174 protein-coding genes, 5 pseudogenes and 1 riboswitch (1 of these 180 cut by a window edge) are annotated in these 230,686 nt (G+C 43.6%); of the genes and pseudogenes, 78 read left to right on the forward strand and 101 right to left on the reverse strand.

Annotated features, from left to right (window positions below):
- Positions 1–476, reverse strand: partial view of an IS5 family transposase gene (locus tag OCU36_RS17985; RefSeq protein ID WP_261839023.1) — the 5' portion only. The gene continues 445 nt to the left of window position 1, outside the view; only the first 476 of its 921 coding nucleotides appear in the window; it begins with the start codon at positions 474–476; the stop codon falls past the left edge of the window.
- A gap of 468 nt (positions 477–944) precedes the next feature.
- Positions 945–1,826, reverse strand: coding sequence for a LysR family transcriptional regulator (locus tag OCU36_RS17990; protein ID WP_261839873.1), 882 nt, complete (start codon positions 1,824–1,826; stop codon positions 945–947).
- A 157-nt stretch (positions 1,827–1,983) separates the two neighbouring features.
- Between OCU36_RS17990 and OCU36_RS17995 the strand changes: the two genes are divergently transcribed.
- The 8 genes and pseudogenes from OCU36_RS17995 to OCU36_RS18030 all read left to right on the forward strand — a co-directional run bounded on the left by OCU36_RS17995 (position 1,984) and on the right by OCU36_RS18030 (position 12,485).
- Positions 1,984–2,385: a RidA family protein gene (locus OCU36_RS17995; RefSeq protein ID WP_261839874.1), complete on the forward strand. Its 402-nt coding sequence runs from the start codon at positions 1,984–1,986 to the stop codon at positions 2,383–2,385.
- A gap of 110 nt (positions 2,386–2,495) precedes the next feature.
- Positions 2,496–3,956: an aldehyde dehydrogenase family protein gene (locus OCU36_RS18000; protein ID WP_261839875.1), complete on the forward strand. Its 1,461-nt coding sequence runs from the start codon at positions 2,496–2,498 to the stop codon at positions 3,954–3,956.
- A gap of 167 nt (positions 3,957–4,123) precedes the next feature.
- Positions 4,124–5,119, forward strand: a complete 996-nt coding sequence (locus OCU36_RS18005; RefSeq protein WP_261839876.1) for a dipeptidase — start codon at positions 4,124–4,126, stop codon at positions 5,117–5,119.
- Between the two features lie 228 nt (positions 5,120–5,347).
- Positions 5,348–6,940, forward strand: a complete 1,593-nt coding sequence (locus OCU36_RS18010) for a BCCT family transporter (protein WP_261839877.1) — start codon at positions 5,348–5,350, stop codon at positions 6,938–6,940.
- Between the two features lie 194 nt (positions 6,941–7,134).
- A pseudogene (locus OCU36_RS18015) lies at positions 7,135–8,942 on the forward strand (hypothetical protein).
- The gene (locus OCU36_RS18020; RefSeq protein WP_261839878.1) at positions 8,939–9,676 is read left to right on the forward strand and encodes a DUF3726 domain-containing protein; all 738 of its coding nucleotides are present in this window, start codon (positions 8,939–8,941) and stop codon (positions 9,674–9,676) included. Before OCU36_RS18015 ends, OCU36_RS18020 begins: the two are co-directional and overlap by 4 nt.
- A 307-nt stretch (positions 9,677–9,983) precedes the next feature.
- Positions 9,984–11,276 carry an alpha/beta hydrolase gene (locus OCU36_RS18025; protein ID WP_261839879.1) on the forward strand — a complete coding sequence of 431 codons (1,293 nt, stop codon included), beginning with the start codon at positions 9,984–9,986 and terminating at the stop codon, positions 11,274–11,276.
- A 288-nt stretch (positions 11,277–11,564) separates the two neighbouring features.
- Positions 11,565–12,485 (forward strand): IS5 family transposase, encoded by a 921-nt coding sequence (locus OCU36_RS18030; RefSeq protein ID WP_261837391.1) that lies wholly within the window; start codon positions 11,565–11,567, stop codon positions 12,483–12,485.
- Positions 12,486–13,036: 551 nt separating this feature from the next.
- On the opposite strand, the gene OCU36_RS18035 is transcribed toward OCU36_RS18030, so the two are convergent.
- The 8 genes from OCU36_RS18035 to OCU36_RS18070 are packed head-to-tail and all read right to left on the reverse strand — an operon-like array spanning position 13,037 to position 20,530.
- Positions 13,037–14,917 carry an RICIN domain-containing protein gene (locus OCU36_RS18035; protein WP_261839880.1) on the reverse strand — a complete coding sequence of 627 codons (1,881 nt, stop codon included), beginning with the start codon at positions 14,915–14,917 and terminating at the stop codon, positions 13,037–13,039.
- Positions 14,918–14,973: 56 nt separating this feature from the next.
- Positions 14,974–15,705, reverse strand: coding sequence for an SIS domain-containing protein (locus tag OCU36_RS18040; RefSeq protein ID WP_261839881.1), 732 nt, complete (start codon positions 15,703–15,705; stop codon positions 14,974–14,976).
- A 9-nt stretch (positions 15,706–15,714) separates the two neighbouring features.
- Positions 15,715–16,443, reverse strand: coding sequence for a sugar isomerase domain-containing protein (locus OCU36_RS18045; RefSeq protein ID WP_261839882.1), 729 nt, complete (start codon positions 16,441–16,443; stop codon positions 15,715–15,717).
- 11 nt (positions 16,444–16,454) lie between these two features.
- Positions 16,455–17,285 (reverse strand): PTS system mannose/fructose/sorbose family transporter subunit IID, encoded by an 831-nt coding sequence (locus tag OCU36_RS18050; RefSeq protein WP_261839883.1) that lies wholly within the window; start codon positions 17,283–17,285, stop codon positions 16,455–16,457.
- Position 17,286: 1 nt separating this feature from the next.
- On the reverse strand, positions 17,287–18,066 hold the full coding sequence (gene agaW, locus OCU36_RS18055) for a PTS N-acetylgalactosamine transporter subunit IIC (protein ID WP_261839884.1): 780 nt from the start codon (positions 18,064–18,066) through the stop codon (positions 17,287–17,289).
- Between the two features lie 8 nt (positions 18,067–18,074).
- Complete coding sequence (locus OCU36_RS18060) at positions 18,075–18,545, reverse strand: PTS system mannose/fructose/N-acetylgalactosamine-transporter subunit IIB (RefSeq protein WP_261839885.1); 471 nt, start codon at positions 18,543–18,545, stop codon at positions 18,075–18,077.
- A gap of 12 nt (positions 18,546–18,557) precedes the next feature.
- Positions 18,558–19,421 (reverse strand): tagatose bisphosphate family class II aldolase, encoded by an 864-nt coding sequence (locus tag OCU36_RS18065; protein WP_261839886.1) that lies wholly within the window; start codon positions 19,419–19,421, stop codon positions 18,558–18,560.
- Positions 19,422–19,432: 11 nt separating this feature from the next.
- Entirely contained in the window at positions 19,433–20,530 is a 1,098-nt protein-coding gene (locus tag OCU36_RS18070) for an SIS domain-containing protein (RefSeq protein WP_261839887.1), read from the reverse strand.
- A 200-nt stretch (positions 20,531–20,730) separates the two neighbouring features.
- Between OCU36_RS18070 and agaR the strand changes: the two genes are divergently transcribed.
- From agaR to nagA, 3 genes are read left to right on the forward strand one after another with little or no spacing between them, the layout of a single operon-like run.
- A complete protein-coding gene (agaR, locus tag OCU36_RS18075; RefSeq protein WP_261839888.1) occupies positions 20,731–21,540 on the forward strand; it encodes a transcriptional repressor AgaR in 810 nt (269 codons plus the stop codon).
- Positions 21,537–21,968 (forward strand): PTS sugar transporter subunit IIA, encoded by a 432-nt coding sequence (locus tag OCU36_RS18080; RefSeq protein WP_261839889.1) that lies wholly within the window; start codon positions 21,537–21,539, stop codon positions 21,966–21,968. The genes agaR and OCU36_RS18080 overlap by 4 nt, the downstream gene beginning before the upstream one ends.
- Entirely contained in the window at positions 21,965–23,113 is a 1,149-nt protein-coding gene (gene nagA, locus OCU36_RS18085; protein ID WP_261839890.1) for an N-acetylglucosamine-6-phosphate deacetylase, read from the forward strand. Before OCU36_RS18080 ends, nagA begins: the two co-directional genes overlap by 4 nt.
- 104 nt (positions 23,114–23,217) lie before the next feature.
- Here nagA and OCU36_RS18090 read toward each other — a convergent pair whose 3' ends face one another.
- The 5 genes from OCU36_RS18090 to OCU36_RS18110 all read right to left on the reverse strand — a co-directional run bounded on the left by OCU36_RS18090 (position 23,218) and on the right by OCU36_RS18110 (position 28,266).
- Positions 23,218–23,445: a PAS factor family protein gene (locus OCU36_RS18090; RefSeq protein ID WP_261839891.1), complete on the reverse strand. Its 228-nt coding sequence runs from the start codon at positions 23,443–23,445 to the stop codon at positions 23,218–23,220.
- A gap of 235 nt (positions 23,446–23,680) precedes the next feature.
- Entirely contained in the window at positions 23,681–25,837 is a 2,157-nt protein-coding gene (locus tag OCU36_RS18095) for a cytochrome c (protein ID WP_261839892.1), read from the reverse strand.
- Entirely contained in the window at positions 25,834–26,448 is a 615-nt protein-coding gene (locus OCU36_RS18100; RefSeq protein ID WP_261839893.1) for a cbb3-type cytochrome c oxidase subunit II, read from the reverse strand. The genes OCU36_RS18095 and OCU36_RS18100 overlap by 4 nt, the downstream gene beginning before the upstream one ends.
- Entirely contained in the window at positions 26,449–27,873 is a 1,425-nt protein-coding gene (gene ccoN, locus OCU36_RS18105; protein ID WP_261839894.1) for a cytochrome-c oxidase, cbb3-type subunit I, read from the reverse strand.
- Between the two features lie 15 nt (positions 27,874–27,888).
- Complete coding sequence (locus OCU36_RS18110; protein ID WP_261839895.1) at positions 27,889–28,266, reverse strand: c-type cytochrome; 378 nt, start codon at positions 28,264–28,266, stop codon at positions 27,889–27,891.
- 385 nt (positions 28,267–28,651) lie between these two features.
- Between OCU36_RS18110 and OCU36_RS18115 the strand changes: the two genes are divergently transcribed.
- Both OCU36_RS18115 and OCU36_RS18120 read left to right on the forward strand, forming a co-directional pair.
- Positions 28,652–29,107 carry a hypothetical protein gene (locus OCU36_RS18115; protein ID WP_261839896.1) on the forward strand — a complete coding sequence of 152 codons (456 nt, stop codon included), beginning with the start codon at positions 28,652–28,654 and terminating at the stop codon, positions 29,105–29,107.
- An 11-nt stretch (positions 29,108–29,118) separates the two neighbouring features.
- Positions 29,119–30,144 (forward strand): GGDEF domain-containing protein, encoded by a 1,026-nt coding sequence (locus OCU36_RS18120; RefSeq protein ID WP_261839897.1) that lies wholly within the window; start codon positions 29,119–29,121, stop codon positions 30,142–30,144.
- 174 nt (positions 30,145–30,318) lie between these two features.
- Here OCU36_RS18120 and OCU36_RS18125 read toward each other — a convergent pair whose 3' ends face one another.
- Entirely contained in the window at positions 30,319–32,751 is a 2,433-nt protein-coding gene (locus OCU36_RS18125; protein WP_261839898.1) for a putative bifunctional diguanylate cyclase/phosphodiesterase, read from the reverse strand.
- A 299-nt stretch (positions 32,752–33,050) separates the two neighbouring features.
- A complete protein-coding gene (locus tag OCU36_RS18130; RefSeq protein ID WP_261839899.1) occupies positions 33,051–33,548 on the reverse strand; it encodes a fasciclin domain-containing protein in 498 nt (165 codons plus the stop codon).
- 227 nt (positions 33,549–33,775) lie between these two features.
- Positions 33,776–33,875, forward strand: a riboswitch (purine riboswitch).
- Between the two features lie 88 nt (positions 33,876–33,963).
- Between OCU36_RS18130 and OCU36_RS18135 the strand changes: the two genes are divergently transcribed.
- Positions 33,964–34,962, forward strand: coding sequence for an adenosine deaminase (locus OCU36_RS18135; protein WP_261839900.1), 999 nt, complete (start codon positions 33,964–33,966; stop codon positions 34,960–34,962).
- Between the two features lie 264 nt (positions 34,963–35,226).
- Here OCU36_RS18135 and OCU36_RS18140 read toward each other — a convergent pair whose 3' ends face one another.
- A complete protein-coding gene (locus OCU36_RS18140) occupies positions 35,227–36,789 on the reverse strand; it encodes an arylsulfatase (protein ID WP_261839901.1) in 1,563 nt (520 codons plus the stop codon).
- Positions 36,790–37,132: 343 nt separating this feature from the next.
- Between OCU36_RS18140 and OCU36_RS18145 the strand changes: the two genes are divergently transcribed.
- From OCU36_RS18145 to OCU36_RS18185, 9 genes are all read left to right on the forward strand, one after another.
- On the forward strand, positions 37,133–38,680 hold the full coding sequence (locus tag OCU36_RS18145; RefSeq protein ID WP_261839902.1) for an arylsulfatase: 1,548 nt from the start codon (positions 37,133–37,135) through the stop codon (positions 38,678–38,680).
- Positions 38,681–38,872: 192 nt separating this feature from the next.
- Positions 38,873–41,254 carry a tetratricopeptide repeat protein gene (locus OCU36_RS18150; RefSeq protein ID WP_261839903.1) on the forward strand — a complete coding sequence of 794 codons (2,382 nt, stop codon included), beginning with the start codon at positions 38,873–38,875 and terminating at the stop codon, positions 41,252–41,254.
- Between the two features lie 95 nt (positions 41,255–41,349).
- Positions 41,350–42,333, forward strand: coding sequence for an AAA family ATPase (locus tag OCU36_RS18155; protein ID WP_261839904.1), 984 nt, complete (start codon positions 41,350–41,352; stop codon positions 42,331–42,333).
- Positions 42,334–42,345: 12 nt separating this feature from the next.
- Positions 42,346–43,308, forward strand: a complete 963-nt coding sequence (locus tag OCU36_RS18160; RefSeq protein ID WP_261839905.1) for a DUF58 domain-containing protein — start codon at positions 42,346–42,348, stop codon at positions 43,306–43,308.
- Positions 43,309–43,869, forward strand: coding sequence for a DUF4381 domain-containing protein (locus tag OCU36_RS18165; protein ID WP_261839906.1), 561 nt, complete (start codon positions 43,309–43,311; stop codon positions 43,867–43,869).
- Positions 43,862–44,941 (forward strand): vWA domain-containing protein, encoded by a 1,080-nt coding sequence (locus OCU36_RS18170; RefSeq protein WP_261839907.1) that lies wholly within the window; start codon positions 43,862–43,864, stop codon positions 44,939–44,941. Before OCU36_RS18165 ends, OCU36_RS18170 begins: the two co-directional genes overlap by 8 nt.
- Entirely contained in the window at positions 44,934–46,652 is a 1,719-nt protein-coding gene (locus OCU36_RS18175; protein ID WP_261839908.1) for a vWA domain-containing protein, read from the forward strand. Before OCU36_RS18170 ends, OCU36_RS18175 begins: the two co-directional genes overlap by 8 nt.
- Positions 46,649–48,031, forward strand: coding sequence for a BatD family protein (locus OCU36_RS18180; RefSeq protein ID WP_261839909.1), 1,383 nt, complete (start codon positions 46,649–46,651; stop codon positions 48,029–48,031). Before OCU36_RS18175 ends, OCU36_RS18180 begins: the two co-directional genes overlap by 4 nt.
- A 78-nt stretch (positions 48,032–48,109) precedes the next feature.
- Entirely contained in the window at positions 48,110–49,021 is a 912-nt protein-coding gene (locus OCU36_RS18185) for a LysR family transcriptional regulator (RefSeq protein WP_261839910.1), read from the forward strand.
- A 233-nt stretch (positions 49,022–49,254) separates the two neighbouring features.
- Here the strand turns inward: OCU36_RS18185 and OCU36_RS18190 are convergent, their stop codons facing one another.
- Positions 49,255–50,937 carry an alkaline phosphatase family protein gene (locus OCU36_RS18190; RefSeq protein ID WP_261839911.1) on the reverse strand — a complete coding sequence of 561 codons (1,683 nt, stop codon included), beginning with the start codon at positions 50,935–50,937 and terminating at the stop codon, positions 49,255–49,257.
- Positions 50,938–51,083: 146 nt separating this feature from the next.
- On the reverse strand, positions 51,084–51,872 hold the full coding sequence (locus tag OCU36_RS18195; protein WP_261840744.1) for a formylglycine-generating enzyme family protein: 789 nt from the start codon (positions 51,870–51,872) through the stop codon (positions 51,084–51,086).
- Positions 51,873–52,009: 137 nt separating this feature from the next.
- Between OCU36_RS18195 and OCU36_RS18200 the strand changes: the two genes are divergently transcribed.
- Both OCU36_RS18200 and OCU36_RS18205 read left to right on the forward strand, forming a co-directional pair.
- On the forward strand, positions 52,010–53,317 hold the full coding sequence (locus tag OCU36_RS18200) for an anaerobic sulfatase maturase (RefSeq protein WP_261839912.1): 1,308 nt from the start codon (positions 52,010–52,012) through the stop codon (positions 53,315–53,317).
- Between the two features lie 117 nt (positions 53,318–53,434).
- A complete protein-coding gene (locus tag OCU36_RS18205) occupies positions 53,435–54,493 on the forward strand; it encodes a tetratricopeptide repeat protein (protein WP_261839913.1) in 1,059 nt (352 codons plus the stop codon).
- A 253-nt stretch (positions 54,494–54,746) separates the two neighbouring features.
- On the opposite strand, the gene OCU36_RS18210 is transcribed toward OCU36_RS18205, so the two are convergent.
- From OCU36_RS18210 to OCU36_RS18245, 8 genes are all read right to left on the reverse strand, one after another.
- Entirely contained in the window at positions 54,747–57,950 is a 3,204-nt protein-coding gene (locus OCU36_RS18210; RefSeq protein WP_261839914.1) for a response regulator, read from the reverse strand.
- A gap of 201 nt (positions 57,951–58,151) precedes the next feature.
- Positions 58,152–58,538 carry a hypothetical protein gene (locus OCU36_RS18215; RefSeq protein WP_261839915.1) on the reverse strand — a complete coding sequence of 129 codons (387 nt, stop codon included), beginning with the start codon at positions 58,536–58,538 and terminating at the stop codon, positions 58,152–58,154.
- A gap of 107 nt (positions 58,539–58,645) precedes the next feature.
- Positions 58,646–60,784 carry an ATP-binding cassette domain-containing protein gene (locus tag OCU36_RS18220; RefSeq protein ID WP_261839916.1) on the reverse strand — a complete coding sequence of 713 codons (2,139 nt, stop codon included), beginning with the start codon at positions 60,782–60,784 and terminating at the stop codon, positions 58,646–58,648.
- Positions 60,781–62,367 carry an ABC transporter transmembrane domain-containing protein gene (locus OCU36_RS18225; protein ID WP_261839917.1) on the reverse strand — a complete coding sequence of 529 codons (1,587 nt, stop codon included), beginning with the start codon at positions 62,365–62,367 and terminating at the stop codon, positions 60,781–60,783. Before OCU36_RS18225 ends, OCU36_RS18220 begins: the two co-directional genes overlap by 4 nt.
- Complete coding sequence (locus OCU36_RS18230) at positions 62,357–63,781, reverse strand: TolC family protein (RefSeq protein ID WP_261839918.1); 1,425 nt, start codon at positions 63,779–63,781, stop codon at positions 62,357–62,359. The genes OCU36_RS18225 and OCU36_RS18230 overlap by 11 nt, the downstream gene beginning before the upstream one ends.
- Positions 63,756–65,987: an ATP-binding response regulator gene (locus tag OCU36_RS18235; protein WP_261839919.1), complete on the reverse strand. Its 2,232-nt coding sequence runs from the start codon at positions 65,985–65,987 to the stop codon at positions 63,756–63,758. The genes OCU36_RS18230 and OCU36_RS18235 overlap by 26 nt, the downstream gene beginning before the upstream one ends.
- A gap of 3 nt (positions 65,988–65,990) precedes the next feature.
- Positions 65,991–67,340, reverse strand: a complete 1,350-nt coding sequence (locus tag OCU36_RS18240; RefSeq protein WP_261839920.1) for an HlyD family type I secretion periplasmic adaptor subunit — start codon at positions 67,338–67,340, stop codon at positions 65,991–65,993.
- Between the two features lie 15 nt (positions 67,341–67,355).
- Positions 67,356–67,706 carry a hypothetical protein gene (locus OCU36_RS18245; RefSeq protein WP_261839921.1) on the reverse strand — a complete coding sequence of 117 codons (351 nt, stop codon included), beginning with the start codon at positions 67,704–67,706 and terminating at the stop codon, positions 67,356–67,358.
- Positions 67,707–67,891: 185 nt separating this feature from the next.
- Between OCU36_RS18245 and OCU36_RS20180 the strand changes: the two are divergent.
- From OCU36_RS20180 to OCU36_RS18255, 3 genes and pseudogenes are all read left to right on the forward strand, one after another.
- Positions 67,892–69,376, forward strand: a pseudogene (locus OCU36_RS20180) (cadherin-like domain-containing protein); the annotation flags it as partial.
- Positions 69,377–69,412: 36 nt separating this feature from the next.
- Complete coding sequence (locus OCU36_RS18250; RefSeq protein ID WP_449361579.1) at positions 69,413–87,121, forward strand: tandem-95 repeat protein; 17,709 nt, start codon at positions 69,413–69,415, stop codon at positions 87,119–87,121.
- A gap of 213 nt (positions 87,122–87,334) precedes the next feature.
- A complete protein-coding gene (locus OCU36_RS18255; protein WP_261839923.1) occupies positions 87,335–87,688 on the forward strand; it encodes a hypothetical protein in 354 nt (117 codons plus the stop codon).
- Positions 87,689–87,897: 209 nt separating this feature from the next.
- Here OCU36_RS18255 and OCU36_RS18260 read toward each other — a convergent pair whose 3' ends face one another.
- The 5 genes from OCU36_RS18260 to OCU36_RS18280 form a co-directional block, all read right to left on the reverse strand.
- Complete coding sequence (locus tag OCU36_RS18260) at positions 87,898–88,794, reverse strand: sigma-70 family RNA polymerase sigma factor (protein WP_261839924.1); 897 nt, start codon at positions 88,792–88,794, stop codon at positions 87,898–87,900.
- 433 nt (positions 88,795–89,227) lie between these two features.
- A complete protein-coding gene (locus OCU36_RS18265; RefSeq protein ID WP_261839925.1) occupies positions 89,228–89,560 on the reverse strand; it encodes an Hpt domain-containing protein in 333 nt (110 codons plus the stop codon).
- A complete protein-coding gene (locus tag OCU36_RS18270; protein WP_261839926.1) occupies positions 89,554–91,143 on the reverse strand; it encodes a response regulator in 1,590 nt (529 codons plus the stop codon). Before OCU36_RS18270 ends, OCU36_RS18265 begins: the two co-directional genes overlap by 7 nt.
- A 286-nt stretch (positions 91,144–91,429) precedes the next feature.
- The gene (locus OCU36_RS18275; RefSeq protein WP_261839927.1) at positions 91,430–92,980 is read right to left on the reverse strand and encodes a DHA2 family efflux MFS transporter permease subunit; all 1,551 of its coding nucleotides are present in this window, start codon (positions 92,978–92,980) and stop codon (positions 91,430–91,432) included.
- A gap of 4 nt (positions 92,981–92,984) precedes the next feature.
- Positions 92,985–94,049: an HlyD family secretion protein gene (locus OCU36_RS18280; protein ID WP_261839928.1), complete on the reverse strand. Its 1,065-nt coding sequence runs from the start codon at positions 94,047–94,049 to the stop codon at positions 92,985–92,987.
- Between the two features lie 125 nt (positions 94,050–94,174).
- Between OCU36_RS18280 and OCU36_RS18285 the strand changes: the two genes are divergently transcribed.
- Complete coding sequence (locus OCU36_RS18285) at positions 94,175–95,077, forward strand: LysR family transcriptional regulator (RefSeq protein ID WP_261839929.1); 903 nt, start codon at positions 94,175–94,177, stop codon at positions 95,075–95,077.
- 68 nt (positions 95,078–95,145) lie between these two features.
- Here OCU36_RS18285 and OCU36_RS18290 read toward each other — a convergent pair whose 3' ends face one another.
- The 4 genes from OCU36_RS18290 to OCU36_RS18305 form a co-directional block, all read right to left on the reverse strand.
- Positions 95,146–97,548 (reverse strand): glycoside hydrolase, encoded by a 2,403-nt coding sequence (locus OCU36_RS18290; protein WP_261839930.1) that lies wholly within the window; start codon positions 97,546–97,548, stop codon positions 95,146–95,148.
- Between the two features lie 103 nt (positions 97,549–97,651).
- Positions 97,652–98,464, reverse strand: coding sequence for a DUF2861 family protein (locus OCU36_RS18295; RefSeq protein ID WP_261839931.1), 813 nt, complete (start codon positions 98,462–98,464; stop codon positions 97,652–97,654).
- Positions 98,464–99,111, reverse strand: a complete 648-nt coding sequence (locus OCU36_RS18300; RefSeq protein ID WP_261839932.1) for a response regulator transcription factor — start codon at positions 99,109–99,111, stop codon at positions 98,464–98,466. The genes OCU36_RS18295 and OCU36_RS18300 overlap by 1 nt, the downstream gene beginning before the upstream one ends.
- The gene (locus tag OCU36_RS18305; protein ID WP_261839933.1) at positions 99,089–100,498 is read right to left on the reverse strand and encodes an ATP-binding protein; all 1,410 of its coding nucleotides are present in this window, start codon (positions 100,496–100,498) and stop codon (positions 99,089–99,091) included. The genes OCU36_RS18300 and OCU36_RS18305 overlap by 23 nt, the downstream gene beginning before the upstream one ends.
- Positions 100,499–100,741: 243 nt before the next feature.
- On the opposite strand from OCU36_RS18305, the gene OCU36_RS18310 reads away from it, so the two are divergent.
- On the forward strand, positions 100,742–101,275 hold the full coding sequence (locus OCU36_RS18310) for a YbhB/YbcL family Raf kinase inhibitor-like protein (protein WP_261839934.1): 534 nt from the start codon (positions 100,742–100,744) through the stop codon (positions 101,273–101,275).
- A gap of 57 nt (positions 101,276–101,332) precedes the next feature.
- Positions 101,333–102,130 (forward strand): helix-turn-helix transcriptional regulator, encoded by a 798-nt coding sequence (locus OCU36_RS18315; protein ID WP_261839935.1) that lies wholly within the window; start codon positions 101,333–101,335, stop codon positions 102,128–102,130.
- Between the two features lie 371 nt (positions 102,131–102,501).
- Here the strand turns inward: OCU36_RS18315 and OCU36_RS18320 are convergent, their stop codons facing one another.
- Positions 102,502–103,581 carry a carbohydrate porin gene (locus OCU36_RS18320; RefSeq protein ID WP_261839936.1) on the reverse strand — a complete coding sequence of 360 codons (1,080 nt, stop codon included), beginning with the start codon at positions 103,579–103,581 and terminating at the stop codon, positions 102,502–102,504.
- A 199-nt stretch (positions 103,582–103,780) separates the two neighbouring features.
- Positions 103,781–104,482 carry a GntR family transcriptional regulator gene (locus tag OCU36_RS18325; RefSeq protein ID WP_261839937.1) on the reverse strand — a complete coding sequence of 234 codons (702 nt, stop codon included), beginning with the start codon at positions 104,480–104,482 and terminating at the stop codon, positions 103,781–103,783.
- Positions 104,483–104,656: 174 nt separating this feature from the next.
- Here OCU36_RS18325 and OCU36_RS18330 point away from each other — a divergent pair, with 174 nt between their 5' ends.
- The 4 genes from OCU36_RS18330 to OCU36_RS18345 all read left to right on the forward strand — a co-directional run bounded on the left by OCU36_RS18330 (position 104,657) and on the right by OCU36_RS18345 (position 109,170).
- On the forward strand, positions 104,657–105,496 hold the full coding sequence (locus tag OCU36_RS18330) for a carbohydrate deacetylase (protein ID WP_261839938.1): 840 nt from the start codon (positions 104,657–104,659) through the stop codon (positions 105,494–105,496).
- Between the two features lie 9 nt (positions 105,497–105,505).
- A complete protein-coding gene (locus OCU36_RS18335) occupies positions 105,506–106,933 on the forward strand; it encodes a PTS transporter subunit EIIC (RefSeq protein WP_261839939.1) in 1,428 nt (475 codons plus the stop codon).
- 43 nt (positions 106,934–106,976) lie between these two features.
- Positions 106,977–108,314 (forward strand): family 4 glycosyl hydrolase, encoded by a 1,338-nt coding sequence (locus OCU36_RS18340; protein ID WP_261839940.1) that lies wholly within the window; start codon positions 106,977–106,979, stop codon positions 108,312–108,314.
- A 478-nt stretch (positions 108,315–108,792) separates the two neighbouring features.
- A complete protein-coding gene (locus OCU36_RS18345; RefSeq protein ID WP_261840745.1) occupies positions 108,793–109,170 on the forward strand; it encodes a VOC family protein in 378 nt (125 codons plus the stop codon).
- Between the two features lie 211 nt (positions 109,171–109,381).
- Here the strand turns inward: OCU36_RS18345 and OCU36_RS18350 are convergent, their stop codons facing one another.
- Together OCU36_RS18350 and OCU36_RS18355 are read right to left on the reverse strand one after the other, a co-directional pair.
- Positions 109,382–110,764, reverse strand: a complete 1,383-nt coding sequence (locus OCU36_RS18350; protein ID WP_261839941.1) for an MATE family efflux transporter — start codon at positions 110,762–110,764, stop codon at positions 109,382–109,384.
- 598 nt (positions 110,765–111,362) lie between these two features.
- Positions 111,363–111,488, reverse strand: a complete 126-nt coding sequence (locus OCU36_RS18355) for a hypothetical protein (protein WP_261840768.1) — start codon at positions 111,486–111,488, stop codon at positions 111,363–111,365.
- A 227-nt stretch (positions 111,489–111,715) separates the two neighbouring features.
- Between OCU36_RS18355 and OCU36_RS18360 the strand changes: the two are divergent.
- A pseudogene (locus OCU36_RS18360) lies at positions 111,716–111,973 on the forward strand (type I-F CRISPR-associated endonuclease Cas1f); the annotation flags it as partial.
- On the opposite strand, the pseudogene OCU36_RS18365 reads toward OCU36_RS18360, so the two are convergent.
- The 6 genes and pseudogenes from OCU36_RS18365 to OCU36_RS18390 all read right to left on the reverse strand — a co-directional run.
- Positions 111,962–112,303: pseudogene (locus tag OCU36_RS18365) on the reverse strand (IS110 family transposase); the annotation flags it as partial. The pseudogenes OCU36_RS18360 and OCU36_RS18365 overlap by 12 nt on opposite strands.
- 71 nt (positions 112,304–112,374) lie before the next feature.
- The gene (locus OCU36_RS18370) at positions 112,375–112,692 is read right to left on the reverse strand and encodes a CcdB family protein (RefSeq protein WP_261839942.1); all 318 of its coding nucleotides are present in this window, start codon (positions 112,690–112,692) and stop codon (positions 112,375–112,377) included.
- On the reverse strand, positions 112,692–112,937 hold the full coding sequence (locus tag OCU36_RS18375; protein WP_261839943.1) for a type II toxin-antitoxin system CcdA family antitoxin: 246 nt from the start codon (positions 112,935–112,937) through the stop codon (positions 112,692–112,694). Before OCU36_RS18375 ends, OCU36_RS18370 begins: the two co-directional genes overlap by 1 nt.
- A gap of 407 nt (positions 112,938–113,344) precedes the next feature.
- Complete coding sequence (gcvP, locus tag OCU36_RS18380) at positions 113,345–116,224, reverse strand: aminomethyl-transferring glycine dehydrogenase (protein ID WP_261839944.1); 2,880 nt, start codon at positions 116,222–116,224, stop codon at positions 113,345–113,347.
- Positions 116,225–116,316: 92 nt separating this feature from the next.
- Complete coding sequence (gene gcvH / locus OCU36_RS18385; protein WP_261839945.1) at positions 116,317–116,697, reverse strand: glycine cleavage system protein GcvH; 381 nt, start codon at positions 116,695–116,697, stop codon at positions 116,317–116,319.
- A 51-nt stretch (positions 116,698–116,748) separates the two neighbouring features.
- Entirely contained in the window at positions 116,749–118,041 is a 1,293-nt protein-coding gene (locus OCU36_RS18390; protein WP_261839946.1) for a serine hydroxymethyltransferase, read from the reverse strand.
- 417 nt (positions 118,042–118,458) lie between these two features.
- Between OCU36_RS18390 and OCU36_RS18395 the strand changes: the two genes are divergently transcribed.
- The 3 genes from OCU36_RS18395 to OCU36_RS18405 all read left to right on the forward strand — a co-directional run bounded on the left by OCU36_RS18395 (position 118,459) and on the right by OCU36_RS18405 (position 121,971).
- The gene (locus tag OCU36_RS18395) at positions 118,459–119,082 is read left to right on the forward strand and encodes a helix-turn-helix domain-containing protein (protein WP_261839947.1); all 624 of its coding nucleotides are present in this window, start codon (positions 118,459–118,461) and stop codon (positions 119,080–119,082) included.
- Between the two features lie 442 nt (positions 119,083–119,524).
- On the forward strand, positions 119,525–120,658 hold the full coding sequence (gcvT, locus tag OCU36_RS18400; protein WP_261839948.1) for a glycine cleavage system aminomethyltransferase GcvT: 1,134 nt from the start codon (positions 119,525–119,527) through the stop codon (positions 120,656–120,658).
- Positions 120,659–120,918: 260 nt separating this feature from the next.
- On the forward strand, positions 120,919–121,971 hold the full coding sequence (locus OCU36_RS18405) for a S1 family peptidase (RefSeq protein ID WP_261839949.1): 1,053 nt from the start codon (positions 120,919–120,921) through the stop codon (positions 121,969–121,971).
- A 102-nt stretch (positions 121,972–122,073) separates the two neighbouring features.
- On the opposite strand, the gene OCU36_RS18410 is transcribed toward OCU36_RS18405, so the two are convergent.
- Positions 122,074–122,397: a hypothetical protein gene (locus OCU36_RS18410; protein ID WP_261839950.1), complete on the reverse strand. Its 324-nt coding sequence runs from the start codon at positions 122,395–122,397 to the stop codon at positions 122,074–122,076.
- Positions 122,398–122,586: 189 nt separating this feature from the next.
- Between OCU36_RS18410 and OCU36_RS18415 the strand changes: the two genes are divergently transcribed.
- Positions 122,587–122,916, forward strand: a complete 330-nt coding sequence (locus tag OCU36_RS18415) for a helix-turn-helix transcriptional regulator (protein ID WP_261839951.1) — start codon at positions 122,587–122,589, stop codon at positions 122,914–122,916.
- 30 nt (positions 122,917–122,946) lie between these two features.
- On the opposite strand, the gene arfB is transcribed toward OCU36_RS18415, so the two are convergent.
- The 5 genes from arfB to OCU36_RS18440 all read right to left on the reverse strand — a co-directional run bounded on the left by arfB (position 122,947) and on the right by OCU36_RS18440 (position 129,600).
- Positions 122,947–123,357 carry an alternative ribosome rescue aminoacyl-tRNA hydrolase ArfB gene (gene arfB, locus OCU36_RS18420; RefSeq protein ID WP_261839952.1) on the reverse strand — a complete coding sequence of 137 codons (411 nt, stop codon included), beginning with the start codon at positions 123,355–123,357 and terminating at the stop codon, positions 122,947–122,949.
- Positions 123,358–123,504: 147 nt separating this feature from the next.
- Positions 123,505–125,409, reverse strand: coding sequence for a sensor domain-containing diguanylate cyclase (locus tag OCU36_RS18425; RefSeq protein ID WP_261839953.1), 1,905 nt, complete (start codon positions 125,407–125,409; stop codon positions 123,505–123,507).
- 252 nt (positions 125,410–125,661) lie between these two features.
- Positions 125,662–127,410 carry a formate--tetrahydrofolate ligase gene (locus tag OCU36_RS18430; RefSeq protein ID WP_261839954.1) on the reverse strand — a complete coding sequence of 583 codons (1,749 nt, stop codon included), beginning with the start codon at positions 127,408–127,410 and terminating at the stop codon, positions 125,662–125,664.
- A 292-nt stretch (positions 127,411–127,702) separates the two neighbouring features.
- Complete coding sequence (locus OCU36_RS18435) at positions 127,703–129,007, reverse strand: inosine/guanosine kinase (RefSeq protein WP_261839955.1); 1,305 nt, start codon at positions 129,005–129,007, stop codon at positions 127,703–127,705.
- A gap of 116 nt (positions 129,008–129,123) precedes the next feature.
- Entirely contained in the window at positions 129,124–129,600 is a 477-nt protein-coding gene (locus OCU36_RS18440) for a CreA family protein (protein WP_261839956.1), read from the reverse strand.
- Positions 129,601–129,848: 248 nt separating this feature from the next.
- Between OCU36_RS18440 and OCU36_RS18445 the strand changes: the two genes are divergently transcribed.
- From OCU36_RS18445 to OCU36_RS18455, 3 genes are all read left to right on the forward strand, one after another.
- Entirely contained in the window at positions 129,849–130,343 is a 495-nt protein-coding gene (locus OCU36_RS18445; RefSeq protein WP_261839957.1) for a hypothetical protein, read from the forward strand.
- A gap of 66 nt (positions 130,344–130,409) precedes the next feature.
- Positions 130,410–132,218: an HD domain-containing phosphohydrolase gene (locus OCU36_RS18450; protein WP_261839958.1), complete on the forward strand. Its 1,809-nt coding sequence runs from the start codon at positions 130,410–130,412 to the stop codon at positions 132,216–132,218.
- A 353-nt stretch (positions 132,219–132,571) separates the two neighbouring features.
- Positions 132,572–133,297 (forward strand): HAD-IA family hydrolase, encoded by a 726-nt coding sequence (locus tag OCU36_RS18455; RefSeq protein WP_261840746.1) that lies wholly within the window; start codon positions 132,572–132,574, stop codon positions 133,295–133,297.
- Here the strand turns inward: OCU36_RS18455 and OCU36_RS20125 are convergent.
- On the reverse strand, positions 133,239–133,454 hold the full coding sequence (locus OCU36_RS20125; RefSeq protein ID WP_261839959.1) for a hypothetical protein: 216 nt from the start codon (positions 133,452–133,454) through the stop codon (positions 133,239–133,241). The two genes, OCU36_RS18455 and OCU36_RS20125, sit on opposite strands and share 59 nt — an antisense overlap.
- Before the next feature lie 364 nt (positions 133,455–133,818).
- On the reverse strand, positions 133,819–135,042 hold the full coding sequence (locus tag OCU36_RS18465) for an aromatic amino acid transport family protein (protein WP_261839960.1): 1,224 nt from the start codon (positions 135,040–135,042) through the stop codon (positions 133,819–133,821).
- 446 nt (positions 135,043–135,488) lie between these two features.
- Between OCU36_RS18465 and OCU36_RS18470 the strand changes: the two genes are divergently transcribed.
- The 3 genes from OCU36_RS18470 (at position 135,489) to OCU36_RS18480 (ending at position 137,766) form a co-directional block, all read left to right on the forward strand.
- Positions 135,489–135,617, forward strand: a complete 129-nt coding sequence (locus OCU36_RS18470) for a hypothetical protein (protein ID WP_261839961.1) — start codon at positions 135,489–135,491, stop codon at positions 135,615–135,617.
- A gap of 205 nt (positions 135,618–135,822) precedes the next feature.
- Positions 135,823–136,434 carry an acyl carrier protein phosphodiesterase gene (locus OCU36_RS18475; RefSeq protein ID WP_261839962.1) on the forward strand — a complete coding sequence of 204 codons (612 nt, stop codon included), beginning with the start codon at positions 135,823–135,825 and terminating at the stop codon, positions 136,432–136,434.
- A 57-nt stretch (positions 136,435–136,491) separates the two neighbouring features.
- Positions 136,492–137,766 (forward strand): DEAD/DEAH box helicase, encoded by a 1,275-nt coding sequence (locus OCU36_RS18480; RefSeq protein WP_261839963.1) that lies wholly within the window; start codon positions 136,492–136,494, stop codon positions 137,764–137,766.
- Positions 137,767–137,883: 117 nt separating this feature from the next.
- Here OCU36_RS18480 and OCU36_RS18485 read toward each other — a convergent pair whose 3' ends face one another.
- The 3 genes from OCU36_RS18485 to OCU36_RS18495 form a co-directional block, all read right to left on the reverse strand.
- Positions 137,884–138,636 carry a TetR/AcrR family transcriptional regulator gene (locus tag OCU36_RS18485; RefSeq protein WP_261839964.1) on the reverse strand — a complete coding sequence of 251 codons (753 nt, stop codon included), beginning with the start codon at positions 138,634–138,636 and terminating at the stop codon, positions 137,884–137,886.
- 348 nt (positions 138,637–138,984) lie between these two features.
- The gene (locus tag OCU36_RS18490) at positions 138,985–139,776 is read right to left on the reverse strand and encodes an EAL domain-containing protein (protein WP_261840747.1); all 792 of its coding nucleotides are present in this window, start codon (positions 139,774–139,776) and stop codon (positions 138,985–138,987) included.
- 473 nt (positions 139,777–140,249) lie between these two features.
- Positions 140,250–140,882, reverse strand: coding sequence for a hypothetical protein (locus OCU36_RS18495; protein ID WP_261839965.1), 633 nt, complete (start codon positions 140,880–140,882; stop codon positions 140,250–140,252).
- Between the two features lie 237 nt (positions 140,883–141,119).
- Here OCU36_RS18495 and OCU36_RS18500 point away from each other — a divergent pair, with 237 nt between their 5' ends.
- The 3 genes from OCU36_RS18500 (at position 141,120) to OCU36_RS18510 (ending at position 142,639) form a co-directional block, all read left to right on the forward strand.
- Positions 141,120–141,365 carry a DUF2164 domain-containing protein gene (locus OCU36_RS18500; RefSeq protein ID WP_261839966.1) on the forward strand — a complete coding sequence of 82 codons (246 nt, stop codon included), beginning with the start codon at positions 141,120–141,122 and terminating at the stop codon, positions 141,363–141,365.
- A 168-nt stretch (positions 141,366–141,533) separates the two neighbouring features.
- Complete coding sequence (locus tag OCU36_RS18505; protein ID WP_261839967.1) at positions 141,534–142,073, forward strand: cytochrome b; 540 nt, start codon at positions 141,534–141,536, stop codon at positions 142,071–142,073.
- Positions 142,070–142,639, forward strand: coding sequence for a YceI family protein (locus tag OCU36_RS18510; protein WP_261839968.1), 570 nt, complete (start codon positions 142,070–142,072; stop codon positions 142,637–142,639). Before OCU36_RS18505 ends, OCU36_RS18510 begins: the two co-directional genes overlap by 4 nt.
- A gap of 364 nt (positions 142,640–143,003) precedes the next feature.
- On the opposite strand, the gene focA is transcribed toward OCU36_RS18510, so the two are convergent.
- On the reverse strand, positions 143,004–144,455 hold the full coding sequence (focA, locus tag OCU36_RS18515; RefSeq protein WP_261839969.1) for a formate transporter FocA: 1,452 nt from the start codon (positions 144,453–144,455) through the stop codon (positions 143,004–143,006).
- Positions 144,456–144,713: 258 nt separating this feature from the next.
- Here focA and OCU36_RS18520 point away from each other — a divergent pair, with 258 nt between their 5' ends.
- Together OCU36_RS18520 and OCU36_RS18525 are read left to right on the forward strand one after the other, a co-directional pair.
- A complete protein-coding gene (locus OCU36_RS18520; protein ID WP_261839970.1) occupies positions 144,714–145,619 on the forward strand; it encodes a LysR substrate-binding domain-containing protein in 906 nt (301 codons plus the stop codon).
- A 204-nt stretch (positions 145,620–145,823) separates the two neighbouring features.
- Positions 145,824–146,324, forward strand: coding sequence for a DUF1097 domain-containing protein (locus tag OCU36_RS18525; RefSeq protein WP_261839971.1), 501 nt, complete (start codon positions 145,824–145,826; stop codon positions 146,322–146,324).
- Positions 146,325–146,546: 222 nt separating this feature from the next.
- On the opposite strand, the gene OCU36_RS18530 is transcribed toward OCU36_RS18525, so the two are convergent.
- On the reverse strand, positions 146,547–148,232 hold the full coding sequence (locus OCU36_RS18530) for an ATP-dependent endonuclease (RefSeq protein WP_261839972.1): 1,686 nt from the start codon (positions 148,230–148,232) through the stop codon (positions 146,547–146,549).
- Between the two features lie 238 nt (positions 148,233–148,470).
- Here OCU36_RS18530 and OCU36_RS18535 point away from each other — a divergent pair, with 238 nt between their 5' ends.
- From OCU36_RS18535 to OCU36_RS18550, 4 genes are all read left to right on the forward strand, one after another.
- Positions 148,471–150,210 carry a bifunctional metallophosphatase/5'-nucleotidase gene (locus tag OCU36_RS18535; RefSeq protein WP_261839973.1) on the forward strand — a complete coding sequence of 580 codons (1,740 nt, stop codon included), beginning with the start codon at positions 148,471–148,473 and terminating at the stop codon, positions 150,208–150,210.
- A 521-nt stretch (positions 150,211–150,731) separates the two neighbouring features.
- Positions 150,732–151,745 (forward strand): TerC/Alx family metal homeostasis membrane protein, encoded by a 1,014-nt coding sequence (locus OCU36_RS18540; protein WP_261839974.1) that lies wholly within the window; start codon positions 150,732–150,734, stop codon positions 151,743–151,745.
- 301 nt (positions 151,746–152,046) lie between these two features.
- A complete protein-coding gene (locus OCU36_RS18545) occupies positions 152,047–152,235 on the forward strand; it encodes a hypothetical protein (RefSeq protein WP_261839975.1) in 189 nt (62 codons plus the stop codon).
- 318 nt (positions 152,236–152,553) lie between these two features.
- Positions 152,554–153,843 carry a DEAD/DEAH box helicase gene (locus OCU36_RS18550; protein WP_261839976.1) on the forward strand — a complete coding sequence of 430 codons (1,290 nt, stop codon included), beginning with the start codon at positions 152,554–152,556 and terminating at the stop codon, positions 153,841–153,843.
- Positions 153,844–153,935: 92 nt separating this feature from the next.
- Here OCU36_RS18550 and OCU36_RS18555 read toward each other — a convergent pair whose 3' ends face one another.
- Genes OCU36_RS18555 through OCU36_RS18565 form a run of 3 tightly spaced genes read right to left on the reverse strand, consistent with a single transcriptional unit; the run spans position 153,936 to position 156,388 of the window.
- On the reverse strand, positions 153,936–155,291 hold the full coding sequence (locus OCU36_RS18555; RefSeq protein WP_261839977.1) for an FUSC family protein: 1,356 nt from the start codon (positions 155,289–155,291) through the stop codon (positions 153,936–153,938).
- A gap of 13 nt (positions 155,292–155,304) precedes the next feature.
- Positions 155,305–156,165: an HlyD family secretion protein gene (locus OCU36_RS18560; protein WP_261839978.1), complete on the reverse strand. Its 861-nt coding sequence runs from the start codon at positions 156,163–156,165 to the stop codon at positions 155,305–155,307.
- A gap of 10 nt (positions 156,166–156,175) precedes the next feature.
- The gene (locus OCU36_RS18565; protein ID WP_261839979.1) at positions 156,176–156,388 is read right to left on the reverse strand and encodes a DUF1656 domain-containing protein; all 213 of its coding nucleotides are present in this window, start codon (positions 156,386–156,388) and stop codon (positions 156,176–156,178) included.
- A 176-nt stretch (positions 156,389–156,564) separates the two neighbouring features.
- Between OCU36_RS18565 and OCU36_RS18570 the strand changes: the two genes are divergently transcribed.
- On the forward strand, positions 156,565–157,479 hold the full coding sequence (locus tag OCU36_RS18570) for a LysR family transcriptional regulator (RefSeq protein WP_261839980.1): 915 nt from the start codon (positions 156,565–156,567) through the stop codon (positions 157,477–157,479).
- Between the two features lie 72 nt (positions 157,480–157,551).
- Here the strand turns inward: OCU36_RS18570 and OCU36_RS18575 are convergent, their stop codons facing one another.
- Complete coding sequence (locus OCU36_RS18575) at positions 157,552–158,109, reverse strand: PhnA domain-containing protein (RefSeq protein WP_261839981.1); 558 nt, start codon at positions 158,107–158,109, stop codon at positions 157,552–157,554.
- 325 nt (positions 158,110–158,434) lie between these two features.
- Here OCU36_RS18575 and OCU36_RS18580 point away from each other — a divergent pair, with 325 nt between their 5' ends.
- The 7 genes from OCU36_RS18580 to OCU36_RS18610 all read left to right on the forward strand — a co-directional run bounded on the left by OCU36_RS18580 (position 158,435) and on the right by OCU36_RS18610 (position 164,340).
- On the forward strand, positions 158,435–159,517 hold the full coding sequence (locus tag OCU36_RS18580; protein WP_261839982.1) for a site-2 protease family protein: 1,083 nt from the start codon (positions 158,435–158,437) through the stop codon (positions 159,515–159,517).
- Between the two features lie 268 nt (positions 159,518–159,785).
- Positions 159,786–160,211 (forward strand): hotdog fold thioesterase, encoded by a 426-nt coding sequence (locus OCU36_RS18585; RefSeq protein WP_261839983.1) that lies wholly within the window; start codon positions 159,786–159,788, stop codon positions 160,209–160,211.
- Between the two features lie 89 nt (positions 160,212–160,300).
- Positions 160,301–160,534 carry a DUF3389 domain-containing protein gene (locus tag OCU36_RS18590; protein WP_261839984.1) on the forward strand — a complete coding sequence of 78 codons (234 nt, stop codon included), beginning with the start codon at positions 160,301–160,303 and terminating at the stop codon, positions 160,532–160,534.
- A 91-nt stretch (positions 160,535–160,625) separates the two neighbouring features.
- Positions 160,626–162,323, forward strand: coding sequence for an SgrR family transcriptional regulator (locus tag OCU36_RS18595; protein ID WP_261839985.1), 1,698 nt, complete (start codon positions 160,626–160,628; stop codon positions 162,321–162,323).
- A gap of 30 nt (positions 162,324–162,353) precedes the next feature.
- Positions 162,354–163,262: a DMT family transporter gene (locus OCU36_RS18600; RefSeq protein WP_261839986.1), complete on the forward strand. Its 909-nt coding sequence runs from the start codon at positions 162,354–162,356 to the stop codon at positions 163,260–163,262.
- A gap of 21 nt (positions 163,263–163,283) precedes the next feature.
- Positions 163,284–163,535: a hypothetical protein gene (locus tag OCU36_RS18605; protein ID WP_261839987.1), complete on the forward strand. Its 252-nt coding sequence runs from the start codon at positions 163,284–163,286 to the stop codon at positions 163,533–163,535.
- Positions 163,536–163,704: 169 nt separating this feature from the next.
- Positions 163,705–164,340: a DNA-J related domain-containing protein gene (locus OCU36_RS18610; protein WP_261839988.1), complete on the forward strand. Its 636-nt coding sequence runs from the start codon at positions 163,705–163,707 to the stop codon at positions 164,338–164,340.
- A gap of 115 nt (positions 164,341–164,455) precedes the next feature.
- Here the strand turns inward: OCU36_RS18610 and mrdA are convergent, their stop codons facing one another.
- The 5 genes from mrdA to OCU36_RS18635 all read right to left on the reverse strand — a co-directional run bounded on the left by mrdA (position 164,456) and on the right by OCU36_RS18635 (position 172,424).
- Positions 164,456–166,351, reverse strand: coding sequence for a penicillin-binding protein 2 (gene mrdA / locus OCU36_RS18615; RefSeq protein ID WP_261839989.1), 1,896 nt, complete (start codon positions 166,349–166,351; stop codon positions 164,456–164,458).
- Between the two features lie 312 nt (positions 166,352–166,663).
- Positions 166,664–168,319 carry an ABC-ATPase domain-containing protein gene (locus tag OCU36_RS18620; RefSeq protein WP_261839990.1) on the reverse strand — a complete coding sequence of 552 codons (1,656 nt, stop codon included), beginning with the start codon at positions 168,317–168,319 and terminating at the stop codon, positions 166,664–166,666.
- Between the two features lie 119 nt (positions 168,320–168,438).
- Entirely contained in the window at positions 168,439–170,346 is a 1,908-nt protein-coding gene (locus OCU36_RS18625) for a sensor domain-containing phosphodiesterase (RefSeq protein WP_261839991.1), read from the reverse strand.
- Positions 170,347–170,519: 173 nt separating this feature from the next.
- On the reverse strand, positions 170,520–171,719 hold the full coding sequence (gene fabV, locus OCU36_RS18630) for an enoyl-ACP reductase FabV (protein WP_261839992.1): 1,200 nt from the start codon (positions 171,717–171,719) through the stop codon (positions 170,520–170,522).
- 81 nt (positions 171,720–171,800) lie between these two features.
- Complete coding sequence (locus OCU36_RS18635) at positions 171,801–172,424, reverse strand: arylesterase (RefSeq protein WP_261839993.1); 624 nt, start codon at positions 172,422–172,424, stop codon at positions 171,801–171,803.
- On the opposite strand from OCU36_RS18635, the gene OCU36_RS18640 reads away from it, so the two are divergent.
- The 3 genes from OCU36_RS18640 to OCU36_RS18650 all read left to right on the forward strand — a co-directional run bounded on the left by OCU36_RS18640 (position 172,423) and on the right by OCU36_RS18650 (position 177,511).
- Positions 172,423–173,097 carry an ABC transporter ATP-binding protein gene (locus OCU36_RS18640; protein WP_261839994.1) on the forward strand — a complete coding sequence of 225 codons (675 nt, stop codon included), beginning with the start codon at positions 172,423–172,425 and terminating at the stop codon, positions 173,095–173,097. The two genes, OCU36_RS18635 and OCU36_RS18640, sit on opposite strands and share 2 nt — an antisense overlap.
- Before the next feature lies 1 nt (position 173,098).
- Positions 173,099–175,537 carry an ABC transporter permease gene (locus OCU36_RS18645; RefSeq protein ID WP_261839995.1) on the forward strand — a complete coding sequence of 813 codons (2,439 nt, stop codon included), beginning with the start codon at positions 173,099–173,101 and terminating at the stop codon, positions 175,535–175,537.
- 519 nt (positions 175,538–176,056) lie between these two features.
- Positions 176,057–177,511 carry an FAD-dependent oxidoreductase gene (locus tag OCU36_RS18650; protein WP_261839996.1) on the forward strand — a complete coding sequence of 485 codons (1,455 nt, stop codon included), beginning with the start codon at positions 176,057–176,059 and terminating at the stop codon, positions 177,509–177,511.
- A gap of 132 nt (positions 177,512–177,643) precedes the next feature.
- Here OCU36_RS18650 and OCU36_RS18655 read toward each other — a convergent pair whose 3' ends face one another.
- The 3 genes from OCU36_RS18655 to OCU36_RS18665 form a co-directional block, all read right to left on the reverse strand.
- The gene (locus OCU36_RS18655; protein ID WP_261839997.1) at positions 177,644–178,594 is read right to left on the reverse strand and encodes a 5-oxoprolinase subunit C family protein; all 951 of its coding nucleotides are present in this window, start codon (positions 178,592–178,594) and stop codon (positions 177,644–177,646) included.
- A complete protein-coding gene (locus tag OCU36_RS18660) occupies positions 178,587–179,339 on the reverse strand; it encodes a 5-oxoprolinase subunit B family protein (protein WP_261839998.1) in 753 nt (250 codons plus the stop codon). The genes OCU36_RS18655 and OCU36_RS18660 overlap by 8 nt, the downstream gene beginning before the upstream one ends.
- A gap of 90 nt (positions 179,340–179,429) precedes the next feature.
- Positions 179,430–180,173 carry a 5-oxoprolinase subunit PxpA gene (locus OCU36_RS18665; protein ID WP_261839999.1) on the reverse strand — a complete coding sequence of 248 codons (744 nt, stop codon included), beginning with the start codon at positions 180,171–180,173 and terminating at the stop codon, positions 179,430–179,432.
- A 285-nt stretch (positions 180,174–180,458) separates the two neighbouring features.
- On the opposite strand from OCU36_RS18665, the gene galE reads away from it, so the two are divergent.
- Positions 180,459–181,472 carry a UDP-glucose 4-epimerase GalE gene (gene galE, locus OCU36_RS18670; RefSeq protein WP_261840000.1) on the forward strand — a complete coding sequence of 338 codons (1,014 nt, stop codon included), beginning with the start codon at positions 180,459–180,461 and terminating at the stop codon, positions 181,470–181,472.
- A 321-nt stretch (positions 181,473–181,793) separates the two neighbouring features.
- Here galE and OCU36_RS18675 read toward each other — a convergent pair whose 3' ends face one another.
- A complete protein-coding gene (locus OCU36_RS18675; RefSeq protein WP_261840001.1) occupies positions 181,794–183,941 on the reverse strand; it encodes a TonB-dependent hemoglobin/transferrin/lactoferrin family receptor in 2,148 nt (715 codons plus the stop codon).
- Positions 183,942–184,167: 226 nt separating this feature from the next.
- On the opposite strand from OCU36_RS18675, the gene OCU36_RS18680 reads away from it, so the two are divergent.
- Positions 184,168–185,055: a LysR family transcriptional regulator gene (locus OCU36_RS18680; RefSeq protein ID WP_261840002.1), complete on the forward strand. Its 888-nt coding sequence runs from the start codon at positions 184,168–184,170 to the stop codon at positions 185,053–185,055.
- Here OCU36_RS18680 and OCU36_RS18685 read toward each other — a convergent pair.
- On the reverse strand, positions 185,044–187,728 hold the full coding sequence (locus OCU36_RS18685) for a bifunctional acetate--CoA ligase family protein/GNAT family N-acetyltransferase (RefSeq protein ID WP_261840003.1): 2,685 nt from the start codon (positions 187,726–187,728) through the stop codon (positions 185,044–185,046). The genes OCU36_RS18680 and OCU36_RS18685 overlap by 12 nt on opposite strands.
- Before the next feature lie 216 nt (positions 187,729–187,944).
- Between OCU36_RS18685 and OCU36_RS18690 the strand changes: the two genes are divergently transcribed.
- Complete coding sequence (locus tag OCU36_RS18690) at positions 187,945–188,511, forward strand: SPOR domain-containing protein (RefSeq protein WP_261840004.1); 567 nt, start codon at positions 187,945–187,947, stop codon at positions 188,509–188,511.
- Between the two features lie 180 nt (positions 188,512–188,691).
- Positions 188,692–189,687, forward strand: coding sequence for a D-alanine--D-alanine ligase (locus tag OCU36_RS18695; RefSeq protein ID WP_261840005.1), 996 nt, complete (start codon positions 188,692–188,694; stop codon positions 189,685–189,687).
- A 47-nt stretch (positions 189,688–189,734) separates the two neighbouring features.
- On the opposite strand, the gene OCU36_RS18700 is transcribed toward OCU36_RS18695, so the two are convergent.
- Positions 189,735–190,703, reverse strand: a complete 969-nt coding sequence (locus OCU36_RS18700; protein ID WP_261840006.1) for a tyrosine-type recombinase/integrase — start codon at positions 190,701–190,703, stop codon at positions 189,735–189,737.
- Between the two features lie 100 nt (positions 190,704–190,803).
- On the opposite strand from OCU36_RS18700, the gene OCU36_RS18705 reads away from it, so the two are divergent.
- Positions 190,804–191,169, forward strand: coding sequence for a DUF3319 domain-containing protein (locus OCU36_RS18705; protein WP_261840007.1), 366 nt, complete (start codon positions 190,804–190,806; stop codon positions 191,167–191,169).
- 4 nt (positions 191,170–191,173) lie between these two features.
- The gene (gene yciH / locus OCU36_RS18710; RefSeq protein ID WP_261840008.1) at positions 191,174–191,485 is read left to right on the forward strand and encodes a stress response translation initiation inhibitor YciH; all 312 of its coding nucleotides are present in this window, start codon (positions 191,174–191,176) and stop codon (positions 191,483–191,485) included.
- A 1,220-nt stretch (positions 191,486–192,705) separates the two neighbouring features.
- On the opposite strand, the gene OCU36_RS18715 is transcribed toward yciH, so the two are convergent.
- From OCU36_RS18715 to OCU36_RS18755, 9 genes are all read right to left on the reverse strand, one after another.
- On the reverse strand, positions 192,706–192,858 hold the full coding sequence (locus OCU36_RS18715) for a YoaH family protein (protein ID WP_004731009.1): 153 nt from the start codon (positions 192,856–192,858) through the stop codon (positions 192,706–192,708).
- Positions 192,859–192,899: 41 nt separating this feature from the next.
- Entirely contained in the window at positions 192,900–194,048 is a 1,149-nt protein-coding gene (locus OCU36_RS18720) for a conjugal transfer protein TraF (protein WP_261840009.1), read from the reverse strand.
- A gap of 50 nt (positions 194,049–194,098) precedes the next feature.
- Positions 194,099–194,986 (reverse strand): DUF2861 family protein, encoded by an 888-nt coding sequence (locus OCU36_RS18725; protein WP_261840010.1) that lies wholly within the window; start codon positions 194,984–194,986, stop codon positions 194,099–194,101.
- Positions 194,986–195,645 carry a response regulator transcription factor VxrB gene (vxrB, locus tag OCU36_RS18730; protein ID WP_261840011.1) on the reverse strand — a complete coding sequence of 220 codons (660 nt, stop codon included), beginning with the start codon at positions 195,643–195,645 and terminating at the stop codon, positions 194,986–194,988. The genes OCU36_RS18725 and vxrB overlap by 1 nt, the downstream gene beginning before the upstream one ends.
- Positions 195,620–197,074: a sensor histidine kinase VxrA gene (gene vxrA / locus OCU36_RS18735; RefSeq protein ID WP_372040376.1), complete on the reverse strand. Its 1,455-nt coding sequence runs from the start codon at positions 197,072–197,074 to the stop codon at positions 195,620–195,622. The genes vxrB and vxrA overlap by 26 nt, the downstream gene beginning before the upstream one ends.
- A gap of 179 nt (positions 197,075–197,253) precedes the next feature.
- Positions 197,254–198,651: a Re/Si-specific NAD(P)(+) transhydrogenase subunit beta gene (pntB, locus tag OCU36_RS18740; protein WP_261840012.1), complete on the reverse strand. Its 1,398-nt coding sequence runs from the start codon at positions 198,649–198,651 to the stop codon at positions 197,254–197,256.
- 10 nt (positions 198,652–198,661) lie between these two features.
- Positions 198,662–200,209 carry a Re/Si-specific NAD(P)(+) transhydrogenase subunit alpha gene (gene pntA / locus OCU36_RS18745; protein ID WP_261840013.1) on the reverse strand — a complete coding sequence of 516 codons (1,548 nt, stop codon included), beginning with the start codon at positions 200,207–200,209 and terminating at the stop codon, positions 198,662–198,664.
- 298 nt (positions 200,210–200,507) lie between these two features.
- Positions 200,508–200,789 (reverse strand): HlyU family transcriptional regulator, encoded by a 282-nt coding sequence (locus OCU36_RS18750; protein WP_261840014.1) that lies wholly within the window; start codon positions 200,787–200,789, stop codon positions 200,508–200,510.
- Positions 200,790–200,835: 46 nt separating this feature from the next.
- Positions 200,836–201,198, reverse strand: a complete 363-nt coding sequence (locus tag OCU36_RS18755) for a late competence development ComFB family protein (protein ID WP_261840015.1) — start codon at positions 201,196–201,198, stop codon at positions 200,836–200,838.
- A 294-nt stretch (positions 201,199–201,492) separates the two neighbouring features.
- Here OCU36_RS18755 and OCU36_RS18760 point away from each other — a divergent pair, with 294 nt between their 5' ends.
- A complete protein-coding gene (locus OCU36_RS18760; protein ID WP_261840016.1) occupies positions 201,493–202,743 on the forward strand; it encodes a GGDEF domain-containing protein in 1,251 nt (416 codons plus the stop codon).
- Between the two features lie 47 nt (positions 202,744–202,790).
- Here the strand turns inward: OCU36_RS18760 and OCU36_RS18765 are convergent, their stop codons facing one another.
- Together OCU36_RS18765 and OCU36_RS18770 are read right to left on the reverse strand one after the other, a co-directional pair.
- Positions 202,791–203,801: a Solitary outer membrane autotransporter beta-barrel domain gene (locus OCU36_RS18765; protein WP_261840017.1), complete on the reverse strand. Its 1,011-nt coding sequence runs from the start codon at positions 203,799–203,801 to the stop codon at positions 202,791–202,793.
- A 71-nt stretch (positions 203,802–203,872) separates the two neighbouring features.
- Positions 203,873–204,847: a diguanylate cyclase gene (locus OCU36_RS18770; RefSeq protein WP_261840018.1), complete on the reverse strand. Its 975-nt coding sequence runs from the start codon at positions 204,845–204,847 to the stop codon at positions 203,873–203,875.
- A 131-nt stretch (positions 204,848–204,978) separates the two neighbouring features.
- Here OCU36_RS18770 and OCU36_RS18775 point away from each other — a divergent pair, with 131 nt between their 5' ends.
- Positions 204,979–205,416 (forward strand): DUF3069 domain-containing protein, encoded by a 438-nt coding sequence (locus tag OCU36_RS18775; RefSeq protein WP_261840019.1) that lies wholly within the window; start codon positions 204,979–204,981, stop codon positions 205,414–205,416.
- Positions 205,417–205,659: 243 nt separating this feature from the next.
- Here the strand turns inward: OCU36_RS18775 and modC are convergent, their stop codons facing one another.
- From modC to OCU36_RS18795, 4 genes are read right to left on the reverse strand one after another with little or no spacing between them, the layout of a single operon-like run.
- A complete protein-coding gene (gene modC / locus OCU36_RS18780; RefSeq protein ID WP_261840020.1) occupies positions 205,660–206,766 on the reverse strand; it encodes a molybdenum ABC transporter ATP-binding protein ModC in 1,107 nt (368 codons plus the stop codon).
- Positions 206,763–207,461, reverse strand: a complete 699-nt coding sequence (modB, locus tag OCU36_RS18785; RefSeq protein WP_261840021.1) for a molybdate ABC transporter permease subunit — start codon at positions 207,459–207,461, stop codon at positions 206,763–206,765. Before modB ends, modC begins: the two co-directional genes overlap by 4 nt.
- Positions 207,458–208,219, reverse strand: coding sequence for a molybdate ABC transporter substrate-binding protein (modA, locus tag OCU36_RS18790; RefSeq protein WP_261840022.1), 762 nt, complete (start codon positions 208,217–208,219; stop codon positions 207,458–207,460). Before modA ends, modB begins: the two co-directional genes overlap by 4 nt.
- Positions 208,220–208,232: 13 nt before the next feature.
- Entirely contained in the window at positions 208,233–209,723 is a 1,491-nt protein-coding gene (locus tag OCU36_RS18795; protein WP_261840023.1) for a cobyric acid synthase, read from the reverse strand.
- A gap of 278 nt (positions 209,724–210,001) precedes the next feature.
- Between OCU36_RS18795 and OCU36_RS18800 the strand changes: the two genes are divergently transcribed.
- Both OCU36_RS18800 and OCU36_RS18805 read left to right on the forward strand, forming a co-directional pair.
- A complete protein-coding gene (locus OCU36_RS18800) occupies positions 210,002–210,379 on the forward strand; it encodes a YgiW/YdeI family stress tolerance OB fold protein (protein WP_261840024.1) in 378 nt (125 codons plus the stop codon).
- 108 nt (positions 210,380–210,487) lie between these two features.
- Positions 210,488–211,012: a hypothetical protein gene (locus tag OCU36_RS18805; RefSeq protein WP_261840025.1), complete on the forward strand. Its 525-nt coding sequence runs from the start codon at positions 210,488–210,490 to the stop codon at positions 211,010–211,012.
- A gap of 121 nt (positions 211,013–211,133) precedes the next feature.
- Here OCU36_RS18805 and OCU36_RS18810 read toward each other — a convergent pair whose 3' ends face one another.
- From OCU36_RS18810 to nrdD, 5 genes are all read right to left on the reverse strand, one after another.
- Entirely contained in the window at positions 211,134–212,741 is a 1,608-nt protein-coding gene (locus OCU36_RS18810; RefSeq protein WP_261840026.1) for an ABC-F family ATPase, read from the reverse strand.
- Between the two features lie 291 nt (positions 212,742–213,032).
- The gene (locus OCU36_RS18815) at positions 213,033–213,719 is read right to left on the reverse strand and encodes an ATP-dependent zinc protease family protein (RefSeq protein WP_261840027.1); all 687 of its coding nucleotides are present in this window, start codon (positions 213,717–213,719) and stop codon (positions 213,033–213,035) included.
- Between the two features lie 11 nt (positions 213,720–213,730).
- Positions 213,731–214,915 carry an amino acid aminotransferase gene (locus OCU36_RS18820; protein WP_261840028.1) on the reverse strand — a complete coding sequence of 395 codons (1,185 nt, stop codon included), beginning with the start codon at positions 214,913–214,915 and terminating at the stop codon, positions 213,731–213,733.
- 263 nt (positions 214,916–215,178) lie between these two features.
- Positions 215,179–215,646: an anaerobic ribonucleoside-triphosphate reductase-activating protein gene (nrdG, locus tag OCU36_RS18825; protein WP_261840029.1), complete on the reverse strand. Its 468-nt coding sequence runs from the start codon at positions 215,644–215,646 to the stop codon at positions 215,179–215,181.
- Positions 215,647–215,789: 143 nt separating this feature from the next.
- Positions 215,790–217,910: an anaerobic ribonucleoside-triphosphate reductase gene (gene nrdD, locus OCU36_RS18830; protein ID WP_261840030.1), complete on the reverse strand. Its 2,121-nt coding sequence runs from the start codon at positions 217,908–217,910 to the stop codon at positions 215,790–215,792.
- A 303-nt stretch (positions 217,911–218,213) separates the two neighbouring features.
- Here nrdD and OCU36_RS18835 point away from each other — a divergent pair, with 303 nt between their 5' ends.
- Positions 218,214–219,092, forward strand: a complete 879-nt coding sequence (locus tag OCU36_RS18835) for an endonuclease/exonuclease/phosphatase family protein (RefSeq protein ID WP_261840031.1) — start codon at positions 218,214–218,216, stop codon at positions 219,090–219,092.
- A gap of 117 nt (positions 219,093–219,209) precedes the next feature.
- Here OCU36_RS18835 and OCU36_RS18840 read toward each other — a convergent pair whose 3' ends face one another.
- The 4 genes from OCU36_RS18840 to OCU36_RS18855 form a co-directional block, all read right to left on the reverse strand.
- Positions 219,210–219,641 carry a YeeE/YedE family protein gene (locus OCU36_RS18840; protein WP_261840032.1) on the reverse strand — a complete coding sequence of 144 codons (432 nt, stop codon included), beginning with the start codon at positions 219,639–219,641 and terminating at the stop codon, positions 219,210–219,212.
- Positions 219,641–220,108, reverse strand: a complete 468-nt coding sequence (locus tag OCU36_RS18845; protein ID WP_261840033.1) for a YeeE/YedE family protein — start codon at positions 220,106–220,108, stop codon at positions 219,641–219,643. The genes OCU36_RS18840 and OCU36_RS18845 overlap by 1 nt, the downstream gene beginning before the upstream one ends.
- A 251-nt stretch (positions 220,109–220,359) precedes the next feature.
- Positions 220,360–221,592: a glycosyltransferase gene (locus OCU36_RS18850; protein WP_261840034.1), complete on the reverse strand. Its 1,233-nt coding sequence runs from the start codon at positions 221,590–221,592 to the stop codon at positions 220,360–220,362.
- A gap of 210 nt (positions 221,593–221,802) precedes the next feature.
- Positions 221,803–222,900 (reverse strand): ketoacyl-ACP synthase III, encoded by a 1,098-nt coding sequence (locus OCU36_RS18855; RefSeq protein WP_261840749.1) that lies wholly within the window; start codon positions 222,898–222,900, stop codon positions 221,803–221,805.
- A 122-nt stretch (positions 222,901–223,022) separates the two neighbouring features.
- Between OCU36_RS18855 and OCU36_RS18860 the strand changes: the two are divergent.
- Positions 223,023–223,232 (forward strand): annotated as a pseudogene (locus OCU36_RS18860) (thioredoxin domain-containing protein); the annotation flags it as partial.
- Between the two features lie 498 nt (positions 223,233–223,730).
- Here OCU36_RS18860 and OCU36_RS18865 read toward each other — a convergent pair.
- Together OCU36_RS18865 and OCU36_RS18870 are read right to left on the reverse strand one after the other, a co-directional pair.
- Positions 223,731–225,152: a hypothetical protein gene (locus OCU36_RS18865; protein WP_261840035.1), complete on the reverse strand. Its 1,422-nt coding sequence runs from the start codon at positions 225,150–225,152 to the stop codon at positions 223,731–223,733.
- Positions 225,152–230,110: an AAA domain-containing protein gene (locus OCU36_RS18870; protein WP_261840036.1), complete on the reverse strand. Its 4,959-nt coding sequence runs from the start codon at positions 230,108–230,110 to the stop codon at positions 225,152–225,154. The genes OCU36_RS18865 and OCU36_RS18870 overlap by 1 nt, the downstream gene beginning before the upstream one ends.
- Positions 230,111–230,686 lie beyond the last annotated feature (576 nt).

The raw sequence follows: 230,686 nt of genomic DNA on the forward strand, positions 1-230,686 counted from the left end.
TCATGAGTGTTGGTATCGACGGCAATATGAAGCTTTCTCCAGACTCTACGCTTGCCATCCGTCCCGTGTTTTTTGACTTTCCATTCACCTTCGCCATAAACCTTAAGGCCAGTTGAATCAATGGCTAGGTGTTGTATCGCTCCTCTCGTTTTAGTCTTAAATGAAACCTCAACTTGCTTGGCTCTACGACTGATGCAGGTGTAATGCGGACAACTTAACGGTACATGGGCTAACCTAAATATCGAGTCGATAAATCCTTGAAGCGCTCTCAATGGCATAGAAAAAACTCGTTTCACCATGAGTGCTGTCGTGATAGCTAAATCACTGAACCGACGCGGCCTCCCGCGCTTATTCTGTTTACTTTGCGCCCACCCGCTTATTGCTTCTTCATCAATCCAAAAGGTCAGAGAGCCACGGTTAATGAGTGATTGGTTGTATTGCTTCCAGTTGGTTGTTTTGTAACGAGGCTTAGGCATAGGGCTACGAGAGAGGGGGGAGGTAGCTGATCAGATCGTAGGTTCTTGATTTAGTTCCATTGAATTACGCAACAAAGCCTTGCTATACTTTCATTATTGATGTATCGCAACCCTTATGACGTGGTTCTATCGTATTCAAACGGGTAATTTGAAGAACAATCTCGATTAAATCCAAGCCCCTACCGAACTCACGGTGAATAATATAGGTAATTAAAAGCAAATAATAAGGTATAGATGAGAAGTATTGAGTAGGGTTAAAGGTGGATTTGAGTGAGATAAAACCGCCTATAAAGTCATCGTATAGTGCTGAGTTTATTGAGTGCGACTGACGGTTAAGCTCAGCCCAATATTTTGACTAGAAGACGAGATATTTGAGATCGATAGACTTTCCGGCCGTGAATATCAAACTTGCTATGTTCGTTGGTCAATCGACACGATGTAGACGTCGATTGATGCTTCTTTTTCCTGTCATTCTTCGTAGTTGAGGTACTGAATACATAAGTCATGAAACGCTTGAGCTTGGGGAGAAATGGTACGGTCAGACAGCCTGAAGATACCAATTTGACGTTGTAAGGGCGGGTCAATTAATGGAATCCACACCAAGCGGGTTTCATTGGTTGGGAATGCCAATTTAGGTAGTGTGGTCACTCCGATACCGAGCTCCAACACTGAAAATAGCGAAGTAATGTTCTCCACAGAGTACAGAGCTTGTTCGCTGAGCATTCTTGCAGGTGTCGAATCAAGTAGCGTACACGTCCCGTTGCGAATGAAGGGTTGTTTTAACAAAGTTTGCCACTCTATTCCTTGTTGTTGAGAGGCGATAGGGTTGTCTTTGAGACACACCACTCCGATAGGATCGGACAGCAAAGGTGTGAAGTTGATGCTCTCTTTTTCTAAGTTTGAGCTATTACCCAGAGCGAGATCGACCTCTCCTGAGAGCAATTTAGCTTCGACACTTGCGGCGTTATCATCAATTAAGCTGACCTCAACATGGGGGTATTGCTCACAAAATGCGCCTAGAACACTCGGAATCAGCTTCGCCGCTACCGACGGCACGCTTGCGATTCGAACCCGTCCTTGTTGACCAGCTGCTGCTGCGCGCAGATCATTATCTAATGCTTTGTAAACATTCAAGAATTGAGTGATTTTTGGAAGGCATATTTCTCCAAACGGCGTCAATGTCGATTTGTTACCTGTTTCAAATAGCCGCTGTCCGAGTATTTTTTCCAGCTCTTTTATTGAGGTTGAAAGCGCCGCCTGCGATCGATTTGCTCGGTGAGATGCCGATCTAAATCCACCTTCTTCGACCACCCAAACAAAATGCTTCAACTGTTGTAGCTTAATTGTCATAGCACTGATCCTTCTGTAGCCCTTGATCTACCTTACTTTTTGCAAGGTGATAGGTTTTTCTTATCAAATGCACAAAATTTACCGTTAGATTTATCATGCGTCAAGGTTCAGTATTTAACCACATCGAAACATAGTTGTTACAAAGTTGGGCAGAATCGTGAACGCACAAATTAAAAAACACCCAGTTAAAACCGAGCTTTTTGCTTCTAAAGCACCTTTAGAGTGGGCCATCGTTAACAACGGCACGTTATATACCGCGCAGATTCCAATTGATGAGATGGGTGCAGTGGTCGAGGGTGGTATCGAAGCGCAAACGCGTCAGATTTTTAACAATCTGGCTCATACGTTGGAGTGTGCAGGCGAATCTATGGATTCAGTGCTGCAAGTGCTGATTTACGTGACAGACCGTGAATACCTAAAAACGGTAAACCGCGTATACGGAGAGTACTTCAATGCACCCTATCCAAACCGTGCGGCAGTGGTCGTTGCAGGGTTAGCAAGAGAAGAAATGTTGGTCGAATTCGTGGTTTATGCATCGGTCGCTTACCCTGAATTGTGATCCTTTGAATACAAGATTTACTCGTTACGTTCGTTAAGAATTAATACCTTATTAATGCATGAGATGGTTGCCAGACTCAACCTCAGCCAAACCTTTACAAGGACACAATAATGACTCAATTACAGAATGTTCAACCAGAGAGTGCACTTTACATAGGCGGTGAATGGCAATCAGGTCTCAGCATCGTTGCGAACATTAACCCATCCGATATCTCTGAAAACATTGGTGACTTTGCTCAAGCCAGTACAGAGCAAGTTAAGCAAGCGATTTCAGCGGCCAAGCACGCTCAGCCTGAGTGGGAAAAAACGCCGATTGAACGCAAACAAGCGGTACTTCAAGCAATTGGTGATGAGCTGATTGCACGTTGCGATGAGCTAGGAAGGTTGCTTTCTCGTGAAGAAGGTAAGCCTTTTGCTGAAGGTCGTGGCGAAATTTACCGTGCAGGTCAGTTCTTCCAATACTTTGCAGCGGAAGTACTTCGTCAAATAGGCGATAACGCGGAATCGGTACGCCCCGGCGTTTCGGTTGAGGTGACTCGTGAGGCGGTCGGTGTTATCGGCATTATCTCTCCTTGGAATTTCCCAACGGCAACCGCGGCTTGGAAAATCGCTCCAGCACTGGCTTTCGGTAACAGCGTTATCTGGAAACCGGCAAACCTTACTCCCGCTAGTGCGGTGGCACTTACAGAGATCATCCACCGTCAAGGTATCCCAGCCGGCACGTTTAACCTTGTGCTTGGCAGCGGATCCACTGTCGGTGATGCGTTGATCAACGCTAAAGATGTGAACGGGGTGAGCTTTACAGGCTCTGTTGATACCGGCCGTAAGGTAGCCGCTGCTACAGCGCCAAACTTCGTTCGCTGCCAATTAGAAATGGGCAGTAAGAATGCACTGGTGATTGCAGATGATGCAGATATCCAAACCGCCGTTGATGCCACGATCGCCGGTTCGTTTTCAGGTGCGGGTCAAAAATGTACTGCATCTTCTCGTCTTGTGGTTATGGATGGCATTCATGACCAATACGTTGACGCACTGATCAAACGTATGAGCGAGCTTAAAGTAGGGCACGCATTGGAAGACGGTGTGTTCATGGGCCCAGTCGTTGATGGCAATCAACTTGAAGCAAACCTAAGTTGGGTTGAGAAAGCGCGTCAAAGCGGTGGTGAGCTGGCATTCGGTGGCGAACGCTTGAGCATGCAACACGAAGGTTTCTACATGTCTCCAACGCTATTCTTGAACACGAAGAACGATTGGGAAGTGAACCAAGAAGAGGTGTTTGCACCCATGGCCAGTGTGATTCGTGTGGCTGATTTAGAGGAAGCTATCGCGACGACCAACGATACTCGCTTTGGTCTAACGGGGGGCATCATCACTCAAAGCTTACGCGCGAGCGCGATGTTCAAGCAACAAGCGCAGACAGGTTGTGTGATGGTGAACCTACCGACAGCGGGCACGGATTACCATGTACCGTTTGGTGGTCGTAAAGAGTCGAGCTTCGGCCCTCGTGAGCAAGGTCAGTACGCGAAAGAGTTCTACACGGTAGTCAAGACGGCTTACCAACGTCCTTATTAATTAGCTTTTTGCGAATAAGAATTGGTCTGAATCTCAGAGTCAGGCCAACATTCAAACCTAACGCAGTAAATGACATTTAACCTGTGATTTCACCCATTGTTGAAAGCATGTTACTGAGCGTGTTTTCAACAATGAGCCAGAACATTGAGCTTTCGATAGGAGTGGTTATGTACCAGCAACGGATTGTTATAGATGGATTGCAGTATTGCAATTGGAACCGAGAGTATTTCCAAACATTAAAGGCAAGCGGCATTACCGCCGTTCATGCGACAGCCGTTTACCACGAGACCGCTCGTGAAACGTTATCTCGCTTTGCTGAGTGGAATGTAAGATTTGAGCAAAATGCAGACATTATCATGCCGATTCATTCGATGGCTGATGTTGAGATTGCAAAAACGACAGGCAAAGTCGGCATTTTCCTTGGCGCTCAAAACTGTTCACCAATCGATGATGAGATTGGTCTTATCGAAGTGATGCGTCAACAAGGTCTTTTGATCATGCAACTGACGTACAACAACCAAAGCTTACTTGCCACGGGCTGTTATGAGGAGCACGACGCCGGCATTACGCGTTTTGGTAAGCAAGCCATCGAAGAGATGAACCGAGTCGGCATGATCATTGATATGTCTCACAGCGCTGAGCGTTCTACGCTAGAGGCGATTGATCTCTCTTCTCGCCCGATTTGTATTAGTCACGCAAATCCAACGTTTGCTCATGATGCACGACGAAACAAATCCAACGATGTGATTAAAGCTCTAACTGCACGCGGTGGATTAATCGGCTTCAGCTTATATCCCTTTCATCTACCCAACGGCAGCCAATGTACGTTGGAAGACTTCTGCCAAATGGTTGCGACGACCGCTGACATGGTCGGCATTGAACACTTGGGGGTGGGGAGTGATCTGTGTTTGAACCAACCTCAAACCGTTCTTGAGTGGATGCGAAATGGTCGTTGGTCCAAAGCCATGGACTACGGTGAAGGTTCTGCGAACAACTCTGGTTGGCCAGATGCCTTGCCCTGGTTCAGTGGTAGTTCTGGCATGGAAAATATTTATAACGGATTGATGTGTCAGGGCTTCAGCGAGTCTGAAGCTGGGCAAGTATTAGGAGAAAACTGGTTTAACTTCTTGAAAGATGGCTTAGCGCCTCAAAGGAAGAGTTAAGCGCTTTTAGCAAGTAATCCTCAAATTGGCAGCCTGTTAACCGACGTTCATTTAGCCAGTACTGCTAACCCATTTAATTATTCAAAAGGAATAACCGTCTATTTTGTAATGCAACAACCCAAACATGGATGAGCCTGCCCAATACAAAAATAACAGGGCAGGTGTTAAATACACCGCTTGTGGTCATCATTTTAATGGCGACTGCAATGAAACCTCTGGAGTCAGAGTATGTCTGATTTAGCCACTAACGTGAAATCTTCAAAAGTAAACACAACAAGCGATACAAAAAATAACGCAACACTGCCTGAGTCAACCTCAGATAAATTAGGGCTGAGAAACCCAGCATTATGGTACAGCGGTGGCTTTATTGCTCTGTTCGTCATACTGGCTCTGTTTGATGGTGAGCTGTTATCAAGTCTTGTCAATACGGGGTTTGCCTGGTCTGTAAAAGTGTTTGGACCTTACTGGCAAGTGCTTCTTCTTTTGACTTTTTTTATTGGCCTTGGCCTGGCGGCAGGACGAACTGGAAAGGTTATTCTTGGTGGTCTCGCGAAACCAGAAATGGATGGGTTTCGCTGGATGGCGATCATCTTTTGCACATTGCTTGCAGGCGGTGGTGTTTTTTGGGCCGCGGCAGAACCCATCGCGCATTATGTTAGCCCTCCACCTTTGTATGGCGTGCAAGAAAATGCACAGCAAGGGGCGGTGAATGCGTTATCACAATCATTCATGCACTGGGGGTTCTTAGCATGGGCGATTGTCGGCAGTTTAACGTCTATCGTCGTGATGCACCTGCACTACGATAAAGGCTTACCGCTTAAACCTCGCATCTTACTGTACCCCGTGCTGGGTGAGAGAGCACTGAAAGGCCATACCGGTGCGCTGATTGATGCATGTTGTATTGTCGCGGTAGCAGCGGGCACCATTGGTCCGATTGGGTTCTTGGGCTTGCAGGTGAGCTACGCACTGAATGCATTGTTTGATATTCCAGATGGTTTTACAACGCAACTGATCATCATCTTGTTCGCTATCGTTCTTTACACGCTTTCCGCTCTGAGTGGATTAAACCGTGGAATGCAAATGCTAAGTCGTTACAACGTTATTTTGGCAATGGCATTGATGATTTACATACTGATCTTTGGCCCAACCAACTTTATCTTCAATGGCTACATCCAAGGTGTTGGTAGCATGATTGATAACTTCATTCCCATGGCGACTTATCGTGGTGACGAAGGTTGGTTGAGCTGGTGGACCGTGTTCTTCTGGGGGTGGTTCCTGGGTTATGGCCCAATGATGGCAATCTTTATTGCACGAATTTCACGTGGTCGCAGCATTCGTCAATTGGTATCCACCATCAGTATTGTTGCTCCGTTTGTGACGTGTTTCTGGTTCACGGTTGTTGGTGGTTCAGGGCTAGCATTTGAAATTGCAGACCCCGGTAGTGTCAGTAAAGCATTTGAAGGTTTTAATTTACCGGGCGCGCTACTCGCAGTGACTCAGCAGCTACCAATGCCAATGGTAACGTCGATTTTGTTCTTGGTTCTGACGACAATTTTTATCGTAACAACCGGGGATTCCATGACGTACACGATCAGTGTTGTGGTGAGTGGTGAGACAGAGCCTAATGCCATTATTCGTACTTTTTGGGGAGTAATGATGGGAGTCACAGCTTTGATACTGATTTCACTCGGCTCTGGCGGTATTTCTGCACTGCAATCTTTCATTGTTATCACTGCGGTACCCGTTTCCTTAATTTTACTGCCGTCGCTTTGGAATGCGCCGCAAATCGCTATCAAAATGGCAAAGGAACAGGGGCTTTAACTCATTCCGACGAAGAAGAATAAATCAACCTTTGACAGAGGGCTGATGGGACATTCCGAAAGGGAAACGAAATCGTACTGGTGAAAATACATCGGACGATAAGTATTTAGTCAAAGAGTAAGGCATGTGTTCGATTGCCTTTATCAATATCCAAAACGTGAAAGCTAACCAGCATTAATCATTGAATGCCTCAAATGACAGCACCGAACGGTTCTGAATGGCTAGCTAAACCCTAACAAAGGTGGTCAGCAAAATGGATGCACATCGTTCTACCTACACTGAATCAGCACTGCGTGACGCGGCCGTTGTCATGGCTCCAGAAAGGCTAGGTGCGATGCACCAGACGCGCATCAGTTTCGTAAGAACCTTGATTCGTAAAATGGCGCAACAGCAATGGAGAGTAACCAAGTCTGAGTGGCAATTAAACCCTCAAGGTTTTGGTCACGTTATCTATAAGCTAGAGACACCAAATCATGTTTACCATTTAGTGGTTTTCTGCGATGAGATCGCGGATGACGAGCGAAACGACCGCGTTATTGCCGAAAAGTGGGACGTAACATTTGCACTTGTTCTGGGCGAGGTTGATGTTGCTTTGCTTGAGCGGCTTCGTGCGAACGTCCCGCTTCAAGAAGCTGGCCGTAATCCCAACAATGTGTTGGTTCTTGCTCGGGCAAACAAAAGTGTTCGTGTGTTTGAGCATATCGTTCATTATTTGGCGAAAGGTGTTCAACCAACGACGGAGGAACTCGCTGAAGTCGGGTATATCCTTCGAACAACAGCGGTCTACGGTAACGGCAAGTTTGGGATTGCTGACTTTAAAATCTTAGAGAACAATCCAGACTTTAATCAGTCATTTGGTGCTCAAATGTGTGCGGTGTATATGCTGCGTGAGTTCAGCCTAGACTGGGTCCATTACCTCGCACAGCAACAAGGAGGTGAACAAGCCATTACCTTACACAGAGGGTTGCAGCGCTACTTAGGGGTCGGCAACGCGACAGGTTTAGGTATGGCGCCATACTTGATCAATCACCCAAGTATTGTTGATCAATGGATGACGACTCGGGAACTCGCATTGGCTGAAGTACTTGCGAGTCCAACGGATAGCGCTTTAATCGAACCACTACGCGTCTTGATAAATAGAGCCATTTCCCATCTAGAACAAGTGGTTACCATCAATGAAAACCAGCAAGCATTGAATAGAGCTGCGGTTACTGAACTGCAACACGTAGAACAATCTTTAGACGCTTCGGTGAGCCTATATGACACATGGACGCAGGTGGTTGAACAATCTAAACACATGAGTATGGAGACCCAAGAAGTCCTTCTTTCATGCCTGATGGAACTCTACCCAGAATTGGTGGATGCCCATCAAGACCAAATGAATTGTAGCGAAACGCTGTCGCTTCCTAGTGGTAAGAAAATTCAGGACCTCTTGATTATATTAGAAGAAAAGTACCGTTGGGCGATCGCTACCGATTTTACGAAAGCAGAGAACAACTACTGGTTCTGGTATCGCTCTCAAGACAAAGAGGAGCCGAGGCTCGGAATACGAGGTGAAGAGCTGGGTGAAGAGCGTGAACTGCCGTTAGATATTGGACGTCAAGCATACCGTTTATACCACAGCTTATTGCAATTCGCGCCGCAGCTTTCATTGGCAGAGTTTCTTGTTAAGCAGCCACAACACCGTGCGATAGCACGACGAGTCTGGACCCTTGGTAATAAAGCGATGGGTGATATTCAAATGAATGTGCTGCACAAAGAAGCGCTACCGATGCATTTACTGCGTTGTAAGTTAGCGATGTTTGGTGCGACTAAGTTTGATCCCCGATCAGACCGCTGGGTGCGAGTGACGTTTTTCCAAGGGGCGCCATTGCTTGATGAAATTCATCAGGATGAATGGGTCTTCCCATTACTGCCGAGTGAATCGGAACTGTCTGATTCGCAAAATGTGCCTACTCGCAGTACATCAATAGAAAGCCAACATGGAGGTAAGTCGTTATGATCGTTTCTCACAATGAGCTGGTAGCGGCCGTCAATAAAGCTTTTTTGGGTATGCGTCGAACATGTGGTGAAGCCGATGTAATAGCAAATATGGTCGCAGATTTACAAATGGTTGGATTGGATGGTGTTCGTCATTTTAACAATGCGAGTCACTTTATCGGATTAGAGTGCGATTGCCCAGTGGACATTCATATGACCAGTAACAATACCGTGGAAGTTGACCTCAACATGGCGAGTTTGGCATGCCACCTTCCTGTAGTGATGGATTATGCGATTGAAAAAATGGTGGGTGAAAAAGCACTAAAGATAGAGTTATATAACTGCCACAACCGTTGGCTAGCGTACAGCGAGCTAGTGAAATTAGCCGCGAAAGGTATCGCATGTACCGCTCGTTGGAATAATGGGTCTAACCCGAAAAGCACGTTATATATTCTTAACCGTGGTTGTGTCGCGCCAGAACTATTTTTATCTGATTTACCACCAGCATCAGACGAACATATTCACGATATGACCATTGAATTTTCTGTGCAAAATTTCGATGTTGAACGTTTATCAGATGGGTACCCAATACATATTACTTCTGAGTCTTTGTTTAAGACTCAAGAGAATGCATGGTGTGACGGTATTGTCGTTGATGATGCCGAATGGGCGACACTAAAAGAAGCCGCCAGCGTAATTCTGGTTGAAAATAGCCAACGTTCGATTCAGGGGGCGGGTGAACTGACAACTTCATAGCTTGTGTATCAATAGCACTATCGCTAACAGAATAAACCAAAGAGCTTAACGTATCCTCACCTCGTTAAGTTCTTTTTTTCGTTATCCTTTTGCGCTAATAATAGACCACGTTGTAAACCTTCTGTTTTGGAATCGGTTGTTGTCCATATAGAGCGAAGTGGGCGGTTTAACGCAGTACTGTCACATTCAGGTTCAACAAACGGTTTCATTTATATCCGACTATGCGTATCTTGCTCATGATAGGTGCCAAAGGGCGCCATTTTTATTCATACCAATGACTTTAGAATCAGATAAAAAGGAATGAAGCGTGCAAGCTAACTTTATTGATGGAACTACCCTGTATCGTCAGCACTCTTTTGAGTTGCCACTCGACTATCAAGCAAAAGATGGACAACAGATCCAAGTTTTCGCTCGTGAACTGGTTGATCTCGCTAAAGATGCGCAAGAATTGCCGTGGCTGATCTATTTTCAGGGCGGCCCTGGCTTTCCATCTCCACGAGTGAGCGGTCAATCGGGTTGGTTAAAGCGTGCATTACAAAACTACCGTGTTCTGCTTCTCGATCAGCGTGGAACAGGCAATAGCACGGTGATCAGTCATGAAACGTTGGCGCCTCTCTCTCCAGAGCAACAAGTCGAGTACTTGACGCATTTCAGAGCCGATAATATCGTTCGAGACGCTGAAGCTATTCGTGAAAAATTTGGTATTAAACAATGGTCGACGATTGGCCAAAGCTTTGGTGGTTTCTGCACTTTGAGCTATTTATCCCTGTTCCCACAGAGCTTACAACGTTGTTATGTCACAGGGGGGATTCCCTCAATTGAGCGTGGTGCGGACGATGTTTATCGTGCCACGTATAAGCGTGTCGAAGAGAAGAATAGAGCGTTTTTTGCTCAGTTTCCACAAGCGCAAGCGATGTGTCGCGAGATCGCTGATTACCTGCTTAATAATGATGTAAGACTGCCAAATGGCCAGGTGTTCACGGTTGAACAGTTCCAGCTTATTGGTATTAACCTGGGGGGCGGTGAAGCAAATCTACCGATGTATTTCACACTGGAAAGTGCCTTTGTTGACGTGAACGGTCACAGACAGTTGAGCTACAGTTTCTTAAATCAAATGCAGCAAGAGCAGGGGTACTTAACTAACCCAATTTACGCGATCTTGCATGAATCGATTTACTGCCAAGGCACAGCCTCTAACTGGTCTGCACATCGAGTTCGTCAGCAGTTTCCACACTTCAACTACCAATCGGGTAGTGAGTTTTGGTTTACTGGGGAAATGGTGTACCCATGGATGTTCGAGCAACTAGAAACCTTGAAGCCATTACGCGAAGCGGCCAATCGATTAGCTGAGAAATCGGATTGGGGCACTTTGTACAAGGCAGAACAGCTGAGTAAGAATACCGTTCCGATGGCGTGTGCGGTTTACGCAGACGATATGTACGTTGAGCTGGATTACAGTCGCGAAACGCTTGCTAATATTCCAAACTCTAAAGCATGGATTACCAACGAGTATGAACATAATGGTTTGAGAGTCGATGGTGAAAGAATTGTCGATAAGTTAATGACTATGGTGAAAGCGCTCGAGAATATTCCTAAATAGACTTGCCTGAGTATCGATGCCTTGGCTTCATGATGGGATTGTTGCTCAATGATAAAAGCTTTGTCCTACGACTCAATAACAAAACGCTGCATCCATGCAGCGTTTTTATTAGGTCATCAAACCGTTCGATTGAAGGAGCTAGGAGGGGTAGCCCTTAAATTATTAAGGTTGGATGACGATATCTTGATCTTCTGTTGTCGCTAAACTGGGGCGTTGTTGCGTAATTCAATGGAACTAAATCAAGAACCTACGATCTGAGCAGCTACGTCCACTCTATCTCGTAGCCCTATGCCTAAACCACGTTACAAAACAACTAACTGGAAGCAATACAACCAATCACTCATTAACCGTGGTTCTCTGACCTTTTGGATTGATGAAGAAGCAATAAGCGGATGGGCGCAAAGCAAACAGAATAAGCGCGGGAGGCCGCGTCGGTTCAGTGATTTAGCTATCACGACAGCACTCATGGTCAAACGAGTTTTTTCTATGCCATTGAGAGCGCTGCAAGGATTTATCGACTCGATATTTAGGTTAGCCCATGTACCGTTAAGTTGTCCGCATTACACCTGCATCAGTCGTAGAGCCAAGCAAGTTGAGGTTTCATTTAAGACTAAAACGAGAGGAGCGATACAGCACCTAGCTATTGATGCTACTGGCCTTAAGGTTTATGGCGAAGGTGAATGGAAAGTCAAAAAACATGGGACGGATGGCAAGCGTAGAGTCTGGCGAAAGCTGCATATTGCAGTCGATACCAACACTCATGAGATCATTGCCGCCGAGCTAAGTTTATCGACGGTTACAGATGGAGAAGTACTCCCGAACTTACTGAAACAAACACGCCGAAGTATCCTTAAGGTGTCTGGTGATGGCGCTTACGACACGAGAGCGTGTCACGCTGCTATTAAGATTAAGGGAGCTATTGCGCTTATTCCCCCAAGAGAAGGGGCTGCCTTTTGGGAGCGTGGTCACCCTCGAAATCTCGCCGTGGGTTGCCAGAAATTATACGGCTCAAATAAGTATTGGAAAGAGCGGTATGGATACCACAAACGTTCACTCTCAGAAACAGCGATGTATCGAGTTAAACAGTTGCTAGGAGGGAAACTGAGCTTAAGAAATTACAATGCCCAGGTGGGTGAAACTTACGCGATGATAAAAGCGTTGAACAAGCTTACTGGGTTAGGTATGCCTGAAACTTGTCGCATTGACTAAGAAACAAGCGAAACGGGTTGGCTCTATCTCTAAATTTAATTACGCAACAAAGCCCTAAACTGGCGCGTTTTTGTTTGATAAGTTGTGCCGCATAAGAGGGTGTCACAGCTTGAATCTCGCCTTTTGAACGAACAGTTAACGCTTCCCACGCATGGTCACGGTATTTGCCCGTTTGGGTATATTGAATAAGTACTCTCATGATTCTTCCATCTAACGGTGGTAAACGTATTATTAACACTAGCGGCTTTGCTTTCGTTGTACACCTGTTAAATACGAAAGATAAGATTAACCAAATGAGAAAACGCGTCATTGGAAAGGAATAGATGCTACACAATTAACTCCTCTTCAATTCCAAGGTGGCTGGTTTTGAAAATAATACAGTAACAAACAGACTGAAATATGCATTCAGAAGGGAAATGACGACATGTAAATTTAAGTTAAAGATGAGGAATGTTGAGGGGACACATAATTGGCCCCCCTTATTTGCGACAAAACCTTATAATTTCCTACCTATCATTATTTAATAGATAGGAAATTATTAACGTAATTAATTATTTAAAATCAATTTGTTGAGATAAGGTCGTTCTAGAATCCAAGCAAGTGTTTTCTACACAATTCCAATTTCTTGGGGGAGAGATGGCAATTTTTTCAGATAGTGAACGGTCATCATTAAAACTTAAGGCCAAGCCACTAAGCCGATTAATGAATCTTACATGACCCGTTTCGGTTTCCGAATTATCCTGTTGGACAGATTTGTCTTTCAATATAATCCACTGACTTGCTACGCAGTCTTTTGAATCTTTATCCTGAGAACACACATCAGTGGTTAGATCTACTTTAGTCCCCCATTTACGATAGGCATCAATATTAGCTTTAGAGGTCGGAGCCACAGACAGATACCTTGGTGTACTAGGGTCAAATAGAAAGCCTTCCTCAATATTGATTAATCGAACATATCCATCGCCAGAGTCGTGGATCACCCAACGATTGCTATTAGCCGTTTGTTCAGAGTTTGTTATTTCTAACGCCTTATGAACATTATTCCAATATAAATATTCGTTGTTTCCATTTCTCAAGTATGGGAGGTTATAACCATGAACACTGTTTGTTGGGTCGTTCAGAGTGATTGGTAAAGATTCCGATGAAGTCTTGGAGCAATGGTGATAACAATTTGAAGTGAAGTTTTTCCCGGTAATAAAATCATTGAGTGCTGGAAACTTAGAATCCATCATAAAGCGATACCAAGATGAGGTGCTATAACCTTGTAACGTCGCCAATAGTGTCCATTTTTGAGACGATAAGTTATCCGTAGCATAAATCGGGAGTGGTGAAGGTTGTTTATCCAATGGACCGCTTCGATGCTCAGGGGTGGCTATGTATTTGTTTAAGTATGCATTCCATGAAACGTTCATAACACGCAGCGGAGAGTTCACTAGTTGTCCGTTAGCACGCATACTACGAACAACCCCGGCGTTTTTAGGGGTGTACTCTGTTGAATAATAACCTGTCGTTGATAATTCCGTTGGCACGATGTTACTGTCTGGCTTGATGTTACCGAGTGAAAGGTCAGCACCATTATCCATTTTTAACCATTGACCTTGATAATATTTGGCCCAACTATTGGGTGCCATTTTCTCAGAAATCGGGGCGCGCATGACGTGTTCTTGCATGAACGAATCAAAACCATTGTCTTTTTCGATACTAGGAACTAAATTTAGAACTCGGCTGGTATAGAAGACATAGAAATAACCAGTTGAATAGTCGACAAACAAGCGAGGATCTCCACCCCCATAATCGTACGTATGAGCGTAGGGGTCATAATCACGAGGTTGTTCGGCGGGCAATTGTCGAGAATCACGCATACCAAACTGCGAAGTTGCTAACGTCTTCGTGATATGCCAATTTTTTCCTTTGTCGGTTGATTTAGCCAGTTCGATGGCATCTTGGCGTGGTATCAATCCAAAGATTTCATCGTGAACAAGACCATACCAATCTCCAGTGTCGGGATCGACCCACACACTCATCAAACCACAGAAATTATTATAAGGGTAACTTGCATTTCCTCTGGGCTGAATGGTTTGCATTAATGGAGAGTTTTCACAAAGTGGTACGGTGTTTTGTACAGTCGCTCTGTCTGATATAGCTTGTTTTTGAGTTGCGTATTTTCGATTGACATCATAAAAATCGTCGCCCGTAAAAAACCGCCACGCATGCTCCTCATTATTGGGGTTATAGGTTGAATATTGTGACAGAGTATCGTGATAATAATATTTCCCGTTTTCATCAACAAATGAGAATCCAGGAGAGTCGTTGACTATGTTTAGAGGGGTAGGCGTATCGATCGATACCGTGGGTTTGGCTTGGAGTTGCAAAGAGACAAGCCCTAAAAGTAATGATAGCGTACTGCTAAATATTTTATGCTTTTGTTTCATTTTTCTAGCTCCATATCAAAGACTCCACTTTTAAAGTGGAGTCAACGAATGTTTGGTTATAGACATGTAATTCTGTCTTTATAATTCCACAAATTATCTCGGTTAATCTGCTCAGCGTTTTCAGAATTCACAGAACGCCAAATATTGGGAGAAACTCCTCTTGTAACGAGCTCTTTGATGCACTCGCCCGTCATTGTATTCAATAAAGTAAAACCGATGACAGAAGAGATGGAGCCCGTTGAAAAGTCATGATTAGGGACTTCGATAGTGGCATCCCCAGCCACGCCTCCCATATCAAGAACGACGTCGCAAACATCGCACAGTTTGTTGCCCGAATCATGACGAGAAGATACCGCCTCCGTGAATGCCATTGATGTCAATCCAATCACTTTTAGGCCTCGTTTTTTGGCTTCAATCGCAAACTCAATCGGAACAGCGTTGCGTCCAGAGGTTGAAACAACAATTAACACATCACCACTACGAATGTCTTTCTCCGCATTTAATGCGATGCTTGCTAAGCCATGTTGCCGCTCTGAGAATGTACTCATAGGAGCATACGGATACAGAGCAAGGGTAGGTGGAAGAATGGCATTAATTTGTACCAAACCTCCGGCTCTGAACCACATCTCATGGGCAAACATTTGTGAATGTCCGCAACCAGTCACATGAATGAGACCGTCGTTTTCGATAGTGTCAGCCATTAATTGAGCACCTTTGGAAATCGCATCTTGCTGATTGGATGCAATGTCCAAATGGTGAAGCAGGCCGTTTAGATATTCTTTATACATGTTCCCTCCTTATAGGCAGCTGACGCGACCTTTCATTGATTTAATATGTTCTTTGTTAATCGCGTCACCTTTATCGAGGTTTGAACTGACCCACACTTTGGGAGTGATCCCCTCTTTACCTAATGAACAAATCGCTTGTGTTACGAGAGACTGAAGTACTGAAAAACCGACCACGGATGATGCGGGACAACATTTCTCGTCAACGCCCTCAATATCGAGTACCGCGTCTCCGTAAGGAATATGGAGATCGACAACGACATCGGCAATATCATTTAAAAATTGACCGCTGGAATGCTTTGGAGTCGTACGCTTACTAAACTCGAGAGATTGTAAGGCAATAACTTTAAGTCCTTTCTTTTTAGCAGCAATAGCAATATCAATCGTAGGGATTGTTCGACCAGCAATAGAAGCTAAAACGATACAGTCATGTTGATTGACATGTTGGTCATCAAAGATTTTGGTCCCGACACCTTCTATCTCATAGATATGGTCCGACGCGAATTGCGTTCTAGGCCCAGTGGCAAATAGGTGGGGAAGCAGTGGATTGATTGGAACCAGGCCTCCTGCACGATAAAATGCCTCCATCGCGTAGAACTGACAGTGTCCACCAGAGACATGAATCAACCCGTCTCGTTTTAACGTCTCTGCCATAATGCCCGCTGCTTTTTCTATGTTTTGACTCTCCTCATTAATTATTGTCTTGAGGATTGCTTTGCAATTATTGATATATTCAAACATTTTTTTTCCTTTTAGAGCACGCCTAAGTAGTGAAGTACAATGGATCCGATAATCATAATGAGCATGACTTTAACTGGTGAAATGCCGCGCATAATGAGCTTATAACAACCAATCACCACAATGAGCGGTAAGATATTGGGCATAATTTTGTCGAGCACATCTTGTTGAATATTGAGTACCGATCCAGTTAATGGAATTTCCAGCCCAAGTTTGACGCGTACGAATGATGCGGTTAATGCGCCAACTACGGTTAATCCGACGATAGTGGCCCCACGACTGAATGCCTTGCTCTGTTGTTGAAGCATCCCTAAGGCATTGAGTCCCAGCTTGTAACCATAATTAAAAATAGGCACATAGATAGCAAAACGAACGAGATTGAACATCAGTAGAAATATAAGGGGACCGATGCCAACACCATCAAGTGCGAGGGAGGCGGCAATAGAGGCCGTGATTGGAAGAATCGTTAATTGCGCCATAGCATCACCAATTCCACCAATAGGGCCCATCGCAGCAACTTTAAATGAACGGATGGTTTCCAGTGGTTGTTTACCTTTCTCCATGGCAAGAATCACGCCCATCATAAAGGTGACGAGCCACGGTGAAGTATTAAAAAACTCGTTGTGCAGTTTTAATGACGCAGAAAGGTCGGTTTTGTTTTTGTGGATTCGTTTTAGTGCGGGAATCATGGCATATAGAAAACCACTGGATTGCATGCGTTGATAATTAAACGATGCTTGCACCCATAACATTCTCAACCAGGACTGACGCATCAATTTGGCGTCCAGGTTCGCATTGGTATCTTGATCGACGTATTCTTCGATGTTTGCGTTATTCTTAGCCATATTAAATTCCATCTTCTAAGTTATCATCAGAGTTGCGAGGAACGGCGTTGTCGCTATCTTTCGAGTTGAAATAGTCGACAATTGCCACAGAAAGAGCGAGTAGGGCGACGGCAATGATTGGAAGTTTTAAGAAGGTTGCTAAAACAAAACCAATGATATAGAAAGGAGTAAAACGTTTTTCCTTTAACATCATTTTCAATAACATAGAGAAGCCGAGCGCTGGCATCATTGCGCCGGCAATACTCAGCCCACCAATGATGTCTTTAGGGACACTTTCGACGATGGACTTCGCTACCACATCCCCATAATAGGTAGGAATGAAGGCACAGATGAAAAATGTAAAAAAGTACGCGGCCATGCCAAGGTAATTGACTCTCTCTATTCCTTTTACGTCACACTCTTCGGCCATCTTATCGACCTTAGGCATAAAGGTGGCAAAAGCGGTAAATTGCATAACAGTTAACTGTTGCATAAGAATAGCGAATGGGATCGCGACTCCAACAACGGCCGTTGGAGCGAGACCTGACTGGATCCCAAACACCACGCCTACCGCGGAGCCAATGGTAACATTTGGTGGTTGAGCGCCAGCAAGTGGCATCAAACCGAGCCAAGCCAGTTCTAATGTCGCCCCTATTTCTAGGCCCATTTGCATGTTGCCCATCAATAGCCCAACGATGGGACCAGTAACAATGGGACGGCCAATCATTAGACCTGAACCATAAAAATCGAGGCCTGCAATACCGACCCACGCTGAAATGGCTAAAACAGTAAGTAAATCCATAGTTCCTCCTAAATATAATCGACCATGTTAATAGGTGTGTCGGATGGGTTACGCTGGATGGTGCATTCGATGCCCATTGAGATGAGTTCACGGAATGCAGCTAAGTCGTTTTCATCGACTGATACCGTGTCGTGAATTTGTTTTTTCCCCTCTTTGTAGTGCATATTCCCAACATTAATCTTGGGTAGAAGTACATTACCTTTAACCAATGCTAGTGCGTCTTGTGGGGAGCGAATAAGAATGAAGATCTTTTGTTTGTCATTCGCCCGGTGGATGACGTTAATGGTTTTTTCTATAGTGAAGAATCGAGTATCAAATTCACCAGCTGACATTTTGGCAAGCGCTTGTTGTGCGGGGTCATTTGCTACGTCATCATTGGCAAACAGAATGAGGTTGCAACCAGAGTGCGGCCCATGGCCTACCGCAACTTGTCCATGTAACCCACGTTCATCTATTCTTGTGTATACGATATTGGGCATAATTTGTCCTTGTTATTTAATGATTAGTTTGTTCTCAGATCCGCAAACATGGATTTTGTGTTTCACTACTTCTTTCATGGCTTTCATTCCTGCAACCATATAATGGCGAGGATCGGTAGCGTCTGGGTGTTCAACAAAATATTCTTTGATTGCGTGAGAGAACGGATATTTGAGATCAGTGGCTATGTTTACTTTAGCGACCCCCATTTTTATGGCTTCCTTGACCAATTCATCGGGTACATCAGAGGCACCATGAAGCACGAGTGGAATGTCAACGGAGGCTCGAATTTTTTGTAATCGTTCAAAGTCCAATTTTGGCGTCGCTTTGTAGGTGCCATGTGCTGTACCGATAGCAACGGCGAGAGAGTCAATACCGGTTTTTTCGACAAATTCGGCAGCTTGAGCTGGGTCCGTTAACATTGCATCAAGGTCGCTGACCGATTTTTCGTCTTCGATACCCGCTAAAGCTCCGAGTTCAGCCTCCACTGATACATCGTGAGCATGGGCAAACTGGACAACCTTTGACACCATATGAATGTTTTGCTCGAAATCTAAGTGCGACGCATCAATCATGACACTTCGGACGCCGACCCCAATTTTGGAAAAGATATCGTGTGGATCTTCGTGATGATCGAGGTGTAATGCGATAGGCATGTTGTGTAGGGCACTGTACTCTTCTACCATCGCAGCAAAAACACTGATCGGTGCGTGCTTAAACGTACCCGGTGTCCCTGCAATAATTACCGGAGAACACAACTCCCTCGCAGCGTCTAAGATGGTTTGTAAGGTTTCAAGATTGTGAATATTGAATGCAGGGACGGCATAGCCATGTCGTTGTGCATGTGCTAATAGATATTTTGTAGAAACTAATTTCATGGTCTTAGTACCTATTTAGTAAATGGGAAAATTGTCACACCTTGAACCACGCGATTTACTTCGCCTGTAAGGCATGGGGTGTCTGGAAGAATGTGCTCATGGATGGATTTTTCGAGTGCCACAAGTTGAGCGAATACTAGATAGGGAAAAGCAAGGAGGTCGCTTGAAATAGCCCCAACGTCAATTTTCGCTGTGTAGCCGATACCGTCGTTGATGATTTCTTTATACACATCCTTGTCGTATTGAACGGTATAGGATTCTTTTGAAAACAGACTGATGATGTACGTGTTTGGTGTAATAAAAGACTTTGGTCCATGACGATAAGCCAGTGGAGAATCAAATTGGCAAGCAACTTTACCTGCGGTTAGCTCAAGCATTTTTAAAGACGCTTCCTGAGCAATAGATTTTAGTGCTCCCGAACCCAAATACACAATTCGGTCAAAGTGTTGACGAGCAATATCTTGTGCTGAATTTGAATATTGTTCGAGTAGCGAATCGACGGCATCAGCCACCTCAAATATGGCGGTTTCGAAACCCTTGGGCATGAATGTACACAAGGCAGCGATCATCATGGACGAAATGCTGGATGTCATCGCGAATCCGACATCGTTCGTTCCTTCGGGCATTAACATAACTCTGTATTTATTGTGCGTCAGAGCTAATCTATATAGTGCCCCCTCCTCATTACATGTAATAATTAAGTGCTGAATATTACTGCAAATGTGATTGGATATTTCAACACAAGCAATGCTTTCAGGACTATTACCTGATCTTGCAAAACTGACCATTAATATTTTTTCATTTCCATCTAAATGTAATGTCGGGTTTTCAACAATGTCAGCGGTGGATAAACTGAGCACATTAGTTTTAATATGTGGTTTTAGGTAGTTAGCAACAAAACCTCCAGCAAATTCGGATGTTCCTGCTCCTACAAATATTATTTTATCATATTCACTACCGACGGATGAATATAGTTCTTTGAATTCCCAACTTTGATGTATATCAACAACTTCACGCCACTTTTGAGGTTGGCTATATATTTCACTTGCCGTATGGAATGCTCCTAATTCTTTTAGTTTTGCTTTCGTTCTACCAGTTAAAAGCTTCATTTTTAGTTCCTAATTTTAAGTTGACTTTTCATTTGTTGTTCAAAATAATAACGTCAAATGTTATCAATCAAACAAGATCAAAATCACATTAGGAAATGTGAAAGTAAGCATAAGAAAAATTGTAGATCTATATCACTTTTTAATGTTTTATATCTTTCGTTATCTTTTGTGTTTGAGTTATTAAAAAGGAGTTTTATATTATGAATGATTCAGAAAGACCGGATAATGAAAACTTCACCACCATTGAACGTCGTGATGAAATAATTAAAATCCTTCATGACAAAAGCAGAGTAAGAGTATCCTATTTATCTAATATATTACGGGTTTCTGAAGTGACAATACGAAATGACTTAAAGAAACTGGAGGATGTTGGTGAGCTTATTCGTGCTCATGGATACGCATTAATACCAAACAAAGAGACGAGTAGAGAATCGCCAGTTGAAGAAAAGATTGTTATAAACAAAGATTTAAAGTGCGGGGTGGCCGGGTTGGCGGCTTCGACAATAGAAAGTGGGGAAGCCATTATCCTCGACTCAGGCTCAACAACTGAGCGACTTGCTGAAGAGCTTGAAGATGTACCGTTAACAGTCTTAACTAATGGCTTAAATATTGCTATGTGTTTATCAAAAAGTAAAAACATCAACATAATAATGAATGGAGGCCGGCTTAGAAAAAAAGCGCTTTCGTTTAGTGATGGTTTTCAGGAGAGTCAAATAATGACATATAGATTTGATAAATACTTTCTTGGCGTCGATGGCTTAGATATCTCTGCCGGGGTTACTACTTTTGATGAGTCAGAAGCAAAAATAAACCGCTTATTTTGTTCAATATCAGATAAAGTCATCATCGTTTGTGATTCCTCTAAATTTGGAGTTCGCAAGCATAATGTAATTTGTCCCATTAAGAATATTGACACCATAATTACTGATTCTGGTGTTCCCAATGAGTATATAAACATGTGCAATAAGTTTGGTATTAATTTGTTAATTTCTAAAGAGGATAGGTCATGATAGGTATTATAATTAGCGGTCATTTGAATTTCGCATCTGGGATAAAAAGTGCGGTAGAAGCTGTCTTGGGAGAGCCTGAATGCGTTACGTTTATTGATTACAACACTTCGATGTCATCAAGCGAACTTGCGAGTACATACCAGAGTGAAATTGATAAGTATGACTTTACTTTATTTCTGGTTGATTTACTTGGCGGTACTCCTTGTAATGTGGCTTCTAGTTTTCTTTCATGTAATAAGAATATTGAGGTTGTTTCCGGAGCTAATCTTCCCATGGTTCTTAATGCAGTCAATGAAAAAGATGACATGACTTTAAATGAACTAACGGAGTTTGTTATTCAATTATCGTCTGAGTCAGTAAAAAGTATTAGACCATTAATTGAAGGGCCTGCACTGAGTAACCTTTCGAGTGATGAGGCGTTTTTATGAGGACTGCATTTACCGCTAATCAAATTGTCGTAGAAGATGGCATGATTTATGGTGGTTATGTCATTGTTGAAGATGGCATCATTATCGATATTGTCACAGATAAGCCCGGCGATTGTGATGCCATTCATCGATATGATGGCACACTTGCGCCAGGGTTGATCGATATTCATATTCATGGGCGTGTTGGGTTCGATGTTATGGATGCGACACACAAAGCTTTATCTGAAATATCTCGCGATTTATGTAAAATTGGCGTCACAAGCTGGGTAGCAACGACAGTAACTGATGAGATTCCCAATGTCAGAGCTGCACTGGCGAATGTCGATGCTTACATAAAAGTACAACCCGATAAAGAGGCCACCATTCTCGGTTCGTTTCTTGAGGGACCTTTTCTAAATCGGATATATCGAGGAGCACACCCAGAGCATTTATTGATTGAGCCGCAAGAGTGCTTTGTAGACGAATTTTTGGCCGCATCTGGTTCTTCGTTAAAGCGTGTTGCAATCGCCCCTGAACTCCCTTACGCCAATGAAGCTATTTGTCGTTTTCGTGAGTTAGGGATAAAAGTTGCAGCAGCTCATACAAACGCAAATTTCTCTGAGATGACCACTGCACATAACCTAGGGGTGGACTGTGGGGTCCATTTGTTCAACGGTATGTCGCCGTTGCACCATCGTGAGCCAGGCTGCACTGGCGCTGTACTCTACTTGGATATGTTAGCTGAAATTATCGCTGACGGGATCCACGTTAATGAAGCTATTTTAAATCTCGCGTATCGGATGAAAGGATACAAGAAGCTAGTCCTTATATCAGATTGCATGCGTGCTGGAGGATTAAGTGACGGAAAGTACAAGCTTGGTTCTTTAGACGTTATTGTAAAAGAGGGCATAACCAGAACTCAGTCAGGTTCTCTTGCGGGAAGTACTTGTGAACTTGCTGGTTCTATAAAAATGATGGTGAACCAAGCTAATGTTCCATTATGGGAAGCGATTCAAATGGCAACATCTGTTCCTGCTAAATATATGGATGTTTTTGAAGATATGGGCTCAGTCAGTGTAGGGAAGAGAGCTAACTTAGTCATATTTGATGAAAATCTGGATATTGTCGAGACAGTGATGAATGGTGAAATCATCGGCTACGATTAAGGCCATGACGGGGGTGTTGCCGTATGATTAAAAGCGACGCCCCATGCCTCAAATAAAAAACGCTGCACGAATGCAGCGTTAAGTAGAGATAGGTTGCAGATTCACTAATTGTTTTCTAAACCAACAATCTTGCATGCGGACATAACAGCGCTGTCTAAGTTGGTTAATCTACCAGCACTCGCTGGACCTAGAACGGATGAATACAACGCTAACTGCTTCTCAAATGATAAATCTAGTTGTTTGTATAGATTTTGGCGGATTTGAGCGTGTTGCTGTGGTTCCGCGCTCGACAGGCCTTCCAACGTATCGTAGATGAGTGTAGTGGTATCCATAACTGTCCTTAGTACATCTTTAGAAAATTTTGCATATTATGCACTTGGCGCCATCCTTGTTCTGTGAAATTGATCGCATTATGTGCCGCTTTGTTTAACTTTGTAATCAGTTGGTTATGGTTAGGTTGTGTTGTGTAGCAAAGCATCGGAAGATCGGGCTTGGGCAAACCCAAAGGAGACTCGTGGGCCTCCTTTGGGTTGCTGTTGCTTGCTGATCTTATCGGTTCTACAGCGCTTATCGAATGTTGATCGTATTGTCTCTGCGATCATACATATCTGGCGTGGTATGTAAGCCGCCTGCATAACCCGCAGCTTCTAATGTTTCTCTAACTTCACGAACATCTTCGGGAGTGACGGGTTTCTTTCTATCCCCAAGATATAATCGCACGAAGGTGATCAACTCAGCCAGTTTTTGATCTGAAAGCACATCTTCAAAGCTTGCCATTGGCATGAAGTTTCGGTCTTTGTCGAGATAGGTGGGTTGCAAGCCGCGCACGGTTACCGCAATGGTGTTGAATGGGTCGCTGTGCATGATGATTCCGTTATTCAACAGAGTAGGGGCGATAGGGGCACGACCTTTACCATCGTCACCATGACACGCTCCACAAGTTTGACGATAGGTGGTGTAGATTTCACTGCTATATGCGGTTTCATCAAACCCTTTAGGCTGTAACTGAACTGCATCATTGGCAATAGTGTTGTTGATGTCCCCACGGAGCAGGTAATAGGACATCGACTCAATATCTTCACGCGTCATTAAACTCAGGCTGTTTTTCACTACATCAGCCATACCGGCAAAAGCGGTGCCTTTGTCTGAATGTCCTGTGTGTAAAAAGTCGGTGAGAGTTGCTTCATCCCAACCATCGATATAGAGTTCATTGGCTGTGATATCAGGCGCGTTCCAACCGTCGATCAAATTACCTTGGAAAATACGTTCTGGTATCAGTGCTTGAGCAATGTTTCGTGGCGTGTGGCACTCTGAACAGTGACCAAGTCCTGCGACCCAATATTTGCCTTGTTGCCACTTATCGACATCCTCAATTTTCCCTTTAAGTTCCTCTGGTACTTCGTAATTAATAGGGTCGGTATCCATGAATACGATGTTCCAGCCAAGCAAACCTAAGCGAATATTGGATGGAAACATCATGCTGTTGTCATCATTGCGTCGTGGCACGGCAGTGATTGACTGCATGTATTCCCACAAATCGATCATGTCTTGGTCGGTGAGATATTGATAAGAGGTGTAAGGCATTGCAGGGTAGAGATAACCATTCTTGCCTTTACCTGCAACTAATGCGGCTCGGAAATCATCGAAGTCATAAGTCCCAATCCCTTCGGTGGTGTGTGGGGTTATGTTGGTTGAATACACGGTGCCGAAAGGGGTCACAAACGGTAGGCCGCCAGCAAAAGGTTCGCCACCTTCTGCACTATGACAAGCGACACAGTCACCGGCGTAAGCGAGATATTCTCCGCGCTCAACCGATGATGCTTTCAAACTCGCGAGCCTTTGTTGCTCTACTTCACCAGCGTGTCGGATGTAAGCCCCAAGTGCGAGTATTTCATTGGCGGTGAGTTGCTCATCAAACGCTGGCATTAGGTTGTTCAAGCCATAGTTGATCGTATGTTGAATCTCTTCAATACTGCCGCCATGCAGCCAAATATCGTCAGAAAGATCAGGAACACCGATGTGTGGGTTGGCGCCAGAACCGTCAGCGTGACAAGACGAGCAATACTTCGCGAACAAGGTTTTACCAAGCTCAACCTTCACCTCAGGTACATCGGTATGTCGCTGATTAAGCGACGCGAGATAATATGAAAGTTTCGCGACTTCGTCTGGGCGAAGCACTTCGCTCCATCCCGGCATTGCACCATTGCGCCCTTTGGCGATTGAATGAATAATGGCCTCATCACTCCCCCCGTAAAGCCACTCTTGGTCGATCAGGTTAGGGAAGTGTTTCTGGCCCTGAGCGTTATCACGGTGACATGCGGCGCAGTGGGTTTGGAATAAGATCTTACCGCTATTCACGATCTCTGGGACTGCAGCCAATCCTTCTAACGTGGTTTCACTGGTTTGTGAAAATTGTTCATTGAGAGTGGTGGTCGGTGAGCTGAGCTTGTCGTCACTTTGCTTCCAATCGACTACCCCTTCCCATTCGCCGAGCCCGGGGTAGAGCACCAAATAACCAGCGGACAACAGAAATGCTATGGCGTAACCAACGAATAGTAACTTAGGTGGAGGCGCATCTTTCTCTTCAATACCATCAAAGGTGCCAATGGTGTGGTCGTGATCGGCCTTGTGATTGCTACGCCAGTATTTAACGACAACAGACACCATCAGAACAAAGAATATTAAGGTTAAGAGTACCGCCCATAGATTCCAGAATGTGCTCATTGTGATACCTCCTGTGACGTATCTTTACCCAAGCTTTGTAAATAGCGAATCAGAGCTTCACCTTTGGTTTTACCTCTTACTTGCAATCGGGCGTCGCCAATGTCTTGATCGGTATAAGGCACGCCTAAGGTACGTAACACTTCCATTTTGGCGCTGATATCATCGCCAGTCAGAGTCTGCTCAAACAGCCACGGGTAAGAGGGCATGATCGAGGTCGGTACAACTTTTCGAGGATCAATTAAGTGAATAACATGCCATTGGTCAGAATACTTTCTACCTAAGTTAGTGAGGTCAGGGCCAGTACGTTTAGATCCCCACAAGTTAGGAAACTCATAGATATCGTCTGCTTCTTGGTTCGGGCGACCATTACGTTTCACTTCTGGCTCAAGAGGGCGAACCATTTGTGTGTGGCACACATGGCAGCCTTCACTGATATAGATGTCTCGGCCTGCTAACTCAATCGGTGTGAGTGGCATCGCTAAGCTGCCTTTGGCAATATCTTCGCCACGGACAATGCTTGGTACGACCCAGACCAACAAAGAGAAGGAGGCCACGACAACAGTGGTCAAAATTAAAATGACGATTGAATGTGTAAAGTCTTTACTCATCATTTAAGCCCCCTCATTAACGGTGTGTTTAGCATCATGTACTACGGGCATACGAACCGTTTTGTACAAGTTGAAAGCCATTAAGAACAATCCAAGTACAAACAGCGCACCACCAAAGAAACGTAGGAATAGCCAAGGTGCTTTAAAGTTCATAGCTTCAACAAAACTAAACATAAGCTCGCCATTTTCCTTCTGAGTCAACCACATGTAGCCTTCACCAATACCAGCAACCCAAAGCGCGATGGCATAAATAGCGATGCCCGCATGCGCTAACCAAAAATGCCATTTAAGCAGTCTTGGAGACCAAAGGTCTGTTTTTCCCCATAAACGTGGAATGAAGTAATAGAAAACGGCAATTCCAGACATCGCTACCCAACCAAGAGCGCCTGAGTGCACGTGTCCGATGATCCATTCGGTGTTGTGTGCCACCATGTTGAACCAACGAATAGCAAGCAGGGGCCCTTCAAATGTTGCCAAGCAGTAATAGAGAATCGCCGAAAAGAAAAAGAGCAGAATGTAGTCGGACTTAAGTTTCTCTTTGTTTTGCAGAAGGGTCATCGCGCTGTTAAAAGCACCGGCCCAAGAAGGGAGCCACAGGATCAATGACATCACGATACCAATATTTTGAACCCACACAGGAACGGAAGAGTAGATCAGGTGGTGAGTTCCTGCCCAAGTATAAAAACCAACTAAGCCCCAAAAATGAATGATAGATAATCGATAAGAGTAGATAGGGCGCTCAGCGGCTTTGGGAATAAAGTAGTAATTCATGCCAATGACACCTGCGGTCAATAAAAAGCCCACCGCGTTATGTCCCCACCACCATTGAACGATGGCGTCTTGTGCTCCAGCAAACACTGAGTAAGATTTCATGGCGGAAACGGGCATAGCAAGGTTATTAACAATGAAGATCATCGCAATTACGATAATGAAGGCCGCGAAGAACCAGTTGGCGACGAAGATATGTTCGACTTTACGCTTGGCGATGGTGCCAAAGAACAGCACGGCGTAGAGCACCCAAACGAGCACGATAAGCAGATCAATCGGCCATTCTAATTCGGCATACTCTTTTGATGTAGTGTATCCCGCAGGAAGAGAGATGAGCGCGAGCAACAAAACCAGTTGCCAACCCCAGAAGACCATCCATGAGAGGCTTTTATTGAATATCTCGCAGTGGCCCGTTCTTTGGGCAATGTACAAAGAGGTCCCCATTAAAATGTTGACCACGAAGCCATAGATCACTCCAGAGGTATGGAGAGGGCGAAGACGACCAAATTGGAAATATTCTGAATCGAAATTTAGCACTGGCCAATACAACTGCGCGGCTAAGATGACACCAATGATCATCCCTAAAATGGCCCAGATTAAGGAAGCGATAATAAAGTACTTCACAACTTTGATGCTGTACTGGGTTGTCACTTGTTCCATAACAAGGCTCCTTGCCTAAAGTTTAGAGTCGCTATCCAATGTTGAGTTGTTACCAAGTTGAGAGTAATAGTATGAGATATCTTGAATGTCCTGATCGGTTAGCATGTCGGCTTGTTGTTGCATCAGTACAGCGAGACCACTTGTGCGTTCTCGGGTCTGATAATCTTTCAATGAGGAGATCAGGTAGCCGATTTTTTGGCCGCGAAGGTTGGGGTAAGGCTCTTGTGTTGATATGCCATCAACGCCGTGGCACGTCATACACACCTTGGCTTTTTGTTTACCCAATTCAAACTGTTCTTGGTTAGTTTCTGCGAAAATAGGCAGCGTGACTAGTGTCATGATGAGGCCACCTACTATCTGCAAAGGTTTAAATATTTGCTTGTCTAAACTCATTATCGATTCCTTGATTATGAAGAGGTAAGCCTTCCTCGCGTGATACTTATGGCAACAGATGGATTTGAAACGTCTTGTTACCCACTAAAAGACTCGTAAAGCGGCTTAATGTTTGGTTAAAGGTTATGCAAAGACAGCCATTCTTGCCAGTTGTAGAATCATTTGTATTGCTAATAACACAGGTCAATACGGGTTCATGTCGTGAATTGGATTGCTTGTGGTGATCAAAATACGATGTTTTTATGATCAAGGGACGATGTAAAACCGGTTGGAGGTGCACATTGCGGGAGATCCACACCATTGAAAATTAGCGAATCACTAGGTGCGTTAAGTGAATAATATCGACTAAACTCAATTTAATAACCTTACTGAGATGGTGTTATAAATGAGAGTTGTGCTTCTGTTTCTGCTTGTATTCTGTTCATCCTCCATTTTTGCTGCATCAGCATTAACCGTTTTTGATCATTTAGGACAAAAGCATGAATTCAGTCGAGAACAGCTACTATCGCTTCCTCAGAAGGAGATCACTACCTCCTTGCCATGGGTAGAGGGAGAACGAGTTTATAGTGGGGTGACGTTACTTGCAGTACTTGAAACAATCAATGTGCCTATATCACCAAAAGTCATTTTTGTGGCATTAAATGATTATAAAGTTGCTGTGCCTCAAGATGATTTTTTTGACTATCAGCCAATTATTGCTATCAAACAAAACGGTAAGTTCATGTCGGTGAGAGAAAAAGGACCGTATTGGTTGATCTATCCAATATCGTCAAACCCAGATATCAACAATGCGGATTTTTACGCCAAAATGATTTGGCAGATAAGAGATATTCACCTGTAGAGGCTTCGACCATGAAAAAGCTGTTGTCCTTAGATATAGTCAAAGTTTTCATTGTATTCTTGTCAGTTATCATTATTACAATCAATATTTATAGTTTTAACCGGGTAAACGATATCAATAAGAGCTTCTCTAATAGCCAAAACGAAGCTACATGGTTTGTATTTCAATTAATGAAAGAATACGCCAATTTTTTGATGGTTAGCCAAAATGACAAGATAAATTATGATGAGTTATGGTTGGCTTACGATCTAACTTGGAGCCGATTTGATATTTTGACTAACAGAAATAAGTCCTCTTTTTTTATTAATTCGACAAGCTTTGATGTTAACTTTATTAAAGAGTTTGATAAGTTTAAAGCGTTAGAATCATCAATTAAGTTAGTCAGTCTCGGACGTTTGCCACAAGAGTCTCTACAGAAAAAAATCGACATTTGTTATCATGCACTGTTAGCAGTGATAAATGAAAAGTTCGCTCTGCAAAGCCCTTTAGTCATCAATAATACGTCTGTTGTCGATAAGTTTGTTAGCGTGAACAAAATCAGTAGTGTATTGATTATATTGATGTTGTTGATCACTGGTGTGGTCTTTTTTATTGATTTTTTCGTTAAACAAAAACTTCTCTCAATTGATTCTCTGACTGGATTTCGTAACCGAATTTCATTAATTGATTTTGCGAAAAACAATTACTCGAAAGAGCAATCTCTTGCTTTGTATTTTGTGCGAATCCGTAATCTCAGTGAAATCAACCAAAAATACGGCATTGAATACGGAGATCTTGTGGTGAGTTCTGCGGCTCAGTCTCTGTCTAATCATGTTCCTAAGGGGACGGTTTCGTTTCGTTTCAGTGGAGGACATTTTGTATTCTTTATTCCAGAAAATGTATATCCACGTAATGAGATAAAGGAGACATTCAATGATGTGTTCAGTGACTATATCTCAACGGGTAACTTGGATCTTATGATTGACGTGGTAATAAGAGAAAAGAGGAATATAAGTTCTAGAGATATAATGGAGTTATTAACTACGATGCAAGCATGACGTATTCCATGCGGCATTTTTGTTGTTTTTCGCGCACTCTATGTTGCTATGTATGGGGTGTTCAACGCAGACTTCCTTTATTTTTTAGTGATACTGATAAGGGTATGTCATTACATTAATGATGTGGGTTTTATAAACCGCTGAAAATTATGGGAAATGTAATTTTAAGCGAAGTTACCCTTTATTAGTAAGGGCAATAATTATTTCATCAGGATCAGTGTCTGAGATAGTATGAGTTTTTAAAACTGCTTGAGCATCATGGTTTCGTATAAAATCAATAAATTGAAGGTAAGTGAGTGGTTTACAGAATAAGTAACCCTGTATTAAGTCACAGTTTGCTTCTTTGAGGTATTGATATTGCCCAATGGATTCGACACCCTCACCAACAACTAAAGTGCCACTGGAATGGCCCAAGTTAATCATTAAATCAACCATTTTTCGGTCGGCTTTATGCTCGACAATGTTGTTGATGAAACTTTTATCTATTTTTAGTTCATCGATAGGGTAATGAAGCAGTTGATTGAAGGCCGTATACCCCGTACCGAAGTCATCTAGCGAAACTTTCAAGCCTAATTCTCTCAAGCTCTCGATAGTTTGCACTGTAAGCTTATTGCTTTTTACATAACTGGTTTCGGTAATCTCAATGGTGATGTTGTCCGATGGAACTTGGTATCGTTCTAGAACTTTCGCTATGTTATCTGAAAAATTGCGATTATAGAGTTCCATTGCTGAAATGTTGATCGACAAGGAACCTTTATAATTGTGTATTTCTGAAAGTTCTTTATAGCTTTTGATTGCTGTAGTAATCACCCACATGTCGATCCTAGATATGAGATTACTTTTTTCTGCAACTGGAATGAACTCATCGGGCCCGGCTTCAATATCAGAGAGACTTGGGCAACGAATAAGACATTCTGCTCCATCAATGTTCAGTGTTTGGGCATTAAAAATAGGCATAAAGCGAAGTTCAAAGTGATCGTTTTCGCAGCACTCCAACAGTTTTTTCTCGATCACATCATGTCGCTCTAATGTATGCAGCAGTTCTTCGCCGTAAACAATACGACTGTTATCATCACTGTGTGATTTGGCTTTAGTCAGCATTTCATCGATACATCGGTACCAAACCTCTTTAAATTTGGGAGTATTGACAGGTAAAACACCGGTCGCGAGTGAGAGCCTGAATCCATAATAATCAAGAAATGTGGTTCCGGTTATTGCGTTGTTGATGTTCTCGATTTCCTCATTTATCCGTTGATGCTCATCAATTTCCAAGATAGCGATAAACTGATTACCTCCAAATCTCGCTAGGGAATAGTCATTGTAACTAAATCCTAATGAGGACTGTTGGTCCTGTAGCGTTTTTCTTATTGCTGTCGCGAGGCTTATCAGCACACTATCTCCGACTTTTGCGCCGTATAAATCATTGATTTTTCGAAAGTCAATGATATCCCAACAAACCAAAAAACAACGTGGACTCATTGAGCTTTTCAAGCGAATAGTGAGGTGGCGTATGAATGAACGTCGGTTCGCTAGCTTGGTTAGTTGGTCGAATTCTGCTTCAAATTTTAACTCGGTCAATGAATCGATGTAAGCGTTCTTGATACTGTCAATTTCACTCTGTCCGGATGAGCGTTTGAAATATCTGAGTTTGTGCCCACCAATGGAGATTTCATGTAATAGATCTTTAAGTGGACGCACGAGTTGGTAGCGAACAATTAGATCGAGGATTAGCATGATGATAGAGAGAGTAGTAAGACTGCCGAATAGTGTATATCTGGCGATGACGGCTTTGTCGCGATTGAACTTTTGCTCTTGAATATTAATTTGCGCGTGCAGGTGCCGACTCCTCATCTGTACATTGATGTTGCCTTTAGTTTGGTTGATGGACTTAATAACGAATTGTGTGTTTTTGATATTAGAAACGTCGTATGAAGGCTCAATAGAGAGTTGTACATGGCGTTGATCATTGTATTTTATCAGCAGGTTTGAGAGTTGTTTTAAAGGACCGTCAGCAATCAAGATGTATTTGTTTGACCGGTGAGTTTCTGATTTGTCTGTTGAGTGTTTATAGGAATCTATGACCTGTACATAAGCATAGCGGAGTTCGCCACCTACCGAGAGATAAGAAAAACCTTGATAAGAAAGTGTGTTGTTATTCGTTAATGATGTGTAGATATCGAAGATCTTTTCATAAATACTATCGGGAATTTTTAATCCCTCAATAGGATCGGGTTTCAATGTAGATAGCGTCAACTTGAACTTAGGATCTACAACATAGATGTGATGTTGCCCGAATTGACTGATGTGGGGTTGGTTTAGGATGTGAAATACGCGCTTTTCCAACCGAGGTAAGGAGGTCGAGTCTCTGGGGCTTTGAATGTAACGGAGGAACGGCAACGAACTCCCTATATCTTTAATTAGCAAGGACAGACCAAGTTGTTCATATTCTGCTGCAACTAAAGCGGTATTAACGTCAGACTGCACTTTGTCAAAGTACATCTGCTTAGTGTGGTTTGATGCGAAATGATAGAATACAGTTCCTGCTAACGTAAAGATAAACAGTAGTATTGGTAAAAGCACTAAATATAGTTTTTTTAATATTGGCATTAACTATCTCAAACTGTCGACAATCCGTGTCACTAATTCAATCGTAGCCCAAAAATTAAATATAGGAGTCTAATTTCAGAACAATGCAGTGCATTGAGTGCGAAAACCTAATTTTTGCAAATGAGAGGTGACCGATATTCCATTGTTGGAGTGTTGGAGTGTTGGAGTGTTGGAGTGTTGGAGTGTTGGAGTGTTGTCTGGGGAACGGTGCGACAGGCAAGTTTCTGACTAAAAAGAGGGAGAACTTGTCCCCCCCTTTCGAGTGTCATTGGAAGTGATAGAGTGAAGGGTTTTCTGACTTATTTTGGTAGCAACACTGTGTCGATTACGTGGATTACGCCGTTGCTCGCTTTAACATCAGCAGCAATTACTTTTGCGTTGTTAATCATGACGGTGCCGTCGTTCGTGCTAACCATTACCGCTTGTCCTTGCAACGTGTCAGCACGATCTATTTTCATCACATCTGCGGCCATTACTTTGCCTGAAACAACATGGTAGGTCAGTACAGCGATCAGTTTATCTTTGTTTTCTGGCTTCAAAAGCATGTCAATGGTGCCATCAGGTAACTTGGCAAATGCTTCGTCTGTTGGAGCGAATACCGTAAATGGGCCTTCCCCTTTTAATGTTTCAACAAGCCCGGCGGCTTTTACCGCAGTCACCAGCGTGTTGAATGAGCCATTTTCTACTGCAACGTCTACAATATCTTTCTTCATACCATGGTGGTTAGCGTGAGCAAAAGCAGTAAAGAATAGGGTGGTAACCATTAGAGTAATGATCTTGCTAATGTGATTAATCATGTTGTCGTCCTTTGAGTTTGTCTGTTTGATTGCGTCTGTTTTTACGAAGGGGTTTGGAGAAGAGATCAATGGATGACAACATTTTCCTACTCATTTATTGTGCAAACGACCGGATTTACTTAAAAAACTTTGTATATTCAAAATGGTAGGGGACATTGGTGCGTTGTTGATCGCCGAAAATTAGAGTCGATGATCAATTGTGAGTTGTTGATCTTTATTCAAATCGGTATAATAGCAATCGTTTGCTTCGTATAACCCCAATGATATGGTTTGGGGGTCTCTACCAGCTCCCGCAAAGTGCTGATTACGAAGGGTTTAGATCACAATAGTGTTCTTACTCTTTGTAATGGCGTTCAAAAATATCCTGTCTATTATTCAGAGTAAGTGCACATTTTAAATTCATAGTAGGTGGAATATGAACGCATTTATTCAAGGGCTTCCCAAAGTAGAGTTGCATTTACATATTGAAGGTTCACTCGAACCTGAATTGCTCTTTCAACTCGCACAACGTAATGGTATCAACCTACCTTATTCGTCACCAGAACAACTAAGACGCGCGTATGAATTTGATGATTTGCAGTCTTTTCTGGATATTTACTATCAAGGTGCTGACGCATTGCGCACCGAACAAGATTTCTATGATTTAACATGGGCTTATTTAGAGAGATGCAAGGCCGATAATGTCATTCACACTGAAATTTTCTTTGATCCTCAAACGCATACTGAGCGTGGCATTGCATTTGATACTGTGATTAACGGTATCCATCGTGCGCTTGAGTGTGCGCAAAGAGAGCTAGGGATCTCCTCTCAAATTATTGCTTGTTTCTTGCGTCATTTGCCTGAAGAGAGCGCCATTCAAACATTCTCCGATGTTCTAAGGCATCAAGATAAGATCATTGGTGTTGGATTAGACTCCTCTGAATTAGGGCATCCACCAGAGAAATTTAAACGTGTCTTTCAGCAAGCGAAACAAGCCGGCTTTCTAACCGTTGCTCATGCAGGAGAAGAAGGGCCAGCTCAAAATATCGTGGATGCGATTGAAATGCTCAGCGTGAGTCGAGTGGATCATGGTGTGCAGTGCATGACAGATGAAGCTTTAATCGAACAACTGATTAAAACTCAAATGCCACTGACGGTGTGTCCATTGTCTAATATTAAATTGCGCGTATTCGATGTGATGGAAGACCATAACATTGTCGAACTGTTGAGAAAGGGTGTGGCCGTAACAATCAACTCGGATGACCCCGCTTATTTTGGCGGTTACATGTCGGATAACTTTAATGCGGTGAGTCAAGCTCATGAGATGACGCACCAAGAGTTAGCGCAATTCAGTTTGAATGCGATTGAAGCGAGTTTTATCGAGGAGTCATTAAAGCGGCGATATCGTGATGCGGTGTTGACCTATATCGCGTAGCTGGGTGCGGTACAGTATCGGGAGTCTGTTGTTTTACTTCACAAATGGCCAGTGATTGCTGGTCGTTTGGATATTTTCAGGTGCGACGGGAAGGGTTATTTTTACATAGTGATTGAATGTCTGTTGGGTTTCAGCATCAGACATGCCGACCCAAAATAGAGCCTTTCTGCTACGGTATCTCTCTGTGATTTGAGATCAAAAAATCCGTGACAACATTGGTGTTATCACGGTTTTATCATGCGATTTCACAGCGTTAGCGAGTGATTATTTAGCTTGTGCTGCTGCCGCTTCTAGTTGCTTAAGTTTGCCTTGAAGCATGTAGGAATTCTGGTTGAAGTTACCAGGGTTCAACACTTGGCTTTGTTGCATTGGGTAGTCAGGTAGTGTGTCCATGAACTCTTGTACTTTGCTGCCTACTGGTACAAATAGCCACATGTTGTCTGCCATCCAGCGTAGGTACATGCCCGATTCGTGCGGTGCTTTTTCGAATGGGTCAGCACGTAGGTGAACAACTTGAGGCCAGTTTGGTTGGAAACGTACAGCATCTGTGATGTTACCGTCCATTACAGCGAATGAGATCTTGAAGTCATTCCAACGAACTGCGTTTAGCTCAGCGTTTGCAGAGAAGTAAAGCATGCTATCACGAGGGCCTTTTTCTTCTTTACCTTGGAAGTAAGGCAGGAAGTTGTAACCATCTAGGTGTACACGCCAGTTTTTACCGTTGTAAGTTGCCCCTTTGTCAGACGCTAACTTCTCAACCACTTTATCATCACCAGCGGCTGCTAGTAGAGTCGGGATCCAGTCTTGGTGACCCATGATGTCGTTGATCTTCGTTCCCGGTTTGATAGTCCCCGGCCAGCGAACGAGCTGAGGAACACGCATACCACCTTCGTAAGTTGTCCCTTTCTCACCGTGGAAGTAAGTAGCACCACCATCAGGCCAAGATACGGTTTCTGCACCGTTATCGGTCGAGTAGATCACGATAGTGTTATCTGCGATCTTAAGCTCGTCAAGCTTGTCTAGAAGGATACCCACTTGGTCATCGTGCTCTAGCATGCCATCGGCGTAGATGCTGATACCAGATTTACCTTGGTATTTTTCCTGTAGACGAGTCCACACGTGCATGCGAGTGGTGTTGTGCCAGATAAAGAAGGGTTTGTCCGCTTTCACGGCTTTTTCCATGAATGCTAGAGACTCTTCTAGGAACTCTTCATCTGCGTGCTCCATACGCTTACGCGTCATAGGACCTGTATCTTCAATTTTACCGTCAGAAGTCGACTTGATTACACCACGAGGGCCGAAGTTCTTACGGAACTCAGGATCTTTAGGGTAGTAGTATGTCTCTGGCTCTTCTTCCGCGTTCAGGTGGTAAAGGTTACCGAAGAACTGGTCAAAACCGTGGTTTGTTGGAAGGTGTTTGTCTTGATCACCCATGTGGTTCTTACCGAACTGAGCCGTCATGTAGCCTTGTTCTTTAAGAAGATCCGCGATTGTTGGAGCCCAATCTGGGATACCGTGGTCAGAGCCCGGCATACCGATAGTCAGTAGACCTGTACGGAAAGGTTCTTGACCGGTTAGGAATGCAGCACGACCCGCTGTACACGATTGTTGACCATAGTGGTCAGTAAACAGTGCGCCTTCGTTAGCTATACGGTCGATGTTTGGTGTTTCGTAACCCATCATGCCGTTGTTGTATGCACTGATGTTGAATACACCAATGTCATCACCCCAGATAGCAAGAATGTTCGGTTTTTCTGCTGCTGTTACCGCTGAAGAAGCGGCCAATAAGCCAGCACTCAATGCCAGTTTATTCATTGTAGTACCCATAAGGACTCCGATTCACTTTAAAGATTAATGCGTTAGAGCAACACATCGTTGGGCAAACATTAATCTTTATAATCAGTTATGTCTTTTTATAGTGGTTATAACTAATTGTTATATTTGCTATCTAAGGGTTTGATTTGAATGGGTTTATGTTGAGTTGTGATTTACTGTTTAGCGTTGTGTTTATGCTGGCGATGTTTGCATACAATGACTTCAGCGTGTCGTTGGGTATTTAGTTGCCAATAAAAATGACCAAAAAGTTAATAGCTTAGCGAATCTCGCGATAGTTTAAAAAGTGAACTATACGTTGTAAGGCAGGATGCAAATAACTTACAAAGAGGTTTTTATGACAGCGAAATATGGCGTTAAACGTCGATTAGCGATTTTGGGTACTGCGATGATGGCGGCTTCGACCACCACATTTGCAGCTGAAAAACCGAACATTCTCGTCATTTGGGGGGATGATATTGGTCAATCTAATGTCAGCGCATACACCTTTGGCTTAATGGGGTATAAAACCCCGAACATTGATAGCATTGCCAAAGAAGGCATGATGTTTACCGATTACTACGCTGAGCAATCTTGTACCGCGGGGCGATCTACCTTCATTACGGGACAAAGTGTGTTACGAACGGGTTTGAGTAAAGTAGGTTTGCCGGGTGCAGACATTGGCTTACAAGCAGAAGACGCGACAATCGCAGAAATGCTGAAACCTATGGGTTACATGACCGGTCAATTTGGTAAAAACCACCTTGGCGATAAAGATGAATTTCTTCCTACAGCACACGGGTTTGACGAATTTTTTGGCAACCTTTACCACCTGAATGCTGAAGAAGAACCAGAAAATGAAGATTACCCAACTGACCCAGAGTTTCGTAAGAAATTTGGCCCTCGTGGCGTTATCAAGTCATTTGCTGATGGCAAGATTGAAGATACCGGCCCACTAACGCGTAAGCGTATGGAAACCGTCGATGAAGAAACACTAGATGCGGCACTTGATTTCATGGATCGCGCAGTAAAAGCGGACAAACCATTCTTCGTTTGGTGGAACGCGACACGTATGCACTTTAGAACGCATGTTCAGCCAGACAGTAAAGGCGTAACGGGAATCAGTAATTATGCCGATGGCATGGTTGAGCACGATCGACACGTAGGCCAACTATTGAAGCAAGTGGATGAGTTGGGAATCAAAGACAACACCATCGTTTTCTACTCAACGGATAACGGCCCTCACATGAACTCTTGGCCTGATGCGGGTACAACCCCGTTCCGTGGTGAGAAAAACACCAACTGGGAAGGCGCATACCGTGTACCAGCCATGGTTCGTTGGCCTGGTAAGATTGAACCTGGAAGCGTATCTAACGAGATCATGCACCATATGGACTGGATGCCAACCTTCGTTGCCGCTGCTGGTGATGACCAAATCAAAGAGAAACTACTCAAAGGTTATACTGCGGGTGATAAAACGTTTAAGGTTCACTTAGATGGTTATAACTTCCTTCCTTACTTAACGGGTGAAGAAGAAAAAGGTCGTCGTTCTGAGATCTTCTACTTTACCGATGATGGTGACTTAGCGGCGCTGCGTTACAACCAATGGAAAGCGGTGTTTATGGAGCAACGTGCAACGGGTACCATGCAAATCTGGGCTGAACCGTTCGTGACGTTACGTCTTCCTAAGCTGTTTAACCTACGTATGGACCCATACGAAAACGCAGACATTACATCGAACACATACTACGACTGGTTGTTAGACCATGCTTATATGTTCGTTCCAGCACAAGCGTATGTTGGCAAGTTCTTAGAAACCTTTGCTGAATATCCGCCGCGCCAAAAAGCCGCGAGCTTTAGCTTGGATCAGGTAATGGAGAAACTTCAGGAATCTCATAACAAGTAAATGATTGTTTGAGTAAAGCTGAATAGATAAAAAGAGCTCTTCGGAGCTCTTTTTATACTCATACCGATGAGAACATTCCCGGTCGTGAATATGAGTCACAACTATCGGGCTCACTGCCACTAAATAATTGTAAATTCGTTGTTTTTACGTCTACCTTTTTATACATAAGGATGTATAAAAACAAGGAATGTTATGTCTGCATGGTTGGGCTCGCTAGTGAACGGATTGAAACACCAGCGAGTTGCAGTATTATCCGCAATCTTGTCTCCACTGATGTTGTTGATACTCTGTGTCAATGCGTATGCCAATGAACAAGTGTCGTCAGTTGGCCGATACGCGCCGCATGCAATATCTCAAGCAAAATATGTCGGTTCCGAAGCTTGTGTTGATTGCCACAGTGAACAAGTCGAAGCGTGGCAGGGCTCTCATCATGATATGGCGATGAAGCACGCTACAGATGAATCGGTATTAGGCGATTTTAACGATCAAACAGTCACACATGACGGTAAACCCAACCGATTTTTTCGCAAGGGCGAAGAGTTCTGGGTCAATATCGAAGGGCCAGACGGCCAATTCAAAGATTACAAAATCAGCTATACCTTTGCCTTTGAACCGCTTCAACAGTACATGGTTGAGTTTGAAGACGGCCGTGTGCAGTTAATTCCCTTCGCTTGGGATTCTCGGACTGAGGGCGAAGGCGGACAACGCTGGTATCACCTCTATCCTGATACCACCAACACTGATGAATTTTACTGGACCAACAGCGGTCAAAACTGGAACTTCATGTGTGCCGATTGTCATTCAACGAATCTAGAGAAAAACTACGACAGCGCGAGCAACACTTATAATACTACTTGGTCGGAGATTAACGTCGGTTGTGAAGCCTGTCATGGCCCTGCGAGTGAGCATGTTGAACAGGCCCAGCAAACAAATAACCAGCTAGCCAAAGCCAACGGTGGAAAGGATGTTCAAGTCTCGGCGCATTATGGCTTTGATCGTGACTTGTCGAAGTCGGTCAAAGAGTGGATCTATCAAGAGGGTAATTCAACCCTGCAACCAAAAGACATCGTCCATACCAATCAAGTTCAAACCTGTGCTCAATGCCACAGCCGACGCACTCAGTTGAATGAAACGGGTGACCACGTGAACGAGTCATTCTTTGATAAGTATCGCCTGAGCTTAATTACTCCTGAGCTTTACCATAACGATGGTCAAATCTACGATGAAGATTATGTCTACGGATCTTTCCTTCAATCAGTGATGGCTGAAAAAGGCGTCACTTGTACTAACTGCCACGATCCCCATACCGCAGAACTAAAAATTGCGGAAGAAGCCGTGTGTAGCCAATGTCACATTGCATCAGAATATACGCCTGAGAAGCACACATTCCACGAAGCGAATACAGAGGCTTCACAATGTACGACTTGTCACATGCCAGAGACGACTTACATGGAGGTCGACCCAAGACGTGACCACAGTTGGCATATCCCACGTCCTGATATTAGCCAACACATCAAAACGCCGAACGTGTGTACTAGCTGTCATGAAGATCAAACTGACCAGTGGGCCGATAAGCAAATCGGTGAGTGGTTCCCTGATTCTAAGTATCGTAACCAGCAGCATTTTGCCGTGGCCTTTTATGCTGACTCAATAGGGCACCGAGGGGCAGAGGATGCGTTGGCGTATTCGGCTCAGGATTCCAGCTTAAGCAATATCATTCGAGCATCGAGCTTAGAACGTTTGGGCGGTAATACGGGCAAGAATACGCTGATCTCGCTGGCAAGAGCGGTGAAACACGATAATGAAATGATCCGTTTGGGTGTGGTGCAAGGCTCGTCTGGTTTCCCATTTACTGACCGTTGGCAGATTCTAGAACCGCTATTGAAAGACCCTGTATTGTCGATTCGTTCAGAAACCGCAGGCGCATTAGTGCGTTATTGGGGAGAAATGAACCCTCTGCAGAAAGACCAAATCAAGCCTGCATTGGAAGAGTACATTGAAATACAGCAATTTAATGCCGACAGAGGATTTGGACGTACTAACCTAGGCAACGTTTACCGGGATTTAGGTCAGCACGACAAAGCGATTGAGTTTTATCTAGGCGCTATCGAGATTGAGCCTTATTTCGAAAACAGCTACGCCAATTTAGCGGATTTGTATCGAGCGCAAGGTAACGAGGCAAAAGCGTTGTCGACCTTGAAGCAAGGTATTGAAGCTCAGCCTAAATCGAGTGTTTTGCCATACAGCACAGGATTGTCTCTGCTTCGTGTGAAAGATTACGAACAAGCAACGGACTACCTTAAACAAGCCGCTGAAACTGCGCAAACCAACCCTCAATATTGGTATGTGTACGGATTGGCTTTGGAAAAATCGGATGTGCTTGCGGCAAGTCAATCACTGCACAAGGCTTACCAATTTAGCCGCAATCCACAGCACCTGTATGCCCAGTGTGAAGTGTTGGCGCGAAACAGCCATATACCGGGCGTACCAAAGGCGTTTGAGCAATGTATTTCATCATTGAGCAAAGTGGCACCGCCGGAGGCCATTAACCAGTTGAAAGCTAGGTTTAAATAAAGCGATGAGGTGAGCTTGGCTATCGAGCTTATAACTAATAGTTATGGGGCTTGTGAGTAGGATGTACGCAGCCAGATTGAATTAAGGGAAGACCTATGAACCATGCGCAACAAGCAATAAACCAACTGATTGAACAAACAGAGAAAAGTGTTATCGGTCAGAGCCACGTCGTTCGGGCTCTGGTGATAGGGTTATTGACTAATGGGCACGTGCTTTTAGAGGGACTTCCCGGTACAGCGAAAACTCGCTCAGTAAAATCGCTGGCGAATCTATTGAACACCAGTTTTGGTCGAATTCAGTTTACGCCAGACCTGCTGCCATCTGATGTGACGGGCACGGAGGTGTATCAGGAGCTTGATGGCAAGCCTCAACTGCATTTCCAACCGGGTCCTATTTTTAACAGCATTGTATTAGCCGATGAAGTGAACCGTGCGCCTGCTAAAGTACAGGCTGCTCTGCTTGAAGCGATGGCGGAAGGGACGATTACGGTAGGTGGTCAAACTCACATCTTGCCAGATCTGTTTATGGTGTTGGCCACTCAAAACCCAGTTGAACAAGAAGGTACGTATCCACTGCCTGAAGCACAAATGGACCGTTTCATTATGAAAGTGACGGTTGACTATCCAGAAGATCAAGCTGAACGCGACATCATTCGATTGGTCCGCAGTGAAGAGTTGGGTAGCGAAACCAGTTCGGAATTAGTCACACCACAACATATTCAACCTGAGTTGGTGCTTGAGGCTCGCCGCCAACTTCCAGATATTGCGGTTTCCGATTTAGTTGAGAACTACATTGTGGCCTTGGTCATGGCGACACGAAAACCTGAACGTTATCCAGAATCCAATCTATCAAAATGGATTGAGATTGGCTCAAGCCCGCGTGCTTCCATCGCATTGGATAAATGTGCTCGCGCTTATGCATGGCTGCAAGGGCGTGACCACGTCACGTTGGACGATGTGCGTGCCATGTTGCCAACCGTATTGGGCCACCGATTCTCGTTGTCTTACGACGCATTGGCCGATGGCATTGACCATCAAAGAGTGGTTGAAGAACTGCTCGATAATGTTGAGATCGGATAACTAGGGGGCGTCATGGCGAAGCCAACACAAGCTCCCAAATCGCAAGGCCTTGATCCTCGACTGTATTGTGATTACTCAAGGTTAGTGCGAATTCACGCTCAAGCTGAGTCGTTTTCTCTACTGCCTCACCTAAAGGCGGGCAGCGTTCTGTCGGGGAGACACAATTCATTGTTCCGTGGTCGAGGCTTGAATTTCGAGGAGTTACGTCACTACCAATTGGGTGATGACATTCGCAACCTCGATTGGAAAGTCACGATGCGAACAGGTAAACCTCATGTTCGCAGCTATACCGAAGAGAAAGACCGTAATGTGATTATCTGTGTCGATCAGCGCAGTTCGATGTTCTTTGCTTCTCAAAACACCATGAAATCTGTTGTGGCGGCGGAAGTCGCTGCATTATGTGGATGGCGAGTGCTGAAAGACGGTGACCGTGTTGGCTTTGTTTTAGCTTCACATCAAAAGCTCTTTCATACTAAAGCGCAGCGTTCTCAATCTGACTTATTGGCTCAGTTAAAGCATCTTACCAAGGCTAATCAAAGCTTAGACGTGAGTGTGAGTGACAGCGAGGGAGTTGGGTTTAGCCAGTGGATTGAACTGATAAAGCGAATGAGACTCAAGCAGTCGACCTTAATTTTTATTAGTGACTGGCGAGATTGCCAAGAGCAACACCTTGACCGACTAAAACAACTGCAACAACACAACGACATCTTAGCCATTATGGTCACCGATCCATTAGAACAATCATTGCCTCAAGATCTGGCAAGCGCAAACTGGGTGGTGGGTGATGGTCGCTTTCAACTTAATCTGGATAGCCAATCTAAGGTTAACCTCGCAAGTGAAAGCCTTGCTCAAAAAGCGGCACTCCAGAAGCAGTCGCTTGCTCAATTGATGGCGATGAAAAACCTTCCTTATATCGAATTAGACACGTCAGGCAATCACATATCGCAGCTTCAAAAGCTGGTGGGAGGGCGCTAGATGGCCGTTGAACATACGCCTCCAAGTACTTATATTCTTCGCGATCTGCACGATGTCGCCATTCCCGAGAGCGTGAGCTGGATGCCGCAAACTATGGGTTGGAAGATCCTCGGCGTTATTCTGTTATTGGTCGCTATCTATCTGGCTTATCGTTTTGCGCAGAGATGGTGGAATAACCGTTATCGTAAAGAAGCGCTTCAAGAGCTCATGGTATTGGATGCAAGAGACAAAAACTCAACCGAACGAACCTTTAAAGTCCTCAAAGTGGTGCTTCGCTACCTAGACAGCAGCAATGCCAAGTTGTTTGGTCAGGCTTATGTGAACCGTTTGAACGCTTACCTGCCTGTTAGCGCTAACACCAGTGAAAACAGCAATGCGTTCTTTGCCGATGAAGTTTCGGAATTATGGATGCAGAGCCTAATTGACCCTAATGTGCGTTTGAGCTTTGAACAGCGTTTAGAAGTGATTCAAACCGCGATGATGTGGTTAAAGCTGCATAAACCCGATGTACAAACAAAACCGAATGTACAGGTAATGGCTGAGGGGCAAGACAATGTTTGATGTTTTATCTGCCAGCTTTGAATTTGCGCACCCGCTATGGTTTATCGCGCTGCCTCTGCCGTTGTTGGTCTACTTTGCCGTGCCAGCTTATCGAACTAAGCAAATGGCGATTAAGGTGCCATTTTTTCGAGAATTGGTTGAAGCGATTGGCGAAGCGCCGTCTGAAGGGGCAAGCCAGTTAACACCAAGCTGGTGGCAACGAACTACGCTCATTATTACCTGGGTATTGGTCGTGTGCGCGTTAGCGAAACCAACCATTCTTGGTGAGCCACAGGTTCGCGAACAATTGGGTCGTGATGTGATGGTAGTGGTCGATTTGTCTGGCTCAATGGCGGAGCAAGATTTCACCTCTAAGCAAGGCGATAAAACCTCTCGCTTAGAGGCGACCAAAGAGGTGTTAGCCGATTTTGTGAAAACCAGAAAAGGAGACCGACTCGGTTTGATCTTGTTTGGTGATGCCGCGTTTGTGCAAACGCCTTTTACCGCGGACCAAAATGTATGGCTTGAACTGCTTAATCAAACCGATGTGGCGATGGCAGGGCAAAGTACCCACTTGGGCGATGCAATCGGCTTGGCGATCAAGGTGTTTGCACAGAGTGAAAAGCAAAGTGCTGCCGTTCAAGATTCAAACGTCGATACCAATGAAAAAGAGAAAGTCGTGATCGTATTAACCGACGGTAATGATACAGGAAGTTTTGTTGAGCCTATCGATGCCGCAAAAGTCGCCAAGGCGAAAGGCGTTCGAATTCACGTGATTGCGATGGGCGACCCGCAAACCGTTGGAGAGGTTGCTCTGGATATGGAAACCATCAAGCGTGTGGCTCAAGAGTCTGGTGGCGAAGCCTTTGAAGCACTTAACCGCGATGAATTGACTAAAGCCTACGCTCAGATCGGTGAACTAGAACCACAGTTATATGAAAGTACCACTTATCGTCCTAAACAGGGACTGCACCATTACTTAATGGCGATTGTTGTTGTGATGTATTTGACCGCGTTCAGCTTAGCAACGATACGTCGAAGATCGCTGCTCGCTTCTTCGGCTAAGAATTTGAAAGGAGAGAGTGATGCCTGACTCTCTCACGATACAACAGTTTTTTACCCAGTTTCATTTTATCCGACCATTGTGGTTGTTGGCCTTTATCCCAATGTTTTTCCTGTTATGGGTTCGTTGGAGAGCAGAGACAAAACCAACGTGGAAAGACATTCTACCGGCACATTTACGTGATGCATTGACGATTGGCGAAACAGGCTGGCGCAAGCAACTGCCGTTGAAGCTATTGGTGGTGATTGTGACTATCGCCATCATTATCTGTTCTGGCCCAACATGGCAACGTGAAGCATCGCCATTTGGTGAAGATAAAGCGTCGATGTTGGTTGTGCTCGATAATAGTGAATCTATGCTCGCTAAGGATTTGCCTCCAAGTCGCTTGGAACGATCTAAGCAGAAAATTAGAGACTTATTGGCAGCTCGAAAAGGCGGTAATACTGGCTTGGTGGTTTATGCCGGTAGTGCACACGTCGCGATGCCCGTCACTCAAGACAGCAAGGTGTTTGAACCGTTTCTTGCGGCTATCACACCCGACATCATGCCGGTTTCAGGTAAATCAGCAGAAGAAGCGCTGCCACTCATAAATCAGCAACTGTCTGGTGAGTTAGGTTCGTCAGTGTTGTTGGTATCAGATGGTGTGAATCCAAGTACGACGCGAGCTTTTGAAACCTTTTTCAACGAAAACCCATATCAGTTGCTTATTTTGGCTGCCGGAAATCGCGATGTGGTGAGCGATAACCCAGTCGACCTCGATTCATTGCGCAATTTAGCAAACAAGACCGGTGGTCGAGTGATTGAGGTGACCGTTGACGATTCGGATATTCAACAACTGAATCAAGCGGTCGAAAGAAACATGCAACTTAACGGTGAATCTTCTATGCCATGGAAAGATATGGGCTATGGCCTGCTTATTCCAATGGCGATCATCATGTTGTTGTGGTTCAGAAAAGGGTGGCTGGTGCAGTGGTGTGTCGTTGGTTTAGTGATTTCGGGCAGCATTTATTCACCAAGCACTTTGGCGAAAACAGTCAACTTAACTGCTGAGAAACCCGTTGTGGTGGAGTCGCTTACCGCTTGGGATAAGACCGCTCAATGGTGGTGGGATTTATGGTTAACGCCAGACCAACAAGGTCAACGTTTGTTGAACCAGAAGGAATACCTTCAAGCGGCCAAACATTTTACTGACCCAATGCGAAAGGGCGCGGCTTATTACTATGCTCGTGATTTTAAGCTCGCTCACAGTGCATTCCTGCAAACCAAAACTGACCTTGGTTTGTACAACGCGGCGAGCGCGTTAGCCAGGCAGCGTGAATACCTTGCCGCGCGAGACCTTTTGAAATCATTAAGCGAGAAAGAGGATCTGTCACCAGAACTAAGAACGGATGTGGAGAACAATCTTGCTGTGCTTAGTGGGATTGTCGAAGAGGTTAACCGAACCAGCGAAAGCCAATCTGGGACCACAGATGGCCCTGAAGAGTCTTTAGAACTCGAAGACGATCAGCCGCGAACGGGTGATGGCGCTGAAGAAGAAACGGTAGCGGAATTGATGCTCAAGGAAACGCTGAACGCCAATGAAATCTTGGGCAGCCAAGAGCTTGCCGACAAGTGGTTAAAACGCGTCGAAGCTGACCCTAAGTTCTTCTTGAAGTCGAAATTTCAAATTCAATTAAGAGACCCTGCACCTTCGATAGAACAGACACCGAAACAGGCATCAAAACAGGAGCAAGCACAATGAGTCGATACGATTTAGCTCTTGAAGCGATTCAATCAAAGGGAGTGCGATTCACAGCTCGTACATGGTTGCTGTCGATGACTCTGATGTTGAGTTGGTTTTTTCCTGCTGTTGCTTCTGCTGCCGATATCTTCGATCTGCAAAAAAGTGGTGATGTGGAGCTTATCGCTTGGATTGGTGAGAAACCCGAGTCAGGCGACAAGATAACGCCGACCAAAGTCAGCGTAAATGAGCAGGTGATTCTGAACATTGAGGTGGCGACGCCGCGCTGGTTAACAGGAGGGACTCGAATCGGCAGTATCGAAATCCCTAACGTGATTGCTAAGCAGCGCAACCAACTCGCGACAAACTACACGGAACGAGTCAATGGCACGACATGGTCACGTCAGCGTTGGGAAGTGACACTCTATCCGATGATTTCTGGTGAGTTTGTTATTCCAACCATACCCGTTCGTATCCAAGTTTCTGCTCCTGGTGGTTCAAACGTGGGTGGTACGCTTTACACGCAACCCATTAAGTTTGAAGCTTCATTACCTTCAGGTTTGTTAAGTGATGAATCGCCTTGGTTTTCTGCAACCGATGTGGATGTTGAACAGGAATGGCAACGTTCGAATGAAAGCTTGAAAGTTGGCGATGCGGTTACTCGTACCGTGACGATCAAAGCCAAAGACAGCTTGTCTGTGTTGTTGCCAGATGTGCTAACCAACGAGTCCACTCAACAGTTCCAAGCTTACCCACAGCCCAACCGTTTGGATGATACACAAGAACGTGGTGATTACCGTTCTAGTCGAGTTGAAGAAACGGTTTATGTAATTCAACAAGGTGGCGAGTTTACGCTCCCAGAGTTTTCATTTCAGTGGTGGGACAGCAAAAATCAACGCCTTGAAAGTGTTGTCATAAAGGGTGAGGTGTTTGAAGCAAAACACACGCTCCAATCTTTCATCAAGGCCTACATGTCGGTGTTTATTATGGTTGGTTTTACGTTGTTAGCCTGCATTGCGTTGATTGTCGCTGTTAAACGCTATTATACAAATCGTCCAACACCAAGTTGGTTGGTACTGCGTCGTTTACTCAAGCAAGGAAATTGGCCTGCATTAAGAACCTTTATCTACCGTCAATTGCGAAGCGAAACCACTCAGTTGGAACTGAATAAAGCGCAGCTAAGTAAAGAGCAACTGGGTAAAGCGAACGAACAAAAGCGTTGGCTAGAAGATAGCGAAGCCCTTCAACAAGGACGTGAAGATAACAACGTATTCACTCGTTTATGGAAAGGTTTAGGTAAGGTATCCAACGACAAATCAAGCCAGAGCAAATCACACTCAATTTTTGCCCGTTTGAAAATTCCTAAAGCCTTGCCAGACTTAAAAGATAGAACTAAGTAGCAAACTTTAGTCATCCGTATCGAACATAATCGGCAGGTTCTTTACTATAGGAAACCTGCGTCTTTAATATGGAACTGTATGAAAAGTACTGAGCTAAATTTAATTCCGATATTTGTCGCTATCTATGAAGAGCAGAACTTATCTAGGGCTGCTAATCGCATGGATATAAGCCAACCGGCTGTGAGTAAGGCGCTTGCACGCTTGCGAGATATCTATGATGAGCCACTGTTTCACCGAACCACGTCAGGCGTAGCGCCAACCACTTTTGCTATTGATATTTATCCAGCTATGTCTGCGGCTTTGAAAAACTTTACATCAACACTGTCTGCATCACGCGATTTTGATCCTAAAACATCAAATCGTATTTTTTCTGTTGCTTGTGTTTCCGCAGCAAGCTATGAAATTATGCCAAGAGCGATGCAGTTGATCAGCCAAGTTGCACCTAACATCGCGTTAGAAGTTCACCCTCTGTTTACAGAAGATTTTGAGTCAGACTTAAGGCTGCAAAGGCACGATGTGATCATTGACATGACGCCAAGAGGACGAACCACACTCAAGCATGAAGTGCTATCTGCCGAAGAGCTTGTGGTTGTTTGTCGGCATGATCATCCGACAATTGGTGACACTATTGATATGGCACAATTCTTAGCGCATGAACATGTAGTGGTTGCGCGTTGGCATGCACGTAAAAGCTTATTAAGTTCTGACCATTTTAGTGAGTTGGAGAAACGCAGAATCGTGTATCGCGCTGCGGGCGTTGTTGAGATGCTTCCAGTTATTGAGGGTTCGGATGCGATTGGTGTTATGCCTATTTCATCGGTGCGTTGTTTTGCTGAAAAGTACGCGGTAAAAACATTGCCATTACCATTCGAACTGGAAGAACTCGATATGTGTATGATCTGGCACCCAAGCCGCACTAACGAGACAAGTCATCAATGGCTGCGCGCTAAAATCAAAGCAGCAGCAAAAGCTATCTCAAAGGTAAGTTAAGTGTTCTTTTGGGGACGGGAGACCGATTTATTAACGAATATCTATCGGGGAGTACCTGACGATAGTTGGTATCTTGAACTAAAATTACAGATGAAAGCGATACGCTTTGATAGCTGAAAAGCTAATGGCAACAAGAGCCGTTTATCGCTCTAGAATCAATCTGTTTTGATAAAACGGCTCTTGTGTGTCGAACAGGGTTTAAAACGTTGAATGGCAAACGTCAGTCGTTTCGATTACTCGACGATTTCTTGCAGCACTTCTCCAATTGACCCGCTTGGTTGGGTGATACCCAGTTTGTTCGACAGTGTTGGCGCAATGTCATATGGCGTAATTGGACGAGAAACCTTCTTAGCGTCCACATCATAGCCAGCGAAAATAACCGGTACATGTGTGTCATATTTCCAAGGTGAGCCATGAGTTGAAGCAATTTGTAGGCCTTCCATGTCGTTAATGTAGCTGCGCGGTGCAAAGACTACATACACGTCGCCAGAACGAGCAGGGTGATAGTTGTTTTTGATGAGCTGCATCACATGCGTATCCGGTACTCGGTTGGCTGCGATATCACTGCTTGATACAGCAAATGCAACGCCTTTCACTTTTGCAATTTCATCAGCAATGGCTTCTTGTACCTTAGCCAGATCTAGCTTCTTCTCAGCAATGAGATCATGATTCAGATAGATATAAGGTTGCGCATACAAACGAATTGCGTCTTTGCTTAGACCAAATTCATCCTTCAATCGTTTCTCAACACCACTCGAGAGTAGTGTGTCTTTATTGAAGTATTGGGCTTGATTGAAACCAAGCGCATTTGCCGCAGGTGAAGATTCAGGCACACCATGATCGGCAGACAGCACAATTAATGTGTTTTTTAGCCCAACTTGGTTATCCACGGTTTTGAAAAGCTTAGCGAGAGTCTTATCAAGTCGGATAAGGTTGTCTTCTGTTTCTAGGCTTTCTGGGCCGTAAAGGTGCACCACGTAGTCGTTTGATGAGAAACTCACAGACAGATAGTCGGTCACGTCGCCTTGGCCAAGCTTCTCTTGCATCAACAAGGTGCTAGCGAAGTTTTCCGTGATCTCGTCACCAGCAGGGCTGACGGTTAGGGTGGTGCTGTAGTACTTGTAACTTGCCGGGCCGTATGGATGAGGGAAGGTGCGTTGGAAATCACCGAGTTTCACTTTGTGTTCGGTATCGTGTTCTTGCAATGTGTATTTCTCACGCGGTAATGAGAGCGCCCACTTCTGTTTGGAATACTGAGCAGCAATCGCTTTCTCGTTCCAGCGTGATACCCAATCTGGGTACTGGTCGTAATAATAGTTACTGGTGACAAATTCAGATTGTGCTTTGGAGAACCAGAAGGCTTTACCACTGTGTCCCGCCAATGAGATTGCACCGCGGTCTTTCACAGATACGCCGAACACTTTTGATTTGCCACTATTGGAAATCGTCAGCTCATCACCAAACGTGGTGGAGAGTATTGGCTCCGGAGAGCGGCCATCGCCTTGTGCTGTCTTCTGCGTTGGGTCGATCTCTGTTGCTTTGTCGACACCCGCACCAGAGGTCAGCATTTGGTAATTAGCGTCTTCTACGTTATACACCAAACGTTCTTCGCTACGGTCATACCAAACATTGCCTACCATGCCGTGTACGCTGGGTGGAGCGCCTGTTGCAAGCGATACATGGCCCACAATCGTTTCTGTGTTGCCATGTTGGTAGTTCGCGTTGGTGTAGTAAGTACCGTCTTCCATTAAGTACCGGAAACCACCTTCACCGAAGTTGTGCTTATACCGTTCGATTAGGTCTGCGCGCAGGCCATCTACCGTGATTTGAAGGATGAGATTTGGCTTTTCTGTAGCCGAAGCTGGGAGAGCACAGAGTAACGCGAGGGTTAGTCCTGAAAGCTTGGTGTATTGCATAGAGTTTCCTTATTCACTGTTGCCGCTGAGTTCTAATGTTTGGCCAGATTTCTAACGTGTGTACAGTGCGAATCGTATTTTTAGTCTTGTGGTGAGGCTTTAGTGAGCCGTAACTTTTGGCACCTTTAACTCGTGCACATCTTTCGCTAGTTCGTATCCTTCACTAAACGTAAGCCCATGTCCGACATGGTGATCGATTGGCTTGCAAAATCACGACGGTAACTTTCAGATTCATTTTCGTCATAAGCAAAGCTGCCACCGCGAACCGATTTGTGTGATAAACCGACGTCGCTGTGTTTTGCGTTGTTAGGGTTGTCTGTTGGACCGAATCGGTAGAAAGTGTCATCGAAGGCATCAATCACAAACTCACCCACGTTTCCGGTCATATCATATAAGCCTAGTTCATTTGGTTTCTTTAGCCCGACGGGATGGGCGCGATTTTTAGAATTTGCTGAGTACCACGCAACATCATCTAAGTTATTGGAACCACTGTAAGTATAGCCCTTGCTCTTGTTGCCACCTTTCGCTGCAAATTCCCACTCAGCTTCAGTTGGTAAACGGTATTCTTCACCCGTAAGTTCGTTCAATTGTTCAACGAAGTAGTTTGCCTGTTGCCAACTTAAGTTATTGACCGGAATTTGTGGGTTTTGGAAATAACTGAGAGATGAACCCATTACCGACTCGAACAATTCTTGAGTCACTTCAAACTTCGCCATGTAGAAACTATCTACAGTTATATCTCGCGCTGGTCGTTCTGCTTTGCTTGCTTCAGGATCGTTCGAACCCATGGTGAATGTACCACCTTCAACTAGCACCATTTGTTGGTCAATTTGTTGGGCGATAGGGTGGGTAGGCACGCTCGTACAGCCGCTTAGGAAAAGAGTCATGGTGACGCTGCTGATCGTCGCTAATTGTTTGTAATTGAAAAAGTTCATCATGTGCCTCAGACGTTCGAAATAGGCTCTAATACTAACGTTTAAGGTCATTCCTGTTGGTTATAAAGGGTATAACATGCCACCGACGTAATTGGGAATTATGATGAGAACAAGACATTAAGATAGGTAGATAAATCATGCACATTACTCAAGGTCCACAATATAACGGTAAAGCATCTAAGCGCTTACATGTCATGGCTAAGCCGATTGGCGCAGCGTGCAACATTGACTGTAAATATTGTTACTACCTAAGTAAGCAAGATTTGTTGGAGTACCAGAAAGGCCGCTCTCCTCGAATGGATGATGAGACGTTAGAAAGCTACATCCGACAATACATTGAAGGTCAAAATACCCCTGAAATCATCTTCTCATGGCAGGGTGGTGAGCCGACTATGCTCGGTTTAGCGTATTTTGAACGCGTGGTTGAGCTCCAGAAAAAGTACCAACCTGAAGGTGTATTGATTTCAAATGACTTACAAACTAACGGCACATTGTTAAATGACGATTGGGCGGAGTTTCTTGCGAAGAATAACTTCCTGATCGGCTTGAGTATTGATGGCCCTGAAATGCTGCACAACGCTTACCGTACTAACCGCGCGGGTCGTGGCACATTCAAACAAGTGATGGCTGCTGTCGAGCTGTTGCACAAACACCAAGTTAAATTCGCAACGCTAACCTGTGTGAATAACCTGACCAGTCAAAACGCCTTAGAAGTGTATCGCTTCTTACGTGACGTGGTGAAGTCTCCACAAATGCAGTTTATTCCTATCGTAGAACAGAAAACGTTCCGAACGGTTGCACCACAAACATCCCAAGTGAGCGAGCAGCTCAAACAAGGCGACAAACGTCTGATCCCCGGGCATAAAGATTCGATCATGGAATCGTGGTGTGTGTCGGATTTGGCTTGGGGTAATTTCCTTATTTCTGTATTTGATGAGTGGGCGAAGAACGACATCGGTAAGGTGTTTGTTCAGTATTTTGAAGCGAGCGTAGAAACATGGATTGGTCGCCCGAACCCACTGTGTACCTTAAATGAGATATGCGGAAAGGGCTTGGCAATGGAGCCAAATGGCGACGTATTCTCATGCGATCACTATGTTTACCCTGAGTACAAAATTGGCAATATTCATCACGAGAAACTTGATGATTTGGCGTACAGCGCACCACAGCAAAAGTTTGGCTTTGCTAAATCACGCACACTGACCAGTCAGTGTCAGCAATGTGACTACAAGTTTGCTTGTCATGGTGAATGCCCTAAAAACCGCTTTATCAAAACTCGTGCAGGTGAGCCGGGATTGAACTATTTATGCGCGGGCTGGCACAAGTTCTTTTCTCATGTTGATAAATCGATGGCGTATATCGCGCGTGCGATGAGACACCCCGTTGCTCATGGTAAGTACAGTGATTCTGTGATGATGGCGCGTCGAGCAGAACTGGCAAAATAAACGACGTTTGAGACAAAGTTTTAAGTCAAGTTCTAGGTTTAGAGTTATCGATCCTAACGAAATTTAATCAGATATGAGTCTAGGGACGGGCTAAGTTCTCCAACTTAAGGTAATACTATGATGAAGAAGAGTTTAGCGACAGCGGTTGCTTTATTGGTTTCAACGTCCGCATTGATTTCAACGTCTGCGCTGGCAGCGAATAGCGTTCAAAAAATGGTTGACGCGCCAGCACAAAATATCAATCAAGTGCTTGAAGTGACGGACACTCAAACCCGCATTCAACAGTTGTCTTACATGGCACAAGATCAGAATCAATCCGTTGAAAATCGTACTAGTGCACTGCAAGCGCTTGCTTCATACCCAAGCCAAAATGCGCTGGTGGCGGTGGCAAGAGGCTTAAAAGATCAAAACCCTGAAGTTCGTGAGGCGGCGATTATCGGTTCTGAACCTTACCAACTTGAGCACCGTTGGGCGTTAGTTTCGCCTTTGCTGAGCGATACAGATTCTATGGTTCGCCACACGGCGACATCCAATTTAATTCGTGATTTCAATGCATTAGATAACGACCAGAAAGCACAAATTGAACCACCAGTTACAGAGTTGATTCACTTCTTGGAAACGCAAAAGTCCGAAAAGTATCAATTACTGTTTGCTGATGTGCTCCGTTGGCACAATGACTGGGATAAGGCGGAGACGGTTTATCTAGAGTTGATCAAGACTTACCCAAAAGAAGCACAGGTTTGGTTGAGCTACGCAGATAATTTTCGTGCACAGAACAAAGATCAACAAGCAGTCGAAGTATTAGATCGTGGTTTGGAGAATGTACCAAACAATGCTGCTCTGCACTATTCGAAATCGCTGACTCTGGTTCGTCTTGAAGACAAGACCGCAGCAGCTAAAGAGATTGAAGTGGCTGCGAAGCTAGCGAAAGATAACAGCTATTATTGGTACCTAAATGGGGTATTACAAGAAGCGTTGGATATCGACAAGTCGACGAAATCGTTCGAGACCGCGTATTTGATCTCGGGTTCTCCAGAGCAGTTATACGCGGTGTGCGATATCTATGTGCGTTATGGTAATGACAAGACCGATGATTGTTTAAGCGAACTGGGCAAAGTGGCTCCAGATTATGTTATCGAGCAGTTGAAAGAGAAACGAGTCAGCTCAAACTCGTGAGTTTAAGTTGATCCAGTGTAAATCAAGCCAGTCGATATACTCGAGTGGCTTTGACTTTTTCAATGACAACGAAGTTGACGTACGGTTGTCACTTTGAGTTCACTAAGTGATTAGCACGCTTGACCTACGTAATAATATTGAGAAGCGTTGAAGATGAAACCTTATTCAATCCATTCTTGTGTCAATGTTTTTACATTCGTCTCCAATGTCGGTGTATTCCAATTGAGGTTCGCTCCAATCTGTAGGTTCTTTGTTAACAAGCGACGCTTTCTATTTGGTTTAGTAGTTTCTCTTTACTTACAGGCTTCGCGACATACCCATCCATACCTGAATCAAAGCACTTTTGAATATCATCATCGATAACACTGGCCGTTAACGCGATAATAGGCGTTTTACTTAAGCCTTGGTTTTTCTCGTGTTTTCTGATCTCTCTTGTTGCTGTGAAACCGTCCATAACGGGCATCATACAATCCATCAGAATGATATCGAAGCTACTGTCGTTCAGGTACATGTCTACAGCAATCTGCCCATTGTCTGCAATTTCAAAGGCATAACCGGCCTTTTTTAGCATTATAGAAGCAACTTTCTGGTTCACTCTATTATCTTCAACTAGCAGTATTTTCTCAGGTTTGAGTGGCGTTGGTTTTTGTTCCGTTTCCTCTAGCAAAATAGGTTTTTCTGCTACCACGTTGAGAATTGGAGTGACGGTTGCGGGTTGTTTCTTAGGTTGGGCACTATGGAACGCGGGGAGGGGCATTGCTTCGACCGAGGTGATAATTTTCTCTTTAAGCGTCTCGAATTTGAATGGCTTTGGTACGTAGTCATCCATACCCACGTCGAAACACTTCTGGATATCGTCATCGATGACACTGGCGGTCAATGCAATGATCGGGACGCGACGGGTTGCCCCTGTTTCTTTTTCAATTCGTCGGATATTGCTTGTTGCATCAAAGCCATCCATAACGGGCATCATGCAATCCATAAGTATCGCCGCGTAATCCGGGTTAGCGGTGAACATGTCAATGGCTTCTTGTCCATTATTCGCAAACTCGAATTCAAAGCCACTCTTACCGACATGGAGCCCAGCAATCTTCTGGTTGATCTTGTTGTCTTCGACGATGAGGATTTTATCTTGGATTTCTCTCGTTTGCAGGCCTATCTTTGATAGTTCTGTTAACCCTCGTATATCACAAAGCTCAATCGCTTTAATTAAACGCAAGCCGAGCAAGGGGTGCGCGACTTGCGCTGTAACATAGTCGCCAAGATCCGCTGGCTCACTTAAGAATGATCGTATCAAACAGATAGTGATGCCGTTTAAATGCAGCTTAGCTAAGTGATCTACGTAGTCGCTCGCCAGGAATGCGTCATCTTCCACGAAAACGACGGTGATTGGCTTTGAGTATTTTTGAGTGGCGAGTTGTTGTGTCATTGCCGTAGTATCATTGGTGGTGTGAGTCACCTCTAACCCATAAAGGTTAAGTTCACTTTCTATTCGTTGTGAAAGCATCTTATCGTTGCTCAGAATATAGATATTACCGGTCGCTACACTTGGTTTAGGAAAGACGAGATCAATGGGTAAATCTAGGTCGAAGTAGAAACAGCTCCCTTTACCTTTAACAGAGTCGAGTTGAATTTGTCCCCCCATCAGTTCAACCAATTGTGTACTGATAGCTAGGCCGAGCCCCGTCCCACCAAATTGGCGTGTCGTTGAATTATCTTCTTGAGCAAAGGGTTCAAATATCTGTTTTTGTTGCTGTGAATCGATCCCAATACCTGTGTCTCGTACAGCAAACCGAATGGTGACACTGTTTTCTGCTTTTTTGAGCGTTTGGAGCGATAATGTCACGCCACCTTCTGTAGTAAACTTGACCGCGTTCGACATAAAATTCATTATGATTTGTCTTAAACGGTGATCGTCTATCATCACTCGTGCCGGTGTGTCTGGACTGATGTCGACGTTAAGTGAGATGTTTTGTTCTTTTGCTTTTGGCGCAACAATGGATGCGATGTCATATATTGACTCTCTAATGGACGCCGAGTGTGGGCTAATTAATAGCATGCCAGATTCAATTTTAGAGAAGTCTAAGATATCGTTGATTAAACTCAGTAGCAGTTGAGACGAGGTTTCAATTGTATCAACGTAATCGCGTTGTGTGGGGGTTAGAGGAGTATCGGACAAAATCTCCGAGATACCGATGACTCCATTCAAGGGAGTACGAATTTCATGTGACATGTTGGCTAAGAAGCTGCTTTTGGCTTTGCTTGCTTGGATTGCATTATCTTTCGCTTGCTCAGCGTCATCTTTGGCTTTCTCTGCATCTTCTTTTGCTTGGGTTAGTTTTTCTTGAGCATTGTCTTTTTCTATGGTCAATCGTTCAACCTGTTGGGCAAACAGGCTGAGTTCATCTTTACCTTGAACCAATTGCTTTAAAGAGGGGCGTGGTTCACCTTTCTCATGTTTTAAAAAATTAAGCACTAATTCAAGGTTATTGGTCACTTGTCTTGCAAGGCTCAACGCCAACCCCATGACGATTGCAGCTAGCAACGTAACGATCGTAATAAACAGGGTTCTTTGCATCTGAGCATTTGAGATGGCTTGAGCAACCTCAACTTTAAACTCGTGTTTGATGACATCTTCTAGATTTTGTAACAAGCTAAAGCGAGTGTTCATGGCCTTTAACTCACTGGATATTTCTTCACGCGTCAGCTGTTGTGTGCCCGAAATATCATGAAGTTCATGACGAATTTCTTGGCTTTGAATAAAAACATCGTTTTTAAATACTTCCACCATTAACGAGACTTGGCGTTCATTCGTATTCAAAGCCACGAAACGTTCTAAAAATAGGAGTTGGCGTGCACTTAGGCCTTCGATGGTCTCCGCCAGTTCAAAATCGTATTCATTCTTTTGTTGGTAGATATCAACTAAAGATGAACTTAACTTAAACTCTTCGTTTGACCAAAACATCAGCCACTCTATCTGCAGTAAAGCAGCAAGGTGTTGTTGAATCTCTCGTTTGGTGACGTCGAAAGGCACTTTTTCGATTGTGAGTAACAGTTGCTGGTATAAATGACTTTGCCATTCAATGGCGTTAAGTTGGTCATAACTGTCAGTGCTTTTTATCATTAACAATGTGGCTTGACTGAAGTCTGCGATTAATTGATTAACTTCTTGATCACCCTCTTTAAAAAGATTAGGGGCGAGGGCTTTTAAATTCACATTGAGCTGTTCACTTCGCTCAACAAATTCTTCGGCGTTAGGTGTTAAAGTGCTTTTGTATAACAGCGAAACATCTTCTAAGTATTCAGCCAATTGACTTGTTCGTTCAAAGTCAGCTAACTGAGTCGTTAAAACATGAGCCTGCCTACCCGCTAAAAAAAGGAGTAGTGAAATAGGGAGTAAAACTAAGCCAAAGAGCTTGTGTTTGACTGAAAGGTTATTCCAGACTGTGAATGCCATATAAGATTCCGTTCAACGGTTTTATATAAAAACAGTAGAATAAAAATGGCAATATAGAAACTTTGAGACGGTAAATTTAATGGAAGTGTGGTGTAGGTGTAATTTCTTTTGATTCCTAAACTTACCTTAAAAGATAGTGGCTTTGACACCACCGATAGTTATCTTCGGTCAGTTTGTCTTTTATCCGTGTTGAAATGTGGCCTATTGGATAGGCTGTTTTGAACCAATTTTGTCTTGGTTTACTCCAAATAGGAGTTGTTCTAACACTGTTTTTGCAGAAGATTCCAATGTCCAAACGCCCAACATTCGGTTAAGAGCCGCTCGATACGCTTTGTTTGTAAGCAGGAATGCGAGCGTGATCGTGTCAGTATCCAAAACATGTCTCTGGATAACGGTGAGCTCAGCTTTGTTTGCGATGTCTATTTTCTTGAGGTTGAATGCGGGTAGAAATGCACACTCGTACCATACCTCAACGATCTCTCGGAGTTCGATTTCTTCTTCAGGCACGTCACCGCCCTGAAATATATGTTTTTCAGGGATTGCGGATGAGTAAGCGACATCCAGCTTGTCGACAACGAATGTGTACATTTTCTTCCTTGTTACCTGAGTATCGGGATGAATAATCTCTCTCGCTTATGAATTTGTCAATTACATCTCTCTCGTTAAAGAGTGAATTGCGATTAAGCGTTATGGTTTTAGCTTAAACTATTTAAGTATTTGTCTGTTAAGCCAAAGTATTTCAAATTGCCATCTGGCTCCAGCACTAAACTCATGTTTGATGTTGCGATCAAACCAGCATCACTCGTCGAAAAAATCACGGTTTTATTCAACAATTTATCGGAGAACAGACGGTTAAAGTATTGAGCGTTTTCTTGCTCTACACCATTGAACGGCTCATCAATGATAATCAGAGATTGCTCGCAGTCACCTAAGCCAAGCGCGAGACGCAGTTTTTGCTGAATTCCATTTGGAAGGTTTTTGCATTTATCCACGCTTAACTGAGTCGCTAAGCCATCCGGAAGCCACTCATCTAACTCGAAGAAGCTGATCATTTCTTGCATCTTGTCTGTTGGAATAAGCCCGTTATGTAGAATGAAGTTGGTCTTAAGTGAGCCTTCGAAAATGTGCAAATTAAAAGGGATGTAGTTAATTGACGTTCGATAACGGTAGCTATTGAACTGTTTAATGTTGTATCCATCGACAGACACCGCACCTTGATAGCGCTCTTCTAAACCAGCAATGATTGAAATTAAGGTGGTTTTACCACATCCCGTAGGGCCACCAATGACGACTTTGGCACAGGGAGGAATTTTGAAACCAAGGTTGGTTAAACCGGTCGCGGCTCCTGCGTATCGATGACTGACACCACTACCTACAATGCTGCCTTGGAATAGGCGAATCGGTGGGCTTTTCTCTAAGGTCAATTTGTCATCATTCATCAACATCAAATTGTTGATTTGGGCTGCTGAAGCCTTAATCGACTGGTACTTAGAAATGGAGTTATAGATCCCCATGATAGGACCTAGTGCCTTCCAAACCAGAATGACAGTCGCGAGCATGGCACCCGCATCAGAAGTACCATCCATTACGCCAATAACCGCGGCGACGATACTGGCTGTGCCAATCACTTGAATTAGACTGCCACCAGCAGCTTGAATCTTACTGTTTGTCACAGCCACATTCTCGGCATCGCTGGTGCTTTGCATATGTGATGCACTGAATCGAGATTGAACGACACGAAGTAAAGGTAGGCCTTGGATAGTTTTGATGCCACGAAGGATTTCGTTCCATTGATACGAGACCATCGCATTGGCGCGCGAGCTTTTGGATGTGGCTTGTGAATAGCTATAGCGTGAGTAAATACAGAACACTAACATCAGTATTAAGCCACCCATTACCACCAACGCCGCTGTACCAGACATCAGAGCAATGGCGATGATAAATACGATCACAAACGGCATATCAAAATAGCTGAGGGTGGATTCTGCGGTGACTAAGCGCCGGAAGGTGTCGATATCGTTCAAACGGGCCAACTGGGAAGAGACCCCGGCAGTGGATGTCATCGCATAGGGTAGCCACAGTAGCTTAGATATCACGGCTTGCGAGATGTGAACGGCGAGATCTTTACCGGAGGTCGCAATAATGTTGACGCGCATTTTCTTAAAGAAGTATTCAGAGAAGCCGACAATGATGGCAAACAGAGTTAACCAATACAGTGTCGCCTCAGAACTCGAAGTGAGTGCGAAGTTGTAAACACTCATAATAAAGAAGGGTTGCAACGCACCTAGAATACTGATGACGAAACTCAGAATGATTAAGCTCTTTAGCTCATTGTTATAGCGATAGAAAGCGTATTTAATCCAATTGCTTCTGTCTTGCGATTCCGGCGGTGGTTCGCGGAATAGACGAGAGTACTCGCTAATAGAAATCAGCAAGCAGGGTTTTTGACACATTGGATATTCAATGGTGTTGTTGTTCGTGTAATCAAACAGCAGCAACTTTCCATCGTTAGTACCTAAGAAGATTGCACTTAGATTCTCTATTTCAATAAAGCATGGGTGAGGGTACTTATCGATATTCTCGAGTGTCTTTAGTTTGGTCACATCACAGCGATATCCAAGACGCTCGATGGTCGCAGTAAAACTGTCGCCGTCTTTAGGTTTTGGAATAAAAGCATCGCTGAGTATCGCGGGTGTGCCTTCCCATTCGAGTGCTATCAGGGTGTAGGCCAAGCCACGAATAAGTGGCGATTGACTATAACGTTCGTCGTATCCGCTAGATTCAAAATCCAAGACACGTTGTGGCACATTATTGAAGTCTACTAGGATACTCATTGGTCACCTCCGGTAAGTTTTACGCGTTTGAGGCGGTGGTTAAGTTTGTCCATCTTATTACTGGCGATGATTAGGATTTTGTCATTGGCACGATAAGCGGTACTGGTAAGAACAACGCGCGCAAACTCCTCATCAAAGACACAATCGATGTCATCAAATATCAATACACGTTTACTGGCGAGCAGGGCGCGAACCAATAATAAGGCATAGCCAACTTGGCGTGAGAATGGGTTACGCATATGGCCTTTGAGTTCTGTATAAAAACCGGCAGGAAGCCCATCAATTTGCGCTTTGATGTTCATGGTTTCACACAGTGCAAACGCCGTGTTATTCAAGCTTGGTCGGAAGCAAGTGAGGTTATCGATAATGGTGCCTTCGACGAACGAACTGGTTTTATCGACCATCAAGACACTGTTACGCCAAACGTTGTAGTTAATGTCATCGAGAGCGGTATCGTTAATCATGATATCCAGTTTGCTGTCTTTGCTCTGCCTAGTAATACAGTTCGCGAGGTGGGTTTTACCTGAGCCACTTTTTCCCGTGAGTAAATAAGTTTGCCCAAGTTCGAATTCGATACGCTGCTTGCCAGAATACTTAACCGAAATGCGTTTAACTTCGGTTGTCTCATCTTGCTGTTCTACAGAAGCAACGAGTTCCAATAATTCTGCTATGCGTTGGATGTGGAGTTTATTTAATTCCCAACGACTCGCGGTTCGCATCACTTGCTGATACGGCGCAAAGTAACGGTTGGTCAACATGATAATTGCAGCCATGATGCCTTGGCTTGATTCCATGTTAATCACCGCGATTGCTAGAACCACAACAACGCAAGCAATGGAGAGTTGTTGGATGAGTGATAATATTAAGCCGAAGTTCGATTCGATTTGCTCATATTTGATGTTTTCAACTTCACGCTCTTCGACCATCTGTGTCATTAAACTTTCGACGCGATATTCCATATTCCTGGATTTGATATCCAGTGGGCTAGAGATGATCTCAATGATTTTTGATGTTGTTAAACCTTCGATATCGGATTTGCTTTTAAGGCTACCAATTTTCTGTTTAGAAATGTGCCAAGCAAAAATAGCGAGGATGATGGAGGCGAGTAAAATAGTAATGCCAGCCCATAAGTTGATTAATCCAATAATAAGTATGGTGATGACGCTAACAGCAAAGTTGATGAGTGCTCGAACGGATTCCCCGCCAAAGAAGGTCTTGAGTTCAGGAATGGTTGAGATTCGTTCTAGGTATTCGCCCGGTTCTAAACGGCGGAATTTAGAGATCTCAGCCAAACAGATGGATTGAAATACTTTATTGGTTAAGTTGGTCTCAAACTGCCTCATGATGACTGAGGAGATCTTCTCTTCCTGATTTTTTAAGTGGTAGTCGAGGAAGATAGAAATCAAGATAATTGCGAACAATAAGTACAGAGTATCTTGTGCTTGGTTAGGTAACACTCGGTCAAAAATGATCAGAATAGAGAAGGGCAGTACCAAGCCAAACAGGGTCGAAATTATCGTTGAGAAAGTCAGATAACACTTATCGGCTATATTGATCTTTTGCGAAAACTGTTCAGTTTGCATTACGATCTCCTTTCTTCAATGACTCCGTTGAGAGAAGGTGTTTAGGCACCAAATCTTGACTGTCTCGCCCCTCAATATCACTCATCAATTGCATGATACTCTCTATAGATTGTACCGAGAGGGCCCCCTTTATTTGCTCAAGTTTGATGGTTTCGATGATGTAGTCGTAACGTGCGCTTTCGTAGTCTCTCAAAGCGCTGAACAGTTTACTTTCCGCTGCTAGCAAGTCGGTGATGGTACGCGTGCCTAATTGGTAGGCTCTTTGGATCCCTTTATAAGAGGCGTAGTTGGCGCGAATGATGTTTTCGTAACTGCTGATAGACTGAGAAAAGTCGTTAATGTTGAGGATTGCAGTGTTCACATTGTTACGTGTGGTGTACAGCGAGTCTTGATAAAGCAGCTCAGTTCGCTCAATTGCTGTCGACGATTTTTGATATTTATAATAATCAGAACCACCAGATAAAATAGGCACAGCGAGGTTTAAGCCCACGCTGGTTGAGTTACTTTCACCTGTCGCTGTAATGTCGGTTTTATCGTAGTTATTGGCGTCATCATGTCGATAGCTGGCTGAAAGCGATACAGTTGGTAAGAAGTTTGAACCGCTCTCTTTTAAGCCTCTACGGCTTCTTTCTACGTTTTTCTTTGCTACTAATAAGTCGTTATTGAGCTTTAATGCTTGATCCATAATTGAGCGCTGCTCTGTCTCATTTATCTCTTTTAAAGGCACGCTTTCGTATATGTCTTGCGACGGAGTTATAGGGTATTGAATTTGGATCGACAGCCCGTTGAGAATGACACGTCGATCTTTCTGCAAGGTTCTTAATCGGTTCGACACGCCTTCTTTCTGAGCAATGACTTCGTACAATTCACTGGCGGCGGTGTTACCTAGCTCTACATTGCGTCGCATTTGATGTTCACGCGTTTCAGACGATTTGAGTTCAACCCTGGTCGCTTTAATTTGGGCGTTGTTCTTCAAATACTCAAAGTATTGAGACCCGATTTCCGAAATGGTGCTTTGGATTTTGTTCTCGTGTTTAATTTCTTCGATATTGAAGTCGAGCTTTGCTGTCCCATATTTGAAAATGTCACCCAGATTGAATATGGATTGGGATAACGAAAGACTGTAGCTGTTTGAGTTATAGCTAGAGGTTTCATCGGGCACGCTAGATAGCAAGGTTTCATTCTCATTCCATGTGGTATCGGCTGCACCATTGAGTGACGGCAGAAATTTAGAGCGACTGATACCAATGTTGTACTCGTTTTCTTCCACGCCTTTATCACTGGCACGAAGAGACAGGCTGTTTTGCAGGCCGAGCTCTACCGCCTCTAGCAGGGTCGTCGCCGATGCTGAAGGTGTTGTGCTGAATGCGAGTGCAGCTAGTATGCTGCTAGTTAAGTTTCTGTACCGCCACATACTTGTTGATCACCTTGATGATTTGGTCGCTTTTATAAGGTTTGCTGATCACGTAATCCATTCCGGCTTCAATACAAGCCTGGTGTTCGTTACTGCTGGTCAATGCGGTTGCACCTATGATGGTGCAAGGGTTCTTCTCGTTTTCTTGTTCGAATTGGCGAATGCGTTTTGTGGCTTCGATGCCGCCCATACCCGGCATGATGCAATCCATGAAGATGATGTCAGAACGTTTATTCATGAAGTGCTTCACGGCATCGGCACCATCGCCAACGGTGTCTGGTTCATACTCTTGCTTGGTCAGAATTCGTTTCAGTAAGATCTGCTGAACTCGGTCATCCTCTACGATAAGGAATGAGCTGTTCTCCATCTGCTCTTCTGATGCTTCCGCTTCCATAATGGTGAGCAAATTAGGAATAAACTCGTAAGGGATAGCAGGGGCGTTGATGATCTTGTCGACGAAGCTATGACACTCTTGTGCTTGCTGAGTGCTGGTCACTGACAGTAGCAATTTGGTGTTGGGATGATTTTTTAGTTGGGATTTCACTGTTTTACTCAACGAAGGCAGCTTGTTGGGTTCAAAGGTATCGGTCAGCATAATCGCGTCGTAATCACCGAATGTTTTCGCCGCTGAGAAAAGCTCATTTGCAGTGCGAATCTCGGTGATGTCCAGCCCCAAATTGCTGAGCATCTTCTTCATCACGTCGATACGGATTTGAGTATTGGCGCACAGCAGTAAACGCTTGCCATCGAAGCGAGTCTTCTCTGTGTGGAAGTTCTTAGCTTTAAGATCAAGCTCAATCTGAAAACGTTCCTGAGCCCCTGACTGGAACCAGTGACTCTCGTAATATCCGTAATCTTTCAGAACGCTTTTTGCTAAGTCATCGGTGCTGGTCGTATGGTCTTTGTGTGCGCTCCAATGGAGTTTATTGAGCTTGGCAACAGAGACATCCAGCGTTGATAAGAAGTTGAGGTTGATGGTGACACGGGTATTTTCCATGTCTGACGCCGCACCCGATTCAATCGTCACAAACAGTTTCTTATTTGATTTGAGTTGAATAGCATTGGAAAGCTGCAGGAACAATATCCAGAATAAGCTGGTGGATTGGCCTTCTACGCGATTGGGTAAGTTGTCAGAGATAAAGCAGTCCAGTTCGCCTTCATTTCGCTGAATTTTAGCGCTGATATGAACCATTAATTCCGACAGTACGTTGAGTAGTGAAAATTCGCTTGATTTACTTTCTGTGCCCTGTGAAATCAGACGATTATAGTTTTCTGCTAACTCAGATAAAGTACTACATGCCGAGGTAATATCCTTCGCCATCAATACGCCGTTTTCATCGGTTTCTTGAATCAGATATTGGACACCACCGTTGATGGTATTGGTGATTCCGCGAATCTCATAACCGATTAATGCATACAGTTGTTTGTAGAGATCGTTATTGCGTTTTTGGTCTTCCAATTTACCGAAGATTAACTTCAAGTGAGAGTAGATCTGGCGTTGCTTTGGATTGATGCTCACTTCGTTAAGAAGCTCTTCAAGCCGTTGTAAATCGAGTTGCTTCAGCTCTTGATACAGAGCATCGAATTCATCGTCGATTTCGCGTTCGTTAGAGCTGGATTTCTTCAGTTTCAACATAGCGACTGAGTTGGATAAAATCGTAATCACAGCCAATATTACGACCACCATAAACAACCAGATAAAGAACTCGTTTTTCTCTGACATTAAGTCATTCGCATGGTTGCTAAACATGGTGCGATAGTTGTCGTCCATCTGCAGATAGTTATTGGTCAATGAAAGGTACAAGCCTAATACGTCGTTACGTGTTTTTGGGCTATCGGAGAAACGATTTATCGCTAATTCCAGTTGTGTGTATTCAGTTGCCCCAACTAAGCTGAACTCGGTTTTGTTCAAAGAGGCTAAAGAGCGAAATTCATCAATTTCACGTTTCAAGTTAACCAGGTTGAATTCGTTAGTACCGCAAGTGTTGGTACTTAAGCACTGTTGTAGAGTTTGAATATCTTGTTCGATGGTCTGATTAAGCTTTTGGGCTTGTATGAGCAGTGGGGCGCTTTGCACTTGTGCAACGGAGTCTACTTTTGACCAAGAAAAGTATAAATAGAAAGCGAGCGCTGCCAATACCACGCTAAATAGTATGCTTAAGCGTAGAGCGGGTACGGAAATATGGTACGAAGGTTTTCCGCTCATTGATTACCTCTCATCGAAAGCATCTTCGATGGCTGACATCACGGGTTTCGCCGCGTATTCGATCACGCGACGTGAGCCTGTTTTTACATCGGCGGTAAATTCCATGTAAGGTGATAATTTGTATTGAGTGCCTCCTCGCTCAAGAAAATTACGGTCAATTTTAATCTCAGCTAAATAGAATTCTGCATCTTCTTCTTCGTATGATGAACGGCTGATTGAGGCGATGGTTCCCTCAACAAATCCGTATTTTGCAAAGTTATAGGTATCCATTTTTACTTTTACTGCCTGACCAATTTCGACAAATCCCATGTCTTTACGTGGGATCTTCGCTTCACCGTGAAGAGAGTTATTGATCGGTGCGATATCGGCGATACTTTCACCTGGCGGAATCACAGCAGAACGGAAATTGAAATGCAGTTTGTCGACTACACCATCCACCGGAGAGTAGACGACCAGGCGATCAACTTTGTCGGAATGCTGTGGTTGTATGATTTGCTTTAGCTTGAGGTCTTTATTCGCTTGAATGATTTGTGCTTGGTACTCAGAGTTTCGATTCTCAACCAAGTCACGGTGTTGCTTTTCCAGTTTGTCGAGTTGAAAACGTTCATTCATCACAGACTCGTCAAGGTTCTCAATCTCACGAACCATATTCGACTCTTGTACTTTCATGTTAAGAACGTCGACATAAGACGCCATCTCTTCTTTATAGAGGGTGTTTTTGATGTTGAGCTGCTTACGTATCAGAGATAGCTGATTCTCTGAACTTTTGCGGCGCTTTAACATTGAACTGATTAACGAGTTTTTGTGTTTAATATCGTGAGTGATGAGCTCTTCATTTGAACGGTTTTTAGAGAACTCTTGCCTCCACGTGTTCATGTTAACTTGGACTTGCTCAGGGTATTTTTCAATGAAAGCGTCGAAGTTCGGTTCTACCATATCGCGTAAGCTTTCATAACGAATCTTGTCTAGCTCTATTTGAACGATTTCTGTATTGACTGTATCGAGCTGGGTATTGCGGTCGAGTGATCGTATACGAGCAATAGGTTGGCCTTCATAGACAACGTCTCCTTTTCTGACCAATAGCTCTTCTAATATCCCGCCCTCTAGATGTTGAACCTTCTCAACATCCGATTCCAATAGCAGTTCGCCACGTACAGAAACAACAATGTCAATACGAGCTTGTGATGCCACAGCGATAGCAATCAAAGCGAGAAGAAAGATGATGAGTAATGTCTTTTGAACGCTGGTCATAGCACTCGCCAATACGATATTGTCATCCGCAGTGACTTTAGAAGCCTCATGATTGGAAACCAGTGCTTTTCTGAGGTGATGTTCTATTTGGTTATTGCTCATGACGGACCTCGGTTACTAGTCATCTCTTGCGTCCTGAATATTCAACAAGTGGTTGATTTGTTGATTAACGTTGTGCAATTCAGCTTTTATATCCGCTATAAGCTCTTCCGGCGCAGGGAACTCGTGTCTACTCAAGTGTTCCAATTTGGCCATTTGGGGCGGAAGGTCTTGGTCGCAAAGCAACGTTAAGATGGTTTTCAACTTTTTTGAGTAACTGTTGAGTTCATCAAAACGATTACCTTTATGAAGCTCTTCTATATTTAGGGCTGCGTCAGAAAAGTCATTGTAAAAGTCGCCTAATAGCAATTGCAGCCCTTTGTGGTTGTTATCGAGTGAGCGCAACAAACTTGTCATGTCTATCATCATTCCACTGCCTTAATTGCTTTAATCACAATAACTAAGGATCTTTAAAGGCCGTTTTCAAATTTTTTTTGTTTATTTCTCTTTTAAAAGAAATTATGAAAAATGTTGTATAAAAATTTGGTTTTTCAAAATGGTGTCCTTTAATGCTTCTAAATACGATCAGTTAGCTAGTAGCAACGGAGGCTGTAATGGCAGGCGAAAATAACCAAAACAACCAAAATGAAGATCTAAATGACGCGGTAGAACAAACGGACACGAACGACGCGGGTACGCTCTCCCAGCAGCAGAATCAACAAAATCAACAAAATACAATTTCCACAACAATAGCGACAGGTGCTGAAAACACGGATGCAGCAGACGAAGTTAACCAAGCCTTAGACGACAATCCGAGTGGTGCAGGTAGTGCCGAGGATGAGTCGGCGTCTGGTGGTGCTGTGCAGGAGGAAACTCCGGAAAGTGGTAGCGATTCGGATGTTGCCCAATCAAACGTTGTTGATAGTACTGTTTCGGATGCGGGTGATGAGGGGACAGGTGGTAGTGATGGTGGCTCTGGTGCGGGAGCTCAAGCTGTTGGGGGTGATAACACAGAGGCTGCGACAGGTGGCGCAGACGCAGAAGGTAATGAAGAGCAAGGTCAAGCTGTGAGTACATCTGCAGCGCCGAGTGCGACTTCTTCTGAGTTGGGTGACCAACAAGTTGGTGATGAGCTCGATTCACAAACAGTAGAAGAGACATTTGCAGTTGATGTTCAAGCTTCTGACGAAGAGATCATCAGTGAAGTAGAAGATGACTTTGATTCTGAAACGGTAAGTGAAACGTTCAAAATCCAAGTCGAAAGTGAAAACGATGCACCAGAAGCTGAACAAGATCTGGCTTACATCATGGATGAAGATGGTTCCATAACATTCACTCAAGAACAATTACTCGAATACGCAAGTGATGTAGATGGGGATGAACTTGTTGCTTCTAATGTTCAAGTCGGTGCTGATGCAACCGTTCAAGACAATGGTGATGGTACTTTCACCGTTGTTCCTTCAGCTGACTTTAATGGTGAACTTGACCTTACTTTCGACATCAGTGACGGCCAAGAAACGATTAGTAGCGCAATTGATTTAACGGTACGTCCGATTAATGACGCGCCTGTTCCTGAAGATAAAACGTTTGAAATTGAAGAAGATGGCACGCTTATCTTCACCGATGCAGATCTGTTAACCGGTGCTACAGACATTGAAGGCGATAACCTGACGGTTGAAGGTGTGACCTACGATGGTGGCGACGGTATTCTTACTGATAATGGTAATGGTACCTACACCTTCGCTCCGAATGAGAACTTCAATGGCGACGTAAACTTCAGTTTCGATGTATCAGATGGTACCGATACGGTATCAGCGAACATTGATGTGAGCGTTACGGCGGTTGATGATGCGCCAGTGTCAGGTGACCTAGCGTACTCAATCGATGAAGACGGTTCTATCCGTTTAAGCCAAGAGCAATTGCTATCACAAGCATCTGACGTAGAGGGCGATGACCTTACTGCCAGCGGCCTCATGGTTGGTGGTGATGCAACCGTTACTCAAAACGATGACGGCAGCTTCACGATTACGCCAGATGAGAACTTCAATGGCGACATCGATATCAGCTTCGATATCTCTGATGGTACCAATACGGTTCAAGCTTCAGCTGACCTAACCGTTAACCCAGTTAATGACCTGCCAGTACCTCAAGATCAACAGTTCAGCGTTGAAGAAGACGGCACGCTCATATTCACCGATGCAGACCTGTTAACAGGTGCTACGGACATTGAAGGCGACAACCTAACGGTTGAAGGTGTGACCTACGATGGCGGCGACGGTATCCTTACTGACAACGGTAACGGTACGTACACCTTCGCACCAAACGAGAACTTCAATGGCGATGTAAACTTCGGTTTTGATGTATCAGATGGCACCGATACGGTCTCTGCGAACATCGATATGAATGTTACAGCGGTTGATGATGCGCCAGTGTCTGGCGACCTAGCGTACTCAATCGATGAAGACGGTTCGATTCGTCTAAGTCAAGAGCAGTTGCTTTCTCAAGCCTCTGATGTGGAGGGCGATGACCTTACGGCTAGCGGCCTCACGGTTGGTGGTGATGCAACGGTTGTAGCTAACGATGACGGCAGCTTCACCATCACGCCAGATGAGAACTTCAACGGTGACATCGATATCAGCTTTGATATCTCAGATGGCACCAACACCGTTCAAGCATCAGCTGACCTAACCGTTAATCCAGTTAATGACCTGCCAGTCCCTCAAGATCAACAGTTCAGCGTTGAAGAAGACGGCACGCTCATCTTCAACGATGCAGACCTGTTAACAGGTGCTACGGACATTGAAGGCGACAACCTAACGGTTGAAGGTGTGACCTACGATGGCGGCGACGGTATCCTTACTGACAACGGTAACGGTACGTACACCTTCGCACCAAACGAGAACTTCAATGGCGATGTAAACTTCGGTTTTGATGTATCAGATGGCACCGATACGGTCTCTGCGAACATTGATGTGAGCGTTACGGCGGTTGATGATGCGCCAGTGTCAGGTGACCTAGCGTACTCAATCGATGAAGACGGTTCGATTCGTCTAAGTCAAGAGCAGTTGCTTTCTCAAGCCTCTGATGTGGAGGGCGATGACCTTACGGCTAGCGGCCTCACGGTTGGTGGTGATGCAACGGTTGTAGCTAACGATGACGGCAGCTTCACCATCACGCCAGATGAGAACTTCAACGGTGACATCGATATCAGCTTTGATATCTCTGATGGCACCAACACCGTTCAAGCTTCAGCTGACCTAACCGTTAACCCAGTTAATGACCTGCCAGTACCTCAAGATCAACAGTTCAGTATTGCAGAAGACGGTACTTTACTGTTCACAGACGCCGATCTGCTTACAGGCGCGACAGACGTTGAAGGTGATAACCTGACGGTTGAAGGCATTACTTATGAAGGCACTGATGGCGTACTGACTGACTTGGGTGAGGGCTCATACAGCTTTGCTCCAAACGAAAATTTTAATGGTGATGTGAGCTTTAGCTTCGATGTGTCAGACGGTACCGATACCGTGTCTGCAAACATTGATGTGAGCGTGACGCCTGAGAACGATCCGCCAATTGCGGGATCAACGTCCTACACGGTGAATGAAGATAATTCGATTACCATTTCTGATGCACAACTATTGGCAACATCTTCAGATATTGAAGGTGATGTATCGATAGACAGCGTGACTTACTCTGGTAGCGACGGTGTCCTCGAAATCAATGGTAACGGCACTTACACCTTCTCGCCAAACGAGAACTTCAGTGGTGAAATTGCACTGGATGTGGTTGTTGCTGATGAAGATGGTGCGACTGACGCGACGACCGCGGGTATCAATGTTCTTGAAGTGAACGATCCGCCGGTTGCAGGCCCAACGTCTTACACTATTGATGAAGACTCAGTACTGACCTTCAGTGAGTCTCAAGTATTGCTTAATGCCTCAGATGTAGAAGGGGATGTTGAGCTTGTTGGTATTAGCTACGATGGCCCTGATGGTATCTTCTCAGTAAATGGTGATGGCACTTGTAGCTTCGCTCCGAATGAGAACTTTAATGGCCAAGTTCAGCTTGATGTCACCATTCGTGATGAAGACGGTGCAGAGGTTGAAACCGTCATCAATGTTGACGTATTGCCAATCAACGATCCGCCAGTTGCGGGTTCAACCTCGTACATGGTCAACGAAGACAACGCCATCACAATATCTGATGAGCAACTGCTAGCAAACTCTTCTGACGTTGAAGGTGCCGTGTCGGTTGATACTGTGACTTACAGTGGCACTGATGGTGTGTTCCAAGATAACGGCGATGGCAGCTATACCTTCCTTCCTAACGAAAACTTCAGCGGTGATATTAGCCTTGATGTGATTGTTGCCGATGAAGAGGGTTCGATTGATGAAACTACTGCAGGCATCACTGTACTAGAAGTGAATGATCCACCGGTTGCGGGTCCAACGTCATACACCATTGACGAAGATTCGGTTCTGACGTTCAGTGAATCTCAGATTCTTGTGAATGCTTCGGATGTCGAAGGCGATGTAGAGCTCGTTGGCATTAACTACGATGGCTCAGACGGTATCTTCGCTGTAAATGGTGATGGGACATATAGCTTTGCACCCAACGAAAACTTCAATGGTCAGGTGCAATTGGGTGTGACCATTCAAGATGAAGATGGCGCAACAGTTGAAACCGTCATTAACGTTGATGTATTGCCAATCAATGATGCGCCAGTATCGGGCGATTTGGCTTACACCATCAATGAAGATAGCTCCATCACGCTAAGCCAAGAGCAATTGCTAGCACGAGCCGGTGATATCGATAGCGACAACTTAGAAGCCATCAATCTATCTACTGATGAAAATGCGACCATCCAACACAATGATGATGGCAGCTACACCATCACGCCTAACGCAGACTACAACGGTGACCTAGATCTGAACTTCGATATCATCGATAACGATGGTGGTTCAGTTCAAGTTGGCCTAGATATTACCGTGAATCCGGTTAATGACTTGCCGCAAGCGCAAGATCAACAGTTCACGATTGAAGAAGACGGTACGTTACTCTTCACCGATGCTGACCTGCTTGCAGGAGCGTCGGATATTGATGGTGACGAGCTGTCGATTGAAAACGTGCTCTACACAGGTGCAGATGGTGTTCTTAGCGATAATGGCGATGGCACATACAGCTTCGCGCCAAACGAGAACTTCAATGGTGATGTTCAATTCTCGTTCGATGTCTCTGATGGTACTGATTCAACATCCGCTGTTATTGATGTCAGCGTGACGCCAGAGAATGATCCACCGGTTGCAGGTTCAACGGCTTACACGGTTCAAGAAGATGGTCAAATAACCATTAGTGCAGAACAGCTACTGGCGAATTCGTCAGATGTTGAAGGCGATGTTGCACTATCAAGTGTGAGTTATGGCGGTGATGATGGCTCATTCGTTGATAATGGTAATGGCACATTTACCTTTACGCCAAATGAAAACTTCGACGGTGATATCTCACTCGACGTTGTTGTCGTTGACGAAGACGGTGCAACCGCAACCACAACCGCTGGCATTGATGTTATCGCTGTGAATGATCGACCTGAAACGTCTGGCATTCAGGCAGAGGTAGACGAAGATAACGCCATCACGATTACTCAAGAGCAGTTGCTTGCAAACGCAACCGATATTGAAGGTGATGAGTTAACGGCATCTAACCTACAAACCAACGATCCAGATGCGACCATTGTTGCTAATGACGATGGTTCATTCACCATTACGCACACAGAAAACTTCAATGGCGAGTTGGACTTCACATACAACATCAGTGATGGTGAGAATGAAGTTCTGACGACACTCGACTTGACGGTTAACCCTGTCAACGATGCGCCGGAAGCGGGCGATGAAATCTTCATCCAAGCGCAAGAAGACCAAACCGTTGGTGTGACACTTCGTGAAGAGCCAGCACTACGTTTAGATCAAGCGCCAGAAAACGGCATCATTGAAGCGAATGTCAATGACGAATGGGTGGTACTGGAAGTAGGACAAGAAGTTCCTGCCGACACAGAAGTACGTTTTATTCCAAATGATGACGCATTGGCTAACGGAACACACACTACGCAAATCGGTACGTTTGACGACAACGCGAGTGTGGATGATTGGGGTACAGAAGTCGACCCTTATACGCGTGAGTTCTCGGATGGTGACTTAACGGTCACCGTTCAAAGTAACGATGATCCTCTTGGTGCCTGGAATGGTAACACCCATATTGGTCATGGTATTGGTGATACAGACCGCCAAGGTCTAAGTGGTGATGAGAAACTGACCGTTTCCGTTGAAGGTCAAGACATCAATGAAATCAGCTTCCACCTTGATGGTTTGGGTGGCTGGTTCATGGAAGAGTCTCGTCACTTTACTGAAGTGGAAATTCGCGCCTTCAACGATGATGGTGAGTTAATCGATTCGATGACTTACCACAAAGAAGACCGTAACAATTACGAGACGGACTATACGCTTACAGTAAATGAGCCGGTGTCTTATTTTGAACTTGGTACCGTGCAAGGTAATGGTACTTACGTCGTTCAAAACATGACAGTGTCACAAACTTGTCCTGATGAAGCGGTGTTTACATCGATTGGTGTGGATGGTTCCGAGATCACCGAAACGGTTGAGTTGAACATCCATGCGGGTGACAACGAAATCGAGCTAACGGCTGAACTTCCGAATATTACTGTTGATACCGAAGGTTCTGCCCAGTTTGCTTCGGTTGTGATTACTGAAGAGCAATTATTGGCGCAAGCATCGGATATTGATGGTGATGACCTCGATATTCAAAATCTCGAGCTAGTGGGTGAAAACTCAGAGCATGCAACACTCACCGATAATGGTGATGGTACTTGGACGGTAACACCGAATGAAAACTTCCATGGTGAAATCGAACTCGGTTACCAAGTTACCGATGGTGAGCTGACAGACAGCAACATCATCAACATCAACTTCGAATCGGTGAACGATGCGCCAATCGTTTCTGGGCCGATTGTTCTATCGACAGACGAAGATGAAGGCATCACGTTCAGTGCGGATGACTTGTTAGCGAACACCACAGATGTGGAAGGCGATACGCTGTCTATTTCTGACATCACTTACGGTGGTGACAACGGTGAGCTGGTTGATAACGGTGACGGTACATTTACCTTCATGCCGAATGAAAACTTCAATGGTGAAATCGACATCGACTACAAGGTGTTTGATGGTACTGATGAAGTTGCAACGCATCTAGACCTAACGGTTGTCCCGGTCAATGATGTGCCGGTTCCGGGTGAACCACTACACACCCAAATGCTTGAAAACGGCTCGATGATCATCGAAGCGAAAGACTTATTGTCTGGTGCGACCGATGTTGATGGTGACATTCTTCATGTCGAAAACCTATTACTTGCAGACCAAACGCAAGGTACCTTAACGGATAACGGTGATAATACCTTTACCTTCGAACCTGCAGAAGACTTCTATGGCGAAGTGAATCTGACTTTCGATATCAGTGACGGGCAAGCAAGCGCGCCAAGTACTGCAAGAGTCGACGTTGAAATTGTCAATGAAGGCCCAGAGGTGAGTGGTCCAATTGAAGCCGCTGTTGATGAAGATGGTTCAATCACTATCACTCAAGAGGATCTATTAGCGAATGCAACTGATGTTGATGGCGATAACCTTGAAGCGGTTAACTTTGCGACCAACGATCCAAATGCGGTTGTTGTAGAAAACCCAGACGGTAGCTTCACGATTACACCAAGTGCAGATTTCTTTGGTGAAATTGAATTTACTTACGATGTCACTGACGCAATCGAAACTGTTGCCGCTGACCTCAACCTAACCGTAAATCCAATCAATGATGCGCCAGACGTGCCTGACATGTCTTTCACTACGGAAGATGGTCAAGCGATTACGATTACCGAAGCTGAGTTACTGGCACACGCGACAGACGTTGAAGGTGATGAACTGTCAGTTGTCAATGTGACGAGCGCAAGCGACACGGTAGAAGTCACAGACAATGGCGACGGAACATACACATTAACACCAGAGCAAGGCTTCTTTGGTAATGTTGACTTAGCGTTTGATGTGAGCGATGGCACGGATGTGGTTGCCGCAAACATCGACTTAAACGTTGAGTTCGTCAACGATGCACCAGAAGCGACGCCAATGGTGGCAGATGTCGACGAAGATGGTTCAATCCTCGTTACCCAAGAAATGCTGCTGGAGAACGCGAGCGACCAAGATGGTGATGAGCTGTTTGCTACATCGCTTGAAACCAATGATCCGAACGCCAGCATTGTCGACAACGGTGATGGCACGTATACAGTGACTCCTTCTGAAAACTTCAACGGTGATATTGCATTCACTTATGAGGTGAGTGACGGTGAGCTGAGCACGTATAATGACATGACGTTGACCGTTAATCCGGTGAATGACATACCAATTGTTGCTCCAAGCCTGTACCACATTGAAGAGGATGGCAGCATCCTGTTCACTCAAGAAGATCTGTTGAGTGGTGCGATTGATATTGATGGCGACGACCTAAGCGTTACTAGCATCAATTATTCTGGCGATGAAGGCACAGTCACCGACAATGGTGACGGCACGTTCAGCTTCGTTCCGGAAGAGCATTTCAGTGGTGACCTACAGTTCAGCTTTACCGTGACAGACGGTACAGATGAAGTTGAGCAAGACCTCAATGTTCACATTGAAGCGGTCGCAGATGCTCCGGATCTTGTGATTACCGATGGTGATGGTGTTAACGTCGACGACCAGGCGATTTTGGTTGAGCCAGGCGGTATTGTTGAACTGAACATTGCGGCGGCACTTGTCGACCAAGACTTGTCTGAAACACTCACTGTAACGGTAGATGGTGTGCCAGAAGGCTCGGTTATTCAATACGATAACGAAGGCGTTCTGAATGACCAAGAAAACGGTATCACCAGTTACAACGATACTGAAATCACAGTAACGTTTGAAGGCGAAACCGCAGGCTACCAAAACGCAGCCGGTTACTACAAAGTTGATGAAGATGGAAACATCACAGGTGTTGAAGTTGTTTACGAAAACGCATCACAAGTTGGGGGTGGCGGTGACCTTGTCCCTGGGCAAGATCAGTTCAGCTTCCAAGTTGAAGAAGGTGAAAGTTTCAATCTGTTCTTGATTCCAAACGGACATCAGCACAACGACTTTGATGCGATGCAAGACGGTCAGTACGAGTTCCGTGCTGAGGATGGTTCGCCTGCGAACATGGATACGGTTGATCCTCAACTTGTCTTTGTGGCTGCTGATGGGACCGAGACCGTAATTCAAGGCCAGAATGGTGACGCGATCTTCCATGGTGGTTCAAGCTCTCAGCTAAACCAAGATGGTATCGAACATACTCGTACTACGGTGAATGAAGACGGCGATCTGGTTTACGGATTTGAAGATTTGTATGGCGGCGGTGATGCTGACTATTCTGACTTCAACTTCACAATCGATGTCGGTGAAGTAAACAGCCAAATCTACAGCGGTGAAGTGACGGTTGGCCCTGATGGTACGGTGAACTTACCAACAACGGCAATCGAAAATGCGCTGCAAATCCAGCTGCCAGAAGACTTCAATGAGCAGCTTGAAGTTCATGTAACCGCAACTGCGACAGAGTTATCGAATGATGATTCTGAAACGGTCTCTCAAACCATCTACATTAACGCGACAGGCGCGCACATTGAGCACGCACCTGAAGCACTTCCGGTTTCTGCAACGGTTGAAGAAGATGGTTCGATCATCATTACGCAAGAAGATCTATTGGCTAATGCGCGTGATTTAGATGGCGATCAGCTAACGGCTCTGAATTTAGCAACCGATGATGAGAGCGTTACGATTACCGATAACGGTGATGGTACGTACACATTAACGCCAGATGCTGACTTCAATGGCGATGTTAGCTTTACGTTTGATGTGTCAGATGGTGATGATGTTGTCTCTACCAACCTTGAGTTAACGGTTTCACCAGTGAACGATGGTCCAGAAGCACAAGACCAGATATTCACAGTCGGCGAAGATGGCGTGTTAACTTTCAATGACCAAGACCTATTAACAGGTGCGACGGACATTGAGGGAGACGACCTAAGTGTTGAAGGTGTAACGTACACTGGCACTGACGGTGTCCTAACTGATAATGGCGATGGCACATACAGCTTCGCACCAAACGAGAACTTCAATGGCGATGTGAACTTCTCGTTCAATGTATCAGATGGTACCGATACAGTAACCGCTAACATTGATGTGAGCGTGACGCCAGAGAATGATCCACCGGTTGCGGGTAGCACGTCTTACACGGTTAATGAAGACAACTCTATTACGATCAGTAACGAACAATTGCTAGCGAACGCTTCGGATATCGAAGGTGAAGTGGCGATTGATAGCGTGACTTACAGTGGTAGTGATGGTGTTCTAGAAATCAACGGTGACGGCACATATACCTTCTCTCCAAACGAGAACTTCAATGGCGAAGTTAGCCTTGATGTGGTTGTTGTGGATGAAGACGATGCCGCCGTATCGACGACTGCGGGCATTACGGTTCTAGAAGTGAACGATCCACCGGTTGCAGGTGGCACGTCTTACACAGTGCATGAAGACAACTCAATCACCATCAGTAACGAACAGCTATTAGCCAACTCTTCGGATATTGAAGGTGAGGTTGCGATTGATAGCGTGACTTACAGTGGTAGTGATGGTGTTCTAGAAATCAACGGTGACGGCACATATACTTTCTCTCCAAACGAGAACTTCAATGGCGAAGTTAGCCTTGATGTTGTCGTTACTGATGAAGAGGGCGCAACTGAAGCGACCACCGCGGGTATTACTGTACTTGAGGTGAACGATCCACCAATCGCAGGCTCAACCAGCTACTCAGTCAACGAAGACGAAGTTATCACCATCAGTTCAGAGCAACTGTTGGCGAACGCTTCTGATATCGAAGGTGAAGTGGCGATTGATAGCGTTAACTACACCGGTTCAGACGGTATCTTTACCGACAATGGTGACGGCACATTCAGCTTCGCACCAAACGCGAACTTCGATGGCGATGTCAGCCTTGATGTTGTCGTTACTGATGAAGATGGCGCAACCGTAGCGACCAACGCAAGCATCGATGTTCTGCCTGTTAACGACGCTCCGGTATCGGGCGACTTGGCGTACAGCGTGGACGAAGATGGTTTAATTACCTTGAGCCAAGAGCAATTACTTGCTCAAGCGAGTGATGTTGACGGCGATGACTTAACAGCGGCTAACCTAACCGCTAGTGGTGATGCGACAGTTACAGCAAACGATGATGGTAGTTTCACTATCACGCCAGATGCTAACTTCAATGGCGACATTGATTTGAACTTCGACATTACCGATGGCGATGCGACGCTTCAAGCAACGGCTGATCTAACGGTTAACCCAGTTAATGACTTGCCAACAGTCGGTGAGCCACAATTTGTGACTCAAGAAGATACCAGCTTTACCTTCACACAAGAGCAACTTCTGCAAAATGCAGGCGACATTGATGGCGATAACCTATCGGTTGAAAATGTCGCTTCAGATAGCGGGACTTTGGTTGATAACGGCGACGGCACTTACACATTCGCACCGAATGAAAACTTCGACGGCAATGTGAATGTGACGTTCGACGTGAATGACGGTACCGCGACAGTACCAGCAGAAGCGACCATTGATGTTCAATCTGTGGTTGATATGCCAGAGCTGTCGATTGCTTCTGACCTAGTGATTGCTTCAGACAACTTCGAGTCTGGCTCAAACGGTTGGAATACTGGTACTGAAAGCTCACAAGGCTTCGAATCTGGTGACATGCTAGGTCGTATTGGTGGCACTGGTGGCGAGGAGGCCGTTAGCAAAACTTACGATATCCCAAGTGATGTGAGCGAAGTTAATATCTCGTTCAACTTCTACGAAATTGACTCTTGGGATGGTGAGTCGTTGCAAATCTTTGTCGGCGGCGAACAGCTTACCTCGTTAGATAACTCGGCGTTCCAAACTCAAGACGGCACGACAACGTTGTACGATTCAGCGGGCAATGAAGTCGGTGAAGTCGTTCACGGCGTATCGCAAGGTGAAGGTTTCAGTGGTTGGAATGACCAAGCACACCAAATCAACCTAACGGTACCCGTTGAAGACGGCCAACTTGAATTAGGCTTTGGTTCAACATTGAATCAAGAGGTTAGTGACGAGTCGTTTGGTATCGACAACATAGAAATTACCGTATCTGACGCGGACTACCAAATCATTGGTACTGAAGATACACCTGTACCACTTGATATTGATGCCGCTCTAACCGATACCGATGGCTCAGAAAACCTCGCTATCTTGATTGAAGATGTGCCAGAAGGCAGCTCACTTTCTGCAGGTACTGATAACGGTGATGGCACTTGGTCATTGCAACCTGACGAGCTAGAAGGGCTAGAGTTTATCCCTTCAGGTGACTTCAATGGTGATGTGGTTCTAACCGTGAATGCGACATCGACTGATGTTGATACGGGCACCACCGCAACGGCAACCCAAGATGTGACGATTCATATCTCGCCAGCGAACGATGCTCCAGAAGTTGATGGTGACATCAGTGCTGTGACAGCCGAAGATAACAGCATCACGCTAACGCAAGAACAACTGCTAGAGCACGCTGTCGACATTGATGGTGATGACCTATCAGCAATCAACCTAACCACCAATGATGAAAATGCGACCGTTCAAATGAACGACGATGGCAGTTTCACCATTACACCGAGTGAAAACTTCAACGGTAATATCGAATTTAGTTACGATGTAACCGATGGAGAAGATAGGGTTGCTGCTGGCCTAGACTTGACGGTAAAACCTGTCAATGATGCGCCAGAGCCACAAGACCAAGCATTCACTATTGGTGAAGATGGGGTTCTTAACTTCACTGACGCTGACCTGTTAACGGGAGCAACGGATGTAGAAGGTGATGACCTAACAGTCGAAGGTGTGACATACACGGGTGCTGATGGTGTGCTTACCGACAATGGTGACGGAAGCTACAGCTTTGCGCCAAACGAGAACTTCAATGGTGATGTGAACTTCAGCTTTGATGTGTCAGATGGCACGGATACCGTTCAAGCCAACATTGATGTGAGCGTGACGCCTGAGAACGACCCACCAGTGGCGGGTAGCACGTCTTACACTGTGCATGAAGACAACTCAATCACGATCAGTAACGAACAGCTATTAGCCAACTCTTCAGATATTGAAGGTGAGGTTGCGATTGATAGCGTGACTTACACTGGCAGTGACGGTGTGTTCGAAGACAACGGTGACGGCACTTACACCTTCTCGCCAAACGAGAACTTCAATGGTGATGTGAGCTTAGCGGTTGTTGTTACCGATGAAGAAGGGGCAACAGAAGCGACTACAGCGGGAATCACTGTACTTGAGGTGAACGATCCGCCAATCGCAGGCTCAACCAGCTACTCAGTCAACGAAGATGAAGTTATCACCATCAGTGCAGAGCAACTGTTGGCGAACTCTTCGGATATTGAAGGCGAAGTGGCGATTGATAGCGTTACTTACACAGGCGCTGACGGTATCTTTACTGACAACGGTAACGGCACATTCAGCTTTGCACCGAACGCAAACTTCGATGGCGATGTTAGCCTAGATGTCGTGGTGACAGATGAAGAAGGTGCGACAGTAGCCACCAGTGCAAGTATTGATGTTCTTCCAATCAATGATCCACCGGTATCGGGCGACTTGGCTTACAGCATTGATGAAGATGGTTCGATTACTCTGACTCAAGAGCAATTGCTATCTCAAGCATCGGATGTGGATGGTGATGATCTGACCGCAAGCAACTTAAGCGCAGGCGATAATGCGACCGTTGTTGATAATGGCGATGGCACCTTTACGGTAACGCCAGATGCGAACTTCAACGGCGACATCGACCTAAGCTTCGATATTTCCGACGGCACTGCGTCGATTGTGGCGAACGCCGATCTGACGGTAAACCCAGTCAATGACTTACCAACGACATCTGATGTTTACGCGAACGTTGATGAAGACAACGTCATCACTATCACGCAGGAACAGCTACTTGCGAATGCCGCTGATATTGAGGGCGATGACCTTGTCGCATCCGACTTAACCTTAGTGGGTGACGATGCAACGATTGTCGATAATGGGGATGGCACGTTCTCAATCACTCCAAGCGAAAACTTTAATGGCTACATTGATGTTGCCTACAGCATCAGCGATGGCGACACTCCAATTGCCGCTAACTTAGGCTTAACCGTTGACCCAGTTAACGACGCACCAATTGTTTCTGCTGATGTGGCGATAACCATTGAAGAAGATGGTTCATACACCATTACTCAAGAAGAGCTCCTACAATTCGCGACTGACATCGAAGACGATGACATGACCGCAATTATTGGAGAGCAGGGCGATGAAACAACCGTAACCGGTACAGTGTTGGATGCTGAAACCAGTAATCCAGTGTCTGGTGCGGAAGTCACCTTGACCGACAGTGCTGGCAATAGCTACACCACAGTAACGGATGATTCAGGAAACTACTCTGTTGCAGGTTCAGTCGTTGACCAAGGTACGGTAACCATTGAGCAAGATGGTTCAATTACCAGTAGCTTCCTTGTCCCTGCGGGCGAAGATGTGAATGGTGGCGTAACCGCTATATCGGAAGTACTTGAGGAAACCGATATGCGTATCGTGGTGACTTGGGGTGAAAACCCTCGAGATATGGATAACCACTTATGGCTATACGATACAGAGAATGGCAATGAGCTAGACCATATTAACTACCGCGACATGAGCCACGATTTGGGCGAAGGTAATGTCGTTCAGCAAGATGTTGATGACACCAATGGTGGCGGTCCTGAAACCATCACCATTCCAAACTACCAAGACGCTGACATGCACTATTCAGTACACAACTACACCGACAGAAGTTGGGATGTAGAGGGTGTTGAAGATGTACGAGTTCAAGTGTTTGTAGGCGATACATTGGTTGAAACCTTCAGCCCAGATTTATCTGATAACCCATCAGGTGACCACTGGCATGTATTCGATCTCGTGAATGGCATCATTGTCCCGAGCCAAGATGTCGGCACTCAAAACGCGTTTGATTTGCCAACGGCAGAAGAAGCGTTAGCGAATGAAAATGGCATTGATATCTCTGAATTGCTAACCGGCGATGAAGGTGATGACTCTGGTGATACGGGGGGTAACGAACCAAGTGTTGGAGACATCTCAATTGAGAACGCGCTTATCATTGACAATGGTGATGGTACTTACACCATTACACCGGAAGAGAACTTCAATGGTGAATTCTCGATTAGTTACAACGTGGACGATGGTAACGGTGGGGTTACTCCAGCGGAACTGGATGTGACCGTAACAGCAGTTAACGACCTTTCTGTTATTTACGACCACAACTACACCATTAATGAAGATGGTTCGTTGACCTTTACTGATGAACAGCTATTGGCTGGTGCAACGGATATTGACGGCGATGACCTTTCTGTCGAGTCGGTTAACTACGAAGGCACAGACGGTGTGTTCACGGATAATGGCGATGGTACATACACCTTTGCGCCAAACGAGAACTTCAATGGCAATGTCGACCTAACTTACAATGTGAGTGATGGTACTGATGTTGTATCGGCGAATATTGATGTTCAAGTTGTTCCAATCAATGACGTACCGGTAGCGGGTGCTACAACTTACAGCGTTGAAGAAGATGGCAGTATCACCCTAAGCGATGCACAACTTCTGGCGAATAGCTCGGATGTTGAAGGGGAAGTGTTTGTCAGCAATGTAAGCTACAGCGGCACTGATGGTGTATTCACTGATAATGGTGATGGTACTTACACCTTTGCGCCAAACGAAAACTTTAACGGTGACATCAGTCTTGATGTTTCTGTTATGGATGAAGATGGCGCAACCGCTGAAACAACCGCAGGTATCGACGTCATTGCTGTTAATGACTTGCCAGTTGCAGGTTCAACGACCTACAGCGTTGACGAAGATAACGTGATTACCATCAATGAAGCGCAGCTTCTTGCGAACAGCTCAGATATTGAAGGTGATGTATCCGTTAGCGACGTTTCCTACTCAGGCGCAGACGGTATCTTCACTGACAATGGTGATGGTACTTACAGCTTCGCACCAAATGAAAACTTCAACGGTAATGTCAGCTTAGATGTAACCGTTGCTGATGAAGACGGTGCAACCGCTCAAACGACTGCGGGAATAGATGTTATCGCAGTCAACGATGCACCAGTATCGGGTGACTTGGCTTACTCAGTGGATGAAGATGGTTCAATCACGCTAAGCCAAGAGCAACTGCTGGCTCAAGCATCGGATGTGGACGGCGATGATCTTATCGCTGCCAACCTGACCGCGGGTGATAACGCGACCGTTACGGCAAACGATGATGGTTCATTCACCATTACCCCAGATGCTGACTTCAACGGCGACATAGACCTAAGCTTCGATGTTTCAGACGGTATCGAGACAGTTCAAGCCGGCGTAGACCTAACCGTTAATCCAGTGAATGACATCGCGGTGGTAGAAGATGTCGCTTACACCATTGAAGAAGACGGTTCATTGACCTTTACAGACGAGCAACTGCTAGCGGGTGCTTCTGATATTGATGGTGATGAGCTTTCAGTTACCGATGTGTCTTACACGGGTGCAGAGGGTGTGTTCACCGACAATGGCGATGGCACTTACATCTTTGCACCGAACGAGAACTTCAATGGTGACGTAAGTCTGGACTTCTCAGTATCTGACGGCACTGAGACAGTCGATGCCAATATTGGTGTGACGGTAACGGATGTTAACGACGCACCAGTGGCAGGCGCAACGTCTTACCAAATGAACGAAGATGGCACCATCACAATCAGCCCTGAGCAGTTAATTGCTAATAGTTCTGACGTTGATGGTGAAGTGTCGCTTGAAAGCGTGACTTACTCAGGCTCTGACGGCACCTTGGTTCAAAACGATAATGGATCTGTGACCTTCACGCCAAACGAGAACTTTAATGGTGATATCAGCCTAGATGTGGTTGTGACCGATGATGACGGTTCGACTGCAACAACAACGGCAGGTATCCAAGTTCTGGCTGTCAACGATGGACCTGAATCTGAGGATGTGAAACTAACCACAGCCGAAGACAGCACCATCCTTATCACACAAGACATGTTGTTAGCTCAAGCGACCGACATCGATAACACCGCCGACGAGCTGTCAGCTTCGGGTCTACAAATCGACCCTAGCTTGGGTGAGTTGCTAGATAACGAAGACGGTACTTGGTCATTTACGCCTAACGAAAACTTTAATGGCGATGTGCCAATGACGTTTAACGTTAGCGATGGCCAAGAGACTATTGTAGTCGACGGCAACATCGATGTTACGCCAGTGAATGATGCACCTGAAGCGCCAACCATTGAAATGCAAGGCGAAGAAGATGTGGTCATGGTGATTGACCCAGCTTACATCGCGGGTCAAGTCACAGACCTTGATGGCGACGAGATCAGCATCGAGAGCATCACAGTACGAGCACCAGCGAACGCGACCTTAACTCAGCAACCAGACGGCATGTATCACTTAGTGACGACGCAAGACTTCAATGGCTTGGTAGAACTGGGTTATCAAGCGACTGACGGTGAAGAAGTGGTTGATGGCTCGCTGAATGTGGATGTCATTCCTGTTAACGACGCACCGTTTAACGTCGGCAACGCAATGATGACCACAAACGAAGATGGCGCGTTCACCTTTGATGCTGGCGACTTGATGAACTTGTTTGGTGACATTGATACCGCTGACCTTGTGGTTTCTCGCATTATCACCGCAGACGGTGAAGATGGTGGCGAAGTAACGGACAACGGTGATGGAACTTGGACATTCACGCCAACAGGCGACTTCTCAGGTGTTTCTGACCTACAAGTTGTCGTGAGTGACGGTGAGTTTGAAACGGTTCTTGATGTTCCTGTGTTCGTACGTCCTGTCGCAGATGGTGCGGTTATTTCAACTGACCATGACGGTCCATTAGTGTTCGGTGAAGATGAAACCGGTCATTTAGGACTGAACGTTGGCTTAGTCGATGATTCAGAAACACTGAGTAACTTGGTGATGACAGGTTTCCCTGTTGGATTCGAGGTAACCGATGGTGTGAATACTGTGATGATCACCGAACCGGGTCAATACATCGACCTGTTCGATTGGGATATCTCAAACATTCAAATGACGCCGCCTGAGAACTTCCATGGTGAGTTCTTCGTAACTGTAAGCGCAACAACGATTGATTACGGAGATGAGCCGGAAGCGTTTGAAGATGGCATCGATACGGGTGATTTCGAAACTGTCGCGGGTGATGCCATCATCCTAACAGCAGACGACCTAATCGGATTGGCTGAGAATGTGGATGCAGGCAGCGATGATGAAGTGAAACTGGTTCATCTTGCTGACCGCAGCCAAGGTGAGATTGTCGATAATGGCGATGGCACTTGGACCTTCACACCCGCTCCTGGCTTTACGGGTGAAGCAGACATCGCTTACGTGGTGGATAAAGATGGCGTACTTCATGATGAGCAAACAGGCGTCGTCGTCAAAGAAGGCGACTCACAAGAGAATGCAGCACCAGAAGTTAACAGCATTACGACGACGGAAATCGCAGCGGATGCCACCTTGTCGTTCTCCGATGAAGACATGTTAGCGAACCTGAGCGATGCAGAAGGCGATAGCATGAGCATTGAGTCAGTAAGCTTGATGGAAGGTCAGGGCGTCATTGAAAGCGATAACCAAGGTCACTATCAATTCACACCTGCTGAAGACTACACCGGCGATGTTCAAATTGGGTTTATCGCGACCGATGGCGAAAATCGCATCGAAAGCTTCTTCAATGTGGATATCCAAAGTGGCGATGAAGCAGCGGCGAGCGAAGGTTATACCTTAGCTGATGATGGTTCACTAACTATAACGGATGCACAGCTAGTGGATGAGTTAGGTGTGAGTGATTCTGCACAAGTTGTTGATGTTGCAGACGCGAACGATGCTGGCTTCTTTGCCGAATCAGGTGAAGGTGAGTGGACTTACTGGCCGAACGAAGACTTCGATGGCAATTTAGCGATGAATGTTGAAGTCAACAACGGCGGTGAAGTATCAAGTCACAGCGTAAGCATCCAAGTAGCCGATGTTTCAGTACAAGGTGATGAACCACAAGTCCAAGCTGTTCAAGCAACAGAAGAGCAACAAGTGCAAGTGGCTCAACAAGCTGATGACCACGCTCAAGAGACAGAAACGGTTATGGAAGACAGCCCAGCAGATATCACAGCAGCACCGGGTGATACCATCTCTATCTCGATTCCAGATGAGGTGAGTGGTAACGAATCGGTTGATTACGTTGATATGTCTGGCTTACCTGAGGGTGCGACGGTGAGCAACGCGCTGGATAACGGTGATGGTAGCTTCACAATCAGTGGCAACCTAGAGCAGCCAGTATCCGTTGAACTTCCAGAAGGGTACCAAGGTACGAGCGAGATCCAATTCCAAGGTTACGACGAACTGGGTAGCTCAATAGACGGTGCTAGCGGTTCTGTTGATGTTGAGGTCGATGATCAATACACCATGCAAGGTTCTACGCAAGAGCAGCAACCAGACATGGCGGGTATGGAATCTGGTGGCAGCGACTGGACAAGTTCAGGTGGTCAAGATCAAGGTGTTGACTTCACGGACGACTCTGGAAGCTTCGATTCAGATTCTCAAACTGGAACCGATCAAGGCAACGACTTCGACCAAAGCTCGATTTAATCGAGATGGCTTGGTTTTAGTCTGAACCGACATTTAGTTTAAACCAACAAGTAGATAGGGCAGCGTAACGTTGCCCTGAGCAAAGCCATGTAGAGTGACCTTTGCATGGCTTTGTTATTTGTCGCTGAGATTCATTCTTTGGCTTCAAAAAACTTGAGAATCCACAAGAATGTTCTTAGTTACTATAAGAGAGAGTTAAAAGGGAGTGAGGGCATGTATCGTTATGTCAGTTCACCGCTAGCGTCAAAGTACATCGTGCCACCGCCTCAACATCGAGCGTTGTCGAGTGTGGATGTGCCTGAGTCTGAATTGGAGATGCGAGAAATATTGAATAATTGGTTTGTCGATGGTTTAGCGCCCATTATTGAAAATGAAGATGACGACATCTCTGCGAGCGATTACGTTCGATTTGAAAAGCTTAGCCGCACGGTTGGGATGCTGTTGAGAAACAAAGATTATTATTTTGCGGCGAAACGTATTTTATCGGTGTGGGAACAAGATTGCCTTGAAACCACTTATATTCATTACCTCATTTTACGCAGTGAGCGAATCACTTCTCTAAGGTAAGTTAATGATTTGGCACTTGCCATTAGCTATTAGCGACTTAGGGTTCGTGTGCTTAAGATCTTTTTGTTTTTCTAGCGAATGAGGCAAACAAAAAGGGCAAGCTTTGAGGCTCACCCTAAGGTTCTTTCTTTTACTTAACGTTGTTTTTTTACTTACGTTGCTGTTTTGGCTTAACGTTATTTTCACCTAATTTTCAACAGGGTTGTGATTTACACCCAGCCATCAAATTTGAGTCGTTTTTGAATTCTCTCGACCGCCTCTCTTTGCATCTGTCTAACCCGCTCGTTAGAAACATTCACATCCAACATTTGTCCGACCTCAGACAGTGTTTTCACGTTGTTATCAAAGAAACCAAAACGGTGGATTAACACCTTTTGCAATTTTGGTGGAAGCGTATTGATGATTTCTTCTAAAGCTAGAGTAAAAGATTTATCCTCACAATCTTGTTGAGGAGTTGGGATGTATTCACTTTCGCATTGATCAAGCACCATGGGGGCTTGGCTAGTTCCAACCGTTGTCGTTACGTCAATAAATCCGCTTAACGCCACCAGTTGATCGATGCGTTCGGCCTTAACACCAGAACGCTCTGAGAGTTCTGAAATAGAAATCTCTTTGCTCATTTTCTTATTTGCATCAAGTTTCTTTGAGGCGAGGCTGTTTATTTCTTTACACACGTGAGCTGGTAATCGAACGGTACGTCCTGTGTTCATCAGTGCCGCTTCAATGTTTTCGCGGATCCACCATACGGCATAGGTTGAAAAACGATAACCGGGTTCAGGGTCGTATTTGTCGATGGCCTTGATCAAGCCGATATTACCCTCCTCGATCAGATCGAGCAGAGTGAAATTATGGCCTTTACGTTTTAGGTAACTCTTTGCGATTTTCACAACAAGGCGCAGGTTTGATTCGATCATGACATCACGCGCTTTTTTATCACCTGCGCGATTCAATTTTGCGTAATATACTTCATCTTCACGCGATAGTAGATCGATGCCTACGATATCCTTCAGATAGTGAGCATAAGGCTCTGCAGTAGTCGAAAATGAGTTGTTAATAGGGTTGTCATCCGTGAGCTCCTGAAACGCAGTAAAGCTATCGTTGTTCATTTCCTTGTCCTTATCTAGCCGACTGAACATTTCGCTATAGCGCTATGCTATTAAGTGATTAACACTTGGTTTCATTATAGTGTAGATAACAGTTTCTTCTTTACCAATAAATAAATTGCAATCTTGTATCTTTACTCCGACAAACTTGTTACAAAAGTTTAACCTTTATTGTGATTCATCAAATGGGCGCTGTAGTTATTCAAAACATCAATATAAGGGGGGGACAGTTATGTCTGATGTATCGGTTTATCTGGATGAATGGTAGGAACATTATAGATGTGACTGGTGAAATATAGATGTGAATGGCGAAAAATGGGTAGGGAAATTGATAAAGACAATAGCAAGGGTTGAGGTTCAATGTTATCAAAGTGCCTCAACTCTTTTAGCTGTGTCGGCTGTTAAGTCTCACCACGAACGTTTTAATTTTATCGGACTAATAAGTGCTAAGAACCTCATTGATTTGCTGGTTGATGATCTTGACTTCATTATAGATAACGGAAAGATCGTTCTCTTGAGGAGCCAGTTTATTGAGTGTGTTTTGCTCAACTCTTTCTAATGCGAGAGTGGCGGTGTCTTCACCGAAACTGGCTAATATGCCTTTTAAAGTATGCACAGTGAAATGAAGCTTGTCCCAATCCTGTTGTTGAACCAACTCTTCGATCTCTTCTAGCGAATTACCATGATCTTCTTGATAGGTAGACAAAACGGCGTAAATAACGTCTCTGTCGTTATCTAAATAGGCGTTTAAAGCATCAAAGTCTAGCATGTGGACTCCTGTCGGCTGCATGTTGAAAATGGGTTAGGTGGCTTAGTGGAAAAACCATACTGTGATGAATCACTAATCCATTGATTCCATTTTGGCGGAAGTTCTAACTGTAAAAGCTCTTCCAAATAGTCGTCGCTAAGTTTCTCATCTATATGAGCTTTATGGACGGCATATATATAGTCAAGTTTGGCGGCAACGGAATATGGATAACTGTGAATGTAGTCCTTTATTTCTTGGATTGATCCAACGTTTTCAATATTAATACAAGTCGAAGGGGCAATATTTTTAGGCTTCAGTTGGTGGCTTACGGCTTCTCCACGAGATTTGAGACATCCCATTGCTAAATGATAAAGAGAGTACTCACCAAAGTGGGCGAGCATGGGTAATAACTGAGTGAGCAAATAAGTTGGTTGGCTGTGGAAATTGTTCGCTAGCAGTGTCGAAGCTCTAATCACTTTTTTGTGGGAAACCTGAGGGCTATTTTCGATGAGCAATATGCTGCTCTGAAATAGGGCAAGGCTGGCCAAAACCTGCTGCTGTTGTTTTACCGGAAGTTTCAGGTTTACCAACTCGGTGAATTGGTTGGCGTGCTCAAGCAAAATACGTTTGTACTTTAGTTGCGTCTCGCGTTGATACGTTGCTTTTAAGGAATTAAAGTGCGCACCAATGGAATGAATGACATCAATGTCAGCAGCTGAAATGTGGGTAGCATACATATCGCCTAACTTTATGATCATATGTGTGTTATCTGCGTTCTCAGCTAAGTCGATGGCCCTGATTGCACGATGGCTGATACTCGGTGTCATCTCAAATGCACGAATCGCCAATTTAAGAGCAGGCAGCAGCATTTTGTGTTTTTCATAGATACAGCTTAAGCAATCAATAACGCTTAATGAGAGTGGCTGCGCTATCAGAAAATTGTGGAGCTTATCTATGGCTAAATTTGGCTTGCCTAAGCTGTCGAGAATCAGCGCCTCAGCCACCAATTTGGTTGGGTGCATGTTGGTTTTCGAGTTGTTAATAACGCTAGAGAGTAACTGCCATTTCTTACCTGCAATTAAATGTTCAATCAATGTCGCTTCGAACTGAACGCTAGTACCATTAGGGGAGATCGCCAAAGCTTGAGCTAATCTCTCTTGACTGGCAATGGGATACAAATCATTCAGTTGGGTGAGTTTCTTTGAAACGGACACGGCACTTTGGATCTTTTTACCCAACGTTTGAGTATTAATCGGTTTAGAAACGAAGTGGTGTGCTTCACCTGAAAGGGCGGTTAATACTGTCTCCTGACGCATATCCCCAGAGAGCAAGATTGTCGCCACCGTATGATCGATGAGGCGGTTTCGATACAGAATACCCAACAGCTCAAAGCCAGTAAAAGACTGTTCTAAGTGGTAGTCAATGAGGAGTACATGAAAAGAGTGTGTCTCGACCGCTTTAATGGCTTTTCGATAATCGGTCGCAATAAAAATACAGTCGCGCGAAACTCCCAAACTAGCCAGTTGCTGCTTAATAAGTATTGTTGCACTTTTAGAGTCGTCGACAATTAAAACCCGTAGGTTCGCTGGTAAGGTCAAATCCATTTTCCTCAATACCAAATGCTATTTTTAATCTAGGCGTCAAGTTGTACACTGTCAAGGTGCCTATATCATAAACAAACACTTGATAAACTATTGGTAATTAACGAGTATTCGATAACGTTTATGGAAGTGTTTAAACGAAGATTGTGTTGGCCTTATTTTTCGCATTATACGAGTTTAACCAATAAAAAAGAGGCAAGCCGATAAGCTTACCTCTCTGTTTTGTTAAGCGAGATTTTATTCGAAATATTACCCGTTACTTGCGCTTTATTTACTCAAAACTCTAGTGTTAATCACGCATGTTAAGAATTAATACTGCTGCTAGAGCCAAGAATGCCGTCATGATTAAGAACACATCGTTGTAAGCCATGATTGAAGCGTCACGCTGCATTGTACCAAGTAAGCTTGCTTGTGCTTGTTGCATCGCCGTTGCGGCATCGCTCCCTGATTGAATAAAAAAAGCTTGTTTTTGCTGAAGTGTTTGCCACCCAAGCTGACTCACCGAAGGTAATGACTCCTTGATGTGAGCCAAATGTTCACGCGTTTTATTATCAAGTAGCGTAGCGATAATCGCGATACTGAAAGCACCACCTAAGTTTCGCATTACGTTGGATAAGGTGGATGCATCTGGCGTATCCATTTTACTGATGTTTTTCATGGCAACCAAAGACAGCGGAACCATGATAAACGGGCTCCCAATTGCACGTAGAACCATGGATAAGATCAGCTGTTGCCCACCAAAATCGGTTGTCATATGAGTATTTACGTAACAACTGAAACTGAACATCGCGAAGCCAAAGGTTACCAAATACTTAGGTTTAATAATTTGCGTTAGCTTGGGTACGATTGGGAAGATCAGCAGCTGTGGGAAACCCATCCACATGATCACTTCACCAATTTCCATCGCGTTATATTGCTGAATCTGAGTGAGGTACATCGGCAGAACATAAATGGAACCCAGTAAAGCCATCCCTAAAATCAGATAGGCGATACAAGACATCGCAAATTGTCCATCCCGCAACAGTCGCAAATTCACCAAGGGTTTTTTATGTTGTAATTCATTGAGAACGAAATAGACCAAACTGACGGCGGAGACAATGCTTAAACCAATGATCAGGCTTGAGCTGAACCACTCTTCACGGTTACCTTCTTCCAATACCACTTCTAAGCAACCTAACCCGAGAGCCATGGTCACGATACCAAACCAGTCAGCTTTTTTCAGGGTACCAAGGTCGAGTTTTTCATCGTCTAAGCCATAACGGATCATAGTGATCACAAGCAGAGCTGGTGGAATGTTGACGTAGAAAATATAGTGCCAAGAGAAGTTCTCGGTCAGCCAACCACCAAATGTTGGACCAATCGAGGGAGCAAAGGTCGCGGTTACCCCGAATAAGGCCATACCAACGGCACGTTTGTTGATGGGCAATAATTGAACGACCAATGAGAAAGCGAGTGGGATTAATGCACCACCACTGAATCCCTGCATCGCCCGGAATACAATCATCGAAGTCATATTCCATGAGATTGAACACAACAAAGATGAAAGGGTAAAAATGAGCGTGGTCCAAATAATATAACGGCGTTTACCAAGCGCTCTAGAAAGCCAGCCACTGAGTGGGATAGCGATCATCTCGGCGACTAAATAAGACGTAGAGATCCATGAGCTTTCATCTAAGGTTGCAGACAGCGCACCTTGAATGTCTTTCAGAGATGAATTGGTGATCTGAATATCCAAGATCGCCATAAATGCGCCAATTAAGCCCCCAAATAGGGCGATCCAGTTGCGACTCGATACTTCGCTTTCATCATGAGTTGGGGCGACAGCAGCAGCGTTGCTCATGGATCTAGCCTCGTTTGTCGATCGTTGCAACTACAGACAAACCAGGAAGCAATCGACCTTTCAATTCTTGTTGATCTGGAATGGTAATTTTCACTGGTACACGTTGAACGATTTTAGTGAAATTGCCCGTTGCATTCTCCGGTGGTAGTAACGCGAATTTTGCACCCGTCGCAGGGGAGAAACTGTCAACTACGCCTTCAAGCGGCTGGCCTGGGAAAGCGTCTAACTCAATTTCAACGGTTTGACCTTTGTGAATGCCGCTTAATTGTGTTTCTTTAAAGTTGGCTTCAATCCACACTTGATTATTCGGTACTAAACTCAGAAGTGGCGCGCCAGCTTGCACCAATAAACCTTCGCGCACGCTACGCTTACCAATCACACCATCTGTGGGAGCATAAACTTTGGTGTACTCGAGGTTAAGTTGTGCCTGTTCACGTTGTGCTTTCGCTTCCGCTACCGATGCTTGTGCTTGTTCGATTTCGCTCGCAATAACCGTGAGTTGGTCATGACTTGCGACCAAATTAGCTTTTGCTTCTTCCAACTCGGCTTGAGTGACTTTTTGTTGTGCTGCCATGCTGTCAACTTCATCTTGTGAAGCATATTTGCGCTTTAACAGACTACGAGATCGCTCGGCTTGTTGAAGTGCGCGTTCGTATCCTGCTTGTGCGGAATCAACGCGGCTCTCTGCTTGATTAATTTGACTACGTTGTAACGTTTGTTTGGCAATTAAGTTTTGTACGCTTGATTGAACGACCGCTAAGTGCGCATTCGCCTGAATGAGTGCGGATTGATAATCACGGTCATCAATTTGAACCAACAAATCGCCTTTTTTAACGGATTGGTTATCACTGACATAAGACTTAACAATGTAACCCGAGACCTTAGGGCTAATGTTGGTAATGTCACCTTGCAGATAGGCGTTATCCGTCGATTCAAAGTACTGGCCATAGCCGTACCAGTATCCAGCGCCAGCTAACCCCAATGACAGCATGATTGCCGTCGCAATAAGCGGTGCTTTTTTACGTTTTTTTGTGCTTACTGTCTGGGAAGCGCTGTTGTTCTCTGCCATTTTATTCTCATTTTCTATTTATTTGGATGTAACGAATTGTAAACGAAACTTATTGATTGATAAGATAGGAAAAAAGGGAAACACTGTTGCACAAATATAACTAATAGATTTTTTGGAGAAGTACGATGGACTTAAATGCGGTGACTGTTTTTACGCAAGTCGTTGATTGTGGGAGTTTCACACAAGCTGCTGAAGCATTGAACATGACAAAATCGACGGTTAGCCGAAAACTAGCAGATCTCGAACAGCATTTAGGTGTGAGATTGATCACTCGTTCGACCCGTAGTTTAGTGTTAACGCCAGAAGGGGACCGTTTTTATCAATTGAGCATGCAAATGCATGACATTATGAATCAAGCGGAATTAGAAGTTTCAGCCAATCAGGATCTGATACGCGGTCCTTTAAACGTAGTACTGCCTGTCGAGCTTGGTCATCAGGTGCTCGCTAAATATATCCATAGCTTTCTGCTAGAGCATCCAAACGTGACGATGAATTTGGAACTGAGTAACCGAGAAGTCGACATCATTGGAGAAGGGATAGATCTGTACGCTCAAATTGGTGACTTAGAAGACTCCAGTTTAGTCTCTCGTTACTTAACGACCTCTGGGCGTGTATTGGTTGCCAGCCCCAAATATTTAGAACGGTTTGGACAAATAGAGTCACCAATGGATCTCAAGGCACCCTTTCGAATGATTGAGGTCGTGAACAAGGCGGCGCGTATACCTAAATGGAAACTGCAATTAGAAGACGGTGAGGTGGCTTTGATCGATCTGCCTTGTCAGTTACGAGTGAATACCATCACGGCCTGCTTAACGGCCTGTGTGGACGGGCTTGGCTTAGCTGTACTTCCTGAATTCATTTGTCGTGAACACTTCAAGACAGGTAAGTTGATTCATCTGTTATCTGAATATGAGATGCCAGAGGTTTCAGTCAGTCTCGTGTATGCAGACAGACAGTTGATGCCGAAACGTAAGAAAGTCTTTATCGACTATCTATTGACGGCCTTTCAAAATAGGAAGCAAAAGTAACGGACTAAACCTTACTGGTTAAGTGTTTAGGCTTCCTATTATTCGTTATTGTCTAAACTGTATCGAAGTTAACTATGATTGGGCTGCCAGTCGACGACTTGTCCATTCGCTAATATAGCTTTGATCGATAGGCCAGCAATATCGATACCGTTGTGACGAAATGCCTTGCTGGAGAAGTTGGCTATGATCTTACTCCCGTCACTGAACTCGGTTTGTTGAACATCGCCGGTCTTATCTAACCATTCGAAATCGACCAACTGTTTATCCCATAACTGTTCGTGGATCGGTTCAAAGCCATCTTGATAGTGTTTGAGTGCTTTGATTCTCGGGCTTGAACTTGATAAAGCTTCATCTCTGGTTAAGTGAACCATCGGTGGTGTGTTATACAACATGGCGGTTAAGTCACGTTCTGCTTTTACATTAGTGAACTTGAGGCTGTCTGAATGCCAATGGTGCGTATTGATTACTTCATCATGGAAAACGGCTTGGTAAAGCGGAATCCGATATTGTGGCGAAAACAGTAGCGACTTATAGGGCTCTTTAACCTCGGCCGGCTTAAAGAAGAAGTCGGGCTTGTGGTCTGGGTACCAACGACCTAAGTAATAGGGAGACTGGCGGTTCTCTTTCATCTCTTTATCTGTCCAACCAAAACCAACCGTTTCTAAGCCGTGTGCAAACGCGATGCCTTTTGTTGTTAGGCTGTTGCCGTCTTCAGATCCTAATACTAACGATGGTTGCTCGCTAAGCCACTGCATTCGGTTGTTGAAGGCTGAAAGCATGTCCGACTCGTTTGTATTGCCATTTCCATTGTTGTAGCTATGACTCTTGATATGATTGTCTATAGAGCCGCTGTAATCTTCACGGGCCATGGCGGTTGCATCAACATCTAAGAACAAGCTGTTGAAGTTCCCGAACCTCATAATGTCTTGAGCGCGCTGCTTGACGTATTCTAAATGGCAGTTCGGATTTAGATAGAATCCGTTACCTCGAAACCCTTTTTTTAGGCTGCCATCTGCCATTTCAATGGCACAACTCTGACGCATCGGCTCTGGTAATTGAGCGGTTAGCCAGTTGTCATTGAGCTTCGCAGGAATGGCTGTGTTGTAGGAATCGTAGGTGCCGACCAGATATCCGGACTGTTTTGCCAGAGCCACAGCGTTAGGTTGATAGAATGCTGGCATCCAATTATCGAATCCGAGCCACAGTTTGTTTAAGCCTGCCTTATTTAGATTGGCGATCATGCCTGAAGACAACGCTTGTCCCCAAGTCTCTGGCGAGTTTAGGTAAGGGGAAGCGTGCTCTAGCAACCAGTTCTTCTTATCCTGTGCTGCTTTGTATTGCGCTTTAATCGTGTTGTTTTTGAGTGTCGGATTACCAACAGGATATAACACCTGCAATGACTGGCTAATAGAGTCCAACAATAGTTGTTTGTGATACTGACTGAACCAATCTTTTCCCTTGGATAGTGACGACAGCTCTCTGTTCGCTTCCGCAGAAACGTTGAGTTTAGAGCCCTCGAGATACCATGTTTTCAATCCCCACCAGTCACTCACATCTTGGATGCTTAATGGGTCTTTGCCAAATAGGTAAACGTGGCTTGCGCCGATTAGCTTACTCACATCTGGATTGTGTTTTTGTTTAACAACCAGTGTTTCAGAAAGGTTATTTTCGATGCGCCAATCGCGGTAGTGTTTCGCTCCATCTAACCATGAGTCTCCAAGGGTGATACGAACAATAAAAGGCTGTGATTGATTGAGCATCGTAAATTGGTGTAATGCCTTCATATCAATTTTGGTCTTTGAATTAGATGAGTTATCAGAGGATGCATCTGAAAAGAGCAGTTGATTGTTGGTCGCATTAACCATCTGATAGCTAATGAAATGATTGTTTTGCTGCACAGTCCAAAAAGGCATCTTTAAGTCTTGAGTGGTATTGCTTCCAGAATAGTTGCCGACGAGATAGCTTGCCCAAAGCTTGTTATCAATAGGCACGCGCATGCCTTCACTAAAGGGTAGAAATAGTGTCTGAGTTTGTTGTTCTGCAAGATCAAACCACGCCAACTCAATGGGCTTGTTTCGTTTCACCTGAATATTCGAAGGCAAGCTGAACTGAAAAGTGAGCTGGCCTTGATTAAGCTCTGCCTCAACGTTTATCCCACTAGGCACTAAGGTCCAAGTGGCGATTTTTGCTGAGTCAGCTTTATCGGATAAGCCAATGATCAGGTTGGTCATTTTCTGTGGTTGGCTATCAACGGTGAGAGCACCGCTGTTAACGCTTAAGTCATTCCAATCTATCTCTAGAGTATTCGATGATATAGAGACGATATTGCTCGTAGTGGTGTTAGCGCTAACGCTGCTATTACTGGTGAGCGTTATTTGGCGCGCTTGTGCATTGGATGAAAACAGACAAGCTGTTGTTAAAGCCACAATGGCACAATTAGAAAGATTGAGTGGGTGACGTACGCTGAGCATATTTAGATTCCGTAAAGGGTAAGTACGGTTATTACACCTAAGTAGCGCGAGTGCTTTGTCACCTATATGTCTCTATTTTCTGTTTGGCTTTAGTGGTATTCCATTAGAAAGGTACGGCGACGCGCTGCACATATTGGACTTCAATTGCGCCTTGGTATTCAAACATTTCAACCGAAGCACTCAAGTGCTTGGCTTTGGTTCCAAGTGGACTTTCTGTGGGAACGGGTGCTTGCGCTGTTTTGATTGGCACTTTGTAGCCTAACAGGTTGTAGTTATCATCAAACCATTGCCAACTCACATTAGCATCGGGGCAACTGTCGATCACTTTTGGAGGTGAGAGCACGATATGTGGTTCGCTGAGTTTACTCTCGAGCGTCAGCCATCGATTGCTGTCATTTAAAGCGACAACAATAGGGTAGTGATTTGAATCTATCTTTAGTTGATAAACACCAGATTCGGGTTTGATGAACATTTCATTGGTTTCAATCTCTTGATACTCATTATTGGAAGCGAGTTGTCCATCAAGAAGGACTTTGCCTTTAGGCGATACTAAAGAAAGAGTTTGGGTTTCTAAGCCTTTGTTTAGTTGCTCGGCAGAGACTTTGATTTGATAACCGTGTGACGACAGGCCATAGCGTCGAATGAAACTGACTTGAATGTGGTGTTTCGGCTCAGCACTTTGTTTTAGTGAGGTTCCACATTGAGTTTGGCTCAATATCTCTTGTTTGACTGGCAGCCAAAGTTCACTATCGAGTGTTTGTTGATCGAGTGCGATTTGCAGCTCTTGCCACGCAACTTGAGGTTGACCATCAAGCAGCGATTGATAGGTGTGCTGCAATGGCGTGTCGGTAAACCATGCCGCATGACTTACGAGCGGCAAGGTGCAGAGCAGTGCCGCTAACGAAGGAACTTTCATTATGATTCCCCGGCTAAGCGGTAACCAACGCCGCGATGTGTTTCGATATTCAATGTCGGCAGCTTCTGGCGTAAGCGTAGGATGTGATTATCAATGGTTCGGGTACTAGGAAAGGCCTGATACCCCCAAATCTTATTGAGTAACTCATCTCGGTGAAACACACGACTTTGGTTCTGCACAAACAGTACCAATAGTTGAAATTCTTTAGGTTTTAGTGTGACTGGGCTTTCATCCAGATAAGCGATCCGCTCCGACAAGTTGATTTGGATATTTGCGTAATTTAAGAGGCTCACCCCTAACGGACGAAGCTGGGTAATGACTCGGGCGAGCAATTCGTCGTTCGAAAATGGCTTAGTGACGTAATCTTTGGCACCCGCCATTAAACCTTCAACACGTTGTTGAACTTCTACTTTAGCGGTTAACACAATCACAGGCAGCGCTTTGAGGAGCAACCAGTTTGGAAGGTGTTGCAAGCTGTCCCCATCTTCAAGCTGTCGATCCAGTATCACTAGATCGGCGCGGAACCATTGCTTACTGGCACTCTCTGAATCCTTCGCCCAAAGGCATTGGTAACCATTGGATTCAAAGAAGCTGACGAGGCCTTGTCCAAGCAGTTGGTCGTCTTCAATCAGCAGTAGGGTGTTCATAAGCAATTTCCAAAATACATCGGGTTGGGTTACGAAGAATAATAAGGCGGCCATTTGCTTGCTTCATCAAGTGCTCGACAATAGTCAGACCAATGCCCATGTTATCCAGTTTGTGCGCTTCACTTGGCGTGACACGGGACATGAGTCGTTGTATCGGCGAAGGGAAGTGCCCCTCGTCTTGTACCTCAATCGTCAGCTTGTCTCCGAGCTCGACCTTGACCAAAACCTCACCTTTACCGTGTTGTTTGGCATTCTTGATTAGATTATCCAAACAGATGGTTAGCCAGTAATAAGGCTGATTTAGTTCAACTTCACGCGCTTCGCATTGATAAGAAATATTGTGCTTTTCACAGACATGATCAAGCCACTCTTCTAATGATGCGTTTTGCTTCAACAAAGGTTCTGACTGATCCGAACTTAGGTACACTTTGCTGTTTTCGGTGAGCTGAGAGAGCCTTTGATAGTCAGATATTAAACGCCAAACCGCACTTTGAGTTTCATCAGAAAAGTCATCGTAGCAATTTCTGAACATCTCGACGGTTAGACCTAGGCTAGTAATGGGCGTGCGCAGTTCATGAGTAAGAAGCTGTAAAACGAACTGCCTCTCTTTTCGTTGTTTTGTTCTTAGGTATAAGACTCTACCTAGCCCGGAAAGCAACGTTAACAGCAATGAAAAGATCAAGATTTTCATGATCAGATTGTCATTGCTAGGCTCGCTTAAGCACACGTTGCTGTAACGAAAAGTACAGGTTTCACCTGCCAAAGATACCTCTTGCTGATCTGCGATAGGCTGCCATACATCTAAGGGAATGGCTTTCCAGCCTTGTTCACCACTCAACCAAAGCACATCGCCTTGTTGCCAAGCGCGGTATCCATTGAGCAGTGCTTCTCTGCCTTGAGCTGTTAGCGACTCTAGCTTGGTATATAAAGGATGCTGAGGGTTGGTAATACTCAAAAATGGACGTATTTGCTCGCTTACGTCTGGGTAAACTGCCAAATAACGATCAGCAAAGCTGCCACCGGCAGGGTGACGTTTGGAGTGTGCTGCAAACCAAATCGAATCCAATGCTTGTTGCTGACACAGAGCGAGCTCGAACTCGATGGCATCATGTAATGAAGGGTTATTACTTTCAATCGTTCGGCAGTGATCTTGTATTGACGCTAACGCTGCGATGTCGTCCCAGCTGAATTGGTTGAAATCAGGATAGCGGCTACGTTCATGAAGCAGAACTTTCGGATACTGAGCCAACTCTTGTTGAGATACTAGGATTGGGGATGATTCCCAGCTCAGTTGATACAAGGTTTGCCACTTGTCTTGCAAACTTTGTGCATTGACTAGAGTCGGGAGCCAAAAGATCAAGCAAAGAGCTAATGTAAACCTGCGCATCCAATCATTCTCGTTAAAAGTCGTGGGGCAAGTCTAAAGAGTTTTGGGCGAGATTTGTAACCTGAATGTCAACAAGTGTTCCTTTAACAAAAAATTGTCGAGTAGGTCATGCTTTAAAATAATCAATTGAAAATACAGTAAGTATCATATTGGCGGCTTAAACTAGATAATTGTGTACTTATTGTCACTATTGAGTAAGCGGAGGGGTCTATACTGGGCTCATACCTAATAAGAGGAACCATCATGAAACTCATCATCAAATCAGTATTGGCAATCAGTATTTTGGCTGCAGGCTCTGCTCAGGCGTTCGAATTAACCAGTAACGATATTCAAGAAGGTCACCCAATGGCGAAGACTTTTGAATACTCAAGTTGGGGTTGTGACGGCGATAACCTATCACCACAATTAATGTGGAAAGATGCACCAGCAGGCACCAAAAGCTTTGCGATTACAGCTTATGATCCCGATGCTCCGACTGAAAGTGGCTTCTGGCACTGGGTTGCGTTTGATATCCCTGCAACTGTGAACGAGCTACCTCGCGGTGTCGACATCGCTAAAGTCGGTGGCAAAGAAGGTCGCATTGATTACGGCACCGTTGGCTTCGGTGGCGCATGTCCTCCAGAAAACGATGGCATGCACCGTTACCAGTTCACAGTTTGGGCATTGCCAACGGACAAACTTAACCTCGACGAAAACACGCCGTCGGCAGTGGTTGGCTTCACGTTGAACAGCATGGCTTTAGACAAAGCGAAACTGACCGCAACTTATACACGTTAATCGCTTGTGTACGTTAAAAGCTTATACACGTACATAATAAGTAAACAAGGGGATGAGATGAATCATCAATATCAAGTGACGATCTTTCGTGCAGAGCAGTTACAAAAGCTGCGTAATGTGAGGATTCTATCCCCGAGTATCATTCAGATCATTACAGGCAGTAAGCGCCTGTTTTGGAAAGATTCAGCGGCCGAACTCTCACATTCTGAGCTGTTATTGTGTGAGGCATCAGCGTCACTAAGCTTTGAGAACATGCCCCACAGAGGGCGTTTCTTGTCGCGCGTGTTCAGCTTTCAATTCCAACCTTGTCAGGCGATGCTTGATTTAAGTGAGGAACGTTCGAATGATCTGGGGCTACCGACAGTGCAAGCGGATCGAAACTTACAAGACTCACTCAACGCGCTGTTTTCGTTTGATACACAGAGCATGAGCAAAGAGACGCAACAGTTTTGGTTACAGGGCTTGTACCAGCAACTTGCTGAAAAAGGGGTGTTACATCGATTGTTTGCCAGTGCCAACGTTTCGTTTAGCCAAAAGCTCAGCCATTATCTTTCACTTTCGCCAGATGAGAAGCATCCGCTAGAGTCGGTAGCGGAGCGTTTTGCGATGAGCCGAGCCACGCTGATTCGAAAGCTCAAACTGGAAGGTATGCAATATCGTGAGGTGTTGGCTGAAGTTCGGTTGAGTCACGCGCTTTATCTGATGCAAAACGGACAGCAGAATGTTGCGATGTTGGCTCAGTCTTGCGGTTATCAATCGGAAGGGCGTTTTAGTCAGCGCTTTAAAGGCAAATTTGGTTTGTCGCCCAGTGAATACATCAAGACAGTCGCGAGCAATAAAGTCGCGGCGCCATAACCATTCTGTTTGCCCTAAACGCTAATCAGAACAGTTGCACTGACCAGTCGAATTCAGTCATCAATACTGAAGACGCGAACGGTGTACCAAAAGTGACGGCTGTACCCAATGGCGCATGGTCCGCACAATGGTCATTTGATTCAGTGCTCGACTTTGTTCCCCGAAGCTAATAGGCAACGAAAGCCCAGTTATGCTGGGCTTTTCTCATTATTGCAATTTGAAGTCTGTGTTTCATTATCACCAATGAATGGAACCCTAATACAAGTCCGAAATATGGCATTTTGCCATTTAGGGCTTTGTTACACTATTAGTTTGGTGTAACACGGTACAAGGTAGGTGCGTCCATCACATCAGAGCACGTAGGAGAACGATTAGAAGTAGTATTTCAAGCGCATACGGCCACCAACATTTTTAGCATCACCGGATTTATTGTCTTCTGAATAGATTGAATAGTAGGCTCCAACCAGTATGTCAAAGTTATCGAAGCCTAAAGCCTGATTATATGCATATGACGTATAGATAGTGTCTAATGCACCTGACTCCTTGCCATTAACAGTGACTGTTTTAACGTCGTTCGTTCCGCGAATATAGCCAATGCCAAAGTTATATAATGTTGTATTCACGCCAAATGATCGGTCTGTTTCATTCTTAGCATTCATTTGGGCAAAATTAGCCAAGAATTGAATGTTCTCTGTTGCATAGCCCGTTGATACGCCAAAACCAAGTCGCTTACCTATATCTTTGCCATTAACGATAGCGGTATCAGAAAGAACTTGCGCTTCCATACCACCTGAAAGGTTGAATCCATCGTTCTTATATGTGAGCACAGGGCGAACATAAAGAGAATCATTTACTGACGTTCCAGTATCAACCTTAGTGAATATGTCAGTTCGCTTACCAAATATTGTATTAACTTCAGCGGTAAGATTGCCAAACTTCTGAATAAGCATCAATTGTCCCGCTTCAGCAGCACGACCTCTACCTTCTTTCATTTCATATAAATAAAAGTTTTCATTCGCTATAGCTGAATCGCTAGCATTGCCAGCTTGGTTCACAAACACATCTTGCCCTTTTGGGAATAGATCGGCTGCTTCGAAACGACCCGCTTTTAATGCAGTACTATCAGCATCAATGTTTAGCCAAGCATCATCGAGAGATACTGATCCATCAGTGTTATATAGTGGATTGAATCTAAATGATATTGTTTTATTGTTGACACTCTTAGCACCATCTACAGTGAACGATAGCCTACCATCTTGGTTGAAGTTGCTGCCGTCATTCGCCAGTTTGTATTTACTAGACGCGGACTCGTTGTTAAAGTTCAAGTTAAGTTCTGCATCACCACCTAGAGTAAGCTGACCGTCATCGACATTGCCAAATACTACCGGATTAGCATAGGAAGTAGAGGCTAATGTTAGCAATGCCGCACCGGCTAGATAAGTTAGTTTCATAAATGTGCATCCTAAATAAGTAATTTAATATATAAGTAATGATTTACTGTTCATCTGAAATTATTCGGTAATAACAGTGTTAAAGTAAATTTAAATTAAGTTTTTAGGTTTGCATTTGTCGTGTTCGATCAGATAAGTAATGTCTTGTTATGTTAAATTAAACCCATAAAATAGTGTTGCCCATTTATTGAAAGTGAATTTAACGAGTGGCAACAATCGTTACGTTATAGCCATGAGTATTAAAGTATACCCTTGATACTTCAAATGGATTGCCATCGGTTAAGTAGCCAACACTTGATATTTTTAATATTGGCTTATGTCTACTAATGTTTAACTCTTTACATATGTCTTTACTTGGCAATATCGGAACTAAGGTCTGATCATCCTTCTCTATTTCATAGCCCTTTATATTTTCTATATAATGATATTTTGACCCTTCTAGCGTTGCAACACTAAGGTCAGGGAAAAGAGATTTAGGCATCCAGCACTCTTCAAGTTGAATGGGTTTCCCGTCCTTGAATCTGATTCTTTTAGCGTGATGTACATACTCGTCATTACCGATCTTCAATAATTGAGCGATTTCTTTTGGAGCAGGGATTAAAGTAAAGTTGATGACTTTGTTCTTGTAATCGCTTGAAATATTTTCTTCCGCAAAGCTATCTAGACGATATTTGTACATTTGAGAGTGATGCTCTCTGACAAAGTTACCACTGCCACGAACACCAATTATGATTCCAGACTCGTAGAGCATTTTCATTGCTTTTCTAATCGTAATTCTCGATACATTAAACTCTTTACATAGCTCAGCTTCTGTCGGTAATTTCTCTCCGGCTTCGTAAAGGCGTTGCTCAATTCTTTGTTCTATTTCAGACCTAACTCTTTCATAAAGAAGGGTTTTCATGACTTATTTACCTCATTGTTTATATGACAAGATCATACAACTTATATTATATGTCTCATAAATGACATAACAAATGTAGCTCAGGTTATATCGTGAGGTTGATCAAATTTTACGCACATTGTCACTGCTAGTATTGCCTCAACCAATAAATTACACCATTTGGGGCGATAAAATATGAAGCTACGTGTAATAAATAACGCTGACGATTTTGGATATTCAAACGCAATAAATTATGGAATCATCGATGCGCATCGTTATGGGATTCTGAACTCTGCGACGATAATGGCACATATGGATGGGTTTGATCATGCCGTAGAGTTGTCAAAACAAAATCCCCAGTTAGCCATTGGTGTTCATTGCACCTTAACGTGTGGAAGACCACTACTTTCAGACCATAAAACACTGACAGAAAAATGTGGAACGTTTAAGAAAATTAGTTTCTGGGAGCAGGATGATTCTGCGGTTGATGATGATGAAGTCTACCGAGAATTTAAGGCTCAAATAGAGAAAGTCATTGCTTCAGGAATACAACCAACTCACCTAGACTCCCACCACCATATACATCGATATAAAAATAATATGGCGATAACTATCCGACTCGCCAAAGAGTTTGGAATTGCCATTAGAAACGTAAAAACGGTTGAACTTAAGGCTCTTGACTTACCAACAGGGTATACCAAAGAAATAGCGAATATAGGCATGGATATTTTTATGCGTGAAGCAATACCATGCAACTCTCTATTAATAGAACCTTATTTAAGAAAGGGGAATTCACTAAATAAAAGCGGCGACCTAGAAGAGAGAATAGTCGACGAAATTATAGATTCTCTCGAGTTGGCTAAAGGAAATAAAGCCGTGGAAATTATGTGGCATCCAGCCTACATCGATAGAGAAATCATGGAAAACTCCAGTTTTAATATCCCAAGAATCTACGAAACAAAAGCGTTAACTAATAAGCGTCTTATTGAATATTTCAACAGTAACTGTGAACTATGTACCTTTAAAGAACTTTAGGAAATAAAAATGCTACCAATACTATCAAAGATAAATAACCAGCTTTCCAAGCTGGGCAGAGCAATGCTTATCCCCATTGTCGCACAACCTGTTGCAGGTATATTGTCCCGATTTGGTCAGCCAGACTTAATAGATTCTGAGTTATTACGAATGGCCGCAGACGTCATTTTTGGCAATATGGATTTACTCTTTGTAGTGGGTGCATCGGTTGCATTCACTAAGTCAAAGGATAAGACAACAACGATATTAGGTGCAATTCTTGCTCTGATGGTCTTTAAAAAGGCGTTGGCCTTCGTGAACCCAGATTTAAATATGGGGATATTTGCAGGGATAATTGTTGGTTCAGCAACCGCGATTCTATACAACTATAGCCGTGACTGGAAAACGCCTAGTATGTTTTCATTTTTCACGGGTGAAAAATTTGTCGTAACGCTTGCTCCGCTTGCAGCCGTGCCATTTGGCTTATTGTTCGCACAGGTTTGGTCACCGGTGGAATCTGGCTTAGACGCTTTTGCTGTTGCGTTGCTAGGTGCTGGTGCTCTAGGTGCATTCTTATTTGGTTTCCTAAACCGTTCTCTGATTCCATTCGGGTTACATCATGTCATCAACTCGTATGTGTTTTTTGAAGTTGGAAGTTATGTCACCTCTACCGGTACCGTCGTGACGGGGGAAATCCCTCGCTTTATCTCGGGAGATCCAACTGCTGGCGGTATTCTAGCTATGTTCTACGTTCCTATGTTATTCGGTCTTCCGGGCGCCGCTTTGGCGATGTACAGAACCGCAAAGGAAAGTCAAAAAGAAAAAGCCAAAGCTCTTTATGGTGCCGGTGCTGCAACATCAATCTTTGCAGGTGTTACTGAGCCACTTGAATTCAGTTTTATCTTCAAAGCGCCACCGCTTTACTTTATGCATGCGTTCTTTGTAGGCCTTGCTGGCTTGATTTTATACATGCTTGATGTGCGTCTTGGATTTGCTGTCGGATTTACAGCAATCGACTATGTGACCAATTTCAATATGGGTAATAACAGTTGGATGATCATCCCAGTGGGATTGGCTTTCTTTGCTATCTACTACTTTTCATTCAAATTCATGATTGAAAAGTATGACTATCAAATCGAAGGGCGTGAACCTGAGATTGATTATGGTGCTGAGCGTACTAAAGAAGAGGAAGAGCTAAAACTCTCTCATAGCAACTATGCATATATGGCGAAAAAGCTTCTGGCCTTTGTTGGCGGCAGAGAAAACATCGATGAAGCTGGCTGTTGTGTGACTCGTCTCCGTTTAGAACTCCATGATACATCCATTATTGATGAAGAAGCCATCATGCGCACGGGAGCAAAACGTGTAGTAAGAATGGGTGATAAATCGATTCAGATCGTTATCGGTACTGAAGTGATTGAAGTGATGAAAGAATTTGATCGGGCTTTAGAAGCTTAACTATTTTGGAAATTTAAGTGCATTTGCACAAAGGGTATTGAAGATGAATAAAGGCAAAAAAATCGTAATCGTTGGTTCAGGTGCGAGCCACACTCCTGGGATTTTGGCTGCGATGGTCGAGAAGGCTGATGAACTTAAATTAGCAGAGCTGTGCTTGCACGATGTCGATCATCAACGTGCGAAGTTAATGGGGGAGTTTAATGAGATTTATCTGTCTGAGGTCAGACCTGACATTAAGGCAACTTGGACGACTGACATTGAAGAGGCGCTGACCGGAGCCGATTTTGTCTTCATTCAAATAAGACCAGGGAAAAATGAGCAACGCTCAATAGACGAGCATATCTGCTACAAACATAACATTATCGGCCAGGAGACATGTGGTTTAGGCGGATTCTCTTTTGCCTTGCGAGCTATTCCTGCGATTTTGGAGCTAGTAGCTGTGGCACAGCGAGTTTGTCCTAATGCTTGGTTGTTGAATTATACCAACCCAGAAGCCATGGTTTCAGAAGCGGTCTACCGTAAGTTTCCTGACGCAAAAATGCTGTGTATTTGTGATATGCCAATTGGTCAGCAAGATGTGATAGCCGATTACCTTGGATTCAAGGAGAGCGATTTAACCTTCAAGTACTTTGGTCTTAATCACTTTGGTTGGTACACCCACATCTATGATAAGGATGGTAATGACTTACTTCCTAAGCTTCGTGATGATGTGCTTTCTGGACAGCTTACAGAGTTCGAAGATGTCACTGTTGATGGTGAACACGACGATTATTGGCAAAAAACGCATAATAATATCATCAAAGGTTTTAAGGCATTCCCGCAATACCTACCTTTGACGTACCTTCAATATTATTACTTCCATGATGAAATGATGGAACAATTTGATCATGAATTTACCCGAGCAGATTATGTACTTGCGGGGCGAGAGGTGAAAGTCTATGAAGAATGCCGTCGTGTTATTAGCAATAAATCGACTCGCGATTGTGAACTTGTGAGTGGTCATCATGGTAATTATATCGTCGATATTGCGTGTTCAATCATTCATGACAAGAAAGATCGTTTCATCGTTAATGTAAAAAACAATGGTGCTATCGGTAATTTTGATCATGACGCTGTTGTTGAAGTTCCTTGTTATATAGGAGCAAGCGGTGTTGAGCCGGTTGCTGTTGGCTATGTGCCAGTATTCCATCGAGCCATGATGGAAATGCAAAAAGGTTATGAAAAGCTAGCGGTAGAAGCTTGTTTGGAAGGCTCTAAGGAAAAGGCGATTCAATCGATTTTATTGAATAAAACCGTTCCTTCACATCGAGTTGGGCAAGCTGTTTTTGACGATCTCTTAGACGCAAATAGAGACTTCTGGAACCCTAAGTTTTACGAATAACAGTTTGGTATCCCTCGGCTTATGTCGTGGGGTACTTAACGTATCACTCATAATAATAAACCGAAAGGTGAAGTATGAAAGCTATTACCGCATCCAGAACAGTTGCACTGACCAGTCGAATTCTGTCATCAATACTGAAGACGCGAACGGTGCACCAAAAGTGACGGCTGTACCCAATGGCGCATGGTCCGCACAATGGTCATTTGATTCAGTGCTCGACTTTGTTCCCCGAAGCTAATAGGCAACGAAAGCCCAGTTATGCTGGGCTTTTTATACGACTTTCAGATAACTCACCACGCATTTATTAACGTATACATGCTTTCTCTTTGTATGCATCGTCTTGTGTTCGGATTACTATAGTAAACTCATCCTCAGAACGTTGTTAAGATGAGCTTTAATGGTTCTGTTCAAATATGGACGAAATATACAGCGTCAGCGGAATAAGCGCTCACCACTCTTATTTACAAGGAAGCTAATGATGGAAATCAGTCAGTTGGATCATTTGGTATTAACCGTGAGTGATTTACAAGTTACGGTCGATTTTTACCAAAAAGTGCTTGGAATGAAGCCCATCGAATTTGGCGAGGGTCGATTGGCGTTGTCATTTGGGACGCAGAAGATCAATTTACACCTCAGTGGTAGCGAGTTCGAACCAAAGGCAAGCCGTGTACAAGTCGGTAGTGCAGATCTCTGCTTTATTACCAATACCCCAATTGCTGAAGTAGTTGAACATATCCAAGAGCAGGGCATCGTCATCGAAGAGGGACCGGTGCCACGAACCGGTGCAATCGGAAAAATTGTCTCGGTTTATCTTCGTGATCCTGATGGTAATCTGATTGAAGTTTCGAATTACTAAATTTTAGACTATACCGATATTTTTGTTGGCTGAGTTACGGGCAATGAATGTCCGGTTGGTGGTTGTGAAGGTACAGTGCGTGAAGTGAATCACGGGTGTTAATCGGATCAACTAAACGACTCTGTTTAGATTAACGTTGATTTGAATAGAAAAAGCGCGCTATTACCGAGTGGCAATAACGCGCTTTTTTGTATTAGCTTATTGGTCGATCTTAGCTTGCTATTGAAACATTTGCTGATGGCAAGTCACGCTTCTTAATCACGTATCGCAAGCGAATCAACATCAGCGCAGCCGATACGCTTAATCCCGTTAGAATACCAATCCAAAAACCTTCTTCACCCATCGCTGGAACAATGCCGTCTGTTAAGCCCAGCACCATACCTAAGGGCAGTGCTAAGCCCCAATAGGAAGCGATCGCTAAAATCATCGGGACTTTCGTGTCTTTATAACCACGTAATGCACCATTCGCAGACGTTTGCAGCGCATCACTGAATTGGTACATAGCCGTAAACGTCAACAACACTGCTGCGGTTGCGCTTATCGTAGGGTCGGTGGTGTAAAGTCTAATGATCCACTCTGGGAATAGAAGGAACATTGCAACCGAGAGCAACGAAATTAACGCAGCAACCACGATGCCGACTTTGCTGCGTTCTATTGCGCTAAGTTCATCCTTTTCTCCTAACGCGTGTCCAACGCGAATCGTAATGCCAAATGAGATACTCATTGGAATCACATAAGTCAGGCTTGAAATGTTAAGTGCAATTTGCGCGGCCGCCACGTTCTCTGCACCTATACGACCAATCATCAACGCAATAACGGCAAATATGCTGCCACACACCGCGATGTTCATTCCGATAGGCAAGCCTAACCTTAAAAGGTGAATCATCTCTTTTGCTTTTGGCTTGGCGTCTGCAAAGTTAATGATATTTTTGTATTGGTGGTGGCCTTTAATGTAGGAATAGAGCATTCCCGACATTAGCCAATACACTATGCTTGTCGCCCAACCACAACCCACAGCGCCCATTTCAGGGAAGCCAAACTTACCGTAGATCAGTACGTAGTTGACCGGGATATTCACTAACAAACCGACCACTGAGATGATCATTGGTACTTTGGTGTTGTTCATGCCCTCGCAAAAGCCATTCAAAGTGTAGAACAGGGCAATACCCGGCACACCGAAGGCGAGGGCAAAAGCATAGTCGCTGCCAATCGGAATGATCTCAGCGGCCACTCCAATCCATTCTAAGATCGGTTTCGCACTCACTAAATAGGCGATAAGCAGGACGCTAGCAATTAATGCGAGCCAAACCATCTGGAAGAATTCAACAGAGATACTTTGAAAGTCTCGTGCGCCTCGGTGGTAAGCAACAACAGGCGTTAGCGCCATAATCACGCCACGCAGCAATAACAACACAGGAATCCAAAGGCTGGTACCAAGTGCGATCGCCGCGAGATCGGCAGGGCTTACTTGGCCAGCCATTGTCGTATCGACAAATCCCATCGCTTGGGTAGCTATTTGAGTCAAAATGATTGGAATCGAAAGGTGCATAAGCGCACCCGATTCACGAGTAAAAGGACGAAGTTTCGTTAGCATGGAAGTTCACAACACCAATATAAATACACGAATGATGGCAGGATGGCCGGTGTGCATTTTAGGATGTGCCCCGTTGGGCGGCGATAATATAAACACCTTATAGTTTAGGGTCAAGCATTCGATTTACTGGGTATCAGCGATCAAGTTGGATATCCCTGATATAGCGGCTTCAATTCTGTTGTCGTTTATATAAGCGTATGTTTTCTTAATAAATATACCGATGGTGCAACTTTGTTATTTGCTAGGCAAATCACTAAATTGAAAGGTATAAGTTATTGTTATGAATGAGCTGAGGTGAGTACAATTAGTGAAATTACCGGCTAGACAAAAACACGATATTGAAACCATTTGTCGGTCGATTCGCTTTTAGTTTCATATTAAGCACTGCATCACTAAAAAACGACAAGGAATCAAAATGTTGTATCAAAAAATCGGATTATCTTTGGCTGTATTGACGCTTTCTGGATGTGCTACCGCGCCCATTACGCTCAACTATTCGCCAAGTAGAGTTAACAAAAAAATAGGGCGCCAATATACTTTTGGCACCCTATGCTGACTTATCTTTGCGTTAAAGTTCGTGCCAATACCCAAAGTGCTTCTACTGCCACATGGCCAGTACAAACACAAAAACACCGATGCCAAGCATCACTTTTAGCAGTAAGCCGAGTGGTGCACCACCTTTTGGCGCCTTATTACAACATCCCATCGTCGTCTCCTTATTCATTGTTGGTTTCACTCACCTTAAACCTTTCCCTTACGGTAAGGTCAATGGTTAATTCGCCACATAATTTGAAATCTAGAATTAAAAAAAGCGAAATATTGGGTTGGCCTTTGAAGTGATATCAATGCAGAGATGGGGAGCAATACGGTGAAGATTATGTATTACACATCACGATAAGTTAGAAAGATTTGAGTGAAACTAGGGCTTAACATTAGTCATTAGGTGAATCTATGGCCAAAGTAATGAGTCCGAGCGATCTGAAAACGATCCTACACTCCAAGCGTGCCAATCTTTATTACCTGCAGCATTGTCGTGTATTGGTCAATGCTGGGCGAGTTGAATATGTTACCGACCAAGGTAAAGAAAGTCTTTATTGGAATATTCCTATCGCAAACACGACCGCGATCATGCTAGGTACGGGCACATCGATTACGCAAGCGGCAATGCGGGATTTAGCAAAAGCTGGGGTTCTGATGGGATTTTACGGGTACAAAGCGAGTTGATGGACGCTGAACAGCTTCGCATATGGCAACAGCATCATTAAGGTCGTTCTTTCCTTTAGTTCGATAAGGAATTACGTATTTAACGGCCATAATGCGGGCGTCGTGCCCAAGTTTATTGAGTGTTCTTGCCCAATAATGTGCACCACCACACGCTTCAACGCCTATACGCATGAGTGGCATATTTGCTATTGTAGTCAGTAGTTTAGAGCGAGTTACCGACTTATGAAGTATGACCTTACCATTTTGGTCTACGGCATGAAGACTGAAGTGGTTTTTAGCTAGGTCGATACTGCAGAAATAAGAAAAATCAGACATGGTGCCTCCGGTGCAATTAAGTACCACATAAGTGTGGCAGATCCTCGTAAGGGGGGGATCCATGTCATTCGTTATATGCCAGTAATCAGAAAGTCGATAGCAGCAATAATCTCATTTCTAAAAGTGCTCAACTCATTCACAGGATCACGCAGGATTTTAGTTGGAACACTCGCCATTTGATGAGTTAGGATTACGAAGTCGCCTTCATCAATGTGGATCACTGGGCACAGGTGGGTAGGGGCTTTCTTCTCTAACATTTCAACCGGTGTTAAGGGAATCACCAGTCGGGTATTCAGCGTATCAAGCATTTCACTTTGAACATCAACAAAGTATGGGTAAGCGGTAGCAGTGCTTTTATTGTTATTTTGGTATAGTGAAAATTGTGACATTAGAATACTCGGTAAGAATCGGAAAACAGGCCGTGATTTTCTGTTAGTTCATTGCAAGCGCTAATCGCATCTGCATTGAGCTCTAACCACTCAGTTTTACGGCGTTGTTTCACTTCTTTTTCAAGAGCTTTTTCCATTGTTGCAGAGAGGTTTATGTTTAGTCGCTTAGCTTCAGCGAGTAGTTCGCTGTTTAAGCTTAAGTTTGCAGCCTTTTTGGGTGCTTGCGTACTATATGAGTTTCTCATGATAATTACCTATGCGTATTTTTAGTGCGCATTAAGTATAGGTGCACGAAAGGCATATAACAAACAATTTAAGAGTGATTCCCCACGCTTGGCATTTTGGGTTTAGTTTAGTGTTTACGGCGTCCAAGTAGAGTGCAGTGGTAGCGTGGCTCACATCTTAATTGTGCGTTAACTTCCTATACTTCAACTAATCGGTTATATCCTAATTTAGTAATGTAACTGGCAAGGTTCTGTCCATTTTCGAGTTAATGAGCCTCTAATTTGATTAACGCCAGATTGTCCACAAAGCAAAAAGCGAACCTTGTAAGGGTTCGCTTTTGAATTATTAGGAATTAACCAACTACATTAAGATAACCATCTTCATTAAATCGTTAACCAACTTAATCAGTCATCCTCAATCTACAAAACTAATCTTCGTAGTTGTCGATGCTTGGGCACGAGCAGATTAGGTTGCGGTCGCCATATACGTTATCTACACGGTTAACCGTCGGCCAGTACTTCGCGTTTTTCGTTGCTTTCGATGGGAAGCAAGCCAGTTCGCGAGAGTAAGGGCGATCCCATTCTGCGCCTGAAAGGTCAACTTGAGTGTGTGGCGCGTTAACAAGCGGGTTGTTATCCAGTGGCCATTCACCATTCTTAACCTTCGCCATCTCTTCACGGATGGCGATCATCGCATCACAGAAACGGTCTAGCTCTTCCAAATCTTCCGATTCAGTCGGCTCTATCATTAATGTGCCCGCTACTGGGAAAGACATTGTCGGTGCGTGGAAACCGAAGTCCATGAGACGTTTCGCGATATCTTCCTCGCTGATGCCTGTGTCTTCTTTTAGTGGACGAATATCGATAATGCATTCGTGCGCGACGCGGCCATTAATACCACGATAAAGAACAGGGTAGTGAGGGCGTAGTTTCTCCATCACGTAGTTCGCGTTCAGAATCGCTACTTTGGTTGCGTCTGTTAGGCCTGATTCGCCCATCATTGCGATGTAAGCCCAAGAGATAGGTAGAATGGAAGCACTACCTAGATCGGCAGCTGAAACCGCGTAGTCCGAACCTTGTACACCGTTTTCGATGTGACCTGGTAGGAAAGGAGCTAGGTGCGATTTAACACCGATAGGACCCATACCCGGACCGCCACCGCCGTGTGGAATACAGAATGTTTTGTGTAGGTTCAAGTGAGACACGTCTGAACCGATGAAGCCAGGTGAAGTTAGGCCTACTTGAGCGTTCATGTTCGCGCCGTCGAGGTAAACCTGACCGCCCGCTGCGTGTACTTGTTCGCACACTTCTTTCACTTGCTCTTCGTATACGCCGTGCGTAGAAGGGTAAGTGATCATGATGCTTGATAGGTTTTCTTTGTGCTTCTCGATCTTCGCTGCTAGGTCTGCCATGTCGATGTTGCCATCTTCATCACACTTAACAACGACGACCTTCATTGAAACCATAGACGCTGTTGCAGGGTTAGTACCGTGCGCCGAACTTGGGATCAGACAAACGTTACGGTGAGCTTCACCGCGGCTTGCGTGGTAACGTTGAATCGCGATTAGACCTGCGTATTCGCCAGATGCACCAGAGTTAGGCTGTAGTGAGAAGTCGTCGTAACCGGTGATTTCACATAGCTTCTCTTTAAGATCTTTTGCTAGTGCAGTGTATCCAGCAGCTTGCTCAATCGGTGCGAATGGGTGGATAGAACCAAACTCAGGCCATGTGACTGGAATCATCTCAGCAGCAGCGTTCAGCTTCATCGTACAGCTGCCCAGTGGGATCATGCCGTGCGTGAGTGAGAAGTCTTTGTTCTCAAGCTGTTTTAGGTAACGCATCATTTGCGTTTCGCTGTGGTGGGTGTTGAAGACTGGGTGAGTTAGGAACTCTGACTCACGACGGCAGTTCTCTGGAATAGCGGCAAACTCGTTGGATGCAATGTCAGAAGAGAGTGCTTGAACGTCTTCTTTCACGTCGAAGATAGCGAATAGGGCATTTACGTCGTCGATCGTTGTTGTTTCATCTAAGCTGATACCGATCTTACCCTTAAGAAGGCGAAGGTTGATGTCACCTGCTTGCGCTTTTGCGTACAGTGCATCTGTCTTGTCTTCTGTGTTCAGCGTGATGGTATCAAAGAAGCTGTTATTTGTTAGCTCGTAACCGGCTTTAGTTAGGCCAGCCGCTAGGATAGCTGTCATGTGGTGAGTACGACGAGCAATGGTACGAAGGCCTTTTGCACCGTGGTATACCGCATAGAAAGAGGCCATGTTTGCCAAAAGTGCTTGAGCAGTACAGATGTTGGATGTTGCTTTTTCACGGCGGATGTGTTGCTCACGAGTTTGCATGGCCATACGCAGCGCTTGATTACCGTGAGTATCGATGGAAACACCGATAACACGACCCGGCATGGTGCGCTTATGCTTTTCACGAGTGCCCATGAATGCCGCATGTGGACCGCCGTAACCCATAGGAACGCCGAAACGTTGCGCGCTGCCGATAACGACGTCTGCGCCCATTTCGCCAGCCGGTTTCAATAGAGCAGAGGCAAGTAGATCGGTCGCCACTGTAACCAGTGTTTTATTGGCTTGAGCTTTTGCAATGATATCGGTTAGATCGCGAACTTCGCCTGTTGTTCCGGGATATTGAAGAAGCGCACCAAATACGTCTTGTTCTGGCAGTGTTTCAAGCGTACCGACCATGACTTCGAAACCGATGTGTTTAGCACGAGTTTTCACCACTTCGAGTGTTTGAGGGTGAACATCGTCAGCAACGAAGAATACTTTGCTCTTGCTTTTACCGGCACGCTTACACAGTGTCATTGCTTCGCCAGCCGCGGTCGCTTCGTCAAGAAGGGATGCGTTTGCGATTTCCATACCGGTTAGGTCCATGACCATTTGTTGGTAATTCAGTAGAGCTTCAAGGCGACCTTGAGAAATCTCTGGTTGGTATGGTGTGTAAGCCGTGTACCAGCCTGGATTCTCTAATACGTTACGTAGAATAACGTTTGGCGTGAATGTGTTGTAGTAGCCTTGGCCAATGAAGGTGCGTTTCACTTGGTTTAGGTTAGCGATCTCTTTAAGAGAGGTCAGCATATCCATTTCGCTCATTGGCGCAGCCAGTGTCATTGGTTTTTCAAGGCGGATTTGTGCTGGAACCGTCTCGTCGATCAGCGCGTCTAAGCTCGTTGCGTTGATCGCTTCAAGCATTTTTTGCTGGTCTGCTTTATTAGGGCCGTTATGACGAGCAACAAACTCGTGTTGGGTATCCAAGTCTTTCAGTAATTGGCTTTGAAGTAATTCAGTCATGATATCGTTCTACTTTCTCTTTGGAGCCGTGAGCTAGCCCTTAAAATTAAGCTGCTCCAAAGAGCAGCTTTTAACGTAATGAGGGTACCTAATTAGTCTTCTTCGATAGCGCTTAGGTATTCTTCCGCATCTTTAAGGTTATCGAGTTCAGACGGGTCAGACATCTTCACTTTAACAATCCAACCACCTTCATAAGGTTCTTCGTTGATAAGCTCTGGGCTATCTTCTAACTCTTCGTTGATTTCTACGATTTCGCCAGAGATTGGTGCGTAGATATCAGAAGCTGCTTTTACTGATTCAACGAGAGAGAAGCTTTCACCCGCTTCAATTTCGTCGTCAGTATCAGGCAGGTCAACAAACACAACGTCACCGAGTAGCTCTTGAGCGTGCTCAGAAATACCAATAGTTACAGTGCCGTCACCGTTGTCTTTTACCCACTCGTGGCTATCTGCAAACTTTAGTGTATTGTCCATTGCTTATTCTCCAAAAATTTATGAGGTTTTAATTTAAATCTTAAAAACGGTTTAACGATAAAGAGGGAAGCGTTTGCAAAGCGCTTTAACTTGCTTGCGAACACGTTGCTCAACTTCAGCATTGCCTTCAGGGCTTTCAACTAAGCCATCAAGTACATCGCCGATCCATTCACCGATAAGTTTGAATTCTTCAACGCCAAAACCACGACTGGTTCCGGCTGGCGTACCTAAACGAATACCAGAAGTCACCATCGGCTTTTCTGTATCGAAGGGGATACCATTTTTGTTACATGTGATGCCCGCACGCTCTAGTGCTTCTTCTGTTACGTTACCTTTCAAGCCTTTAGGGCGAAGGTCAACCAGCATTAGGTGCGTGTCCGTACCGCCAGTCACAATGTCACAACCGCGAGTTTGCAACACTTCAGCGAGAACTTTTGCGTTGTTGATCACTGAATCAATATAAGTATGAAACTCAGGGCCAAGCGCTTCGCCAAACGCCACGGCTTTAGCCGCGATAACGTGCATCAGCGGGCCGCCTTGTAGACCCGGGAACACGGCAGAATTGATCTTTTTGTTGATGTCTTCGTGGTTAGTCAGAATCATACCGCCGCGTGGGCCACGCAATGTTTTGTGTGTTGTTGTCGTGACGACGTGCGCGTGTGGTAGAGGGCTAGGGTGGGCACCTGTCGCGATAAGGCCAGCAATGTGTGCCATATCGACCATTAGGATAGCGCCAACTTCGTCCGCGATTTCACGGAATTTAGCGAAATCAATCACGCGTGGGATGGCACTGCCCCCTGCAATAATCATTTTTGGTTGGCTTTCGATAGCTAAAGCACGAACGGCTTGGTAATCGATTTCAAGTGTGTCGCGATCAACACCATATTGCACCGCATTGAACCACTTACCTGACATGGCAGGACGTGCCCCATGTGTCAGGTGACCACCAGCGTCTAAAGACATACCAAGAATGGTGTCGCCCGGTTGAAGTAGGGCAAGTTTGACTGCGCCGTTTGCCTGAGCGCCCGAGTGCGGCTGTACGTTTGCGTATTCACACTTGAACAACTGTTTGGCGCGTTCTATCGCAATGGATTCGACCGTGTCAACGTGCTCGCAACCGCCGTAATAACGACGGCCTGGGTAACCTTCTGCGTATTTGTTGGTTAGGCAGGTGCCTTGTGCTTGCATTACGGCTTTAGAAACGATGTTCTCAGACGCAATCAGTTCGATTTGTTCGTTTTGGCGAGTGTTCTCTGCTTGGATTCCGGCAAACACAGCGTCATCGGTTGCCGATAAGTTGGTAGTGAAAAAGCTGTCTAAGCTATGGTTTTGGTAAGCGTTCATTGTCGAGACCTTTCATTAAGCTAATGGTGATTGTTTTTATAATCCATTAGGTCTTACATTAATTTCTGCATCGGAATCGTTTGCATTATTAGTGGTATAAACATACTTTTATTGCGTCAAATCGATCATTGTAGGGGCGATGCAGCACGAATTGGTACCCAAAAATCGGGTGAAAAACAACTATTACAAATTTCAAAACACTCATTTTTGCTAGCTTAAGTGGTATGTTTTCAGCTAACAAGTCGATAACATAGCCCTGTTAAATTCAATTTTCAACAATAATTTCCAATAGGAAACAGTTTTTCTTATTTTGTTACAGGGAGCACGCTTTATTTCTGAGACTACTCTTTAATCAATAAAGTGCTTCATGCCACAATCAAATGAATAGATAAAATGCACAATACGAATGAGGGACCTATGTCAGAAGACATCTACGATGAGTACCCATCTTTAACCTTGGCGAAGGAAACGCTAGATCAGAATATTGAGCCTCTTAAATTGGGTCAGCGCATAAAAGATATCCGCAGTAAGCTCGGAATCACGCTGGAAGAGGCGAGTCAACGTACCGGATTAGCACGTTCAACATTGAGTAAAATTGAGAACGAACAAATTTCACCAACCTTTCAAGCGATGCAGAAGTTGGCGGTAGGTTTGCAAATCGATATGCCTCAACTCTTTGAACCACCAAGGAAAAAAGTCGCAACTGGGCGTCGAGATTTAACCAAGGCTGGCCAAGGAAAACCTCATCCCACTCCAACTTATGAACATGAGTTGCTTGCCACTGAACTTTCTAATAAGAAGATGATGCCGTTTAAAAGCCGTGTAAGAGCTCGTGCTTTTGAAGAGTACAATGATTGGGTGCGTCACGATGGTGAAGAGTTTTTGATGATTATCTCTGGCGATGTAATGTTCTATTCAGAATTTTACGAACCCGTTCCTATGAGCGAAGGCGATAGCTTATATTACGACGCGAATATGGGACACATGCTGATATCCACTAGCTCAGAAGATGCGCTGATTTTGTGGGTGACCGCAAAATAAATCAACAAAATGAGAATTTCCTATAGTGAATGCAACCGTTTGCTAACGCGACTAATGTGACCAAATTGGCGAGGTGTTGTGCTAAAACCACTCAATATCATCTCTTTTATCGGGCGATATCGAGCTTCCAATGGGTTAACTGTCACATTTTGATCTGTTTTCATCTTGTTAAGGGGGCAAAATTGTCGCATGCTTGTTTATTATAATAAACACGGTTTACTCATGTCGATTCAAGTTTACGGAAGTGAATGATTAAAAGTGATTGGTAAAGGTTTTTGATCGCAGCCTTTATTTATAACGCTAACGATAAGACCTGAGTAAAAGACATCCTTTTTGCTATCTGCTCTTTCTAATGGAATTCACACTCGTTAGGACGACTCGACATAGAGATATAAGTGGCAGGCTTGGTATAGGAAAGCCTGCATGCTTCATGGAGAATAAAATGACTCAAGAACACGCTCATCAAGACCTACTAAAAACACCGCTGCATGCACTTCACGTTGAAGAGGGCGCAAAAATGGTGCCTTTCGCTGGCTATGATATGCCCGTTCAGTACCCATTAGGTGTAAAGAAAGAGCACTTACACACTCGTGCTGCTGCCGGTCTTTTTGATGTTTCTCACATGGGGCAACTTCGTCTTCATGGCGCTAATGCCGCAGCTGTCTTAGAATCTTTGGTTCCTGTCGATATTATTGACCTTCCTTCCGGTAAGCAGCGCTATGCGTTCTTTACCAATGAACAGGGCGGCATTATGGACGATCTGATGGTTGCTAATCTAGGCGATCACCTATTTGTTGTTGTCAATGCAGCGTGTAAGGCACAGGACATCGATCATCTCACGGCACACCTTCCTGCTGATGTCGAGATGGAAGTGATTGATGACCGCGCTCTGTTAGCACTTCAAGGCCCTAAAGCGTCTGAGGTTCTTGCTCGTTTCCAACCAAGCGTTGCAGAGATGCTGTTCATGGATGTGCAAAAAATCGATATCGATGGCGTTGAATGCATCGTGAGCCGCAGTGGTTATACCGGTGAAGATGGCTACGAGATCTCAGTTCCTAACGATCACGCAGAAGCATTGGCGCGTAAGCTAACCTCAGAAGCTGAAGTTGAGTGGATTGGCCTTGGTGCTCGTGATTCCCTTCGTCTTGAGTGTGGTTTGTGTTTATACGGTCACGATTTAGATACAACGACAACACCAGTAGAAGCTAGCCTTTTATGGGGCATCCAAAAAGTTCGTCGTACTGATGGTGAGCGTGCAGGCGGTTTCCCGGGTGCCGATATCATCCTTGAGCAAATCGCAACCAAAGATGTTCAACGTAAGCGTGTTGGGCTTGTTGGTCAAACTAAGGCACCTGTCCGTGAAGGTGCTGAATTGTTTGATGCCGAAGATAACAAGATTGGTGTGGTAACCAGCGGTACGGCTGGGCCTAACGCGGGTAAGCCAGTTTCTATGGCCTATGTGCGTAGCGACCTCGCGGTGATTGGTACTGAGGTTTTCGCTGAAGTGCGTGGTAAGAAACTGCCAATGACAGTAGAAAAAATGCCATTCGTTCCTCAGCGTTACTACCGTGGCTAATCGCTTTTAAGAAAAGATCACCAATTTAACCAAAGCCTACTGTTACTCAATTTATTGAGGATATTAACAGTAGGCTTTTTGTCGATTGGGCGGTATCAACTCGGTTGAATATCATTGGAAACGGCGGCCTAGACATGGATGTATAAAGTAAGCGTTGTGGTAAACCTCTTACAAATTGTTACTATACTAAAGGTGCGACGTGCTATTGTGTCGATTCATCATTCTTGTCAATAAGTAGTAAGGGTTACAAGGGGTTATCTATGTCTATCAACCATATAATGCGTCCGCTTCACAAAGCCGTTTTGGGGCTGTTAGCGCCATTTATTGTCACGTCAAGTGTTATGGCGGCAGAAAATACGCTCGAAGCGGCTCCTAACGTCGAGGTAACGCCTTATATCGTTAATGGTAGCAATGCATCGGTAACGGATTTTCCTTCAATGGCAAGCTTGTTTATTGATCGTATTGATTATGATGGTCTTTACTCCGTTGGCTCCTACTGTGGCGGAACAATTTTAGATCCTACGCATATTTTAACGGCAGCACACTGTATTTATGGCGATAAGGAGGCTCAGTTATTTACGGTTGTCATCCCTCAATTACAAGATACCTCGCAATTCCCTTATGGAAACGTTGAAAAAGTCCGAGTCTCTGAGGTGTATTATCGCGATGATTACTCGAACAGTTTGAACCAGCTATTACCAAATGATGTTGCCATCTTAAAGCTGGAAAGTGCACTCAATATCGATTCAGTTAACGATGTGGTTAATCCTCCGTTAAACGATGATTATCGTATGGGTGTCCATGACTTTGTTGCTGTAGGGCACGGTGATACGCGTTCAGGCTTTGACGGGACAACTTTGCTGCAGAAGGCTAACCTGAATTATGTAGATAACGCGACTTGTGCCTCAGCGTTCTCGGCAGGTTCAAACTTAACGGATAAACAAATTTGTTTTATCGGGGACTATAGTAAAGCCACAAAATTATATGGTGGTACGTGCCAAGGTGATTCAGGTGGCCCCGTGTATTGGAAAGATGGCGCGGATTACAAGCAAGTTGGAATCACCAGTTTTGGGCCAGAAATATGTGGTGGTAACCGTAAGGTGACGTCTGTATTTACTGAAATCTATGACTATAAAAATTGGATTGTTAGTGTGGTTGCTGGTAATGAAACGGCTAAGTTTGTCTCAACGGATGCCAAACGATCAGCCTATGTAAACCGACCAATTTCGTTTGGTTCAAGCAGTGGTGGCAGTATTTCATTTGCTTTGCTCGGTATGCTGATGTTGGTCACAGGAATGAGAAAAGTGGCATAACGTCGCGTTTTACATAGAGGGTAAGTCGACGCGTGTCGACTTACTGTGATTGGTATCATCCTTAAAGGGGTAAGCAAACTTTTTTGGTCATCTAATGAGTGTCTAACTCAAGGTTAGAATCACTTTCCTGCTGTATTTTTCAATGATGTCATCAATCTCTTTAACTGTGTCATCAATCGTTTTTATCCCCGCTTGCACCGTCCGTTTCTCACTGGGTTTCAATGCTGAAAAAGCGTTTTTTAGTTCGTTTTCATTCAACATATTCTGATGAAGCAATATCTCTTTGTAGGTTAACAGCCTATGCTGAATCACTTTGATCTCGCTCAGCGTATTTTTTGATTTTAATGCTTGTTTAATGCAAGGAAAGGCCAGTTCATATTGATTCGCAATTTCCAACTGTACGTCTTTGTCATTCTCAATTTGCAATTTCTATTATTCCCTAATACTTGATATTCAAGTTCACTCGCTTGCACGTTTATGATAGATATCATGATGAAACGTAACGTTTTTATCGGCTGCATAATAGGCTGTTAATGGCTTATGTAAACGGCTGTTAGTCAATATGGTCTGCTTCTTGCTGAATTTAGGTCATAACTGTCCAGTGAGGGAAAGCTTATGTCACAAGAGCCTATCGTGATGGCGTTGATTGAGCGTAGAAAGCAAGCTCATTTGTCGCAAGAAAAATTAGCTTCAAGTGCCGGGATGAGTTTGAAAACTTATCAGCGTATTGAACGGGGTGAGGCCGATATCAAAATGTCTCAATATCGTTCGATTATGAGAACCTTGAAACTCACAGATTTGGATGTCGTGCTTGATGTGGTCGGTGTGTCTCAAACGACCGCGGAAGATGTGACTGCTGCCAGTCGTTTATTGAACAGTGAAGAGCGGATGCTATTGATAAAGCTAATTCTCTCGGTCAAAAAACATCATTCGCTGCATCGGTGATGTGATTCGATGAGGCAGGGTATCAGCCAATTAGCTCACTCTTCCACGAAGTTGCTTGGTGGTGCTTCTTTGCTTTTTCGATTCTAAGCGTCTTTTCTGAGATCCACGCGTTGGCTTGGTTGCTCTTCTTGTTTTTTGCACTTTTGTTGCCTCTAGGATCAACTCTTTCAAGCGTGCTAAAGCATCGTCTCGGTTTTGTTCTTGAGTCCGGTACTGCTGCGCTTTAATGATAATCACGCCATCTTTGGTGATACGGCTGTCTTTGTGTACGAGGAGTCTCTCTTTATAGAAATCTGGTAGGGTAGAATGATTGATGTCAAAACGTAAATGGATAGCACTCGATACTTTATTGACGTTTTGGCCACCGGCGCCTTGTGCTCGGATCGCCGTTAATTGAAGTTCCCAGTCTTGAATCGAAACAGAGTTAGAGATGTGTAACATAAACATCCATGTTGAACGGTAATATGGACTCATGATACTGAATGTTGCTTAAGGTATCAGTAACTTTCTCACAGATGGATCTCTGTGATGAAAAACAGTTTTAACGATGCATAAGGAATTATCCTTTAATGGGCATCGTATGCCTTGTTAGGCAATTTCGCTCATTTCGCTACTGAGGAGTAAGCATACATTATTTCGCCCCGCTGCTTTTGCTTCGTATAAGGCTAAATCGGCGCACTTATAGTTGAGAGTGGGGTCATTGGTAATATTGGTCACTCCGCAACTGACTGTCACGATATCGTCGAACTCAATGCTGACTGCCACTTTTAAGCGGTTGAGTATGAACTCGGCTTCTTCGGTCGTGGTTTTCGGGAAAATAATACCAAACTCTTCGCCACCGATGCGCGCAACTAAGTCATTTTCACGACTTTCACGTTGTAAGGTTTTCGCGACTTTTTGAATCACGCGGTCCCCATAATCGTGGCCAAAACTATCGTTAATACGTTTAAAATGATCGATATCTAAGACAGCTAAGCAAGATTGACTTTGCGATGGAGAATGATCGACACGACGGCATTCCTCGCGAAGTTCGAGGTCGAATTTACGTCGATTCCAACACTCTGCTAATGTGTCTTTTTCACTCAGTGCCCGGAGTTTTTTCTCGAGAGCTTTATGTTTACTGATATCGACAAAAGACGCGACATAGAATTGAATGATACCCTTAGAGTCTTTGATGGTTTGTATTCTGAGTATTTCCGTAATTAACGAACCATCTTTGCAGCGATTGACGACTTCACCTTCCCATACGCCTACTTTTTGGAGTTCAGTCCACATATTGATGTAGAACTCTTGAGTGTAGCGCCCAGAGGCAAACATGGAAGGTTGACGGCCTTTTACGTCTTCGAATTCATAGCCGCTAACACGCGTAAACTCTTGGTTTACTTTAATAATTCTATTATTTCTATTGGTAATCACCAAAGCCGACATACCGTTCATCGCTGCTTTGGCTACTTGGCTTTCGATACTGTTTTTTTTGTGGTTTCTATTCCAAAGCACGAAAGCGACTGAAATTATTGAAATTAAGATAAACAAAGCAACGGATTGAATAACGGTTGATTGCTTGTCTTTAAGATACTGCTTTTTAAATTGTTGGTTTTGCATACGAATTACCATATACGCTGGGTCCGACAACTGCGTTAAATTAGCATCGATTCTTGAGTGAAAGTACCAATTGTCACCATCAAAATAGCTGGAAGATGTTTCGCTTTGAATCGACAGCCAAAGCTTTGGATATTGCTTTGCATAAGTGTTATCTGAATGTGCTTCAATTAAATGACCGAATGCTTCTTCAATATTTGGCCCTAAAATGATGTGGCCCAATTTATTAAGGATTACAGGCTCGGTTGCCGATGAACTTACTTGATAAATCAGACGCTTGTATATTTTTAGCATGTCTAGGTTTGCGATAAAGTAGCCTAAAATTCGACCTTCGGAAGTGACAGGTGTCATTATTCTTAGCACAGGAGCTAATGGGTAGGCGATTTCTCCATGGTCGAGTTCTAGATCGATGTTATCCGATTTGACTTCACCAATGTGTAATTGTTGGAGGGTTTTAAAGTAGCTGCGGCTTGATTTATTCTGTAGCTCGTTACTGGGCACCATCGTCGCTTTTTGGTTGTTATAACTTAGGTTGAAAACTTCATTTCCGTCTAAGTCTAGGTAACGCAGGCGAGAGTAATATTGGTGGCTTTGTGCCAGTACCACCCATTGATCATTGAGCGCTTGTTGATGATCTAATGAAGGGTCTTTAATCGCGCGCAGTAATATTTTTGAATCTGCCATTGAAGGCACAGCATTAAACGTTTCCTTCATAATACTGGCTAGCTTGTGGAAGATGTATTCGATTTGATTTTTACTGGATTGCTTAATATTTAACGCGTAGTCAACGTCTATCCTATTAAATTCAGACTTAAAATAGAGGGCGGGAACTAATCCAAGAGCAAACAGTGTGCAGAGAAATTGGCCGATTAGTTTTTTTATATTTGTATTCATCACTGTCCTCAAAGAATCAGCGCAATACTATAGATTTAAAAAGGCATTTAATGTGATCTTCACCCAGAATTTAGATTAAGATTTGCATATGGCTACAGTTCAATAGCGACTTGTTTCAAAGGTGCTTATTTGTTGACCGAATAGTGGGCTCTTCTGCTAATCGCTGATACCTGCTCATCACGGCACGATTGTTTCGTGATGAGTAGGCAAATTTTCAAAGTTTGGAGTACTTGGCTGGATGTATTTTAATGATTAACTCAAGCCAATGACGTTGCCTTGCTCGTCAATGTCTAACGACATAAATGCTGGTTTATCGGGTAATCCGGGCATGGTCATTACATTACCGCACAAAGCGTAAATAAAGCCGGCTCCCGCACAAAGTTTTAGCTCTCTAACGGGAACGTTAAACTGGGTTGGGGCGCCTTTGATGTGTGCTTCGGTAGAGATAGAGAGTGGTGTTTTGGCCAAACAAACCGATAGATGACTGTATCCATGTTTGTTGAAATCGTCGAGTTGTTGCTTTGCAAGGGGTGACAGAGAGATATTTGACGCACCATAACCCACTTCAGCGACTGCCATTAGCTTTTCTTCTAGGCTTTGCTCAGAGTGATACAAAGGCTTAAATTCACACTCTTCTTGACACGCTTTGACTACCGCTTGAGCCAACTGAGTCGCCCCTTCGCCACCTTGACCAAATGCTTCGCTTACTTCAACGCTGACGCTTGGGTCGAAATCGCTGATCATCTGTTTCAAAGTACCCAGCTCTTGAGCTGAATCCTGTGGGAATCGGTTAATCGCAACAACCGTTGGCACTTGGTATTGCTTAACGTTATTGATATGCCATTTAAGGTTCTCAAAGCCTGCAATAAGTGCGTCTTGGTCATCATTAAAGATTGAATCTGGTAACGGAGTACCCGGTTTAAAATCGTAGAGGCCAGAGTTTGCTTTTAAACCACGTAATGTTGCGACGATAACGGCGCAGTCGGGCTTTTTATTTGATGCTTTCACTTTGATATTGCACGCTTTCTCGAACCCCATATCGGAACCGAAGCCACCTTCAGTTACAACAAAATCACTCAGCTTCAATGCGATTTTATCAGCAATAATGGAAGAGTTGCCATGGGCGATGTTCGCGAAAGGCCCTGCGTGTATTAGGGTTGGAACGCCTTCAAGGGTTTGCATCAATGTAGGCTCAATGGAATCTTTCATTGTGACGGTCATCGCGCCAGCAACGTTGAAATCATCTGCAGTTAATGGCAAGCCTTGTCTATTGTATGCAAGCACTACTCGTCCGATGCGCTTTCTTAAATCTTGCAGGTCATCCGCTAGAGCAAGAATCGCCATTAGCTCTGAAGCGGCTGAGATATCGAATCCGTCTTCGCGCTCAACGCCGTTAATGGTTTTTTTAGCTTCGTTTTTGCCAACTGTGATCATACGTAATGCGCGATCATTATGATCAACGACGCGTCGCCATACGATTCGATTGGGGTCTATGTCCAATGCTTTTAAACCACTGCGCGCTTCAAAGGCATCCAAACCTTCACGTTGTTCATGATACAAGCGTGCGTCAATCGCGGCAGAGGCAAGGTTGTGAGCCGCTGTTACTGCATGAATGTCGCCGGTCAGATGCAGGTTCAATTGTTCCATAGGGGCAACTTGAGAGTAACCACCACCCGCAGCCCCTCCTTTAACACCAAAGACCGGGCCCATGGAAGGTTGACGAATACAGGCGATTACCGATTGATTTATTTTTGCTAGACCTTGCGCTAAACCGATGGTGGTAACGGTTTTCCCTTCACCTAGAGGAGTTGGTGTAATCGCGGTGACTAAAACTAACTTGCCATCTTTTTGGTTATCGAGGCGTTCTAGCGACATGAGAGACACTTTAGATTTGTGTTGCCCTAATGGTTGGTGTTCGTTGTGTTGAAGGCCAGCTCGTTCAGCAACTTCACTGATGTTTTTAAGGGGGGTAGAGCGACAAATATCAATATCAGACAGCATATTTGATCCTTATATCAGAACCTAAAGGTGGTACGTAAACGTTTGCGTGGCGATAATACTGTATAAATCTCTCAAGTAAAGACAAACCACATGAATTATGTGCTTGGGAATTACCGATCTTAAAAGTCATTGCGCAAGATCAAATCTTAAACAAGCAAAATATTCGTCTGATTACCTGTCATTGTACGTACTTATCGGTTAATACCCAATATCTTCATAGACAAAGGGCTGCAAATAGCAGCCCTTTGAGAAATTAAATAGCAATTCTACTTCGGTGACAACCTAGGGTCGTTTAGCGGTCCCAGTATGTTTCTTCTAAACTGTCTTCACGCTCTGGTAGTGCACGAGACAGGCGAGGAGAGTGTTGAGTCAGAACTTCATAGCTTACACGGTTGGCGTATTTACAAATTTGAGACAGTGACGAGTACGTTAGACACGTGAATTCATGTTTCTCCGAATTCGGCACGTTGACTTGGTGATAGCTGTTGGCGGCCATGTCGTGAAGTAGAGCAGAAAGCGCACCATCACCAGCGCCATTGGTGTTCTTGATCTCAAGTGGACCTCCGAGATAAGGACCAATGTGAGAGTAGACTTTTACTGGGTTTTGACAGTCTTGCTTGCGCATCGCACGGCTGAATTCATACTTGTTGAACTCTGGGATGTTACCCGGCAATAGCGGCAGAGTGGTTTCACGCTTGGCTAATTCGTCGGTATAACCTGCCATGTAAAGACCAATAGGCCCCGCAGTACATAGGACTAGATCAACCCACTCAAGCGCTTTGTTAGCAGCAAGTAGTGGATCTTTTTCACCCGTTAATGCTTCACCTTCGTCTTCGTTCATCGCGACGATGGTGACGTTTTCTTTCAGGTATTCTTGCCACCACTCAGCGTTACCTTCGATCACATACTTAGTACCAAGCGTGAGTACAACAGGCACATTGTGCGCTTTCGCGTACTCGATCGCTTTTCGTACCGCTTTTGGCATCGGATCTTCGGGTTTTCCACGCATTAGGTATGACGACACAACCAATGCAGAAGCTTTCTCGAACACTTTTTCAGGAATGCTCTCTGGAAGCAGTTGGTTCATGTGCCCTTCATTGATCGCAAACGTACGTTCACCATCTTCAGAAATAAGTGTGTAGCAACGGCCAATTGGACCATCAACCGTTTGTAGGTGGTTTAGGTTCATGCGAGAAGATGTACGGCATAGGTAACGATAACCAAATGAGCCGACTTCAATCTTCTTAGACATAACACCAAGCAGGACCGATTTACTGTCTGCAAGTACAGAATAGTTATGTAATGTATTGCCAATAGTATCGCCAGGATATTGATGCGTGATCAACCCTCGTTCAACTAACTCTTCGTACAGCGCATCAGCTTTGCTTTCTTCCAATACGAGAGAGTGACCTTTACTCAACTGGTATTTTTCTAGGAACGAGTTGTCAACACGGGCTTCGATATCAACAATAGTTTGACCGACACCGACAATCGTGGCGCGGTGAAGCTTGGGCGTTTGTTGAATTTGGTTGACCAACGGATCACGTGCGTGAGTTGGAAAATAGTGCTTAGATTTACGCTGTCCAGGAAACTTCATATGAAAAATACAGTGAAAAAATTTTGCCGCATAATATCACATTTTAATTCTGTTTCTTTCATTTTTATTACATTTTGAATCACCTGCACAATGACTGTACAGGTGATTCGATGTCTCTATTCGATTGGGGCTAACGTCGCGGGGTCAACATAAGCCTTTGTTCCCCACAATGGCACGGTGGACAGGCTGTGTTTGAAACTACCCTCGGTCTCTTTAGTGGTGTAAGACAAGTAGAGTAGCGTTTGATTCTCTGCATCATAAATACGTCTGACTTTCATCGTTTTGAAGAAAATACTTTTCGACTGCTTGAATACCACTTCACCTGATTCACTCTTGTCAATTGTTGCAATCATTTCAGGTGTAATATCACCCGTTTGACGACAAGAAATAGAACTATCACTCGGATCTGAAAGGCTAAGGTTTGCTTCGATTGATGCGATATGACAAGTCACACCGGTGATTTTATCATCGTCTAACGAAGATATTTTGATGTCTTTCATAGTGAAGAGACCCAGAGAGACGTCGCCAACTTCATTGTCCGAACAGCCAGCTAACATTGCGATGATACTGGCTGCTATTAAGGCTTTTTTCATAAGAAGTCCTTTTTATTTATATCGTTCTATTTACTATCAGGAAATTGAAAGCTTGGATACGAGTGTAGAGCTTTTCGTTGAGTTCTTAAAGGCTTGTTGTGGTTAATGAAAAACATAAGGCTTTTAAAGTGCTTGTTGGCCTTAGTCATGCTCTGTATGCTTTCTATCTTTAGATCGGCTCTTTTGTCGACCATGTGTTGTTCCGAATCACGGTGATGTTTGGAATACTAAACGTAGGTACTAAAAGAATGAATAATGAAATACCTGAAATTGCACATCAGAAGAACCATTGGCTATTTAGCCAACTGGATATTGCATACCCCGCGAAAGAGAGCCTTCTTGGTTTAGATGTCTATAAAAAACAACTTTCCCAAAAGACTTATCAGCTTCTCCCACAAGACCAAACTCCAACTCAAATTGATGAACTGCATAAAGTCGACTTTCATAAATTGACGGTTCTTTTTTCACTGAATCAAGCCAGCGCCTACAAAGATGAAACCGAAAGAGCGAATATTTTGGAGTTCTTAAGTCAGATTATGTTGTCGGAAGCGCACACCTTGTTTATTGGCACTCAAAATGGCGATGTTGTGGCGAGCGCGATTGTCACTGAAGGTGAGGATTGTCTGTTGCTATCGGATATTGTTAACAACAATGATCAAGATATCGAAGGCTTTGCTAAACAGCTGCGTGACTTTTTTGTACGAGATCATGTTTTTGGCGATAAAGTTTGGATCGAGAAATAAAGGTGCTTTGATAAGGCGTTAATCTGAGTACAATGCTTGTTTTTAAAAAAGGGGTAATTGTGTTGTATGTACAAGCTATTGATCTCAATCGCTGTATTATGCGTTAGCGCTTTTTCTCCAGCTATTTCTGCACATGGTTGGGGTGTTAAACAAATCCTAGTGTTGCACTCCTACGAACCTTCTTATCAATGGACCGCTGACCTCCAAAAAGGGATAGACCGTGCTTTCAGTCAATCTCAAAGCGAAGTTAAGCTCTCAATCGAGTATTTGGATTCAAAACGTGTCCACAGCCCTCAGTACTACGACTCTCTTGCGAGCTACTTACGTACGAAATATGCCGGTTATAAATTTGATGGCGTCATCGTAACAGACGATCACGCGGCCAATTTTCTTAAATCTCTGCCTGATTTGATTGATAGAAGCACACCGGTCGTTGCTGCTGGCATCAATGATTTCAGTACTGACATGTACGCAGTGTCTGATAGAGCAACCGTGCTTTATGAGAATGATCAGATAGACGTTAATATTAAGCTGATTTGCAAATTAAGACCTCATCTAAAGAACCTCTATTTTATCAATGATTCTAGTGTAACTTCCGAACTGATTCACACAGAAATTCATCGCATAATGGCTGAGTTTCCAAATGTTAATTTGGTCGAAATTCGTGATCTATCACTAGAGCATACCCGCCAGTTTTTGGAAGGGATCTCGGCAGACGATGCGGTTTTGCTCAGCCACTACAACACAGAGTTGAAACAAGGCCTTTACCATACTTACCAAGAGGTGGCAGATACCTTATCTAAAGCGAGTGCTGCGCCGGTGTTTGCTTTGTGGCAATTCTATATTTCGGGCGAGGTACTCGGTGGCTATGTGAATCATTCACAAAGCATAGGTGAAGAGGCCGTTGATGCCCTCGATAAGTATATGGATCTCGGTTTCGCCCCCTCGTTCGTACCGGGTGATAACCAACGCTTTGTTTTTAATTACCTTGCCATGAAAAAATTTGATATCAGTGAGGATGCACTACCTGAAAAATCGGTGGTAATCCATAAACCCGCTTCTTTTATACGTAAGAACCTTCAGTTGCTGGTTGGTTTGAGTCTGGTTATTTTAGCGTTAAGCTTAATTGTCATCATGCAATTTATTACGTTACGTCAAAAGAAAGAGCTCGCTAAAAAAAATAAACGAATCTTATCGCTACAGAAGCAGACACTCAGTGTTCAAAAAGACATGATTCATGTTTTGGGGGAAGCCATTGAAACGCGCTCTGGTGAAACAGGCAATCACGTTAAGCGTGTCGCCAAGTTATCAGCGTTACTTGCTAAGCATTATGGTTTGAGTCATCGCGAGATTGAGATGATAGAAATCATCAGTCCAATGCATGATGTGGGAAAAATCTCTGTTCCTGAATATATTCTCGATAAGCCTGATAAGCTAACGGAAGAAGAGTGGGTTATCATGAAGCAGCACACTACTGCGGGTTATCATTTACTGAAAAGTGGAGCTGGTGATATCACCAACCTTGCGGCGATCATTGCTTATGAGCATCATGAACGCTGGGATGGAAAAGGGTATCCGACAGGCAAAGCTGGTGAGGACATTCACTTGTTTGCTCGCATTACCGCCGTAGCTGATGTCTTTGATGCGCTACTTAGCGCCCGTTGTTATAAAGAACCATGGCCATTAGAGAGGGTTGTTGGCTTGTTTGAGCGAGAGTGTGGTCGTCAGTTCGATCCTAAGTTGACCACGTTGTTGTTAGATCATTTGCCTGAGTTCATCGCTATTCGCGATACTTCTCCAGACACAAGCAGTGTCGAATATGTCTCTATGTCTGTAGGTGAGCCACAGACACTTCAGGCGTTGGTCGCGAGCTAACTCTTCACCTTTTTTCGCTGTTTTTTATTGGTAATGTTTAACGCTATCCATTGACTGAGTCCTCTAGTTAATGATTAATTGATGTGTATTTTTTTCGCCTGCCTTGAAGCTCGTTAGCACAGATTTCTATTTTGAACTGATATAGAACAAAATAGAAATACCAAGCAGCATTTGGTGCTACACAATCATGATTGAACGAATGATATTTGATGTTTATCTACAGTCATAAGGTGATCTATCGCATATTTCGCGAAGAGAAATAAGCAGGGATCGATAAAATGTTATCTGAATCATCCCGTTTATTGGCATAACCTTATAGGATAAAGCTTGGATCAAATGTGAGTGAAATGTCTATGCGATTAGAGCAGACAAAATGTGTGATTTTCGATTGTGACGGAACACTTATAGATAGTGAAAAGCTGTGCTGTCGCGCTTTGGTGAACGTTTTTAGTGGCTTTGGGGCGAAGTTGAACGTCAAAGAATGCTACGCGCACTTTCAAGGTGGTAAGCTGGCAGATATCTTAATGGATACACAAGAGCGTCTTGGGCTATCTATCTCGATTGATACCCTTGAACCGTTATATCGCACTGAATTAGAGACCCTATTTCAGCGTCATTTAAAGCCAATGGACGGGGCAATTGAGCTTATTGAATTTCTCAAACAACAAGGCATTGAGTTTTGTATCGCTTCCAACGCACCGAAATCTAGAGTTGAATCTTCATTGGCGATGACAGGTATGCTCGATGACTTCAAAGGTAAAGTGTTTTCAGCGTTTGATGCCAATAGTTGGAAACCAGAACCTGATCTGATTATGTACACGGCCATGAATATGGGCTTTTTACCGAATGAATGCATCTACGTGGATGATACGCTGAAAGGGATTGAGGCTGGTGTTCGCGCGGGAATTCAATCGTTTCGATTACGCCCAAGTATTGATGAAGCCATCGTAGAACCCGAAGCCGGCTCAGCAGAACTCGCGGCTCAGGATATCTACAGTTTAGATGAGATTTCAGTTTGGATTAATGGCAAACACTGCTCAAGTGGTGGTATGCAGAATTCGGCAGCTTTGGTGGGGTAGAACCTAGTTGAAGGCTGACTACTTTACTTAATTGTTCGGTGTGAAAACCACAAGATGCACAGGTGAACTTTTCTCCACTTTCTGAAAGTAGATATTCGTCGTGTTGACATAAAGGGCATGTAATATTATCGGTGTTTGGTGCTTCTGTTTTATTCATTATGTGCCACCTGCAGCAAGAGGGTAAGCGAAAAAAGACCCGTTACATAATGTTACCTCTAAGCTTGAATTTTAAACAGTTTTAGCCATTGGTAATCTATTCCCTTTGCGACTTGCTTCATGGTAATGAGTATTTTCTCGTTAGTGATCATGGTTTTCGTTATTAACGTGATTCAGTAAAGAAGGACTCATAACGAGTCCTTCTGAGTTTGCTTTAATTCTCACTCGCTCAAAGTCTGAGATGGCGAAACTGACTCTTCTGTAAGTTTAGATACGGCATTTGATGAGTTTGAGCGACATCTTTAATCACATCAGATGATCGACGGATGATATGTCGATTGACTTATAACCTTCACCAAATCTTGTTAGCCAAGTGAAGGCAGTAACCCTACTGAAATAAGAATTTGAATGGCAATGATAAACACGCCAACGCTACCCGCTAAAAACAACGCTTTGCTTCCTCCTAGCACTTGATATGTCGCTTCTGGACTTTGAGGCTTCACAGAGAAGTCAGTGTAACGAACTTTATAGACCATCACTGTTGGTAACAGAATTGCGAGCACTGACAGTGCGATGGCTGCGTAGCCTAACGCCATGATAAAACCTTGTGGGTAAAATAAAGCAAAACCCAGTGGTGGTAAGAAAGTGATAGCGGCTGTCTTTACACGTTTTGCATTGCCTAGTTTCTTACTCAAAGAATCACCCATGAATTCAAACAACCCCAAGCTTACCCCGATAAAAGATGTTAGCAGTGCGAGGTCTGCGAACACACCGACGATCACGTTTAGGTTTGATTGATGAACGGTTTGTGACAGTGAGACTAAAAGCGCACCCAAGCTAGTATCAGAAAGTAGTTGCTCTTGGCTTACGACACCCAGAGTCACACTCTGCCAGAAAACGTAGATAATCAATGGCAGGGCAGAACCTACAATCATCACCTTACGCAAAGAACGAACGTCGCCATCTAGGTAACGAACGATCGATGGAATGCTGCCATGGAACCCAAAAGAGGTGAAGACAACAGGAATCGCTGCAACAATCAGGCCTTGTTGTAAAGGCATACTCAGTAGGTATTGAGTTGTGATGTTGGGCGCGAGGAAGCTAAGTACTAGTACCATCGCAACGAGCTTTAAACCAAATAAGACGCGGTTAACTTTATCAACACTGTGAGTACCAATCGTTACAACACCAGCAACTAACAGGGTAAATAAAAGGGTTGTGATCTGGCCGTTGAGTTCAATACCGGAAATATCCGAGATACGTTGATTAAACTGTGCACCACCACCCGCGATGTAAGCGGCACACAAAGCGTAAAATAGAAACATCACCGCAAAGCTCGCAATCCATTTTCCTTTTGTCCCTAAAATGTTGTGAGCTAACGTGTGTAGGGTTGCATCAGATTCTGCGAATTGGTGAAGTTCGACCATTAATAGCGCAGTAAAAGCCATTAATGCCCATAAACCCAGCATCAAGAAAAGTGAAGTTGAAAAGCCAATACCTGCAGAAGCAAGTGGAAGAGCGAGCATGCCAGCACCAATTGTGGTGCCTGCAATGATCAAAGTACTACCAAAAACCTTTGATTTATTCATTGTATATAATTCTTTACGTTAGGGTGTGTTTTTATTGTAATTCTTCTGGCTTAAGCGCATAAACCCAAAGAATATCTCGATTTTGATGTATTCTGATTGAGTTTAATACCAAAAGCAATGATTGATGTAATCAAAAATAACCACTGTAAACTCATGTTTACGACATTGTGAATTAACCGAGATTCAATGCTAAAGCAAACGTTTGACCATGATCAGCTTCGAAATTGTTAGAGTAATTTGTTGTACTTAGTGTAAGGTGACAGTACATATGTCGTTCGCGTATACCCCTTTAGCGTAAAAAAGCGTTAATGATCGCGAGTAGCTTCAAGCTATAAATATGGAATGGGTAGAGTAGAGTGCGTTCATCAAAGTGACATAATATAAGTCCAAGATGGTGCACTGGTTAATAGGACATCATGTCCACATCAAGGAATAGAGGGGGCACAATGAGTGACCAATCTTATAATGACGAAAGTCTAGAGTTGTTAGATGCTATGGAAATTGGCATTGATTTGTCTGACTACGAACAGACAGTGAAACCGTTAGCAGAAGAGCTTTTCAAGTCTTCGAACTAAGCTTTAAGATCTTTAATTCAGTTTCAACGGAAACGCTTTTAAAGCTAAAAGTTTTCTTAGCTAACGCTTCTTAAAGTGAGCAATTCTAAACTGAGCAACTCTCATTCGCTCACACGTCATATCAAAACTATCCTCATTAAAGTTCGCGAAGATAAACGAGTACGTTTACTCTGTTACTTAGTTCTCGATACTTTAATGAGGTTCAATGAACTTTCTCGCACACCTTCACATCGCCAAGCACTGTAACAGCAACTTAGCCGGTAACCTGTTAGGTGATTTTGTTAAAGGCAATCCTAATAAACGCTATTCTGATGCACTTTCTGACGGTATTAGGCTTCATCGATTTGTTGATAGCTATACTGATGGTCATGATGTATCTCGTTCTGCAAAATCGCTTTTCTCAGACCAAACACGACGCTTTGCGCCTATTGCACTCGATGTCTTTTGGGATCACTGCTTAGCCAATCATTGGGCACAGTTCTCGCAGCAGACATTAGAGCGTTTTTGTTTCGATAGCCATGAGCAGATCTTTGAACATCAAGAGCCACACTGGCCAGAAAATTTCGTTATGGTTCATCAGAAAATGGCTGAGCATAGATGGTTAGAGAGCTATCAAGAGATGTCATCTATAGAGGTGGTATTGCAGCGAATGGCGTTGAGAAGGCCCAAACTCAGTATGCTCGAGGCATGTTATGATGAACTCGACCGTCACTACGACACGTTGCAGTGTCACTTTGATGAGCTTTATCCCAACGTGTTAGAAGAAGCGAAGCAGTTTAATGCGCTTCAAATGAAGAAAAATCAAAAGGAAAGGTAAACAGCGTAATGCAGGTTTGCTACAATCCGCGCCTATTTAATCTTTGAGCATCATACTATGTCTGAATCTACAAAATCTTTTCACCAACTAGGATTATCTGAGCATCTTCTTGCCACGCTGTCTGAGCTTAACTTTACGGCTCCGACCAGTGTTCAAGAGCAAGCGATTCCATTGGTATTAGAAGGCAAAGATGTACTGGCTGGTGCTCAAACGGGTACCGGTAAAACGGCCGCGTTTGGTTTACCGATTATTCAAAGATTAATCGAGACGAAAGACAACGTTATTCCGAACCCTAAGCTCGTTCGCGCGCTTGTGTTAGTACCAACTCGTGAATTGGCACAACAGGTCTTCGATAACGTAACTAGCTACGCAAAGGGCACCGACATTAAAGTCGTGGTGGCCTATGGCGGCGTGAGCATGAAGGTGCAAACGGATAACCTACGCGGTGGTGCAGATATTCTTGTCGCGACGCCTGGTCGTCTTATCGATCACATGTTCACTAGGAACATCATGTTGAGCCAAACAGAAGTGCTGGTACTGGATGAAGCAGACCGTATGTTAGATATGGGTTTCATGCCTGACATCAAACGTATTCTTTCTCGCATGAACGAAGTGCGTCAAACCCTGTTCTTCTCTGCGACGTTTGATAACAAAATCAAAGCGATTGCACACCGTATGATGCAAAAGCCAAGTGAAATTCAAGTAACACCAAAAAACAGCACAGCAGAGACCGTTACCCAGATGGTTTACCCGGTAGATAAATCGCGTAAAAGTGAATTATTGGCGTATTTGATTGGCTCAAAGAATTGGCAACAAGTGTTGGTGTTTACGAAAACGAAGCAGGGCACAGATGCTCTTGTTAAAGAGCTTAAGTTAGACGGTATCAAAGCGGCATCAATCAATGGCGATAAGAGCCAGGGTGCGCGTCAAAAAGCATTGGACGATTTCAAATCAGGCAAAGTTCGCGCGTTGATCGCAACCGACGTAGCAGCCCGTGGTATCGATATTCAGCAGCTAGAACAAGTTGTGAACTATGACATGCCATTCAAAGCGGAAGATTACGTTCACCGTATCGGACGAACGGGTCGTGCCGGTAACAGCGGTTTAGCGATCTCTTTGATGAGTCAGGATGAAGCTTACCTACTGGGTGATATTGAGCGATTACTTGATACGCGTTTGCCTCAAGAGTGGCTAGAAGGCTTTGAACCAAGCCTAGAAAAAGATCTCGCGCCCGATCGCGGTGGCCGCAGTAAGAGTCGTTCATCAGAAAAACGCAAAATGAAGGCAAAGCTCAAAATCCACCAAAATCGCGGTAAAGCGCGTCGAAAATAAGCGATTTTAACGCTTAACTCCGTTTAATTATGAGTACATATAAAAACACTCCGTGACAGTTAATTCTGTCATGGAGCATTTTTATATTAAACTAACTTCGGACCTGAAAAAGTGTTATCAAGATTCATTATGCTCAGGGTTATACTTCCATTTGCAAGGTACGTCATAAATCAGTTCTTCTAGGCTAATCGGGTTAAGCTTCCACTCTTCTTCAACACCAAATTGACTGATCATTTGCGAATTAAACATTTGCCAATGCTTCATTAGAGCTTCTTCAGGTGTCGTTACCGTTTCATTTTCATTTTCATTTTCGTTCCATGTGCTTTCCATAAACGGGGTTAGGCACGTTGCTCCATTGGCATACATGATCATTTGCCACTTTATTTCATTAATATTAACGATGTTGTCTGGATTGGTATCATTGTATTGATCTGCCAGCTTACCGATTTCATCTTCAAGACTCCCCCCATTACTGATGAAATAATCAACGAGGTTATCTTCTTGACGCACAGAATCCGATAGGAGTTGTATCGGTCGACGAAAGTGAATCATGTTGCTAAAAAGATGCATAGTAAACAAGTAGATTGAAATATTTGGCGTGACGTCTTTTGGTAATTCTTGTATGACTTTACTAATGTAAGACTGAAAATAGTTGTGCAAGCAATCACTTATTGCATGCCATATTTTCTCTTTACTACCAAAGTGATGACGGATAAGACTATGAGATACCCCCGCTTTTTCACTGATATTACGTAACGACACTCGTTCATAGCCTGAAGTGCAAAACAGTTCTGCTGCAACAGCCATTATTTGAATTTGAGTTTCTTCAGCGTCTTTCGCGCTTCTTCTTCCTTGCTTTTTTACCGTCATCTTGATTTCGTACGTTTACTTGATTTATATATTCTACACTGTTTGGACTTAAATAAGAATATTGTACTGACGGGCAGTCAATCTGATGAGTCTCGACATTAAAAAAAATGCTCAGTGATGTGCTCACTCACAACGATGGAATCAAGCGTCCCATATATTTTGGGAAAGGTTTATTTAGCTGCTGACTTTAATAACGGAACCTGTGATGTTCCATATTATATGGGGAAAGTGTTTACTAAGGGGGGAGGGATTAAAATATCGTTAGGCCAATTCTCTCTATTAACCGAATGTTTTATGACTACTATATTGTGAATAGGAGATGACGCTAGTGAATAATAGAAAGAGAGGCTAGATAACCAAACGCAGATCAAGGTCAACTGGTTTTGGCATGGCCAATAGATAACCTTGATACATATCGAAGCCCAAACTTTGCATCGCTGCGAGTTGCTCGGGAGTCTCAATGCCTTCTATGACCGTTTTTGCGCCAATTTGGTTTGCAAGTTCAAGTGCTTTCTCCATTTCGAGGTGCTCGCCATTCTCGAAGTTGAGCATCACGGATCGGTCTATTTTGATAATGTTTGGGTTGATGTAACGAACTCGGTGTTCTGTTGATGCTTGTGTTCCAAAGTCATCGACTGCAATTTGGAATCCGTTTTTGGCAAGTGACGTGGCAGCCTTTTTTAATCGTTCCTCACTTATAGCATTCAACTCGACTAACTCCATGACGATCTGTTGGCATGAAAGATTAAGCTCTAGTAACCGTTTAGCTAACAGGCCATCGCTGACATTTTTTGTCGCAAACAACTCGCCAACGTTAGGAAGAACGTTCAAAAATAAATCTAGATGCCGAACCGTTGATTGTGCAAAATTACGGATATGTATCGCACGACTGAGTCTTTCGACATTGACCTTATCTGTGTAGGAGGTTTCGTCTGAATGGAAAAATTGATCAGGACGGACAACCTCACCTTGACGATTAGATATACGAACCAAAGCCTCCACACCGACCTGGGTTGTAGAATGATCAAATATCGGTTGATAAACACTTTTCAGTGTTAGGTTTTGATAGTGGGCAATAAATTGCCTATCAGAATCCATAGATATGCAATTACTAAATTCACTTCTGTCAGATAAAATCATAGTCGCCAATAAAAATGCTTAATCTTATAACGGGAGAATACGTTACATGTGTCACAATATTGACAGGTGTAGGTAATTTGTCAATTAATTAAAATATAGAGTGAATTCTTTTAATATATATTCATAACAAATGGCACATAATCACAATGCGAAGTGCTCAGTGTTTTTACATTTTGTTCTATTTTTAATTACTTATTGTAAAGTCGCCAACTGCGACGTTAACAAATTGTGAGTACTGAGAGAGGCCTGTATCTTATTCGTTTGAGTAAATATAAGGCTAGAATGCCTATGCAACTGAGGGGGTAGGGTTAAGGTTCTGATCTGACCTCGGGTATTAAACTATGGTTTTAAAGAGTATATATGTAAACAACATTCAATGATGAAACTAAAAGCTGAGATCATGCAACGTTTATTAAATATTGATTTAGTTTAACAAATCTTGAGTGCGGGTCTAAATTTGATCGCTACTTTTATTACCATTGAAGTACGGCATAAAGCTGTAGATATTTACGAACTAATTGTTGATTTCCTGAACGTTTTAAAGGGTGCCCAAACTTAATGAAACATGGGCTAATTTTGAAGTTGTTATTCAAATCAATCGCGAATTGAGAATCACTCTCTCTTAGAGTGATACCCTGTTGGCTGTATTCTGTTATTTCATCAGGGAGTTCTCCCATCCACCAGTGCAACAGTTCGCCGCTGTTTTTGCTTCGGCTTATCCAGTGGTCAGAAACAATAATTAAAAGGTCGTTGGGTTGGATTGCAAACCCATACTCTTGCTGCCAGTTATGAATATCCAACATCAACTTTTTACGACATGTTTTTCCAGCGCTGACCATGTGGTGACTGATCACCCAAACCGTGCCTATTTCAGACGAAATTCGGAAGTGTCGAGGGTTTTCTCCGGAGGAAAGCATTTCAAGTGGGCTGACACTACTTACATGATTGAAATTAACAAAAGTATGTTCCATTCGCCGAGCGAAGGCTTTGCCGATGTGGTGCTCACTGATCCCTTGATTGTGTACTGTAGGGTAATGATGTTCACAGAGTTTTAGACAATCCTCTTGAAACTGACTGACGCTTTGAATCACTAGATCTAATAACAATGAAGTCCCTCATACACAGTTGTTATCTTGTTGATAGTCCATAGTACGGTAATTGCTGTGTTATTACCTATGGTCAAAGTGCGAGTTCTTGATCCCTCTATCAAAATTAGGCAATACAGCGCATTTTTAACGATAACAATAGCTCTCTATTCGTAATTATCTTAAATTATAATAAGTTAACATAATCCCCATTTATCGCTAACAGTTGATTTACTTACTCATTATTAGGAAACATTTATGTCTATTCAATTGGATTCGAAACAAAAGTCTGAACTTGTACATACGCTTCAAAAGTACTTACAAGATGAACTCGATGTTGAGCTTGGTCAGTTTGATACAGAATTTTTGGTTGACTTCATAAGTAAAAAATTTGGTGCGGTTTACTACAATAAAGGGATTGAAGATGCTCAAACAGTCATAGAACGTAAAATGTTAGATATTTCAGACGAGCTCTATGAGATCGAACAGGTTGTTGAGATTTAGAGGCAACGCACACTTGTTTGAAAAATCACTTGTTCAAAAAATTTGAATAATTCGTTTGATTTGAAATGATGTAACTAATCTAAAACGTGGTAAATAATATGTTACACAGATTTGGTGTAGAGCACGATTTTCAAACCGATACTCATCGTTAACATTTGGAAGAGAGGCATGGAAAACAACGTTAAAAATTATAACCCTCTAGCAAGAATAATGCATTGGGCATCAGCACTCGCGATTTTTGGCTTATTTGGTGTAGGCCTGTGGATGGTTGATCTCTCGTACTACAGTGAGTGGTACAAAACAGCACCAGACTATCATCGTTCAGTTGGTATCCTTTTAGCTACTGTTACCGTTATTCGCTTTCTTTGGAAGGTTGTTACCGCGTCACCTAAGCTGGAAGGTAAAAGCTACGAAGTTTTAGCCGCGAAGATCGTTCATGGTTTTATGTACCTTAACTTAGCGGTTTTATTTATTTCTGGTTATTTGATTTCGACATCAGATGGCCGCGGGATCGACGTTTTCAATTGGTTTACTGTTCCAAGCATGGGTGAACTGTTTGCTAACCAGTCTGATCTTGCAGGGACGGTTCACTACTGTGCTGCCTGGGTACTGATCATCATGGCATCAGTGCACGCCTTAGCGGCGATAAAACACCACGTTGTCGACAAAGACGATACGCTACGAAAAATGATAGGAGCTTCAAAATGAAAAAGTCAATTATCGCGACAGGATTAGCATTTGCAATGGCAATGCCTTTCACTACGAACGCCGCCGATTACGTGATTGATACAAAAGGTGCGCATGCTTCAGTTAACTTTAAAGTTAGCCATCTAGGTTACAGTTTTATTCAAGGCCGTTTTAACACGTTCTCTGGTGACTTCTCATTTGACGAAAGTAATGTTGAAGCATCCAAAGTAAACGTGACAATTGATACTACGAGTCTTGATTCAAACCACGCAGAACGTGATAAGCATATCCGCAGTTCTGACTTTATTGATGCTGGTAAGTTCTCAGAGGCGACATTCAACAGTACAAAAGTGGTTGATAAAGGCGACGGCAAACTTGAAGTTATGGGTGACCTTAAACTTCACGGTGTCACTAAGCCTATCGTTATTGAAGCTGAATTCATCGGTGCTGGTCAAGACCCATGGGGCGGTGAGCGTGCAGGTTTCGTTGGTACAACTCGTTTAGAACTTGCTGATTTCAACATTCCAGTAATGGGTGCTTCAAGCTATGTCGATATGGATCTACACGTTGAAGGCGTAAAGAAGTAACCAATTAGGGGATAATGTTGTTGGTTACTGAAGTTATTGTTTAACTTACTCATCAGGCTAACCCAGCTATCGCGATTATTAATAGATATGAAAGCTTTTATGTATGAAACCGTTTATTCGATATCTAGAGCGACAGTTGGAAAGAGAGAAAGGCGTAAAGTGAAAACTTTACGCCTTTTTTATTGAGGTCAATGGCAGCGCGTTTAGGTCTGTTTTGTGTCAAACCGTTTAGTACGTTAAAAGCCGCCATTTGTCTCTAGCCAGTCAACGTTGCCATGACTGAGTTATCTAATTGAACTACAGTTCAACCTAAGATTCGTTACTTTGTTTCTAGTGAAGCGCTTGCCTTGTAAACAGTCGCTATTTAAGCCGTTTCTAGTTCAGCTTGAGGAACCACGTTGAGTCGGTCACCGTAGATTGGACGGAGTGCCAGCATTACTTCTATGCGAGTCAGCACCCCGACCATCACACCATTTTCTAACACTGGCAGCATGTGTGGTTGGCTTACTTTCATCGCTTTAGCACGCTCTTCTAGAGAAAGGGACGTTAGGCGAGTTGCAAACCCCATGCTTGTTGTTGGGTAAAGCTGCTCTTTATCGATACATAGGAACTCAGCAACATCGACGAGCTTATCGTTAACATCGATAGCCACAACATCACGGCTCATTAGATCGACGACTTTTTGACCTTGCGTCGGGATATAGTCTTGGCACCAAAGGTCAACCATTACATCGTGAACAGAAAATATACCCACTAGACGACCTTCTATATCACAGACAGGAGCGCTAACAAGTTGCGCGTTTAAAAGTGAATCGATCGCAACGGATGTTGGCATTTCTACGCTCAGTGTCATTGGTTGAGTATTCATGATGTGCTTAATAGTAGTTGCTGTATTCATAGTGATTTCCTTAACTGACGTAATTTCTGTTGTTTGTGTAATCGCGTTAATTTTTGCTGCTTTAAGTTGTGGGCGTCGGTAAATGCTCCAATTGGCTAAGCCAACCAATACTGAGCCGCCTACGATGTTACCGATTGTCACCGGTATTAAGTTTGCGGTAACAAATTTCATGATATTTAGGTCTGCGTACTGGGCTGGTGTCGCGCCAATTTGCATCCAAAAACTTTCTGGTGCGAATGCTTGAATGGTGATGCCTAGTGGGACCATGAACATATTCGCCACACAGTGTTCAAATCCTGAACTCACAAACATTGCTACGGGCAATACGGTCATCATTGCTTTGGTCATCGCATTTGCTGAACTAAAGGTTAGCCAGATCGCTAAACAAACCAATAAGTTACAAAGCACACCCAGAGCGAAAGCTTGAATAGGGCTATGGTGAAGCTTGTGTTGAGCGATATTCAGAGCATTCAACCCCCATTGTCCGCCATCAAGTTGATATAGGCCGGCAGCGCTGACCAAAGTCAAAAGGAACATGGCACCAATAAAGTTACCAACATAGACCTTGCCCCAGATAGACATCATCTTGTTGAACGTTATCTGCTTGTTGGCCCATGAGATACTTGATAGCACTGAGCTGGTGAATAACTCTCCACCGCAAATCACAATCAAGATTAAACCCATACTAAAGGCAAGCCCGCCCGCTAAGCGGCTCAATCCCCATCCTGTGTTAGCACTACCCGTGGTAACGGTAATGTAGAATAAAAAAGCGAGTCCTATGAATGCACCGGCCATGATTGCCAAGCTCAATATCATGCTGTCGGTTTTATGTGCTTTGCTTAATGCGAACTTCTCTGCTTGCGCCATCATTTCTGATGGTGAGAACAGTTGATCATTTTTAGAAGTACTTATGGTCATATCCGCCCCTTGAACAATCGGTCATGTTTAATCCCTTGTGTTAATGATTGAGTTATTCCTAATGTTTGACAGGGTATGTTGTGTCCTGCCATTTCAGATTAGGGTGTGATGAGACAGAGGTAAAATTGATAATTTTTAGAAACTACATCAGATTTATTGATATCGATTTTGTTAAGAGTAGAATGAAATTGAGCGCTCTTTGTCGTGACAGAAAAACCGGCATTCGGACATTAAGTATTTAAAAATTAAGGATGAATTTTGCGTTATTCATTGAAACAACTCGCGGTATTTGATGCAGTAGCGGATTCAGGCAGTGTGAGTCACGCCGCAGACAAGTTGGCACTGACTCAGTCGGCGACAAGTATGTCGCTTGCACAGCTGGAAAAAATGCTCGGTAGGCCTTTATTCGAAAGGCAAGGCAAGCAAATGGCATTGACTCATTGGGGCATGTGGCTTAGGCCTAAAGCGAAGCGTTTACTGCAAGATGCTAAGCAAATTGAAATGGGTTTCTACGAGCAACATTTATTGAGTGGTGAGCTTAAATTAGGGGCGAGTCAAACTCCTGCGGAACACCTCGTTCCTGACCTTATCAGTATTATTGATAATGACTTTCCAGAGATGCGGATCTCGCTTGGCGTGCAAAGTACCCAAGCGGTTATTGATGGCGTATTAGATTATCAATATGACTTGGGTGTTATCGAAGGTCGCTGCGATGACAATCGTGTTCACCAAGAAGTATGGTGTACTGACCATTTGACGGTCGTGGCATCAGCACATCACCCGTTTTCGAAGCGAGAACGGGTGAGTTTGGCACAATTAGAGCAAGCGAAATGGGTATTGCGCGAACATGGTTCAGGGACTCGCAAAGTTTTTGATAGCTCTATTCATCATTTTATTGCCGATCTTGATGTATGGCGAGAGTATGAACACATCCCTGTTCTAAGAAGTTTGGTTGCAAATGGCCCATATTTAACGTGCCTACCTTATCTCGATGTTGAACCGTTTGTTGAGTCAGGACAACTGGTGACGTTGAACGTGCCTGATCTTGAAATGGAAAGAACGTTAACCTTTATTTGGCGTGCTGATATGGCAGAGAATCCACTTGCTGAGTGTCTTAAGCGAGAGGGAAAGCGAATGATGAAAGGTAAGTCTTCTATTATTTAGCGCCAAATAGACAAAGTAATTATAACGATTATTGTTGAATTAGTGATTTAAGTCTCTTTTTTGTGATAAATGTGCATTCTCATACATTGTTAATGTGATGCAGGTCCTCATCAAAAAGGGGAGCTTCTCATAGTATACCTACTTGATTTTAAGTGAGGCTAAATCCGGTTGTAGAAACTCCTATAATTCGGCTTTAGAAAGAGTATGAGTACATTAGTCGCGATTTCATTAACAACGGGTATATTGTCTGGTCTATGGGGGTGGATTGCTATCTCTTTTGGCCTATTGTCATGGGCAGGTTTCTTAGGTTGCACCAGTTATTTCGCATCCCCAACAGGCGGTGTGAAAGGGTTAGCGGGTAGCTTATTAACGAATATGACAGGCGTATTCTGGGCGATGGTGATTATCGAAAGCTCAACCTTCGCGGGGTTAGAGATTTTAGGCTATATGATTACCGCTATTGTGGCTTTTTTTATGTGCATCCAAGCAAAACAAGCGTGGTTAGGTTATATCCCGGGAACCTTCATTGGTTGTTGTGCGACGTTTGCGGCAGGTGGTGATTGGCAACTTGTGGTGCCATCTTTACTGCTTGGTGGTGTATTTGGATACTTGATGAAAGCAACGGGGCTATGGCTTCACGAGAAATCGACTCAATCTTCAGAAGTGGTTGCACAACATGCTAAACAGGTAAAATGCCGTTCGTAGTCAATAATGGGTCATCTTCGTGAGTTAAAGCGCTCGATAACGGCGTTAGAAAGCATGATTGTAGGGTAAGGTTACGGTGTAATCTTGTCAGATAACCCCCATGAATGGGTCTATCACTTTATACAGGCACACCACTCGGTGTGCCTTTTTGTTTGAGTGACGCTAATAAGTTAGAGATTTCATCAGCAGACCAACTGATAGTCCCTATCAAACAAATTCTGTTTAGGTATTGCCATTTGCCATGGTAATTACGCGTTTTAGTGTCCATCTCAACAACAGCGGAATACAGGCTTGTCCTTGATCCTCACAATGAGAAACAATAGCGAGCGCAAGGTCGGGTTTTGCATGTTTCTTCAATACTTTGGCGACGACTTTCTTTGGCGGGATAGGGTGATCGTATGGGATCTTAACCATGTCTCGGAAAAAGCTCTCAAACCCATTCATATATAGATAATGCTCGATGTCTTTTTCAGGCAGTTCGGTCAAGCGATGACGTTCTTGATCATGGCCAAGCTTTGACAACACGGTTGCCGCGTACTTTTTACCGGCGGCATCGCCATCGGTGACTACATGCCAGTCGATACCAAACTCTTGTGCGACCTTGATCAGTGCTTTGAGCCCAGATTGCGCGAACTCGATGATTTGAACACCTTCGGCTGCAAGGTTATAACCGCATTGGTTCGCTAATTCATTAAACAGCCAAACTTCCGTTTCTCCCTCCACTAATAGCCAGCAGCGAGCAAACAGAGCACCAGAGCGATGGAAGCGAATATGAAAGCCGATTCGTCTTAGCTCATCTTTACTGAAATGGTTCATATTGAGGTGGTTAGCGATGGTTTTGTCTGAGTGACGAACTAATCGACGTATTGATTGTAGCGGTACCGCCGCGAGGAGATCGCCACTGTTTGTGGTGAGAATTTTTTGCATCGGTAATTTCTGCATCAAACTCCATGCTCTGGCTAAGTGGGTTGGGTGTAATCGGCCTTCCGGATCTTCGAGGATCAAAAGAGGGCGCGCGCATCGTCTTAATTCGTTCGGCCCTTTGGCTTGTAGATAGGCATTCAGTAACCCCATGAATAATAGTCGAGTTTGTTTGTTTTTGGTCTCTTCGACTAATTGATGAATGCTTTTGTCATTTGCACCAGCCGAATAAAGTAAGCCATCTCTCTGTTTTCTTGGGTTACGACGAGAAGTGCTTTTGAAAGAAAAGTAATGTTCAATAAGGCTTTGCATTGACTCAAGACTGCTGCGCATTTCACCTTTGTTAACATGGCCAGGAATGGCCATTAAACGACGACAGGTATTATCAATACGCTTCTCTATTCGAGCCTGACGCCCATTACCATTTGCGCCATTGCTCGTATTATTTCCGTTTCCGTTTCCGTTATTGGGTGTTTTATTGTGAAAAGGACGCTCGAAGTGCCTAGCATCTCGTAAGCGAATCACTGGGTGCAATGTCATTAATTCTTGAGCAAGCTTTTGCGAATGATGCAGTTTTAACGGGTTACCCTCTATGTCTAAAAATGCATAATGAGTGGTGGTTTCGTACTGCTCTAATGTCGCACTGATTCGATAGTAGATGCGGAAGACTCCGAATTCATCTTGAACCCAAATAGGTTTGAGTTTGCGATAACGACCCGCATTAAGTTCACTCTTATCGTTGGCTTTTAACGCGAGAACAATTTGCAGATGTTGAGACTGTGTATGAGAAACAGAGTAATCGACATGAAAATCGGTCATTTCAAAGTGATATGGCACGCCGTCTGAAGGCAGAACGACGGAAAGGGCGTCCAATAATGAAGACTTACCCCACGTATTTTCACCTATCAGCGTGGTTAGCTCATCAAACGCGAGCGACATACGCTTAATACCTCGAAAGCCAGAAATCTCGATTCTTTCTAGTTGCATAAGCTTACTCCTAACGGAAGACGCAGCTAATTATTTGAAAGCTAACAGATATCTTTAATCATAATCGAAAAATTAACTTCCAGTATGCACTCTTGTCACAAAACACGTTGTTTAGTTATACGGCGCACAAAGACCGTTTTGATCTATCTTGAGTATTTTTTTGCAGTGTAGTTTCATAAAATTCACGATTCTGTCATGATTCTCAACCTAGTATGAAGGGACAATGAGAGAAAAGAATATGACTAAAAAGAATAAGCCAGCAAAAATAGTGTTGGCACACATCAATGACACTCATTCATACTTTGAACCCACCTCTTTACAGCTATCAATTAAAATGAACGGCCATATCATAGAGCCTTATGTCAGTGCTGGTGGTTTTGCTCGAATTTCAACACGCTTTAAACAAATAGAACAAGATGCCCAACGTCAAAAGATCGGAACCTTGTTCCTGCACGCAGGAGACTGCTTCCAAGGGACTTTGTATTTTTCTCTATTTAAAGGAAGAGCCAATGCTGACCTGTTAAATGCACTGAATATTGATGCTATGACGCTCGGAAATCATGAGCTTGATATGGGCAATGAACCGGTTGCTATTTTCGCGAAGAGAATCCAATTTCCATTGTTGGCGGGTAACTGGAATTTATCGAATGAGGATATCAATAAAGCTCATACCTTATCGAATAACCACCTTGTTAAGTCTTACCAGACCGAAACTCGTAGCGCTTCGTTCATCACCAAAGATTTTGACGGAGAAAAAGTGGCAATATTTGGCTTAAGCATTGACCAAATGGCGGGCATAGCAAATCCTGATATTGATACACCATTTGAAAACGCACTTGAAACGGCAAAAGCGACCATTGATCAAATTCACCGCGCTGGCATCAATAAGGTTGTACTGCTGAGTCACCTTGGTTACGAAGCCGATTTAGACCTCGCAGCGAACGTAGCAGGCATCGGTGTGATTGTTGGCGGGCATAGTCATCGATTGCAAGGTGACTTCTCTGATATTGGCTTAGTAAAAGACGATGACTATGGTGTTAAAGTCGGCGACACATACGTCGTCCAAGCGGGTTTTCATGCAATGAGCTTGGGGCACTGTGAAATTGAATTTGACTCTGCAGGTAAGGTTACTCACTTTAATGGTAAAAATGAACTGCTGCTGGGACGCCGCCTGTTTATAGACGCCAAATTGAGTGAAGTCGGTCAAGATGGTGCCCACGATTTGGCGTGTGAGTTCTTAAACAATCATCAAAATATTGCAGTGTGTAAGAAAGATCCAGAACTACAAAGTATTCTTACCGATAAATATCAGCCTAGAGTTAGGAAACTTCAACAACAAGTGATTGCCCACGCAGAAACGAAACTCCGACATGTGCGCATTCCGGATGAACAAGGACCAAGCCAACTCGCACCTTTGGTCGCTCAGTCCTTTCATTATCGAATGAATAAGAAAGGTCACAACGTAGAATTTGCCATTCATAACTCTGGAGGCGTAAGGAACTCTCTCAACAGTGGAGATGTCTCAGTTGCCGATATTGCCGGAAAATTACTACCGTTTGCCGTACCCATTGGTGTTTATGAGGTTAAAGGTGAAACGATTGCAGATATGCTTGAAGGTGCAATTAATAATGCGTTAGATAATGGTGTCGTTGGCACGGGTTCTGGCAGTTTTCCTTATACCTACAATTTGAGATTTTGCTATCACAAAGAAGCCCCTTTAGGACACCGTATTCACCATCTAGAAATACGCTCGGAAGCATCAGGTTGGCAAGCAGTGTCTCGTGAGAAAATTTATCGAGGGGCATCATCAGCCTATACAATGAAGGGCAAGGAAGGCTATAACGCCGTTCTGGATATGATTGGTGATGGAACTGTGACTACAGACTCAATGGCGGACTGCTTTATTGAATTTTTACAAGATCACCCTGAGTCACTGCAGCACAATGAACCGTTGAATTGCATGGAGTGTTTTAAGTAAATTCATCTGAATATTACTATTTTAGGTTTGTGAAATTGGCACTGTTTATGCTTTGTTCTGTGGGTAACGTCCTGTGGAGGAAAAGCATGGATAAGAAAGATTGGTTGGACGCTGCCGCTGTTGTTGGTTGGGTGTCGGTTTGGTCTGCGTTGGTATACTGGGTACCTGCGGCCGGATTATAGACGCTGTCGAAGGATGGTAGAGTCGCTCGCGTTCTGTTGATTAATGCATGTGACATCGTGATAAAGAAAAAAGGAGCAGTTTGCTCCTTTTTTGTTTTTTTGTTCAGATTTATGTAGACGAAATCCAAATTCGGGAATACTATCCACGCGTTTGGGGAGTAGTTAGCGCAAGTTTACATATCGTCATCTCGTTAGGCCAAAAACCTATCCGGTGTGTAAAGGTGAAATCCCATATTTCACTTCAACGAGACCAACGCAATCGCAGTCAAGATCCGCAGTGGAACTTGATATGTTCTGTTTGCGGAAGGTCTTTGTACAGTTCTTCCGCCCGGAGGAATAATGAACTCAACTCAATCTCTATTAACCACCAATAGTGAATCCTTTTTTTCATCGCCAATCATGGCGACTTATGTAGGTTTTTTCCTGCTGACGATTGTTCTCGTCTCAATTGACATCTATCAGACACGTGGCGGTAACGTCACGATCAAGAAAGCGACGATCTGGAGTGTTTTCTGGTTTGTACTCGCGTTTATGTTTGCTGGCTCTATTTACCTATTTTGGGATATTTACGCGCCGAACAGTGACTACACCGCGCAAAAAGCAACGGTGTCATTTATTACTGGTTACTTACTGGAAAAATCCCTTAGCGTGGACAACTTGTTTGTTTTTGCGATGATTTTTGCTCAATACCAAGTGCCTGAGCACTTGAGACCTCGCGCACTTCTTTGGGGCGTCATTGGCGCATTAGTGCTTCGTGCCATCATGATCGCACTTGGTGCGCAACTATTAGCGGAATATCACTGGGTACTTTACGTGTTTGCGGCGTTCTTGATTGGTACTGGTATTAAACTGGCGTTAGATAAGGGCGAAGAGGAGAGTGTGAATGCACTGCCTGAAAAGCTACTTCGTAAAGTGATGCCGGTAACCGAGGATTTCCATGGTCCTGCGTTATTGGTTAAACAGGGGGCTAAATGGGCATTCACTCCAATGATGTTGGTAATCGGTGCGATAGCAGTGATGGACGTGATGTTTGCATTGGACTCAATTCCTGCGATCTTTGCGGTAACACAAGAACCGTTCTTGGTCCTCGCTGCAAACGTGTTTGCGTTACTTGGCCTTCGTTCGTTGTATTTTGTGCTGCAAGGTATGATGGATAAGTTCATCTACTTGAAACCTGCACTGGCATTTATCATGGTGTTCATTGGTGTGAAAATGCTATTGGTTGACAGTGAATGGGCTATCCCAACTTATTGGTCATTGGCTGTGCTGATTTCCACAATGACGGTGGCGGTTATAGCGTCGATTTATGCTGAAAAACCAGTCGCTGAACCCGTCAATCAAAAACAAATATAACTTATCTAAAAGTCGATAGTGAATACGTGGTTGATGAAGTGAGGAATTTATTTGTGTAAATATTTTGTAACATCAACCATTGTTATTTGAAGTTTATTTGTACTAAATGCATGAACTAAGCACTGGTATGAATTTGTAATCATTGATCGTGAATATATATTTGGCAATATTGTTAACGGCCTGTTTCATAAGAAAAACTAATCTGACAATCCAATTTTAGTCATTTTTTAACCGGCAAAAGATCGTCTATTATTCTTGTCATCAAAACGAATTACATCAACAAGTTTATAGAGAGGCAATCATGGCTCAAGCAATGCAAATGAATACTATCGCTGTTCCTAACTCTATGGATAAGAAGACCTACTCGGTTAACTTCAAAGGACTGATTGCACACATTTTCGATATTCTATTCGTAGACAACGCTCCACGCAGTAATTACGCAAGCGACCTATCAGGTCACATGCAACGAGATATCGGTATCAACCTTTAATTTCAGCGCGATGCATAAGAATAAAGAAATATAGAATTTAAAAAAAACGCCAGCTTTTGAAGTTGGCGTTTTTGTATCTGAAAGAAAATCGCTGCATGATAGGCTTTCGATTGCGTAAGGTCAGCGGCCACTTAAACAACCGAATGAAACCTCTCTTAACTGTGATGAACGGATGGCATAAACCATTGTTCAATGCTGCTTACTGAGGGTCCGATTCAAATATGTTTTTGATAAGCAAAAGGGCGATTTAGTTACGTAATAGCGCGGAAATACGTTAGTATAGCGCGCTATTATTTTAGCTTTGAGTTCCTGCAATTAATGACTAACACCACAACACCAACCAACTTCTCTGATCTTGGCTTAATCTCTCCTTTGATGGCTCGTTTATCTGAGCTTGAATATCAACAGCCAACGCCTATCCAAGCGCAAGTTATTCCAAGTGTGTTAGCAGGACGCGATTTAATTGCAGGCGCCAATACCGGTTCTGGTAAAACCGCAGCATTCGCATTACCGCTATTACAACAGATCCATGAAGATGCGCCTCTAGACCGCCGTTCAGGCAAAGGCAACTTTGTCTCAGGCCTTATTTTGGTTCCTACTCGTGAGCTTGCTAAGCAAGTGGCTGACAGCGTTAAATCTTACGCTGTGCATTTCAATGGTGCGATTAAAACCGTTTGTGTGTTTGGTGGTGTATCGATAAACACCCAGATGCAGGCGCTACGTGGCGGCACTGATATCTTGGTGGCAACACCGGGTCGTCTGCTTGATCTCATTTCTAGTAACGCAATCAAGCTAGACAGAGTAAAAACGTTAGTACTTGATGAAGCTGACCGAATGCTAAGCCTAGGTTTTACCGAAGAACTTGATGCGATCTTAAAGTTATTGCCAAGCAAGAAACAAACCTTATTGTTCTCTGCGACGTTTCCAGAGCAAGTTCAAACGCTGACTCATGAACTACTGAACGATCCTATTGAAGTTCAACTTCAAAGTGCCAATGCAAGCACTCTGGTTCAACGTGTATTCGAAGTAGAAAAAGGCCGTAAGACTGCATTGTTAGCGCACCTGATTCAACAACACGAATGGCGCCAAGCACTGATCTTCGTAAACGCAAAGAACAGCTGTGAGCACCTAGCAGACAAGCTTTACAAACGCGGCATCATCGCAGAAGTATTCCACGGCGATAAAGGACAAGGTTCACGTACTCGTATCCTTGAAGATTTCAAATCTGGCGAGATTGATGTTCTGATCGCGACAGACATCGCAGCACGTGGTCTGGATATCGAAAAGCTTCCTGTTGTTATCAACTTTGATTTACCGCGTAGCCCATCAGACTACATGCACCGTATTGGCCGAAGTGGTCGTGCGGGTGAGGTTGGTCTAGCGTTATCTCTGATCGATCACGAAGATTACCATCACTTCAAAATCATCGAGAAGAAGAACAAAATTCGTCTTGAACGTGAGCAAATTGAGGGCTTTGAAGTGGATGAAGAAGCGACAGCTGAACTGATCGCAGCACTAAAACCTGTTGCGCCACCGGCTGGTACAGGCAAGAAGAAAAAGAAGAAGAAAGCTCCACAAAACCAAGATGTGTGGTTAAACAACAACTGATCCAGAATCAGTAAACAATAGAGTATCCAAAGGCGCTAATCAGCGCCTTTCTTGTTTTCTTATCCCAAGTTAAGCTAATCGACGTAACGAGATTAAGCGATACTCTTGACTCTAAAGAGGTCGGTAAATAATTTGCCTATCATCAAAATGATGAGCAGTGTGGTTAACATCAGCAATGGTGTTTGAATCTGATAAACTGGTGTTAGATTAAGCGCACCAGATGTCAGTACGACCAGCAGGTTTATTCCAAGTATTCGGTGCACCATCAGTTTAGGTGTCGCGAACACTTTCCATATAACAATGCTGTTGATGAAATAGAACAGCGCCAATTGCCACAATTCAGTCATCATCGGCATCATAAAGATGTATTGAAGTAAGATAACCGTACCTGTTCCAATAACCCCAAAAAACGCATCCTTAATAACGCTTGGCGGCATAGTTGGAAGCATTGAAGAAAACACGCCAGCAATCATCGGGAAAATAAAACCACCCGGTACAGGCAGGTATATCCAAACCAATAACGACGTGATAAACATCGAGACACCTTGTAAGACTTTTCTCCCATCTTCATTCAGGTGTTGAACAAACGTACGGTGCTCAGGGTGCCAAGAAGCGTTTTTCTTCTTACTCATTACAAATGGCACTTCATCAATCAATGACGAGTTTGGTGTCATTAACTCTAGTTTTTCCATTTTTTTTGTGAGTGCTAGCCAATCAATCGGTTGAGTCAGTTCATCTGCGGCGAGTTCAAGCAGACGATCTTGAATATGCGCCATTTCGTTGATTCGTAAACGCCATGCGCGACTATTTTCTTTTAGGTGATAACTGCCAGCAAGCGGCAAATCCAACAGTTGATAGAGCTTTTCAATATTAGCGGTATTGGACTCTAAGGCTTCTATATCAAGGTTGTTGGTATCGCGCATTGCTGTTATCAGTGTTTGTCGGCTTGTTTCAAATCGTTGGACAAAATTCTGTTCAGTGCTTACCGGCCAGATTAGACGATAAACCACCGAGAAGGTGATAACGCCTAGCAGAGTTTCTTGTATTCGCAGTACGGCAAAGTAGAAAGTAATTTGGTTATCGAAGCCACCCATGAAAGCGATGATCGAGCAGACAGCAAAGCCTATAGAAAAGACATAACCGTATTTATCATCACTCGACATGAAGATGCAGAGAGCGAGAAATAAGGTGAAAAACATCAGGAATAGAAAACGGTCTTGAGAAAACATCGCAATCAAGAAAAAGGCATAGCCCGTTCCTAACAAGGTGCCCATTATTCGGTTGTGGCCTTTGTTTATTGAATGAGCAAAGCTCTCGTTCAGTGCCATGACTGCTACCGCAATGGCCGCCCAATAGGGTTTCTCCCATTGAAACCACAACGCCATACAGATAGAGATGACAATCGCGAGAGCCGCTTTAATCGCTTCTTTGGTTGATGCACTGAACATAAAAGTCATCCAACTATTTGATTATTTTGATTGAAGCGGTCATGCCGACACGAAGTTGTAAGTCTTTAGGCACGTTATCGAGTGCGACTTTGATGGGTATGCGTTGAGCAAGACGGATCCATTGAAAGTTTGGGTTTACGTTAGGAAGAAGGTCATGACCAGTGCTGCCGTCTTGTGTTGCAATACCAAACCCAATGCTTTTGATATGGCCTTCCAGTTGAATATTATTGTGCATCATAAGAGTGACAAGCGCTTTGTCGTTAGGGCTAACATTAACCAGATCAGTTTCTTTGAAATAGCCTTCGATCCAGAAACTGTCTTCATCGATCAGCGCCACTACTGGTGTATTCGCGACGACTTGAGAGCCTTCTCGTAGGTTTAAGTTGGTGATGTAACCGTTTGTTGGCGCGTACACCTTAGTGTATTCAAGATTTAAATGCGCTTCTTCAACATTGGCTTTTGCTAGTGCAACGTTTGCTGCATTTGTCTCAACCGCATTATTCAGGTTATTCAATGTCAGCACAGGCATAGCCCCAGGCGTTCTCTTTTCTAAGTTCAACGCACGTTGCTCTTCGTTTTTCGCTTTCGCTAATAGCGCACGAGCCTGTTTTTGGGTCGCTAACGCTTTATTGTAGGCCGCTTGATAAATGCTTGGGTCGATCTCAAACAGTAAGTCGCCTTTCGCCACCTGTGTATTGTCCTCAATATGGACTTTAGTCACTTGCCCTGTCACTCGGGGAGTAATTGAAATGATATATGCGCTGACCTGACCATCTCTAGTCCAAGGATTACTTGAATAAGATTGGTAATAGCGATAGACCACAAAGCTTGCGGCAACGACCAGTAGTAGCGTGATGAGATAACGTTTAATCAAGGTGAATGCCTCAGAAGATGGTGATGAATTGACCGATAACGCCGACGAAAATTACGATCAAGCTTAATTCGGCAATTGCAGGAAAAGCGACATATTTATGTAACCCAAGTTTTGTCACGATTGAGCCAGTCAATATCGTCAATACATAAGCTAACGCGATAACCAATAGCAAAGGAGGGAAGTAGATCTCACCCCACGCAAGCTCATGTGGCATTGTGTTCATGTTCTTTTCTCTGTTGTTTGAATCAGTTAACGATAAATGAGTTTTTACCATTCAGATAATCGCATATAGAGGATCAGATCCATCAAAATACGGTTTTTAGGTATATACTAGGCAAGGATAAAGCGGAGAGGTCGGGCGATTCCGTCATCTATAACTAAGAAAGTAAGCACATCAAAATGAACTTTAGTATTGAACAACTTCTCGCGTTTGTGACCGTCTATGAACAGCGGTCATTTAGCAAGGCGGCGGTAAAGCTCAACAAGCACAGAACGACCGTAGGTCAGGTGATTACAAACTTGGAAGATCATCTTGCGGTGAGTCTTTTTAATAGGGTCGGGCGATCGGTTGAACCGACTGAGGACGGACACCTCCTTTATCACTACGCAAAACAGACGATTGAACAAGCTCGTACTTTTGACAAGGTGGCGTTGAGCCTCTCTTATGGTGGGCTAGAGAAAATTACAATTGCGTATTCGAGTTTCGTTCCACAACGTGTTTTGGTCGATATACGCAAACGACTTAAGCACGACTATCCCATGATGCGAGTGAACTTCCTGGTTAGGAATAAGAACGAAATCAAACAAGGGATACAAAGCGGGGAGTATCACTTTGGACTTGTGAATGCTCATAATAGCCGAGCAATGCACAGTTTTGATTCTACTTTCCTTGGTCACTTTGAGTTCTACCCATTCGGACAGAAAGGGGGAGAACTCTCAAATATGGATAAAGACGAAGTGTTGGTGGCACTAAAGAACTCTAAACAGTTCGTATTGAAGTCTCTGATTGATGAAGGGATGTCTGAAAAGATTATCGTGAGCTCTGACTATGAAGAGATTGATCAGCTTTCGTTAGTGATAAAAATGCTTGAAGAGGGTTTCGGGTGGGCGCTTCTCCCTAAAGCTTTTTTTACCGACTCTGAATTTTCAAAACATTCAATAGAGCCCATTCACTCTGTGCAAATGGTGGAAGGATTCAAATTTGGATTCGCGTTGTGGTGTCCGCATTCGAAACAAGTCAGTGGTATCAAAGGCTCTTTGGTGTCGGTCATTAAAGAGTACCGAGAGCAACTTCTGGATCGTTTTAAGTCGTGAAAATTTGAGATATTAAAAAGGCGCTAATTATTGATTAGCGCCTTTTTAGATTTTGTTCAGCGAAAAGAAGAATTACTTCTTACGGCAGAACTCAGCGATGACGTACATTGATTGACCGCCGTTGGTTTTACCAGAAACAAGCTTAGGATCGTCACCAACACTGATACCACGGATAACAGTACCTTGCTTAATCACTTGGTTAGTCCCTTTGACTGGCAAGTCTTTGATTACTGTTACGTCGTCACCTTTTTTAAGCTCTACGCCATTCACGTCAAGAGGCTTGTCATCAGCAGACATGCCGATTTGTGCCCAAACTGATGTTTCTTCTTCAAGGTACATCATGTCTAGTGCGTCTTGAGCCCAGCTTTCAGAGTTCAGACGAGTAAGTTGACGCCATGCCATTACTTGAACTGGCGCTTCTTGGCTCCACATACTGTCAGTCAGGCAACGCCAGTGGTTGATATCTTTAGGATCATCAATCTCACCAAGACATTTGTCACATACCATGATGCCGTGATCCACTGTTACGTGGCTGTGTGGCGGCACTGCGTATGCAGTAAGAGAAGAATCAGAACCACATAGTTCACATTTAGATTGGCAGCGTTCTAGCATAGTAGCTTCAGAAGACATAATGGACTCACATATATTAGGTATTAAATTACCGGGCTATTATCCACTTTATTAGCAATAAAGAAAGAGGTCGTACGGTATTCTGTCTTGATTAATTTTAGCTGAGATCAACCATTGGTGTTTTAAGTTTTAATAAAAACGATGAGCTAGCGCTGTTACTGTCGTTGATGAGGTAAAAATGGCTGCGGTTAGCCTAGCATTTGGTGTAGATAGACAGTAAGTATTCAACTGATCAATATGTAACAACTTTGTTTATGTTTACCGTTAATCGCTAAATCGGCATAATATCGACTCTTGTTAGAAGTCTTTAATTTGGAATTTTAGTTTGGAATTACTCGCGATAGAGTTTCTTGGGAAACCGCTTCGATTAGAAGGGTCAATGGCAGGGTGGCAACAGTTATATTGGGATAATACTTTGGTGTCTCAGTTAGATGCGACTACTGACCAAGAAGACGTACGAACACATGCATTTACATTACGGTCGGGCGAAGAAACGTTGCAGTGTCACGTTGAATCAACCGTTCAATGGCAACCGTTTGAGATGACGTATAAAGCATCGGTCAATGGCCAAACTATTACCGAAGGCAATCGAAACACTAAAGATATCGAGCAACAAACCCCGGTTGTCGCGCCTAAGCCGGAAAAGCGTTTTAGCTTGATTGGATTGGTGTCGCTTGGTATGAAGGCGCTAAAAAGCGCCAAGCTAATCAAGGTCGTACTTGCTTCTGCCAGTTTAGCGGCCTATTCATGGTTGTTTTCAATTCAGTTTGCTTTGGCCTTAATCGCTTGTTTAATGTTCCATGAGTACGGTCATATCAGAGCGATGAAATACTTTGGCATGAAAACCAAAGGGATCTACTTAATCCCATTCCTTGGTGGTTTGGCGCTGTCCGATGAAAAGATTAATACGCGCTGGCAAGATGTGGTTATCTCAATCATGGGGCCATTGTTCGGCCTGATATTGTCTTTACTCTTTATGGTGTTGTATTGGGTAACTGGCGAAATGTTTTTTGCCGGCCTTGCGGTATTTAACGCTTTATTAAACCTATTCAACCTGCTACCTATTTTGCCTCTTGATGGCGGGCATGTTCTCAAAAGTATCAGTTTCTCGATGAACAGTATGCTTGGTATCGTACTGTGTGTCGCGGCTGCTGTGGCTGGCGTGGTATTGAGTTATCAGTTGAATTTAACTCTATTTGGTTTCTTATTGATCATGGGCAGTGTTGAAATACTCTTCGAATGGAAAGGGCGTCATCACAGTCACTTGTTGCCGTTAGACAAATACGGTCAAGTCGTAGCATTCCTCTGGTACGTGGGTTTAGTGAGCAGCTTGATCGGTGTTATCTGGTATTTTGCATCGACCGGTGATCAGCTATTAAGCCTACCATTACACATTCTGGGGACTTAACCAGTGATACCAATCGAAGTCAATAACGGGTCATCCTAGCTTGTTAAAAACCTCGATAACTTCACTATGCCTCGGTATTGTTGGTATTCCGAGGCGTCTAATGCGACGTCAGTAATGAAGCGAGGCATACTTCATCCATGACGTCATACAATATCCTTTGTGTCTTCGTTTTTTATGCATGTTAACATTAACTTATGTTATCGCTGTTAATAACCATGATCGGTAATAAAGCGACGTGTGACAAAAAGTTAATCATTAAGGAAACCACATGAGTATTTGGAAAAAGCCCGTTGACTTAGATACCTTCAACGCGACCTCAAAAAATACCTTAATTGAACATCTCAACATTGTTTACACCGAGGTCAACGACAACGCTTTGGTTGCAACCATGCCGGTTTGCCATTTTACGCACCAACCACTGGGTATGCTTCATGGCGGCGCATCGGTGGTGTTAGCGGAAACACTGGGTTCACTAGCAGCAAACTTTTGCGTGCCAGATGGCTACTATTGCGTTGGGCTCGATATCAATGCAAATCACGTTCGATCGATGCGTGAAGGGTATGTTATAGGCACTGCTGAGCCGATTCACCTTGGTGTATCTACTCAAGTATGGCAGATAAATATCACAGATGAGCGTCAACGCTTGGTTTGTACTAGCCGCTTAACCATTGCCGTGAAGAAGCACAAACGCTAACTCGACACATAGGTTGGGAACAGTATTCGACCCTAACCTTAAGCTTATTAACGCCATCTATAAACGGTGCATTTTAGTTAGAGAAACCCATGGTCATAACCTTTAAAAGCGGAAAAGTGATTGCGACAGCGCATGAGTTGGTTGTTCGTCTGGATGGTGAGCATAGAGTGACACTGCACGCACAGGTTGACGCGATTCAACTGATCGGAAAAGGGGCAAACGTTATTTCTGCCAACGGGTCTGAGTGTAAATGGTCGATAAAATTAGACAACGAGCAACAGCTCCGCGATATCGCCAATGAAATCGGCTGTGATGTGATGTAATGATGGGCAATAAATGCGTTTATTTCGATTGATTTTGGCTCATAAAATAGGGAAACTGAATTTAATATCCTTTGAATAAGTTTTCCTCTTTATGAGTAGCCCAAGACTTCGTGTTCAATTTGAAACCCTATTTGAATACTTTGACGGTAAAGATGCTGATGTTCAGCTCGACGACATAACGGACGTTCTCTGTTGTACCCGTCGTAATGCCCGTATGGTACTGAACAAGCTTGAAGAAGAAGGGTGGGTAGAATGGTTACCTGCGGCTGGCCGAGGGAAGTTATCTCAACTGATCTTTAAACAGAATCGTTGTGATGTTAGTGAAAACTTGGCACGTCGCTACTTGCAAGAAGGAAAAATCGGACAAGCTCTCTCAGTACTCGACCATAACGCTGCCAAGCTGACTCAAGTGATTCAAAATTACTTAGGAGTGCAATATCAAGAAGGTGAACAAGTTATTCGTTTGCCTTACTATCGACCGCTCTCCATGCTTAACCCCACTAAATCAATGCGCCGTTCTGAACAGCACATCGCTTGTCAGGTATTCAGTGGTTTAACTCGCCTAGACGAAAACGACGAGCTACAACCCGATCTTGCTCATTCATGGCAAAAAATCAGTGATCATCAATGGCGATTTTTCCTGCGTCCGGGGGTTCGTTTTCACAATGGGGAGCCTCTACTAACGAGTCATGTGGTGGATACACTTCTTGCACTCGAACCGCTCAATATGTTCTCTCATATTAAAGATGTCTCCTCACCGGCAAACTGCGTTGTCGATGTCTTCTTAACTCGCCCTGATAAATATTTTCCCCTTGCCTTAACGGAATCGATCGCTAAAGTCACTTTACCGATGACTTTACGCGGTGAAGACTATGATATTCGACCGATTGGTACCGGTCCGTATCGCATTGATAAGAACGACGAGAAGCAACTCGTGCTAACCGCTTTCAATGGTTACTTTGGTTTCAGACCATTGATTGATCGCGTAGAGGTTTGGGTGGTCGATGAAGCTTATTCTTCAATGGTTTATCCAAGCCTTTCTAAACCGGTAATGGCTGATCGAGGAGACAGCGATGAGGTCGAACTCGATCCGGGCTGTACCTATTTATTGCTGAATAGAAAGCAGGGTATTGCACAAGATCCACAGTGGGCGGAGTTCTTATCCAACGCTTTGAATGCAGCTGATTTGTTTGTGCATATCCCGAAAGAAACGGTTATTGATTTGGGTGTGCTACATGCTTATGGAATTAAACCTGGTTGGTATGACATCAAACTCAAGACACCGGTTTGTCCTTGTCCACCCGCCAATGGGAAACCGAGTATAAAATTGGCATATCAATGCCAGCACACAATGTTCCCAACACTGGCTAAGGCCATCGTTACGGTGTTGAAGCAATACAATGTTGATGTTGAGCTTTTGGGTTACGAAATCGTTCCGCCACACCCCGATAATGTTGATATTTGGATTAACCCAATGGGTATCGCGAACAATAGAGATGATGCGTTGGCGGGGTGGTTGATGGATTACAGTTTTTTAGATGAATCTAGCCCAGCAGAAGACTTCGAACAATGGTGCCACATGATTGATCGTTGGCGATCGGGTGAATTTGAGCAATTCCCGGCAAGGCAGTTAGGTAAGCAACTTGTGCAAAGCAATCAACTGATTCCGATGTTTCATTGTTGGTTAGGTGTAAACAAAGATCAGTGCGGTACATTACAAAACGCTAAATGTAATGCGTTAGGTTGGTTCGATTTTAGCCAAGTTTGGGTAAAGCCTGACGTTGACTAAAACGTGAATAAACGCTATCAAGGCAATACAATGCAAACTGTGATTCTCACATTGATTACGCTGGTGGCATTTGCGGCAAATTCAGTCTTGTGCCGTTGGGCTTTAATGGATCAAGCGATTGATCCTTTGAGTTTTTCGATCGTGCGCATCTTGTCTGGTGCGCTTACACTTCTGATTTTATGCACTTTATCTTGCCAATCTAAGTCTAAACAAAAGTTAGCAAACAACAACACATCGGTATATACAAAGCTGAAGTTACAGTTTCAATTCACATCAATATTATCACTGCTCGTGTATATGTTTAGTTTCTCATTTGCTTACTTAGAGCTTGGCGCAGGTCTTGGTGCTCTGGTGTTGTTTGTCGCCGTTCAATTTACGATGATCGCCGCGCACTGGTTCTCTGGAAACAGAATGTCATTACTTGAGTGGGCCGGGTGTTTGTTATCTGTGGCAGGGCTTGTTTACTTGTTAATGCCAACGGAATCGACACAGACTCCAGACTCAGTTTCTATCATCTTGATGTCTCTGGCCGGAGTTGGGTGGGGCATTTACACATTGGCAGGAAAGAAATCTTTAAACGCACTGCAATCGACGACCGCTAACTTCGGATTTAGCTCGCTCATTATCTTTGTCGGTTTAAGCCTTCTGGTTCTAATACCAAATGCAATGCCTCAAGTCTCTATCAGTGAGCAAGGTTTGATTTACGCGGTTATCTCGGGCTCGGTGGCTTCGGGTGTAGGGTATAGCTTGTGGTATCACGTGGTGAAAAAACTGAATACCGTGGTTGCATCCATTGCGCAGCTGTCCGTGCCTGTCATCGCGACACTCGGCGGTGTTTTGATACTCTCTGAACCTGTCACAATGCAATTTATAATTTCTTCTACCGTTATTTTGCTTGGGATCAGCTTGGTTCTTGTTGCCCCTAAACGTAAGAAATAAAGAGTACAATCATTAACGTCTATGGCTAAACCAAACAAGAAACAACCGACCAAGACGGTTCAGATTTTCTGTGCCAAATGCAAAACGCAACTTTTTAAGTATCGGAAAGGTGGCAAAGGCGCACTCGTGAAGTGCTTTAAGGAACGCATCGTTGAAGATTTCACGACCGAGTCGTGTATGTGCCCTCAATGTGGGATTGAATTTGCGCGAGACACCTTGGTTCGAGGTACACCAGCTTACAAGTTTATTGGCGGTAAGGTAACGATGAAATAATCCAACCACAGCTCCTATTGACTATGACATTAGAGCGGGCTCGTTGTTTTACTTTGTGAGCCGAGGTCAAGGCAAGGAGTAGTATGTGATGATTTGTGACTCGACAAATACATATAAATCATCTTGAATAGAAGTTCATTAATGCATCTGGTAATGAGTTCACTTAACTATGGTAGATAAGCCCAATACAGCAAGCCATCAAGATAGCAGCATAATCAACCAATCTTATATGGAAAACCCTTTGCTTTGGCCGATTATGGAAGTGCTGAAACATCAGTCGGGCGGTTGGAAAGTTCATACGCTGGCGACGCACCTCAATGATCTTGGTTTAATGCCTGCACTCGATCCTACGCCAGAAAAAGAGCTGTTTAAGAAAAACTTTTTGATCATGAATGCACTCTACCAGTTGCAAGAGGCCTTGTATCCAGACAGTTGGTTGCAGGTTCAAGCCATGGACATTGTATTGATGAGTGGACGTTATCATGGCAACACTCATACCATTGATCTCAACGACCCACTGCGTGATTACTACATCAACTGGATCAACTATGAAGCGGATGAGGGTGAAGTAAAAAGGTTGTTGAATGAGTTTTGGACTCGTTACAAGAGGTTTGTCGGTGGCAGTGAAACCGATATGGACAGAAGCCATGCACTCCGTTTGTTTGAATTGCCATTGGATGCAACTCATCAAGACATACGAAAGCGCTGGAGACGTCTTGCACTACGCTGGCATCCAGATAGGGATGAGGGCAATACGGCTAAGTTTCAGACATTATGTGAAGCATGGCATGTCTTGAGGCGCTAGGTGGTTGCACTTTAATTATGACGACTTTAATTGCACTGAACATACATAAAAATCCCCGTATAAAGGGGATTTTTAGTCAATAGAATCCATCCGTTAAGCGTTAGCTTACACGCAATCAATGTTCTTGAGGTTTGTCTTTCTGATGTTTAAAGGCGTAATCCAGTACTTTGCGAATATATGGAGCGCCGATCTTTGAGCCACCGTTACCATGTTCAATGACCACTGTTGCGACGTATTGAGGATGTTTATACGGTGCAAACGCGGTGTAAAGCGCATGATCGAGTAAGTGCTTTGCGAGTGTTTTCGAGTTGTATATCTGATTTTTAGCCAAATCAAACACTTGCGCGGTTCCTGATTTTCCACCACTTACATAGTCAGCCCCTTTAAAGGCTCTTCTACCGCTGCCTCGACTGCCATTATTCACCAGTCTCATTGCATTGATTGGAATATCCCAAATTGCGTCTGGTACTTCTTCAATCGATTTCATCGGCTTTGGTACAACAAGGGTTTGAGTATCAAAGGGTTCTCCATGATCCAAGGTCGCTCTTAGAATATGGGGAGGCATTACTTTACCGTGATTGATCAAAATAGAGGTAGCTTTGGCCAATTGAAGAGGTGTCGACGTCCAATAACCTTGACCAATACCGATTGGAACGGTATCACCTTGGTACCAAGGTGTGTGGTAGCGCATCATTTTCCATTCACGGGTTGGCATGTTGGCATTGCTCTCTTCATAGATGTCAATCCCTGTCGGCTTACCAAAGCCAAAGCGATTCATCCAAGTCGAAATACGATCGATACCCAAATCAAACGCAGTTTGATAGAAGAATGAATCAACGGACTCTTCAATCGCTCTCGTTACATTGACCGGTCCGTGCCCCCAACGTTTCCAATCTCGCCATGCTTTAGAATTGGATTTAGAGCCTGGTATTCGCCAAACACCATGATCGTTACGGATGGTATTTGGCGAAATAACATGCTCTTGTAACCCCGCAACAGCCATAAATGGTTTTACGGTCGAGGCGGGTGGATAGACACCTAAAGTTGTTCTATTGATTAACGGATGAGCTGGGTCATTCAATAAAGCTTGATATTCCTTAGTCGAAATACCATCAACAAATAGATTTGGGTCATAGCTAGGGCTGGATGCCATCGCCAATACGCTATTGTCTTTAGGATCCAAAATCACGGCGCTGCCTGGGCGATTCTTAAGTTGTTCGAATACGTATTTTTGTAACTTAATGTCTATATTAAGAACAATATCTTTCCCTGCTATTGGTGGCACATACTCGATGGTTCTTACGACACGGCCACGGCTATTAACTTCTACTTCTTGATAGCCTTTTTGTCCATGTAGCAAATCTTCGTAGTACCTTTCTATGCCCAACTTACCAATGGTGGTAGTCGCTTGATAATTCGCATCTTTACCTTGCTCTTGCAGTTTTCTTAAGTCACTGTCATTGATATGTGCAACATAGCCCAACATATGAGTGAGCACCTCACCGTTAGGGTAAAAACGTCTTAGACTTGTATTAATCGACAAGCCAGGAAATTGATATTGGTGGGCCGAAAACTTAGCGATATTTTCTTCAGTGAGATTGTCTAATATGGTGACAGGCTTAAATCGGCGCGTATTGTGATAGCGCTTATTGAAACTGGCAATTTGTTCATCGTTGAGTGGAATATAGTTGTTGAGTTTTTCGAGCATATCCTCAACATTATCAATTTTCTCTGGAATCATGCTCAAATCATAAACGAGCCTGTTTTCAGCTAATAAAACGCCATTTCGGTCATAGATCAAACCACGCGTAGGAGCGATAGGGAGCACTTTAATTCTGTTACCATTCGCTCGCGTTTGATAACTTTTGAACTCTTCTACTTGGAGTCGGTATAGGTTGCCAATTAAAACGAGTGTGAAGACTAATATCCCAGCAAATGCGACGATTACTCGGTTTCTAAATAGTTTGACTTCGCTATTATGATCACGCATTTTTACGCGTTTGTGGTTCATTAAAGCCTCAGGTTTTTACGTTTAGTTACATTTGTAGAATCAGAACTTTATCCGAATATCACTATAGTTTTGTAAAAGCTATGTCATGATTTGTAAGATTATCCAAGATAACAGGGATAAATAAGTGTGTTGTTGATCATATGACGTATTTATGATGAGTTAGCGTTAGAATCTTTGCTTTGGTATCGTCTTTTTGATTTTTTTGTTGAGCTTACGCACCAATAAAAATTCAAGAAGGGAGCAATACAAAAGTGGCTCTCATTCATGAAAGCCACAGGTAATGATAATCATTGACGCAGTTGTAGATTATACCTAGTGTGAAGGTTTAAACTGAGATTTACGCATACGATTCAGAGCCGCCATAATATCCAATGTTCTTGGTTTTGCTAAGTCGCCATACTTAGGCATGTTTGCGTACCATTCATCACTTAAAATTGCGTTAAACTCTTTTGCTGGATTGTCTGACCAACCGGGTTGTTGAGCGAACTGGAACCAAGCCCACCCAATCGCATTAACCTCTGAAGTGGACTCTAATTGCTCAAGCGCAGAGAGATCCGCGAACTCTTTACCAAATCTGAGTGACTCTTTGCCTTTAGCGTTTACGCGGAACTTACCATCGGTAAGAATCTTCATTAGGGAAGCACGGTTCAATGGTCGCGGAACAAACATCTCTAAAGCCGTTTCGCATTCATTATTACGCTGAGTTGGATGCTGAGCAATCACGGCTTGTGCTTTTTCTGTCACATCGACGGCTTGGTAGTCGTGCATTTGTATAACGGTATTTGCTACGTCTAGGTAATCACCGGATCCTCCCATAACGACGACGGTAGATACGTTCATTTCGTCGCGCAGTTGGCCAATACGGTCAACAAGAGGGGTGATAGGCTCATCACCTTTAGAGACAAGAGCCTGCATGCGCTCGTCACGAATCATAAAGTTAGTCGCTGACGTATCTTCATCGATAAGTAGAGTTTGAACTCCGGCTTCAATCGATTCTTGCAACCAAGCGGCTTGTGACGTAGAACCAGAAGCGTCTTGAGTGCTGAAATCAGACGTGTCTTTCTGCATCGGTAAATGGTTGATGTAGTTTGACAGATTTAAGTTATGCACACATCGACCATCTTCCGCACGAATTTTCATCGTATCCATTGCCGTTACGATACCTTCACGTCCATCACCAGGGATGTGGTTATAGATAGAACGTTCAATAGCGTTCAAAAGTGTCGATTTACCATGAAAACCACCGCCAACGATCAGCGTAATGCCTTTTGGAATGCCTAGACCGGTCACGTCACCTTGGTTTGGAGTAGTTAAAGTAACACTCAACGAGTCTGGCGCTGCGAAAGGTACCGCGTCTTTCATCGGAAGGTCACAGTTGCCGGCAATACGTGGCAAGATACTCCCGTTCGCTATGAATGCCGCTAGGTTATGTTCATTTAATTGAGCGCGCAGCGCTTCTTGGTCTTCAATGGTTTCACAATGCTTGATCATCGCATCGATGTTGAGTTCACGCTCCAGCGTCGCACGACGAATAAACTTAGGCAAATAGAAGGTAATAATGTTGATGGCTTTCTTTGCAAGGATACTGCGACCATCTGCCGGCAGGTTAATACGAAAACGAATTTCGATACCGTGCTCTGTGAAAACAACGGCAGTGTGGTCTAATACCGTTTGACCCGTCAAGGCGATAGACACGGTCGATTCTTGTTTCGCGAACTCAGAGAAGCTACGTGCGATAAAGTCACGAGCGGCGACTTGGTATTCGTAAGATTTTTCTTTCAGCCAATCTAACCCGGTCAAAGACCACGCGCGCGTTGCACGAAAACGAGAAGCTGACGCGTAAGGGTCACCTTGGATGTGGTCGATGTGTAATTCAAAATCAGCAAAGTCGTATTGACCTTTAATTTGTTGATATGCACGGTAGTTTTGTTTTTCGAGCTTTTTAAGCTTTGCAGTCAACTGATCCATAACGAGGAATGCCTATATAAGGGGAAAGATAAAACAGAAAGGCGGCGATTATAAAAATCACCACCTATAGAGTAAAGAGAAACTCGGCCTAAATCCAAAACTAACTGATCTTTTTCGTTTTAAGCGTAACGGGTCGTCCCTAAATAGTTTTGATTGATTAAGCTGTGTTCAAATTCTTGGCTCGACATCGGTTTACCGTAAAAGAAGCCTTGCCCGATATCACAACCTTCATTGAGAATAAATTTCTCTTGAGCTTCGGACTCTATGCCTTCCATTGCGACTTTTAAGTCGAGCTTTTTAGCAATTTGAACGATGGACCTGACAATTTCAGAGTCTTCATTGGAGAGTAGCATTTGGTCAATAAAGCTCTTATCAATTTTTATGATATCGAAAGGGAATTTTTTCAGATAGCTAAAAGAGGCGTAACCTGTACCAAAGTCATCCAGTGACAGCGTCACGCCAATGTCGTGCAGCGATTCGAGTGTGTTCTTTGCCACCACTTCATCGGCAATCAATCCACTCTCGGTGACTTCAAGCTCTAAGAAATGAGGATCAAGGTGATAAGTGTCTAATAGATGGGTGACTTGCTCAGCGAAGTGCGCATTCTTAAGTTGTACCGCTGACACATTGACGGCCATTTTGAAGTTTTTGACGTGTTCTGACCACTCTTTGGCTTTTTCAATCGCATTACGTAGAACAAAACTCCCTACTTCAAAAATGAGACCATTTTGCTCGGCCATGTGTATCAGGGTTTCGTTAGAGATATCCCCTAAAATAGGGTGACGCCAACGTAGTAGAGCTTCAGCACCGACCCAACGATGAGTTAAAGGACACACTTTGGGTTGGAAATTGAGCATAAGATCATCGTTACGAACGGCGTGCAACAAATAGCTCTCAATCTTATTGATATGACTCTGCATTTCAGTATGAGATTTAGAATAGTAAGCGAATTTTTGTCCAGAGTCTTTACAGGCAAGCATCGCTTCAGAGGATTTTTTCATCACAATTTCCGCATCATCTTCCTGTTCAGCAATCGCAATCCCAATAAAGGCATGTAAATGAATTTTGTCATCATCGACCGTGAATTCGGAATGGCCTACAGTGACCAAAGTCTGACAGAGTTGTTCGAGGCGTTGCCGTAAATCTTTTACATTGAACGCAAGTACCAGATCGATCGAAGTAGGGCGTCCAGTGAATACTTCAAGATCAGCAATGCTGTTGATCCGTCGTCGATATTCGATCAGCACTTGGTCTAAAGCGTTATAACCATAACGAGCTTGTATGCGCCTACCGTTCGTGAATCCGATATGAATGACCGCACATGAACATCCCGTCAGTTTTGCTTTAGATAATAACTTTTGATTTAAGACACACTCAAATGCACTGCGGTTCAAAAAACCGGTACCTTGATCGTAATTCTTTTGGAAATTAATCTTTTTTTCCGCGGAACGGCGTTTATCGATCTCTTGGTTTAATGAATAATTGAGACTTGCGAGATCCTTGGTTCGAGTATGAACTCGATGGATTAATTCGCGATTCACCTGAGTCAACTTCGCGTGTTGGAACAGAGTTGTCAGCTGAGACTCTATGGAAGTACGGAAACTTTGTAATAATTTGATGTAAGTCGGTGTGTAGTGGTTTTCTTTTGAATCTAAAATGCATATGGTGCCAAAGATCTCACCGTTTGGCCAAAGTAAGGGAATACCACAATACGAGACTAAACCTAGCTTTATATCTGGGTTATTTTGCCATTTAGGGTCAGCCAAAGCGTTAGGAACCATGAGTTGTTGTTGAGACTCCATCACGCTTTCACAGTAAAGCCCGCTGCCTAATGTTTCAGAATTACCTTTGTTGTAAGGGTTTTCCTTATTGTGGCTCGTCGAGAAAACTTCAATATAATTAGTATGAACGCGCATAATCAGTGCCGATGGCACTTGAACAATCTGAGCTAACAGGTCCACAATATTTTGCCAACCGCACTCCATATCTTTTGGGATATCTAAATCTAGAGTTTTAATTTTCTTCATATGACTCCGAGTCGACTATGCTAAAAGCATCTACACATCCTGTGCTTATCTGGGTGAACAAAAATGAGAATCTTTGTATAGGAAGTATAAGAAAGGTTGTTAGAAAAAACCTCCGCAATTATGCGGAGGCTTTTAAAAATGAATCGAGGTCTCAGTTATGAGAGCCGTTTCGATTAGGGGATCAACTTTACAAATTCTTGGGGGTTAAGCTGCTCATTATAATCTACCAATGGTTGAGCAAACCCGTTTAGCTGTAAAAACTCTTCTTTAAATCCTTTATAATCGCCGATTGATTGGAAGTTGTTTTCATTCATGGCTTCCAGTAGTTTACTCACATGAGCTTGTGTTTCTGGATCGAGTTCCCACTCATCGATTCGTATCAGTCGTTCGCCATCAAGCGGCACCTTTTCTTGGCCATATAATTTGCTGCTGAACAGACGCTGCATTTGCTGAATGCAGCCTTCGTGCGTCTCTTTCTCTTTCATCACTTTATATAACGCAAGCAGATAAGGACTTAAACCTGGAATGAATACGCTCGCTTTAGTGACCAGCGCCTTACACACAGTGGCATAAGCATTACCGCCGAAGTTTGCGAGTTTAAGGTTCAATGCGTGGCTTGTTTGATGAAGATCGATCTTAGCGCGCCCTAAAGTACCATCGAGATAGATAGGGTGTGTCACTTCTGGACCCACATAAGAAAACGCGATTGTCTTACATCCCGGAGCAATAGATTCAGCGTTGATGAGCTCATCTATCCATTGTTCCCAATCTTCGCCACCCATCACCTTAAGTGTGCTTTCGGCTTCTTCTTCCGTCGCGGAATCAAGGGTATTGGTCACCCAGTTGTCGTGTTCCAGAGAAATGGTGGCGCCAGTAACGCTTTCACCGATCGGTTTGATCGCAGACCGCCAGAATTCTTCAGAGTTTGGCTTAGGCCTTACTCCTGCGGCTAAGCTATAAATCACCAGGTCGACTTCACCTTCAAAGTAGGTTTCTATGGCTTCAATTACCTGCTCTCGAGTCTCGGTAGAAAAGGCATCGCCAACAATGTTAATCGCGGTACGTTGTTCAAGTTCGGCTTGTTTTTTGAAGTAGATATTGTTGTACCAACCAGCACTGCCTAATGATTTTTCATTAGGCCCACGCTCAAATGAGACACCGATCGTGTCAGCTTTGGCGCCGCCAAAGGTAAGCGCAATACGAGCGGCAAGGCCAAAGCCTGAGGAAGCGCCGATAATCAGTACTCGTTTAGGGCCATCTTTGATTTGCGGCGCGCTCTTAACAAACTTGATTTGTTGCTTTACAGCTTCTTGACAGCCAAGAGGGTGAGCACTTTTGGCAACCACACCCTTTATAATTGGTTCGATCAGCATAAATAACCTTACAGTTAACAGTGATATGCATCCAGTTTAACGTAAAGCTGTGTAAACTTTATTGAGCTAGACCATTAAAACCTAAAGATACTGATATAATTCTTTGGCGACAAATTCAGCGATCCAAGGTTGAGCCTCTGGTTTTGGATGCAGCCCATCGTTCATCATCCATTCGGGTTTTAGAATGATATGCTCTAGAAAAAAAGGCAAAAGCGGTATGTTTTTATGATCAGAAAGAGACGTATAAACGTATTCAAATTGCTGGTTATAACGCTTACCGTAATTCGGCGGAATTTTAATTTGCATCATAATCGGTTTGGCACCGGCAGAGACGACCTGATCAATGATTTTTTCCAAATTTGCTGACATTAGTTTGGGTGGAAAACCACGAAGCCCATCATTAGCTCCAAGTTCAATCAGTACGATGTCGGGCGTATGTGATTCAAGGAGCTGCGGTAAACGTGCTAATCCATTACCCGTTGTATCACCAGAAATGCTCCCGTTAACGACCGTGACCGCTTTGTCATAGTTCGCTAACACGTCCGGTAATAAACTTGGCCAACTTTGCTTGATATCCATGTTGTAACCCGCACTCAAGCTATCGCCAAGTACCAGCAGCGTGGCGCTTTTCTCTAACGCAGAGCTTTGAGCCAAAGAAGCCGTTGAAAATAAAAAAATAAATAAAAAGGAAATGAGTCGAGTCATGCATACATCCATCATAAAAGCTGAAGCTGTTTCCAAGACAGTGTCTACTAATCAAGAACATTTAACAATATTAGAACACGTCAATATTGATATCCGTGAAGGTGAAAGCGTGGCAATTGTCGGGACCTCCGGTGCCGGAAAATCGACTCTAATGACGTTACTTGCTGGCCTTGATGTTCCTACGACGGGCGAAATCAGTTTATTGGGACAGCCTTTGTCACAGCTTGATGATGAAGCAAGAGCTAACATTCGCAGCGAATCTGTCGGTTTTGTTTTCCAAAGTTTTCTGTTGATTCCAAGCCTTTCTGCACTGCAAAATGTCACGTTACCATGTTTGTTGAAAGGTGAGGATGAAGATATTGAGCGCGCAACGGCTTTATTAGAGTCTGTTGGTTTACAAGATAGGCTCGGGCATTTGCCATCACAGCTTTCTGGTGGTGAGCAGCAAAGGGTCGCCTTAGCCCGTGCTTTCATGATCAAGCCAAAAGTGTTGTTTGCTGATGAACCAACCGGCAACCTCGACCAACAAACGGCAGCAACCATCGTTGAACTGCTGTTTGAACTGAATTCATTGCATGGCACGACGCTTGTTCTGGTGACACACGATCCTAAACTCGCACAGCGTTGTCAACGCACGTTGAAAATGCATGTGGGTCATATCGAGGAAGTTTAAATTGAACTCATCTAAGGGACTCAACAAACGCTTGCTGTCATGGAGCGTCGAAGAAATTCGTCATGGGCAACTATGGCCAGTATCAATGGCTTTAACGTTGATTATTGCTTGCGTGTTCGCGTTGTCAGCGCTGGCCGAGCGTATGGAGCAGGTGATTGTTAAGCAGGGAAAGGACGCGTTAACGGCCGATAGCGTGTTTGTCTCTGCCAACCCCATTCCTCAAGCATTACTGGATCTTACTCGTGTTGAACAGTTAGACAGCGCTCAATTAACTCGCTTTTCAACCATGGCATTCAGTGATAGTTCGATGCAGCTAGTTACTGTTAAAGCGTTAGAAAGCAATTATCCACTGCGCGGCGAGATGATATTGGAAGGGGCGGGTAAAGTTATTCGCCACCATGTTGAGCCGGGTGAACTTTGGCTCGATGAACGTATATTTGCTCAGTTGGATGTTGAAATAGGTGACACTGTCACTATAGGCGATGCCAATTTAACGATAACAGGGCGTATCGTGCAAGAGCCTGGTTTGAGTTTTAATCCTTTCCAACAGATGCCTGCCGTGTTGATTCACAAACACGATGTCGCAGCCACTGGCGCGATTCAACCGGGCAGTCGTGTGAGTTATAGGCTGTTTTTGAACGGTGATGAAACACAATTAAAAGCAGCCCAAAACAGTATTGAACTCACTCCGAGCGATCGCTGGCGCACGAAAGATTCAGCCAGTCGCACCAACGATATGTTTGAACGTACCAAACAATATTTATCACTCACGGTGGCTATCGTGGTCATCATGGCTGCAACGACTTTGGTGTTAACTTGCCAACATTACGTGGCAAGCCGTCGAAAAACCATCGCCATGTTAAAAAGCCTCGGGGCGAATAAACCTTGGATCATCAAATGGTTATCGATACAGGTATCGTTATTGGTGCTTATCGGTGCAGCCTTAGGGATCACGATAGGGATAGGTTTAGAATTTTTACTGCGTATACCTTTAGGAGAGTTATTACCGTCACCACTTCCTAGCTATGGCATTGAACCCGCGATGTTAGCCATTGTGTCGAGCATTTTAATTGGGGTTCCTGCACTGGGTATTCCGTTGCTCGGGTTAGTCAACACCTCTGCAATTAGTGTCATCCAATCGAGTCATCGATCAAATGAAAGCGATAAGAAATATCTCCTGTTACTCGTGCCAATGATTCCGATGATACTGATGTACGGCGATAACATGCTGGTGTGGATAGTCTTAGTAGGTATCGTGAGTTTGTTCTTAGTTCTTGCGATAGTCAGTACCGTTGTCTTGCGTCTTTTAGGCAAACTGCCAACGTCAACATCAATGCGTTTAGCGTTAAGCCGAATCAACCGTACACCATTAGCAACGGGCATCCAATTTGGTTGTTTGGCGTTATCTTTAATGTTGTTATCGATCATTTGGTTAGTAAGAAGTGATTTATTGTCAGATTGGCAACAAACCCTTCCTGAGAACGCGCCGAATGCCTTTGCTCTCAACATTGCGAGCTATGAGAAAGACAGCTACATTATGGCCCTTGATGCGAATGACGTCGAACGCACTCAGGCGTTTCCAATTATTCGAGGAAGACTGACCACCATCAATGGGGTCGAGGCGTCCGAATACAGTGATACCGCAAATGAAACGGATGCGCTTCGACGTGAAATTAACTTCACGTGGGGCGATTCAATACCTGAGTATAATGAAGTATTAAAAGGGCGTTGGACAAGAGAGCAGGGCGTCTCGGTTGAATCTGATGTCGCAGAACAGCTTGGGTTGAAAATAGGTGACGAACTCTCGTTTACGATTAATAGCCAAAGTGTTTCTGCAAACGTCAACAGCATCCGAAAGGTAGAGTGGCGTGAAATGAAACCTAACTTTTATTTCATTTTTACACCGGATGTTTTGAGATCGATTCCTTCTACTTGGTTGGTGAGCTTCAGGCTCGAAGACCAACACAGTCAAATGCTAAACGAACTCTCCCGAAATCATCCAACCGTAAGTTTGATGGATATTCGTAAGATGGGCAGCAAGATTCAAGAGTTACTCAAGCAAATTGTTTGGTCAATCACGGTGTTGGCTGCATTAGGTGTTGTCGCTGGACTCTTGCTCATTTTTACTCTGCTGAGGTTGAGTTTATCTCAAAGACAGCAAGAGATACGCTTATACCGCACATTAGGAGCAAGCAAGAAACGTATCCTAAACACCATTTGGTGTGAATATGGGTTGATGGCATTCGTTGCTGGCTCCATTGCTTCATTAGCAGCAGAGCTTAGTGTGGCTGGAGTAATGAGTTTCGGTTTTGAATTGGAACCTTCACTTCACCCTATGCTATGGATTGCTTTACCCGTTGTTACCTTTATAACACTTGCAGGTGTAGTAAGCAGTTTAATTCAGCGTCTATTGGCACCCGTCAGCAAGGATTTGAGTTGATTTTTTGATGAGTCAGAAACGGTGTTAAACGAAATAATTGGTACTGAGTTATGTGCCAATTATTTCGTTCTCACTCTAGACCGTTTTTTATTGGCTTAATTCAATGCAAAAGTGATAGATTTGCACTTTAAAATCGGCATCTTTCAGCATTTTTAAAAACTAATTGTTCAATAACGCAGATTTAATGAACAACGGTTAGTCCCTGTAAACAAAGGGGTTGTGCATTTGTGCAAGAACGTTATCAACAGTTATCCACAAAAACAGTGGATAACTTTAGGGATAAGTTGACCGCACGGTTTTACGAGTAATGAGGCAGCCTTTATGTGGCGTCACTTAAGACAAATATGGCCGTTAGAATAACCTTTAACACGCGATCCTGAGTTATTAAGTCAAGAGGTTATTTATGTTTTTTGCGCCGTTAATAATAACGGTTAAGCTAAGACCTTGATAAAAATGTGTTTTAATTCAGAGCAGAACAAAAGTAGAATGACGTCAGTTAATCCTATCCAACAGAACACAATGAGCCACAACAAAATGGATATAATTCAACCTTCTATTGCTATTGTTGGTGGTGGCATAGCCGGAACGACAAGTGCGATTCACTTTAGCGAGTTGGGCTTTGAGGTCACTCTCTTGGAAAAAGGACCGAGTTTGGTGAATGGGCCACCCATTTGCCACCTGCATGCGGGGGGCAATTTATATCGCGATATTTCGGTAGAACAGTGTCTTCAGTTGCTTAGGCAGTCCATTGATACCGTGCGTTTATTTCCTCATACGATAAACATTCGTCCGACCATTATCGCTGTCCCACATAGTGATGGTGGGGAACCGTTGGATCTGCTTCCTCGCTTGAAAACAATCAAGCATGCTTATACAGAGCTTGTAAACCAAGATCAAAACCACCAAGTGCTTGGTCGCCCACAAGACTATTACAAACTGTATAGTAAAGAGGACTTGTTAGCGATAGCAGAGAGAACGCAACCTCAGCAACCGACATCACTCGATGATTGGTGTATTCCTTTTGCAAAACATACCGATTTAGAGACGCTTAAGTATCCTGTTGTTATGGTTCAAGAGTACGGTTGGAGTGTATTCCGACTCTCTGCGACGGCTCAGCTTTCTTTAGAACAACAGCCCAATTGTACGGTATTGACCAACAGCCGCTTACAATCGGTTGAATCTACGGGGCAAGGTTGGTCTTTGACCTATACCGATATTGATAACCAACGCTGCAAACTCACTACCGACTATTTAATTAACGCCAGTGGCTTCGAAACCGGCATTGTGGATGACTTTGTGGGTTCTAAGCAACAACGACTGGTTGAATTTAAAGCCGCCTACGTGACTGAGTGGCCATATGGCCAAAAGTGTCAGGAAGAGTGGCCAGAGGTTATCTTTCATGGTCCAAGAGGAACACCGCAAGGTATGGCTCAATTAACGCCGTACGCAGACGGAGTGTTTCAGCTTCACGGAATGACTGAAGGGATCACTCTGTTTGAAGGCGGGTTGGTTTCATCGTCTACCGACTCTTCACAGCCTCAACTGCCATCGAAACTTCTTAAGAAAATCGTTTCTGGTTGGAGTGAAGAGGAGTTAGAGCTAAGAACTCGAGCCGCTATTAGACACATGTCTCAGTTCATACCCAGCTTTCGTTCCGCACAGGTTGGAGGTAAGCCTCTGTTTGGTGCGCAGCAGATCCCTGGAGCCGATCCGAGTTTAAGAGCGTCAGACGTTTCATTCTGCGGTGACCGTTATGCGCGGCTTGAAGTCGTAAAAGCATCCTCAACGTTAGAGGCAGCCCAAAAAGTGGCTGAGCATTGGTTTGATATTGCGGAGGCGGTATCGATTGAAGATACCCACCAAGTGACAATGTCACTAAATTCGAATGATATTGAAAACAGAGCCATAGGTTTGACAAAAGAGCGGGGTTATCCAGATGCTCTCGCCAAAGTTTTTGGGCAAAATCGCGTTTAAAAAGTGTAGCAAACCTCAAACCGCTTAAATTCAGTCGCAAAAAATCCAGCTTATGGTTAACCGTCAGCTGGATTTTTAATTGAGACGTTTCTTTCGTTATTTTGCTTATTGAAATACATAAAAATAAAACCACTAATAACCGAAAAATTGCGCCCATTGACACCAAACCTCTTGCAAGCCCAAACGGTCGCCTTTGCTAAATGTTATCGCATGTCCAGTTTTTGCTTGTGCTAAGCGCGGTAGGTCGATTCTTGCAACACATCCTACTTTCGGGTAGCCACCAATGGTTTGTCTATCATTAAGCAACACGATAGGTTGTCCATCTGGTGGGATTTGAATAGCACCAAGTGCAATCCCTTCCGATAGTAAGGTTATGTCAGGGGAAGTGATGGGGTCACCACTGAGGCGATAACCCATTCGATTTGAATGTTGGTCAACGAGGTAACGCGCGTTATACAACGTCTTCTTTGCTGATTCTGAAAATAGGGTACTTTGATAGCTTTCAATCACTCTTAAGTTAACCGGTAAATTGTAATCAGGTTGATATCGGAAGGTGACGCTCACGGCTTTAAATGGTCGGCATAAATCGTGTTGGATAAAATTGATAGTCTGTCCCTTCTGGCAGGCTTGCCCATCTTGGTTTAGTCCACCGATCTTTTCTCGTGTCACGGTCGCACAACTGTGCATCGTCATGGGAACGTGGAAGCCCCCTTTAATTGCGATATATGACCGCAACCCGTTCATCGCTTTACCAAATGAGAGAATTTGTCCTTTAAAAGCTTGGAAGGTGCTCCAGTTATCAAGAGGTTTACCATCGAGCTTAGCCTGTAAATCACCGCCACATAAAGCCATCTCACAATCATAATCGATTCTTAAAACACATTGCCCAAGAGTCACCTCCAACGCAGCTCGGTTAACAGGATTGCCGAGCAGATGGTTTGCCCAACTATAGGAGTAGTCATCAACAGGCCCTCCCTGTGTTAAGCCAAGATGAGCAACCCCAAACCGGCCAAAATCTTGGATAAGAGAAAGTGGGCCGGGCTTGATCACCGTAATTGTGGGTGTCACGGCTGAGTTAACCATTGGTGACACCTCGACTTAACTTGATAAACTCTCTTTTCGAGATTGATGTAAAATGGACCGTATCACCGACATTTAGCAGTGATAGTGACGGTTGTGTACCCTGTGCACTCTTTAATTGGTGGTGATCAAACAACGGCAACGGGCAATGACCAATAATGTTCCAACCACCAGGTGATTCTGATGGGTAAACCGCTGTTTTTGACCCTGCGATTGCGATACTGCCTTTTGGCACAGCTAAGCGAGGCGTTGAATGGCGCGGTAAAATAAGCTCACTAACCACATCTGACATGAATGCAAAGCCTGGCATAAACCCAATGGCACTGACGCAGTACGTCTGTGAGGTGTGGTATTGAATGATATCGTTAAGTGATAAGCCTTTTTCTTGATATCTATGTAAATCGAGCGCTGTTTCTAGTGAATAATACGCGGGTAATTCAATAATATTGCCCGTGTCATTGGTCTTTATGGATGAAGATAGGGTCTGGGTTAACAGCAAATTTAGTTGTGTTATACATTGCTGTTCTGAAATTCGATAAGGTAAATAGTCAACCAATATTGAGTAGTAAGCTGGGGTTACATTCATTAAAACGGTGGCTAGGTTTTGACGAATTGCATCACAAGCGCGCGCAATATACTGCGCGTAAATGGTGGGAGAACGATGGGTTGAGGGGGGTATCGTTAAAGTCACTAACACGCTGCACTCAGCAACAGGCGCAATATTGAATTCAATGGGATTCGTCGACATTTTGTTTCCATTCGTTATGATATGTTCGTTTCCAAATTTAGCGGTCTAACGGCTATGTCCTAAGTTGTACATAGGATTTAGTGGATCCAACTAATTCAATGCATTTAGATCTTGTCTGATTTTTCTAATCAGTGCGGTAGATTGGGGGTTGTCACCATGTACACAGATGGTATCCGCTTCAATAGACAGTCGCTCACCCTCAATCGTCGTTACAGATCCATAATTAACGATTTGCATGACTTGGTTATAGATATCATCTTGATTTACGTATACCGCCCCTTTTTGCGTGCGTAGCGCCAATTGACCGTTATTTAAGTAAGCTCGATCAGCGAATGCTTCAAACAGTAGAGGTAAGTCGTGATCGTCTGCTATATCTAAATATTGTTGGTTATCAGATGAAGAAAGAATCATGAGAGGGATATTAAATTCAGCCACCGCTTGAGCAACAGCGTTAAAAATATCGATGTTCGCCATCATATCGTTATAAAGGGCACCATGAGGTTTCACATACCCAACAGAGGCATGGTGATAGCGGCAAAGGGCTTGTAATGCGCCGACTTGATAACACACTAATTCACTTATTTGATCCATGGTATGTGGGATTGAGCGACGTCCAAACCCAACCAAATCTTGGTAGCCGGGATGAGCACCAATTTGAGTACGGTAATGCTGTGCCAGTTTGATGGTCTTTGACATCACATGTGGATCCGACGCGTGAAAACCGCAAGCAATGTTTGCCATATCAACCCACTCCATGACTGACTCATCGTCACCCATCTTCCATTTTCCGTAACTCTCTCCCATGTCGCAATTAAGCATTATCTTGGTTGTCACTTGGGTTGACCTTTTATGTTAGAGGTATTTAAAGACGTTGATACAAAATAAAAAATTTAACAGTGATGTAATTCAAGTTTTTGATATTGTTATCTACGAACGTACCATTAGTAAAAGTAGGGCGTTTACCTCAAAGATGCCACCCGTTAACGCCCTTTGGCAGACACTGTTTCACTGTCAATCAATGCTCGTCGAAAAGAATTAATGGTATCCGGTATTTGTGACTGGGCCTCGACTTAAGGTATCATGGCAATAGATTCATCTATTTAGATAAGGTTATCAAACATGAATGTTCTAGTGACAGGTGGCATGGGTTACATTGGTAGCCATACAAGTATCCAGATGATTAACGCAGGCATGACGCCAGTACTGTTTGATAACTTGTACAACAGCAAACCAAGTGTTCTTGAGCGTATTGAAAAAGTGTCTGGCGTTCGCCCTAATTTTATTGAAGGTGACGTTCGTGATAAAGCGCTTTTGATTAAAACCATGAAAGAACATAGCATCGAAGCGGTAATTCATTTTGCTGGCCTGAAAGCGGTCGGTGAATCTGTCGAAAAACCACTTGAGTACTACGACAATAATGTTAATGGTTCGCTAGTACTGGTTGATGCAATGCGCGAAGCCAATGTGAAAACGTTGGTGTTTAGTTCGTCTGCTACTGTTTACGGCGATCCCGCTAGCGTTCCGATTACAGAAGACTTCCCAACAAGTGCAACTAACCCTTATGGGCGTAGTAAGTTGATGGTAGAAGAGTGTTTAACTGATTTCCAAAAAGCCAATCCAGACTGGAGCATTACACTGCTGCGTTATTTTAACCCAGTCGGTTCACATCCAAGTGGAGAGTTGGGAGAAGACCCACAAGGTATTCCCAATAACTTGATGCCATTTGTCTCTCAAGTTGCGGTGGGGCGACGCGAGTACTTATCTATATTTGGTAATGACTACCCAACGAAAGACGGTACTGGCGTTCGAGATTACATTCACGTTATGGATCTATCTGATGGCCATATTGCTGCACTTGAGAAAGTAGGGCGTAAAGATGGTCTTCATATCTACAACCTTGGCACCGGCAATGGTTCAAGTGTTTTAGACATGGTAAAAGCATTCGAAAAAGCAAGCGGTAAACAAATCCCTTATAAACTGGTTGAACGTCGCCCTGGTGATATCGCGGAATGTTGGGCCGATCCAGCAAAAGCTCAAAAAGAGCTGGGTTGGAATGCAACGCGAACCCTGAGTGAAATGACCGAAGATACCTGGCGTTGGCAATCAACAAACCCTAATGGTTTTCCAAGTTGATTTAATTTTAAAGGATGTTTAAAAGCATCCTTTTTTGATCTAAATCGTTTAAAGAGTCAATGACAGTGTAAAAAGTGTCATTCTGTATTCGGTATGCTATCATTCTCTCAAGTTGTGTATTTAATGTTAATTTTCTTTGGAGTTAATCATGGAACTTGGTCTAATCATCACTTTCATTATTGCAGCCGCAGTAATGGTAAAAAAAGAAATGACAGCGAAATAATTTCACTTATCACCTTTTTCATACCACTTTTAGTGAAATAGATAAAAGCCAGCATTTAGCTGGCTTTTTAGTCTCTGCGATGTAGATTATTGAATAAATTAGAATTCGTATTTAGCTGAAATGCCGTAGTTTCTTTCTGCTTGCGAGTTCTCTTTGTAGAGCTGATCGTCGCCACGAATATCGTTCCAACGATAGTACTCTTCGTTAGTCAAGTTGAATACACCACCACGAATAGTCAGGTCCTTCATTGGCTTGTAGTAAGCCGTTAGGTCAACAACCGTAGCACTCGGGAGTTCAGTTTGACCCGCGTTGCCACCGCTTTCGTCATCGAAGTTAATGTCTGAACCAGACTTGTTAGCCGTGTAGTTTAACTTAAGGCTAGTCCCCCAGTTTTGGTTTGGCGCATCGTAGTTAAGACCTAATACAGCATTCCAAGGGTTTACACTATTTAGTGCATGACCGTTTCCATCTTCACCCTCTGTATATGAAGCAGCGAAGTGAGTTGAAATTCCTTTTGGTGCACCGACCAAAACATCCCACAGTAACGTGTTGGAGAATTCAACCCCCTTAATTGTTGCCGAATCTAAGTTAACGTTAGAGTAGTGTGTTGTTCCGCCCACTTTTTTCGTGACCACATTTTCGATGAAGTCATCGTAATCACTGTAATAAGCAGCAATTTCAGACGACGAAGCCTGTGTATTATGACGGTAACCTAGTTCGTAAGAGATACTGGTTTCAGACTTAAGATCCGGGTTGGGGTCATTTACGTAACCATGTCCTGGGTTGTCATACGTGTAGTACAGTTCATCGAAAGAAGGGGCTCTAAAGCCTTGGCTAATTTGGCCAAAAAGGGTGCCTGTATCAGTAATTTTGTATGTTGAGCCTAAACGTCCAGTTACCGCAGAATCTGAGAAATCAGTTAATGATTCTGCGGTATTATTACCAGGGTCCGTTGAGAAGTAGTCAAAACGAACACCTGGAGTAACAATCAGTTTGTCGTTCATTAAGCTCATTTCGTCTTGAACAAACAGGCCAAATTTTTGCTCTTTCGCATCAGGAGTGTACACATAAAGCTGATCAGGGGTCGCAGGATCAGAATTATACTCCATGTTGGTATTGCTGATATCACTATGAGTATATGTTGCACCGTAAACGAGGTAATGGTTGTTAATCTCTTTATCTAACTGCGTTTCGACCTCAAGCTTATCTTCGGTGTATTCATAGTCTTTCGTTTGCAAGTTATCGTTGTTCGCTGGCACCCAAGGTGGCATACCTGGCCCCGCTGGTTTAAAACGCTTCGTCACACCATTTTCTTCTTTAGATATGTATGACACCTTACTTGTCACGGTGTCAGCGATAGCACCATCAGCGAACCAAATGTGTTTAATCGCAAATCGATTTTGCTCTGTATCATCTGCACCCGTGTAGCTATCGTAGCTTGAGTGATAAATGTCCGAGTCTGAAGTATCTTTGATGAGCTCAGCGAGAAACTCAATACGATGGCTTTCATTCAATTGATATTGCAGTTTTACCAATAGGTTATCCGCTGATGTGTCTTGATTTTCTACTGCGTAATTCTCTAAGTTATTAGAGTCACGGAAGTTTTGCAGCTCTTTACCGTCACGGCGAGTGTAGGCAACCAATGTTTCTAAATCACCAAATCGATTCGCTAAGGCAACATGCTCACTGAAAGCGTTATCTTCTGAAGAGTAAGATAGTTTCGCGTGGCCACCGAAGTCTTCGCCCGCTTTCAAGAAATCAGTAGGGTCTTTCGTTTCAAAGGCAACCACACCACCAATAGCGTCACTTCCGTGTAAACTTGAAGCCGCACCTTTGATAATTTCGACACTTTTGATCATGTCAGGATCGATTGAAATACCGCTAGAGTTAATAAATGCGTAAGGACCACCGTCAAATGAGCCTGGTTGAGAGGACCCATCGACCAAAATCTTAACGCGTTTGCCTTCTATGCCACGAATATTGATAGTCTGCGCCCCTTGGCGAGGACTCGAGTTCATCGTGATACCTGGTGTGTATTCGAAGATTTCGTTCACATCTTTTGCCATGTTCTCCTCAATTTGCTTATCAGAGATAACCGTCACAGAGGCCGCGGTATTGATAAGAGTTTGATTCGTGCGAGTTGACGATACAACAACCTCGTCAAATAGGGCATAATCTTCAGCGAAAGCTGATGTTGATGAAAGCGCCAAAATGATTGAAGCTGAGAGTAGGGATTGCTTATACATCGAATAGTTACCTTAGTTTCATAGTATTATCGTGGTCTGTGATTGATAATATTGGATCTAAATGATAATTACTATTATTTGTATTTACTTGTTTTTTTGAATTGAATCAATCCATGGATAATGAGTGAGCTTAAGTAACTGTATCCAATGACTTTTTACAACGGTATTGATTTTCTAAAGGCTTGTATTTTTGTGAACTAAATCTCATTTTAATAATAGGAAAGCTATGCATAGTCCAATAACACTTGAAGCACTACACATACTCGATGCCATCGAGCGTCGGGGAAGTTTCGCCGCTGCGGCAAATGAAATGGATAGAGCACCATCATCGCTGAGTTACCAAATTCAGAAATTAGAGCAAGACTTAGATATTATGATTTTTGACCGTTCTGGACATCGAGCGAATTTTACAGAAGCAGGCCAATTGATACTTGAGCAAGGTAGGGTAATTCTTGGAGCAACAGAACGACTCGTTAATGAGGCGAGCATTCTCGCCAATGGTTGGGAGTTGGATTTAACCATTGCCTTTGATGGTATTATTCCGATTACTCATTTTTTTCCAATGGTCGATGAGCTTGGAAAAATCAGTAAGACACGCGTTCGTTTACAAGAAGAAATATTAGCGGGCTGTTGGGAGGCGCTTATCGACGATCGTGCCGACTTACTCGTGTGCCCAAAGGTTGACACCATTCCTAACGGTCTTAAAAGTGACGTTATCGGTAAAATGGAAATGGTTTGGGTTGCAGCGTCAAACCATTATGTACACAAACGTTCTGGTGAATTTAACCAAAAAGCAAGGGAAAGTTACAGGGTTATTGCCATTGCGGATACCGCTCGTGATCAACCAGCATTAAGTATTAATATTTTAGAAAAACAGCCACGGCTAACTGTGACAAGCTTCCCTGCAAAAGTAGAGGCTCTGATAAGTGGATTAGGGATTGGTACTTTACCGACTAGCGTTGCTACACCTTTAATTGAATCGGGCGTTCTACAGCAGATTTCGGGAACAGAACCACAGCCGATCGATATCGTTATGGCTTGGCGACGCAACAAAATGGGCGACGCTAAATCATGGTGTATTCAACACCTTAAAAAGACATGGTCACTTAAGTAATGGCAATACCATGTCCGCAGTACCGTCTTCAAAACTGATCTCTAGCTTAAAACCGAGTTTTTGAGCGAGTGTTAGCATCCCTCTGTTTGTCGGCATTGTCATACCTGACATCTGCTTGGTCTGTTTGGCTCGGCAGTAGTCGATTACCTTAGTGAGAAGAATTCGACCTAAACCGATACCTTTGAGATCAGAACGTATTAATATCGCAAACTCTGCGTCGGTATTTTCTGGATTAATCAAGGCTCTCGACACCCCGATAATAGCAGGAACGCCTTGTTCCTTACGAACAACCACAAATGCTATCTCTCGATCGAAATCAATTTGAGTGAAATTGGCCAATGCCTCATGATTAAACTCACCCACATCACTAAAGAAACGTTTATAGAGATCTTCTTTAGACACATGGCTAATGAAGTCAGCATGAAGCGGTTCATCTTCCGGTAAAATAGGGCGTAGCAACACTTGCGTCCCATCTTTTAACTGGATTTGTTCTTCAAGCTCAACCGGGTAAGGACGGATAGCAAGTCGCTCTTGAGGGTCTCCTTCGTAAGCTTTCAAAATAATATCGGCGTCTAAAATGGTAAACTTATCTCCATTAGCCAGTACTGGATGGATATCCAAATCATGTATCTCCGGACAATCAACCACCATTTGCGATATACGCACCAATAATTCAGAAAGTCCCGCAATATCGATTGGATTAGGGAGTTTTTGTAGGCGGATCTTGCCACTTTTTATCGCCCGAATTATCAAGTAGCGTGCCAGTGTCATGTTTAGCGGTGGGAACGCAGCGGCAGCATCGATAGACTCATCCCACTCTGAACCGCCTTGGCCGAGTAAAATTATGGGGCCAAAAGTTTGGTCTGTAATGACTTTAACACGCAACTCTTGGCCTCCTGCAAGCTTCGCCATACCTTGAATTAACAGACCGTGGATATGGGCAGTAGGGAACGATAATTGAGAGCGATCGAGAATTGCCTGAGCTGCATTTGCGACTTCATTGCTGTTTCGTAGATTCAGCATCACACCTTGTACGTCCGACTTATGCGCAATATCCGGTGAACGTAATTTCACTGCAACGGGATAACCAATGGTTTCGGCAATGTGTACCGCTTCACTCGGATCAGATGCGATCCAGGTCGGTAATACATCGAGATTGAAACTCTTGAAGAACTGGCTATTTTGATGAGTATCAAGACTAACTGTGTTTTTATCCAGTAGTTGTCGTTTTATCCAATTTTTCGCATCCGCTAAGTCTTCAATGTGTACTTTTTCTGCCGTGGTCGGCGTTTCCTTCAGTTGACGTTGGTTACGTCGGTACTCGACTAAGTGCATGAATGCGACCACTGAGCTTTCAGGTGTTCGATAGGTAGGGAAACCCGCTTCGGTAAACCGCTTTCGTGCTGGCCTTGCTGTTAGCTCTCCAGACCAATTGGTCAGGATGTTAAATCGCTTGTGGCGAGGGTGCTTTTTAATGGCTTCAATGATTCGCTCTGCGGTTTTAGTTGAATGTGCAATGGCTGAAGGGCTGTGCATGATCAAAATCGCATCCGCTTCATCGCCATCGAGTAAGATGTTTATGGTGTCGATATAGCGTTGATCACCGGCATCGCCAACAATGTCGATAGGATTGCTATAAGACCAACTTTCTGGCAAAACCTCGTTCAATTTTTCGACTGTCTCTTCTGATAGCTCAGCAAGCTTTCCGCCACGGTCAAATAAGGTGTCGACCGCCATAATAGCAGGGCCGCCGCCATTGGTAACAATCGCCAAGCGCTCGCCTCTCAAGGGCACTGAATGAGTCAGAGTTTCTACCGCAGCGAACAGTTCATGTAAGTTTTTAACTCGCAACATGCCGCTGCGTCGAATGGCTGAATCATAGATAATATCTAATGTGTCGACACCGCCGGTATGGGCGATTGCAGCCGCTCGCCCTTTCACGGTTCTTCCACCTTTAAGCACCAGAATTCTTCGATTACGCGAGGCGGCACGTGCTGCAGAGATAAAGCGTCTTGCATCTTTAATACTATCAAGATAGAGCAAGATTGCTTCAGTGTGGGAGTCGGTGCTCAGATAATCCAACAATTCCGAGAATTCGATATCGCCGCCATTACCTATCGAGATAAACGCCGAGAAACCAATCTCTTTATCATTTGCCCAATCGAGAATCGTAGTACACACGGCTGCAGATTGTGAAACAAACGCAATTTTACCAGGTAGAGCCGTGACAGGAGAGAAAGAGGCATTTAGCTTTAACCATGGAATAATAATGCCAAGGCTATTTGGACCAAGTACACGAATGTTATGCTTTTTTGCGATCGCTAGGCATCGGGATTCAAAGGTCTCACCATTATCACTGATACGGTGCATGTCAGATGACATAACAATGACAGACGCGATACCTTTCTCCGCTAACTCATCAAAAATCGCGATATTTCTCGTTGCATTGGTACATAAAATAGCAAGATCGGGCACGATAGGCAGTGATAAAATGTTCTTGTAAGAAAGTACGCCTGCAACAGAGTCATATTTAGGCGTAACTGGCATTACCGCACCTTTAAAATCCCCGTGCAGCAGATTATTCATAACGATATATCCCGCTCGCGTTTCTTGTTGAGAAGCACCAACTACAGCGATTGAGCGGGGTTTGAGTAGGGGATCAAGATGATTCATAGACATATCCTGGCAATGCGCGTTAGTTCATCGTAACCCACTTTTCAGTTGCAGGTTGATGTCAAATACACCGATTTTAGAATAATAAGCAAATATGGCATAAAGTTTGTGAAATAGGTCACCCACTAATGATGTATAATCTCAAAGTTAACTTGATTCTGAACCGACGTATCGGCATGATTTATAGTAATTATTATTAAGGATATAGAGTTTCCTATGAAAAAATTTGCAATTGTGACTTTGCCACTGTTCTTGGCTGCATGTGTGTCTGGCGATTACGTTACAAATGTAACTTCAGATAGTTATCAAGAAGAGTACAAAACAGCCAAAGTTGAAGCACCCGTTGTATCTCAATCTGAACAAACGAGTGTTGTTGAAGAGAATGTTGAACAACCTGTTGTCAAGACCGCGCCGGTTGAACAAAAAGTGACTCAAACAACGGCAGTTAAGCCAATTGCCACTGTTGTAGGCCCAACCAAGAAACAACAAGAGATGAACCAGCGCTTCGGTTACACCGTTCAAGTGGTAGCGGTAGGCACCCAAAATAAAGTCGACTCTTTCGTAAAAATGCTCCCGATGACACAGCAACCTGTTTGGGAAAACTACAAAATGGTTAATGGCACGAAATGGTTTACCGTTCTTTACGGTGACTACGCTACACGCTTAGAAGCTAAGAAAGCCATTGCGACCTTGCCGGCCACTTTCCAAAACTTGAAGCCGTTCGTTAAGAGCATTGATGATATCAAAAACTCTGAATACCCGACGCTTAACAAGTTGAACTAAGTTTAAATCGATATAGAGGGAGCACATGCTCCTTCTTTTATTTTTAAGACAAACAGTTCTGTTTAATAGTTAATCGCTCGATCATAAGAACGCGATTTTCGTGTTCAAAACACTGTACCTATTTCGACTTTTGTTTATCATTGCAGTCAGTATTCCTAGTTTCAAGGACCGAATTTACCCATGAACACCACAAACATCCTTTTACTTTGCGGCGGTGGATCTTCTGAGCATGAAGTGTCCGTAGTTTCAGCCAATTATCTTTATGCTGAACTCAATAGCGTTGCAGATTTTAATGTTTTAAGAGTTGAGATTAAGAGTGAAGGTTGGTGTCTTGATTCGGGAGAGTTAGTCTATCTTGATATTAATAACCAAACTTTATGTGGTAACAATCTCAAATCTAAAGTCGATTTCATCGTGCCTTGCATTCACGGTTTCCCAGGGGAAACGGGTGACATTCAATCTCTGTTTGAAATGGCCAAAATCCCGTATCTAGGTTGTGGACCTGAAGCAAGTAACAACAGCTTTAATAAGATCACATCTAAACTATGGTATGACGCACTTGGTATTCCAAATACGCCATACTTGTTCTTATCTGACAACACAGAAAAAACGCACTTACAAGCGACTCAAGCGTTTGATACTTGGGGAAAAGTTTTCGTAAAGGCAGCTCGACAAGGTTCTTCTGTTGGTTGTTATCAAGTCAATCAAGTTGAAGACTTAAGCGAAGCGATAAACAAGGCGTTTACCTTCTCGGATCAAGTACTTATTGAACAATCAGTGATACCGAGAGAGCTAGAAGTTGCAGCTTATGAAATGGATGGAGAACTTCACATCAGTAAGCCGGGCGAAGTGATTGCCCCAAATGGTGCATTCTATTCTTATGAAGAAAAATACAGCGCCAACAGTCACTCTATCACCGAAGTGGAAGCGAGCAACCTAACCGACGAGCAACGAATGTTGATTGCAGATAGCGCGCGTAAAGTCTTTACTCAAATGAAGCTTCGTCACTTATCGCGTATTGATTTTTTCTTAACGCAAGACAATAAGATTTACCTCAATGAAGTCAATACCTTCCCAGGTATGACACCAATTTCAATGTTCCCGAAAATGGTTGAAAACGACGGTTATAAATTTAGCGAGTTCCTAGAAAATTGCGTTAGAACCAGCCTCCTTTAGTTCGTCTAAACTTAACGTATCTAAGATTACATAGTGCCTTTTTGAGTTTATTGCCAAGGCACTATCGCTTTAAATTTCATTTTTTCTTTTTCGGCTGTAGCGACGTGCCCAACATATTGCGCTGGCATTGCTACGCTAAGCCAGCGTCCAAAACTCTGAATTTCTCTTACCTTAAGGCCTTGTTTCGATAACTCTTGCGCAGCACCGATACGAATTGAATTTCCTGAAAAATGATAATTCCCTGGCAGACTAAGCAGATCACTCGCATTTCTCAATATCCTATAGATAGACGAATCATCTAAAGGTTGAAGTCCAATATTTTCATGCTTGTCTATTGCGCGAAACAATGGGAGGTCATCGTCATTACCGGCAAACGAAAGCCACTGAAGCAGTGAATCATTGGCCCTTTTTGACAGCTTATAAGCCGCATGTTTGATGGTGATTTGATAACCTTGATCGCGACTTTTAATATCTCGCATCGATAGCGCTTTAAGCTCTGAACGCTTTAAAGCACACTCAAACATCACATTGTAAATAGCAATGTCACGAATTTCTTTTAAGTTTGCGTTTTTATGTTTAAGCAGCGAATTTAATTGAGTAAGGTGTGCTGATGTCATGGCATGGGTTTGCTTAGCGTCACCAGCCATTCGAGCCTGTAAGTGGAGCAGAGTAAAGCGGACTTGCTTATGCTTTATTGGGTTGGCAAAGTTTAGCACCGTATGTAATAAGCTCAGTGTTGCAGTGTAACGTTTAATAGATGCAAATTTTCTAATTTGGGATTCAGTTTCGAGAAAACGACGAACGGCAGTAATAGAGGCTGGAAGCGTATTGATACTATGTTTAACACAAAAGGCATGATAGCGGTTCCAGTCATTATAAATAGCTAACAATGAGTTGCGAGAATACTGGCACCCTGTTAATTCATCAATAATTTCAACGCTCGCTTGGCTGTTCAGTTTGTCAACAAAAGCATTAATTATTACGGTTTCGGTTAAAATAGGGACTTTTTTTCTCAAATTACTGTACCTCAGCAGCTATTTTAACCATATTATTCTTGATATGATGAAAAGTATACTTATGATTAGTGTAGTGAAAACAAAAAGATGATTAATAGATATGGCTAATTCAATTTATCGCAACATCCATTTGCAATCGATAGATGCCAATAACACAATCTGGCAAGCTAAGTTAAAGAAGAATGTCATTCAAGGCAATCTTGCGGCCGTAAAAAAAAGCATCGATTGGTGGATTGATACTGCATCTATTATCGATCCTAAAGAGTTTACAGCGTTGAGTAAGCCTAGAGGAGCGGGTGGAACTGAGAGCTTCAACGGCTATCAAATTAAGAATGACACCGGTGAGCCGAATGCGTGGTATTGCATGTTTAATGGGCGCCTAATTAAAGGTGGAAAAATGGCAATTCAGCGTCATATAGAAGCTTACTTACTTGCTAAACAAAAAGCAGAGCAACAAAAGAAATAATATTATGAGCCTTGTATATTCAACAGAAACAGGTCGTATCACACCTAAAGAAGAAAAAATCCAACGCCCTAAGGGTGATGGCATTGTTCGAATCCAAAAAGAAACAAAAGGTCGTAAAGGCAAAGGGGTTTCAGTCGTTACGGGCTTAGACCTAGATGATGCTCCGTTGAAACTAATGGCGGCAGAACTTAAAAAAGTTTGCGGCTGTGGCGGTTCAGTTAAAGATGGTCATATTGAAATTCAAGGTGATGCTCGCGATAAAATTAAAGCGCATCTTGAAAAGAAAGGCTACAAAGTTAAATTCGCCGGCGGTTAATTATCTTTCACTAATTCCAGTGAGACAATCGAAGATTATGATCACTGGATATTAGGTATTTTATGGTAAATACCTAATATGGTTAAATAGACAGTATCAGAATACCGATACTTCAAAGGCAGGGCATATATGCAAAAAAGAGCTGCCTATTTACTATTAAAACCAATTTAACATAACGTACATAATACGCAGTGGTGGGAGAGTTTTTTTCAACGGCAGTTTTCCTTTAAATCTCGATTAAACTGAGTGCCTCAAACGACTCGAGTTTTCACATGACAACTTCGCTAACCAATATTTACATGTATGGTCTCCAATTGACATGGTTAATGATGAGAAGCCTGGTCACCATTACGCAGACTTCTGTGACCTTATGTATCGGTTTGTATCCATGAGTCGGTACGGTGTGTAAACCTTGTGGGCGTGGCCGTTGGTTAGGTTCAAGATCTTACATACGCGACGAGTCTATTTGTTCTATTTGTTCTATTTGTTCTATTTGTAGTGTGTACTAGAATTGATCATTAATTCTTATTGGTATATTCAAAAAAGTGCCTCAAAAATTACACCTAGCTACATTCCTGTTGAGAGCATAACTGTAATGCCACTTAGATAGAATTATATGAGTTCACCTCAAAGATAAAAGCAAACAAAAGTGATTTAAAAAGTTGAGATTACCTCTAACTAAGATCTTTAGTGCTTAAAAAGTGACACTGCAACTAAATAAAAAGACCGATATCCTCCATAGTTTGGATACCTCACTTGTGTTTACTATTAGCTTAAATCTAGCTTTAGACCAAACCAAATCATTTTTAACTAACTTTGCAAATCCACAAGTAACTTTACAACCTATGTAGACCCGCTATTTTCCGTTTATCTCTCTCATCTAGATCTTGTCAAACTTCAAAATTGGAAGTTACAGCATCACGCACTCTTAAAAAATACGATATTTTAATAACTTACGCATAGTGACAGAAATACTGACACCCCTATAGCTGGATGTTATTCATTCACCACTTTCTGTAGCTTTATTACAGGTGAGCTTTGTTTATGACGCGACAAAGTCGATTACTCTACGGTAAGTAACTGATGTTAAAGGGTAAAAGTAAAGATAGCGTCTTACGGAGTGCGGTTGAGTTTAATGTTAATGAGTGCAGAATAAAATATTGGAGAGAAATAAATTTAGTTATAGTGCGCCAGTGCACCAAAAAAGAAGGGCGATTGCCCTACTCTTCTTTGTTGCTCATTTCTTCACGAATTTGCTCAGCCACGATTTTGATCGCTTGTGCGGTGCTGATACCTTGGGTCATCATTTCTTGAATTCGTTCAACCGCTTTTTGTTGCTCTTCATGAGAAAGGGTTGGTAAGTCATTTAGCATGCTCTGCTCCTTTGTTTGGGAGCAGAACTATATAAGGAGTGTTAGTAACTAGCAAGGAAATTGATAGAAGCGCCCATTGCATTTTCATTCGTGTAGTTAGCACTAATATCTAACTGGAATAAGTTTAATGGTGACAGGCCAATACCGGCAGTGACGGTTCCCTCTGAATCAGAGTAAGCTAGGTTCTTGTAATAGCCCGCTCTTAGCTTAAGTTGACGCAACAGATCGACTTCGGTACCAACACGAATCATCTGTTCATTGTCTTTAAACGACGTAAACTTTTCAGCTTCATTTAAATCGTAATCAACACTTAGCGTAAAGTAGTCTGCGACAATACCCGCTCCTACCGTATACACAGGCTCCAGTTTATAAGTGTATTTACCGCCCACTTGATGAGTAGCACGGCTCGTACTGCTTGTTAGCTCTTTGCTTGAATCTTTGGTTTCAATATCCCGAGCGAGCAAGTTAGTTGCTGACACACCGACTCGGAATGGGCCGAAGAACCAAAGTGCACCGGCATCCATATTGAAGGCTGTTTCACCACCGCCATTTTCTCTTACGTCAGATAAATCGTAATCGTTAACTGAAGCAACGTAATTGTATGTATAAATACGTTGAATTTTTGGTGTGATACCAAACGAGAGGTGCTGCCCCATAAAGGTTTGGTATTTCGCAAGAGAAAGCCCAACTTCGGTGACACCAATTGAAACAGCCTCAATGGCAGACAGTTCAAGTTTATCAATATCACTACCGGTAGTAAAAACCTCAGGTGTCGCAAATGATTCGGTATAGGCTTTAGCAAAAAGGTTAGCTGCTAAAAATCGATTTGGGAGGGCAAATGCAACTACCCCGCCGAGATTAACATTGGCTTGATTACCATCAAGCTTGTTGAGAGCGGCATCGAGATCAGACGTGTTCGTTGCATCGATGACGTCGTCGATATTTGATTTCATATCGTTAGGATCATTATAACTACCACCAAAACTCGGCGTAATCATACCTATGTCATCGTTTCTACGATAGATTGCAACCAGTGCTGGGTTGTAGAATGGCGCAGTTAGGAAGTTTGCAGAAACCACACCAACACTACCCATCGCATCACCACGCGCTTCGATCGCGTAGTTTGCTGCTGATAGAGGAAGACTGGCGAATGCAATTGACGCTGCGAGTAGCTTAGTAGTTTTGTTCATGCCGTTCATCTTTATTAGATCCATTACTTAGTTAACGGCACAATTCTAAATTACTTTAACTCCTCTTCGCTAGAAATATCATACGTTTTACTGATCGTTTGTACTTGTTCGACTGAAATGTCTCCTTGCCAGCGAGATTGCACCATTGAAACAGCCAATACATAGCGATCATTTGGTAAGTCTTCATTGGCTAAGCTTTTGGGATAATCAGATTCATAGCTTTTACCCCACACCTTGTCATATTTTTCGTCGACATAATCGAACAAACCAACGTCGAGCTTAGGCAATGGACAATAAGGATTTAATAGCTCTTTTTTATCAATTAACCAAGTATCTTTGGATGCCCAACGAACTTGTTGACGCGTAACAACCTTACCGAGAATGACCCAAGTACTCCAAGAATCCCGAGCGTCAGTTTTAACGCTCAAACGATACAAGCCTGGATTAAGTTGCGTAGACAGATTGTACCGTTTGTAATATCGATGATCAGACGAGCCATTGCCCCCTTGGTCATCTTTAGAGAATTCACTGTCTGATGAAACGACCTTATCTACCCACTTCTCGAAAGTGATATTTTTAATGTTGTTACTAGACTCGACATTGATTTCTACACGGAAAGTGTCTCGACCGGGGCTCTGAATCATCATTCTTTTGATCACCACAGAGCTGATCCAATCAGGTAACGTCTTTTTAGTAAGAGTTTTTCCACAATCTTTGTTCAATGCTTGAGCAAACAGTGTATTAAGATGCTCTTCTCGATACTCCGAAGCGTTGATTTGCCAAACTTCCACCAATGAATCAAACATCTGAGGTAAGTCATTGTTTAATAAATGTTTGTGAACTTGAGTTAACGCATCATTATTCTTAAACCAATCAGCAGCATGCGCCGTATTGATGAGGCTCAATAACATTAATACAGGAAGTAAGGCTTTTTTCATTACGCTTTCATCTTATAACCAACACCACGTAATGTTTCGATTTCTAAGCCTGGTAGCTTCTGCCTAAGTTGCAACACGTGGGTATCGACGGTACGGGTTGTTGGGAAGTGATTGTAACCCCACACATGGTCAAGCAGTTCATCACGTGTAAACACGCGTCCAAGATTACTTGCTAAGAACAACAGAAGATCAAATTCAGTACGCGTTAGCGTTGTTTCTTGCTCATGGAAAAATACTTCACGAGTGGCTTTATCGATAACAAGATTCTGAGCAGTTACTTTTGATTCATCTTTTTCTTCGGTGTCTGGTAGACGGAGTTGGGCACGAATTCGAGCAAAAAGCTCAGCTTCAGCGAATGGCTTCGTTAAGTAATCATTTGCCCCCGAATCTAGGCCTGCCACTTTATCTTTTACGGTAACGAGAGCCGTCAGTAAAATAACCGGAATGTCTTTCTTTTTCTTCCAATTTGGAAGAAAGTCTACTGAGTCACCATCAGGAAGTTGACGGTCTAAAATCACAAGATCCGCTTGCTCCCAATAGCCTTCAACTTCAGAGATGAGCTCTGCATGCAAACATTCATATCCAGCTTGCTCAAGGCTAACCAATAAACCGTCAGCTAAATTTTTATCATCTTCAACGAGAAGCAATGTCTGTTTCACAAGGTATCTCCAAAATAAATGTTGTTGGGGGGCCGATAAGCGTCATATGACCGCCCATTTTTCCGACCATAGATTCCACTATTGTCAGACCTAAACCTAGCCCACTCTTACTCACGAATGGCTTTCTTAGTTGCCCCCAATCTTTGCGGGATAAGTCTCCATTATCTATAACTTTAAATGTCAGCTTTTTGTCAGAAGTATTCAGTTCTAGTATTATAGGAGGCACACCGTACTTTACGGCGTTTCTGATTAAGTTATCGATACAAGTACCTAACCAATATACGTTCACTTTTGCAGCAATATCTTTATTCACACGCAGTTCAATTCCCGGTGCAAAATCTTCTTCAACTTTATATTGTAGCCAATCTTCTACGCTTGGCACCCACTCAGTGGCCAATGGTTGGTTATCCGATTGTAAGTAGTCTTTACTGGCTTCCGCCAACTGCCTTAAGCGACGAGTATCTTCACATAATCGACGAAATTCGTCATATACTGTCTCTGGCAACTGTTCGAATTCACGTCTAAATCCTTCAACTGTCAATGATAGACTCGCAATGGGTGTTCTTAACTCATGAGTCAGTATTTGAAGTACCAACATACGGCTTTTCATCTCTTGCTTACGGCTATTCCAGCGATAAAGTGACCAACCCGACACAAGCGCGATATTCGCTATGAGCAAAATAAACATCGCGACTTGCAGCAGCTCTGAGTGATCTTCGATCTCCCAACACACGTTACCACGCTGCACGAAACAACTATTGCCTTCTGACGACAAGCTGAATGATAATCCAACTTGCGTTGCATTTTCGTTCCAGACAGACTCTTTATATAAGTAATACCTGTCACCACGTTTCACCCACATCTCGTCAAGCTCAACAAACATGCTGGCACCGGATAACAGCGCAGTAATAGCGTCACTATCCATTTTTTGCAACCGAGATAACAGTTCATCGTGTTCAGTGTTTGGTCGCTCTTGAATGTGCATAAAGCGCTTTAAGTCATCGAACTTTTCAGGATGCTGTTCAACGTATCTTGCGGCATAAGACCCTCCGCCAGGATGGATTAAACCACTACGACTAAACCAACGGTCGGACAGTTTAGTTCCTTTACATAATGCTCGGGTAAAAACCAAAGGTTCCGTAATTAAGGGGCTTAATGGTAACTTACCGCTACAGGTTTTAGATAACTGATATAAGCGTTGGATGTCTTTTAATGGGTATTGGGCCGTTTGTGGCAGCATTGAGGACGGCATAATCAATCGAGTAGGATAATCAGCTTGAAGCAGTCGAATATCGTAAGACTCAATAGCCGTTTCATGATCAAATAGTTTAGTGAAGTTATCGATACGCTCAGGTAAAGAATCTTCAGCAAATACATTTACCGAGATGGATAACAGACTAACAAGGAGGATAAAAGTTCTTTTGATGATCACAAACTAGCACAAATTAATATTGACCAATCAAATATATACCATCTGCTGTCAAAGATAAATTTTTAACGGGACGAAAAACAATAAGTATCACACGTGACAACGATTGGAGGATAGCTCGCTGCAAGATAGGCCAGTAAATAGAAGGAACTCATAACGAGTTCCTTCTTATTTTAAGATTAAAGGTGCTCTAAGATTCCCAAGCAACTCTGTTTCGCATCACCAAACAGCATTTGCGTGTTTTCTTTAAAGAACAATGGATTCTGCACACCTGCATAACCCGTGTTCATCGAACGTTTAAATACGATAACATTTTGAGCATTCCAAACTTCCAGTACTGGCATACCAGCAATTGGGCTATTTGGATCTTCTAACGCAGCTGGATTCACAGTGTCATTCGCACCGATAACCAATACCGTATCTGTATCATCAAAGTCATCATTGATTTCGTCCATTTCAAGAACGACATCGTAAGGTACTTTTGCTTCAGCAAGCAGTACGTTCATGTGACCCGGTAATCTACCAGCAACAGGGTGGATACCAAATCGAACCTTAATACCTTGAGCACGCAGCTTTTCAGTGATGGCGTGAACGGGATATTGAGCTTGTGCTACTGCCATGCCGTATCCAGGAGTGATAATTACTGATTTTGAGTTTTTCAGCATATCAGCCACATCTTCAGCTGATGTTTCACGGTGTTCACCCTGCTCTTCATCGCCATCAGACACAGCCACTTCTTGGCCAAATCCACCCGCAATAACGCTAATGAACGAGCGATTCATCGCCTTACACATAATGTAAGAGAGAATTGCACCCGACGAACCAACCAACGCACCGGTTACGATAAGCAAATCATTCGCCAGCATGAAACCTGCTGCTGCTGCTGCCCAACCAGAATACGAGTTCAGCATAGAAACCACGACTGGCATATCAGCGCCGCCAATCGATGCCACTAAATGATAGCCGAATGCGAAAGCAATCAGTGTCATCACCATTAACGCAAACATGCTGCCATCCGCTTTCACAAACATGATCATCAGCAGTGCAGAAATTACGATAGCCGCTAGGTTCCACTTGTGCTTATGAGGGATGTTCAATGCAGACGAAGAGATAACGCCGCGAAGCTTACCAAACGCAACAATAGAACCCGTGAAAGTGACCGCACCGATAAATACCCCAAGGAACACTTCCACTAAGTGGATAACGTGCTCTGCATGAATATCTGCAGGGTTGATCGAAACAGCAGTCGGTGGATCGATATAGCTGTTATAACCCACAAGTACCGCCGCCATACCCACAAAGCTGTGCAGAATAGCCACCAGCTCAGGCATTTCAGTCATTTCTACTTTTCTTGCGTAGTGGATACCAATGCCACCGCCGATCACCATTGCAATAATGATCCACACAATACCAGCAGAATGAGGGCCAAAGATCGTCGCGATCAATGCGATTGCCATACCTGTAATACCGTAATAGTTACCCGCACGTGCAGATTCCTGTTTCGATAATCCAGCCAAACTCATGATAAAAAATACAGCAGCAACAATATAAGCTGCTTGTACTAATCCTTCAGACATCTGTTACTCCTTAGTCTTTACGGAACATTTCAAGCATACGTTTGGTCACGGTAAAGCCACCAAAGATATTGATACTTGCAATTAATACGGCAATAAATGATAAGAACGTGACGACGCCACTTCCTTGTCCGATCTGTAACAGTGCACCTACTACAATGATCCCCGAAATCGCGTTCGTCACGGACATCAAAGGCGTATGCAGAGAATGGCTGACATTCCAAACTACGTAATAACCCACCACACAAGCGAGAACAAAAACGGTAAAGTGAGATAAGAACGCAGCTGGAGCAACCGAAGCTACCCAAGCGAATGCACCAACAGCAATTGCCATGCCTGCCGCTTTCTTCATTGGAGAAACAGGTTCTTCAACTTTAGGCTCTGGTTTGGCCGCTTTTGGCTTAGCTTGTTGTGGTTGAGCTGAAACTTGAATCGGTGGAGCTGGCCAAGTGACCTCGCCCTCTTTAACGACAGTAACACCACGCAGAACAACATCTTCAAAGTCGATATTGATGTTGCCATCTTTCTCTTTGCAAAGCAGTTTCAGCAGGTTAACTAGATTCGTTGCATACAGTTGAGATGATTGAGTCGGTAGACGACCAACCATATCGGTGTAACCGACAACCTTTACGCCATTCGCCGTTGTAATGACTTGATCCGCAACCGTGTATTCACAGTTACCGCCATTGGCTGCCGCAAGGTCTACAATCACACTACCTGCACTCATGCTGTCTACCATCTCTTTGGTAATCAGCTTAGGCGCAGGGCGACCTGGAATCAGCGCCGTTGTAATGATGATATCGACGTCTTTCGCTTGAGCGGCATAAAGCTCTTCGGCTTTCTTATTGAATGCTTCAGACATCTCTTTAGCGTAGCCATCACCCGCACCGGTATCTTCTTGGAAATCCACTTCCAAGAACTCCGCGCCCATTGACTCAACTTGTTCTTTTACTTCAGGGCGAACATCGAACGAACGAACGATAGCGCCTAAGCTACCCGCCGCGCCTATTGCTGCCAAGCCAGCAACACCCGCACCGGCAACCAATACTTTTGCGGGCGGAACTTTACCAGCTGCTGTAATTTGACCGGTAAAAAATCGACCAAATTCATGCGCGGCTTCAACAACAGCACGATAACCTGCGATGTTTGCCATAGAACTCAATGCATCGAGTGCTTGAGCTCTTGAAATTCGTGGGACAGAATCCATCGCCATCACGTTAATATTGCGAGTGGACAATTGTTCCATTAATTCTGGGTTTTGCGCTGGCCAAATAAAGCTGACCAATGTTGCGCCATCTTTGAGTAATTCGATTTCATTTTTATTATCGTCAACGATCGGAGCGTTAACTTTAAAGATAATATCGGACTTCCAAGCCTCATCGGCGGTAACAACTTTTGCTCCAGCTTGTTCATACGCTGCATCTTCAAAACTTGCTAACGCACCAGCTTGTGACTCAACACAAACTTCAAACCCTAATTTTAATAGCTGTTCTACCGATTTCGGCGAAGCAGCGACTCGCGTTTCTCCCGCGAGTGTTTCTCTTGGTACACCAATTTGCATAGCGATTCCTTGACTATTGGCACAATGACTTGTTCGTTTGTATCTAACGACAACTAATACTTCAAGCGTTTTATTCAAAGAACAGGAAAAGTTATTACTTATAACGATTTAGTTGAGTTTTCGGCGCTTCATTTCGACAAAAGTTGGCTTCCTTAAAGCAATGCCTCAAATCACTGACTAGCCACCCTTTTAGTAACAACCCACTCGCTGGTCCTTGTATCTAAAACGAAAAAAACTTTCAACATAGACACTTGAAAGTTCCATAAATGATGACCGACATCAACCTAATATTAATTGATTAACTAAAAATATTACCGCTCATTTGATCAATGAACATCTGTGATTTTTTGAGCATCAATTGATTAGCATCTTCTTTGTTTGAAACGACATCAGAACGAATAAAGCGATGAGTTTTGATTTCGCCATCGACTTCTTTCTCAATTCGCCCAGCAACGCGGTACTGACCAGACTCTGCAATGGCATCTTGGTAAATACTGAACCCTTTGTATTCCACTGGTTCAATTTCTACTTTTTGTTCAGTTTTTTCTTTACCACCAAATAATCTAGAAAAAAATCCCACTGGTTAACCCTCATTAACTAACTGAACTGCCTTTAAAATATCATGACTATTTGCCATTCAACAACGGCTTTTCATACCATTGTAATTCTACGTCATCATCAAATATGTGTTGACTAAATATTACGGGAACATTGTCGTCACGTTCACGTCTTCGATCGTCAATAATCATGCTTTCTGCATTTTTGACCGCAATCACACTATTTCGTTTATAGAGCACCAATTTGTTTTCTGGCAATGCGGAAAGAAAATCGATATCAAAGCGGATATAAATGGGTTTAAGTTGACCCAACGCCAGGCATGCAAGATCAGCCAACTGTTCGTTGGTATAACTAGAAACATATTTATCACTACTCAAAACATGTCCAACGAGTGTTTCCATATAGTTATGTACATCCACACTGATTTGCATACCACATCTCCGTCTATAGCGTTTAATAATGTCATTCTTAATAATGGACTAATATTGACCATTAATGTTTACATATGACCTTTTGATAAGTATCCATAACGACTCGTTGATTTTTCATATATAATGTCTAGCTTGCTCTAACACGAATAGCAAATCAAATACATATAGGGTGCATCGAATGGAGTGTATGCCTTGCTCTTACACCAATGTGTGCAAAAGTTTGGCAATGGCATATTAAAATGTGACCTATATGAACATTATAAGATCATCAGTAAACTCAGGTTCACCATATAAATGACATCTTCTTTCGTAACGTCGAGCTTGTTTCGATTTTGCTCTCCCCTAGTTCTGTTGGCAATGATATTTTTAGGTATGAACAGTGTCATCCATGTGACGGTTTCAAACCTAGGCTTTGCTAGCAACCTGCCGTACATTCTTTTGAGCTTTGCCGTTTTGTTATGCCATACCTTCAGACAAGGTAGAATGGCAATGGTGTCTCTTAGCTTACTTGTGGCGTACCTCATAATCCAAATTCGTTTGCAAACGCCACTGAATACCGGCACGACTTTACTTGAGCTGTCTCTACTGGCTACTTTACTACCCGTTGCCTGTTTATTGGTCTATGCGTTTCCGAATAACGGCGTTAACTCAAAATCGATGCTACTTTATGCCATCATCGTCGCGCTGTTTATCATTTGGGCACAGCTTTTTGTATCTTACTTCCAAGATGGCGGTTTTAAATCATGGAGTGAAGGAGTCCTATTTACGGTTAACGGCTTATCTAGACTGCCATTTGTTCTTGTTTTATATAGTCTAAGTTTACTGGGCTTAACATCCATTTTAGTTTTGATTTATAACCGCTCTATTGATGCTGTGGTTTATAGCACTATCTTACTTACATCATGCACATTCATCCTTTTTGATGTCCAATTCATCTCAAGCACTATGTTTTCAACATTAGGGCTCTTAATGATCATTTATGTGATGTCAGCAAGCCACGATATGGCATTTAACGACCAACTGACTAACATCCCTGGCCGACATGCGTTAGAAGTTGATATGAAACATTTAGGCCGTAAATACTCAATGGCGATGATCGATATCGATCACTTCAAAAAGTTTAATGATACCTACGGGCATGATATCGGTGATGACGTACTAAGACTGGTAGCCCGCCTTATTACCGAGACAGGCGGTGGTGCTCGTGCTTATCGCTACGGTGGTGAAGAGTTCACGATCCTTTTTAAAAGTAAGCATGCTGAACAAGTAAAGCCACACTTACAAACGCTCATTGCTAATATACAGAAATACGACATGATTATTCGTAATACCAACAGTCGTCCGGAGAATCATGAATTAGGCATAAAAAAACGTGGGTATAGTAACCAACCGATGAAAACGGTAAACGTCACCATAAGTATTGGTCTGTCTGATAACACAACAACCAAACAGCCTGAAGATGTATTGAAACTTGCTGATAACGCACTTTACAAAGCCAAAGAAGCGGGCCGAAACAGGCTATGCGAAAGTTTGGTATCGCAATAGTTTGCAGTAAGCCGAACAGAAGCGTCAACAAGCAGAAGAGAAGGTCATTAGTCTTGGTTAAAGAAAATAACCAAGCTCCCTCCTTTTAGATTACTTCCGTAATTGATCGTAAATCCGATACCTACGTTATCAACCCAATCATTAAAAAGGTTAGGGTCGAGCAACCAACCTATACTGCCTTCATAATAAGATCTCGTCCCCATTGAATTAACAGTATCACCACCAATTTCAATCCTTTTGATACTCGAGTACATCGAGGTGACGTTTTTATCCCAATGTATCAAGTCATAGAATACTTTCGCCTCATTTGCGATGTACCAACCTTCAGGGCGACCAACGTTACCATTATTCGCCTCGCCCCATCCAACACCTTTGAAGTAATGCCAACTGGAACTGAATTTGTATTTTCCCCAGTCACTCTTATCTTCATATGTGAGTTTGATTTTAGGCTCAATGATGTATGCCCATGCGTCAGTATTAACATAGACGCCATCTAATAATCCTCGAATGGGCTCAGAGATTGAAGAACGATACTCAAAGTCGTTACGATAGTAAGAAAAGTGGTTACCAATCGCAGAAGTGAAGCTCCAGTGGTCATCTAATTGGGTTATGTTAGCAAATTCGACATAACCAGAAACAACCGATTCTTTTTGAAGATCACTCTGCACGTTAGGGGCGAACGAGATGTCCTTTTCAATTCTTAGGGCAGACAGACGTAAGGTCACCTCTTGATGATTATCTTCAATGTACTGTGGCAGTTCAAACGTGTATGGCAGGATTATCGATGTAATATCTTGTCTCCGCTCCACCGAGTCACTGGAGCCAATTTGGTCATTATCTAAACGAAAGACTTTATTCGGATCGAAATTATTAACGCCAAAGGTAAATACATCCGTATCGTTAAGCAATACGCCTGCCGCGAACGTTTGTTCGATATTCTTTCTGGAAGAATTTGACAACGCAGAAGCATTAACTACCGAGGGAAAAACAGTACAAAGCAGTGATAATACGGTTGCCCTGTTTGTTAATACTGTTGAGTAAAACTTAAAATACGACATATTTTTTCACTAAATTGCTTCCTAGCTTAGTGCTATTAGAAGTATAAAATCAAATATCTAAATGAGTTCGCCTATTCACGAGCAAGCTTTACAATGCTGTGATGTATAAAGGTGTTTCTGCCGCTTTGTTTTGCTTGATAAAGCGATTGATCCACCTGTTCATAAATTGAGGCGATAGGCTCATCCCCTCTAGGTACAAATGACAGAACACCTTGCGACACGGTCACCCGATCAGACACCCTAGAATGAGCATGCGCGTAATTCATTTCATGCAGCGCTTCTTTGATTCGCGAAGCCTGTACATGAGCGTTTTCGCCATCGGTATCACTTAGAATTAGAATAAATTCTTCTCCACCATAGCGACCTACATATTCACCGGCACGTACAAACAATCGCTTTAAGATAGTTGCGAGGCTCTGTAAGCATCTATCCCCTTGAATATGCCCATAATTATCATTGTAAGGCTTAAAAAAGTCTACATCTAAAAGAATCACTGACATACATACCTTTCTTCGCCCATGCCAAGCAATGCTCTCTTCAAGCTTAGTATCCATATATCGACGATTATATAACTTAGTTAAACCGTCTTCATTAGCTTGCTGTTGTAGGAGTATATTCAGTTCTTCAAGTTTGGCAGTACTTTGCTTTAACTCTCGCCTCATATGTGCAATGCGCTGCATGGCAATCAGCTTGGAATTCAAAACGACTTTATTAACAGGTTTGATAAGGTAATCGTCGCCCCCTGCATCAATCGCTTTAGCAATCATTTCAGGCTCTTCATGCCCACTTAAAAAGATGATAGGTACCCATTCAGGAAATTGCCTACGGACTTCGCTCGCCACTTCAAAACCGTCCATGTCTGGCATACTAATATCAAGTAAAACAAGTTCAGGATCAAAATCACAATAAACATTCAGGGCTTGTTTTCCGCTACCAACAGCTTCGACAATGTGACCCAGTTGTTTGAGTCGAATAGCAAGTTGCATCCGATCTAGTTGAACGTCATCAACCAACAATATGCGCATCGATGAACCTTTTTCTATCATCACATCACCTTTATCTAGTGCTTAATATTGAAAGTAGCTCAAATTGAGGCTTAAATCATGCCCTAATTTCTATATTATGTTGACTTTTTTACAGATTTTTTTAGCATAGTTTCTTTTTGAAGAGAAATACTATGTCAGACGCGACAAGCAACGAACCACAAGAAATCGATTTAGCCACTGTCTCACCAGAGCTTCGTCAAGTTATCGAATTTGATGAAGTTCCAAAAGAGATGCACTTTATGGTTACTTCTATTCATGAAGTGTCTGAGGAAGCAGTACGTGAAGCATGGAGCAGCCTTCCAGCAAGCGCACAAAATGTTTTAGACAATTTCGAACAATTCCACGCGCTTATCTCTGTTAGTCAAGCTTTTGCAGGCATCAATGTAATGGAAGAGTTCCCAACTCTTAAATTACCTGAAGACATGACTGATGAAGAAAAAGAAGAGTACCGTGCGCAACTGCTAGACCAAGTTCTACACAACTGTGTCAAAGACATGGTTAAACAAATCAAGAAAGCTCGTCGCGACGCTATCTTGAAGCGTGATTTTAAAGAAGTTTTTACTAAGTAAGTCGCCAAGCGCTGAACACAATCTAAGCGCCAACAGCATAGTAATGACTAAGCCGCATGTTAGTTCAAACTCGCGGCTTTTTTTGTGCCCACGCATTCCATTGCCTTTATTGCTCTATGGTGTCTTTTCGTTTGTCACAATGCTCACTCAGACACATAGATTGTGACGTAAACGTCCATTTATCCGGTATAACACGACATTGGTCTCTCTTTGCGCCGTTAATGTCAAACATCAATAAACAAATCAATGCGTCACGGCAATATCTCGTTGAGCGACACTCACACCTTTTATTTGCGCGTAAACACGTTGCCCTATGTCTAGATTCAACTCGTCCAGTGCCCATAAGGTAATGGTTGCCCATAGATAGCATCCAGACTCTAACTCTAACTCGACAGACACACTCTGTTTGTCTGTGCCTTGCTGGTGCGTCTCTATACTTTTAATGGTCACAGGGAGAATATTACGTATGGAAGTCCCATTTGGCTTTTCTAGCGAAATAGAAACGTCGTTTGCCCTAACTTGCAGTCTCAAAGCAGTACCGATCTCGCTGGATACCTTCTGAACCCATAACGACGTCGATTTCCCTATTGTCAAACGTGACAATGCATAATCATCATTATGTTCCGTTAAGCGTGCTTCAAATAGTGAGCTCTGTTCTGAGAAAGATTGCCACGGTTGCATGGCTCTTGATGCCCATACCTCTTCCGTTCTGCCGGATGAAATGACTTTCCCCTGGTCGATTATCACTAACTGATTTGCCAAGCGTAAAATTTCGTTAAGACTATGGGTCACGTAAATGATCGGGATCTGAACCGTTTCAGAGAGATTTTCCAAAAAAGGCATCACCTCGCGCTTACGGGGTAAATCGAGAGACGCTAGAGGCTCATCCATCAGTAAAATGCTTGGTTTAGAAAGCAAAGCACGACCTATCGCAACACGTTGCCTTTCCCCCCCTGACAAGCTTACCGGGTAACGGTCTAATAATAAACCGAGAGACAACAAAGAGACTATCTGCTCAAAGTGCGCTTTATCGACCCTTTTCATTCCGTACTTAAGATTCGCCACCACCTTCATGTGCGGAAATAATCGCGACTCTTGGAACACATAACCCACGTTACGTTTATGAGCCGGCAAGTTAATGCCACTATCACTATCAAATAAGGTCCGTCCTGACACACTGATTACGCCCTTGTCCGGCGGTTTAAGTCCACTAATCGCATTGATAAGTGATGTTTTACCGGCACCGGAACGACCGAAAATGGCAGTAATACCATGACTCGGCAATTCTAAATCAATGTCAAAAAACGATTCACCAAGCTGTTGTTGGTACCGGAGTATCAAAGCACTCATGCTCTTCCCCCTAAACGCTGCGATGATTTTCTATTTAACCATTCAGATAGCATCAATGAGCCGAGCGCGATTACGATAGATATAACACATAAGCGCGCCGCTTCCATTTCTGCGCCGGGTGTTTCGATAAAGGTGTACATGGCCAGTGGGATCGTTTGTGTTTCACCGGGAATATTGGAAACAAAGCTGATGGTGGCACCAAACTCACCGAGGCTTCTCGCGAATGAAAGCATGGTGCCCGTTATGATCCCCGGGATCATTAAAGGTAAGGTGATAGTGAAAAACACTCGAATCGGAGAAGCGCCGAGTGTCGCGGCGGCCTCTTCGAGTTTACTGTCTACCGTTTCTAGGCTCAATCTAATAGAGCGAACCATTAATGGCAACGCCACAACCACACAAGCGAGTGAAGCGCCCTTCCAACTAAAACTGAATACCACACCAAAAACGTCGTTAAGCCACGCACCGATGATGCCTTGTCTGCCCATCATCACTAGCAGCAAATAACCAATGACGACAGGTGGAAGTACCAAAGGTAAATGGACGATGCTCTCTACAATACTTTTGCCCACAAATTGTTTTTTAGCAAGCAGCCACGCTAAACCAATGCCGATAGGAATAAGCCATAAGATGGCAAATCCAGCGACTTTTAAGCTCAGCATTAAAGCTTGGTATTCGTATTCCGATAAATACATCATTTATTCACTTTAAATCCAAAGCTATTCAGGATCTCTTTGGCTTTATCACTCTTAAGGAAAGCATAAAAGTCTTTCGCAATGGCCTTATTGCTCAAATTCGCTACAGGGTAACGTATAGGGGTGTGTAGATCGGATGGAAATGTCGACACTAAGTTCACTTCTTTAGAGAGTAACGCATCGGTTTTATAGACAATGCCAAGCTTCGCTTCACCGCGCTCGACTAAGGCCAACGCCATACGAACATTGTTACTTGGTGCTAATCGGTTCTTCACATCATCCCATACGCCCAATGTTTCTAATGCTTCTTTCGCATAAATACCAGCCGGAACCGAAAGCGTGTTGCCAATCGCAAGCCTTTCATTAGTCAGAAAATTAACCCATTGTTCACCTTTTGACTGGTCGAATGTTACCGATGTTCCTTTCGGAGAAATCAGCACGAGTTCGTTTTCACACAAGTTTGTGACATTGTCACTCAAAACCAGCTTCCTATCGACTAAATACGTCATCCACGTGTCGTTTGCTGAAATAAAAATATCGGTGGGTGCTCCTCGTTCAATTTGTCGCACCAAAGAAGACGTGCTCGCATACACAGGGATGACATCGACTGAATGCTCTTTCTCAAACTCTTCAACCAGTAGGTTAACAGCGTTGGTCATAGATGATGCGGCGTAAATTCGTAGCTTTTCTGCGGCCAGAATATTCATCGAACTCAACAGGGAACTAAACGCTAGGCTAAAAAGGATGATTTGCTTTCTCATTATTCTCTCTTATCTATGATTCTTGTTCAGTTCTGGTTAACACTGGGAGTTCCGGCCAAAGTAAGTCAAGATTCAAGTGCTCTTCAATAGCATCTGCGATTCGATTAATTCCCACCTCTTTAAGCTGTTCGTGATCAATCGATGTCACGTCGTTGGCACCTGCCCATTCGCAAATAAGCGATAGTGCATCACTACTATCGAACACGCCATGTAGATAAGTACCAAAAATCGAGTTATCTTGATTCACTGCGCCATCTAGGCTGCCTGATTCCAATTGAATCGGCAACAGTGCTTCTTTGACATCCGTCTTACCAACGTGAATTTCATACCCTTTGACTGGCGCTTTTTTACCATCAAGTGTCATAGTACCGCGCACATTGGTTAACGTTTTCTGTTGCGTTAAGGTCGTTTCTATATTGAGATATCCGAGCCCTTCACTGCTACCAGGATCCCCCTCAACACCACTCGGATCGTGGATGAGCTTCCCTAACATCTGGTAACCACCACAGATCCCGACCACTTTACCACCCAAGCGTAGATGACGCTGAACGTCTTTATCCCACCCTTGCTGTTTTAGATAATCCAGATCCGCTCGAACAGACTTTGTACCCGGTAACACGATCAAATCAGCGTTATTGAGTCGTTCACCTTTGCCGACATAACGCAAATCTATCGATGGATTAAGCCTCAACGCATCAAAATCTGTATGATTACTGATTCGCGTTAGCACAGGCACCACAACCTTAAGCTTAGCCTCCCCATTAGATTCTTGTGCAGAAGTAATGGCATCTTCCGCTTCAAGATTAAAGCCATGCAAATATGGCAATACCCCAATGACCGGCTTTCCTGTTTTCTCTTCTAGCCAATCTAAACCAGACTGAAGAAGCGCAATATCACCTCTAAAGCGGTTAATGACAAAGCCTTTTACGCGAGCCTGTTCGGACTCAGACAATAGCGCTAATGTGCCGTAGAGATGCGCAAAAACGCCACCACGGTCAATGTCTGCCACGATAATTACCGGGATATCCGCTTTTTCAGCAAATCCCATGTTGGCGATATCATTTTCACGAAGATTAATTTCAGCGGGGCTACCAGCACCTTCAATCATGATGCTTTCATATTCTGCAAAAAGTCGATCAAAAGAATCGATAACCGTAGTCATCGCCACTTTCTTGTAATCATGATAACCGGTCGCTTCCATATTGCTCAGCGCTCGGCCTTGAAGAATAACTTGCGCTCCGGTATCTGAGTTAGGTTTTAGCAGTACTGGGTTCATATGCACGCTGGGTTCGATATTACACGCTTGTGCCTGTACTGCTTGTGCACGGCCTATTTCGCCACCATCTTTGGTTACAGCACTGTTCAAAGCCATATTTTGTGGTTTGAAGGGGGCGACTTTGATTCCTTTTCGAGCCAAAACACGGCATAAACCTGCCACCAAAACACTTTTCCCTGCATCTGATGTTGTCCCTTGAACCATAAGGGCGCTTAGTGGTGATCGCATTTGTATTGAAATCCTTAATTGTGTGTTCTTCATCTTAGGTTCGTATCACTTGATGGCCGAGAGAATGGCGACAGACATCATCATCATGGGATGGGCTCACGACACCTAACGTTAAGACGGTACTTATCTCGCACTATATTAACGTCATTACCGAGTAGATGCTCAATAAAATGAACAGAAAATGAATGCCTTGCTCACTGTGGATTCAATCTTAACGTTGTCTAATGTCGCCCTCAAAACAATTGTTTAAATCAAAAGTCAACACCTAAGGATTCATCATGAAAAACACCCTATTGACGATCGCAACCACTATTATTCTTGCTCCTACTTTCGCGGTTGCCAGTGACCACGATGACAATAAACACGAGCACGGAATTGTTTATAGCGGACCGATCGAAACGGTTTCTATTGCCAGTCTACTCGACAACACTCGTATGCTTACCGAGCAAGATGCGATTGTAGACGGTAAGATTGTTCGTCAGCTCAACAATGACACGTTTATTTTCTCTGATGGACAGCGTGAAATTCAAATTGAACTCGATGACGACATTCACTTATTACAGCCGCTAACCGCTGACACCAAAGTCCGTATCTTTGGTGAATATGAAGGTGGTAACACACCCGAGATTGAAGTCGATCACATCCAAATTTTGTAAATTGATCACTTAAAACACAGAAAAAATGGTCAACTTCAAATAAATGGCCTGCATATTGCTAGCTATTTTGTATATACTGCTAGAAAATATAATTTATATGGAGTTACCATGCTAGGTCGCACAAACAAGACTGCCCTTTTAGGGTTAGCTGCACTGTGTTCATTCTCTGCGTCTGCAAACAACTTTAACTACAACACATTCGAGATGCGCATGGGAGCAAGCCCAACAACGTTTGGTGGCGAGTTCACAACCCTGTTCACTCAAAATGCTCATTTTATCGGTCGTATTGATAGTGGTTTCGAAGATGACTGGGATGCTGCCGGTGGCGTAGGGTTTAATGGCCCTATTGGTCAGTTCGCTGATATGTATGGTCAGATGTTATTGCATAACATCGAACGCAATGACGAAAACAAGATCAAAACAGAAGTGAATATTGGGGTGCGAGCTTGGGTAATTGCAAATATTGAAGTCAATGCACGACTGGGGCAGCTTATCGATAATGATGATACTAAGTCCATTGTTGGTTTTGGCGCTCGTTTTCACTCCACCGAACAACTTTCTGTTGGTGTCGATCTACGAAATAATGGTACCTATGGACATCAAATCTTAATGTCTGCTCGATTCGGCTTCTAATCTAGATTCATGAATCTGCGATACCAAATAAAAAGCCCTGAGCGATTATGCTCGGGGCTTTTTACTATCAGCAGCTAGCTATCGCTCATATTCCCCTTGTGTTTTATGAGCAATACCTTCCTTATAAATTCACCATCAACATCTTTTTCTGATGATCTAAGTACTCTTCATAAGTACCCTGGAAGCTCACCAATTGTTGGTCTTTCACATCAATAATGTGGGTCGCTAGTGACGAAACAAATTCGCGGTCATGGCTTACGAAAATCAACGTACCAGTATAAACTTTTAACGCATCGTTCAGCGCTTGGATTGCTTCCATATCCATGTGGTTGGTCGGTTCATCCATAACAAGCACGTTGATGTCTTGCATCATTAGCTTACCAAATAGCAGACGGTTCTTCTCACCACCAGAACAGTTACGCGCTTTCTTATTCGCATCATCAGCAGTAAACAATAGACGACCTAAAATACCACGTACCATTAGGTCATCGTGCTTCACTGTGCGCCATTGTGAGATCCAATCGAAGATACTTAAGTCGTTATCAAAGTCAGACGTACTATCTTGTGGGCAGTAGCCTACCGATGCGTTTTCAGACCATTTCACGATACCTTCGTTTTGTTTCAGTTCTTGCACTAGGCATTTTAAGAGTGTGGTTTTACCCACGCCATTCTCACCAATAACCGCAAGACGAGTACCTGCTTCAAGTAATAAGTTACCACCAGCAAACAGTGTTTCGCCATCGAAGCCGTGACCAAGGTCTTGAATCTCTAGCGCTTGACGGTGTAATTTTTTACCTTCACCAAAATCAATTGAAGGGCTCATACGACTGGATGATTTCACTTCATCAAGCGTGATTTTGTCCATTTTCTTAGCACGAGAACTTGCTTGTTTGGCTTTGGATGCGTTCGCACCAAAACGGTTAACGAAATCTTGAAGCTCACTAATTTCAGCCGCTTTCTTAGCATTGCTCGCTAGAAGTTGGTCACGAATCAACCCCGATGCTTCGAGGAAGTACTCGTAGTTACCAGGGTAAATACGCAGTTCACCGTAGTCTATATCCGCCATATGCGTACATACAGAGTTGAGAAAGTGTCTATCATGCGAAATGATGATCATTGTGCATTTACGCTGGTTTAGCTCTTCAGCAAGCCAGTTGATCGTGTGAATGTCCAAGTTGTTGGTTGGTTCATCGAGTAACAAAATATCTGGGTTTGCGAACAACGCTTGCGCCAAAAGAACACGTAATTTCCACCCCGGAGCAACCTGCTGCATCAAGCCAAAGTGGAACTCTTCTTCGATACCGGCTTGGATTAGGATGTCACCGGCGCGGCTTTCTGCTGTGTAGCCATCCATTTCCGCGAACTCGCTTTCAAGTTCAGCGACTTTCATACCGTCGTCTTCGCTCATTTCTGGTAAAGAGTAAATACGGTCACGTTCTTGCTTTACTTGCCACAGCTTTCTGTCACCCATGATCACAACGTCAATTACGCTATACTGTTCAAACGCGAACTGATCTTGGCTTAAAACCCCCAGTTTTTCTCCTGGCGTGATCGACACGTTGCCCGAACTTGGCGCTAACGCTCCACTTAGGATTTTCATAAACGTTGATTTTCCGCAACCATTGGCGCCGATCAAACCGTAGCGGTTGCCGTTACCAAATTTAGCAGAGATGTTTTCAAACAGCGGCTCTGCGCCAAATTGCATTGTGATGTTCGCGGTAGATATCAAAGAACTAATTCCTAAGCATGTACTGACAGATAATGATTAAGCGTGTTTACACGCCTAAATAAGCAGTACGAAAGTATGGATTAAACATAAAACGAAGCGCGGATTATATAGAGATCAGGATCACATTGTCGAGGTTAAACAGTGAACGGATAGCGAACAAAGCGCAATTAGTTACATTTCCTCGGTTATTGGGCAATAAAAAGAAAAAACCCCTGTTAATTCCATTAGCAGGGGTTAGATTCATTAAACAATAAAAGTGCCAGAGCGAATCTGAGTTAAACGCGCTTGACGCTATTTAGCCACTTTTTTCTGAACGTATTTTTGGCCAACATCGACAACGGCAACGTCTCTGAAGAAACTTCTACCCAACAATAATGGGAAAGAGAGGTGTGTTCGATCGGCTAACGTAAATTCGGTTTTATCTTTTAGGTCACCGATTTGAATCGCAGCAACAACCACAGCACGTCGTTGTGTACCTTCTGCGCTTGATTGCTTGATTTTAACCCAGCGCTCTACAGGTAAGCTGATCTCTTCTGTTGTTATACCGTCATGTTCAATTTTGAATTTAACCCAATCTTTTCCATCGCGTTCAAAATTAACAATATCAACCGCACTGATTGAAGAGGTTGTCGCGCCCGTATCGACACGAGCTTTAAACGATTCTTTCAGACCAGGTACAAACACCCACTCCTCTTCACCTAGAATCAGTTTACCGTCGCTTGTCTTCACCGCTTTTTCTACTGGTTTCTCAACCGGTACCGGCTTTTTCTCTGGTTCCGTTGGCTTTACTTCTTCAGGCTTCTCTGCGGGTTGTGTTACTTTTTCGCCTTCCGCAGTGTCAATCTTAGAAGAGTCACCTGCAATCGGTTCTTCAATTTGCGGCTTTTGATCTGGCTCGACTGGGACTTGAGTCGTCGTTGAACAAGCAAACAGACCTCCGCTTAACATAAGAGTTACAATCGCTTTCCAATTATACATTCAGTCACCTTCTATTTTGCTACGTTAGCTATCGCCTTTGCTACATAAGGAATATGAGATTCAGAAAGACCGGCGATATTGATGCGACCATCACCAACACCATAAATGCCATACTCTTCACGTAATTGATTCATTTGAGTTTCTTTAAAGCCTAGTACAGTAAACATACCTTTATGCTTTTCAATGAAGTCAAATTGTGACGTGTTATAAGTATTTCGCAATTCGTCACATAAACTTTGGCGAAGATTTAACAAACGTTGTTGCATTTGACTTAATTCTTGCTTCCAAATAGCGGTTAGCTCTTGATTCTGTAGAATCGTCTTGACCAATGCTGCACCATGATCTGGTGGCATAGTGTAAGTTGAACGAGCCAGCGTAAGCAGTTTACCTTTTGCATTTCCAACGTGCTCGCTGTTCTTACCGATCACGATTGCTGCCCCTGTTCTTTCACGGTATAAGCCAAAGTTTTTCGAACAAGAAGTGGTGATCAACATCTCTTCGACGTTATTCGCCATATGTTGAAGGCCTTTCGCGTCTTCTTCTAGTCCGTCACCAAAGCCTTGGTAGGCAATATCAACGAACGGTATAAAACCATTTTTTTGTGATAATTTGGTGATTTCCTGCCACGCTTCAAAGTCGATGTCGGCACCTGTTGGGTTATGACAGCAACCATGCAGTAATACAACGTCTGACGGACCCGCTTTTGAAAGGTCGTCCAACATCTTTGTCGTATCAACTTGCTTCGTTTCTGGACTAAAGTAATGGTAATAACGAACTTTTAAGCCTGCAGCTTCCATTACCGGTTTATGGTTAACGTAGCTTGGGTTTGAAATCCAAACCGTGGTATTTGGTTGAGAGACTTTCATTAAGTCGCCCAACATACGAAGCGCACCACTTGCACCTGGCGTTTGGATCGCAGCAACACGGTCCATGACTGAAGTCCCTTTAAGCAGCAGATCAACCATGCTCTGGTTAAACTCTTCACAGCCTGCTAGGCCAACATACGCTTTGGTCTTTTGCGTTTCGACAACCCTATCTTGAGCCATAGAAACGGCTTTCATTATAGGTGTTTCACCTTGATCATTTTTATAAACACCAATGCCTAAATCGACTTTATCAGTGCGAGGATCGCTACGATAAGCGACGGAAAGAGATAGAATTGGATCTAAAGTTGGTTTTGGTAGATGTGAAAACATGAAAGTCACAACCCTTTGAAATTCAAGTAATGAACTCCAAGTTATCATTTAACCGATGATTTAAGAAACAGAAATTCGCCTAAGTTAGGTTTTTTAGCCGATAATCCTAGTTAAATTCCCCCCATCCCAACATTCCGGACTTCAGATAGTTTAATATTTCATCACAGTAGAATTGAGTACACCCCAAAAGCAAAAAACCTCAACGGTCGATTGAGGTTTTTTCTTTACATAATCACAGAGCCATTTAGCTTGATGTTGATCCACTAAACTCTAAATTGATGAATGATTTGGTTAGAACTGCCTCTCCAATCTAGCATAGGATCCGCTTTATCTTGTTCGAAACGACCGTCAATCAGAGTATCAACGTATTCCAATACTTGCTTCTGCTTTTCATCAAGCTCAGTTAACTCATAGCCAGTCCACATCCAAATATCTTTACCTTCACATTCTGCTTTGACACGCTGAACAAGCTTAAGCACTTCAGACACGTTCGCAGGATGCAGCGGATCACCACCAGAAAGCGATAACCCACGGCGCTTGATTCGAGGATCATTAAGATCAGCAACGATGCGATCTTGTAACTCTTGCGTGAACAAGTGACCAGAGTCCAATCTCTGCGTCGATTGGTTATAACACCCACGACACTGGTGCACACAGCCCGATACAAACAAAGTGCAGCGTGTTCCGGGGCCGTTGACAACGTCGATTGGGTGATATTGGTGATAATTCATAAGGCAGTATTGAAACTCGTGATTGCTTAATGGTTTGACACGGGGAATGGCTAGCGTTGAAGCGAAAGAATGGGTATCGACATAGCGCCGATACCCATGCTGTTTCTAAATACCAATCTTGTATCTAAAAATCATGAACCTGACTAAAGGTGCTTCACGCGGCGTTTAACTTCTTCTTGTTTACCGAAATTAAATGGTCGTGCATCCGGGCTACCAAGGTAACCACAAACGCGGCGTGTTACCGACACTTTCGTTGAGTCGTGGTTGCCGCACTTAGGACAAGTAAAGCCCTTACTTGTACAGTCAAACTCCCCGTTGTACCCACACTCGTAACACTCATCAATGGGTGTATTCGTGCCGTAGTAAGGTACGCGTGTGTAGCTGTAGTCCCACACATTTTCTAATGCTTCAATGTTCTTCTGCATATTCGGGAATTCACCGTAACAGATGAAGCCACCGCTAGAGATATCAGGATAAGGCATCTCGAAATCGATCTTGTCGTATGGGTTCACTTTCTTCTGAACGTCTAAGTGGAAGCTGTTGGTGTAGTATCCGCGGTCTGTTACGCCTTCAATAACACCAAACTCTTTAGTGTCAATACTACAGAAACGACTACATAGGTTTTCACTTGGTGTGCCGTATAAGCTGAATGCGTAGCCCGTCTCTTTGGTCCAAGACTCCACTTCACGCTTCATGTACGCCACAAGTTCAAGCGCTTTAGTACGCATTTCGCCGTCATCGTACAAGTGCACATCAGTGCCGTACAGCGCAGTCATTGCTTCGTGGATACCGATGTAGCCAAGAGAAACAGACGCACGACCGTTCTTGAAGATATCAGCAATAGAGTCGTCTGCTTTCAAGCGAACGCCACACGCACCTTCCATGTATAGGATTGGCGCCACACGCGCTTTCACGTTTTCTAGACGAGAAATACGCGTTTCTAGTGCGCGACGAGCTAGCTTCAGTTTTTCATCAAGCAGTTCGTAAAACTTAACCATATCTTGCTTCGCGTTAATTGCAATACGTGGCAAGTTTAAGCTAACAACACCTAAGTTGTTACGCCCTTCATGAATCAACTCACCATTTTCTTCGTAAGTATTCAAGAAGCTACGGCATCCCATAGGCGTTTTAAATGACCCTGTCACTTCTACCACTTTGTCGTAGTTTAGAATGTCTGGGTACATACGCTTAGATGCACATTCAAGCGCTAATTGCTTAATGTCGTAATTTGGATCTTGTTTCTGGTGGTTCAAACCATCTTTGATTGCGAACACCAGTTTAGGGAATACTGCTGTTTTACGGTTCTTACCCAAACCTGCGATGCGGTTCTTCAAGATAGATTGCTGGATCAGTTTCGAACCCCAGCTTTCGCCTAAACCAAAACCAAACGTAACGAATGGTGTTTGACCGTTAGCCGTGTGTAGCGTGTTTACTTCGTACTCCAAAGACTGGAACGCGTCGTAACACTCTTTCTCAGTACGAGAGATAGCAAAAGCTTCTGGGCTATGAATGTCCCACTCTTTTGCTAACGATAAATGCTTCTCGTAGCTTGCCATTACGTAAGGTTCTAAAACCTCGTCGATACGGTTAATCGTTGTACCGCCGTAAATATGGCTCGCCACTTGCGCGATGATCTGTGCGGTTACCGCTGTCGCCGTAGAAATCGACTTAGGTGTGTCGATTTCCGCGTTACCCATCTTGAAGCCATGCGTTAACATGCCTTTCAAGTCGATAAGCATACAGTTAAACATTGGAAAGAACGGTGCGTAGTCGAGATCGTGATAGTGAATGTCACCACACTCGTGAGCTTGTACGATGTCACGCGGCAAAATGTGTGTTTTTGCGTAGTGCTTAGCCACGATACCCGCCAACAAGTCACGCTGAGTTGGGATAACTTTACCGTCTTTGTTGGCATTCTCATTGATCAGATCAACATTGCTCTCTTCGATCAAACCTTCGATCTCACGTGTTAGCGCACTTTGCTTTTCACGGGCAGTATCACGGTCATGACGATATTCAATATAAGCACGAGCTAGAGACTTATATGGTCCCTGCATTAGCTCGTTCTCGACCAAAGTCTGGATTTCAGAGATATGAACTTCATCGTAGTCTTCGAGCTTCAACTCAACAGCTAGCGCTACATTCAGTGCATAAATAGCAATTTCTTTATCGGCTTTGTCTGATGCTGCTTCCACTGCAGCTTGGATGCGATCTCTGCTGAATGGAGCTCTTGAGCCATCACGCTTGATTACGATTGATTTCACCACTTCTCCTTACTCTTGATGTATTCACAGACTTATCCACAAACACACTATATAGAGCGAATTCTCGTTTAACTAACACTAGATATTGTGGCGTATTTAACGAGAACCACCTAATTTGAGTATTGATTTAGATCAATAAAATACTCACGTAGACCAAGATCAATTCAATATTATTACGTCAGTTCTCAAGTCTAAAAGAAACAATGTAACAACAAAAAAACAGCGAAAATGAGTTGAATTTTTGGTAAGTGTTGTAGGATAAAGGCTCAACTATATTAACCCGCCAAATTAAGGGCATTTAACATGAATCGATGGCAAAAGTGGATAATGTTTGCTTGCTTACTCAGTAGCCATGCATTTGCCGAACCTTTGACCATTTTCAGTTGGAATATTGAATGGTTGTCAGACAGCACTGCTGTGAATAAGTTTTCTGAGCAACGGGACCAAGCGGATTACGATAAACTCGAACAGTATTTTCAATCCTTGAATGCCGATGTGGTTGCCTTTCAAGAAGTCGGTGACGTAAACACCATTCAGCGCATCGCTGGCGATCAATATGAAATCTTGATGTCTGATCGCTCATTACCCAAAAACAGGAGTCGACAATTTAAAGAAGTGAATCAATACACAGGGTTCGCGGTTCGTAAAGGAATCACACTCACCGACTACGCCGACTTTCCTTTGGAATCGAGTGCCAGCAGTAAGCTTAGGTTTGCCAGTTACATGGTCGTAGAAACGGCAACCAAGCCGATTCACATGTTGTCTGTGCATTTAAAATCAGGTTGCAGCGGCGCTTACAAGTCAAATAGCAATTGTTCAAGGCTCAAAGCGCAAGCACAGCAACTTAATCAGTGGATACAGCAAAGAGAACGCAACGGTCAGGATTACGCGATACTCGGCGATTTCAACCATAACCTTTCGTACTCAAGAGATTGGATGTGGAAAGACTTAACTAAAAATACCGACGCTCAGTTAGCAACAAGGAAAACCCGCGCAGATTGTAAGGTACGTTCAAACCGCAATAACCACCGAACGCATCAGTTTCGCTCGGTGATTGATCATATTGTCGTCAGTAAGTCACTAAACGCAACTCCGGCAAAACAAGAGATATTTGAAACGCAAGACGTGCTGAATTATAAACTCGGTGATCACTGCCCAGTTTCCACGACTATCCAACAGTAGATCTTGGTATAAATAACACTAGATATAAAAAAGGCTGACTCGCTTTTCGACTTAAAGCGAGTCAACCTCTCTGTTCGAGCAGCTAACAACCCATCATCTGAGCCTATGCAAAAAATACTAGCCGGTTTTATTCGTACGACCTGCCAGCCACATACCCATTAGCATACTGATCATAAATACCCACACAATTGAATTGCCACCGCTGAGGCTGGTTACCGCAGGTCCCGGGCAAAAACCGGCAATACCCCAGCCTAAACCAAAGGCTGTTGAACCTAAGATCAACTTTCTATCGATTAACGGATTATTGCTGCTGTCTAGAGGCTCACCATTAACGGCTTGAGCGCGCTGTTTAATCACCAGATGGTAAAACGGAGCGAACACCAATAGCGCGCCACCCATAACGAATGCCAAGCTGATGTCCCAATCACCTGTAATATCTAAAAAACCAAGCACCTTCTTAGGATCAACCATACCTGAAATGATCATGCCAGACCCAAACAGAATGCCTGAAAGTAAACCGATAACTATAGTAAATGACGAGTTTTTCATTATGCCCCCAAGCCAATCAGATTTTTGACAAGCACAGTTGCGATGGCCACACTCATAAAGACACAGGTCGCCACGATTGACCGTTTGGATAAACGTGCCATCCCCACAATACCATGGCCACTAGTGCAGCCATTTGCCGTCTTAGTACCAAAGCCGACCAAAAGGCCAGCAATAATAACGAGCGCTAAATTCATCTCTTCCAATTGAGGAAGTTGGTATCCTGTTGGAATCAATAACCAACCACTCGCTACCATTCCAACAATAAAAGCAAGTCGCCAATGTTTTTCGGTTTGGCCAATTCGCGCATCCGGACCTGACTTCAGACCTTTATTTGAATTGAGTGGCAACAGACGGCTAACAATGCCACTGATCCCTGCTACTCGCCCAATGCCTAACATAAGAACGATTGCTGACACACCTAACAACATGCCACCAAAAAAAGCATTCCAAGGTATTAAATTAATCACAGACCTCTCCCAAAATGACTTACCTATAAACTCATCACCTTAACTTAAATTAGAGTTTACTAATAAATGTAAATTAGTCAACACTAATGTAATGAGATTGCGATGTGTTAGAGACACGTTTACTGTATCGAAAATTAGGACGACAACAACGAGGAAAGACAAAATCTAAGCCGATACAAAAAAGCCCTAGGCATTAACCTAAGGGCTTATGATGAGTTTTGATTGATACGCTATCATTCGTACCGCAACCGTTACTTAGCCTTATTCTTTTCTGCTATCCACTGCGACATGTACTTAGTACTTGCCATGCTGTGGTGCTTGAGCATCGAACCAAAGAAATTATCGAGTCGATGTGATTCAAGCTCAGAATCTAGGGCAATCAACCGCTTGATCAATCGGTTACCCAGTTGATTCTGCTCATAATGCGCTTCAAGAATTGAATGACATTGACTTTGGGTCTTAAGCCACTTCTCTTGATCTTGATAAAGAGCTACCGCTTCTTCCGCAAACGCATCGATATCGTCTGCAACCGCGCCCGGCCATTGCAACTCACCTTGCGGCAACATGCCTTCACGACCAATCTCACTGGTCACATTTGGAGTTTGCAGCTTCATCGCGTCAAGTAACTTCCCTTTGATCCCTGCACCAAAACGCAGTGGCGCTAAACATACACGCGCCTGCTCCATCACTTCTTGAGCGTCTTTTGCCCAACCTTTGATATGGAAACCGGTTTTAGGGTTGTGTAATGCGGTCGCTTTTGGCGGCGGATACGATCCATAAATATGAAGCTCAGATTCAGGCAACTGTTTGCGGATCTTCGGCCAAATCTTTTGTAACTGAAGCACCGCATCCCAGTTAGGTGCATGTCTAAAGTTGCCTATCGTCATGAAATGCTGACGTTCTTCAAAGCTTTTCGTGCTCTCAGGAAGCGTATTAAGATCCACCATGAACGGCAGATGATGAAGCAGTGTGGGATCGATTTTGAACTCAGATTGAAGCAGTTCCATCTCATGACTTGAGATGATCAACGAAAGATCACAGCGCAAAATCGCGGCAATTTCACGTTTAGCTAAGTCACTATGCAGATGTGCTTTGGTCAGTTCCGTCTCTTTCTTAACCGCTTCGTGGCGCGCATTACGCAGAAACTGTAAGTCTTCAGTATCCAATAGTTTGAACGCATTCGGACATACCTTCTCAACACGCCAGCCAAACTGCTCTTCCATCATAAAACGGTCAAACATCACGATATCAGGTTGCAGATCATCAATGTAATCATCAAAGCTATCACAATTTAATTGTATAGATTGGCTTGTGATCCCCTCTTCTGAGAGATCAATCATGTGCTCGGTTTCTTGAGCGGGCGTGGCAAATTCAACGCACCACCCTTGCCTTTTAAATAAGCGTAAAAGAGACATCATGTGGCTGCCTGCCGCCGATGAATTCGGTTCAGGCCAAACGTAGCCAATGGCTAAAACTTTCTTCAAAACATTTCCTAATACATAACAAAAGGGCTCCAATGAGCCCTTCTAATGTTAACTTTTATCAAGCGTTCTCTCTTTAGATTACAACCACATTAGCCCTTGCTAAAGGTGACAGTGTAACCACTAAAAATATTAAGTGCTATGTTGAGCAATATACACTCAAACCGCTTAATCGAGACCGGTTTGGTTCATGAGCTGAACAACGTCATCCTGCTACTCGTTCTCTGAGTTAGGACGCGTTTTACAGTGTAAAATCGCGCTTTCTAGAAGCTCTAACGCCGATTTATCAGCTTGCGGAAGCTTAGCATCCGATTGACCTAGTGGTTCAACGCGACTGCCCCACTTAATATGGCCAGCTCCCCATGTTAAACCTGCTCCAAATGCCGCGACAAGGATATTGGAGTTCGGCTTAACGAAGCCTTGCTCTAATGATTCACACAGTGCAATTGGCACGGTAGCAGCCGATGTGTTGCCGTAGTTTTGGATGTTAACAAACGCTTTTGAGCGCTCAATACCCGCCATATCACACAGAGTTTGAATAATTCGGATATTCGCTTGGTGCGGAATCACCACGTCGATGTTATCGGTAGAGATACCAGTTCGGCTCAACACAGTGTGCGCCGCAGCCCCCATACCTTTTACTGCACGCTTAAAGATCTCTTTACCCACGAAATCGAAGTCCCAGTAACCGTTATCAGCCGCAAAACGATCCATGGATGTACCGAATTTTGGTACCGCGAGAATGTCACGCCCTTCAGCATCGCAGCCGATTTGAGCTTCTTGTAAACCCACTTGTTCTTCAGTACGCGATAAAACCACCGCGCCCGCACCGTCTCCAAAAAGAACCGCGGTATCACGCTTAGTCCAATCGATGAAGAATGAAAGGCGTTCTGCACCCACAACGATTGCATTACGGTAGTTGCCCGCTTGAATCAGTCGAGTCGCTGTTTCAACACCGTAGATGAAGCCGGTACACGCCGCGTTGAGGTCAAAAGCGGCTGCACTCTTAATGCCCAAGTTCTGTTGAACCTTAGAGGCGATATTTGGGATAAGAGAATCAGGGCTGCACGTTGCAATGATAACGAGGTCGATGTCTTCAGCCGTTAGACCAGCACACGCCATGGCATGTTGCGCGGCAACCGTCGCTAACTCAGAGGTATTGACATGACTGATACGACGGTTTTCGATACCGGTTCGAGTTCGAATCCACTCGTCAGATGTCTCAATGAAAGTACTTAGATCATCATTGGACAGCACGGCTGGTGGCAGACACTTTCCCCAGCCAGTAATTTCGGCGTAAAATTTTGTCATCATTTACCTGTTTATTGTTTGTATTTATTTAAGTATCGTATTCTTGTTTTAAACAGTATAAGCGCTCCGTGCGTGATTCGTAAATCGCGTTAGCCACAGAGTGGCAATAAAAAGAGAAAGTTATGTCTACATTCAACACACGCTGCCCTTCTTGTAATGGCGTAAACCGAGTTCCTTCAGAAAGAGTTTCAGAAAGCCCCACATGTGGTAAATGCAAAACAGCGCTGCTCGACGGCGCGCCTATCGAAGGAACGTCACTGAATTTCCAATCCATCTTGAACAGTTCACAGCCTGTGGTTGTCGACTTCTGGGCGACATGGTGTAACCCATGTTTTGTGGATGCGGTAACTGCGGCTTAAATCTTGTCAATCATAAGTAAGCTCTTTTCTCGAGGTTCGCTCAAATAGAATATAACTTTTTATATGGAAATAGAGCGCTATTTATCTAGTTTAATTTTTTAGCTGGTCCCCAGTAAATGTATAAAACGTAAATTTGTTAGTGATAAATATTAATAATAATCACCTTTACATATATAGTCTGGATTTATTCTAGAATTTAATTTATTTCCAATACATCATGAATGTGTCGCTGGGTAACTAAAGGCACTACCTGACAATAAAGATTACTAGACTAAGGTTGATAACTTTCTCTGCTTGTACGCCACTACCTATTTTTATCCTTGCACATTTCAGGATATAGACGTGTTTCGGAAAGTTGAATGTTAGAGGTTAATCGATACGTGCAGGTATGAAGAATTTGAAAAGCTCCACCATCGATGGTGGAGCTGTTGTACACAAGGTTGTCGCTTTACTTACTAAAAATCCTCGATATCATAATTTCTCTAACAACCCTAAATTATGCTTGTTATTGAATGAAGATGAGCCACCAATATAATCTTCCGCAATATCAGAAATAGTATTTATCAGTTTTAAATCCGTTGTTATGAAACCTACCGGAATGCTGACGGGATGTGTTTCTGGCCTTGACACGTGGTAGCATACAACCGCGAAAGTTCCCTCAAGTACAATGACCTCTACACTTCCCCCAAGAAAACCCTCAATTATGCCATGGAGGTTATTTGACCCATTCCTAAAATCATTTTTCCAAGCTCCAATCGTCCGCCTATCCGTCACATCTGACAACGGCAGATAAATGTAAGGGGTGTATATACGTTGAGGATTATTTTCTTGTGTAAGCTGCGCTTGTTCTATTTCATTGAAACAAAGCTCAAGCTTTTTACTTTTTCCCCAAAAAGCATCAGAAGGTGCAATCCACGTAAATTGCTTTACAGCTTTATCCTTTGATTTCATGAAAGACGCTGGAAGTCCCTTCAAGATCTTTCGAATATGCTCCCAGTTATTTCCAGCATAAATGGGACCTACAAATGGAATTTCTTTTTTATCATCAAGCAAAGCTTCTGCATAACGATGTCCTAATGCTGCAATATCTATTGAGTTGCTATTGAATATATCTTTTGTCCAAGTATCACCAAAAGATTTCATAGCCACACCAATCTCTTGAATGTTCTGGCCCTTTTGGGATTGATTTAACGCAATAGTTATTGCTTCATGCACTTCAGATGAGTCATTTAAATTATCGAAGTCTTCTCGTTCAATGGCTTTTCCTTCTTGATCAATTGCAAAGTAAGTCGTTAAACGCATTGGATCTTGTGTTAATTTACTGACGGAATCAATTGTATAAATACTAGGCCGTTCACTTCCTTCGGTACGAACTCCTTTTAAGTACTCATTATCCAATAATTGATAGAAATTCCTTTGAAAGTTTGACTTTGCTAACCCTTCTGTTTCGGATAGCTTTTTATTATCAACGGACAACTTGATGCCAGTATGCCACCCACCCGAACTGCGTTTACTCCCAATGCAGTTAAAGCCACAAAGTTCAAATGAAAGCGCAGCACCAGTTTCTTGGATTGAGTTGGTTTGAGGCGGTTTGCCAATCCCTTTGAAGTACCCTGCTGATTGCTGGGTGAGTTGAACAAGACCTAGCTCATTAAAAACAAGGTCCCCTTTGTCCATCAAATCACCAATAGCTTCATTAACTTCAAGCTTATTTAAACCTAAATAAGTTGCAATCTGAGATGGTTTCATAGGTGCTAGTTGCACTAACCTCAGCACAAACTCTCTCATGAACGAAAGTCCCTGCTTAGTCACGTATGAAAAGCGGAAGTTAAAACGCTGAGCAGGTACTATGAAATCTACCTCATGATAATTTGATCTAATTTCTTCAGTCATTATTTGACTCCATTAAGGTCGCAATTAATTTTGTGGATACGATAGTCAGACGAATCTTTGGTTTGTCCAGATATGTAACTTAGTACTTTGCCTAACGGCAGTGTACTGTTGTGTCCTTGCCACATATGGGTTGAACCAACAATCATCAACCGATCCATTGCCCTAGAAATTGCGACATTAATGCGATTCGGAGTTCTCAAAAACTTTGGTTTCTTATCGCGACTTGAGCGAGTCACAGAGAGGATAATGACTCTGTTTTCTTTACCTTGATAGCTATCAACAGTATCAATTTTAATAAGGTCCTTGAAGTCATCGCTCCACTCTATCTCTTTGAACTTTTGGCGAATTAGTCTTTTTTGTTCGCCGTACATGCAAATAACACCAATGGCTGCTTCACCTTTTTTCACCACGCCCTTTAGCTCCGCGACAAACTCAGGTTTATTAGCGATATCTTTTAATAAATTGATAATGATATCTGCTTCTGTTCGGTTATATATACTGACGCCACGATCCCTGCGATGGTCAGCCTTGTCACCCAAATGCGATGTATCAACCCAAGACACCACGCTTTGCAGCATTTCAGGAGCAGCACCATAGATATCAGGAACTTTACGCTCACCATTTTGTAGTTCACCCTTATAGAAAGTATCCGAAACGATATTTCCAATAGGTGGTGCCATACGATACTGTGTCAGCAAGGATGCGCCTGCTTGCTGACCGTATGGTGATTCAAACGCTCTCGCGAAATCACTTTGCAAAACAGCGTCGATATCAATGTCTTTGTCGGCCAAACCAAGTTTAAGAGCCAATGCTTTTTTATGTGCATCAGAATACAAAGGAGGTAATTGTTGATGGTCACCGACGAGTAAAACTCTTTTGCCCGATTGCATCGCAATAGCAAGCTCACTCGCTATTGAACGAGCTGCTTCATCGATAATAACCCAATCGTATTGATTATCGGCGATACCTAAATGACGTTGCCCTATACCAACACAAGTACCAGTCACTAATTGTCTAGAACGAGCAAAAAACTCATCATAATTAACACGCTCTGTTTCAAGTACATCTAACATATCGCCTGAGATATTGGCTAGTGCTATAGCTTTTCCTGCTTCGTCAGGCCTAACTGAATATCTCGAACATAAGTACTGAATCACCTTGGTTTTTGCATTCCGAACATCTAAATTTTCGTCGTAACTAATGCCATATTTGCTACTTAATGCTTCGCGGATAGTCGCATCTAAATCAACTACATTTGTCTTAATGATGTGCTGCTCATCTTTTTCAAGCCCCCCATCCTTCATCGACTCCAATGATTTATGCAAAGTATCAATCTGCTTAAACAAAGTGAGCTCAGCTTCCACCAAATCAGTCAAAAACTCAGCCTGTAAGCCAAGAGCTTGAGACAACGATGCAACTCGATACTTTGCTTCAGCTCTAAATAACTCTCTTTTTTCTGCAACTATCGCATTTGAGTAAACATCTTTAAGACCTGTTGAAACTGCACCTTCTCGGTTACTAAATCGAACAACATCCAATTCCGTGTCAAGACGAGAACAGTGCTTGCGAATCCTTTCTGCTGCCGTATTAACGGCTTCATGCGATTGACTAACTAGAAGAATATTTTTTACATTCTGCTTTTCTATCAAGTGGTGCACAAATGCCGCAATGAACTCCGTCTTACCTGTCCCAGGGGGACCTTGTAACATTGAAAGAGGCCCGTTACTTAATAGTTGCTGGAATGCTTTCCTCTGTTGCTGATTCAGGCTAATTTTATTGTTATGCTCATCGGTACGATCGTAACGAGCAAAGTCGTCAGATGTCACTGGCTTATCATATTGTACCGTCGGAGAGCTGCAATCTGGATCAAAATACTGAGCCAGGTTACTAACAACACTTTCATGTTCCAAAATGCGCTCTAAAGCTGCCTTACGTTTAACGTAAGAAGCTTTATCTTGCTTTGTACGGAAGAAAACTTGGTCTCCATCCTCTAGATTCCTTGCTTTGAAACCGACGCGATGTAATCTAATCTCATTGAGTGCACTTTGTTTAAGCTTAACTTCACCGAGGCGAACTTCATCCTCGCCTACAATTCTTAAAGCTTCAATAACATCATTTTTATTAAATTGCCCTAGTGCATCAACGTCAGAAGTGTATGGAAGAATTAGTTCGTCATCAGAATCTTTTACTTCGTTTGCCCCCCCAATTACCTCAATATATGGATAGGCTTGGGTTTCAGTCTCCAGAACTGCTTTCCACAATTTATCAGTTGATATTACAAGATGATCTGGAGACGTATTTTTAGCCTCAATGTTTTTAAATACTTGAGCTAGTTGGCTAGTAAGCCCATCAACTTTCTCCTCATCTTCAACTGGTTTAAGTACCGTTTCTACTGTTCTATTAAATGACTCATTGCCCATCAACTTTTTAGTTAATTGGCTTAATTCCATAACAGAACCAGACTTAATCGTGATGGCAAAGTCTAAAACCAGTTGGCATCTTTCAATATCTTTCGGATGAATGGAGTCTCGTGCACGAGGTGGGAAAGAAACAATAAAGCCTTTTTCATTCGTTGTGTAAATGACACGAGCACTACCGCCAAGCCCATAAAATGTAACCATTACATCAGTACTGTTTTGGTTACTTTTCTCGACATGGACATACAGTTTTCCGTTATCGGGATAAATTGTAATCATTTCAAAATCTTTGTTGCTGCTAATAGTAACTGGGGCAATGGATACAGATTTCTTAGGTTTTAAAGCTGCTTTAAATCGAACAAGATCTTTGAATCCTGCACTAGGATCGCTCGCCTCAACCTTTAGGGCATCACTGAGTTCTGGTAATTCACTTAAATCGACTCCCCATTCACCACCTAGTAGTTCGAACGACAACCTCATGACTGCAAAATTATCACGCTCAAAAGGTGTACAGTTATCTATATTTTCGGGGCTATAAAGATGATTTTTCGGTTCATCACCATTAGCAGAGAAATCAGGCACATCTATAAACGTTAAGTCAAAACCGTCAACTGTCTTAGTTAGAATAATGTTCTCTGGGTGTAAATCGCCATGATAGAGGCCTAGCCCGTGTAAATGCTCTACAGACTCAACTAACTTATCAATCACCGCCAAACGTTGCTTGCTGCCAATTGATACCTTATTCCAAGTTAACCCTTCAACCTTATCTGTTACCATAAATAGGCTTGAAGACTTAGTGGCAATACCAAACTCTCTAACACATGGCAGGTATGGTGGGTTTATCGATCTGATCTTCTCAAGACGTTGTAAAAAGTGCAGTACTTTATAGCTTAGTGCTGGGTCATCAACTGATGGATTAACATTAAGCCATGCTTTTACCATTAACCCATCTGATACATAAACTTCCTTCTCGTCAGTTTCCACGATAAGGTCATCATCTTCACGATATTGACGGGAGTGACTAATGTTTCTTCTATAGGGCTCAAGTTCACTATCATCAAATTCAAATGTACATGCATCGCTCGGCTCAGCTTCTTTTAACGCATCAAACAGTTCTTCAGCATTATGATAACGCCCCCCAGCAATTGCATTTTCTATGACCAAACCGTACCATTCTGGGCAAGAAGCTAGGTTCTCATCTAGTTTTTCTAAACTAACCGGCGAAATTCGTTCATCATTCAAAATATGCCAACATAAAATGCCAAGTGTTTTTACATCACTTTGAAATGGGGACAGCTCATCATCCGCATTTTTACCCGATATAGATAACTGTGAGCGATAATCACCAACAGTGCCAATGGGTTGATGGTAGGCAGAGATGAAGTTAGATAATGCAATCTCTTTACCAGGAGAAATCCAAAGACTATGGTCTCCTAAATCACGATGAGCAACTTTCATCCTATGCAAGTCTGCAAACTTAGCTACTAGCAACTTAACTAAGTTTGCGCGGTCAACTTCAGAGAAGTTTTTACCAAACTTACCAATGAATTCGTTAAATCGACTATGGTTTGGTGGTAGTTCAAATACTTCGTTAAATTCAGTCGTTACATCATCAGGCTGTACATTGGTTAAAGAACGTAAACAGTGTTTATATAAGTCTAAGTTCTGGTGCTTGATATAGCTGAGCACCTCTCGCTCCCGAGAAACGATGCTATATCGACCTTCAGGTGTCCCGCCTTTCACCCCATCAAAATTTTTAAAATTCCAGACACGCAGTAACGCTTCGTCCTGTTTGGATGATTCTGATTTCGCTAAAAATTCCTTGTACAACTTGGTTGGGTGTTCATCAAATATCAGTGATTCAGCTTTGTAGCCATTTACACTAATTTGTTTAGGTGCGGTTGAGTTGCCTAAGAACAGTTCATCGAAAATAGCGAAATCTTGGTTCAGAACTTGCGCATTTGGATGAGGACGAAACTTATCATTGAATGTTTTTTGATCGGCGTAAGTTAAGAACTCATCTAGGCTGATCGTGTGATGTAATTCTGTATCTGGGAGTTTGCTAAAATCAGCATTGCCTGACATCACAACGAAAAAATGAACAAACGGTGTGAAACCTTTATTGCTAAATCGGTGTTTCTCACGTTTAAGCTTATTGTCCAACAAGAACTTTTTGTTTCGCGTGACACTCACAGGAGAGCGTCCCATCAGCTGATTATTCTTGTACCATTTATCCTGACTACAAGTAATCTCACCATGATTCCAATCTTTCAACTCAATAATGAAAACATTACAATGAGTCACAATGACAAGGTCAAACTCCCCTTCGTAGCCACGATCTGAATCCACAAACCTAAATCCAGCATATCCTTTCCATGGGAACATTGATGAACCACCAATACTGCGCAGTTGATCTTGTAGAGAACCACCACGTGCTGATTTGCTACTCTTCAATTTCGGTTTGGCAAAAGCAGCTTTAATCATATCAATGGCTTTAATTTCTTGGGCTTGAAGCCCTCCTTCCCAAAGTTCTATTTCCAAGGTTTACCTCGTTATTAACTAACTTTATAAAAATGCAGGCATAATATGCACAATCCGACATACCAATCTGAGCACATAATAAAGTATTAGTTAGAATAGGTCAGCCTAAGACAACAGTATTGAGTTAAAATCTTAGAGCCAAACCGTTTGGGGACAAAAGTAAGCTTGTGCCATTCAGTTGATCCCGGGAGCCGCAAGTATCTCTGCTTTTTCTATGAGCTGCTATTTACTGTCTGGCCAGAAGTAATGGTATCAATTTGAACTCTACGTAATTGCAAAGCAGCTTAACGAGGACATTCTATTAGCCCTGTTATTCTCAGCTAATAGAATGTTGACTATAGGTAGCACGACAAGAGCCACTAACTGTGGCTCTTGTCGTTCCTGGCATTCGAAAGGGATACAGTAACCCTTTTCCGGCTTGGTTGAAAAATGCTTATGAGTTGCACTACGTACGTTAGGATAAAAGACAGGATGTAGACTAGTAAGCACAAGCGAAAAAGCTGACCGAACACATGTTCAATTTGATGTTAGTCCTCTTTTAGTGCCCTCATATGTCGATTCTAAAGTTAAGTGCAA

The sequence above is a fragment of the Vibrio artabrorum genome (genome assembly GCF_024347295.1).
GTDB classification, from domain to species: domain Bacteria; phylum Pseudomonadota; class Gammaproteobacteria; order Enterobacterales; family Vibrionaceae; genus Vibrio; species Vibrio artabrorum.

Bases quoted from the DNA above. Each gene is read 5' to 3' on its own strand.
- OCU36_RS18430 (WP_261839954.1), bottom strand. From the start codon at position 127,410: ATGCTGTCTGATATTGATATTTGTCGCTCTACCCCCCTTAAAAACATC.
- OCU36_RS18245 (WP_261839921.1), bottom strand. From the start codon at position 67,706: ATGATGATAGACATGACAAGTTTGTTGCGCTCACTCGATAACAACCAC.
- OCU36_RS18065 (WP_261839886.1), bottom strand. From the start codon at position 19,421: ATGAAATTAGTTTCTACAAAATATCTATTAGCACATGCACAACGACAT.
- OCU36_RS18310 (WP_261839934.1), top strand. From the start codon at position 100,742: ATGAAACTCATCATCAAATCAGTATTGGCAATCAGTATTTTGGCTGCA.
- OCU36_RS18405 (WP_261839949.1), top strand. From the start codon at position 120,919: ATGTCTATCAACCATATAATGCGTCCGCTTCACAAAGCCGTTTTGGGG.
- OCU36_RS18590 (WP_261839984.1), top strand. From the start codon at position 160,301: ATGGTCATAACCTTTAAAAGCGGAAAAGTGATTGCGACAGCGCATGAG.
- OCU36_RS18120 (WP_261839897.1), top strand. From the start codon at position 29,119: ATGAAAAAGCTGTTGTCCTTAGATATAGTCAAAGTTTTCATTGTATTC.
- yciH (WP_261840008.1), top strand. From the start codon at position 191,174: ATGAGCCTTGTATATTCAACAGAAACAGGTCGTATCACACCTAAAGAA.
- ccoN (WP_261839894.1), bottom strand. From the start codon at position 27,873: ATGGAACAAGTGACAACCCAGTACAGCATCAAAGTTGTGAAGTACTTT.
- OCU36_RS18010 (WP_261839877.1), top strand. From the start codon at position 5,348: ATGTCTGATTTAGCCACTAACGTGAAATCTTCAAAAGTAAACACAACA.
- focA (WP_261839969.1), bottom strand. From the start codon at position 144,455: ATGACCATAAGTACTTCTAAAAATGATCAACTGTTCTCACCATCAGAA.
- OCU36_RS18445 (WP_261839957.1), top strand. From the start codon at position 129,849: ATGAATAATGAAATACCTGAAATTGCACATCAGAAGAACCATTGGCTA.
- OCU36_RS18795 (WP_261840023.1), bottom strand. From the start codon at position 209,723: ATGCGATCACCACTAAGCGCCCTTATGGTTCAAGGGACAACATCAGAT.
- OCU36_RS18160 (WP_261839905.1), top strand. From the start codon at position 42,346: ATGGCGAAGCCAACACAAGCTCCCAAATCGCAAGGCCTTGATCCTCGA.
- OCU36_RS18040 (WP_261839881.1), bottom strand. From the start codon at position 15,705: ATGTATAAAGAATATCTAAACGGCCTGCTTCACCATTTGGACATTGCA.
- modC (WP_261840020.1), bottom strand. From the start codon at position 206,766: ATGAGTGCTTTGATACTCCGGTACCAACAACAGCTTGGTGAATCGTTT.
- OCU36_RS18315 (WP_261839935.1), top strand. From the start codon at position 101,333: ATGAATCATCAATATCAAGTGACGATCTTTCGTGCAGAGCAGTTACAA.
- OCU36_RS18655 (WP_261839997.1), bottom strand. From the start codon at position 178,594: ATGGTTAACTCAGCCGTGACACCCACAATTACGGTGATCAAGCCCGGC.
- OCU36_RS18680 (WP_261840002.1), top strand. From the start codon at position 184,168: ATGCATAGTCCAATAACACTTGAAGCACTACACATACTCGATGCCATC.
- OCU36_RS18100 (WP_261839893.1), bottom strand. From the start codon at position 26,448: ATGATGAGTAAAGACTTTACACATTCAATCGTCATTTTAATTTTGACC.
- OCU36_RS18865 (WP_261840035.1), bottom strand. From the start codon at position 225,152: ATGACTGAAGAAATTAGATCAAATTATCATGAGGTAGATTTCATAGTA.
- OCU36_RS18475 (WP_261839962.1), top strand. From the start codon at position 135,823: ATGAACTTTCTCGCACACCTTCACATCGCCAAGCACTGTAACAGCAAC.
- OCU36_RS18205 (WP_261839913.1), top strand. From the start codon at position 53,435: ATGATGAAGAAGAGTTTAGCGACAGCGGTTGCTTTATTGGTTTCAACG.
- OCU36_RS18200 (WP_261839912.1), top strand. From the start codon at position 52,010: ATGCACATTACTCAAGGTCCACAATATAACGGTAAAGCATCTAAGCGC.
- OCU36_RS18020 (WP_261839878.1), top strand. From the start codon at position 8,939: ATGATCGTTTCTCACAATGAGCTGGTAGCGGCCGTCAATAAAGCTTTT.
- OCU36_RS18325 (WP_261839937.1), bottom strand. From the start codon at position 104,482: ATGAAAACCCTTCTTTATGAAAGAGTTAGGTCTGAAATAGAACAAAGA.
- OCU36_RS18215 (WP_261839915.1), bottom strand. From the start codon at position 58,538: ATGTACACATTCGTTGTCGACAAGCTGGATGTCGCTTACTCATCCGCA.
- modA (WP_261840022.1), bottom strand. From the start codon at position 208,219: ATGAGAAAGCAAATCATCCTTTTTAGCCTAGCGTTTAGTTCCCTGTTG.
- OCU36_RS17990 (WP_261839873.1), bottom strand. From the start codon at position 1,826: ATGACAATTAAGCTACAACAGTTGAAGCATTTTGTTTGGGTGGTCGAA.
- OCU36_RS18610 (WP_261839988.1), top strand. From the start codon at position 163,705: ATGGTAGATAAGCCCAATACAGCAAGCCATCAAGATAGCAGCATAATC.
- OCU36_RS18045 (WP_261839882.1), bottom strand. From the start codon at position 16,443: ATGTTTGAATATATCAATAATTGCAAAGCAATCCTCAAGACAATAATT.
- modB (WP_261840021.1), bottom strand. From the start codon at position 207,461: ATGATGTATTTATCGGAATACGAATACCAAGCTTTAATGCTGAGCTTA.
- OCU36_RS18355 (WP_261840768.1), bottom strand. From the start codon at position 111,488: ATGAATAAGGAGACGACGATGGGATGTTGTAATAAGGCGCCAAAAGGT.
- OCU36_RS18660 (WP_261839998.1), bottom strand. From the start codon at position 179,339: ATGTCGACGAATCCCATTGAATTCAATATTGCGCCTGTTGCTGAGTGC.
- OCU36_RS18565 (WP_261839979.1), bottom strand. From the start codon at position 156,388: ATGAACACAATGCCACATGAGCTTGCGTGGGGTGAGATCTACTTCCCT.
- OCU36_RS18725 (WP_261840010.1), bottom strand. From the start codon at position 194,986: ATGAAAAAAGCCTTACTTCCTGTATTAATGTTATTGAGCCTCATCAAT.
- OCU36_RS18620 (WP_261839990.1), bottom strand. From the start codon at position 168,319: ATGGATCAGTTGACTGCAAAGCTTAAAAAGCTCGAAAAACAAAACTAC.
- OCU36_RS18470 (WP_261839961.1), top strand. From the start codon at position 135,489: ATGAGTGACCAATCTTATAATGACGAAAGTCTAGAGTTGTTAGATGCT.
- OCU36_RS18425 (WP_261839953.1), bottom strand. From the start codon at position 125,409: ATGAATACAAATATAAAAAAACTAATCGGCCAATTTCTCTGCACACTG.
- OCU36_RS18640 (WP_261839994.1), top strand. From the start codon at position 172,423: ATGCATACATCCATCATAAAAGCTGAAGCTGTTTCCAAGACAGTGTCT.
- OCU36_RS18450 (WP_261839958.1), top strand. From the start codon at position 130,410: ATGTACAAGCTATTGATCTCAATCGCTGTATTATGCGTTAGCGCTTTT.
- nagA (WP_261839890.1), top strand. From the start codon at position 21,965: ATGAGGACTGCATTTACCGCTAATCAAATTGTCGTAGAAGATGGCATG.
- OCU36_RS18485 (WP_261839964.1), bottom strand. From the start codon at position 138,636: ATGACGGTAAAAAAGCAAGGAAGAAGAAGCGCGAAAGACGCTGAAGAA.
- OCU36_RS18570 (WP_261839980.1), top strand. From the start codon at position 156,565: ATGAACTTTAGTATTGAACAACTTCTCGCGTTTGTGACCGTCTATGAA.
- OCU36_RS18395 (WP_261839947.1), top strand. From the start codon at position 118,459: ATGTCAGAAGACATCTACGATGAGTACCCATCTTTAACCTTGGCGAAG.
- OCU36_RS18295 (WP_261839931.1), bottom strand. From the start codon at position 98,464: ATGAAAGTTCCTTCGTTAGCGGCACTGCTCTGCACCTTGCCGCTCGTA.
- OCU36_RS18510 (WP_261839968.1), top strand. From the start codon at position 142,070: ATGAAAAAGTCAATTATCGCGACAGGATTAGCATTTGCAATGGCAATG.
- OCU36_RS18260 (WP_261839924.1), bottom strand. From the start codon at position 88,794: ATGAACAACGATAGCTTTACTGCGTTTCAGGAGCTCACGGATGACAAC.
- OCU36_RS18270 (WP_261839926.1), bottom strand. From the start codon at position 91,143: ATGGATTTGACCTTACCAGCGAACCTACGGGTTTTAATTGTCGACGAC.
- OCU36_RS18285 (WP_261839929.1), top strand. From the start codon at position 94,175: ATGGACTTAAATGCGGTGACTGTTTTTACGCAAGTCGTTGATTGTGGG.
- OCU36_RS18595 (WP_261839985.1), top strand. From the start codon at position 160,626: ATGAGTAGCCCAAGACTTCGTGTTCAATTTGAAACCCTATTTGAATAC.
- OCU36_RS18545 (WP_261839975.1), top strand. From the start codon at position 152,047: ATGGCTCAAGCAATGCAAATGAATACTATCGCTGTTCCTAACTCTATG.
- OCU36_RS18415 (WP_261839951.1), top strand. From the start codon at position 122,587: ATGTCACAAGAGCCTATCGTGATGGCGTTGATTGAGCGTAGAAAGCAA.
- gcvH (WP_261839945.1), bottom strand. From the start codon at position 116,697: ATGGACAATACACTAAAGTTTGCAGATAGCCACGAGTGGGTAAAAGAC.
- OCU36_RS18335 (WP_261839939.1), top strand. From the start codon at position 105,506: ATGCTACCAATACTATCAAAGATAAATAACCAGCTTTCCAAGCTGGGC.
- OCU36_RS18755 (WP_261840015.1), bottom strand. From the start codon at position 201,198: ATGCAAATCAGTGTGGATGTACATAACTATATGGAAACACTCGTTGGA.
- OCU36_RS18370 (WP_261839942.1), bottom strand. From the start codon at position 112,692: ATGTCACAATTTTCACTATACCAAAATAACAATAAAAGCACTGCTACC.
- OCU36_RS18350 (WP_261839941.1), bottom strand. From the start codon at position 110,764: ATGCTAACGAAACTTCGTCCTTTTACTCGTGAATCGGGTGCGCTTATG.
- OCU36_RS18330 (WP_261839938.1), top strand. From the start codon at position 104,657: ATGAAGCTACGTGTAATAAATAACGCTGACGATTTTGGATATTCAAAC.
- OCU36_RS18035 (WP_261839880.1), bottom strand. From the start codon at position 14,917: ATGAAACAAAAGCATAAAATATTTAGCAGTACGCTATCATTACTTTTA.
- OCU36_RS18235 (WP_261839919.1), bottom strand. From the start codon at position 65,987: ATGAGCGGAAAACCTTCGTACCATATTTCCGTACCCGCTCTACGCTTA.
- galE (WP_261840000.1), top strand. From the start codon at position 180,459: ATGAATGTTCTAGTGACAGGTGGCATGGGTTACATTGGTAGCCATACA.
- agaW (WP_261839884.1), bottom strand. From the start codon at position 18,066: ATGGATTTACTTACTGTTTTAGCCATTTCAGCGTGGGTCGGTATTGCA.
- agaR (WP_261839888.1), top strand. From the start codon at position 20,731: ATGAATGATTCAGAAAGACCGGATAATGAAAACTTCACCACCATTGAA.
- OCU36_RS18805 (WP_261840025.1), top strand. From the start codon at position 210,488: ATGCTAGGTCGCACAAACAAGACTGCCCTTTTAGGGTTAGCTGCACTG.
- OCU36_RS18345 (WP_261840745.1), top strand. From the start codon at position 108,793: ATGGAAATCAGTCAGTTGGATCATTTGGTATTAACCGTGAGTGATTTA.
- OCU36_RS18600 (WP_261839986.1), top strand. From the start codon at position 162,354: ATGCAAACTGTGATTCTCACATTGATTACGCTGGTGGCATTTGCGGCA.
- OCU36_RS18140 (WP_261839901.1), bottom strand. From the start codon at position 36,789: ATGGGTACTACAATGAATAAACTGGCATTGAGTGCTGGCTTATTGGCC.
- nrdG (WP_261840029.1), bottom strand. From the start codon at position 215,646: ATGAATTATCACCAATATCACCCAATCGACGTTGTCAACGGCCCCGGA.
- OCU36_RS18280 (WP_261839928.1), bottom strand. From the start codon at position 94,049: ATGGCAGAGAACAACAGCGCTTCCCAGACAGTAAGCACAAAAAAACGT.
- OCU36_RS18855 (WP_261840749.1), bottom strand. From the start codon at position 222,900: ATGACAAAATTTTACGCCGAAATTACTGGCTGGGGAAAGTGTCTGCCA.
- OCU36_RS18800 (WP_261840024.1), top strand. From the start codon at position 210,002: ATGAAAAACACCCTATTGACGATCGCAACCACTATTATTCTTGCTCCT.
- OCU36_RS18500 (WP_261839966.1), top strand. From the start codon at position 141,120: ATGTCTATTCAATTGGATTCGAAACAAAAGTCTGAACTTGTACATACG.
- OCU36_RS18690 (WP_261840004.1), top strand. From the start codon at position 187,945: ATGAAAAAATTTGCAATTGTGACTTTGCCACTGTTCTTGGCTGCATGT.
- OCU36_RS18060 (WP_261839885.1), bottom strand. From the start codon at position 18,545: ATGCCCAATATCGTATACACAAGAATAGATGAACGTGGGTTACATGGA.
- OCU36_RS18540 (WP_261839974.1), top strand. From the start codon at position 150,732: ATGAACTCAACTCAATCTCTATTAACCACCAATAGTGAATCCTTTTTT.
- OCU36_RS18170 (WP_261839907.1), top strand. From the start codon at position 43,862: ATGTTTGATGTTTTATCTGCCAGCTTTGAATTTGCGCACCCGCTATGG.
- OCU36_RS18275 (WP_261839927.1), bottom strand. From the start codon at position 92,980: ATGAGCAACGCTGCTGCTGTCGCCCCAACTCATGATGAAAGCGAAGTA.
- OCU36_RS18115 (WP_261839896.1), top strand. From the start codon at position 28,652: ATGAGAGTTGTGCTTCTGTTTCTGCTTGTATTCTGTTCATCCTCCATT.
- OCU36_RS18220 (WP_261839916.1), bottom strand. From the start codon at position 60,784: ATGAGTATCCTAGTAGACTTCAATAATGTGCCACAACGTGTCTTGGAT.
- OCU36_RS18530 (WP_261839972.1), bottom strand. From the start codon at position 148,232: ATGCAACTAGAAAGAATCGAGATTTCTGGCTTTCGAGGTATTAAGCGT.
- OCU36_RS18770 (WP_261840018.1), bottom strand. From the start codon at position 204,847: ATGATAGAAAAAGGTTCATCGATGCGCATATTGTTGGTTGATGACGTT.
- OCU36_RS18180 (WP_261839909.1), top strand. From the start codon at position 46,649: ATGAGTCGATACGATTTAGCTCTTGAAGCGATTCAATCAAAGGGAGTG.
- OCU36_RS18505 (WP_261839967.1), top strand. From the start codon at position 141,534: ATGGAAAACAACGTTAAAAATTATAACCCTCTAGCAAGAATAATGCAT.
- OCU36_RS18125 (WP_261839898.1), bottom strand. From the start codon at position 32,751: ATGCCAATATTAAAAAAACTATATTTAGTGCTTTTACCAATACTACTG.
- OCU36_RS18585 (WP_261839983.1), top strand. From the start codon at position 159,786: ATGAGTATTTGGAAAAAGCCCGTTGACTTAGATACCTTCAACGCGACC.
- OCU36_RS18765 (WP_261840017.1), bottom strand. From the start codon at position 203,801: ATGTCGTATTTTAAGTTTTACTCAACAGTATTAACAAACAGGGCAACC.
- OCU36_RS18155 (WP_261839904.1), top strand. From the start codon at position 41,350: ATGAACCATGCGCAACAAGCAATAAACCAACTGATTGAACAAACAGAG.
- OCU36_RS18110 (WP_261839895.1), bottom strand. From the start codon at position 28,266: ATGAGTTTAGACAAGCAAATATTTAAACCTTTGCAGATAGTAGGTGGC.
- arfB (WP_261839952.1), bottom strand. From the start codon at position 123,357: ATGTTACACATCTCTAACTCTGTTTCGATTCAAGACTGGGAACTTCAA.
- OCU36_RS18050 (WP_261839883.1), bottom strand. From the start codon at position 17,285: ATGGCTAAGAATAACGCAAACATCGAAGAATACGTCGATCAAGATACC.
- OCU36_RS18465 (WP_261839960.1), bottom strand. From the start codon at position 135,042: ATGAATAAATCAAAGGTTTTTGGTAGTACTTTGATCATTGCAGGCACC.
- OCU36_RS18835 (WP_261840031.1), top strand. From the start codon at position 218,214: ATGAATCGATGGCAAAAGTGGATAATGTTTGCTTGCTTACTCAGTAGC.
- OCU36_RS18150 (WP_261839903.1), top strand. From the start codon at position 38,873: ATGTCTGCATGGTTGGGCTCGCTAGTGAACGGATTGAAACACCAGCGA.
- OCU36_RS18265 (WP_261839925.1), bottom strand. From the start codon at position 89,560: ATGCTAGACTTTGATGCTTTAAACGCCTATTTAGATAACGACAGAGAC.
- OCU36_RS18375 (WP_261839943.1), bottom strand. From the start codon at position 112,937: ATGAGAAACTCATATAGTACGCAAGCACCCAAAAAGGCTGCAAACTTA.
- OCU36_RS18290 (WP_261839930.1), bottom strand. From the start codon at position 97,548: ATGCTCAGCGTACGTCACCCACTCAATCTTTCTAATTGTGCCATTGTG.
- OCU36_RS18605 (WP_261839987.1), top strand. From the start codon at position 163,284: ATGGCTAAACCAAACAAGAAACAACCGACCAAGACGGTTCAGATTTTC.
- OCU36_RS18210 (WP_261839914.1), bottom strand. From the start codon at position 57,950: ATGGCATTCACAGTCTGGAATAACCTTTCAGTCAAACACAAGCTCTTT.
- gcvT (WP_261839948.1), top strand. From the start codon at position 119,525: ATGACTCAAGAACACGCTCATCAAGACCTACTAAAAACACCGCTGCAT.
- OCU36_RS18550 (WP_261839976.1), top strand. From the start codon at position 152,554: ATGACTAACACCACAACACCAACCAACTTCTCTGATCTTGGCTTAATC.
- OCU36_RS18820 (WP_261840028.1), bottom strand. From the start codon at position 214,915: ATGTTTTCACATCTACCAAAACCAACTTTAGATCCAATTCTATCTCTT.
- OCU36_RS18575 (WP_261839981.1), bottom strand. From the start codon at position 158,109: ATGTCTTCTGAAGCTACTATGCTAGAACGCTGCCAATCTAAATGTGAA.
- OCU36_RS18145 (WP_261839902.1), top strand. From the start codon at position 37,133: ATGACAGCGAAATATGGCGTTAAACGTCGATTAGCGATTTTGGGTACT.
- OCU36_RS18300 (WP_261839932.1), bottom strand. From the start codon at position 99,111: ATGAACACCCTACTGCTGATTGAAGACGACCAACTGCTTGGACAAGGC.
- pntB (WP_261840012.1), bottom strand. From the start codon at position 198,651: ATGTCTGAAGGATTAGTACAAGCAGCTTATATTGTTGCTGCTGTATTT.
- mrdA (WP_261839989.1), bottom strand. From the start codon at position 166,351: ATGAACCACAAACGCGTAAAAATGCGTGATCATAATAGCGAAGTCAAA.
- OCU36_RS18030 (WP_261837391.1), top strand. From the start codon at position 11,565: ATGCCTAAACCACGTTACAAAACAACTAACTGGAAGCAATACAACCAA.
- gcvP (WP_261839944.1), bottom strand. From the start codon at position 116,224: ATGACTGAATTACTTCAAAGCCAATTACTGAAAGACTTGGATACCCAA.
- OCU36_RS18240 (WP_261839920.1), bottom strand. From the start codon at position 67,340: ATGAGCAATAACCAAATAGAACATCACCTCAGAAAAGCACTGGTTTCC.
- OCU36_RS18225 (WP_261839917.1), bottom strand. From the start codon at position 62,367: ATGCAAACTGAACAGTTTTCGCAAAAGATCAATATAGCCGATAAGTGT.
- OCU36_RS18695 (WP_261840005.1), top strand. From the start codon at position 188,692: ATGAACACCACAAACATCCTTTTACTTTGCGGCGGTGGATCTTCTGAG.
- OCU36_RS18455 (WP_261840746.1), top strand. From the start codon at position 132,572: ATGCGATTAGAGCAGACAAAATGTGTGATTTTCGATTGTGACGGAACA.
- OCU36_RS18135 (WP_261839900.1), top strand. From the start codon at position 33,964: ATGAACGCATTTATTCAAGGGCTTCCCAAAGTAGAGTTGCATTTACAT.
- OCU36_RS18000 (WP_261839875.1), top strand. From the start codon at position 2,496: ATGACTCAATTACAGAATGTTCAACCAGAGAGTGCACTTTACATAGGC.
- OCU36_RS18255 (WP_261839923.1), top strand. From the start codon at position 87,335: ATGTATCGTTATGTCAGTTCACCGCTAGCGTCAAAGTACATCGTGCCA.
- OCU36_RS18165 (WP_261839906.1), top strand. From the start codon at position 43,309: ATGGCCGTTGAACATACGCCTCCAAGTACTTATATTCTTCGCGATCTG.
- OCU36_RS18230 (WP_261839918.1), bottom strand. From the start codon at position 63,781: ATGTGGCGGTACAGAAACTTAACTAGCAGCATACTAGCTGCACTCGCA.
- OCU36_RS18070 (WP_261839887.1), bottom strand. From the start codon at position 20,530: ATGAAGCTTTTAACTGGTAGAACGAAAGCAAAACTAAAAGAATTAGGA.
- OCU36_RS18175 (WP_261839908.1), top strand. From the start codon at position 44,934: ATGCCTGACTCTCTCACGATACAACAGTTTTTTACCCAGTTTCATTTT.
- OCU36_RS18390 (WP_261839946.1), bottom strand. From the start codon at position 118,041: ATGAACGCTTACCAAAACCATAGCTTAGACAGCTTTTTCACTACCAAC.
- OCU36_RS18005 (WP_261839876.1), top strand. From the start codon at position 4,124: ATGTACCAGCAACGGATTGTTATAGATGGATTGCAGTATTGCAATTGG.
- OCU36_RS18775 (WP_261840019.1), top strand. From the start codon at position 204,979: ATGTCAGACGCGACAAGCAACGAACCACAAGAAATCGATTTAGCCACT.
- OCU36_RS18535 (WP_261839973.1), top strand. From the start codon at position 148,471: ATGACTAAAAAGAATAAGCCAGCAAAAATAGTGTTGGCACACATCAAT.
- OCU36_RS18525 (WP_261839971.1), top strand. From the start codon at position 145,824: ATGAGTACATTAGTCGCGATTTCATTAACAACGGGTATATTGTCTGGT.
- OCU36_RS18555 (WP_261839977.1), bottom strand. From the start codon at position 155,291: ATGTTCAGTGCATCAACCAAAGAAGCGATTAAAGCGGCTCTCGCGATT.
- OCU36_RS18815 (WP_261840027.1), bottom strand. From the start codon at position 213,719: ATGTATAATTGGAAAGCGATTGTAACTCTTATGTTAAGCGGAGGTCTG.
- OCU36_RS18195 (WP_261840744.1), bottom strand. From the start codon at position 51,872: ATGAACTTTTTCAATTACAAACAATTAGCGACGATCAGCAGCGTCACC.
- fabV (WP_261839992.1), bottom strand. From the start codon at position 171,719: ATGCTGATCGAACCAATTATAAAGGGTGTGGTTGCCAAAAGTGCTCAC.
- OCU36_RS18490 (WP_261840747.1), bottom strand. From the start codon at position 139,776: ATGATTTTATCTGACAGAAGTGAATTTAGTAATTGCATATCTATGGAT.
- OCU36_RS18095 (WP_261839892.1), bottom strand. From the start codon at position 25,837: ATGAGCACATTCTGGAATCTATGGGCGGTACTCTTAACCTTAATATTC.
- pntA (WP_261840013.1), bottom strand. From the start codon at position 200,209: ATGCAAATTGGTGTACCAAGAGAAACACTCGCGGGAGAAACGCGAGTC.
- OCU36_RS18840 (WP_261840032.1), bottom strand. From the start codon at position 219,641: ATGAAAAACTCGTCATTTACTATAGTTATCGGTTTACTTTCAGGCATT.
- OCU36_RS18435 (WP_261839955.1), bottom strand. From the start codon at position 129,007: ATGAAGTTTCCTGGACAGCGTAAATCTAAGCACTATTTTCCAACTCAC.
- OCU36_RS18625 (WP_261839991.1), bottom strand. From the start codon at position 170,346: ATGAAGAAAATTAAAACTCTAGATTTAGATATCCCAAAAGATATGGAG.
- OCU36_RS18185 (WP_261839910.1), top strand. From the start codon at position 48,110: ATGAAAAGTACTGAGCTAAATTTAATTCCGATATTTGTCGCTATCTAT.
- OCU36_RS18635 (WP_261839993.1), bottom strand. From the start codon at position 172,424: ATGACTCGACTCATTTCCTTTTTATTTATTTTTTTATTTTCAACGGCT.
- OCU36_RS18705 (WP_261840007.1), top strand. From the start codon at position 190,804: ATGGCTAATTCAATTTATCGCAACATCCATTTGCAATCGATAGATGCC.
- OCU36_RS18720 (WP_261840009.1), bottom strand. From the start codon at position 194,048: ATGAACAAAACTACTAAGCTACTCGCAGCGTCAATTGCATTCGCCAGT.
- OCU36_RS18340 (WP_261839940.1), top strand. From the start codon at position 106,977: ATGAATAAAGGCAAAAAAATCGTAATCGTTGGTTCAGGTGCGAGCCAC.
- OCU36_RS18090 (WP_261839891.1), bottom strand. From the start codon at position 23,445: ATGGATACCACTACACTCATCTACGATACGTTGGAAGGCCTGTCGAGC.
- OCU36_RS18320 (WP_261839936.1), bottom strand. From the start codon at position 103,581: ATGAAACTAACTTATCTAGCCGGTGCGGCATTGCTAACATTAGCCTCT.
- OCU36_RS18440 (WP_261839956.1), bottom strand. From the start codon at position 129,600: ATGAAAAAAGCCTTAATAGCAGCCAGTATCATCGCAATGTTAGCTGGC.
- OCU36_RS20125 (WP_261839959.1), bottom strand. From the start codon at position 133,454: ATGAATAAAACAGAAGCACCAAACACCGATAATATTACATGCCCTTTA.
- OCU36_RS18675 (WP_261840001.1), bottom strand. From the start codon at position 183,941: ATGTATAAGCAATCCCTACTCTCAGCTTCAATCATTTTGGCGCTTTCA.
- OCU36_RS18685 (WP_261840003.1), bottom strand. From the start codon at position 187,728: ATGAATCATCTTGATCCCCTACTCAAACCCCGCTCAATCGCTGTAGTT.
- OCU36_RS18650 (WP_261839996.1), top strand. From the start codon at position 176,057: ATGAGCCACAACAAAATGGATATAATTCAACCTTCTATTGCTATTGTT.
- OCU36_RS18130 (WP_261839899.1), bottom strand. From the start codon at position 33,548: ATGATTAATCACATTAGCAAGATCATTACTCTAATGGTTACCACCCTA.
- OCU36_RS18305 (WP_261839933.1), bottom strand. From the start codon at position 100,498: ATGCGCAGGTTTACATTAGCTCTTTGCTTGATCTTTTGGCTCCCGACT.
- OCU36_RS18190 (WP_261839911.1), bottom strand. From the start codon at position 50,937: ATGCAATACACCAAGCTTTCAGGACTAACCCTCGCGTTACTCTGTGCT.
- OCU36_RS18080 (WP_261839889.1), top strand. From the start codon at position 21,537: ATGATAGGTATTATAATTAGCGGTCATTTGAATTTCGCATCTGGGATA.
- OCU36_RS18480 (WP_261839963.1), top strand. From the start codon at position 136,492: ATGTCTGAATCTACAAAATCTTTTCACCAACTAGGATTATCTGAGCAT.
- OCU36_RS18715 (WP_004731009.1), bottom strand. From the start codon at position 192,858: ATGCTAAATGACTTACCAACCCTTTCTCATGAAGAGCAACAAAAAGCG.
- OCU36_RS18760 (WP_261840016.1), top strand. From the start codon at position 201,493: ATGACATCTTCTTTCGTAACGTCGAGCTTGTTTCGATTTTGCTCTCCC.